We start from the raw sequence: 217,789 nt of genomic DNA, 5'->3' as shown, positions 1-217,789 counted from the left end.
TCTTCGCGCGTCTCGAAGGATGGAGTTTGTGCTATCCCCTCAAGGCCGCGTCAGCTTTTCGCGCAATGACGACAGCCGCGTGAGGTCCGCCGCGCGTTTTCCGGCCTTGTCCTTGAGCGACGCGTCCGCGCCGCGTGCCACCAGCACATTGGCGATGTCTTCGTGGCCGCCTTCGGCGGCAATCATCAGCGCGGTGCGGCCGCGGTCGTCCCGGTCGTCGATATGCGCGCCTGCGTCCAGAAGACATGAAATCACCTGGACCGCCTGCGCCTCCGGCACCTTGTCATCCGGTCCGGCCGCCCACATCAGCACCGTAAGATCGTTGGAATAGCGGGCGTTGACGTCGATATTTCGCGCCAGCAACCGCTTTACGACGTCGAGCCGCGCACCGGCCGCCGCGTAGATGATCGGCGGTTTGCCGGTCTCATCGGGCGTTCGCGCGTCGGCGCCATGGGCCAGCAGCGCTTCGACAATCACGTCATTGCCGGCATAGGCCGCCGCGGCCACCGGCGAGATTCCGCTGCGTCCCGTCAGGTTGACATCGGCGCCGCGTTCGATGAGCCGTTGCGCGATCGAGATATGGCTGCCTTCGGCGGCAAAATACAGCGCGGTGGCTCCGGCGAGATTACGTGCATCGATCGGAGCGCCGCGCGCCAGCAGCAGATCGACCATCTTCGGATGACCGGATTTCGCTGCATGGCTGAGCGGGCGGGCGCCAAGCCGGTCGCGCGCATCGACCGACGCGCCCTGGTCGAGCAGCTTCGACACCAACTCGCTGCAGTTGGCATCGACCGCCGCAAACAGCGTCAGTGACACCTCGATCGCGGTGATTTGTGGTCGGGCTATTTCGTACCGGCGCGTTAGCGCCTGACACCGCTCGGATTCTGCCGCGGACGCCGCCGATACCGCGCTCATGATGGCGACCACGATCGAACCCAGAAAAACAGCGCGGCAGTGCAAACGGTCTCTCCCTGGCAGTTGGATATTGCGATGACGAAGCTGCCATGGCGCCCGGTCCGTGCCAAGCTTGAGCTGCCTATCGGCACGCGTTGTTTTCTGCCCCCGAAATCACCACGAAAGTGATCGTGGCTGGCGCGAAGGTCACGGGCCCGGCTGGCGTCGGCGCGCCCGGGATGGACGGCAACGTATCATCTGCGCCCAGCGCGAGCGCAGTGCCGTTGACCCTGACATGCGTATCGAGGGCGTTTGCGGCGTCGAGCACATAGCGCATCGACGCCGTTGGCAGCACAAGCGCATGCGGCGCATCGCGATCGGTATTGATCACCAACAACGTCACGCCGCCCGGCGCCCCTCTTTGGCAGTGCGCATAGACATGAAGGCCCGCTTGCACCGGCAAACCCGCGTCCAGCACTGACGTCCCCATGGTTTGCCGCCACAGTAACGCGCCCCAGTAATTCGGCCGCGGCTCCAGCGTTCTCTCGTCCAGCAGACCGTAATCGCTCGCCGCCAGCGTGTTATGCATGACGACTTGAACGCCGCCCTTGGCCAGCCGCCCGAGTTGATCGAGATAGCGGAATGTATCCAGAAAACTCGGCGCCCAAGGATTGCCGCCACACGCGGTTTCGGCGGTCTCGGTGAGCCAGATCGGTTTGCCGGGTGTGAGCCGGTCCCGACGGTCGCGATAGAAGGCCAGCGCCCGATCGGTTCCTTCAAGCCAGTCTTCGGAGAGTGCGGTCTGTGGCGTGCGGTCGCCGCTGCAGCGCTGCGACAAGGCGCCGTAGTAATGATAGGAAACGGCAGCGATACCGGGCGCGACGGCCGTGAACAGATCCGAGGCGAGCGCGCTTTGACCGATCGTGCCGGGGCCGAGGATGATCGTTTCTGGACTCGTCCGCTTCAGGAACGCATCGAATAGTTTGAAGTCACGCCCATAGGCGGCCGCGTCGTAGCCCGCTGGTGCGCCGCCGATGTCGGCAAGGTCCGGCTCGTTCATGAATTCTGCGGCGGCGATCTTGCCCCCGATAGAGTTGGTAAAGCCAATGAACCGATCGGCCTGTTCCTGTTGCCAGCCGCCGGCGGCGTCGCGCGTGCCGGCGCTGATGCCAAATGACGTCACGATCCGCGCATCCACTGTTTGCGCGAAATCGATCACGCTGCGCCATCGCCGGCCGGTCAGGACGCCGTTGAAGCCTGCCGGAGGCGTCGACTGTTCATCGCCGGAATCCGAAAAATAAGTGCTGTTCGCCCAGGTGCCGCTGACGCGCAGATAGGCAGGCGCCAGCGCCGCGGCGAGCTTTCGCAATCGGGTGTTGTTGAGATCGATGGGCGAGCGAGTTTGAAATAGATTTGAATATTTTTCCCGCGATGCGTCCGCATCTGGCTGCGATCGATAGGGCCTCCAGAAGCGTCCGCCGGTAATCTCGACCGTTTCGATGTTGTAGGACTGGAAGCGCTCATCGACCGTGGCGATGCGCGGCAGGCTTGCAGGGATGACGGTCGGCGCGTCTGGAATGGAAGCGCCATGGGCCTCCTGCGCGACGAGCAGCGCAGAGATCAGGATGCCCCGTGCGCAAAGGCGGCCGGCCAGGGAACGTTCCGGCATGGCTCTCATTTAACTTGCCTTAGGCATAAGGACATCGATTATATCCTGGCCACGTTCGCGCACGCACACGTGGCGAAATCCCGTTCCACGGTGACGCCGATGGATCGCAAAAACAAGGTGATGGTTACGGGTTCACAGGGAGGCGCGGCGTGCTTCGTTCACGGCATATTTTTTGCGCTGCAACGGCCGCCATGGCCATGTGCTGGGCGCAGTCCGCCCTGGCGCTCGATCCGCGTTATCCGGACTGGCCATGCCAGCAATTGAAGGTCCCGGAGATTTCGATCGCGAGCGTCTGGCACGGTGCGCCGATCGATACCGTCGACACCAGCAAACCCGCCGATCCAAAACAGGCCGAACTGGTGGCGCATGTCGCAGCGCGCCGCACACCGATCGAGGACGCGCGGAAAATGATTGGGGATTATCTGGTCGGAACGGAAGATGAGAGGCAACAAAAGGCGATCAGGCTCTTTGCGGCATTGTATTCGACGCTCAACGCGCAGCGCGATCAGGTGATGAACGGGATCGAGCGTTTTTCACGCAAACAGAAGGGCGCCGCCGAGGAAATTCGCGCCATGGCCCAGAAGATGCGCGAAGCCCAGGACAAAGCAAATGGCGATCCGGCCCAGAGCGAGAATCTTGCTAGCCAGCTCGCGTGGCAAACGCGCATTTTCGAGGATCGTCGAAGGTCGACGGCCTACATATGCGATGTGCCTGTCCTGATCGAGAAGCGGCTGTTCGATCTGGGGCGCGCGATTCAGGACGATCTGCAAGGCGGTTTGAAAGCGCAGACGAAATAGAATCCGTGGATCGGTTCATTGATCGGGCCGCGACTCCGGCTCCGCCGGCTGCACTGGAAGGCCGGCGGCAAGCCAGCCGTCCGTCCCCTCGGGATACCAAACCACATTGGAATAGCCGAGCGAGCGTGCGCGCTTGGCCGCGTTCCACGACATCCAGCAATCCGCAAGGCAATACAGGACCAGAACTTTGGCGCGATCGCCGTTCGTCGCCTTGTCCAAACCTTTGGAGAAATAGTCGGCCATATTGGGCGCCAGTGCGCCATATCCGGTGTCGGGCAACCAGATGCTGCCGGGAATATTGCTCCGCGGCGTGTCACGCCAAAGCGTGCCTTCCGGCAGGTTCCGTGGCCGTGGCGGCCTTGGCAGCACATCGACAAAGGAAGCCGAATGACTGCGCCAGATTTTTTCCGCCTCAACCGTGCCAATGACCCTGACGCCTTGCAGCGTGGCTGGTGTCGGCGAGCGATAGTTTTCGAGGCGATAGCCATCCGGTTCCGGTACGCCGGCCACGGCCGATTTGCCGGCGGCAACGATCATCACGATGAGCGCGAAACCGACAACGGTCCTGTTCATGGCCGTTTGGCAAGCGTCTCGGATGTGATCGGCGTATTGGTGTCGTCCAGTATCGGGATGTTGTAGCTGATCAGGAGCTTGTTGATCTCGGTCTGGTTCTCCATGATCAGCCGGTTGAGCGTGCGCTTCCATTCCTGGTCCGCGACGCGAACCGCCATGCCGATGCGATAGGTCATTTGCGGACCCGTCGTTTCCTTGGTCAGCGGCACGACGGTCATCGGCGGGTTGGCCTGCCTGGCGTAATAGCCCGCCATCGGTCCCCACAAGATGCCGCAATCGATCTCGCCGTGGGCGAGGTCGTCCATCATGGCCTGCGCCGAAGAATCCGTCCGTGTATCGACGAAAAGCGGGTAGGACTTGGCGCGGCCCAAAAGGCCGTTTATCGCCATATTGGTGCTGGGCGGTGTCCTTGCCACGATGCCGATCCGCTTATCCTTGAGTCTGGGATCGCTGATGGCAGTGACGTCTTCAAGGCCGCTGCCGGGCTTGAAGACCAGCGCGTAGGTCGTCTTGTAATAGGGGACGGTCAACTGGGCCTGATCGTCGCCTTGCGGAAATCCCATGATGATATCGCAGCGATACGAGCCCAGCGTCATCCGGACGAATCCGGTGGCCTGCGGAAAATATGTGTAGCTGAGTTTTTTGCCGAGCTTGGCGGCGAACAGTTCGGCGAGCTTGTTCTCGAAGCCCTCGCCCTTGTCGTTGGAGAACGGCAGATTGCGCGGATCGCCGCAGGCGCGGAACACGTCGGGGTCGACAAGTTCGAGCGCACCCTTATCGGCGTCGCTGGTTTGGGCATGAGCTCCGGTTGGCCGCATCAAGAGCGCGAATCCGAACAGAAGCCCGGCCAGTATGACGGCCAACCCGGGAAAACGGCGTAAAGTTGGTGCCGGCATTTTGTCGCGTTCTGCTGTTATGGACGAAGACGCTCTGGCGCCATCCTATCTAGTCCGGGACTAAAAACTTGTCCGAGAGGGAAGCGCGCTTGCGCGGTAGCGAAGCGTAGCTCGATGTTCGCCTTTGAAACATCTTGCACTGCAGCGTGAACGGGAACCGTCACAATTCCTCCCGAATACAGGCCTCCCGCTTGTGATAGATGAACTCCTCGCGGTCTCGGAAAGAGTCTCGATGAACTCAGCGTTGATGATCAGGCGCGTCGAAGGCCGGAGGTACGTCGCGGCCGGGATCGGCATCGTCCTGGCGCTGATCGTTTTGGGCGGAGCGCCGCGCGAGAGTTTCGCGCGCGAGGAACCGCTAACGGTTTCTGCTGTGGCACCGGGTGTTTACGTCCATATCGGCCATATCGATCTGATGAACGAGGCAAATCAGGGGGACGCGTCCAACCTCGGTTTCATTGTCGGCGAAGATGCCGTCGCGGTGGTCGATTCCGGCGGAAGCGTTCGCGTCGGCGCGCGCCTGCTCGCCGCGATCCGTGCGGTGACGTCCAAGCCGGTTCGCTATGTCATCAACACGCACATTCACCCGGATCATATTTTTGGCAATGCGGCGTTCGTGCAGGACGGAACCACATTCGTGGGGCACAGGAACCTGCCGCGCGCGATGACGGCGCGGGGCGAGTTTTATCTGAAGGCGTTCCGGGATGTGCTCGGCGATGCGCTCATCAATGAAGTGAAAATTGTTCCGCCCACGCTATTGGTCGACGACGAAATGCAAATCGATCTCGGCGGCCGCAAGCTGACCCTCAGGGCGTGGCAGGCGGGGCACACCGACAGCGATTTGACGGTGTTCGATAGCGCAACGTCGACCCTGTTCGCCGGCGATCTGCTGTTCGTGGAGCACGTGCCGGTGCTGGACGGCAGTATTCGCGGCTTTCTTGCCGACTCCCGGGAACTGCTGAGCTTTGCCGCCGACCGTGTCATCCCCGGACATGGCCCTGTCGTCAGCGATTGGCGGGGTGCGGTGGAAGATGAACGCCGTTACTTCAATGGCCTGGTCGACGAATTGCGTCCGCTCATTGCCAGGGGAATGCCGCTCTCGCAGGCCGCCAAAGAAGCGGGGCGAAGCGAACGGTCCCGCTGGAAACTGTTCGACGAATACGGCTCACGCAACGTCATCGCGGCATTCAGCGAACTCGAATGGGAGTGAGGAATCGACGGGCGTGAAATCCGCCGGTTGCAGTGCAACTTGCTGCTGGCCGTTGATTCATATATTTTGTCGTGACGCTGTTTCATTGTGGAAGTGGAATTCGACCATGTCGACCTTCTCCAGAGTGATTGCTTCCGCGCTGATGGCTATGGTTCTTGTTGCGGCGCCGACGGCTCTGCGTGCGCAAGCAGTTGCCGGCCAGGACCAGCCCTCCGAAGACACCTGGAACAGCATCAAGGACGACATCTTCAAGGGACGGCCGATTCTCGATGGCGCCGGGCTCGTGGTTCTCGATGCACCGCGGCGCGCCGACGATGCGGCCGTGGTGCCGATCGGCATGCATGTCAATTTCACCGGCGACGACAAGCGCACGCTGCAATCGATGACGCTGGTCATTGACGAAAATCCCGCGCCGGTCGCGGGAACTTTCACGATCGGCCCACGCTCCGGCGTGACCTCGATTTCGACGCGCGTGCGCGTCAACACCTATTCCTATGTGCGGCTGGTCGCCGAACTCAGCGACGGCAAACTTTACGGCGTCAAGACCTTCGTGAAGGCGTCCGGTGGATGTTCCGCGCCGGCCTCATCGAACGCCGATGCCACCAAATCGATGCTCGGACAGATGAAGTTCCGCACCTTCCGGCCAGAGTCAGGAGGGTTGCCGGAAGCCCAGCTCATGATGCGTCATCCGCAGAATTCAGGCCTGCAGATGGACCAGTTGACGCGGCTCTACATCCCGCCGTTCTTTGTCGAGAATCTCAAGATATGGCAGGGCGACGCTTTGCTGGTTGAGATGGAAGGCGGCATCGCTATCTCAGAAGACCCGAACCTGCGGTTCAATTTCAAGCCGAACGGCATCGACAAGTTTCGCGTCGAGGCCACCGACACCAGCCGGAAAGTGTTCAGGGACGAATGGTCGCTGGAAAAGTCGGTATTGTAGCGCCGCTTGTCTGGAGCATGATGAGATTAGATTGATCTGTAACAGCAACGGAAGTGCGCTCCCTCTCCCGCTTGCGGGGGAGGGCCGGGGTGGGGGTTTCTCCGCAAAACGCGCGAGTTGAGGGGAGGATAGAATTCCCCCACCCGCCGCGCTCTTGCGAGCGCGTCGACCTCCCCCGCAAGCGGGAGAGGTAAGTGACCCACTGACAGACCGATCAACCTAATGCCATCACGCTTAAAAGCAGCGGACTTCCGCTTCGGCCTGGGCCCGGCGGAATTCCTGCAGGGCCAGCTTTGCGGGTTCGGTCGATCGAAACTCGGACCCGACCGGTCCGGTGACCTGAGACATCGACAGGATGGTTTCGGTCGTGACATAGCGGTCATAGGGAATCAGCGAGGCGATCACGTCGATCGAGCAGGAGCATTTCTGCAGAATTTCCTGGGTTTCGCCGTTGGCCTTCATGCAACCGAAGACATATTCTGCGCGCGCCGAGGTCGGATAATCGTTGAGATCCTCGGCGATGGCGCGGGGCGCCGTCGCGATGATCAGGGCGGTCAAAAGCGCGCTTGATCGAAGGAAAGTGCGCAAACCCGTCATCTCAACGCCTCCCACAGATGCCTTGCGCGACAGAAAGGATGTGGTCCGGCGCTGCAACGCAAACATGCGCGGTGGTGCATTCTGCCTTAAGTTCAAATTTGTCAGGATCGGCAATCCCGGTCAAGTTGGCGCGCGGGCGCTTGCTGCACGCAACGTGGTAGGCTAAATCGCTGTCATGAACCTGAATGTCTGCGCGTCCGCCTGCAGATGGAAACGATGTCTTCGGAAATGGGTGTGAAGTCATCCGAGTTCGCTCAGGTCCCGGCGCTCGATGTTGACCATGTCAGCCATCGCTACGGTGCGCGGGTCGCGTTGAATGATGTGAGCCTGACGGTGCGGCAGTCGTCCTTTACCGTATTGTTGGGATTGAACGGCGCCGGCAAGTCGACGCTGTTTTCGCTGATCACCCGTCTCTATGCGATCCGATCCGGAAAAATCCGCATCTTCGGGCATGATGTGGCAAGCGAACCCGGGGCGGCTTTGAGCAAACTCGGTGTCGTGTTCCAGTCCCGTGCGCTCGACATCGACATCTCGGTCCGGCAGAACCTGCTGTATCATGCTGCGCTGCACGGTATCGGCAGCCGGCGAGCCAATGAGTTGATTGCGCAAGTCCTCGATCGTGTGACGATGGCCGACCGCGCCGAGGATCGCGTTGGAAATCTCTCGATCGGCCAGATGCGCCGGATCGAGATCGCCCGCGCCTTGCTGCATCAGCCGCGTCTGCTTCTGCTCGACGAGCCGACGGTTGGCCTCGACATCAAGGCGCGCGCCGACATTCTCGATCACGTTCGCCGGCTCTCGACAGAGCAGGGCATCGGCGTGCTCTGGGCGACGCATCTGATCGATGAGGCCGGCGCGGGAGATGATGTTGTGGTGCTGCATAAGGGCAGCGTGCTTGCCGATGGCGCGATCTCTGATGTCGTCGGAAAGTCCGGCGGCGCCGATCTGCGCGATGCGTTCTATCGCTTGACCGGAAATGCCGATCAGGGCGCACTGGAATCCGCCGGATGACGATCGCTACTGAAGCCACTGACAGACATAGCTTCACGCTGGCGCAGTATATCATCTGCCTCAAGGGCATCGTCTGGCGCGAAGCGTTGCGCTTCATTCACCAGCGCGAGCGTTTCGTTTCGGCGCTGGTACGCCCGCTGGTATGGCTGTTTATTTTTGCCGCCGGGTTTCGCCAGGTGCTTGGCCTCTCGATCATTCCGCCCTACGAGACCTATGTGCTCTACGAGGTCTACATCGCGCCCGGACTGATCGCGATGATCCAGCTTTTCAACGGCATGCAATCGTCGCTGACGATGGTCTATGACCGCGAGACCGGCGGCATGCGCACGCTGCTCGTCAGTCCGTTCCCGCGCTGGTGGTTGCTGACATCGAAGCTGCTGGCGGGCACGCTGGTGTCTATTCTGCAGGCCTATGCTTTTCTGCTGATCGCCTGGTTCTGGGAGATCGAGGCGCCGCCGCTCGGCTATCTCTGCCTTTTGCCGGCGCTGTTGCTGAGCGGGTTCATGCTGGGCGCGCTGGGCATGCTGATTTCGTCGCTGATCAAGCAGCTCGAGAATTTTGCCGGCGTAATGAACTTTGTCATTTTTCCGATGTTCTTTGCCTCCTCCGCGCTCTACCCCTTGTGGCGCGTCAAGGAGTCGAGTCCGCTGCTGTTCTATATATGCGAGCTCAATCCGTTCACCCACGCGACGGAGCTGATTCGTTTCGCGCTCTATGAGCAGGTGGCGTGGGTTTCGCTGGGTGTCGTCGCCGGTTGCACAATGGTGTTTCTGTTCGGCGCGATCCTGGCTTACGATCCGGCACGCGGCTTCCTGGCGCGGCGTAATACCGCGGCAGGCTAGGGCGAGTTGGCATTAAATTGAAATCGGTCCACCGGTAGTTTACTTCACCTCTCCCCTTGTGGGAGAGGTCGGATCGCATCGTAGATGCGATCCGGGTGAGGGGGCACGGTCCATCGATAGACCTGAACCCCTTACCCCGACCCTCTCCCACAAGGGGAGAGGGGGCGCACCTTCGCTGCCGTTGCAGATCGATCTAATCCCAAGGAAGTTAGCCTGCCGCTTCAGAACGTCACCTTCATGCCGGTGTAGAAGGCCCGCGGCCGCGCCGGGCTGACCGAGCGCGGGTCGGTGAAGGGCGCGCCGCCATTACCGAAATTGGGAACATCGCCGGTATCGAAGAAGGTTCCGTAGGTCGAATACTGGTTGTTGAAGATATTGTCCGCGCGCGCATAGACCTGGATATTCCGGGTGATCTGATAGGACGAGTGCAGGTTGAACACCGAATAGCCTGATAGTTTCGGCGCCTGATTGGATTCGTCGCCGACGAAATACTGGCTGCTGTAGTAAAGCGCGTCGCCGCCGACCTTGAATTTGTCGGTGACGAAATAATCGAAGCCGGCCTTGACCCGGTTGCGCGGGATCGCCGGGATTTGATTGCCCGGCGTAATCTGCACATTGCCGTTGGCGTCGGCGAAGGGGCTGTTGGAGCCGACCTGCAACGCGTCGAGGAACCGCGCATCGACGAGCGTATAGCTGGCGTTGAGTTGCAGCCTGTCCGATTTGAGATTGACTTCCGCCTCGATGCCCTGGCGCCGGGTTGAGCCGACGTTCTGGAAATAGCCGAATCCCTGCAGGACCGGGCTGGGAATGGCCAGGATATCGTCGGTGTTATCCGCACGGTAGACCCCGAGCTTCCAGCCAAGCTTGCCGATATTGAGGTCATGCGTGCCGCGCAGTCCCGCTTCCACGGTGTGGGACACGACCTGTTTCAGCGGCGGATCGGAGACCAGAAACGCCGCGACGATGCAGGGATGCGCGGGATCGGCGCATCCGAGTTCCAGCGGGGTCGGCGCGCGATTGGCTTCGGAGTAGCCGGCATAGGCCGTCAGGGATGACGTGATCTTGTAGGTGCCGCCGATGATTGGATTGAATCGGGTGTAGGTGCTGTTGCCGTCAAGCGAAGTGCCGGGCGCGGGTGGAAGCTGGCTTTGCAAACCGATGTCGGCGACATTGAACCGTCCGCCCGCCGTGATCGTGAAGGCCTTGGTGACATCGAAGGCATCGAGTGCATAGAGCCCGGTATATTGATTGGTGGTGCGAAGCGAGACCGGACCGATCGAGACGGGATCGCCGGATTGGCCGAGAAATATTCCGCTGCCGCTGACGACGTAATTGGTGCCGATGGTGCCAAGCTCGGCGCTGGCCGTGAAGTTGGTCACGCTGGAGTCGAAGCTGGCGCCGACCACGAAATGGTTGTTGTGTCCGAACAGCTGATCGGTATTGGTGGCCTGTAGCGAGACGCCGGTCGTTGTCGTGTGCGTCGTGGTGCGGTCGTTTTCTCCCAGCGTCGCGCTCGGATCGAACGGATTGGCGAGCTGGGCTCCATTCAGACCGTTTGCCGGTGTGCTGCCGTCGCCAAAGCAAAGCGTTGTCGCATCGGCGTCGCAGGGCTGAGCACCGGTCGGATTGCCATCCTGGGTCTTCTGATCGAATACCCGCACATGCGCGACACCATCCAGCGACCATGTCGGCGTGACCTCGACCTTGCCGGTCAGATTGGCATAGGCGACGTTGTTGTTCGAGGTTTGCGGCGTGGTGTAGGTGGCGCCGTAATATTGCTGCAGCAATTCGACCGGGACGGTCGCGGACGCGCCGAAGTCATTTTTGGCTGCGCCGAGGTTGAGGTGGAATTCAGCCTGATCGTTCTTGGCGCCGATGTCGCCATAGAAGCGGCGAATGTTCGACGCGGAAAAATTGCGAAATCCGTCGTCGTGCACGCCTTCGAGGGCGACGTAGGTCGCAAAATTGTCGATCTGCTTGCCCCACTGCGCGGAGCTTTGCACCCGGCCGAACGATCCGCCCATCGTGTCGATTTCGGCGCCGTGGTAGTTGAAGCCGTCTTTCATCTCGACGACGACGGCGCCGCCCAGCGCATTCAGCCCGAATGCGGGATTGTTGGTCACGAGATTCACGGACTTGATGGCGGCGGTCGGAATCAGATCCCAGTTGACGGTGTCGCCGAACGCTTCGTTGATGCGTACACCGTTTTGATAGACCGCGAGCCCTTGCGGGGTGCCGGACACCGGAGATCCAACATAACCGCGAAATTCGACGTTCGGCGTAAATGGATTGCCGGCAACTTCATTGATGGAAACGCCCGGCACAAATCGTTGCAATGAATCGGTGATGTTCAGCGACCCGGTCTGCTTGATCTGATCGGCGTCGACGACGTTGACGCTCGACGGCACCTTGTCGGGATCGATGCCGGCACCGGCAAGCGGTGTTGTCGGATAAATCAGTACCGTGGGTATGGCGCGAACCCGGCGGGTTGCGCGCTGGTCGCTGCCGCGTTTGGTGCCTGACTTCGTTCCGGTGACCGTGACCGGAGGCAGGGTCTGGGTGGCGCCGGACGTCGTTTGGGCAAATGCCTGTTCGCTTGCGGAAAACAGGCATATCGACAGCGTTGCGGCCAATAGATACCGAGCACTCATCTGTTTCACTCCCAAACCCCCCGGCTGTTCTGTTTTCGCCGATTGGGTAAGCAACATTATCAATGTGCGGATCGGGGCCGACTAGCCGCAAAACGTCCGGCTGTTATGGCCGAGTTAATCCCGAAATTTTCGGGAATAATTCCCGATCCGCTCATTGATAACGACGGAGAGTGCCTATTCAGGCCACAAAGGTCCCGACCCCAGGCTATTTTAGAAGTCGCAACAGAGCGCGGCCGGGGCCGCTCTTCAGTTCTTTGGCATCCAATGTACCATCATGGTCCGGATCGGCAGCGCGAAAGCGCGCTTCGACGACCGCGAGATATTCTTCCTTTGTGAGCGTGCCGTCGTGGTCGGGATCGGCGGCCGCCAATTCCTTGGCCGACAGTCTTCGGGACAATTCACGTTTGTCCAGCGTGCCGTCCTTGTCACGCTCCAACCGGTCAAACATCGCCGAAGCCGCGGCCTTGGCTTCCCGGAGATCAACCGTGCCGTCATTGTCGGTGTCGAGCAGGCGGATCAGGCTGAGCCCGGATTTCGCCGAGACGGACAATCCGGTAGCCAGCAGTGTCCCCACCGCCAATGAAACAACGAACATACGTCGCGAGATCATGGTGTGACCTTTCCTGATTGCGGTTGGAAGACGAATTCCGCCGGTGACCGTGTGTTCCTCACCCGCCTTACAAAGGTAGTGACGCCCGATATCCCGGTCAATGTCGGGCAAGGCGCCTGCGAGTTCGGGGCGCTTAGACCTGTTCGGCGGCGTCGAGTTGCCGTATCCCGCAGGGAACCAGTGCTTCCACGGTGACGCCCTGATCGGTCGACGCCACCGTCATGGTGCCGCCCAGCGCCAGCACCCGCTCGCGCATCCCGATCATGCCGAGCCCTTGCTTGTGATCGATCGGAAGGCCGGCGCCGTTGTCGCGGACGCTGACCGCAATTGCGTTGGTGTCCACAGCGCCGCCTGCTGCCTGGCGCGCTGGCGCCGGCGTCACGGTGATCTCGACATGTGTCGCGCCGGCGTGGCGAAACACGTTGGTCAGGGCCTCCTGGATAACGCGATAGATCGTCAGTTGCGCCGTTTCGCCGGTCTCGCCGAGAGACTTCGAAATCGTGGTTTCGATCGCTACGCCCGGATGCGACTCGCCCCACAGGCGCAGAAGCGCGCCGATCGCCTCGCTCAGGCCAAGCTCCGCTAATCCTACCGGCCGCAGTCTTTCAAGGACCCGCCGATTGAACTGCTGCAGGGCGTTTATCTGTTCAAGGATGGCGTCGCCATGTCTGCGCAAGGCGTCTGTGTGCGGCTCAAGCAAATCCGCAGTTCGCATCAGCGAGCTCGCATGTGCCCGCAGCGCAAACAGATAGGGGCCGAATTCATCATGCAATTCCCTGGCGATTTCCTTGCGTTCGGCATCCTGCAGGGAAACCGCGGTTTCGGCCAACCGCCGCTTCTCCTCCATCGCGTCCCCCAGCGTTGCGGCAAGATGATTCAGTCGGGTGCAGATCGCCGCGAGTTCAGGTGAGCCTGCGGGTTCGACACGCGTGTCATAGGCGCCGGCCTCGATATGCGTCATCGCGTGCGACAACGACTGCAGCGGGGCCAGTGCGCGGTTGACCACCAGCATCGTCAGCAGGAACAGCGCGGCCGCAATCGCCGAGCCGACCTGGAGCTGGGTAACGATCCCGTCCCAAATCTCGTTCATCTCATCGTCCGGGTGCGACGTGATGACCAGCGATCCCGGTTTTCCGTGAATCGAGATCGGCACATTGACGGCGGTTTTTTCCGGATGAACCAGGGCGACGAACCACACGGGAACCGAAGACGGCTCGGGATCGTCATCCCGATCGGCGGTCGTCGCGGGCTTGACCTCAGGCGTGTCCTCCTGCCGCGTGATACTGACGTGCCGCAGCCGGTTGAGGTCCTGAATGATCTGGTTCAGCCGTGCATCGGGGTCCGCGGTTTCGTTCAGGCTGACGACCAATGTTTCGATGAATTCTCTGGCCAGTCGGATGACGCTTTGATCCTCAGCCTGCACCCGAGGTCCGGCCTCCAGCACGAGCCGTGTGATATTGATGGTCAGGCCGAGGATGAGAACGAGCGCGAGCAGCGTGATCAGGCGGGCGCGCAAAGATAATTTTTGCCACATGTATTCGTCCAGTATCTTCGTCCAAGGCCATGCCGCGCTGGTTACCCAAGAGGAGCGTTGACAGAGAAAAAGCGTGGTTATCTAATGGAACCGTACAGCAAGTCTGCCCGGGATGCACAACGCAGTCAGGTGGCAACGCCAGGGTGAATTTTCTTTCGCTCCGTCTGATGCAACGCAACATGAGTTGACACAGAATTTGGACCAGCGCCCATGCGTGTTCTAATCGTTGACGATCATCCTATCGTGGCTTCGGGTTGCCGGGCGTTGTTCGCGGGCAATGATGATATCGAGATATTGGAAGCCTGTGACGCCGAGAGCGGCGAGCGCTCGTTTGCCGCCGAAAGGCCCGATGTCTGCGTGGTCGATATCAATCTGCCGACCGTTTCGGGATTCGAACTGGCGCGACGCATTCTTGCGGACACGGCATCCGCACGCATCATCATGTTCAGCATGAATGACGATCCGGTATTCGCCGCGCGTGCGATCGAAATCGGCGCCAAGGGTTATGTCTCGAAATCGGGCGACCCCTGTGACCTCGTCGAGGCCATCAAGGAGGTCGGAAACGGCGGGGTTTATCTGCCCGCAGAGATCGCACGACGCATTGCGTTCGCTGGGCCCGCGGTGGCCCAGAGCCCGTTGTCGAAACTGACGCCGCGCGAGATCGAGATCTTGCGGCTCCTCAGCGTCGGCAAAAGTCTTTCGGAGATCGCCTGGCTGGTCCATGCGTCCTACAAGACGATTGCCAATACCTCATCCATCATTCGCCAGAAGCTTGGTCTGCGCTCGTCATCGGAGCTTGTGCGCTTCGCCATCGAGAGCCGGCTGGCTTGAGTTCGAGCATCAGCGTGGCCCGGCGCCGGTCACGGCCTGTGCCACCAGCGACCGCATTTCCTCACTGATCGACGCGATGTCCTCCTTGCTGCGCGTTCCCCGTGGCAGCGATAGCGCCTTCTCGAAAATCACATGTGTCGGCCGGTCGGACAGAAAAAACAGCCGATCGGCCAATTGGACGGCTTCTTCCAGATGATGGGTCACCAGCAGCGTCGTGACCTTGGTCCGGGTCGTCAGCGCCATCAGTTCGTCGCGCAGCCGCGCGGCAACCGCTTCATCGAGTGACACAAAGGGCTCATCCAGCAGCAGGAAGTCCGGCTGAATCGCAAATGCCCGGGCGATCGCCGCGCGGCGCGCAAGTCCCAGCGACAATTCGCCGGGGTATTGCGCCAGATGTGAACCAAGACCGAGCGTGTCGAAGAGATCGGCGAGATCAACCCCGCTCCGGTCGACCGGAAGCGCCAGGCGGACGTTGTCCTCGACCGTGCGCCAGGGCAGCAGACGAGGTTCCTGGAACACCATCCCGAGACGGCCGGCGCCGGGGGTGAGGATCTGGCCGCGGAAGTCGGCATCCAGGCCGGCCGCGATCCGAAGAATTGTCGTCTTGCCGCAGCCGGAAGGACCGATCAACGCGCCAAACGATCCGGCCTCGAGCCGGAGTTCGAGGCCCCGAACGACCTCGACCCGCTTGCCATCGGCCGACACGTAGCTCTTCGCATCGATGCGAAGCTCAAGCGGGGCGGCGTCTCCAGCGGTTCGCGCGTCTTTCAAGCGGCTGTACCAAAAGGCTTTCGATGACAAGCATAAGCACGATGAAGCAGATCGCATAGCTCAGTATGCTGGCCATGTCGAACAGCGAGAACGCCGAGCCCAGCACGAACCCTACGCCGTTTGGGCGTCCGATCAACTCGACCACAAGTACGATCTTCCAGACGATGGAGAGACCGGAACGCGAACTGGCGGCGAGATAGGGCGCGAGTTGCGGCATGACGATGTGACGAATCCTTTTGAACGCGGTAAATTGAAACACTTTCGCCATGTCGTCGATGTCAGGGTCGAGCGCGCGAGTGCCTTCGCGCATCACGACAATCACATTCGGCAGTTTGTTGACGGCGACGGCCAGAATCGCCGCGGTTTCGTTGAGGCCGATCCAGACATACGCGAAAATGATCGTCACCAGCGCGGGCATGTTGATCAGCACGATCAACCATGGATCGGCGTAGCGATCGGCGGTTTTCGAACGTCCCATCGCATAACCCGCGGCGATGCCAAGCAGCATCGCGATCGCAAACGAGCCAATCACACGTCCAAGTGTGCAGGCCATATGAAACGGCAACTCGCCGGAACGGATGTCGGCAATGATTGTCGTGCCGATGGTGAGCGGACCCGGCAGCAGGCGGGATTGAACCAGCGCCGCCGTAACCGCCCAGGCTACGATCAGGACGGCGAGCGAATAGACTTTCGTCACCGGTCGGCCTCCGGCGGCAGAGTTTGGTAGTAAAGGCCGGGATCGAGTTCTTGCAGCGGGCCCACAAGCTCGGAGCCGCCGATGCCGGCCAGCGTCTTGAAGAGCGCACGGGCGTCAGCCTGTTCCGCCGCAATCGTCCGTCGCGGCATGCCTTCCCGGGTCTGGTCGCGATAGGCCTCAAATGTCTGCTGATCTTCCGCATTCATCAGTGGCCGCAGCGCATCCCATTCCGCGTCGGATTGCCGCATGATGTCATCAGCCTTTTGCGCAATCGCGATGAAGCGGTCGATGACGCTCCGGTGGCTGGCCACAAAGTTTTCCGTAAAAGCATAACCGATCAACGCGACGGGTTCCTTGAGCCCGAGCGCAATTTCCGCATCGCGCACGTCGAACAGACGGCGATAGCCCTGGGCTTCCAGTCTGGCACAAAAATTCCAGTAATTGAGACCAGCCTCGGCTTCACCCTGCAGCAGTTTTTGAAACATCAATGGCGGGGCGCCGTACTGCAGGGTCGCGTCGCGCTTGAGATCAATTCCCTGGCGAATAGCGGCGGCCTGGACGATCAGCCAGTTCTTGTCGAGCGGACCGCCCGCAACGGCGAGAACCCGGCCTTTGAGGTCACCCATGCTCCGCAGCGGTGAATCGGCCTTCACCATGATGGCGCCCACCGCGCTGGAATAGGGATAGAACTGCACTCTGGCGCCAAGTGCCCGGCTACGGGCGACCCAAAGCCAATCAACCAGCGCGAGATCGACCGAGCCGCTGTTGAGCGCGAGTTTGCCGGCATCCGGTGAAGCGTATTCGGTGATCTTCAAATCGAGGCCCGCAGCCGAAGCAAGGTTATGACGGCGGATAACGTCCAGTTGCCAGGCGAATGTGCCGGTCTTTTGCAGGCCTATTCTCAAGGTCTCGCCGGCCTGCGTTGGAGTTGTCCAAGCGAGCAGACAAAGCGCCAGGAGAGTTCTGAGCATTCACATTGTTCCGGGCGATCGAGATCTGCTGCAAAGCACAATCGATCGCGGATTCGAGGACAGCCTCCAACCCGGTCATTCTTGCGTGAAATAATTTACGCGACAAGCGACGATTTGATGCCGTGTCGCAAAGCGCTACGAAAGTCGTCTGACCTGTGGCTAGATGCGGTCATGGCAGAGCATGATGTGTCCGGACGTTTGGTTGGTGCCTCGTGTCGCACTGCAAAACGACGCGTCACGGGATTTTGTCTGATGCTGGCGCTCGTGATCCCCCCAACCGGTGCTCGCACAGCACCAATCGATACCGAGCATCTATTCGGCTTCACGATCGGCAGCGACGTCGGCGAGGTCGGTGAAAGGGAGGTCGAGAGTTCCGCAACCGGCCGGTTTGGAAAACAAACCGGAACCTACAACGCAGCCTCCGGCACGCTGTCGGTGGAAACGGTGCCGATCGCCAATCTTCGTACCGAGATGTCAGGCGAAATTATCGGCTATGGCGTTACCGGCGTTGGCGGATTGGCCAATCAGCAATATGGCGCGTTTGGTGGTGTGTCCGCGGATATCCGCTACCGCTTTCTCGATCGCGCGACCGCGCCGTTCGGTTTTGCGGTGGGGGCCGAGCCCCGTTGGGGGCGGGCGGATGACGTAACCGGTCAACCTGGCAATCAATATGGCGTCGACTTTGTTGCTGCCTTCGACTGGGAGCCGATCCGCGACCGCGTCGTCGCGGCGGTCAATCTGCTGTACCAGCCCGAGGCCATGCGCTTGAAATCGACCGGCACCTGGTCGCAGCAAGCGACTGCAGGCGTGGCGTTCGGCGCGATGTTTGAGATCAGGCCGGGGTTCTTCGCCGGCGGCGAAGCGCGCTATCTGCGCGCCTATGACGGCATCGGTTTGGATACGTTTGTGGGGCAAGGCTTTTTCATCGGGCCGACGATCTATATGCGACTGCCCAAAAAAGCCTGGATTGCGCTCGCCTGGAGCGCGCAGGTTGCGGGGCAGGCGACAACGTCAGTTGGTTCGCTCGATCTGGTCAATTTCGAGCGAAGGCAGGCGCGCTTTCTGTTCGGCGTGAATTTTTGAACGCAAGCCGGTCACTCAAGCCGGTCACTCAAGCTCATCATTTGGCGCAATTCTTCAGGCTCTTTTCCTCGATCGAAAACACCGCGCCTTCCTTGACGTCGATATTCGGGACCACGCAGGTCCGTCCCGTCTTGTCGGAAAATTTGACGTCATAGAGGCCGGGGGGCGTGTTGGTGATCTTCAGGCGCTCATCATGATCGACAGTACCATCCTTGTCGTTGTCGGCCTGGTTCTTGCCCCATTCGTTCTTGCCTGCGGGCGAAAGTTGAACCGCCGTAATGGTGTTGGCGGTCAGGTTCCAGAACCTTGTGTCCTTGGCGGACGCGCTGATCGGAAACAATGCGGCGGTGAAGATTATCAGAGCCACGAACCTGGCCATGTTGTATTCCTCCGGGAACGTTAGGCGTCAGCCTTGTTTCTCGCGTTGCAACAAGCTTGGGCGAATTCCGGTGACGTCCTGATCTGTTTGTTACTAGCAATCCGCGGCGCTTGCCGCAAACTGCGTTTGGACGGGGAGGACGACGATGCGCTCTGGCACTCTCGCGCGAATCCTGACCGCTGCTTTTGTGACAACGGCTTGGGCGGGCACGGCCTGCGCCGCCCAATCTGCGGCGATCTTTCCGTTTGAAATCTTCGATACCAGCGGTGAGCCGCCGCAACCCGACCGCAACGAGCGGCTCGCGATGGCGACGCGGGTGTTGTCCGAGGCGCTCGCGAAAACCGGGCGTTATTCCGCCATCGATCTCGGGCCATTCAGCGCCGAGGTGGCGGCGACCGCGCCACGATACCAGTGCGGGGATTGCTTTTTGCCCGTGGCGCGCAAGGCCGGGGCAGCCGTGGCCGTCGCGTCGGTGGCCCACAAAGTGTCATCGCTGGTTACATCGATGGACATCTGGATCATCGATGCGTCCAGCGGCGCCAGTGTCGCGCATCTCGGGGGACAGATTCGCGGCGACACCGCGGAAGCCTACGAACATGGCGTGCGGTTTCTGGTCAGGAACCGGTTGCCCGATGAAGATGCGCCGGGCAACGGCGCTTCACCGAAATAGAAGAAATAGAAGGTGTCTCGGTCGCCGGTCATCCATTCAAACGCGCGGCGTGCCAGCGCAGATGATCTTCCATGAATGTCGATATGAAGTAGTAGCTGTGATCGTAGCCGGGCTGGCGGCGGAGGATGAGGGGAATGTCCGCCTTGGCACAGGCGCGCTCGAGTAATTCGGGACGCAATTGTTCGGCCAGGAATGGATCGGCGTCGCCGACATCGACCAGGAAATCGGAAAACCGCGCACCGTCCTCGATCAGTGCGACTGCATCATGCTTGCGCCATGTCTCGCGTGTCTCGCCGAGATATCCGCCCAACGCCTTGATTCCCCATGGCACCTGCGAGGGTGCTGCGATCGGCGCAAAGGCGCTGGCGGCGCGATAGCGGCCGGGATGGCGCAGCGCAATGGTCAGCGCGCCGTGTCCTCCCATCGAATGACCGAAAATCGATTGTCGTTTGGGATCGGCCGGAAAATGCCCGGTGACCAATTCGGGCAGTTCCTCCGTCACATAGCTCCACATGCGGTAATTGCGCGCGAATGGTGCTTGCGTCGCATCGACATAGAAGCCGGCGCCGAGCCCGAAATCATAGGCAGCGGCGGCATCGCCGGGCACGCCTTCGCCCCTCGGGCTGGTGTCGGGCGCGACAAGGATCAAGCCCAGCTCGGCGCAGGCTTTGCGGAACTCACCTTTTTCCGTGACATTGGCATGCGTACAGGTCAGGCCTGAAAGATACCAGACCACCGGCAGCTTCGCGCCGTCCTGATGCGGCGGGACATAGACCGAGAAGGTCATCGTTGTCTTTGTTTCGCGGCTGGCATGCTTGTAAACACCCTGCACGCCGCCGTGCGATCGATTCAAGGAAACGGTTTCGAGCGTCATGATTTCGGGCTCCGGCGTCGCAGCGACGCGAATATCTCAAACAGGTCAGTTCGTTGCGGCGGCCTTGTCAAGCGAGCGTTGCTGGAACCAGGCGTTGCTTTCGTTGCGACGCGGCAGAACGCTTGGCAAGACAGCTTGATAAACGAGGCAACTCAAGCGGCGCGGTTCTTGTCGAAATCTTGAAACGGCAGGATGAATTGGGCGTAATATTGTCCAGCCGCGATTTGAATCGAGGAGGGCGGATTGATTGAAATCATCCTGACTGTCTGTGCCATCGCCAATCCCAGCAATTGCGAGGAAAAGGATCTTCAATACGCCTGGGAAGGGTCGCTTCGACAGTGCATGATGGCGGCGCAGCCCTATATCGCGGAATGGGTTGGCCAGCATCCCGCATGGTTTGTCACGAAGTGGAGCTGCGATTATCCCGGCAGCAAAAAGCGCAAGATTTGAGTTGCGCGCGCCAATTCCGGATTTTAATTCGGACCGAAGGCGATCCCCCAGGGTAATTCCCCAACCTGAATCGATTTGACGACCCGCAAACGCGCCACGTCGATGACCGAAACGTCATTGGAAACCCCGTTGGCGACCAGCAGGTACTTTTCATCGGGCGTAAATGCGCCGTGCCAAACCCGTTGACCCACCAGCAGATATTTCAAGACGGCGTGGGTTGCGCCGTCGACCACAGCTACCCGGTTGGCTGGTCCGAGATTGATGAAGCCGAGCTTGCCGTCCCGGGTGATATTGATGCCGACAGGCTGGATCGCCTCGGATCGCAGGCCTGGAATTTCGAAGGTAACGGTTTGCTTGAGCTGGCGTGTCGAGGGATCGATGATCGCGAGGCCGCCGCCGATTTCGGAGGTTACCCATAATTCCGACCCGTCAGCCTTGTAGGCGGAAAAACGCGGACGCGATCCGACCAGCAGGTTACCCACGATCTGGCGGCTTGCGGTGTCGATGAAGTGGACCATGCTGGTTGTTTCGGACGTGCATATCAGCGTCTTGGAATCCGGGCTGACTGCCATGCCTTCGGGTTCGATGCCGACCGACACCTCGCCAACAGACGCGCGCTTCTCGATGTCGATGATCGTTACCATCGCGTCATTTTCGTTGGCGACGTAGAGCAGCTTGCCCGCCGGATCGATGGTGAATTGCTCGGGATCCGGACCTGAGGGCAATTCGCCGACCACGGTCAGGCTTTTGGTGTCGATGACCTGGATCAGATCGTCGTCGCCGACGGCGACATAGAGCAATTTGCCGTCGCGGGAGACTTCGATACCGCGCGGTCGCTGTCCTGTCTTGACGGTGGCGATCATTTCCATCTTGTCGGTGTCGATGACCGAGACGGTATTGCCTTTTTCGTTGGAGATGTAGGCAAGAAAGGCGAAAGCAGGATCGGCTGACAGAGAGACCACGGCCAGAGAAAAGATAGAGAAAAAGATAAAGGAAAAGGCCGAAGCCGCGATCCATCGCAAATCGAACATGTGGCATTCTCCGGACATCGAATACGGCAACCATAGAGAGACGATTGCATTTAGCATGTCGTTGCTCCCTGTCGCTATTGGAGTATCTTGACCCGGCGCGTGTCACGGAAAACAAAACGAAATTGCCGGTAACGCGGCATGAACGCGATGTTGCGGTGCATCGAGCCGTTGGTTGTCATGAGTTCTGTCTTGATTTCCGCCTGAAACGTCGCCTTGGAGGTACAATTTGTTCCGGATTTTCCTTGCTGTCTGCGTACTCATGGTTTCAGGCGGAGCAGGCCGGTCGGCCGACGAGCCCGTGGACATCAAGGTCGGCTATTTGCGTCAGCTCCCCTCGAAGCTCAGGCTATCGCTGATCGATGTGCCCTCCGCCAATGACGGTCTCGCCGGCGCCCAATTGGCCATCGACGACAACAATGCCACCGGACGCTTTCTCAATCAGCGTTATACCCTGGTCGAAAAAGTCCTCGGCGAGAGTGACGATCCCGTCGCGGCCATGAATGCGCTCGCGGATCAGGGCGTATCCTTTATCGTGACGAGTCTCGATGCGGATCGGCTGCTGAAGGTCGCGGACGCCGGTCAGGCGCGCGCCGAGGTGTTTATCAACGCCTCGGCGTTGGACGAGCGGCTGCGCGAACAGGATTGTCGCGCCAACGTCATCCATGTGGCGCCGACGCGCTCGATGCTCGCGGACGCGCTGGCGCAATATCTGGTCTGGAAGAAGTGGGACAAATGGGTGCTGTTCAAGGGCTCGCATGAAAAGGACGTTCTGTTCGCGGAGGCCTTGCGTCATGCCGCGACCCGGTTCGGCGCCAAGATCGTCGAGGAGCGCGAATTCAAGGATAGCGGCGGCGCCCGCCGCACCGATAGCGGTGTTGCCGAGATTCAGCGGCAGATGCCGGTAGTGACGCAGGGACTACCTCCGCATGACGTCCTGGTTACGGCGGATGAGAGCGAGGTGTTTGCCGGCTATCTGCCATTTCGGACCTGGGATGCGCGGCCGGTCGCGGGCTCGGCGGGACTGGTTCCCGGCACCTGGAATGCGGCGTTCGATCAATGGGGCGCCGTGCAATTGCAGAACCGTTTCACCCGGGCATTTCAACGCCTGATGACATCGCAGGACGTCCAGGCCTGGACCGCCGTTCGCATGATCGGCGAGGCGGGAGTCCGAACCGCGTCTGCCGATTCCGGCAAGATGCTCGCTTTTATCAAGGGTCCGGAATTCTCGGTCGCGGCCTTCAAGGGTCAAAAACTGACCCTGCGCGGCTGGAACCTGCAACTACGACAGCCCATCCTGCTGTTCGATGGCAGGAACACCGTATCGGTTTCTCCCCAGGAGGGTTTCCTCCATCAGGTATCGGCGCTTGATACGCTCGGGCTCGATCGCCCCGAAACCAAATGCAAGTTCAAGTGAGGTTTGGTCGACTGGAGCATTTTCGAGTGAAGTGGATACCGGTTCGCGTGAAGAAAACGCGTCAAACCAAAAGATTAGAGCCCGGTTCTGATTCAATCAGAACCGATACTCTAGTCGCGACCAGCCTGGCATGGAGCCGTTCGGTACTCCGCGACATAAAAGCCTGGGCGCGCATGCTCAAGCGCGAGATCCATGCGATCTATCTTGCCGCTCAGAGCCCGCACGTGCCCTGGTACACCAAGTATCTTGCGCTGGCTGTTGTCGGATATGCGCTGTCTCCGATCGATCTCATTCCGGATTTCATCCCTGTCCTCGGCTATCTGGATGATTTGATCATCGTGCCGCTGGGCATCTGGCTGGTGCTGTCGTTGATCCCGGAAGAGGTCATGACCGCGAGTCGTGCCCGTGTGGATGAGGCTGTCACGGGGTCGCATGGCAAGATCGCGGCAATCATTATCATCGCGATCTGGATTGTCAGCGGAGCCGTGTTGGGTTGGTGTGTGCTCGCCTATTGGCGCGGAACACGCTAGGGCAAGTCTTGTCAGGGCGAGTCTTGTCAGGGAAAGTCTTGTCAGGTTCGCCTTGTCCAAGAAAGAAATCGCTTTGTCCGGGAGAGAGATATCGGCTGGCAAGCCCGAGCTGCAGATGTTCGACGACAGTTGCTTGCGCACTTGCGCGATGTCGATCCCGGTCCTAGGTTCAAGCCCGGCGCGGCGTTCGCGCCAAACTTGGGAGAGTGAAATGGCCTGGAAAGCTCCAAAGATTGTCGAAGTGCCGGTGGGCATGGAAATCAACATGTACGCCTGCGCAGCGCGCAAATAGACCACATCGAAACGACCGGCCCGGCTCGACCGACAAGTCCTGCGTCGAGCCGTGGCAGGCGTCCTGCCAACAAAATTGGGCCGGCGCCACAATCGCCCGTAGGGCATCAAGCGAATCAAATCAAACTTGAGTTGGAGCGGGATCTCGGGCGCGACCTCTGGATTGCGCGTCGTCGCGTTGCGGCGAACGTTTTATTTCATTCGCAGGAAATGTCCGGAGAGAGGCCGCCGTGCTGCGCCTTGTGAATCGCGGATGGAACGATTCCGAAATGCTCCCGGAATACGCGGCTGAAGTGCGACGAACTCGAAAAGCCCCACGAAAATGCGACGTCCGTGACGGATTTTCCGACCTGGGTCTCCAGTTCCTGACGGCAATTCTGCAACCGGGCGTGCCGGATATAGTCGCTGATGGTGGTTCCGCGATCGCTGAACAGCATGTGCAGATAGCGTTTGGTGCAGCCCAAAGCCGCAGAGATCTGGTCGATCGAAAGATCGGGGTCGCGCAGATGTTCCCGGATGAAGAAGTGCGCCCGGACATACATCGCCTCGGGGCCGACCCGATCGAACATCGCGTCGGCGTCGCGAAGCGGCAACAGCAGGAGATCGATCAGCGAATCGGCAACCCCGATCGCGTTGTTCGGCGACAGCTTGGTCGCTTCGTCGAACGCGGCATGAACAAAGTTGTAGGCGATCCGGCCGGTGCCGGTGCGCGCCGAGAGTTTGCAGGCCGACATCTTTGCTGAGCGGAAGCCGCGTTCCTGCAGCAATTCCTTCGGCACAATGACGACCTCGTGCCGGGTCAGTGCGGGGCTGACGATGGTGTGCGGACAGGAGACGTCGTAGGCGAGACAGTCGCCGGGCGCCAACTCGATATGGCGGCCGCTCTGTTCGAAATGCGAAATTCCGTAAGTCTGGAACAGGATCTTGATGAACGGATGGCCGCCCAGTGCCGCGCTCGCGGCTGTGTGTGCCAGCCGGTGCTGGCTCGCCTCGATCTGGCATAGCTTTAGTTTCGAGACCGTCGTGTAATTTATCCTGCCCTCGAATGTGGAAGCTTCCAGCGGATCGATGTCAAAATGCCCGCAAAGATCGGTCAGTGTATCTGACCAAACCTGGATCTGCTTCTTCGGCGTAAATCCGGAGGTGTTAAGCGAGCGGACCGTGTCGGACATTATCCAGCCACCGATTCGAGATCAGAAGACGTAGTCGCTTGCCGCAAAAAGTATCGAGTCACACTAGAGCGGCTTTTACCTCAATTTAAGGCCGTCGTCGGGCTTTGAGCAGCACGCCTGCTGACATCCCTTTGATAATCCTCCGACTTAGTTTCAGCGCCGTCAAGAGAAACCTAAGTTGATGGTGCTGCGCAACATAGGTGCGGCGCCGTGAACGAAAATCATCGCGGCCCTTAAAAAGATCATCGCGCTTCGCTTTCGCGCAAAGGCGTTTCCCTCTTGGGCAAGTTTCCTGATTTGAAGCGGGTAAGATGGTTACGAACAAAACTGAAAAGTGATCCGTTTTTGCGGAAACACTTCGTTCACATTTGGGAGGATTCACGATGCGCAAGGTATTACTCGCGACCGGTGTCAGTCTGTTGGCGTTGTACGGCCCGGCGTTACGGGCCGACGAGGCGTTGGACAAGCTAGCCAAGGATCCCAAGCAGTGGGTCATGCAGCAGGGCGATGATGCCAACACGCGCTATTCCAAGCTGAACCAGATCAACGCCGCCAACGTCAAGAAGCTGCAGGTGGCCTGGACGTTCTCGACCGGCGTGCTGCGCGGTCATGAGGGCGGCCCGCTGGTGATCGGCGACGTGATGTATGTGCACACGCCGTTCCCGAACACGGTCTATGCGCTGGATCTGAACAACGAAGGCAAGATCATCTGGAAGTATGAGCCGCGGCAGGATCCCAATGTGATTCCGATCATGTGCTGCGACACGGTCAACCGCGGCGTCGCCTATGCCGATGGCAAGATCTTCCTGCATCAGGCCGACACTACGCTGGTCGCGCTCGACGCCAAGACCGGTGCGAAAGTCTGGTCGGTGATGGACGGCGAAGCCGGCAAGGGCCAGTCCGGCACCGATGCGCCGTTTGTCTACAAGGACAAGGTCCTGATCGGCGTCTCCGGCGGCGAGTTCGGTGTGCGCGGCTGGGTCAGCGCCTACAACATCAAGGACGGCAAGCTGGCCTGGCGCGGCTTCTCGGCAGGACCGGACGCCGACACGCTGATCGACCCGGTCAAGACCACTTCACTCGGCAAGCCGGTCGGGCCGGATTCCTCGACATCGACCTGGCAGGGCGATCAATGGAAGATCGGCGGCGGCGCGACCTGGGGCTGGTACTCCTACGATCCGGCGTTGAACCTGGTCTATTACGGTTCGGGTAACCCCTCGACCTGGAACCCGGTGCAGCGCCCCGGCGACAACAGGTGGTCGATGTCGATCTGGGCGCGCGATCTCGACACCGGTGCGGTCAAATGGATCTACCAGATGACGCCGCATGACGAGTGGGACTTTGACGGCGTCAACGAGATGATCCTGACCGACCAGTCCATCAATGGCCAGCCGCGGAAGCTGCTGACGCATTTCGACCGTAACGGCTTCGGCTACACGCTCGATCGCGCCACCGGCGAATTGCTGGTCGCCGAGAAGTTCGATCCGGTCGTGAACTGGGCGAGCAAGGTCGACATGGACAAGTCGTCCAAGACCTATGGCCGGCCGCTGGTGGTCGATGCCTATTCGACACAGCACCAGGGTGAAGACAGCAACTCAAAGGGCATCTGCCCGGCGGCGCTCGGCACCAAGGACGAGCAACCGGCGGCCTATAGCCCGGAGACGCAGTTGTTTTATGTGCCGACCAACCATGTCTGCATGGACTACGAGCCCTACAAGGTCGCCTATACGGCCGGCCAGGCTTACGTCGGCGCCGCGGTGGCGATGTATCCGCCCAAGGGCGATACCCATATGGGCAACTTCATTGCCTGGGACGGCAAGACCGGCAAGATCGTGTGGTCCAACAAAGAGCAGTTCTCGGCCTGGGGCGGCGCATTGGCCACCGCCGGCGGGGTCGTGTTCTACGGCACGCTCGAAGGCTACCTGAAGGCGGTCGATGCCAAGACGGGCAAGGAACTCTACAAGTTCAAGACCCCGTCGGGCATCATCGGCAACGTGATGACCTACGAGCACGGCGGCAAGCAATATGTGGCGGTGCTGTCCGGCGTCGGCGGCTGGGCCGGTATCGGTCTGGCGGCCGGTCTGCTGCAGCCCGAGAACGCTGCCGCGTGGCATGGTGCGGTCGATCAGGGCAAGTTGCCGACCAAGGAGAAGACCGTCGATACCGCGGGGCTTGGCGCGGTCGGCGGCTATGCGGGTCTGGCGTCCTACACCTCATTGGGCGGCACGTTGACGGTGTTCGCACTGCCCAGCGAATAGGCCGCGACGTCACGGAGAGATGATCCTGGATCGGCGCGCCGCTGCCCTGCTGCGCGCCGATTCTGTTCCGAACTGGCTGCGAAGTGAATGAGGACGTTACGTGAGCATCTGTAACTGGAAATTGCTGCTGATTATTCCTGGTGTGATTTCGGCAACCGCCGCCACCGTCCGCGCCGACGGATCGGGCGATCCCGCCATCGTCTCATCCGACGACGGCAAATACGCCGACAAGGGCGGCAACCCGACCTACAAGATGGGCGAGGACGGCACCGTCGACTGGTACACCTATTCGGGCTTTCGCCGCTATCATTCGGACTGCCATGTCTGTCACGGCCCGAACGGCGAGGGATCGAGCTATGCCCCCGCGCTCGCGGCTTCCTTGAAGACGATGAGCTATGTCGACTTCAACAATATCGTCACCAACGGCCGCAAGAATGTCGATGCCGCCAATGACAAGGTGATGCCGTCATTCGCGACAAATGCGAATGTGATGTGCTATCTCGACGACATCTACGTCTACCTGCGCGCCCGCGCCAACGATGCGATTCCAGGCGGCCGTCCGCCGAAACATGAAGACAAGACCGAGGCCATCAAACAGGCCGAGGCCAGTTGTACGGGGATCAAATGACGGCAAGACACAAAGAATTGGGAAAATCGGGAACGAGCGGCGCGGGTGACGACAGATTTTATCGTCAAGAGCCCAACAGGAGCATGAAATGAAAACACGCGCCGCAGTCGCGTTCGAAGCCAAAAAGCCGCTCGAAATCGTCGAGCTCGATCTGGAAGGTCCGAAAGCGGGCGAAGTGCTGGTCGAGATCAAGGCGACCGGAATCTGCCACACCGACGCCTACACGCTGGACGGTTTCGACAGCGAAGGAATCTTTCCGTCGATCCTCGGCCATGAGGGAGCGGGCATCGTTCGTGAGGTCGGCCCCGGTGTCACCTCGGTCAAGCCGGGCGACCATGTGATCCCACTTTACACGCCGGAATGCCGGCAGTGCAAAAGCTGCCTCAGCCAGAAGACCAATTTGTGCACCCAGATTCGCGCGACGCAGGGCAAGGGCGTGATGCCCGACGGCACCTCGCGCTTCAGCCACAAGGGCAAGCCGATCTTCCATTACATGGGCTGTTCGACGTTTTCGAATTTCACGGTGTTGCCGGAGATCGCGGTCGCCAAAATTCGCGAAGACGCGCCGTTCGACAAGAGCTGCTACATCGGCTGCGGCGTCACCACCGGCGTCGGCGCGGTGGTCAATACCGCCAAGGTGACGCCGGGCTCCAACGTGGTGGTGTTCGGTCTCGGCGGCATCGGCCTCAACGTGATCCAGGGCGCGCGGATGGTCGGCGCCGACAAGATCGTCGGCGTCGATATCAATGACTCCAAGGAAGAATGGGGCCGCCGCTTCGGCATGACGCACTTCGTCAATCCGAAGAAGGTCGAAGGCGATATCGTACAGCATCTGGTCGGACTGACCGATGGCGGCGCCGATTACACTTTTGATTGCACCGGCAACACCACTGTGATGCGGCAGGCGCTGGAAGCCTGCCATCGCGGCTGGGGTGTTTCGGTCGTGATCGGCGTCGCGGAAGCCGGCAAGGAAATCGCCACGCGGCCATTTCAACTGGTCACCGGCCGGGTCTGGAAGGGTTCGGCCTTCGGCGGCGCGCGCGGCCGCACGGATGTGCCGAAAATCGTCGATTGGTACATGAACGGAAAGATCGAGATCGACCCGATGATTACCCACGTCCTCAAGCTCGAGGAAATCAACAAGGGGTTCGATCTCATGCACGAAGGCAAGTCGATCCGTTCGGTTGTGGTGTTCTGAAGTCCAAACAAACGTCAAACACAAGGAGGATAGACCTATGACTGTTCACATCCATCCATCGGTTGACAACGGGGTCAAGAAGGGTTCCGGCCATTTTGCGGGCGGCACCCTGGTCTGCAAATGCAAGGACAAGCAGGTCAAGGTCGGCGTCAAGGGCGACGTTGCCCACAATCACGCCTGCGGTTGCAGCCAGTGCTGGAAACCGGAAGGCGCGGTCTTCTCGGTCATTGCGGTGGTTCCGCGCGAGAACGTCACTGTGCTGGAGAACGGCGACAAGCTTCACATCGTCGATCCCTCCAAGACCATCCAGCGGCACGCCTGCAAGGTGTGCGGCACCCACATGTACGGCCGCATCGAGAACAAGGCGCATCCGTTCTACGGTCTGGACTTCATCCATCCCGAACTCTTCACCGAAGGCGGCTCGGCGGCCCCGGGCTTTGCGGCGTTCGTATCCTCGGTGATCGAGACCGGGGTCAATCCGTCGGAGATGCCCGCGATCCGGGCGCGCCTCAAGGAGCTCGGGCTTGAGCCCTATGATTGCCTGTCGCCGGTGCTGATGGATGCGATCGCCGGTCATGTGGCGAAAGCCAAAGCGGCCTGACGACGACCGCACAGGTTACACCATCGCGGGCTTTCGATCCGCCGGGCTTTTGATTCGCGTGGTCCCGCTGCCGGCCATTCCGGCAGCGCAGGCCTTGCGGGTCGTGGCCATGCTATGATTGTGTGAGCAGCCGCTAACAGGCGCGTCAAAACAAGCCGGGAGGAAGCCAATGCACAGAATGCTGGTCACATACAACGAGCCGAAAGACCCGGCGCATTTCAAAAAGTACTATGTCGAGACCCACGTGCCGCTGGCGCACAAGCTTCCGGGCCTGAAATCAGCCACCTACGCGTTCGACGTCAAGCCGCTGGGGCCCGGCAAGGCGCCGTTCTGCGTGTTCGAGGCCGACTTCGAAAGCGAAGCGGCGTTGATGAGCGCGCTCGGATCGCCGGAAGGAAAGGCCGTTGCGGGCGATGTCCCCAACTACGCGTCCGGCGGCGTCTCCATGGTGCATTTCCCGGTCAAGTGATGAAGCGAATCCAACAGCGGAGAGCCGTTTCAATATTCAAACGGCTTGACGTTGTAACCTCGGTCGAATGTTCGTTCAAAGGCGGCCGCGGCGCGGATGACATCTTCTTCCCGGTGTGAGCGGCCGATGATCTGCAGTCCCACCGGCATGCCGTCAGAGGCCAGTCCGGCGCAAACCGAGGCTGCTGGATGGCCCGTCAGGTTGAACGGATAGGTATAGTAAACCCAGGAAACGAGATTCCGGTCGGTTAGCGCATCCGGAATATTCTTGCCGGCATCCAGCGACGTCACGGGGAGAGTAGGCGAAATCAGGATGTCATACTTTTCAAAAAAGCCGCGAACGTGGTCCCGCAAGGCGTAGCGGGCAAAAACCTTGGTGTAATAATCCCGCATCTCCTGATCGAGCGCCGGCGCAAGCACATCGGCGACAGCGGGATCCAGCAATTCCCGCTGATTTTCCATGAACGAGCGGAGGCGAATTCCGACGCCCGCGTAGAACTCGGCTGTCCACAGATCGGCAGGATCGGCTTCAAAGACGTTCTCGACCTGATCGACCTGGCATCCGAGCTCCTCGAATGTGCGGGCCGCACGATCGGTAAGTTTCAGGACTTCGGGATCGGGCCGCGCGTATCCCAGCGTGGCACTGTAAGCGACTTTCAATCCTGCGACGGAGGCGCGTGAAGCGCCGAGCACATCGGGTACCGGGCCTGCGACACCGGCTGGATCGCGGCGGTCGAAGCCCGCGATCACCGAGAACAACAACGCCGTATCCGTTACCGATCTGGCCAGCGGCCCGACATGCGCCAGCGTGGGTGTCGCTGAGGTCGGCCACACCGGGACCCGCCCGAATTGTCCCTTGAGGCCTGACAGGCCGGTGAACGAGGCGGGGATGCGAATGGATCCTCCGCCGTCCGTTCCCAACGCGAACGGCGTGATGCCGGCCGCCACGGAAGCCGCCGCTCCGGCGCTCGATCCGCCCGGCGTCTTCGCCAGATTCCAGGGATTGCGCGTGATACCGGTCAGCGGACTGTCGCCCACCGGCTTACAGCCGAACTCGCTCGTCGTGGTCTTGCCGATCAGGATGCCGCCGGCCGCCTTGGCGCGTTCGACCGAGGGTGCATCAACCGTGGCGACGTTGCCCGCCATGGTGCGCGAGCCCGAGGCGTAGCCAACGCCTTTGACGGCGATCAGATCCTTGGTCGAAAATGGGATGCCATGGATCGCCCCGAGAGGCGCCCCCTTCATGACGGCGTCTTCAGCGACTTTCGCCGCGGCGAGGGCCTGTTCCGGCATCAGAATATAAAATGCATTGAGCGTCGATTGGGTCGCTTCGGCTTTGGCCAGCGCCCGACGTGTGACATCGACCGGTGATATCTCCCTGGCGGCGATACGCCGGCGCATCTCCATCGCACTCATGGTGTCAAATTCGCTGGACATGTTTCTGGCCCCGGTTGAGGCCCGGAAGAACATATCTCCCGGACCTTCTCGTTATATGGCTTTACCTCGCCGTCGCGTTGGAGCGGGCGGTCAGTTCAGGACCGCAAAGGCGCGTACCGGTGAGCCGGAACCGCCCTTGAACTTCAACGGCACGCCGAAGAACTGGAATTCTCCCTTGCCGAGGAGCTCTTCAAGGTTGACCAGCCACTCCCAATGGCTGATGCCGAGATCGCGGCACAGCCGATGCTGCGCAAAGATGTTGTCGGTCGGCTTGTCGGTCGAAGGACCTTCGACGCCGTGCATCTTCGATTTGCGATCGTACAGCCATCGCGTCGCCTCAACCGTCAGCAACGGATTTTTCCAGACCGAATCCATCGACGGATAGTTGCGCTTGTGGAAGCCGGTGCAGAGCAACACGATGTGGCCATCCACCTTGACGCCGGCCTTCTTTTCCGCCGTTTCCATATCTGCAGCGGTGATATCCCCGAGATCCGGAATGTGCTGGAGATCGAAACAGACGGCTTTGCCCATGAACGTCTCCAGTGGCATCTCGTCGACCGGGGCGCCCTTCGGATTGACGTGACGATAGGCGTCGACATGCGTTCCCACGTGATCGAGCATGGCGATGAAATTGGTCTGGAACGTCATGGGATCGCCGGGTACGCCAAGGTTAGCAGCCTTGGTGCTTTCGTGGCTCATGTGCAGGGCAATGACCGGGCGCTGAAACAGCTTGTGCGCGGGCATGTTGTCTTCGATGGTGAGGCTGAGGTCGACGATACGTTGAGCCATGGTTACTCCTTGGGCTTCGTGGGGACAGGGGTAGATTTTTTCTTGCCGAGAAAGGCTTCGATCACGTCGGGGTTATGTGACAATGCGGTGCTGGAGCCTTCATGGGCGATGCGCCCATTGGCGACGACAAAGCCGTAATCGGCGATCGCCAGTGCATAGGATGCGAGTTGTTCCACCAGAAGGATCGTTAGTCCTTCCTGATTGAGCGCGGCCAGTACCTTCATCAGTTGATCGACGATCTTGGGAGCCAACCCGAGCGAGACCTCATCGATCACGAGCAGTTCAGGTTGACCCATCAAGCCGCGTGCAATCGCCAGCATCTGCTGTTCGCCGCCCGACAGGCTTCCAGCCTGCTGCTGCATGCGCTCGCGGAGGCGTGGAAATAGTTCAAGGACCCTGTCGAGCGTGGCGCGCGAGCCTTCGCTTTTCAGGCCGCCACGGAGATAGGCGCCAAGTATCAGATTGTCCTCGACGGTTTGATCGGGGAACAGCAGCCGGCCTTCCGGTACCATCACGAGGCCGCGCGCGGCCTTGCGGTCGGCGCGGAGTGTCGTGGTATCCTCGCCGCGAAAAAACACCTTGCCGCCGGAAGGCCGCACCAGCCCTGTGGCTCCGCGTACCATCGACGACTTGCCGGCGCCGTTGTTCCCTATGACGGCAACAAGCTGGCCGCGTTTCACCTTGAGCGAAATATCCCGCACCGCGACGGCCGCGCCATAGCGCAATTCGAGATTTTGAATCTCAAGCAGGATATCGCTCATGCGCCGGCCCCGACGGCAGCGGCGCGATCGAGCGGTGCACCGAAATAGGCCTCGATGACGCGCGGATCGTCCTGGATCGCTGTGGGATTATCGCTTGCGATGACCTGGCCGTAATCCAGCACGGTGACGTGATCGGCCAGCGCCATGATCAGATCGACATGATGCTCGATCAGCAATATTGACACGCCCAGCGCCGCGATACGGCGCACCATCGCCTCGAGGTCGTCGATCTCCTGGGTCGTCAGGCCGGCAGCGGGCTCGTCAAGCAACAGCAGCCGCGGCCTGCCGGCCAGCGCGCGGGCGATTTCGAGACGGCGTTGCAGGCCGAACGGCAGGAAGCGCGCTTCCTCGTTGGCGTATTGCGAGAGACCGACAAACGCGAGCAGGCCGATGGCGGTCTGGCGGCACTCACGCTCTTCGCGGCGCATTTTTGGCGTGCGGAGCAGCGCCTGCGTGAGCCCGTAGGTCAGGCGCTGGTCGTAACCCGCCATGACATTTTCCAGAACGCTCATTTCGCCGAACAATTCGGTGTTCTGGAATGTCCGGGCGAGACCAAGCCGCGCGATATCGAGCGATCGGCGGCCCGTCAGTTCGACACCATCGAGTTCGCAGCGGCCTTCGTCGGGCCGGTAAAATCCGGAGATGGTGTTGACGAACGTCGATTTCCCGGCGCCATTCGGGCCGATCAGCGCATGGATTTCCCCGCCCTTGACGCGCAGGGAAGCGTTCGAAAGTGCGCTCAGCCCACCAAAGCGAACCGTCAGGGCGGTTGCCACCAGTTCGGCGGCCAGCATCTTTTTCTCGTGGCGCAGCGTCGTCTCGACAGGCAGACCTTCCGTGGCAGCAAGTGCGGGGGCAGGCGGCCGCAGGCGATTGAATGCCCATTGCAAGGTGCCGACGATTCCGCGTGGCAGTGCGAACATCACAACCAGCAACAGCGCACCGTAAGCAAATTTCTGCCAGAGCTGAAACTGCTGCAGGTACTCGGGAAGGTAGGTCAGAAGATAAGCGCCGATCACCGGGCCAAAGGTCGAGCCGGCGCCGCCGAGGATGACCATCAGGAGAAAGCGGACGCTGTCGGAAAACGTGAAGATATCCGGCGAAATATACGAGTTGAGAAACGAATAGAATGTTCCGGCGATGCCGGCTGTCACCGCGGAGATCACGAATGCCAGCGTGCGCAGGCCCGTCGAGTTGATGCCGAGCGCGCGGGACGCCGTTTCGCTCTGTGCGACCGCCAGCATGGTCCGGCCGAAACGGGATATCTTCAGGTTATGGATCAGCAGCGTAAATACGAAAAGCGTTACGGCAAGCACGCCGTAGAACGCGAAGCCCGACAGCCTGATGCCGAGAATATTCGGCTTCGGAATCGAACTCAGTCCGGTTGTGCCGCCGGTCAGCGACTGCCACTCGATCGCAACGTTCTCGACGATGATACCGAAGGCGATCGTCACGACCGCGAGATAGACGCCGCGGACCCGCACCGTCGGATAGGCCAGCAATACGCCGAACAGACCGGAGATGATGGCGGCGCCGATGCAGGAGCCGACGATGTCAAAACCCAGTCGGGTGGAAAGGATAGCGCCCGAATAGGATCCCAATGCAAACAGCCCGGCCTGTCCCAGAGATACCAGCCCGGCCAAACCGACGAGGACGTTGAGACCTACCGCGATAATCCCGTAGATCAGGAAGAGCATGAACAAACGCAGCTCGTACTCATTGCCGGCCGTCAGCGGCACGGCGACGAGGATCGCCGCAAAAATAAAAAAACAAACGGGTGCGAGATATCTCATACCTTGAGAACCTCGCGCTTGCCGAAGAGTCCATGCGGAAAAGCCAGCAGCACCAGGATCATCACGCTGAATCCGATGATCTCGCGCGCCGCCGTCGAGATGTAGCCCTCGACGAATTTCTCCATGATGCCGAAGCACAATCCGCTGATGACGACGCCCGGGGCGCTGGTGATGCCGCCGATGATGGCGACCGCAAAACCTTTCAAGCCGAGCAGCGCGCCCATGCTCGCCGACACCTGGATCACGGGGGCGACCAGTACGCCGGCCGCGGCTCCCAGCAGCGAAGCGAGCGCGAATGAAAAGGCAACGATGCGATTGACGTTGATGCCCATCAGCGCGGCAGCGCGCTTGTCATGCGCCACCGCCTGCATCGCGCGGCCGACCAGCGTGTGGCGCTGCATGAGTTTTAATCCGAACATGACCAGCAGAGCGAAGACGGGGATGGCCAGTTCCTGCGGATAGACGCCGGCGCCCAGAATGTGGACCGCGCTCTTGACCCCCGGAGATGCGAGCGGCCGTGAAAAGCCGCCGAATTGCAGCGTTGCCAGGGATTCGATCATCACACCGACCGCGATGGTGGTGAGCATCCAGCCGATCGAATTGCTGGTCGCCGTGAACGGACGAATTGCGAAACGCTCCAGCAGCACACCGAAGACGGCGCCGGCGATGATGCCCAAAAGGCAAGCGATCGGCAGCGGGATTTCCGCATCCACGCCAACCACGGCGAGAACCGCGCCGAGCATCAACGTGTCGCCATGCGCGAAATTCACCGCCCGGGCGGCCGACCACATGATGTGAAAACCAAGCGCGACAAGCGCGTAGATGCCACCGATGGCCAGCCCCGACAGGATGTACTGAATCGTTGTTGTCAAAGTACCGTCAGTCGTTCGGTCGTGATTGGATCAGGAAAAGCCAGCCGCGGTCCCCCGCCCATGCTGTCAGGACGTACGGCAGCAAGCTGCAGCGGCAATCGCGTGACGAAAGTCCATTTTCCGGTTTCGACGAGCGCGCATTGATGCTCGTCGAATTTCAGCAGGTCCGATCGGGCGGGAAGCGCCGATCGCTTGAAGCGCCTAGTTGCTTTTGCCGTAGCTGGTTTGTTCGAGCGGAAGCAGCTTTCCGTCGGTCCAGACCGTCAGCTTGTAATATTTCGGCAAGATGGCGTCCTGACGCTCCGGATCCTTTGCGTCAAAGGCTGGCTCGTAACTGGCAACGAGGCCGTCGTAATTCACCGTGTACAAGGCTTCGCGAACTTTCGCCCAATCATACGAACCGGCTTTCTCGATCGCCTTGGCGATGATGTAGACGGCGTCGTAGGCATTGGCGACGCCCGATCCCATCTTGATCTCGGAAGGATCCTTGATGCCGTATTTCGCTTTCAGCTTGTCCCAGAAAGCCTGTTTCTTCGGATCCATGCTGCCCATGAAGGTGTAGGTCTGGATGACCTCAACGCCGTTGGCGAGCGGTCCGGCGAGTTCGCCGAGATTTCCCGCGATGCCCCATGCGCCGATGATGGGCGGCTTCCAGCCCACCTTGTCCATCGATCGCAGAATCTGGTTGCCCTCGCGGTCAAGCGCCCACAACAGAACGAGATCGGCGCCGGCGTCCCGTGCGCGAATGATCTGCGGCGTCATGTCCTGGTCGGCCCAGTTGAAGGTTTCCGCCGCGACCAGTTCCTTGCCGACCTTGGACATCGCATCCTTGACGTCAGGCAAGGCGCCGTTGCCCCAACCGGTGTTCTCGTACAGGAAGGCGATCTTGCCGGTCTTCGAGGACTTCAAGGCTTGCTCGACGAGAAAGCGCGCCACCCATTTATCCTTGGCGGACACGCGAAACATGAAGTTCGGCGTTTTTCCATTTTCGATCGCCTTGGTATTGGCAGCCAGCACGCCGACATAGGGAATGCCGATTTCATTGACCGGCTCGGCCTGCGCGACGGCGACAGTGGAATGATATCCGCCCAGAATCGCGACGCATTTGTCGGACAACGCCACACGGCGGGTGTTGTCGACACCACGCGGTGGCGCGCCCGCATCGTCGTATTGAACAAAACGCAGCGGCTTGCCGAGGACGCCGCCCTTGGCATTGATTTCATCAATCGCGATTTCAGCGCCCATCTTGATCGACTGTCCGCCGAAGGCCGCCGGACCGGTAGTGGCCGCCGAATTTCCGATGCACGGCTCCTGCTCCGCGTGAGCGGCGGTCGAGAAAAATCCCAGAACCGCAGCCACAGCGACGGAGCTGCGCACCATCGTTTGTAAAAACATGTCGGATCTCCCGCTTCGATGGCCGAAACAAGCTTCGGCCTCGCTCGGCGCGGAGCTAACGGCAAAGAAATCCATTGAACAAAGACCAATTTCCAATCAAAGATATAGGTAAATCCTATCGAGTTGATCCTGCTCGCGTTTGGTGCAGCAGAGTGCGAGGCAAATTGCTGTTTAAACTCTATTATTTCACGCAGTAGGCAATCGTTTTTACAAATGCATATTTTTACAGCAAATTGAGCGTGCTTCTCGAGAGGAAATAAGACTTCGGATGGATCTGCGGCAGCTCAAATACTTCGTGCAGATCGCCGAAACCGGAAATTTTTCGCGGGCGGCGGAAGTGCTGCGGATCGCGCAACCCTCCCTCAGCCAGCAGATCAAGAGCCTTGAAGAGGAGCTTGGCGTGCCGCTGTTCGTTCGTCATGCGCGAGGCGTGACGACAACCGAGCAGGGACAGCAACTCTACGAGCATGCGCGCCGCATCCTGCAGGAGATCGACAACGCAAAAGGCGTGCTGCGCTCGCAAACCTCGGACCCCACTGGCCGGGTTTCGGTTGGCCTTCCGACATCCGCCTGCCGCGGATTGTCGTTGCCCTTGTTTCGGGTCATGGCCGAACGCCTGCCCAACGTAACCCTGCATATCGTCGAGGCCATGACGGGCTATCTCGACGAATTTATCCAGGCGGGCCGCCTTGATGTCGCGCTGCTGTACGATCACAAGGCGTTCGAGCACGTCGCCTGGACGGAGATGATCACCGAAGATCTCATGCTGTTCGTGCCGGCGAAGAGTCCGATTGCAAAACGACGATCGGTTTCGTTCCGCAAAGCCTTTGAGTTTCCCGTGGTGTTGCCGGGCCGCCCGAACGTGCTGCGCACGGTGATCGAACAATTGGCCGCGCGTCATGAGATCACGATGAACGTGCGGGATTGCGACAGCCTGCCCGCGATCGCAAAACTGGTGTGCGACGGCCAGTTCATGGCGGTGATGCCGCATTTCGCTTTTGTCGATGAGATGGCGCGAGGCGAGATGGCGGCTATACCCATTGTCGATCCCGTTCCGTCATGGACGCTGTCGGTGGTTGTTTCACAGCGAACGATGCATTCCCGTGCCAGCGAAGCCGCAGCCCGCGTCATGGCGGATTTGATCGGCGATATGGTCAAACAAGGGACATGGCGGGCAAAACTGCGCGGCGCCAAAGCAGCTCACGATTAACTGTGCGCGCAGCAAACGGTATTTCGGATCGGGATTAACTGGCCGCAGCCCCAGCGATCAGTTCGAACGAACGCAGCCGGGTCGGGTGGTCGTAGATGTCGAAAACCACGATCAGTTCGTCCGCCCCGGTTTCCCTGACCAGCGCGTCGATCCCGGCGCGGACGGTCGCGCCCGATCCGATGATGGAATGGGCGAGCATGCGCTGGACCTGCGCCTTTTCCGGTGGCGACCAATAGGTTTCGATGTCGTCGATCGGCGGCTGGCTGAGGCCGCGCGTGCCCCGCACCATATTGGTGAACGACATCTGTTGTGTCGTCGCCAGGCGTCTGGCTTCGTCGTCGCTCCCGGCCGCGATGATGTTGACGCCGACCATCGCATAGGGGCGGTCCAGTTGCTCGGACGGCCTGAAGCGCTCGCGGTAGATCTGCAGCGCCTGTAGCAATTGCTCGGGCGCGAAATGCGAAGCGAACGCATAAGGCAATCCCAGTTCGGCGGCGACCATCGCGCCGAAATGGCTCGATCCGAGGATCCATAGCGGCACGTCGGTGCCCGCGGCCGGCACCGCCTGGATCCGCTGATCGGGACCGGCCGGCGCCAGAAACGCCTGCACTTCGAGGACGTCCTGCGGAAAATTATCCGCCGCCTCCGGCGTGCGGCGCAAGGCGCGCAGCGTCAACTGATCGGTGCCGGGCGCCCGCCCGAGGCCGAGATCGACGCGGCCCGGAAACAGCCGCGCCAGCGTCCCGAACTGTTCGGCGATCACATAGGGCGCGTGGTTGGGCAGCATGATGCCGCCGGCGCCGACGCGGATCGTTGTGGTGCCCTCGGCAATATGGGCGAGCACGATCGAGGTCGCCGCGCTGGCGATGCCCGCCATGTTGTGGTGCTCGGCCACCCAGATGCGCCGGTATCCCCAGCCCTCGGCATGCACCGCGAGATCGCGCGCATTGTTGAGCGCGCCACGCGCGTCGGTTTCCTGGGTGACACGGACGAGATCGAGGATAGAGAGGGGCGTCATGGGAGTCCAAAGGTGAGGCGGTGCGAGATACGCGCAGGTGTTCATGTTTGCGGGTTCGAAAACAAACCCGCGCGCTCCTGCCATATAGCGCTGAATTCATCGCGAACAATGCCATGGCGACACGCTGGTGGACGTGTTGCTGCCGCAGCCCCGTAGGATGGATGGAGCGCAACGATACCCATCACATCGGTGATTCGTAGCGAGACGATGGGTTTCGCGAGCGCTCAACCCATCCTACGGGCTACGCGCTGTCATCGTAACGCCTCAGATGTTCGTCTGGATGTCATGACTTGTAGCTGTCGTCGCTGCGATCCAGCTTGCGAAGCAGCGCATGCCAATCGCGATCGGCGACAAATGGATTGAAATTCTCGAACTGTTGCGCCGTGCGTTCCCGCACTTCTTCGGGCGGATAGATCAGCTCCGTTCCGCCGGCCAATGCATCGATCTGGATACGGCACGCTGTCTCAAGATAATACATCAGTTCGAACGCATCACGGACGCTCTTGCCGCAGGTCAGCAGGCCGTGGTTTGCGAGAATCAACGCGTTATGCGGTCCGAGACTGCGCGCGAGCCGCTCCTGCTCCGAATGGTTCAAGGCCAATCCATCGAACGCGTGGTATCCGACACGATTGTGAAAGCGCAATGCGTGCTGCGAAATCGGAAGCAGGCCGTGTTTCTGGCTGGATACGGCGGAGCCGGCCTTGGTGTGGGTGTGGAAGATACACGCGGCGTCGGGCCGCGCCCGGTGCAGCGCAGAGTGGATGACGAATCCCGTCGGATTGATGTCGAGCGGGTCTTCGTCAAGCGCATTGCCGTCCAGATCGATCTTCACAAGGTTCGAGGCGGTGACTTCCTCGTACAGGAAGCCAAAGGCGTTGATCAGAAATTGATTGTCCGTGCCCGGTATTCTCAACGAGATGTGGTTGTAGATCAGGTCGGTCATGCCATAGGGCACGCAAAGCCTGTAGCAGGCCGCGAGCGTGACGCGCGCCTGCCATTCCTCGCCGCTGACCCGCGATTGCAGCGTCGCGCGCCGGTTCAGGGATTGTCGTGTAGCTTCGCTCAGCATTCATATCGCTCCATTTTGAGCCGCCAGGCGCAGGTGATGACTCTCGGTTTCATGACCGGTACGGCTTCGCCCTGAACTGTGCGCCACGCCGAGGGCGCGAAGAAGGTCGGCCCGGATCGATGTGGACGCCGCCGCCAGGGATCCGTCGCGGCTGCGCTCGACCGTGAATTCCGCGTGGATGTGACCGTTATCCAGCACCAGAATACGATCGGCCAGCTTGATGGCTTCGTCGACGTCGTGCGTTACCATGAAGACGGCCGGACGGTGCCGCTCGAACAGTTCGAGCACGAGATCGTGCATTGCGATCCTGGTGAGGGCATCGAGGGCGCCGAAAGGCTCGTCAAGCAGCAGCAGGTCCGGCTCTCGAACCAGCGCCCGGGCCAGTGCCGCGCGCTGTGCTTCGCCGCCGCTCAGCGTCACCGGCCAGGCATCGATGCGATGCGACAGGCCGACTTCCGCGAGCGCGTTACGTACGCGCTCTTTTGCGTCCTGCTCAGTGAGGCCCATGGCGACGTTGCGCGCGACGTTTTCCCACGGCAGCAGCCGCGCATCCTGGAATACGATGGCGACATTCGCGCTGATGCTCGTTGTGCCGCCATCGGGTCGATCGAGCCCGGCCAAAATCCTGAGCAGCGTGCTTTTGCCCGAGCCCGACCGGCCCAACAAAGCGACGAACTCGCCGCGCGCGATCTTCAGGTCGATGTGCTTGAGAACTTCCGACCCGGAATACGAACGCTGGATGCCCTTGATATCGACCGGGTACATCCTCTTACTTGACCTTGGTGACGTCAAATACGTTGTTGGTGACGTCCACCAGATTTTCCTGGAAGCCATAGGCATATGTCTGCCGGGCGATCTGCTGAACGCGCGCCAGACCGGCATCGTCGATCGGAATGATGCGTGGCTTGAGCTTCCAGCCTGCGATGGTGTCGATGATCTTGGCCGGCGCGCCCTGCTTCTTGTAAGCGGCGGAATCGAGCGACGGATCGGCGTCGATCTTCGCCGCTTCGGCAACCAGACCGTCATACAGGGCTTTCAGGGCTTTCGGGTTTTTGGTGGCAAAGTCGCGGGTGACGAAATGAACCCAGCTATTGAGCGATTTGATCTGCTTGCCGTCCACCAGCAGTTTCGCGCCGGGAACATTGATGGCAGCCGCGAGATACTGGTCCCAGGTGGCGATCGCATCGACATTTCCACTCGCAAAGGCGGCGACGCCGTCTTCGGGATTGTTGATGTTGATGGTCGTGATGCCCTCGCGCGACAGGCCGTTCTCCTCGAGCGTACGCGCGACGATATAATCGCCGGTGCCGCCCTTGAAGTTGACGGCAATTTTCTTGCCCTGGAGATCCCTGACGGAATTGATCCCCGAATTGCCGCGCACGACGATGCCTTCGCCGAGATGATCGGCCTCGATGGCGAATAGCAGGATGTCGCTTTTGGCTTTCGCCTCGTTGATCAGGCTGGCGAAGCCGCTGGAAGTGATGTCGATCTTGCCGGCCTTGGCGGCCTCGGCGGCGGCCGGATAGCTCGCGAACGGGCCGGCCCAGACCGGCTTGGCGCCGGCTTTGGCCAGCACCTCGCGGAGCGGGCCGTCGCTGCCGTCGAGTCCTTGAATGGTCAGCGTATTGGCCGCGGGAAGCTGTCCGATCCGAACATCGGTGGCCGGTTTCGCGTCATCCGCCCATGTTGCAGACGGGAGCGTGGCCATCGACGAGGCAAGCGTCAATGCCGCTACAAGTCGTCGAAGCATTGCGGTGCGTGGGTGTGTTTGATCGGTCATCGTAGAATTCCCTCAGGTAAGAGATGTGTCAATCATTGCGCCACATAGGCGCTCCGCCATCGCAACAGGCGGAGTTCGAGCACGCGGACGAGCATGTCGGTCAACAGGCCGAGCAGCGCGTAGAGCGAGATGCACAGCAAAACCACGTCGGTCTGTGCATACTGGCGGGCCGAAGACAGCAGCGCGCCGATGCCGTTCTTCGCGTTGACGGATTCGGCGACGATGAGAACGGCAAGGCCGAGTCCCAGGGCGTAGCGCAGCCCTCCGAGAACCGACGGCAGCGCGCCATGCAACAGCACGCGCCAGGATATCTCGATCGACGACAGCTTGTAGACGCGCGCGACTTCGACGAGCCGGCGATCGACATTGCGGATACCGCTGAACGTACTGAGATAGAGCGGGACGAACACGGCCCAGGAGACCAGAAGAATCTTCGGCTCTTCACCGATCCCGAACCACAGGATGAAAAGCGGGACGAGCGCGGTGAACGGGATGGCGCGGGCCATCTGGATGGGCTTGTCGACAATGAACTCGCCGAGCCGTGAGAAGCCGCTGGCGACGCCGATCACGATTGCAAGGACGCCACCGGCCAGAGAGCCGACCAAGGCGCGCAGGACGCTGGCAACGACGGCGTCGGTGAGCGTGCCATCCTGGGCGGAAGTCCAGGCGGCGCGCAGAACGGCATCCGGACCGGGCAGGATCTGTTCCTGGAGCAGGCCCAGCGACGACGCGATCTGCCAGACGGCGATGACGGCAAACGTACTCAACCAGGGCAGCACCGGCGCGATCACAATCGATGGCAGGGGCTTTGCAACAGCGGCTTTCGACACAAGCGGATTCCAGCCAGCCGGCGCATGCCGACGAGACAAAGATATTCAGATATGGAGGGTCTCTTGCTGCAATGTTGCGCACAAGACATGCGCCGTTCCATCTCACTAGCGCACCATGGCGATGGGATGAGATCAAGGGACGCAGATTGCAAAATGCAGCCGGTTCGGCGAAGCGGCTTCTCTCGACGCGGTTCTCAGGAAACGAAAACGGTCGTAGCGCAATCACTGCGGGCGGCCGGTTCGAGCCGCACGCTGGTACGGCGTCGTCTGAATTTCAAGCGCCCCGGCGTCACGCGGTTTCTACGCTCGAAGCAACGTCGAGCGCGCCACGCCCGTCTATCGCTGCGGCGACGTGCGGCACGGTGATGGGTTTGGCAAGTGCTCAAACCATCCTGCGGTTCGAGTCACCCCTAACTCGCCTGCGCTGACGCTTCCATTCGGGCGTTTCGCCTGATCGTCTGCGGCGGCTGACCGAACACGCGCAAGAATGCCTGGCGCATGCGCCTGCGGTCCGCAAAGCCGGTTTCCTGGGCCACCTCGTCGATCGAATGGCGCGTCTGTTCCATCATCAGCCGCGCCGCCTCGAGGCGAAGATTTTCAACGGCCTTGGCGGGGGATTGTCCGGTCTCGGCCCGGAAGGCGCGGCTGAATTGTCTGGGGCTTAAATGCGCCGCGTCCGCCAATTGCTCCACGGACAGATCGGTGTGAAGATTTCGTTTGGCAAACGCCAGCGCGGTTTGAATGCGATCCGATTTGGGCTCAAGCTCAAGCAACGCCGAATGCTGGGACTGGCCGCCAGCGCGGCGATGATAGATCACAAGCTTTTGCGCGATCGAGCGGGTGACCTCGGCGCCGAGGTCCTTCTCGACCATGGCCAGCGCCAGGTCGATACCGGCGGTCATGCCCGCGGACGTCCACACATTCCCGTCGATGATAAAGATGCGATCTTCTTCCATTTTTACGTTTGGAAACCGCGTCTGAAGTTCGCGTGCATGCCACCAATGGGTGGTCGCGCGCTTGCCGTCGAGAATGCCTGCTTCCGCCAGAATGAAAGCGCCGGTGCAGATCGATGCGACCCGGCGCGAGCGCTTCAGCGCTTTGCGCATGAAGGCAAGCAACGCCGCCGGCGGATTTTCCAGAATCGACGTCCCGCCGCCAACGATTACGGTGTCGTAGGTGGCGTTGCCGAACGGCTTGGAGTCGACCACCATGCCCGTCGATGAGCGCACCAGCCCGCCTTTTTCCGAGAGGAAATGCATCTCGTAAAGCGGTTTCTCCTTCAGGAAATTGGCGTATTCGAACACCGAAAGCGCCGCAAAACTCATGGATTGAAAACCGTCAAAAACCACGAACCCGATGCGCTGCATGTTGCTTTCCTTTCGGATAAGGCGATGTCCTGAAAAAGTAATATATACGACATTTCGGCCATGCGCCACCCCGGCTACATTTCCAGCCATCAGCCGCGCCCAACGGCCCGGCACAACACAGTGGAAGGAAAGCAAATGGCTAACACGCAAAACAAGGGCACCGCCCTCATCACAGGTTCATCGTCGGGCATTGGCGCTGTCTATGCCGACAGGCTCGCCCGCCGCGGCTACGACCTCATCCTTGTGGCCCGCAATCAGGAACGCCTCAACGCGCTGGCCAAAAAACTGACGAGCGCGACCGGCCGCAGCATCGAGGTCGTTCCAGCCGATCTGAACGCGAGGGCCGACCTCGCCAGGGTCGAAAAAATCCTGCGCGAAGACGCCAGCATCACCATGCTCGTCAACAACGCCGGCATCGGCGCGATCAAGCCGTTGCTCGATACCGATGTGAACAAGATGGACGAGCTGATATCCGTCAATATCGCGGCGTTGACCCGCCTGACCTACGCGGCGGCGCCGGCTTTCGTGTCACGCGGCGCCGGGACGATCGTCAATATCTCCTCGGTCGTCGGCATCGCGCCTGAAATGCTGAACGGCGTCTATGGGGCCAGCAAGGCTTTCGTGACGGCGCTCAGCCAATCCCTGCAGCACGAACTGGCGCCGAAGGGCCTGCGCATCCAGGCCGTTCTCCCCGCGGCGACGGCGACGGAATTCTGGGCACTGTCAGGCAAGCCGGTCAGCGAGCTTCCGCAGCACATCGTCATGACTCCGGAAAATGTGGTCGATGCCGCATTGGCCGGTTTGGACCAGGGCGAACTGGTCACGATCCCCGTGCTGCAGGACGGCAAGGTCTGGGACGACTACGAAGCTGCGCGTCGCGCGATGTCGTCGCTACTAGGCGGCACGACGCCGTCGAAGCGTTACGGGCTCGCGCAAACCTCCGCGGCGTGATCTTCGGCTAGCCCGTAGGATGGAAGCTTGTAGGATGGGTGGAGCGCAGCGATACCCATCACATCGGTGCCGCACCGGGCGCTAAGGTGATGGGTTTCGCAAGGGCTCAACCCATCCTACGGCTCGTCCTCACACCCAGTCCCTCCCGCATCGTCTCAATCATTGGAGCTTCGCATGCCCTATCTTCAGCTCGATGTGAACGGGCACTATCCCGCCGCCGACAAGCAGCTTCTCGCCGCAAAAATGAGCGAAACCTATGCCAGGCTGATGTCCGTCGATATCCGGCGGATCAGCGTCGCGATCCGTGAACTGGGCGACGGCGGCGTGTGGCGGATCGCCGAGGCCGGCGCCGATCCAGTGCCGGTATCCGTCCTGATGCTGGATATCCGGCGCGGCAGATCCGCGGAGCTGCGCATGGAAGTCGCGAAAGCGCTCTGCGCCCACTGCATCGAGAGTCTCGGTCTGCGCGAAGACCGGCTCAACGTCGAGTTCACCCAGCACAGCGGCGACGAGATGTATCACCCGGCACTGGGCGGTTATAGCCCGGAGTGGGGGCCGGGGGAGGTGTAGGATCGGTCGTAGGATGGGTTGAGCGCAGCGATACCCATCACATCCTCGCGTCATTGCGCTACAAAGGATGGGTATCGCAAGTTGCTCAACCCATCCTACGGTCTTTCTGATTTGCCCGAGCAGACAAATCAGCCGCAGCGATTGCTATGCAAATGCCGCCCGCAGGCCTGAAATTCGATTTCACGCAAAACTTAATTTGCTCAGCGAATTCAACTTGATTTGGGTCGTCCAGTCCTCTTCGCAAAAATAATTCGTTTCTCACGCCGATCAAAACATTTGTAGAACCCGCGCCATCCCGCGCTCACAAGAGGGGCGCTTCGCGGTCGTCACGGACGTCGGGTGCGGGATGCGGTGGACGCGACGGTGTCGGTACACGAAAGTGTGCGGGCGAACGGTACTGAAGCGGACGGCGAAGTCGTGTGGTCCTGACACCCCGACGCTGGTGTCAAGTTCTTGAGAAGCAAGCTTCTCAGGGGCGACGGTGGCAAAAGAGCCCGGTCACCGGGGAGAGCACGAAATAAGCCGTTAAAACCATTGCGCGGGGAAAGCCGGATGTTGCCGGTGAACTCGTGGTGACTAACGCGCGTGCTACCTATACTACACGCGCGGCTGCGGGTGCATCGGACACCCGGCTTTCCCTGCGCCCTCTGTTTGGAGGAGCGAGAATTTTCAGCAGAACTTCGGGCGCATTGCGCCGCGAGAACGCGAGGGTGTGTCTCGATCTCTCACGTCATTGCGAGCGTAGCGAAGCAATCCACTCTTTCTTTGCGCGGCGAAATGGATTGCTTCGCTGAGCCTGTCATCGGGCGCGCATTCGCGCGACCCGTTGGCTCGCAATGACGGGGGGGGACTGGGTCAGGCCCTGCACCCCAGATACGCCGTTCCAGCACGGAACCCTTGCTGCACTGCGCCGTTCATCTCCCTGGAGTTCCATTTTCTGCTTTGTTGAATGAATTGCGAGGCTTTATGAGTTCCGCTGATGCCCGCGACATCCGTGCTGTCGATCCGCGTTCCGAGGGCGACAACCGGCGCCATCCCGAAGAGCCGCCGGTTCGCGACAGAATCGACGTCAGCGCAAAGGGCGAGCAGCGCGACACCGGCCGCAAAAATCCGGACGAAAATCCGGACAAGAATCCCAAACAGGCCGACTCAGAACCGAAAGAGCACGGGCCGAGCGGATTTTCCGGCGCGATTAAAAAGCATCCCATCGCGATGATCGTGTGCCTCGGCTTGATCGTTGCCGGCGTGGTCGCCGGCACGCTCTGGTATTTCCATGCGCGCCACTTTGAAAGCACCGACGATGCCTTCATCGATGGCCGCCCCGTGCTGATCAGCCCGCAGGTCACCGGCAACATCGTGCAAGTCAATGTCACCGACAACCAGCCCGTGAAATCGGGCGATCTCCTGGCGAAAATCGATCCGCGCGACTATCAAGCCTCGGTCGATCAGGCCGCCGCGCAGATCCGGCAGTCCGAAGCGACGATGAAAAATATTGACGCGCAGATCGCCGTGCAGCGGTCGCAGATCGAACAAGCCAACAAGCAGGAGGTTGAAGCCCAGGCCGCGCTCAATTTCTCGCAGGACGAAAACAAGCGCTATCAGGATCTCGTCAATACCGGCGCCGGCACCGTGCAGCGCGCGCAGCAGGCCTCATCGGACTTGCTCAGCAAGCAGGCGGGGCTCGCCGCGGCCTCCGCGGCCAAGATCGCGGCGGAACGGCAGATCGACGTGTTGGAGGCTCAAAAGGGAGTAGCGGCGGCGCAACTCGATCAGAGCAAGGCGCAAAAGGATCAGGCCGATGCCAATCTCGGACGCACGGAATTGCGCGCGACGGTGGACGGGCGCGTCGCCAAGCTGACCGCGGCGGTCGGCGCGCTGGCCGCGCCGGCGCAAGCCATCATGGTGGTGGTGCCGTTCGACGTCTGGGTGACTGCCAATTTCAAGGAATCCCAACTGGCCGACATGCGCGTCGGGCAACCGGTCACCATCAGCATCGACGCCTTCGGGCAGTCGTTTCCCGGGCATGTCGACGGCGTTCAGGCCGGCAGCGGGACCGCGTTCAGTCTGTTGCCGGCTGAAAATGCGACCGGAAATTATGTGAAGGTGGTGCAGCGCGTTCCGGTCAAGATCACGTTCGATGCGCGTCCCGAGATCGAACTCGGTCCCGGCATGTCCGTGGTGCCTTCCGTCACCGTGCGGCCGTGAGCGGAACGTTCGGATGTCAGATGCAGCCGCCGCCAACCAATCCGAATATGGCGACGCCAATCCGTGGTTGATCGCGATCCTGGTTTCGGTTGCGACCTTCATGGAGGTGCTCGACACCACGATTGCGAACGTCGCGCTGCGTTATATTTCCGGCGGCCTTGCGGTCTCTAGCGACGAGGCGTCCTGGGTCATCACCACCTATCTCGTCGCCAATTCGATCGTGCTGTGCGCCAGCGGCTGGATCGCAAAGATGTTCGGCCGCAAGAACTTCTTTCTTGTCTGTATCGCCTTGTTCACCGTCAGCTCGCTGCTGTGTGGTTTCGCCTGGAATCTGCAGGCGTTGCTGGTTTTTCGCATCATGCAGGGATTGGCCGGCGGCGGCATGACTCCGGTCGCGCAATCCATTCTGGCCGCCGCCTTTCCGCCGGCGAAACGCAACCAGGGCTTCGCGCTTTACGGGATCGCGGTGGTCGTGGCGCCCGTGGTTGGGCCGACGCTCGGCGGATGGTTGAGCGATAACGTCTCCTGGCACTGGTGTTTTCTGATCAACGTGCCGGTCGGCCTGATCTCGCTGGTCCTGATCTACTTCATCATTCCGACTTCCGCGCAGCAGCAAAAGGAACGCGCGAAGCTGTGGGCCAAGGGTCCGAATTTCGACATTGTGGGATTCGTCCTGGTGGCGATGTTCCTCGGCGCGCTGGAAGTCGTGCTCGATCGCGGCCAGATCGACGACTGGTTCTCCTCCAGTTTCATCCTCACCTTCGCCGCGATCTCGGCGACGGCGTTTCTTTTGTTTATCCCGTGGGAGCTTAATCGCGAACAGCCGCTGATCGATTTGCGGATGCTGGCGGGCCGCCAGTTCGGGACTTGTTTCGTCATCATGCTCGCGACCGGCGCGTTGCTGATCGCCACGACGCAAGCGCTGCCGCAATTGCTGCAGGATCAGTACAATTATACGGCCACGCTCGCGGGGCTGGCGATCTCACCGGGTGGTGCGGTGACGATGGTCATGATGGTTGTCGTGGGGCGGCTGGGCTTCGTGCAGCCGCGCTATCTGATCAGCGTCGGCGCCGCCATTGCGGCCTTCGCGATGGTCGATTTGTTCCGAATGACAGCGGACGCCGATTTCTGGTTCTTTGCGTGGTCGCGTATCTATCTTGGCATCGGACTTCCCTTGATCTTCATTCCGATCACCACGGCGTCCTATGACGGCATCCCGCCTGATAAGACCGATCAGGCGTCCGCGCTGATCAATCTGGCGCGGAATTTCGGCGGCTCGATGGGAGTGTCGCTGGCGCAGACCGTGCTCGCCCGGCGCGAACAATTTCACCAGAGCCGCCTGGTTGAGCACGTCGGCTCCTGGAATCCGTTTTATGCCGATACGCTCAATCACGTTCAGGCCTACTTCAAATCGCACATGTCGACCGGCAATGCTGGCGGCACCAGCATGGCCTTTATCGGCCAGCTGGTCCAAACCCAGGCGATGATCCTGGCTTATATCGATGTGTTCGTCGCGCTTGCGGTGGTCGCGGTCGTGATGGTGCCGCTGGCCCTGTCTTTGCGGTCGGTCAAGCGAAGCGGCAAGCCGGTGGCCGCTCATTAATATGTCAACTCACTCCTTCTTCTGCCCCGACAATTCCACGACCTTGCGCCAACGCTCGGTCTCGGTGTCGAGCATGGCGCCGAACTGGGCGGCATTGCCTTGAATAGGAATGGCGCCGAGTTCGCCGAGCCGCTGTTTGATCGTGGGATCGGCAAGGGCGTCATTGATTTCCAGATTCAGCAGATCGACGATTTCCCGCGGCGTGCCGTGCGGGGCGCCGACGCCGTAAAACGAAGTAGTTTCATATCCCGGCAGCGTGTCGGCGATAGGCGGCACCTGCGGCATCGTCTCCGAGCGTTCCTTTGTCGTGACGCCGAGCGCGCGCAGTTTTCCCGATCGCACCAGCTCGAACGAGGAGGTGACGTTGTCGAACATGCCCTGGATCTGGCCGGCCATTACATCGGACAAGCCCGGCGCCGACCCGCGATAGGGGATGTGAATGAATTGAATGCCGGCCATCGCCTTGAACAGCTCGCCGGAAAGATGCAACGAAGTTCCGATGCCGGAGGAGGCGATGCTCATTTTGCCCGGATTGGCTTTGGCGTGGGCGATAAAGTCCGCGACATTGCGGACCGGGAGATCATTATTGACCACCAGCACCAGCGGAATGCGCGCGACACCCGCGACCGGCGCAATCCCCGCCGCGAAATCATAGGGCAGCGAGGGATCGAACGACGCATTGATGGCGTTGGCGGTGCTGGTCAGCAGCAGAGTGTAGCCGTCCGGCGGCGAATTGATCACGGCCTGGGTGCCGATATTGCTGCCTGCGCCCGGTTTGTTCTCGACAAAGAAGGCCTGGCCGAGCCGCTCCGACAGGCGTTGGCAGATCAGCCGCGACAGCACATCGGTGGCGCCGCCCGCGGTGTAGGGCACCACCCATCGCACCGGGCGGGACGGGTATGATTCCGCGCGCGCCCGGGCCGTCCAGCCTGCGCCGAGCAGCGCAAGGGCTGCCGACCGAAGCAAGGCCCGTCTGCCGATCATTATCTTGTCCGGGAAACTACGGTCAGCAGTCATACGGTAATCCGGTAAAGCGGTGTGGCCTGCCATCATCGCGGGAAAATTCCCGCGCGTCCATAAGGGTTTATGGCCGCGTGAAGCGGCGCATGGCCGGGCCGGTGCACTGGCGCGAAAACAGGCGGCGAACGCAACGCCCCGCATGCTTAAGAACCGTTAACCAATTTGTGCGGATACTTGCGTCAACGATTCCAGAAGGAGTTCGCGATGTCCAAATTTGCGATTGGTGAGAAGGTCGACAAAGCGGCCGACGATCATGAAGCCGGCGTCGTCATCGCCGTGTTTCCGACCGCGGATGGCAATTTTCGCTACGCGGTCGACATGGAGGGCTATGGCGCGCTCCAGTTCTTTGCCGAGGAAAAGCTGGTCGTTCACAAGATCAATGCCGGCCAGTTTAATTAATCGTTCATTACGCTAATTCGCCGGATTTTAATTTCTTGGCGCCAAAATTTCCATGCGCACCCCGAAGGATCGGGCGGTTGGATTACCAGGAGGTACAGTGAAAAATATTCTTGCAAAGTTTTGGGCCGACGATTCAGCGGCTACCGCGATTGAGTACGGCTTGATCGCCGCTGGCATCAGCCTCGCGATCATCGCTGCGGTCAACGGCCTTGGCACCACCCTCAATGCCAAATTCTCGACCATCAATAGCTCGTTGAAATAAACCGCAGCTTTGGCTCGAGGTTACTTCATAGGCATTGGCGGTTGAACTATCCTTTCGTTTTCCGTTCTCAGCGGAAACGTCTTTCTATGAGCCCGTCCGCAAATTTGCGGGCGGGTTTTTAGCCGTTGGCGGCAAAACCGCGACATCGTCTTAACTCTGCCGATTAACACCTGGTCAGGCCAACACGGCTATATAAGGTCTTGAGCCAACAAGCGGCCTGGGCCAGCAAATATTCAGCGATGAACGCAAGCGCTATTGAGCAACCGACAGAGGGCCCGCGGCTGCGGGGCAAGCCGTCTGCGGCCAAGAGCTGGCTGAAGGCGATCGAGCTGACCTCCCGCATCGAGGCCAATCCCCAACGGCTGTTTGCCGATATCGTCGAGGAGTGGGCTGCACGACAACCGGATCGTCCCGGTCTGCTGTCGGACGCCGAGACCTTCAGCTACCGGACTCTGGCCGAGCGGGTAAACCGCTATGCGCGCTGGGCGTTGTCGGTGGGCATCAAGGCCGGCGATAAGGTTTGCCTGTTCATGCCGGGCCGGCCGGATTACATCGCGGCCTGGCTCGGCATCACCAAAATCGGCGGCGTCGCGGCGCTCATCAACACCAAACTGGTGGGAACGTCGCTGTCGCATTGCATCAACGTCGCGGCGGCGGAGCACGTTATTCTTGCGCAGGAACTCACCGCCGTGTTCGAGACAGCGGCGCCGCTTTTGACGCGCGCGCCTAAAATCTGGCTCCATGGCGGCAATGGCGATGCTGGAAACGATGTGGCGTTTATCGATGCGGCTTTGGACCGGCTCGAAGGCGGCCCGCTGACATCAGCCGAGCGCGGCGCGGTCACCATCAATGACCGGGCATTGTTGATCTATACGTCCGGGACTACCGGCCTGCCGAAGGCCGCCAGCATCAGCCACCGGCGCATCCTCAATTGGGGCGGCTGGTTTGCCGGATTGACCGGCGCCGCGCCGGAAGACCGGCTGTTCGACTGCCTGCCGCTGTTTCACAGCGTCGGCGGCATCGTCGCGCCGTGCAGCATGCTGAGCGCGGGCGCCTCGGTGGTGCTGTCGGAGAAATTCTCCGCCGGCAATTTCTGGCACGATATCGTGCGTTGGGATTGCACGCTGTTCCAGTATATCGGCGAACTCTGCCGCTATCTTCTGAAAGCGCCGCCTTCCGAATTCGAAAGCCGGCACCGGCTTCGGCTGGCTTGCGGCAATGGCTTGCGCGGCGATATCTGGGAAGCCTTTCAGGCGCGTTTTGCGATTCCGCAGATCCTGGAATTCTACGCGGCGACCGAAGGCAATTTCTCGCTCTACAATGTCGAGGGCAAGCCGGGCGCGATCGGCCGCATTCCGCCCTTGCTGGCGCATCGTTTCCCGGCGTCCATCGTTCGTGTCGATCCGGAACTGGGCGTGCCAGTTCGCAATCCGGACGGTCTTTGCATCCCCTGCGCCCGCGGCGAAGTCGGCGAAGCCATCGGCCGGATCGGAACCGCCGACGGCGGAGGTGGTCGCTTCGAGGGCTATACCAATGCCGCCGAGACCGAAAAGAAAATTCTGCGCGATGTGCTGGTCAAGGGCGATGCCTGGTTTCGTACCGGCGACCTGATGATGCTCGACGACGCCGGCTTCTTCCACTTTGTCGATCGGGTTGGAGACACTTTCCGCTGGAAGGGCGAGAATGTCGCGACGTCCGAGGTAAATGAAGCTGTGGTGGATTGCCCTGGGGTCATCGACGCAACCACCTACGGCGTGGAAGTTCGCGGTGCTGACGGCCGTGCAGGCATGGCTGCGATCGTTGTCGACGACCGGTTCGATCTGCAGGAATTCAGCGATCATATCGCGCGCCGGCTGCCGGCCTACGCCTGCCCGGTCTTCGTGCGCATCTGCAAGACGCTCGATAACACCGAAACCTTCAAGCAGAAGAAGCAGGGATTGATCGGCGAGGGCTTCGATCCACAGCGCGTCAAAGACCAGATCTTTTTCAAGGACCCGGCATCCGGCGCCTATCGCCCGATCGACGCGGGAAGTCATGCGCGGATCGTGGAAAGCTTGATCAGGTTCTAGACTTCAAGGCTCTGGACTTGCGGCGGCAATCATGGCGCGTTTCCTCACATGCCGAAGATCGCGAGTTCCGTGTCGGCGAGATCGCCCAACCGAGGCTCGTGCGGGCCTTTATAGTATTTGCGGCGGGACAAGTCGCAGTAGATGCCGGGCAGGCCCGCCAAGGGTCCGGTCGCGTCCACGACGACAACCGGTTTGCCTCGCCAGAGCAGATAGCGGCCGATCGCGCCGGCACAGTCGATGTAATCGGCGATGCTGCGGCAATAGCCGAGCTGCAGGGCGGGCAGCGGAATGATGCCTCGGCGTTTTCGCAATGGGAAGAATATGAAGGGCAGTGTGGCTTGCGCGGTGCGGCACACCAGCGCGAGGCAGCCATATTCGGCATGGCGCTTGAGCATTTCAAGATCCTCGTCCGGCAGGCCTTCGACCGAAGCTGTCGCTGCCGTAACGGCTTCAATCGTCATGCCGCGTCCGCCGCGCGCCAGGACCGGGAGTGAAAAATAGAAGCCGCGGCAATACGCCTTGAAGCCCTGCGCTTCCAGGATCGGCCATGTCGCGACTGCAGGCGTGACGTTGAGATAGGTAACGTCCTTGCGCTTCTGCGTCATCGAGGCAAACAACGCCGCATAATTGCGGAACTCGGGATCGACATACCAGCTTGAAACGTTGCAACAGGTCGCGGTTTCACCGTCGATCGTTTTGCTCGAATAGATCGTCAACAGGCAGCCGACCGGCGCGCCGTTGTTCTCGATCAGATAGCCGTAACGTGGTTCGCCCGGAGGCAGCGGTCGCGTGCCTTGACGGCGCAGGCCGCGCATCCAGTAATCGCGGCTGCGATACTGGAAGCCCCGCGTCAGCAGGTCGCCGATCGCATCGAGATCGCCGGCCTGGATCTCGCGAAAACGGGGTTTGGCGGCGGGCATCGTGTTTACCACTGGGCGTAAAAGATCGCGGGGTGACCGTATTGTTTCACATTTTCGCTCTATCATGCGCTCGCACAATTTAATGAGAAGGCGAGACAATCCATGTCGGTAAGGTTAAGGATTATTTCGGCGATCGAGCAGATTGCCGTCGAGCAGCAGGTCACCCTGCCGCCGCTTACGGACGATCTGTCGCTGCACGAAACCGGCTTCGATTCGCTGGCGTTCGCGATCCTGGTCGCTCGGCTTGAAGACGATCTCGGCATCGATCCGTTTACCATAGCGGAGGACGCGAGCTTCCCTCTCACGATAGGCGACTTCATCAGGGCCTATGAAAATGTCCCCGCGTGAAATCTTCGCGCTGCGTGATTACCTCGATCCCGATCTGAAGGGACGCACGCTTTCGGATGCAAGGCAGGTCGTATCGTTGACGGAGTTCGCCGGCGAGACCTGTCTCGACGGCCGGCTCGGCGAACTCTCGGGACGCTCCGTGCTGCTGGCGGTTGCGGATCAGCTAGTATCTGGACTGGCGATCATGGAACTCGACGGCGTTGCCCGGCGAATGCTGCTGTGTCCGCCGGATCTCGCTGCGGATCATCTTTCGAGCCTGATCGCGGATGCCGAGATCGATGCCGTTGTCACCGACGGCCCAACACAATGGGCGGCGTCCGGAATAAAATTGATCGTGACGGCCCAAACGCCGCTGCGCACGGCCGCGCGCCTGCAAACCGGACGGGCGACCGAATGGCTGATGCTGACTTCAGGCACCTCGGGCGTGCCGAAAATCGTCGGACACACACTGGAAGCCCTGACCGGCGCGATCGTCGCGGACGGTCCGGTGCGCGGCGCGTCCCCGGTATGGGCGACCTTCTATGACATCAGGCGCTACGGCGGTCTGCAGATATTCCTGCGCGCCATCATTGGCGGCGGCTCGATGGTGTTGTCGGAACCGGGGGAACCGGTTGCCGATTATGTGGCGCGGCTGCGCGGAAAAGCCGTCACGCATATTTCAGGCACGCCATCGCATTGGCGCAAGCTTTTGATGAGCGGAGCGGCGTCCGGATTCGCGCCGCGCTATGTCCGTCTGTCTGGCGAGATCGCGGACCAGGCCGTGCTGGATGGTTTGACCAGAGCTTTTCCGGCAGCTTCGGTCGGTCACGCCTATGCCTCGACCGAGGCCGGTGTCGGCTTTGCCGTGAACGATGGCCTAGAGGGCTTTCCCGCCGAAATGATCGGAACCAACCGCGACGGCGTCGAAATGAAGGTCGAAGATGGATCGCTGCGGATCCGCTCGACGCGGACGGCGCATGCCTATATCGGCCAGAAGGCGGCGGCGCTCACCGATGCGGACGGATTCGTCGATACCGGCGATATGGTCGAGCGGCGCGGCGACCGCTATCATTTCATAGGCCGGCGCGGCGGCATCATCAATATCGGCGGCCTCAAGGTTCATCCCGAGGAAATCGAGGCGGTCATCAACCGGCATCCGGATGTGCGCATGTCCCGCGCGAAATCGCGCCGCAGCCCGATCACCGGCGCCATCGTGGTTGCCGATGTCATCCTGGCCGACGGTGACAGTGCCGGCCGCAGCGACGAAATCCGCAAGGCCATTCTGGCGGATTGCAAGGCTTCGCTGGCATCCCACAAAGTGCCGGCCGTCATCAGGTTCGTTCCGTCACTTGATGTGACAGCGGCGGGAAAGCTGGCCCGAACCGATGCATAATGTTCTGGTGACCGGAGGCAGCCGCGGTATCGGCCTTTCCATTGCGCAACGGCTTGCCGGTGCGGGTTACAACGTGATCGCGGTAGCGCGGAGCGAGAGTGAGGCGTTACGAGAAGTGATTGACGCCGTCATCAAGCGAGGCCGCGGCGGTCTTCACTTCAGGGCGTTCGACCTCAGCGCTGTCGATGCGATTCCGGCTTTCGTGAAGGAGCTGCGCGACGAGTTTGGTGCGATTTACGGTCTCGTCAACAATGCCGGGATCGGTACCGAGGGCCTGCTGGCGACCATGCACAACAGCGAGATCGAAGCCTTGCTGCGCCTTAACGTGCTCTCGCCCGTGATCCTGACAAAATATGTCGTGCGGCACATGATGGCGGATGGCGCCGGCCGCATCATCAACATGTCCTCGATCATCGCCTCGACCGGATATAACGGCCTGTCGGTCTATGGTGCGACCAAGGCGGCGGCGACGGGCTTTACCCGCTCGCTCGCCCGCGAAGTCGGCAAGCTCGGGATCACCGTCAACGCGATTGCGCCCGGCTTTATCGATACCGAACTCACCGGCAATCTGGGCGACGATCAGCGCAAGCGCATCGCCGGCCGCAGCGCGCTGCGCCGGCTGCCGGAGACCGGCGATGTGGCCAGCATGGTCGAATATCTGCTGGGCGATGGTGGCCGCAACGTCACCGGCACGGTGTTGACCATCGACGCCGGTAACACGGCCTGAAGTGCCGGTTCGCGCGGTTGGTCTAGGTTGTCTGCGCATTCTGCCGCATCAACCGTGTGCTGTAACTGTAACGGTCTGCCGGATGCGTGCTGAGCGACACTTCAACCATGTCGCCGGGGCTGAGCGTGTATTGACGGCGGATCTCCAGAGCATGGGCGCCTGATTTCGCTTTCAGCGGTCCGGCCAGCCGATCCGATATCCCGACCGCCTTGATGTCCTGTCCGATCTCGCTGATCCTCCGGCCGGAGATTTCTTCCAGCAGCGTACCGAAGATGCCGTGATGCTGAGCCATTCTCAACCTGACCTCGCGCGCAAAGGCCTCGTCGACGTGGACGTCGGTCCAGCAGATCGGCGTTTTCGAAACATCGCCAGGCAACATGCGCAGGCTCGAAATACGCAACCAGCGCCGTCCCGGACGGCAACCCAGTACGCGCGCCAATTCGTCATCGGCGACAATGTCTGTAACTTCTTGAATATGGCGCTCAGTCTCGACGCCGAATTGCTGAACCGCCTCGATAGAGCCCAACGCCTGGGTGAAACCGCCGGCGCTGCGCGGCGGCGCCATGGCTTCTACCCGCGTTCCCGCACTTTTCTTGCGACTGACCAGACCTGAGGCCTGAAGTTCGCGCATCGCCGCCCTGACGGTGGATCGGCTGACGGCAAACTGCTCCGCCAGTTCGAACTCGTTCGGCAGGATCGAACCGACGGGGTGAAGCCCCCCAGCGATTGCCTCGGTCAGGGCGCGGGCGACATAGGCATATCGCGTTTCCACCAACCATTTCCTCCGCTTGCCATCACCGAAGCCCGCCCAACGGGAGATTCGCCGATAAAGCTTATTGACTCTTTCAATATGTTGCTACAATAAAATATGTACGAACATAATATTTAAAAAGGGAGATCCGGCCATGGCCAGCACCGTTTTCGACTCGGTCTTGTTCCGCGACATGTTCGGTACGGCCGAAATGCGCGCGGTGTTCGGAGACGAAGCCCTGGTTGGCCGCTATCTCGAGGCTGAAGTCGCGCTCGCCCGCGCCCAGTCCCGTTGTGGGGTTGTGCCGAAGGAGGCTGCGGAGACGATTGCTGCTGCGGCCGGCGCCATCACGATCGACTTCGACAAGCTGCGACACGAGACCGAGATCGTCGGCTACCCGATCCTGCCGCTGGTGCATCAACTCGCCGCGGCTGCTGGCGAAGCGGGACGCTATGTGCATTGGGGCGCCACCACCCAGGACATCATGGACACCGCCAACGTGCTGCAGATCCGCGCCGCGCTTGTTATCGTCGCGCGCGATCTGCGCGAGGTCCGCGGCATCCTGGCCGCGCAGGCGCGCAAATATCGCGATACGCCGATGGCCGGCCGCACTCATTTGCAACAGGCGCTGCCTGTGACCTTCGGTTACAAGCTCGCGGTCTGGCTGTCCTCGATCGATCGGCATATCGAACGTCTCGACCAGGCGTTGCCGCGGATACTGTTCGGCGAATTCTCCGGCGCCGCCGGCACGCTGGCCTCGATCGGCGATGGTGGCCTCGAGATGCAGAAGCTGTTCTGCGAGGAGCTCGGTCTGTATCAACCGCCCATCACCTGGCATGTGGCGCGCGACGGCATCGCCGAAGCGGTAACCCTGCTCGGCCTGATCACCGGTACCCTCGGCAAGATCGCAACCGATGTGATGATGATGTCGGCCACGGAATTCGGTGAGGTCTCCGAGCCGTTCGTGCCGGGCCGTGGCGCGTCGTCGACCATGCCGCAGAAGCGCAATCCGATCTCCAGCGAATTGATGCTGGCCGCCGCCAAAGCCGTGCGCCAGCATGTCGCGACCATGCTCGACGGCATGATCCACGATTTTGAGCGAGCCACAGGTCCATGGCATCTCGAATGGGTATCGCTGCCGGAAAGCTTTCTGTTGACGGCGTCCGCGCTGGCCAATGCCAAATTCATGCTCGCCGGCCTCGTGGTTCACGAGCAGCGCATGCGCGAAAACCTCGATCTGACGCACGGCCTGATCGTCGCGGAAGCGGTAATGATGGCGGCCGCGCCGAAGCTCGGCCGGCAGTACGCGCACGACGTGATCTATGATGCCTGTCGCAAGGCAATCGAAGGCGGCGGACAACTCGCCGACATTCTCGCGGAGGTGCCTGAGATCGTCGATGCGCTCGGCGGCGTGGCGGCGATCCGCAAGCATTGCGATCCCGCCAATTATCTCGGTCTCTGCGGTCCGATGGTCGATCGCGTCCTTGCAACCGGCGCGCCCTCGACGTGCGCATAACAATCGGATCTGCGCACCTTTGAAGGCGTCGAAGAACGTCATTTCGAAACATCGATCATCAGGCGGGAAGTAAAATGGCTATGGCAACGGCGACACAGAGTGACATCGCGGCTCACGCCGCCGTCAAAACAAAACCCCGGCTCTGGAGCAATTTGGGGTTTCAAGTCGCGCTCAGCATGGTGTTGGGAATCGGGGTCGGGCTGATCTGGCCGGACTTTGCGGCGTCGCTGAAAATCCTCGGCGATATATTCCTGCGCCTGATCAAGACCGCGGTCGCGCCGCTGGTGTTTCTGACCGTTGCGGCAGGTATTGCTGCAGCCGGCGACATCAAGCGGGTCGGCAAGGTCGGCCTGATCGCGATGATCTATTTCGAGATCGTCTCGACCATTGCGCTGACGCTCGGACTGGTCGCCGGCAATCTGATCGGTGTCGGCAAGAATCTCGGCCATATCACTGCGTCAGCCACGTCGATGAAGGGCGCGGAGGCTGCGGCAAAGGCCGCATCTTCGTCGCACACCACTTTCGACCAGTTCCTGCTCAATGTTTTTCCGGATAATTTCATCGGGGCCTTCGCCAGAGGTGAACTGCTGCAGGTACTCGTGATCGCGCTGATCTTCGGCTTTGGCCTGATGGCGCTTTCGCCGGAAAAACGCGCCCCGATCGAGAACGGCCTCAACGCCATTTCGACCGCGTTCTTCGAGTTCATCCATATCATCATGCGGCTGGCGCCGATCGGCACGTTCGGCGCGGTGGCCTATGCGGTCGGCGCCAATGGGACGGCGGTACTGATCTCGCTGGCCTATTTCGTTCTGTCATTTTACGCGGTGATCATTCTGTTCATCGTTGTGGTGTTCGGTGCTATTTGCGCGCTGTTTCGGATCAGCCTGTTCCATCTGCTGCGTTACATCCGTGACGAGATCATTATCATGCTCGGCACGGCCTCATCCGAAAGCGTGTTGCCGAGGCTGTTGGAAAAGCTGCCGGCCTACGGAGCCTCGAAACAAACCGTCGGCCTGGTACTGCCGACTGGCTACGCCTTCAATCTCGACGGCACGTCGCTATTCATGTCGATGGGCGTGATCTTTCTCGCAAACGCCTACGGCGTCTCGCTGAGCTGGGAGCAGGAGCTTGGGATTCTGGCGATCATGGTGCTGACTTCCAAGGGCGCCGCCACCGTGTCCGGCGGCTCATTCGTCGTGTTCGCCGCCACCGTGACGGCTTCCGGAATTTTGCCGATCGAAGGCCTGGCGCTGATCTTTGGCGTTTATCGCTTTCTCTCGATCGCGCTTTCCACCTGCAATGTCATCGGTAACACCGTGGCGACGATTGTCGTCGCCAAACTCGCCGGGGAGTTCGACGAGACCGCGAGAGACCGTCTTGATGCCGTCGTGAGCGGAGCCTGAGATATGTCCCCATCATTCCGCACGGAGCAAGACGCCTTCGGTCCGGTCGAAATTGCTGCCGACCGCTATTGGGGTGCGCAGACGCAGCGCGCCCTCGCGATATTCGATGTCGGCGAGGAGCGTTTTCCGGCCTGTCTCATTCACGCCTTCGGTTTGCAGAAGATCGCGGCGGCGCGCGCCAATCGTCGTCTCGGCGTATTGGACGCGCCGCGCGCCGACGCGATCGAGGCCGCGGCGGTCGAGGTGCACGAAGGCCGGTTCGACGATCACTTTCCATTGACGATCTGGCAAACCGGCTCCGGCACCCAGACCAACATGAATGCCAACGAAGTTATCGCCAACCGTGCCAATGAACGCCTCGGCCAACCCCTGGGCACCAAGGCGCCGGTGCATCCCAATGACCACGTCAACTGTTCGCAATCTTCCAACGACAGCTTCCCGACGGTGATGCACATCTGCGTCGCGCTGGAACTTCGGGATCGCCTGTTCCCGGCGCTGCGGTGTCTGCAGGGCGAACTCGCGGCGAAAGCCGACGCCTTTGCCGACATCATCAAGATCGGCCGCACCCATCTGATGGACGCGGTGCCGATGACGATGGGGCAGGCATTCGATGCGTTCTCCCGCCAGGTCGGCAATGGCATCGCACGCATTGAAGCCACGCTGCCGCGGCTGAACGTCCTGCCGCAAGGCGGCACGGCGATCGGCACCGGTCTGAATGCACCGGCGGGATTCGACGCAGCTTTTTGCGAGGAAGCCTCTGGCCTGAGCGGGATCGCCTTTGCTCCCAACCCCAGCAAATTCGAGGGTATGGCCGCGCATGACGCGTTGGTCGAGGTTTCCGGCGCCCTCAATACGATTGCGGTTTCGCTGCTCAAGATCGCCAACGATACCAGGCTATTGGGATCTGGCCCCCGCTGCGGCCTCGGCGAGTTGGTGATCCCGCATGACGGGCTCACCTCGTCAATCATGCCGGGCAAGCGCAATCCGACCATCGCCGAGGTGGTCGCGCAGGCGGCGTTTCAGGTGATCGGCAATCATGCGACGGTATCCGCGGCCGGCGCGTCCGGTAATTTTGAGCTCAACGTCGCCAAGCCGGTGCTGATCTATAACGTGTTGCAATCGATTCGCGTGATGGCCGACAGCGCGCGCATGTTCGCGATTCGCTTGATCCACGATCTGGCCGTCGACCGCGACCGGCTCGACGCCAATGTCGCCAATGCGCTGCTGCTGGCGACAGCGCTCAACCCCCTGCTAGGCTACGATAAGGTCGCGCAGATCACCGCCAAGGCGCTGGCTGATGGCATCACGCCCCGCGCTGCGGCCATCGCGCTGAGCTTTCTCAGCGGCGAAGATTACGACCGCAACGTCGATCCGCAACGGATGTTACGACCGGCCGGTCCTGCCTAGGGCCGCCGGACATCTGGCGGCTGAGTTCAGCGACCACGCCCCAAACCCCGGCGCACCGGCCGTGAAGAATGCGTGATGCAGGCGCTTGCCTCCTTCGATGACGTTGCTATATCGGACCTTTCCGAGGCCCTGGCTTTCCCCCAACCTTGCGCCCCTTGCGAAACGAGATCTCCCATGACCGCGAATACCGATACCGCAGCCGAAACCAAGCCATTCCAGGCCGAGGTCGCCGAACTGCTGCATTTGATGGTGCATTCGGTCTATTCGGAAACCGATATTTTCCTGCGCGAACTGATCTCGAACGCATCGGATGCCTGCGACAAGCTGCGCTATGAGGCGATCGCGGCGCCCGATCTGATTGGCGACGGCGAAGCCCCCCGGATCCGGATTGCACCGGACAAGAAAGCAAATACGCTCAGCGTTATCGACACCGGCATCGGGATGGACCGCCAGGAGTTGATCGACAATCTCGGCACCATCGCGCGTTCCGGCACCAAGTCCTTTCTGTCGCGGCTGACCGAGGCCAAGGAAGGCGCCGGCCTGATCGGCCAGTTCGGCGTCGGATTCTATGCGGCGTTCATGGTCGCCGACCGCATCGTCGTCACCAGCCGCCGCGCTGGTTCCGATGAGGTCTGGACCTGGTCGTCGTCGGGCGGCAGCGGATTCGAAATCGCGCCCGCGAACGAAGACGATGCCCGCCGCATCACGCGCGGCACCGAAATCGTCCTGCATCTCAAGCCGGACGCGGCAAAATATCTCGAGACTTACGAGATCGAGCGCATCGTCAGCGCCTATTCCGACAATATCCAGTTTCCGATCGAACTGAAGCCGGAAGAGGGCGAGCCGCGCCAGATCAATTCAGCGAGCGCGTTGTGGCAACGGTCGAAATCGGAACTGACGGCGGAAGATTATACCAAGGCCTACCGTGCAATCGCCAACGCCTTCGACGATCCGGCGATGACATTGCATTACCACGCCGAAGGGCGGCAATCCTATGCGGTGCTGCTGTTCGCGCCCTCGACCAAGCCGTTCGATCTGTTCGAGCCGTCGCGCAAGGGGCAGGTGAAGCTCTATGTCCGCCGCGTCTTCATCGCCGACGACGCCGATCTGTTGCCGGCCTATCTGCGTTTTGTTCGCGGCGTGATCGACAGCGAGGATCTCCCGCTCAATATTTCCAGGGAGATGCTGCAGAACAATCCGCAGCTCGCGCAAATCCGCAAGGCCGTCACCGGCCGCGTGATCGGCGAACTTGAAAACCTGGGCGAAAAGGAGCCTGAGAATTTCGCCAAGATCTGGGACGCCTTCGGTCCCGTGATCAAGGAGGGGATCTGGGAGGATTTCGAACGGCGCGAAAAATTGCTGGCGCTGTCGCGCTTCACCACGACCGCGGGCGAGAAACGTTCGCTCAAGCAATATGTCGAGGATATCAAGCCGAACCAGACCGAGATCTACTATCTCACCGGCGACAGCCTCGATCGGTTGAAGTCCAACCCCAAGCTGGAATCGGCCACCGCCCGTGGCATCGAGGTCCTGTTGCTGACCGATCCGGTCGACGCCTTCTGGACCGCAGCGCCGCTCGATTTCGGCGGAAAGCCGCTGAAATCACTGAGCCAGGGCGACATCGACTTCGGATTGATTCCGCTGCTCGACGACAAGGTTAAGGATGAACAGCCGTCCGGCCCAGATGAAGCGACCACCATCGCCGCGATCAAGGATGTGCTGGGCGATCGCGTCTCCGACGTGCGGGTATCGCAGCGGCTCACCACCAGCGCGTCCTGCCTGGTGGCGGGCGGCGCAGGCCGGGACCAGCAGCTTGAGCGCTTGCTGGCGCAGCAGAACAAGGGCGCCGGCGTGAAGCCGGTGCTCGAGATCAACATGCGCCATCCCCTCGTTACGGCCATCGCGGGCGCCGGAGACGCGGCGGCGGATATCTCGTGGCTGTTGCTCGAGCAGGCGCAAATCCTCGACGGCGAATTGCCGGAGGATACCGCGGCCTTTGCCACGCGGCTCAATCGGTTGGTGCTGCGCGGGTTGGTCTAGGCGATCGGTAGCGCGCTCAGGGTTCAGCCGCGACAATTCGGCGTGGACTCTGAGCCGAAGGCGCTTTGTTTCCAGGAGTTTTTTGTATTCAATGGGTCACGCGAACCCATCTTCAAATTCGGCCGTATCTGGCCACAGTTTCAACCCCGGATGACCTCGCGCCAATGACCACGCCAGTCGGAAGCGAAGCATTCTACGGCGGCATCCCGGTCTTTCGTGGCTTCGCCAGCCTGATGGACCCGGCGCTGTATTCGCCGCTGCCGGATGACTGGAGCATCGGCGTCGCCGATATCGTCGAGTCGACCAAGGCAATTGCGGAGGCGCGTTACAAGACCGTCAACATGGCCGGCGCCGCGGTGATCGCTTCGGTCACCAATGCGCTGGAGGGACGCGAGTTTCCGTTCGTGTTCGGCGGCGATGGTGCAAGCTTTGCGGTGTCGCCGGATGATCTTCCGCGCGCCCGCGAGGCGCTGGCGGCGACCGCGACCTGGGTCAAGGAAGATCTCGATCTGGTGATGCGGGTGGCGCTGGTGCCGGTTGCCGCGGTGCGCGCCCAAGGGCTCGATGTGCGCGTGGCCCGCTTCGGGCCGTCGGCCAATCTGTCCTATGCGATGTTTTCCGGCGGCGGGCTCGGCTGGGCCGAGGCCGCGATGAAGCGCGGCGAATTCGCGGTACCGGCCGCGCCATCGGGCACGCAGCCCGACCTCACTGGATTGTCCTGCCGGTTCGAGGAAATTCCTTCCACGCGCGGTCTCATTCTTTCAGTGCTGGTAGTGCCGGCGCGGGGCGCGGATGCGAACGACTTTCGCAAGCTGATCGAAGATATCATCGCGCTGGTCGAACGCAGTCCGGAATCCGGGCGGCCGGTGCCTTCAGACGGGCCGCCGTTGCACTGGCCGCCTCCCGGTGCCGAACTCGAGGCGCGTGCCAAGCGCGGCGGATCCTTGATGAAGCGGCGCATCGTCGTGCATGCGTTCACACTTTATACCTATCTGATATTTCGCTTCGGCATCAGCATCTTCGGCTTCGTGCCGAAAACCTATGTGCAGCAATTGGTAGAGAATTCCGACTTCCGCAAATATGACGACGGACTGCGAATGGTCCTCGATTGCACGCCGGAACTGGAGCGCACGTTGACCCAACGCCTTGCGACCGCAGCCTCAAGCGGGATCGCACGTTATGGCCTGCATCGGCAGGATGCGGCGATGATGACCTGCTTTACGCCGTCGGCGTTGCGCAGTGACCACGTGCATTTCATTGATGGCGCGCGGGGCGGCTATGCCTCGGCTGCGACGGCACTCAAGGCGACGCCGGCCTGATTCAGCGCGTGGTCCGGCTCCAGGTCTCGCCGCCGCACAATCCGCTGCCGACGCAGCCTTCGACCTTCAACTCATCCGGTCCGGCAACCGAGACATTGCTGGCGTAGCTCTTGCCGTCGTCGGCGTTGTAGATCTGGCCGGACCATTTGTTCGCCCCTGACGGCCGCATGCCGGCAAACAACGACAGCCCGATGATCGGCCGTCTGGCCAGCGCCGGATTGGGATTCTTGTCGTCGACCTGGGCCTTCCCGGTGGCGGGATCGATCGGGTCGCGCAGCCACACCACCACGCCGCAAATCCCGGCGCCGCATTTGCTGACGCGTACTTTTGCGTCACCCGCCTGCGTGAGCCAAATACCATCCGGCCCGGCCGCCCGTGCCTTTGCCGGCGCGGCGATCAGCGCCGCCGCAACCATCACAATCATAAAACCAAATCTGAACATCGTAAGCCGCCCCCGAATAACGAGAAATGCTTAGCAACAAATCGAATTTGTGCAATGCCAGATCAACGGGTTAGAGCGTTTTCGAGCGAAGTGGATACCGGTTCGCGTGAAGAAAACGCGTCAAAACAAAAGATTAGAGCCCGGTTCTGATTCAATCAGAACCGATAAGGCTCTGGGCGCATGGTCACCACGGCAGGCCGCATAGGTCGATGACGCCCTGCCGTGGCGCGCGGACGAAGTCGAATATGAAGGGCGCCATCGCCTCGAAGCGAACCTTGCCACCGGGCTGTTCGGCGTAGACTTCGCCGGTGAACGGATGCCAGCCGCGCTTTTCATAAAACGCAAAATTATGCGGCTCGCAAAACAGAAGCGCAAATCGAACGGCTTCCTGGTGCCGCAGGGTCTGGATTGCGGCGTTGAGCGCAACGCTGGCATAACCAAGACGCCGGCAGTCCGGGTGGGTCGCAACACCGCCGATGCCGCCGATGTTAACCTTGCGGTCGTTCCAGGTGATGGTCCGGAAATAGATGCCGGCATGACAGGCGATGCCGCCTGAAGCGTCCTCGATCAGCACGCGCAGATCGGCCTTGGCCCATTTGACATGGCCCCAGGGCAATTTCTCGACGGCATCGCGCGGCCAGACCGCATCGAACAGCGGTTTTACCGCCGGCCAGGATGCATCTCCGTTTAAAACGTCGACCTCGATGCTCATTTCAGCCATGCCTCTCGCGGGGAGGGTGTCTCATGCGTCCCGCGTTTTGCCAAATTGCGGTGTTTAAGACCGATGGAACCTTCTATAAGGGTTCCCGTTAGACCACGTCTCCCACCATTTTTGGACATCGCCCCATGACCTTCACGCTGCCCAATCTGCCTTACGCCCATGACGCCCTTGCGCCCCATATGTCCAAGGAAACGCTGGAATTCCATCACGACAAGCATCACCAAGCCTATGTGACCAACGGCAACAACGCGATCAAGGGGACGGAATTCGAGGGCAAGTCCCTCGAGGAAATCGTCAAGGGATCGTTCGGGAAGAACCCGGCCGTCTTCAACAATGCCGGCCAGCACTACAACCACCTGCATTTCTGGAACTGGATGAAGCCGAACGGCGGTGGCACCAAATTGCCCGGCCGTCTGGAAAAGAAGATCACCGAAGACCTCGGCGGGCTTGAGAAATTCAAGACCGATTTCGCCGCCGCCGGCGTCGGCCAGTTCGGCTCGGGCTGGGCCTGGTTGTCGGTGAAGAACGGCAAGCTCGAAATCTCCAAGACGCCCAACGGCGAAAGCCCGCTGGTGCACGGCGCCACGCCGATCCTCGGCGTCGACGTCTGGGAGCACTCCTATTACATCGATTATCGCAATCGCCGCCCCGACTATCTCAAGGCGTTTGTCGATCATCTCGTGAACTGGGAATATGTCGACGAGCTGTTCTCGAAGGCCTGATCTTCCCCGCTAGAATCCGAAAGGGCGGCAGCATCGCGTTGCCGCCCTTTCGCTTGCGGGGACTGCAGGCTTGCGGCAAAACCTGATGTGCCGGGGTCTGGGTCTGGGAAAGTGCGAAGATGAATTATCTTCTGGTCTTTATTGGCGGTGGCCTCGGGTCGACGCTGCGCTACCTCGTCAACGTGGTATGCCCGCGCTTCCTCGGAGCGGACTTTCCGTATCACACCTTCATTATCAACATCACCGGCTCGACCGTGATGGGCCTGATCGCGGGCTATTTCGCGTTCAAGGGCGACGCGTCCCAGTCCTGGCGGCTGTTCCTGATGACCGGCATTCTCGGCGGTTACACTACCTTTTCGGCGTTCTCGCTCGATTCGATGGTGCTGTATGAGCGGGGCGAGATCGGGCTCGCGCTGTTCTATGTGGTGGGATCGGTGGTGTTTTCGATTGCCGGCCTGTTCGCGGGCCTCACACTTGTCCGTCATCTGGCCTGAAACCTGACGCGAAACCTGACTTGGCGGCCGCGACAGGGACAGTGGCGTCGGTGGACAGGGGTTATGTTATAATATAACACTTATTCCATGGTGCACTCCCATACCCACACTCACGGCCATGACCATGGGCATACCCATGCCCACAGCCACGGCCCGGCTTCGCCGCACCCGGCGCAAGCGGCCCCTTGGTCGATCCTGCGCATGACCGTGATGTCCCGCGTCAGTGCGGCGCTCGCGGTCAGCGCCGGATTATGGGTCATCGTCTGGCTGGCGATGAGGTGAACATGGCCGCGTCCCTGCAATTTCGCGATGTCACGCTGGGCTATGACCGGCATCCGGCGGTGCATCACCTCAACGGCGACGTTACGCCCGGCGCGTTGCTGGCGATCGTCGGCCCGAACGGCGCTGGCAAGTCGACCTTGTTTCGCGGCATTGTCGGTATCCTCAAGCCGCTGGCAGGCAGCATTCTGACCGGCGATCTCGATGTCAGGGATATCGCCTATCTGCCGCAGACCGCGGACATCGACCGCAGCTTTCCGATCTCGGTGTTTGACTTTGTCGGCACGGGATTGTGGCGTTCGACCGGCTTTTTCGGCGGTATGGGCGATCGAAAATCACGCGACAGGATTGCGCAGGCGCTCGCTTCGGTTGGCCTCAGCGGCTTTGAGAACCGCGGCATCGGCACGCTGTCCGGCGGTCAGATGCAGCGCCTGCTGTTCGCGCGGGTGCTGTTGCAGGACGCGCGCCTGATCGTGCTGGACGAGCCTCTGAACGCAATCGACGCCAAGACCTCGGACGATCTGCTGGCGCTGGTGCGGCGCTGGCACACCGAAGGGCGCACGGTGCTGGCTGCGCTGCACGATATGGATCTGGTGCGCGCCAATTTCCCCGACACGCTGCTATTGGCACGCGGGCCGGTGGCCTGGGGCAAAACCGCCGATGTGCTGACCGCTGAAAATCTTCTCCAAGCGCGCCGGATGTGCGAGGCGTTCGACGAGGGTGCGGCCGCCTGCGCGGTCCACGATGCGCCCTCGCGGGCCGCCTGAGCGCATGGATCTGTCACGATGATCTATGATGCGCTGATCGCGCCTTTTACCGAATTCGAATTCATGCGCCGGGCGCTGGCCGCCGTGATCGCACTGGCGCTGGGCGGCGCCCCGATCGGTGTGTTCCTGATGCTGCGGCGGATGAGCCTGGTTGGCGATGCGATGGCGCATGCGATCCTGCCGGGGGCCGCGATCGGTTTCCTGCTGTCGGGCCTCAATCTGTTCGCGATGACGGCCGGCGGTTTGATCGCGGGCTTTACGGTCGCGATTCTCTCCGGCGTAGTCGCGCGTGCCACCGAACTCAAGGAAGATGCCTCGCTGGCGACATTCTATCTGGCGTCATTGGCGCTGGGCGTGACCATCGTCTCTATCAAAGGCACCAATATCGATCTACTGCATGTGCTGTTCGGAAACATCCTGGCGATGGATAACCCGACCCTGCTGATGATCGCGTGCAACGCCACCATCACACTGATCGTGCTGGCGGTAATCTATCGCCCGCTGGTGATCGAAAGCGTCGATCCGCTGTTCCTGCGCACCGTCAGCCGCGCCGGTGCGCCCGCGCATCTGGCGTTTCTGGCATTGGTGGTGGTCAATCTCGTCAACGGCTTCCAGGCGCTTGGCACCTTGCTGGCGGTGGGGCTGATGATCTTGCCGGCGGGCATCGCGCGGTTCTGGTCGCGCGATATCACCGGCATGATCTGCATCGCGGTCGTGAGCGCCATTGTGTCTGGCTATGCTGGTTTGGTGCTGTCGTTTCAGACCAAGGTGCCGTCGGGCCCCGCGATCATTCTGGTGGCGGCGCTTTTGTACATGGCCTCGGTATTGTTCGGCAGCGTCAGCGGCGTGATCCGGCAGATGTTCCCCGGCCGTCATCTCGAAGCATAGGGGCGAGTACATGCGGCGACCTAAGGCCTGGCTCATTCTTCTGGCGCTCGTGGTGTCGGCGACGCTATCGCCCGCGCGCGCGCAAGACCGCCTCAACGTCGTCACCAGCTTTTCGATCCTGGGTGATTTCGTCCGCAATGTCGGCGGTGAGCGCGTCAGCGTCACCTCTTTGGTGGGCCCCGATGGCGACGTCCACGTCTATACGCCGGCGCCGGCGGACGCCAAGACCATCGCGGATGCGAAGCTTCTGGTGATCAACGGTTTCGGTCTCGAAGGCTGGCTGCCGCGGCTGCTGCAGGCCTCCGGCAGCAAGGCCTCGATCGTCACGGCAACCCAGGGCATCGCGCCGCTCAAATTGGGCTCTGACGCCGATCCGCATGCCTGGCAATCCGTCGCCAATGCTAAAATCTACGTCGCCAATATCCGCGACGCGCTGATGGCTGCCGATCCGGCGGACGCCGGGGCCTTCAAGGCCAATGCGGAAAACTACCTGACAAAACTCGACGGGCTCGACCGCGAGGTGCGGCAAGCCATCGCGCAAATTCCGCCAGGCCGCCGCAAGGTGATATCCACCCATGACGCCTTCGGCTATTTCGCCGCCGGCTATGGCATCGAGTTTATCGCTCCGCTCGGGGTTTCCACCGAATCCGAGGTGAGCGCCCGGGACATTGCGAAGATCATTACCCAAGTCAAAAAATCGGGGATTCCGGCGGTTTTTCTCGAGAATATCAGCGATGACCGGCTGATGCGCCGGATCTCGGCCGAGACCGGCGCCAAGGTCGGCGGAACGCTCTATTCTGACGCCCTGACGGACGAAAAGGGCGTTGCCCCCACTTACATTGACATGGTCAGGCACAATATAAAGGCCCTGACGAGCGCGCTGGCGAACTAGGCAGGAGCCTTCTTTCCAGGGCAGGGGCCCTCCCTGCTGCCGGCGCCCGCGATACTGTTCCGGAGTAGATATGCCAGATCTGACGTCTTCAAAAATTCCCGTGACCGTGCTGACGGGCTATCTCGGCGCCGGCAAAACCACGCTTTTGAACCGCATCCTGTCGGAAAACCACGGCAAGAAATACGCAGTGATCGTCAATGAATTCGGCGAAATCGGCATCGACAATGACCTGATCATCGGCGCCGACGAAGAAGTCTTCGAGATGAACAATGGCTGCGTCTGCTGCACCGTGCGCGGCGACCTCGTGCGCATCCTCGACGGGCTGATGAAACGTAAAGGCAAATTCGACGCGATCATCGTCGAGACGACCGGGCTCGCCGATCCGGCGCCGGTGGCGCAGACCTTCTTTGTCGATGAGGACGTGCAGAAGAACGCGCGGCTCGATGCAGTCGTGACCGTGGCCGATGCGAAATGGCTGAGCGACCGGCTCAAGGACGCGCCGGAAGCCAAGAACCAGATCGCGTTTGCCGACGTCATTGTGCTCAACAAGACCGACCTCGTCTCGAAGGCCGAACTCGCCGAAGTCGAAGCGCGAATTCGCGGCATCAATCCCTATGCCAAGCTGCACCGGACCGAACGTTGTCAGGTTGCGTTGTCGGACGTGCTGGAGCGCGGCGCGTTCGATCTCGATCGCATTCTGGAGATCGAGCCGGAATTTCTCGAGGCCGGCGACGACCACGATCATCACGACCATGACCATCATCATGGCCACGATCACGGCCACAACCATGGTGGCCTGAAGCATTATCATGACGAGGACATGCAATCGCTGTCGCTGCGCACCGACAAGCTGCTCGATCCCTCCAAATTCATGCCCTGGCTGCAAAACCTCGTCGCCGTCGAGGGCCAGAAGATTTTGCGCTCGAAGGGTATTTTGGCTTTCACCGACGATGACGAGCGTTATGTTTTCCAGGGCGTTCATATGATGCTCGAGGGCGATCATCAGCGGGCCTGGAAAGACGGCGAGGCGCGCGAGAGCCGTCTGGTCTTCATCGGCCGTGAACTGCCGGAGCAGACCATCCGCGACGGGTTCGAAAGCTGTATCACCACGTGATGAAAGAGTTCGATCCGGGCGAGGCCGCCTCCATCATTTCCGTCACCGACAAGGTGGTTCCGGTCGCAATCGGAATGGCCGTCACTTCGGTGCACTTCCTTGGTGACACCGCGGCCTTTGTCGGCGCTGAGGAAAGCGTCGCGATGGTCAGCGGGCAGGGAGATATCTCCCGCGTGTCCGTCCACGGCGGCGGCATCCTGTGCGCAGCCGCCGACAGTGGGCGTATTGTCCTGGGCGGCGATGACGGAAAGCTGGTTTCGCTCAACGCCAAAGGCGAAGTTGTGCTGCTCGCGACCGACGCCAAGCGGCGCTGGATCGACAATGTCGCGTTGCATCCCGATGGCGTCGTGGCGTGGTCGGTGGGCAAGACCGCCTTTGTCCACACCGGCAAAGGCGAGGACAAATCTTTCGAGGTGCCCTCGACAGTCGGGGGCCTGGTGTTTGCACCCAAGGGGCTGCGGCTGGCTATCGCCCATTACAACGGCGTGACGCTGTGGTTTCCCAACATGGTCGGGTCGGCGGAAGTGCTGGAATGGGCGGGCTCGCATCTCGGTGTGGTGTTCAGCCCCGACAACAAGTTTCTGGTCACTGCGATGCACGAGCCAGCGCTGCATGGCTGGCGCCTCGCCGATAGCCGGCACATGCGCATGACCGGTTATCCCGGGCGCGTCCGGTCGATGTCGTGGAGCGCCGGCGGCAAAGCACTGGCCACCTCAGGGGCTGACAGCGTCATCCTGTGGCCGTTCGCCAGCAAGGACGGGCCGATGGGCAAGGAGCCCGCGATGCTGGCGCCGCTGCAGGCGCGCGCGTCCATGGTCGCCTGTCATCCGAAGCAGGATATTTTTGCGGCGGGCTACAGCGACGGCACCATCCTGATGGTGCGGCTGCAGGACGGTGCTGAAATTCTGGTGCGCAAAAACGGCACCGCGCCGGTATCGGCACTGGCCTGGAACGCTAAAGGCACGCTGCTGGCCTTCGCCGACGAAGAGGGCGACGCTGGGCTGCTGGCGCTGTAAAAATGGTGCGTCAGGACGGGAACATTTCCGCGCAGGACAACCGTGCCTGAATTTCCTCAGGGAACGATAAACCCCGGTGACAGTTGATATCGCGAACAACTTCGCGGTGAACAATATGCTCAGGGATAACGGGAAAAACGCCACCAGGGATTTCTGGCTCGCTGCGGTGATCATCGCGTCGGGGCTGGTCATCTCGGGTCTTTCGTTGACCCAGCTTTCGGCGCGCGGTTCTCAGATCGCCAATTCACAGGTCGCACAGGCCACGCAGCCGCTGCAGTCTTCGCCGGGTGCGGAAACCAGGCCGTCGGCGCCGGCCGATCCGGCCCCGACCGGCGCGCGGCCCACCGAGGTTTCACCCCAGCCCGCGCAACCCGGTGCAGCGGGACAGACTACCGGGACCGCGCCGTCATTGCCCCCGGCTCCGGCGGAAAAAATCGCGCCGCCGATCAAGGAAAAGTAGGGGTCGCGCTGGACATTCAGCCCTCATCCTGAGGAGCGGCTTTGCCGCGTCACGAAGGATGGCCGCGAGTCCGAATGTTGCCTCCATCCTTCGAGACGCGCGCAAGAGCGCGCTCCTCAGGATGAGGATCGCAGCTCTGCGCAACTTCCAACAATGATTTGATCCTACCTGCCGATTTTACGGCCTCGATTGTTCCCACCGGCTGTCGCATACTCTGCGCCATCGAGCGCGCGGTTGCGCGGATGAACAGATGAGGGCAGGTCAATGAAGATCGACGACGTCAGGCGCAACGCCTATTCGATGCCGCTTACCAACCCTTCGTTCCCGCCGGGACCCTATCGTTTTTATAATCGCGAATATTTCGTCATCACCTACCGCACCGATCCGGAAGCGCTCGCCGCCGTGGTGCCGGAGCCGCTCGAGATCACGGATTCCGTAGTGAAATATGAATTCATCCGGATGCCCGATTCCACCGGCTTCGGCGACTACACCGAAACCGGGCAGGTGATCCCGGTCCGCTTCAACGGTGAAGAGGGCGCCTATACCCACGCGATGTATCTCGACGACGATGCGCCGATCGCTGGTGGCCGCGAGCTCTGGGGATTTCCAAAAAAACGCGCGACTCCGAAGATCGAGGTCGAGAGCGACGTGCTGGTGGGCACGCTGCATTACGGCTCGGTGCTCTGCGCCTCCGCGACCATGGGCTACAAGCACCGCTATGTCGATCACGACACCGTGCTGAAAAGCATGAAGGCGCCGAACTTCATTCTGAAGATCATTCCACATGTCGACGGCAGCCCGCGGATCTGCGAATTGGTCCGCTTCAGCCTTGAGGACATCACCCTGAAAGAGGCGTGGACCGGTCCCGCCGCGCTTGGCCTGTTTCCGCATGCGCTGGCCGACGTCGCCCGGTTGCCGGTGCGCGAAGTGCTCTCGGCGCTGCATTTCAAGGCAGATTTGACCTTGGGCCTTGGGAGCGTCGCGTTCGATTATCTGGCGAAGTGACGATTGTTCTCAGACCGTCATCACCGGGCTTGACCCGGTGATCCATCTTTTTAGTGATGGATACGCGGGTCAAGCCCGCGTATGACAAAATGAGCTTTGCGCTGGGACTAGATCCCCCTCAATCGGTCGCGCGTGAGTGCGAATTCCTGATCCCCGATGGCGCATTAAAGAATCTCGCCTGGCGACGTTTGGCTAACCATCAGAATTGGACTTGCTTGACCGGCCAAGCGGGATTGTTCTTCTGCGGAACATGAACGAAGCCGAGACAGTTTACGCCAGCATCCCCGGTGGCTCTAATCTCATTGCGTGGTTCGGTCAGGTACCAGATTTTCATAATGCGGAAATCGTGAGTTTTGGCTTGCGCCGCCGAGCCCCGAGCATGCTGGTCATTCATGCCTGGAATATCACGAGCGAGATAGATGATCGCGGCCGCTTCGTCCTCGATAAGCATGCCGTCATTACCTTTGCCCTCGAAGATATCATCGACCTTCAACTGAGTGGCTTCAGCCATCAGAATGTTATCCTGGGCCTGCTACTTCGGCGCGCGCCGGAGCGCCCCGAACGGACTCCCTTTTATGGGCTCGACCCGTCAGCCAAAGATTACGAGTTTGAGCTGGAGCCCTGTTTCGGTCTGAACGGGCTCATCCGGTGTCGAAGGGTGCTGGTCGACTTTGTGGCGGGTAAGCCTGACGATACGCGCGGCTGGTTGATGGCTACGCGCAGAGTCGGGGAGTGATGCGGGAAGGGTACCGTCATTCCGGGGCGCGCGTGAGCGCGAACCCGGAATCTCGATATAAGGGAAAAGATCGCAAACGATCTCTAGATTCCGGGTTCGATGCTCCGCATCGCCCCGGAATGACGTGGCATGGTCCTCACCGCACCAGCACATTCCGAAATTGCCACGGATCCGACGTATCGATGTCTTCCGGGAACAATCCGGGCCGGTCGGAGAGCGGCGTCCAGTCGGTGTAATAGCCTTTGACCGGGCCGAGATACGGCGTCTGGATTTCGAGGCAGCGGCGGAAATCCAGCTCGTCGGCTTCGACGATTCCGGCGGTGGGATTTTCCAGCGCCCATACCATGCCGGCCAGCACTGCCGACGACACCTGCATGCCGGTGGCGTTCTGATAGGGCGCGATCTTGCGGGTTTCCTCGATCGAGAGCTGCGAGCCGTACCAATAGGCGTTCTTGCCGTGGCCATAGATCAAGACGCCGAGTTCGTCGATGCCGTCCTCGATCTCGTTTTCATCCAAAATGTGCCATTTCGGCTGCATCTTGCCGGTCGCGCCGAACATTTCGTGCAGCGACAGCACCGCGTCGTTGGCGGGGTGATAGGCATAGTGGCAGGTCGGGCGGTAGATCACCTTCTGGCCGTCGCGCACCGTGAAATAATCGGCGATCGAAATCGACTCATTGTGAGTGACCAGGAAACCGTATTGCGCACCCGGGGTCGGGCACCAGGAGCGCACGCGGGTGTTGGCGCCAGGTTGCAGCAGATAGATCGCAGCACCGCAGCCCTCGGTATGGGCGCGGCCGTTGTCCGGCATCCATGTTTCGTGGGTGCCCCAGCCCAGTTCGGCCGGCTGCATGCCCTCGGACACGAAGCCCTCGACCGACCAGGTGTTGACGAACACGTTCATCGGCTTCGGCTTCTTGGATCGCTGGGTGTCGCGCTCGGCGATATGGATGCCCTTGACGCCGAGCTTGTGGGCGAGCTGGCCCCAGCCTTCTCGGCTCTTCGGCTCGTTGTAGGGGGTGTTGGTGTCGCGCGCGATGTCGAGCAGCGCCTGCTTGACGAACCAGGACACCATGCCGGGATTGGCGCCGCAGGTAGAGACCGCGGTCGGACCGCCCGGGCTCCTGTGCTTGGCCGCCAAAAGCGTCTCGCGCAGCGCGTAGTTCGAGCGCTTTTCGGGACCGATGTTCTTATCAAAGTAGAAGCCGAGCCACGGCTCCACGACGGTGTCGATGTAAAGCGCGCCGATCTCGCGGCACATCGTCATGATGTCGACCGAGGAGGTGTCCACCGACAGGTTGACGCAAAAGCCCTGGCCGCCGCCGGCGGTCAACAGCGGCACCAGCACTTCGTGATAATTGTCCTTGGTGACGGCCTGCTTGATGAAGCGTACGCCGTGCTCTTTCGCGATCTCGCCGTCCTCGTGCGGATCGATGATGACGAAGCGCGATTTGTCGTATTCGAAATGCCGTTCGATCAAAGGCAGCGTGCCTTTGCCGATCGAGCCGAAGCCGATCATGACAATGGGGCCGGTAATCTTGGCGTGAACGGGATGATCGGACATGGATTAAGTCTCCGGAATTTAAGGATGCGCCGAGGGTGCGCAGGGATCAGGGTAAGGGGGATCAGGCGGAATTTCGTTTGGCGGTCACTTCGATCTCGATCTTCATCTCGGGCTTCAGGAGTGCCGCGACCACGAGAAGGGTTGCCGCCGGCCTGATATCGCCAAGCTTTTCACCGCAGACCGCAAATACCGCATCGGCATCCCCGGCCGACGTGACGTAATAGGTCGCGCGGACGATGTCCGCCATGGCAAAACCGCCATCTTTCAGCGTGGCTTCGATGGTCTTGAAGCAGTTTCGTGTCTGGCTCGTGACATCCGCCGGCAGCGTCATGGTGGCGTAATCATAGCCGGTGGTGCCGGCCACGAAGGCGAAATCGCCGTCGACGACGGCGCGGCTGTAGCCGGCGGTCTTCTCGAACGGCGATCCGGTGGAAATGAGACGGCGTGTCATCGGGGCCTCGATCTACAGCATGATCCGGAAAAGTGGGAACCGGTTTTCCGAAAAGATCATGCTCAAATAAGAATTTTCCGCGGTTCCGTGGGCCTTCTTAAAGGCCGGCGCGGGTTCTGGCTATCGCAGGACGAAGGAGCGTTTCAGGCGGCGCGCGGAACCAGCCGTGTCTTCTTCGCACGGGCGGTTCCGGTCTTTGGCAGCAAAGCCCCATCGGCAACGATCATGCCCGAGGCGCCGTCGAGCGCGCCATCGCGCAGTTCGAGGCCGAGCAGCCGCTCGCGCTCGAACGGGCCGGGCAGCGACAATTCGCCGGTCTTGCGGCTGGAGAAGCCGAAGCGGGCGTAATAAGGCGCGTCGCCGAGCAGGATCACGGCGCCATGGCCGAGCGCCTTGGCGGCGGCCAGCGCGTGATTCATCAAGGCCGCGCCGACGCCGAGCTGGCGGCATGACGAATCGACCGCCAGCGGGCCGAGCACCAGCGCCGGGACGCCCCCGGCGCTGACGTGCCACAACCGCACGGTTCCGACCAGGTTGCCTTTGCGCACGACCGAGAGGGCAAGGCCTTCGGCGGGCGCGCGTCCATCGCGCAGGCGCTGGCAGGTGCGCATATGGCGGTTTACGCCAAAGCAGGCATCCAGCAGCGCTTCACGCGCAACGACGTCCGAGGCACGTTCCGCACGGATCACGAACGGAGCGGCGACGGAGATAAGGGCAACGGGGGTCTTCCGCAAAGCAGTCATGGCACGTCAGTCCTCACTCCAACGGCAGTGAAGCCGCGGAGCGTTGTCAGCAAATATGCATATGAAGGAGATGGGAGCCGGCAAACCGGCTCCCGGTTATCAAAGCCTCAAGCGAGGTCTTTAGATGTGGTAGGTCCGCAGCGGCGGGAAGCCGTTGAATGCCACCGACGAGTAGGTCGACGTATACGCGCCGGTGCCTTCGATCAGCAGCTTGTCGCCGATCTCGAGCGTCACCGGGAGCGGGTACGGCATCTTCTCGTACATCACGTCGGCGGAATCGCAAGTCGGGCCTGCGAGCACGCACGGCGTCATGTCCGCACCGTCATGCGGAGTGCGGATGGCGTAGCGGATCGACTCGTCCATCGTCTCGGCGAGACCGCCGAACTTGCCGATGTCCAGGTACACCCAGCGCACCTCGTCCTCGTCGCTCTTCTTGGAGATCAGAACGACTTCGGTTTCGATGACGCCCGCATTGCCGACCATGCCGCGTCCCGGTTCGATGATGGTTTCCGGGATCTGGTTGCCGAAATGCTTGCGCAGCGCGCGGAAGATCGACCGGCCGTACTGCACGACCGGAGGAACGTCCTTGAGGTACTTGGTCGGGAATCCGCCGCCCATGTTGACCATGGACAGGTTGATGCCCCGCTCGGCACAGTCGCGAAACACCGTCGAAGCCATCGCCAGCGCGCGGTCCCACGCCTTCACCTTGCGCTGCTGAGAGCCGACATGGAACGAGATTCCATAGGGCTCCAAGCCAAGGCGCTTGGCGAGGTCGAGCACTTCGACCGCCATCTCCGGATCGCAGCCGAACTTGCGCGACAGCGGCCATTCGGCGCCAGCGCAATCATAGAGAATGCGGCAGAACACCTTGGCGCCGGGCGCGGCACGGGAGATCTTTTCGACTTCGGCGCTGCAATCGACCGAGAACAGGCGAATCCCGAGCTCGAAGGCGCGTGCGATATCGCGCTCCTTCTTGATCGTGTTGCCATAGGACACGCGATCGGGAGACGCACCGGCGGCCAGCGCCATCTGGATTTCGACGACTGACGCGCAATCGAAGCACGAGCCCATCGAGGCCAGCAGCGACAGCACTTCCGGCGCCGGGTTTGCCTTCACCGCATAGAACACGCGGCTGTCGGGCAAAGCCTTCGAGAAGGTCTGATAATTGTCGCGCACGACTTCGAGGTCGACGACGAGGCACGGCTCGACGTCCTGGCCTTCGTTGCGGCGGTTGCGCAGGAATTCCTGAATACGTTCAGTCATAGTAGCACCCTCCAAACGGTCCCAGCGACGGGGACACGTTCAAAAATGATCTCGGATCAGAGCGCTCCGGCCCGTGTGCGCGATGGAGGCGCAACGAGCCAAAAAACTCAGACCGAACTGTGCTGCCGTGGATTGGTTGGGAAGGATCCCGCCCGCACACCTGGCAATGAAGGACAAGCCTCTTCGGTATTCGCGCCGGCTGGTGGAAAGCCGGCAGAGACCAAAAAAGCCCGATCCGTCGTTGCTTTAAGTCGCGTCCCCCGTTGAGAACGAGGTGCGCCGGTTCGCCTCCGGCTGCCAGTCACGGTTGCAAGGAGCGAAGAGACCTTCAACGGCATCTCTTGAGAGAGATGCTGGACTCTCAAATCGAACGTGACTTGAGCGACCCTCGGTTCTTCATCCCCTTGGCGGCTGTCCGGCCTCTTGTCCGGATACCTACCGACTGACACACGACCACAGGCACGTGCGAAATTGGGCAAGAGTGCAAATAGGGGTTTTGACTCGGCTTCGCAACAATTTTTTTAGGTTACGGGCAAATTTCCCTAACACCACGTTTCAGCGTCGCGCACGGAGCCCGCCAACGACGTCGCGAGCGGTGTGAAAGTGAACAGACGTTAAGTTTGTTTAACGAGGTGTGAGCATCTAAGGCCTGCGGCGCAGGGCTTTGTCGCGCGCGTGGCTCAGGCGCGGCGCGTGAACGGCTCGACGCGTTGGGCCGCGCGGATGAACGCGATCATGATGAAGACGCCAAGCGCAAACAGGATGGCCTGCAGAACATGCGCGCCCGTGTCGTCGAGACCGAACAGGATCGCGAGCGCCCAGCCGCCGGCGAAGGCTGCGCCGAACACTTCGGCGCCGATCAGAATCGCCGCACTGAGCACGGTCACCACGCTCGGCCAGACGATCTGGCGGGCACCGGTCGGGGAGGGCTGCAAGCTCATGTTTTCTGTCCTGTTGACGGGGCGCAATCTCTCCGAAAAGCCCCCCGCTATCAAGCGCAAAAGGCCCAAAAAAGCCCGATCGCGTGATATAGCGTCGTTCCATCATCCAGCACGCCAACGGGAATTGCCATGTCAGAAACCTCGGAAACAGCGGCCGTTTCGCCATCCCAGCCCAACCCGCTGCTGAAGGCCTGGCAGACGCCGTTCGAGACGCCGCCTTTTGCGGAGATCGCGCCCGAACACTTCCTGCCGGCCTTCGAGCAGGCCTTTGCCGACCATTCGGCCGAGATCGCCGCGATCACCCATGACCCGGCGACGCCCGATTTCGCCAACACGATCACCGCGCTGGAGCGCTCGGGCAAGCTGCTCTCCAAGGTCTCGGCGGTGTTCTACGACCTGGTGTCGGCGAACTCGAATCCGGCGCTGCTGGAGATCGACAAGGAAGTGTCGCTGCGGATGGCGCGGCACTGGAACCCGATCATGATGAACGCCGTGCTGTTCGGCCGGATCGCGCTGTTGCACGACAACCGCGCCACGCTGAGCCTGACCTCCGAGCAAGCGCGGCTGCTGGACCGTACTTATACCCGCTTCCACCGCGCCGGCGCGGGGCTCGACGAAGCCGCAAAGACGCGGATGGCCGAGATCAACGAACGGCTCGCTCATCTCGGCACGGCGTTCAGCCATCATCTGCTCGGCGACGAGCAGGAATGGTTCCTGGAGCTCGGCGAGGCTGATCTCGACGGCCTCTCGGAAAGCTTCATCGCAGCCGCCAAGGCGGCGGCCGAGGAGCGGGGCATGCCCGGCAAGACCGTGATGACGCTGTCGCGGTCGTTTGTGGATCCGTTCCTGCGCACCGCCGGCCGCCGCGACCTGCGCGAGAAGGTCTTCAAGGCCTTCGTCGCCCGCGGCGACAATGGCAACGCCAACGACAACAACGAGATCATCGTCGAGATTTTGAGCCTGCGCGAGGAGAGCGCGAAGCTCCTGGGCTTCCCGACCTTCGCGGCCTACCGGCTTGAGGATTCCATGGCCAAGACGCCTGAGGCGGTACGCGGGCTCCTGGAGCGGGTCTGGAAGCCGGCGCGGGCCCGGGCGCTCGCCGATCGCGACGATTTGCAGGCGCTGGTGGCGGAAGAAGGCGGCAATTTCGCGCTGGCGCCGTGGGACTGGCGGTACTACGCCGAAAAACTGCGGCAGGTCCGGGCCAATTTCGACGACGCCGCGATCAAGCCCTATCTCTCGCTCGATCACATGATCGAGGCTGCGTTCGACTGCGCGACCCGCTTGTTCGGCGTTACGTTCAGCGAGCGCAAGGATATCCCGGTCTGGCATCCGGACGTCCGGGTCTGGGAAGTCAAGGACAGCGCGGGCAAGCACCAGGCGCTGTTCTATGGCGACTACTTCGCCCGTCCCTCGAAGCGCTCCGGCGCCTGGATGACCTCGCTGCGCGACCAGCAGAAGCTCGACGGTGATATCGCGCCGCTGGTCCTGAATATCTGCAATTTCACCAAGGGGGCGGACGGCCAGCCTTCATTGTTGTCGCCGGACGACGCCCGCACGCTCTTTCACGAATTCGGCCACGGCTTGCACGGGATGCTGTCCAACGTGACCTATCCCTCGCTGTCCGGCACCAGCGTGTTCACTGATTTCGTCGAACTGCCCTCGCAGTTGTACGAGCACTGGCAGGAGCAGCCGCAGGTGCTGCGGCAGTTCGCCCGGCATTATCAGACCGGTGAGCCGTTGCCGGACGATCTGCTGAAGCGTTTTCTCAACGCGCGCAAATTCAACCAGGGTTTTGCCACGGTTGAATTCGTTGCTTCCGGGCTGATCGATCTCGAATTCCATACTCAGCCGGCGGCCGCCAGCCGCGACGTGCGAGCGTTTGAGAAAGCCGAACTGGAAAAAATCGGAATGCCGGCGGAAATCTCGCTGCGGCACCGGCCGCAGCATTTCGGCCATATCTTCTCCGGCGATCATTATGCTTCGGGCTATTACAGCTACATGTGGTCCGAGGTGATGGACGCCGATGCGTTCGGCGCCTTTGAAGAGGCCGGCAACATCTTCGATCCGGCGGTCGCCAAGCGGCTGCATGACGACATCTATTCGTCGGGCGGCTCGCGCGATCCGGAAGATGCCTATGTCGCCTTCCGCGGCCGCGAGCCGGAGCCCGACGCGCTGCTGCGCCGCCGCGGCTTGCTCGAGACCCCGGAAGCGGCCTGAGATGGCTTTGGCGATGCGCCTGTTCTGGAGTTTGCTGCTGCTGGCCAGCGTGCTAGCAGGCACGAACGCAGCGCAGGCGCATCCGCATGTCTGGATCACCGCCAAGAGCGAACTGATCTACGCGCCCGATGGGTCGATCACCGGCGTACGGCACGCCTGGACTTTCGACGACATGTTCTCGACCTATGCGCTGCAGGGGCTCGATACCAAGGTGAAGGGCGTCTACAGCCACGAAGAACTGGCGCCGCTGGCGCAGACCAATGTCGAATCGCTGAAGGAATTCGGCTTCTTCAGTTTTGCCAAAGCGGACGGCAAGAAGGAAAAATTCGAGGAGCCGGTCGACTACTTCCTGGAATACAATGACAGCCTGCTGACGCTGCACTTCACGCTGCCGCTCAAGACGCCGGTGAAGGCCAAGGCGCTGACGCTGGACGTGTTCGATCCGGAATTCTTCATCGACTTCAAATTCGCCGACACCGATCCGGTCAGACTGGTCGGCGCCCCCGGCGCCTGCCAGATGAAATTCCAGCGGCCGAATGACGGCACGGCCAACGCCAAAACGCTCGGCGAACAGGGGTTCGCGGACGGCGGCAATGCGAATTACGGCGCGATGTTCGCCAACAAGATTTTGGTGGATTGCCCGTAGGGCTCGGGACGCGAGGCCACGCACGGCTGGGACAAGGCCGTGCGAGTTCCCGCATCTGGTCAGGCGTGGACGGCCTCGCGTTGCAGGCCATCTTTTCTCATGAATTTGCGTTCGCCCGGATCGTGCTTGATCGAAATCGAGACGTTGGTGGTGAGCTCGCCATATTGCGAAAGAGCCTTGATCACGCCCGAGTTCAGCCATGCCTGCAGCGCGTCGTTGCTCGGCCAATGTGTGATCAACAGATAGCGCGCCGGCGCTAGCGCCGGAAACTCCTGCAGCGGGCCCACAAATTGATAGGGCTGTTTTTCAAAAACGCCGGTCAGGGTCTCGAACGGGAGCACACCAAATTTCTGCACCGAGGGGCCGACGATCCCGTCCATGATCTTGTCGACTTCGCCGGCTTCGATCGGCGTTTGCCGCGTGATCGCGATCTCGCAAAACAGCGGCCCGGTCATTGGCTCGCCGGCCTCCGGCAGCCGCCATTTGCGGATATAGATCGACGAGAACCATCTGGCATGAGCCGCATCCTGCATTGGCCTGTGCTTTGAATCGGACTGCCATTGGTCCATTAAGCCAGGAGATTCCCACTTCCCGCAAAAATAAAGCCAATGGGACCGCTGTATAGGGCCCCCAATGACGGAAATGAATCCGGGCGCGGCGGCCGCGATCGGTCCCATCCGCTGCTGATGGCGCCAAAACTCTTCCTGAATTTCCTTGCCTTCGTGAAGGGTAAAGCAGGCCTCCATCGTGGTCAGGGTTTGAGGCAGGTGTTGTTGAGAAGACATCGTTGTCGTCCTTCCTGTTGGCGGCCTCCGCATGGAGGAATGGAAGGACGATAGGTTCAGCGAATAAGCGCGCTATCCGCTAACCGCCGGACTATCCACTTTTCGAACGATTAAAACCCGGCAGGTTTACGCAATCAGCCGCGGCTTGTTGTCTTGCTACGTCGCAGCGTGTGACTTGGAGCTTCGTTGAACATCGACTGATAATACTGGCTAAAGCGTGCCAGATGCAGGAAACCGAAGCTAACGGCCACCGAAGTGACCGTCGTGGTTTCCGTCGGGTCAAGCAGCGCCTGCCGCGCAGCCTCAAGGCGGAATTGGCGATGCACCTGCGTGGGCGTCATATTGCGAGCCTCGCGGAATCCAATCTCAAGACTTCTCAGGCTAACGCGAAGTTCGCTGGCGATTTCGCCGATCGAGATGTCCGGCCCCGCCGATTTCATCAAGCGCTCGGCTTCACGGACGACGCGCGGATCGGTCGACGCCGTTTCGTTCCTCAACAGCTCCGAATAATTGTGCGGATGAGATTCGAGGATCAAGGCGGCCATGAACTCCTCAAGCCGTCGCAGCGCCGTCGACGACGGAAACAACTCGGCCGACTGGACGAATTGCATGGTTTGAACCGCCTGCTGCCACGCCAGTTCGAGCGGCTGGCTAAAGGGCGTCAGCTCAAACCGGATCGGCTGATCGATCGGCCGGTTCAAGAGCCGGGAACAAAAGTCCTCGACAAAGGCCTTGTCGAGGCGGATCGAGTTCTGCCAGAAGCGCCGGTCGAACATCAACTGGCTTGGCAGGTTCGGTGACAGCGGGAGCGTTTTGCCTTTCTGCCAATGGACGGAATGCCTGCCTTGCGAGGCCTTCGCCGAACCGTCCACGCAGGTCATGAACAGCAGCAGGTTTTCGAACCGGCCGGCGTCGATTTTCACCGGCGCCGAATAGCGCAGGCTGACGATCTGCTGACGCGAACCGGGATGTGCTTCGAGTACCGCGTCAATTCCGCGGTTGCTTTCGAGCACCTTGACGTCGTGCGGACAGTATACGCCGCTGACCGCCGCAATCGCTTCCCGCAAATCCGAGGTGACCACGCGCATGCTGCTCTCGCCTGCAGACAATTCGCTTCGGGACCGAAATCGAGCCGCAATCTAGTACAATCAGCCCGGTTTAAGAAGCGCTAGTTAAGCACTGAACCGGCTGCGATAGTCTTGCGGCGTGGTCGCCAGCAGGCGCAGGAAGCTGCGGCGCATGGTTTCTTCCGAGCCGAAGCCGCAGCGCTGCGAGATGCGTTTCACCGGCAGTCGTGATTCCGACAACAGCCGCCGCGCGGCTTCGATGCGCAGCCGCTCTACCGCATGGACCGGGGTCAGCCCGGTGGCCTCGGCATAGCGGCGGCTGAAGCTTCGCTCGCTCATCCCGGCCTGGCGTGCCAGCGCAGGCAGCGAGATATCGTCGGCGAGATGTTTGGCGATCCAGTCATGCAGCGCGCCGAATTTATCCTCGGCCGCCTGCAGCGACAAAGCCGTGCTGAACTGCGCCTGCCCGCCGGGACGCTTGAGGAAGACCACCAGGTAGCGCGCGACGGCGAGCGCAATGGTGCGTCCCAGATCCTCTTCCACGAAGGCCAGTGCCAGATCGATACCTGCCGTCACGCCGGCCGAGGTCCAGACCGAACCATCGCGCACGAAAATCGGATCGGCCTCGACGCGCACTTTGGGGAATCGCCGGGCCAGTTCCGCGCAGCACGACCAATGGGTCGCCGCGCGCCGTCCGTCCAGTACGCCTGACGCCGCCAGCAGGAACGCGCCGGTGCAAACCGAGGCGACGCGCCTTGCTTTGCCGGCCCGCTCGCCGATCCATTTGACCAGTTCCGGGTCTGCCGCCGCCGCATCGACGCCGGGGCCGCCGGCGATCAACAGCGTGTCCAAGGCCGTACCGCGGCGTGGCAGGGGACCGGCGGTAATCCCAAGGCCGGCCGAGGCCGTGACGCTTTGCCCTCCTTTCGCGATCACCCGAAGCACGTAAGGTGGCATGCCTCCGGCCTGCGCAACGTGATCGTTGGCGGTGGCGAAGACCTGGAGCGGTCCGGTGACGTCGAGCAATTGCACGGCCGGATAGGCCAGCACCTCGATGACACGAATCTGGTTTGGCGGAGAACGAGGGGTCTTTGGCATTTCCGCCAGAGCATGCCCGGATAGGTTTTGTCTGTCCATCGCTTTTACTCACACCGGAGATCCCCATGGTCCCGCATGACACCCACCTGCAAATCGGCTCGCTGTTATTCGAGGGCATCGACCAGATCGACCTGACAGGACCATTTGAAGTTCTGTCGCGGATTCCCAACTCGACCTATCGCATCTATGGCAAGACCACCGAGCCTGTGCGCGATCTCAAGGGATTGCGGCTGACGCCGGATGCGGTGCTGGCCGATGCGCCGCCACTTGATGTTTTGCATGTACCTGGCGGTTTCGGCCAGGAAGCCTTGATGGAAGACGTCGAAGTCCTCGACTGGATTCGAAAGCAGGCCGGGGGCGCCCACAGCGTCTTCTCGGTATGCACCGGTGCGCTCCTGTTCGGCGCGGCGGGTCTGCTGCGGGGCAGGCGCGCGACAACGCATTGGGCGTCGTTTCACCTGCTGCCGTTCTTCGGCGCCATTCCCGTCAACGAACGGGTTGTGATCGACGGGGACTGGGTGTTCGCCGCCGGCGTCACCGCGGGAATCGACGGCGCCTTGCGCCTGGCGTCGATCCTGCGCGGCGACGAGGTGGCGCAGTCCATTCAGCTCTATATGGCCTATGCGCCGGAACCGCCCTTCAACAGCGGCACGCCGGAAACCGCGCCAGCCGCGGTGCTTGCGCAGACGCGGCAGTCGGCCGCCGCGATCACGGCGCGGCGGGAAGCGACCGCGCGGCGCGTCGCGGCCAAGCTCGGCATCGAAGTTCCCGCCGCCGGCTAAGGTTGGCGGGAAGCGAGGGCTCTTTGGCACTTCCGCCAAGATGCGCGCGCCTACATTGCTTCAGGGAAGCGCGGATGAGCCGAAAACAAGCCGGCCCCGCGGCCTGTGTCGCGTCGCGTATTCCCGCCGCCAGAGTGCACTGGCAGCAACAAATCTCAGGAGAACATCATGACGACGAGAACTTTCACCAAAATGGCGGCGCCGCAATGGTTGCTCGATATGTGGAAAGAGATCGACGAGAAGACCTTCGGCAAGGGCTTTGACTGCTTTGCCGAGAATGCGGTGTGCAACCTCGGCGTTGCCGACTGGCATGGCCGGGAGACGATCCGCAATAATCTGCGCGCCTTTATCGATACCGGATTCACTGCCTATCACGAGGTGGTCGAATTCTGGGATAGCCCGCAGCTCAAGATCTTCCACGGCAAGGTCGGTATGACATTCGATGATCCCGCCGTCACGCCCAAGAGGCCGTCGATGGTGCACTTCTTCTACATGGACGAAGCCGACCCATCCAGGGTCAGCCGCTGGGTCGGCGCGGTAGGGCCCGTCGGGTTTTAAGGGATGACGTCACACCTTCGATCCGTTTGCCTTCTCTCTCATGCGATAAAACTGAAGCGCGGTTTGTGCGGTCTTTGGTTGAAGCCGGGAGAAGCTGATGAAGCAGTGATCGAGTTGCTGCCGGGAGCTGCCGTTCGCGCCGGCATTTAACAGCAGGAGGGACTCGGTTGTCGCCCAGGAAATGTCGATCGCCCTTGCGAGGACGAGAATTTGTTCGGTCTGGTTCTGGACGAACGCGCGTTCCACCAGCCCGATCGGAAGGTCGCACATCAGGGATAGCGACGCGACCACTCTGTCGAAGCTCCCGTCACCGGTGAATGCGAGCAATTGTGCTTCGTCCAGTTTCCCGGCTTCGTGAAGGGCGCTCACATAAGAAAGGGCTCGCGCGAAATCGTGTGAGCCTGCGCGCGACTTGGCCTGTATCTCATCCGTGGCCCTGGCGACCATGGATTTGATCAGCTCGGCCTTTCGGGGATCCGCCTCCATCAGCTGGCTCTTTACGGCCTCCGATGCGTCCATGAACAATTTGAGCAGGTCCTGACGTGGAATGTCAGGGCGCGACCAGACGCACCGGGCAAGGTCTCCGTCGTCGCGCGCTTTCCTGACCAGGGTGGAGATGCCGAAATCCGAGAACCGCGCGCCGCTGTTCTTTGCGGTGCTGGAAACAACGAGTTCATTGCCTCGCTCCACCAAGACGTCCGTCACCGCTTCGACCAGCACCTTGCGGCCGGATATCGCCAGCAAATGACCCTGGCTTTGTGTTTTGGCATTCTCAACCAGCGCATCCTGGTCAAGCCGTTCACAGTGCCGGAGAATTGGTCCGGCAACCTCAACTGCTCTATCTGACGCGAGGACGCGAACGACGTTGCGTGGAGCGTCCAAAAGCCTGGCAATGCGGCTTCCGAACCGGGCGCGGGCGGCACGTTCAATGTTTTCGAGCAACTTGCCCATGACGTTGTCGAACAGCTCGACCTGATCTTCGGAAAAATTGCCTGATCCGAGCACGAACAGATCAGTCACCTTTCGCAGGATATCGGCGCGCCGCGACACGTCCTTGCTGGCCAACACGTCCTCGAGCTGGTCGATCAGATTGCTTTGCAAATTGGATTGCAGATTGATTTGCAGGTTCATTTTCAATACCCGAACAGCGGCGTTGTGGCGGCTATGCCACCATCTCATTGGGCAGGGTTGCAGGGTTCAGGTCGAGTTGAGAGAGCGGAACGGGCCGGCCGAACAGATAGCCTTGCGCAAGATCGACTCCGGCCTCGTGCATGTATTTCAATTGCTCGCCGGTCTCGATCCCCTCGACCGTCGTTATCATGCCGAGCCCGTGGGCAAGGGCGAGCACCGAGGACACCACCGCGGCGCAATCGCGGCGCGTGAGCGCGCCCTGGGTGAAGCTTTTGTCGATCTTGATCTTGTCGAACGGAAAACTGGTCAGGTAGGTCACAGAGGAATATCCGGTGCCGAAATCATCGAGCGCGATGGTTATTCCGAGATTCTTGAGCTGGCGAATGGTCGCCAGATGCGTTTCCTGGTTTTCAAGAAGCGAGGTTTCGGTGATTTCCAGCTCAAGCCGCTCCGGCGCAAGGCCGGTCTCGACCAGGGTGCACAAGATGACGTCGAAAAGATTTCCCCGCTTGAATTGAACTGCCGAGATATTGACGGCCAGCTTGATGTGCGCGGGCCACGGCGCCGCATCCGCGCAAGCCCGCTGCAGAACCCAGTCGCCGAGCGGCACGATCAGGCCGGTTGATTCCGCGAGCGGAATAAACTGGTCCGGCGCAATCAGGCCCTTGACCGGGTGACGCCACCGGACCAGCGCCTCAACGCCGCAGAGCCGTCGCGTTTTGACATCCACTACGGGCTGATAGTGCAGCTCGAATTCTTCCCGCGCGATGGCGTTTCGCAGTTCGCCTTCGGCCGACTGCTGCGTATGGGCCACCTCCAGCATGGTCGGGTGATAGAGGCGGAAATCATTTCTGCCATTGGCTTTGGCATCGTAGAGCGCAAGATCGGCGCTCTTCAGGAGTTCTTCGGGCTCAACGCCGTTTTCCGGCGCCAGCGCAATCCCGATGCTGGTGCCGATGCTGGCCTCATGGCCGTTCAGATCGAACGGCTGGGCGATGGCATTTATGATTCGCAGCGCGAGCGTGATCGCGCCTTCGTGCTGATCGGCGCTGCTCTCCTGGATGATGGCGAATTCGTCGCCGCCGAGGCGCGCCAGTACGTCGGTTTCCCGCACAGTGGACTGCAGGCGCCGCCCGACTTCGATCAACAGTCGATCGCCGGCTGGATGGCCGAGCGTATCGTTGACGGCCTTGAATTTATCGAGGTCAAGCATCATGACCGTGACGGTGCTGTCGTTCTGCTTCAGGCGCTTGCTCGCTTCCTCCAGCTTGGCGTTGAACTCGGCGCGATTGGCAAGTCCCGTCAGAACGTCGTGACGGGCGAGGTGAACGATCTCGGCCTCCGCGCGCCGCCGCTCGGTGATGTCCTCGAAAATGGCGAGCCAGCCGCCCCCTTCCATCGGCTGGCGCGTCAGGAGCACAAACCGTCCGTCGGCCAGTTCATCGATCCTGGTGCAATCGGATGAAAGCGCGGTCATCTCGGCAACTCTGGTCTTGACGGCGGATGCGCTGGTTTCACCCTTCAGCACGCCACGGGAGATGCGATCGATGATGATGTCTTCATAGGGCGTTCCGACTTTCAGCAAGTGCGGCGGTACCTGGTACAATTCCGCAAAACGATCGTTCCAGACGACAAGCTGCCTCTGACCGTCGAACATGCACAGCCCTTGCATCATATTGCTCAGGGCGGCGTTAAATCGCATGTTGGTCCGCGCCAGTTCGGCGGCTTGCTGAAACATCGCTTCCTCGTGCTGGACGCGGCCGGTGATGTCTTCATGCATCGCCACCCATCCGCCGCCCGTTATCGCGGTGCTCGTCAGGGAGACGGTTTTCCCGTTGTTGAGCCGGGATGTAGACATACTCCTGCCGGTATCCTTCAGCGTCTGCTCAAGTTCACCGACATAAGTCTCGACGTCGAGATCGAGTTGGCCGGCCTGACGGCGATGTTCGACGATCGATCGGACGCTGGCGCCCGACCTGACAACATCAGGCGACAGGCCGTAAAGCTCGAGGTATTTTTCATTCCAGACCATCAGTCTGCTGTCGGCATCGAACATGGTGAGGCCGTTCGACATGTTGGTCACTGCGGCGTCGAAGCGGGCGTTTGTCTCACTCAGCTTGAGCGAATTCGCAGCGAGAGTTCGCGTTGCGCGCCAGACGAATCCTCCCATCAGCATGATGAAAATGGCGATCGCGATCGCTTGTGTCATTTGCCGTATGGCGCTTTGCCGCCAGGGCGCCATCAGCTCTTCCACATCCTGGGCGACGGTCACGACAATGGGATACACATGCCCCTGTTCGTAACTGTTGAGGCGCCGGATGCCGTCGATCGATGCCGTGATCTCGGCGCTTCCAACGGACGCTTTTTTCAATTGCGCAAACAAGCCGCTGTGCGTCATGTCGCGGCCGATATTCGCCTCGACAAACGGCCGCCGTACCAGCAGAGTCTTGTTCATCGATGATGCGAGCAGAACCGCGCCGTTTTTCCCGAGTTCAAGCCGGTCGTAGAAATCCTGAAAATATTTCGGATTGATTGCGGCAACGGCGACGCCGCCAAAGCTGCCGTCGGCGCGATTGACGCGCCGCGTCGCCGGAATGATCCAGCCCTCGGTGCGACGGCCCCGAAAGGGGGTTCCGATGTGAAGTTCACGGTCGTCATGGGTACGGTGATAGATGAAAAATTCACGGTCGGAGAATTGGCCGGGATCGGTCTCGCCGTGAGCATTGACGGTCATGGCGCCTTCGGCGTCGATGATCGCAAAACTGATAAACTGGGACGAGTGCTGGATTTCCTGTGTGAACCAGGCCCTCAGCCGCTCGCGCGCCACGGAATCGAGAGGCTCATGCTCGAGCCTTTCCACGACACCGATCAAAACGGCATCGGCGGTTCGAAAGGTAAGCTCGGCATGCTGGATCAGCGAGCTGGTAAGATTGGCCGTGTCCTTGCGGCTGTCAGCCAGGATATCCGAACGCTGGCTGATGATGTGAGAAGCCGCCAATCCGATCAGCACCGCGCAGGCAATGGCGATGAATCCCGCGATTCCCCATGTCGCGAGGATGCGGGTTGAGCCGTGTTCGACCCGTTCGTTTTTCACCGGTATGTCCGGACTGACCATGATCGCGGAGGTCCTGCGAGTGGGGCTCATTGCCGCTCTCAGGCTAGTTTTCAAGCGTTAAAGAATTAGGCGCGCGCTTTCAGGGCGCGAGTTCCACGAAGCGCGTTTCGCTGGTTGTTCCGTAGAATTACGGGAACGGTTGCGCGTTGTGCGCGAGCATTGGCCAAAAATACACCCAATTTAAGTTGCGCGTGCTTTTCAGGGCGAAGTCATGGTTAGGAAGGGATGAGCGTAATGTTTAGAGATGTTCAATTCACTGCGCTGGAGTCGCGGGAATCCTAGGGTGGGCAAAGCCACCGGGTCGCGCGAATGCGCGCCCGATGACAGGCTCCGCGTGCCCACCATTTCGGGAGCGACCATTTGAGAATGGTGGGCACGGTGCGCCGCGCCTTTGCCCACTACTATGATGCGACTTCGATCACGCTCTATCCCGGCCAAAACTGCCGAAGCATCGGTAGAAAGAAGATCGCGATGTTGATCGCGAAGCCGATGTTCCACAGGATCGATCGCAGCCGGGGGCGATCGCCGAGATAGGTGAAGACATAGGCGATCCGCACGATCAGAAACAGCACGGAGAGTTCATTGATCAGGTTCTGCGGCGCCGCCCGGAATTCCGCCAGCAGCACCGCGACGGCGAAGAATGGAAAGGCCTCGATGCCGTTCTGATGCGCGCCCAGTGCGCGGGCGCGTAGCGGATCGTCATAAAATGCGGGATCGCGCGGTCTTGAATTATCGTAGCGGCGGAATCCGATCCATTTGATCGGGACGATGGTCAGCAAATAAAGCACCAGTGTTCCGAAAACGCAGTATTCGGCGACGGTCATGGTTTCCCTCGACGCGCGGTCTTATTGTTGGGGCGTGACCTCAATGTCCCGCCCGGATGGGTGACAGTAGCGAAACACCCATTATCTTGACAAGGTTGGTCCAACGCGCGAAGCCAAAGCCATCATGACAAATGTCGTTTCCATCGAAAACGCAAGGGTCGCCGCCGAGGCGAAACCGGAGCGAGTCGGCGTCCTCCTGGTCAATCTCGGCACCCCCGATACCGCCGATACCAGGGGGGTTCGGGTTTACCTGAAGGAGTTCCTGTCCGATCCCCGGGTGATCGAAAATCAGGGGCTGTTGTGGAAGTTGGCGCTCAACGGCGTCATCCTGAACACCCGTCCCCGCCGCAAGGCGCGCGACTACCTGAAAATCTGGAATACTGAGAAGAACGAATCCCCGCTCAAGACCATCACGCGCGCGCAGTCCGAAAAGCTGGCCGTCTCCATCTCGGATCATGACCACGTCGTGGTCGATTGGGCGATGCGCTACGGCAATCCGTCGATCCGCTCACGGATCGATGCCCTGATGGCGCAGGGCTGCGACCGTCTGCTGGTGGTGCCGCTCTACCCGCAATATTCGGCTGCGACCTCCGCGACCGTGTGTGACGAGGTGTTTCGCGTACTCAGTGAAAAGCGCGCGCAGCCGACGCTGCGGGTGACGCCGCCTTATTACGAGGACCCCAGCTATATCGAGGCGCTGGCGGTCTCGATCGACGCGCATATCAAAAGCCTGCCGTTTGTGCCGGAACTGATCGTGGCTTCGTTCCACGGCATGCCGCAGAAATATATCGACCAGGGCGATCCCTATCAGGCGCAATGTGTCGCGACCACGGACGCATTACGCAAGCAGATGGGTCTCGACGCCGCAAAGCTGATACTGACCTTTCAGTCGCGCTTCGGCTTCGACGAATGGCTGCAGCCCTACACCGACAAGACCATCGCTCAACTGGCGAAAGATGGCGTGCGGCGTATCGCTGTCGTCACGCCGGGCTTCTCCGCCGATTGCCTGGAAACGCTGGAAGAGATCGCGCAGGAAAATGCCGAGATCTTCACGCATAATGGCGGCGAGCAATTCGCCGCGATCCCCTGTCTGAACGACAGCGACCCCGGCATGGATGTGATCCGCCAATTGGTTCTGCGCGAGCTTCAGGGCTGGATATGACCGCGGCGCCGCTGAAATCGGGATCGGTCCTGCGGCGGCGTGAGTTTTTCGGCCTTACGGTTGGGGCCACCTTGAGCGCGACCTTGCCGGTTGGATCGCGGGCGCAGCAGCAGCCGCGCGCGGGCGTGCGGCGGCTCGGTACGCTGACCGTCACCGCGCCCCATGATCCCGTCTCGACGGGACGAGCCGCGGTCCTGAAGCAAAGCCTGGCGGCGCTCGACTGGCAGGAAGGCGCCAATCTGCGCATCGACTGGCGCGACGGCAATGGCGACATTGCGCTGATCGAACGCTCCGCAGACGAACTCATCGCGTCCGCGCCGGACGTTCTGTTGGCGGTAGGCACACCATGCGTCGCGGCCTTGCGGCGGCGAACCAATACCATCCCGATCGTGTTTGCAGTCGTTACCGATCCGATCGACCAGGGTCTTATCTCAGGTCTCGCGCACCCCGGCGGCAATGTCACGGGGTTTACCGATTATGACGGCCCGATGGCCGGCAAGTGGCTCGAGATGCTGACGCAGATCACGCCATCGGCCGCGCATGTCGCCGTGCTCTACAATCCCTCGACCGCGCCGTTCGCCGAGATCATGATGCGCACCCTGCACGCAGCGGCTCCGACGCTGGCCGTGAACATTCGGGCGGTCCCGTTGCGTGACGCCGCCGGGATTGCGCCAACGGTCGCAGCGCTATCGGCGGAAAAGAACACGGCGCTTTTGGTTTTGTCCGACTTCTTCACGATGACCAACCGTGCGTCGATCCTGGCCTCCGCGGCACAAGCGGGTCTGCCGGCGATCTACTGGAATCGCGCCTTCGTCGCCGATGGCGGGCTGATGTCCTACGGCACCGACAACAGCGATATCATCCGCCGTGCGGCAGGTTACATCGATCGTATTCTAAAGGGTGAAAAGCCGGGCGATCTTCCCGTGCAGAACCCGACCAAATTCGAACTCGCGATCAATCTCAAAACCGCCAGGACACTCGGTGTGACGTTCTCGCCGGCACTGCTGGCGACCGCCGACGAGGTCATCGAATAATATTCATCCAAGTGCGTAGGGAGCGTTTTCCTCAGGCCGGCGAGCCACTTGCAGTGTTGGTTCAAGAGCCGTCTGGCGGCCGTAAAACCAGTACATAGCTAGTGATAACAAGAAACGGCCGGCTGAACCGGCGCTACGGCTCCGCCGACAAATAAGGTGCCCGTAGCTTCTGATCGGGAATTGGTGCGAGGCGCTGTTCGTCTCGCCTTGGAGGATTTATGACCGGCTTTGATATTTTCGCAATTGCACTGGTTCTGCTGATTATTTTCACGCTGTTTGCCGGCATCAAGACGGTACCGCAGGGCTTTGCCTGGACCGTCGAGCGGTTCGGCAAATTCACCCGCACGCTGGCGCCGGGGCTGAACATCATCATCCCCTATTTCGATCGCATCGGCCGCAAGATGAACATGATGGAGCAGGTGATCAGCATTCCCGAACAGGAAGTGATTACCAAGGATAACGCCACCGTGACGGCGGACGGCGTCGCGTTCTTTCAGGTGTTCGATGCCGCCAAGGCGAGCTACGAGGTTTCCAATCTCGAACAGGCGATCATCGTGCTGACGATGACCAATATCCGCTCGGTGATGGGCGCGATGGATCTCGATCAGGTGCTGTCGCATCGCGACGAGATCAATGAGCGATTGCTGCGCGTGGTCGATGCCGCTGTCTCGCCATGGGGCCTCAAGGTCAACCGCATCGAGATCAAGGACATCGTGCCGCCCGCCGATCTGGTGGAGGCGATGGGACGCCAGATGAAGGCCGAGCGCGTCAAACGCGCCGACATTCTGCAGGCCGAAGGCCAGCGCCAATCGGAAATTCTGCGTGCGGAAGGCGCCAAGCAAGGCCAGATCCTGCAGGCTGAGGGCCGCCGCGAAGCCGCGTTCCGCGACGCCGAAGCGCGCGAGCGTTCCGCTGAAGCCGAGGCCAAGGCGACGCAGATGGTTTCCGAAGCGATCGCCAAGGGTGACGTCGCGGCGCTGAATTATTTTATCGCCGACAAATACATCAAGGCGTTCGGGCAACTGGCGGATTCGCCGAACCAGAAGATCATCATGCTGCCGATCGAAGCGGTGAGCATTCTGGGATCGCTGGCCGGTATCGGCGAGATCGCGAAAGCCACCTTTGGCGAGAGCGCCGCCTCCGCCCAGGCCGCCGCCCGCCGCGCGCCGGTGCCGCCCGCCCGGCCGACTGGACCCGTTCCGCCCGTGCCGCCGCCGGCGCAAGGGTGATCCGGGAATAGGGGACACTTATGAGCGAGATGTTTTCGACATTAGGCACCTGGAACTGGCTGATCTTCGGCGTCGTTCTGATGGCGCTGGAACTGCTGGCGCCAGGGATTTTCCTGTTCTGGTTCGGGCTTGCGGCGCTGCTGGTCGGGCTGGTGTCGTTCGCGTTCGATCCGTCCTGGCAATCGCAGATCCTGATGTTCGCGGTTTTCGCGGCGGCGGCCGTGCCGCTTTGGCGTCGCGTCGCGCGCCACAACAACGCCGTCAGCAAAAGCAATCCGTTTCTCAACAAACGCGCCGATGCGCTGATCGGCCGGGTGTTCACGCTGGAGAAGCCGATCATCGACGGTTCCGGCACGGTGCGGATCGACGATACGATCTGGCGCGTCGCCGGTCCTGATGCGCCGGCCGGCAGCCGGGTCAAGATCGTGCAGGCCGATGGCGCGAGCCTGACGGTGGCCGCGGCTTAACGTTGGAGTTTGAAGAACGCGGCGAAATTTGAAACCTGGTCGTCATTCCGGGATGGTCCGAAGGACCAGACCCGGAATCTCGAGATTCCGGGCTCGATGCTTCGCATCGCCCCGGAATGACAGCGAGTAAATCCACGCTCTAAACCACGCCCGCGCGCAGGATGTCGTGCAGATGGACGATGCCGACCGGCTTGCCGGCGTCGGTTACGATCAAAGCGGTGATCTTCGACGAATTGAGAATTTCCAGCGCTTCGCTGGCGAGCAGGTCGCGGCTGATCGTCTTCGGATTCTTGGTCATGACGTCGTCGACGAAGGCCGTCATCAGGTCCGGCCGCATGTGACGGCGCAAATCGCCATCGGTAACGATGCCCACGATCTTTCCGCTGATATCGACGATGCCGACGCAGCCAAAACCTTTCGAGGACATCTCGACCAGCGCATCGGACATCCTTGTGCCCTGCGGCTTCAGCGGCACCGTGTCGCCGCTATGCATGAGGTCGCGGGTATATTTCAGCATCGCGCCGAGCTTGCCGCCCGGATGCAGCACGCTGAAATCGACCGAGGTAAAGCCGCGGCTCTCCAACAGCGCGATCGCCAGCGCATCGCCCAGCGCCAGCAGCATTAGCGAGGAGGTGGTGGGCGCGAGGTTATGCGGACAGGCCTCGCGCGCCTTCGGCAGCGTCAGCGCGACATCCGCCGCCTGGCTCAGCGTGGACTCGCCATCGGCGGTCATCGCGATCAGCGGGATACGAAAGCGCTTGGCATAGGTGATGAGCGTCTTCATCTCCGGCTGCTCTCCCGACCAGGACAGCGCCATGATGACGTCATCGGCGGTGATCATGCCGAGATCGCCATGCCCGGCTTCGGCGGCATGCACGAAAAACGCCGGCGTCCCAGTAGAGGCGAAGGTGGCGGCGACCTTGCGGCCGATATGGCCGGATTTGCCCAGGCCCGTCACGATCAGCCGCCCCTTGGCATTGCGAATGAGATCGACCGCGGCGGCGAACGAAGTGCCGAGATCGGATTTGAGCGCGGCCGAGATCGCGGCCACGCCGCCGCTCTCGGCATCGAGCGTGCGCAGGGCCGACTGGACGGCTTCGTTCGCGTGATCGGTCACGGATGATTTTGCCATCAGCGGTTTCGATTTGGCCATGTCTGCTTCCAGGGAGGGGGCGTCGTTTCTTGCCCGGGGCTCTCCTTAGCATGGCCAAACCGGCGAGGCGACGAGGGGTCCGGTTCTCAACGGCTCATTAACCATAATTGTTTTAACTCCGTTAACGACGTTTTCCACGGGGCTCGTTCGCCGCGCTGGAACCCGACGTACAAGTATATGAATTCGTTGGAGTATTTAAATCGTGATGTCGGGTCCAGCAACGGGCCGCCGTAAGCGCGCAGTGACGTTCCGCGCGCTATTGGCATGCCTTGCGCTGATAGGTCTGGATAACTTTCCGGCCGCGGCCCAAACGATGACTTCCGACCTGTTCCGGCCCGCCCCCGACGGCTTCATGAGCCCGCAGGATTCGCCGCTGCGCAAGGTCGGTGCCAATACCGACAAAACGGGGGATGCCGCCGACGATGCGCGGCTCCGCGACAAGGACCTGCCCGCACCGTCGCGGATCGGCAATATTCCGACCTACGGCCTGCCCGCCGCCAGCGGCGCATCGGACTCTGGTTTCGATTCGCTCAACCGCACCCGCAAAAAGCCGAAGTTTTATCCCGGCCAGGCCAAGCCGAAGCCGCCGGCGGGGCCCGGCAGTCCGGCGCCGCTGACGGTCGCGCCGGCGCTTAACGGCCGGGTGCGGCTGTCGATCCCGCCATCGGAGTCCGCCAACAAGACGCCATTGCCGCCCGCGATGGCCGGCACGGTCACAGGTCAGCCGCCTCGCAAGCGCCTCAAGATCGACGACGATCCGTTCGGCCCGGTCGGCGATTACGTCGGCAGTTTCCTGGTCAAGTCGGCGCTCGAACTTCGCGGCGGCTATGAGACCAATCCCGGCCGTCTCCCTCATGAGATCGGTGCGCCGTTCTGGGTGGTCGCGCCGGAGTTTCTCGCGGTGTCCGACTGGGAGCGCCACGCGCTGGTCGCCGACCTCCGGGGATCGTTCACCGGTTACAGCAACAGCATGCCGGCGATCGTCGATGGCGCGGTCTCGCCGTCGCCGACCAATGTCAACCGGCCGGATTTCACCGGCCATATTGACGGCCGTATCGACGTCACCCAAGACACCCACATCACCTCGGAAGTGCGCTTGCGGGTTGCGACCGACAATCCCGGCAGCCCGAACATCCAGACCGGCCTTGCCTCTTATCCGGTCTACACGACGCTCGGTGGCACCTTCGGCATCGACCAGAACTTCAACCGCCTGCAGGTTTCGGCCGGCGGCACCGTCGACCGCACCGTCTATCAGTACTCGACGCTCACTGACGGCACCACCTCGAGCAATGACGACCGCAACTTCAACCAGTATGGCGGCGTCGGCCGCATCAGCTACGAGTTGACGCCGGGGGTGAAGCCGTTCGCCGAAATCGAGGGCGATACCCGGGTGCATGATCTGGCGATCGATCGCAATGGCTTTGCGCGCGATTCCAATGGCGGTTACGCCAGAGCGGGTACCTCGTTTGAATTCTCGCGGCTGTTGACCGGCGAAATCTCGGTCGGCTTCGCCGAGCGCAATTATGTCGATCCGCGCCTCGACCGGCTGCAGGGCCTCTTGACCGCGTCGTCATTGACCTGGACCGCGACGCCGCTGACCACGGCGAAATTCTATTCCACCACCTCGATCGACGAGACCGTGGTGGCTGGCGTCTCCGGCGTGCTGACGCACACTTATACGTTCGAAGTCGATCATGATTTCCGCCGCTGGCTCACCGCGATCGGCAAATTCACCTACGGCACGCTCGACTATCAGGGCGACGGCCGCAACGACAAAACCTATTCGTACGAGGCCGACCTGATCTACAAGCTGACCCGCAGTCTCTGGATCAAGGGCACCCTGCGCCGCGACATTCTTGATTCCAATATCGCCGGCGCTAGTTCGGCTTCGACGGTGGTGATGCTTGGGGTAAGGCTGCAGAATTAGGTGGGCGCTGCCCGCCCAACGCGTCGTCATGGCCGGACTTGATCCGGCCATCCATCACCTTCGAAAAATGTTCTTGGGAAGATTGATGGATATGCGGGTATAGGTGAGCGGAAGCGACGCCGTCCTTTGGACGGCTATGCCCGCGTATAACACTGAAGGTTGTTCTGCGCGCGATGCCTGCCGAGAGGAAAACCTACCTCGGCAGATTCGTCGTCCCCATCAAAAACTGATCGATCGCGCGGGCGCACAGCCGGCCCTCGCGGATCGCCCACACCACCAGCGACTGACCGCGGCGCATGTCGCCGGCGGAGAACACGTTGGGGCGCGAGGTCTGATAGTCCGCGGTGCTGGCGCGCACATTGCCGCGCGGGTCGAGATCGACGCCGAGGGTTTTGAGCAGACCCTCGTGCACCGGATGCACGAAGCCCATCGCCAGCAGCACCAGTTCCGCATCGAGGTCGAATTCGGTCCCGGCGATCGGCTTGAACTTGTCGTCGACCTGCACGCAATGCAGCTTCTTCACCTTGCCATCGGTGCCCGAGAATTTCTGCGTCAGCACCGCGAACTCACGGCGTGCGCCTTCGGCCTGGCTGGAGGAGGTGCGCATCTTCAGCGGCCAGTTCGGCCAGGTCAGTCCCTTGTTCTCATGCTCGGGCGGTGCGGGCATGATTTCGAGCTGCGTCACCGACAACGCGCCTTGACGGAACGAAGTCCCGATGCAGTCCGAACCGGTATCGCCGCCGCCGATCACGACGACATGCTTGCCGCCGGCCAGGATATCTTTCACGCCGCCGAGCGGCTCGCTGGAGACGCGGCGGTTCTGCTGCGGCAGGAAATCCATCGCGAAGTGAATGCCGGCGAGATCGCGGCCGGGGATCAGGAGATCGCGCGCGGCTTCCGCGCCGCCGGTCAGCGCCAGCGCGTCATATTCGCCAAGCATCTTGCGCGGATCGACCGCATTGGGCGACGTGCCGCCGACCGGCGCGCCATAGTGGAACGTCACGCCTTCGGCTTCCATCTGCGCCACACGGCGGTCGATGACGTGCTTCTCCATCTTGAAATCGGGAATGCCGTAGCGCAGCAGGCCGCCGGCCTTGGCGTATTTCTCGAACAGATGCACCTCGTGGCCGGCGCGCGCGAGCTGCTGCGCGCAGGCCATGCCGGCCGGGCCGGAGCCGACAACCGCGACCTTCTTGCCGGTCTTGGTCGCCGCGATCTCCGGCTTGAGCCAGCCATTGTCCCAGGCGCGATCGACGATCGCGCATTCGATGGTCTTGATGGTGACCGGGTTGTCGTCGATGTTGAGCGTGCACGAGGCTTCGCACGGTGCCGGGCAGATGCGGCCGGTGAATTCCGGGAAATTGTTGGTCGAGTGCAGGTTGCGCGAGGCTTCTTCCCAATTGCCGCCATAGACCAGATCGTTGAAATCGGGAATCTGGTTGTTGACCGGGCAGCCCGGCGTGCCCGGCGCGACCGCGCCTGTACCGTGGCAATAGGGAATGCCGCAATTCATGCAGCGCGCGGCCTGGTCGCGGGTTTCTTTCTCGCTCAGCGGAATGACAAACTCGCGATAATCCTTCACACGCTCCGTCACCGGCGCGTACTTCCGGTCGTGGCGGTCGATTTCCAGAAAACCTGTTACCTTGCCCATTAAAGCCAGTGCCCCTGAACCCTGTCCCGGTAGCCGGGATATATCTTCTTCACGACCTCATCCTGAGGAGCGGCTTTGCCGCGCCTCGAAGGATGAAGCCCATTGTGCATTCATGGTTCGAGACGGCGCAAGCGCCTCCTCACCATGAAGACCTAAATCAAGCTCCGATCGCGATCTTCGGTTCAGCGTCGGCATTCGCCTTCATTTCCTTCAGCGCGCGGCGATACTCTACCGGCATCACCTTGCGGAATTTCGGCAAATAAGTCTTCCAGTTCGCCAGAATGTCAGCGGCGCGCTTGGAGCCCGCCAGCTTGGCATGGCGCGTGATCAGGATGTGCAGCCGCTCGACATCGGAATCAAGCAGGTTTTCGAACACATCGACCCGGCCATGGGCTTCGAGATCACCGGTGTGATGGTAGGTGTTCTCGTTGATCATCTCTTCCGACAACACCGGTTCGAGATCGACCATCGCCATGTTGCAGAGCTTGGCGAAGTCGCCGGCCTCGTCCAGCACATAGGCAATGCCGCCGGACATGCCGGCCGCGAAGTTGCGCCCGGTCTTGCCGAGCACCACGACGATGCCGCCGGTCATGTATTCGCAGCAATGATCGCCGGCGCCTTCGACCACGGCGACCGCGCCGGAGTTACGCACTGCAAAGCGCTCGCCGGCAATGCCGCGGAAATAGCATTCGCCCTCGATCGCGCCGTACATCACGGTGTTGCCGACGATGATGGATTCCTCCGGCACGATGCCGGAATTGTGCGGCGGCTTGACGATGATGCGGCCGCCGGACAGGCCCTTGCCGACATAGTCGTTGCCTTCGCCCTCGAGTTCGAAGGTGATGCCGCGCGTCAGCCAGGCGCCGAAGGCCTGGCCGGCGGTGCCCTTGAAGCCGACCTGGATGGTGTCGTGCGGCAAACCCGCATGGCCGTAGATCTTCGCGATCGCGCCGCCCAGCATCGCGCCGGCACTGCGGTCGGTGTTGTTGATTTCCATCTCGAACTTGACCGGTGCGCCGCGGTCGATCGCGGCCTGTGACTTTTCGATCAGCCGGCGGTCGAGCACGGCTTCCAGATGATGGTCCTGGTTCTGGGCGTGATAGATCTTCTGGCCGGGCAGTTCCTTCTGGCGCACGAACAGTTTCGAGAAGTCGAGCCCCTTGGCCTTCCAATGCGCCACCAGCGTCGACTGGTCGAGCATCTGGGTCTGGCCCACCATCTCGTTGAAGCTGCGATAGCCGAGCGCGGCCATGATCTCGCGGACTTCCTCGGCGACGAAGAAGAAATAGTTGATGACGTGTTCGGGCTGGCCGGTGAAGCGCTTGCGCAACACGGGATCCTGGGTTGCGACGCCGACCGGGCAGGTGTTGAGATGGCACTTGCGCATCATGATGCAGCCGGCCGCGATCAGGGGCGCGGTGGCGAAGCCGAATTCGTCGGCCCCCAAAAGCGCGCCGATCACAACGTCGCGTCCGGTGCGGAAGCCGCCATCGACCTGCACCACGATGCGGCTGCGCAGCCGCTCGCGCACCAGCGTCTGGTGGGTCTCGGCAAGGCCGATCTCCCAGGGGCTGCCGGCATGCTTGATCGAGGTCAGCGGCGATGCGCCGGTGCCGCCTTCGAAGCCGGCGATGGTGACATGGTCGGCGCGCGCCTTGGCGACGCCGGCCGCAACCGTGCCGACGCCGATTTCGGAGACCAGCTTGACCGACACCAGACCGTCCGGATTGACGTTCTTGAGGTCGTAAATCAGCTGCGCCAGATCCTCGATCGAATAGATGTCGTGATGCGGCGGCGGCGAGATCAGGCCGACGCCCGGCGTCGAATGCCGCACGCGCGCGATCACCGCGTCGACCTTGTGGCCGGGCAATTGGCCGCCTTCGCCGGGCTTGGCGCCCTGCGCCATCTTGATCTGCATCATGTCGGAGTTGACGAGATACTCTGTGGTGACGCCGAAGCGTCCGGACGCGACCTGCTTGATCGCCGAGCGCATCGAATCGCCGTTCGGCATCGGCTTGAAGCGGTCGGATTCCTCGCCGCCTTCGCCGGTGTTGGATTTGCCGCCGATCCGGTTCATCGCGATCGCCAGCGTGGTGTGGGCCTCGCGCGAGATCGAGCCGAACGACATCGCACCGGTGGCAAAGCGCTTGACGATGTCCTTGGCCGGCTCGACCTGGTCGAGCGGCACGGGCTTGCGCTTCTCGTCCTCGGCGGTCTTGATCCGGAACAGGCCGCGCAGGGTCAACAGCCGCTCGGACTGTTCGTTGAGAATCTTCGCGAACGCCTTGTAGCGATCCAGTGAATTGCCGCGCACCGCGTGCTGCAGCGTCGCGACGGATTCGGCGGTCCAGGCGTGATCCTCGCCGCGGGTGCGGAAGGCATATTCGCCGCCGACATCGAGCGCGGACTTGTAGACCGGGGAATCGCCGAATGCGTCGGCGTGACGGCGCACGGTTTCCTCGGCAATCTCGGCAAGCCCGACACCTTCGATGCGGGTGTGGGTGCCGACGAAATATTTCGAGACGAAATCGACCTTGAGGCCAACGGCGTCGAAAATCTGCGCGCCGCAATAGGACTGGTAGGTCGAGATGCCCATCTTCGACATCACCTTCAACAGGCCCTTGCCGATCGACTTGATGTAGCGCTTGACGATTTCATAGTCTTCGAGCGAGGCCGGCAGCCGGTCCTTCATCGCGATGATGGTCTCGAACGCGAGATACGGATTGATCGCCTCTGCGCCGTAGCCGGCGAGGCAGGCAAAATGATGGACCTCGCGCGGCTCGCCGGATTCGACGACCAGCCCGACCGACGTGCGCAATCCCGTGCGGATCAGATGATGATGCACGGCGGCGCAGGCGAGCAGCGAGGGAATCGGAATCCGGTCCGAGCCCGCCATGCGGTCGGACAGGATCACGATGTTGATGCCTTCGCGCACCGCGGCTTCCGCGCGCGCGCACAATTCGTCTAGCACCTGCTCAAGTCCTGCCGGTCCGAGGCCGGCATGGAAGGTGGTGTCGAGCGTGCGTGACTTGAAATGGGTATCGGCGATCTCCGAGATCGAGCGGATCTTTTCCAGGTCCGCATCGGTCAGGATTGGCTGGCGCACTTCGAGGCGCTTGGTGCCGGCGACGCCCTCCAGATCGAACAGGTTCGGCCGCGGCCCGATGATCGAGACGAGGCTCATCACCAGCTCTTCGCGGATCGGATCGATCGGCGGGTTGGTGACCTGCGCGAAGTTCTGCTTGAAGTAGGTGAACAGCGGCTTCGGCTTGTCCGACAGCGCCGAGATTGGCGTGTCATTGCCCATCGAGCCGTGGGCTTCCTCGCCGGTCGACGCCATCGGCGTCATCAGGATGTTGATGTCTTCCTGGCTGTAGCCGAAGGTCTGCTGCCGCTCGAGCAGCGGCAGGTTCGAGCGCATGCCCTTGGTCGGCGCGTCCGGCAGTTCTTCCAGCACGATCTGGGTGCGGTGCAGCCACTCGCGATACGGATGCATGCGCGCCAGCGACGCCTTGATCTCGTCGTCGGGAATGAGACGGCCCTGTTCGAGGTCGACCAGCAGCATCTTGCCGGGCTGCAGCCGCCACTTGGTGACGATCTCGTTTTCGGGAATCTTCAGCACGCCCATTTCGGAGGCCATGACGATGCGGTCGTCCGACGTCACGAGATAGCGCGCCGGCCGCAAGCCGTTGCGGTCGAGCGTGGCGCCGATCTGGCGTCCGTCGGTGAAGGCGATCGCGGCGGGGCCGTCCCATGGCTCCATGATCGCGGCGTGATATTCATAGAAGGCGCGGCGCTGCTCATCCATCAGGGGATTGCCGGCCCAGGCTTCCGGAATCATCATCATCACGGCGTGCGCCAGCGAGTAGCCGCCCTGCACCAGGAATTCGAGGCCGTTGTCGAAACAAGCGGTGTCGGACTGGCCCTCATAGGAGATTGGCCACAGCCGGCTGATGTCCTTGCCGTACAGTTCGGAATGCACCGAAGCCTGCCGCGCCGCCATCCAGTTGACGTTGCCGCGCAGCGTGTTGATCTCGCCGTTATGCGCCACCATGCGATAGGGGTGCGCCAGCGACCAGGCCGGGAAGGTGTTGGTCGAGAAGCGCTGATGCACCAGCGCCAGCGCGCTCTCAAAATCGGGCTCGTGAAGGTCAGGATAGTAGCTGCCGAGCTGGTCGGCCAGGAACATGCCCTTGTAGACGATGGTGCGGCACGACAGCGACGCCGGGTAATAGCCGGCGAGACCGCGGTCGCGGCGCTGGTAGATCGCCTGCGAGATCGACTTGCGCAGGATGTAGAGCCGGCGCTCGAAGTCCTCGTCGTTCTTGATATGCGCGCCGCGGCCGATGAACACCTGCATGTTGGCGGGTTCGGTCGGCTTGACGGTTTCACCGAGCGAGGAATTGTCGACCGGCACATCGCGCCAGCCCAGCAGCGTCAGTTGCTCGGCCTTGATCTGGTCGGTGATGATGCTCTGGATGACTTTGCGCCACGCCTTTTCCTTCGGCATGAACAGCGCGCCGACGGCATATTCGCCGGGCTGCGGCAGCGTGAAGCCGAGCTCCTTGGTCTTGCGCGCAAAGAAGGCGTGCGGAATCTGCACCAGGATGCCGGCGCCGTCGCCGGCGCGCGGATCGGCGCCGACCGCGCCGCGATGCTCAAGGTTGCACAGAATGCTGATCGCGTCGGACACGATCTGATGCGACTTCTTGCCTTTGATGTTGGCGATGAAGCCGACGCCGCAGGAATCTTTTTCGAGGCTGGGATCGTAGAGACCTTCAGCGGGCGGGCGCCAAGTATGCTCGCGAGTGTGCTCGTGCATGGGCGCGATGTCCGCCGGTTTGGAGGCCGGGGCCACCGACAGCGCATTTGCCACGATGTTGTCGCGCTCGAACTCCGACCCGCTCATCTCAGTCCTCTCAATAAGGCAAAGGGCCTCACCGTCATTGGCGCACCTTGGGCGTTTGCGGCACCCACCGGGCCACCGCTCGTCCTCCGCGAGCCGCAAATTTCCTAAATTCAGGCCCGGGCGTTCAGTGTCCCCCGAACGGCCGTGCCCTTAATCTTTTGGCGTCTGGACGCCAACTTTGCGTTGCAATCCCTGTGCCGGGTTTGCTGCCGCAATTGGGACAGTTCTACTGTCCTAACTACGACCATGCCAAATTTTTTTCTAGCACACAAGCGCGTGAAAGTCGCCGGTGGCCCTGCGTCAGGCGCCGATCTCCTCGCCCCGGATTTGAAGCAAACGCGCCGCGATCCGGCCCAAGGACCGCCGGATTTCGCAATGAAATTCCGGCCGGGACAAAAGGGCGAAAACGCTCTGGGCAGTGGGGCATGACAGGAGCGATGACGTGATGAAGCTGTTCACAGGATGGGTCGTGTCGGCCGGGTTGGTTTTCACGGCCGCAATCGCGCATGCGCAGGGGGCCGCGCCCCAGGGAACCGACGGCTCGCCTTATGTGGCGGTCACCGACGTAGGCGGGCCCTATGCGGCGATGCCGCCGGAAGCACCCGCGCCGGGCTATGGATATGGCAACGGCCCGACATTGCTGCCGCCGCAGGAGGTCTACACGGTGGTCCGCGAGAACGGCTTTTCGCCGCTCGGCGTGCCGCGCCAGCGCGGCCTGTTCTACGTGATTTCAGTGGTCGACCGCGGCGGCGATGACGGCCGGCTGGTGATCGATGCCCGCAACGGGCGGATAGTCCGCTTCATGCCGGCGTACCGGACGGGCTACAATTCCAACCAAGAAGTGCCTGTGATCTACGGATCGAGCAGCGCATTGTCGCCGATGGGCAACGCCAGAGGCGTGCCGCGGCCGCCGGCCTTAGTGCCGCAAGTGGCGAGCCGCACGACGTCAGTGCCGCTGCCGAAAGCGTCGCCGCTGGACGTGAAGCCGCTGGCGCCGAAGCTTTTCACCGACAAGCCCGCGACAGACAAACCGGCTCCGGCGCAGCAATCGGCCGCGGTGCAGGCGAAGCCGGCGGATACGGCGCCGGCACCTCAAGCCGCTGCCCCCGCAGCCGTCGAGGCAAAGCCCGCGCCGCAGATATTGCCGACGCAGGAAATGCCGAAGGCGCAGGGGTTGGAGTAAGGCGCAACATCTTCGATGTCGTCCCTGCGTTTAAAGGAACGACGATCATCCTAATCGCGACAAAAAACGCCCCGGTTTCCCGGGGCGTTTGCGTCAGCAAATATCTGCTGAAACCGAACCGTGTTTAAGCGGCGGCTTTCTCGGCCGAGCCGTCGACTACCTGCGGATGCGGAGCCGGTGTGGTCGAGGAAATCGGAATGCTGCGGGGTTTCTTGGCCTCGGGAATCTCGCGTACGAGATCGACGTGGAGCAGACCGTGCTCAAGCGAGGCGTTTTTCACCACCACGAAATCGGCAAGCTGGAAAGCTCGCTCGAAGGCGCGCGCCGCGATGCCGCGATAGAGCACCTCGGATTTGTCCTTGCCGTTCTCATTGGCGGATTTCTCGCCCTTGATCGTCAGGGTGTTTTCCTTGGAGACGATCGAAAGCTCGCCCTGAGAGAAACCGGAGACCGCGACGCTGATGCGGTAATCGTTCTCGCCGGTGCGCTCGATATTATAGGGGGGATAGCCGGGGCTGCCGTCCGCGGTGGCCTGGTCGAGCAGCGAAAAGAACCGGTCGAAGCCGACGGTGGAACGGTAAAACGGGGTGAGGTCGTAAGTACGCATAGGATAGTCCTCCATTGAGCGACTGGTTTAAGTGAACCCGCCCGCCATCGGGCCGGGCTTTCGTCTGTGTGCAGCCTTGAGTGCTCCGGTTTCCCGAAACGCTGGTAGCGGCCTGCACGAAGATGATATGGGAGGGGTCAAAGCGCGTTCAAGAGAGGGGAAGGCCGCCCTTTTTTGACGCCGTTACCCTTTGTCTCCCCTTGATTTTCAGCACCTTTCACCTATCCGGTTCCGCTCATGACGCTTGTGTCGATTCCCGCCAATCCAGTTCCGGAAAACGTCGTTTCCGGCATGATCAAAACGCCTGATGGCGCGGAATTGCGGTTTGCGCGCTGGGCGCCGCCGACCGGTCGCAAGGGCACGGTCTGCGTGTTCACCGGCCGTAGCGAACAGATCGAAAAATATTTCGAGACGGTGCGCGATTTGCGCGATCGCGGTTTCGCGGTGGCGATGATCGACTGGCGCGGGCAGGGCCATTCGTCGCGGCGTCTGCGCGATCCGCGCAAGGGCTATGTGCGCGATTTCTCCGATTTCGAAATCGATGTCGAAACCTTCGTGCAGCAGGTGGTGCTGCCGGATTGTCCGCCGCCCTATTTCGCGCTGGCGCATTCGATGGGCGGCTCGGTGATGTTGCGGGTCGCACATGCCGGCAAGCGCTGGTTCGACCGCATGGTGCTGTCGGCGCCGATGATCGATCTGCCCGGGCGCGCCACCTCTTTCCCGGTGCGTACGCTGCTGCGCGTGCTGCGGCTGGCCGGGCAGGGCGGCCGCTATGTGCCCGGCGGCAGCGACGTGCTGACCGGCGCGGGTTCCTTCATCAACAATCCCCTGACCAGCGATCCCGTGCGCTATGCCCGCAACGCCGCGATCATCGAGGAAGACCCGACGCTCGGCCTGGCGTCGCCGACGATCGCCTGGGCCGATACGGCGTTCAGCGCGATGCATGGTTTTCGTGCCGTGAATTACCCCCTGGAAATTCGCCAGCCGATCCTGATGCTGGCCGCCAGCAACGACGCCGTCGTCTCGACCGCGGCGATCGAGGAGTTCGCCTATCACCTGCGTGCCGGAGCGCATCTGGTGATTGCAGGCTCGAAGCATGAAATCTTGCAGGAGCAGGACCGCTACCGCGCGCAATTCTGGGCTGCTTTCGACGCCTTCGTGCCGGGTACGCCGCTGTTCAAGTAAAGGGCTACGACCCGGCTTTCGCTTGCGCGGCAAACTCTTGCATGTGCCGCGGCAACACGGGAGCGGTCTTTGCCATGCCGTTCATGGTTTCCAGTGCCAGCCTGATGGCGACAGCGTTGTCGATCGCGGAGCGCGTAACGGTCAACGCCTTGATCAGGGTTATCGACGAAGCGGCAAATAAAGCGTCCGTCGGTATCGGCTGCTTACCGGTGATTCCGAGTGCAACCTGCCGAAGTTCAAACGCCGAGCGCAACGGCGGCACCTGCGGCAGATGAGCCGGTGAAAGTGATAGAGGAACGTATCCCCATTGTGCCGGCGACGCGCCGTGACCGAGACCCTTGGCGAAATTCTCATAGATCTGCGCGATGCCGGGAAACGTTCCGGGGGGCCAAGCGATTTCCCGTGAACGTGTCAGCAGATTATATAAGGTGCCAAATGCGCTCGTTACCGGAACATCCTTCCACTCGGTAACATTGCCGGATAAGACGGCATTGATTTTTTGGGAGAAGACTCTCTTTCCCGGCGTGAACGTGCTGTTGTCGAAATCAAAATCGGCCGCCTTGCGCATGCAAATTTCGCCGGCGAAAGCCGCGGCTGCGGAGATAAAGTCCTCGCAGCGAGTGCCTTTCGGACTGCGTGCCATTTCTCCGGCCATCTTAAACAGAGCGTTAGTGAGGTCTGTGATCAGTTCCGGCATGGGTGTCATCCGTTGTTTTCAGCAGAACAACAGCATCGAAGGATTAAAAAAGCCTTGGTCCGGAATTCGACAAAAAACACCTAACAAGAATGAAACAATTTCGATCAACGCCGGTCTGATTCAGCCGCGTTCGATATTGTAGATCGCGCTGCCGACCAGGTAGATCCCGAGAAAAATCATCGCGATCAGGAACCAGCGGCGGAACGTGTCCGGCTCCATCCGGGTGCGGACCGCCTGCCCGATAAACATGCCGGCAAAGGAGGTGGTCAGCGCGATCACACCCGGCATCGCGGTCGCGGCGCTGAGCAGGCCCGCTGTGGTGAGGTTGAACGCCAGCGCCAGCGTCGCGACGGTGAAATACACGCCCAGCGCCTGCACCAGTTCGTCTTTCTCCATCCCGATCGACTGCATGAACGGCATCGATGGCACGACCTGAACGCCGGTCGCGGCGGAAATCACACCGGTGATCACGCCCACGATCCCGCCGATCCACTTTTCATTCGATGGGGCGACACTGAAGGTGAATTTGCGAAGGCTGATCGTGGCATAGATCGCCAGCAAAATGCCGAGAATGATGGTGCCGTAACGCGCATAGGGGCCGGTCAGCATGTCGCCATTGAGCCAGATGCCAAAGGCCGTGCCGAGCATCAGAGGCCACAGCCGGATGATGATGTTGCGCAAATAAGGGCCGACGAAAGTCTGCCAGATATTGGTCACGATCGCGGGCACGATGACGATCGCGAGCGCCTGCGACGGCGGCATCGTGACCGCGAGCAGGCCCATCGACACCGTGGGCAGGCCGAGCCCGATCACGCCCTTGATGAAACCCGCCAGCAGGAACGCCGCGGCAATGAAGATCAAAAGAGATTCGGCCATAAAGTCACATTGACCGATCCGCATGATCGGCACAATCTGGAGGTTACAGACCCAGCCTTCGGCCATAACGAAGGCAGACGGTACGAGAACCGCCATGCGTTTCGATCTGGTTGACCTTGGGCTGTTTATCGCGGTGGCGGATAGCGGCAGCATCACGCAGGGGGCGCTACGCGCCAATCTCGCGCTGGCGTCCGCGAGCGCCCGGATCAAGGGCCTGGAAGATGCGATCGGCATTCCGCTGCTCAAGCGCCGCCGTCGCGGCGTTGAACTGACCGCGGCGGGCGAAAGCCTGCTCGGTCACGCCCGGATCATCCTCCACAATATCGATGAGATGCGCGGTGATCTCGCAGCTTACGCCAGCGGTGCCAGGGCTAGTGTGCACCTGCTCGCCAACACGTCGGGTCTATCGGAATATTTGCCGAAAGCGCTTGCGGCATTCCTGCGCGAACATCCCGACATCAATATCGATGTCGAGGAGCGCGAGAGTGTCGATATCGCTGCGGCGATTGCTAGCGGTGCGGCCGATCTCGGCTTTGCCGCCGAGCATGCGCTGCCCGATCATTTCGAGCGGTTTTCGTTCGGCGAAGATCGCCTGGTGCTGGTGGTGCCGCGGCGCGGGAATTTTGCCGGCCGCCGCCAGATCGATTTTACCGACGTAACGGATCGTGACTTCGTTGGATTGACCACCTCGACCGCGCTTCAGGGCCATATCGCCAAACATGCCGCGCGGCTCGGCGTGCGCTTGCGCGTCCGGGCGCGGCTGCGGGATTTCGATGCGATCTGCCAGATGGTGGCATCGAGCGTCGGCATTGCGGTGGTGCCGGAAGCCGCCGCGAAACGGTGCGCGCAATCGATGCCGATCTCGATCATTCGAATCCGGGACAGTTGGGCCAACCGGAAACTCGTGATCTGCGCCCGCAGCTTCAAGACGTTACCGCGACCGGCGAAGCTATTGGTGGAGCATCTGCGCAAGGCGGCGCAGTAGCGCGGCTCTCACTTCTCCGTCGCGAGCCCGGCGTCCTTGATCACCTTTGCCCATTTTGCGGTTTCGGTGCCGATGAAATCGTGAAAATGCTCAGGGCTGTCGCCGATCAGCGTGGCGCCCTGGCTGGCGAGTTTTTCCTTCACCTGGGGATCGCGCATCGCCTCGGTCGCGGCCTTGTTCAGGATGGCGACGATGGCCGCAGGCGTGCCCGCGGGCGCCACCAAGCCGTACCAGTTCTCGATCTTGAGATCGGGCATGCCGGCTTCGGCGGTGGTCGGCACGTCCTTGGCGGTTGGCGAGCGCTCCGGCGAGCCGATTGCGATCGGCTTCAGCTTGCCGGATTCGACCTGCGGCAGGATGATCGGCAGGTCGAGAAACACCATCTGCACCTGACCGCCCAACATATCATTCACGGCTGGCGCGGCCCCTCGATAGGGCACATGCACGATGTCGATCTTGGCGGTCAGCTTCAGCAATTCGCCGGCCAGATGCGGCAGGCTGCCAGGGCCGGAGGAGGCAAAATTGAGTTTCCCGGGCTGCGCCTTGGCCAGCGCGACCAGCTCGCTCATATTTTTGGCCGGAACATTCTCGGCGACAACAAGCATTTCCGGAACCGTTGCGACCAGCGTAATGGCCTGCAAATCCTTCATCGAATCGTAGGCGACTTTTTCCATGCTCGGGCTGATCGCGAGCGCGCCCGCGCTGGAAAGCGCGATGCTGTAGCCGTCAGGTTTGGACTTTGCCAAAACATCGGTCCCGAGCACGCCGCCCTGTCCACCGCGATTGTCGATGGTGATGGGCTGCTTGAGCAGTTCCGCCATGCGCTGGGCGACCACGCGCGAGATAATGTCGCTGGGGCCGCCGGCCGGAAACGGCACGATCAACCGGATCGGGTGGTCGGGAAAATTCTGGGCGACGGCCGCCGCCGGCAACAGCAGCAGCGATAATCCCGTTGCCAGTGCGCTCAGAATTCTCATGCGAGGCTTGCCTCTAGCTGTTGAGCAGCTTGATCGCTGCTTCGTGTACCCGCGGATCGCCCGCCGCAACGATGCGGCCGCCGCTTTGGGCGGGCTTGCCGTCCCAGGTGCTGACGACGCCGCCGGCGCCGGTGATGATCGGAATCAGCGCCGCGATGTCGTAGGGTTTCAGTTCGGTCTCGATGACCAGATCGAGATGGCCGGCTGCGAGCATGCAGTAAGAGTAGCAATCGCCGCCGTAGCGCGTCAGCCGCACCGCCTGCTCGACCCGGCCGAAGGCAGCGCGGTCGTCATTGTTCATCAGCAGCGGGCTGGTCGTGAACATCGTCGCATCCTGCAGCGAGGCGCAGCGCCGTACCGCCAGTTTTCGTTCCCCGGTCGATCCCGAATAATGCGCCGAGCCGTTGTCGCCGGAAAAGCGTTCGCCGATAAAGGGCTGGTGCATCATGCCGAACACCGGCGTGCCCTTGTGCAGCAACGCGATCAGCGTGCCCCAGATCGGAAAGCCCGAGATAAAGGATTTGGTTCCGTCGATCGGGTCCAGCACCCAGACATATTCGGCGTCTTCGCGCTCGCTGCCGAATTCTTCGCCGACGATGCCGTGCTGGGGGAAATTGGCCTTGATCAGCCGCCGCATCACCGCTTCCGCGGCACGGTCGGCTTCCGTCACCGGATCGAAATCATGGGCCGTGCTCTTGTTGTCGATGCTCAGCGACGTTCGGAAGAATGGCAGGATGGTTTCCCCCGACGAGGTCGCGAGGCGGCCGATGAAGGCTGTAAAATCAATGACCGTCACGGCGATTCCTTGCAGTGGAGCGAGGCGGAGAATGGCGAATGATGTGGCTCCTGCGTAGCGCAATCCCGTTAACTGCGCACGTCAACGCGTGGCGTTACCCATCTTTATTCGACTTTCGAATCCCTCGCGCAGGGATGAATTTTCCGATGAAACCGTCGATCACGAATTCGAGAGTATACTGTTAATGGCTCTGACGTGAAGGTGTATGCAGCAAAACTGTATGTTTAACCGTCTGAAATCATAAGATAAATTTTAATAAGTCATTTTTCGGACCGACGACCGGAGCCTGTGAATTATGCAGCGGAAAGAGTCAAAAACCCTTGCACTTTGTGCAGCGCGGTCGCATATTGTTGCGGTGCGGTAGCGCTCTGCGCTATCGCTGCCCTCCTTGGGCGTTTCCTCCCTAGACTTGGGCCGCTTGCCAACGCAAGCGGCCCTTTTTTCTTGGTGGGTCTGCTGGCGCTGTTATTGGCGCGTGCATTTTCTTGGAAATGTCATGCCGCGTTTTGCGCAGTTCTGCGCATTTGAGATGGCTGACTACTCTGCCGCCGCCTGAAACGGTCCGAGATCGTCGAGCGGGACGGCGGCCAAGGCTTCGGCCAGCACCGCAAAATCGGTCGCGACCTGCGCAAAACGCGCGCTACGTTCGCGCCGCCGCTCGTCCATGTAGATCGCCCGGTTGAGTTCGAGCTGGATCGTATGCAGCCCAGAGGCCGGGTTGCCGTAATGCTCGGTGATGAAACCGCCGGCATAGGGCTTGTTGCGTCCGACCGAGTAGCCGAGCCGGCTCATGGTCTCCTCGACCATGTCGGGCAGCAAAGCTGCGCAACTGGTGCCATAGCGGTCGCCGATCACCACGTCCGGCCGCCGCGGCTCGTCCCGCGACACCCCGATCGAGGGCATCGAGTGGCAATCCACCAGCACCACCGTGCCAAACGCCTGATGCGCCTTGTTGATCAGCCGCCGCAGCGCGCGGTGATAGGGCTTGTACAGCGCCTCGATCCGCGCCAGCGCGTCATCGACCGAAAGCCGCTCGCGGTAGATCTCCTGGCCGTCGCCGACCACGCGCGGGATGGTGCCGAGGCCGCCAGCCACTCGCATCGAGCGCGTATTGGCAAAGCTCGGCAATCGCCCTGAGAACATCCGCGGGTCGAGTTCGTAGGGCTCGCGGTTCACATCGACATAGGAGCGCGGGAAATTGACCCGGACCACCGGAAAACCGCGCTCGCTGAGGCCCGCGATCAATTCGTCCATGAACGAATCCTCGGAGCGGCGCAGCGCGCCGAGATCGATCCGCGAGGCGTCGAGGAATTCGTCCGGATAGATCGAGCCGGAATGCGGTGAGTTGAAGATGATCGGTGCCCGCCACGCGGCCGGCTCTACGATCTCGAACGGGGGCGACAGTTCGCCATCAAACTGGGTCATCGTCGGGCGCCGTCCCTGGAATCCGCCATCCTGAACACGTCATCCCTGCCAGAAAAGCGGAATTTTTATGCCCGGGCATTGTCGGTAATCGCAACCCTCCTGCCAAGCGAAAAAAACAGCAATTAGTCTGGAACGTCTCTTGCGGGCGAAAAAAGCCTGCCTTCATTGATTCGGAGTGCGTTCCGGTCCACAAATAGCCCCGCGAAATGCCGGCTGCGCTGCGACGCTTTCACCCGAAATTTACCCTCTGTCGGGCTTAGTGAGCAGATTGATCCTCCAATCAGGATTCGACGACCAACCGCCATGCATAAAATCCTCCTCGCCGAAGACGACAACGACATGCGCCGCTTCCTGGTCAAGGCGCTGGAAAACGCCGGTTTTCAGGTTTCCCCCCATGATAACGGCATGTCGGCCTATCAAAGGCTGCGTGAGGAGCCGTTTGAGATGCTGCTCACCGATATCGTGATGCCCGAGATGGACGGTATCGAGCTCGCGCGTCGCGCCTCGGAGCTCGATCCCGACATCAAGATCATGTTCATCACCGGCTTTGCCGCGGTCGCCCTCAATTCCGATTCCGAGGCGCCGAAGAACGCCAAGGTGCTGTCCAAGCCGGTTCATCTTCGCGAATTGGTGACCGAAGTGAACAAGATGCTGGCGGCCTGACCGTCTTTCCGGCCGGCTCAAGCCGGCTGGGCCGTTACTCGCCGTTTTGATACGTTTTCTGGCCCCAAATCCCGGTCTGTTTTGCCTGAAAACGCCGTTCGGCATCCTTGCCTGTCCGCTGGGGAGCCGATATAGGGACCCCACCCGTAAGTTCAGGTTTCAGGGCGCGTAGCTCAGCGGGAGAGCACCTCGTTGACATCGAGGGGGTCACAGGTTCGATCCCTGTCGCGCCCACCATCCGGTTTCCCAGTCATAATAGGCAGAGCCACAGGGATAGCGCCGCTATCTGTCAGGCCGATCTGCGCAGTGGCCTCTTCTTCTCGGCCCGCAATTTGTTTTCCTGATGCCGCAGCAGGAATTGCCGTAACTGCACCGCGGTCTCGAGCGCGTGATGCTCGACCAGCGCCGCAAGCGACGCGGCGTTTCGAACCCGCGCGCTGGCCAGGATGGCGCGATGCTCGCGTTGCGCTTGCAGCCGATAATCCGACTGGCTGACCAACAGGCGGATATAGCGTTCGACGTTGGCGTTCAGGCTCGCGATCAGATTGAGGAGCCGCGGTCGCGCACAGGCCTGGTACAGCCTTTCGTGGAAATGGCGATTGATGTCGCTCCAGCGGTCGATCGATTGGCAGGCTTCGGCTTCAGAGAGCAGCGTTTCGAGTTCGTCGAGCATCGCGTCGGTCCAGTGCGGCATCGCCAGCGAGACCGCCTTGATTTCCAGTGTGAGACGAATTTCCAAAATCTCTTCCGCCTCGTCCGGCCGCAACGGCGCGACGGTGGCACCGCGCTTGCTGTGCAATTGAACGAGGCCTTCGGCGGTCAACTGCCGCAGCGATTCCCGGACCGGGATGTGGCTGACGCCGAACCATTTGGCGATGGTGTCCTGCCGCAACGGTTCACCGTCATCGATATGTCCGCGCAGGATCAGCGTTCGGATCACGTCGGCGATCACCTCCGGTGTCGAGGCTCGGGTGCCGCGCAGTGCGCTGGCAATAGCAGCAAGGCTCATCCTACGATCATATATGATATCGGCCGAAATGTCGCAGGTTCTGTTGGTCTAGCATAGTCTTCCAAATCGGCTCGTAATTTCAATCAAGACCTTCTCTTGGCGATTATGCCCTGTTTGCCTAATGTTTTTGCGTCGCCGGACCAATCCTGCAGCGAGAATCGCAGAATGGACGGACGTTCGCACGGAATACACATCATATATGATTTGGCACAGCGCTTGCCTTTCAGAGACGGCAACCGGTCAAATCGAACAGGAGCGCGTCATGAATCTTGGTAATGTGCGTCGCGGTGTTTTGGCTGCGTTGATGGCATCTGCGGTCGTCGCCGGCGCATCCGCCGCCGAGCTTCCGATCCGGATCGGGGCGCCGTTGCCGTTGACCGGCGCGCTGTCGCCGGAAGGCGTGAAGTTGCAGCAGGGTTATGAATTGTGGAAGGACACTGTCAACGCCGCCGGCGGCATCGCGGTCGGCTCGGTCAAGCGCCTGGTTGAAATCGTCTATTACGACTATCAGTCGATGACGCCGAAGGCGGTACAACTCGCCGAGAAGCTCGCGACCGACGACAAGGTCGACTTCATGTTCGGGCCGTTCGGTTCGGGCGCCTCCAAGGCCGCCAGCACGGTGGCCGAGCGCTACGCAATCCCCATGCTGGCGCCGACCGCGTCATCGGTCGAAGTCTACGATCAGGGTTACAAGAACCTGTTCGGCACCTTCACCGCTAACGATACGCTGAGCGAGCCGATGGCGGATATCATCAAGGCGAAAGCGCCCAACGTGAAGCGGGTCGCGATCCTGGCGCGCAACGATCTTTATCCGCTGGCGCTGGGGCAGGAGTTTGAAAAGTCGTCGAAGAAGCGCGGCCTTGAAGTGGTGTATTTTGAAAAATACGCCATCAACACGCTGGACCATGCGTCAGCCCTGACGGAGATCAAGGCCGCGAAACCGGACTGGATCATCGCGACCGGCTATATCAACGACCTGATCCTGATCCGCAAGCAGATGGCCGATCTCGGTATCAAGGCGCAGGCCGTGACCATGATCAATGCGCCGGCCTATCAGGAATTCATCGATGCCACCGGCACGCTTGCGGAAAACGTCACCACGGCAACGTGGTGGCATCCGGCCGTCCGCTATGAGAGCAAGGACGTGTTCGGCAGTTCGGTGAAATACAGCGAGATGTTCCAGAAGAAGTTCAACGCGCTACCGGATTTTACCAATGCGACCGGAAGCTCGGTCGGCGTGGTGCTGCAAATGGCGATCGAACGCGCCGGTTCCGTGGACCGCGACAAGGTTCGCGAAACGCTGGTCAAGGGTGGTTTCGACACCTTCTTCGGGCCGCTGACGTTCAATGGGGTGGGGCAGGCGATTTCCTACGTACCGCCGGTGATCCAGATCCAGGGCGGCAAAACAGTCGTGATATATCCTGAAGTCATCAAGGGCGGCGATCTGCAACTCGGCGTTCGCTGAAGACGGGAGCGGAAACGGCCAGGTGCTGTACGTCCAGATCCTCATCAACGGCATCCTGCTCGGCGGGCTTTACGCCTGCATCGCTGTCGGATTTTCGCTGGTGTGGGGCGTGCTCAACGTCATCAATATCCTGCACGGATCTTTTATCGTGCTCGGCGCCTATCTCGCCTTCTTTGCATACACTGGGCTTGGCATCCATCCCTATCTGTTCGCGCCTTTCGCAGCCCTTGTTCTGTTTATGCTGGGCTATGCGGTGCAACTGACGGTGATCAACCGCGTGATCGAAGCGCCGGTGCTGGTTACACTGACCACCACGTTCGGTCTGGCGCTGTTGCTCGATAATCTGATGCTGGTGGTGTTTGCCGCGAATTTCCGCAAGGTCAGCCTGAAGCCGCCGCTCGGCGTGATCGATCTATCGGATACATTTCCATCGATCGACCTGATCGTGCCGGTCGATCGCCTGGCCAGCATGCTGTTCGCGTTGGTGTTCGTTGCGCTGCTTTATTGGCTGCTGCGGCACACGGTGGTGGGCCGTGCCATTGTCGCCGTCAGGATGGACCGATACGCCGCGACCTTGATGGGCGTGGACACCACAAAAGTGTTCGCGGTGACATTCGCGCTGGGTGCGGCGCTCGCGGGCGCCGCTGGTGCGCTGCTCAGTCCGATCTTTCCGATTTCGCCGCTGGCCGGCACCACCTATCTCGGCAAGGCCTTTGTGATCTGCGTTCTCGGCGGTCTCGGCAGCGTGTCCGGCGCCCTGGTCGGAGGCCTCGTGCTCGGGGTGCTGGAAAGTTTCGGGGCGCTGTTCTTCGGCCCTGAACATTCGCTCACGCTCTCGTTCACGGTATTGATCCTGCTGCTGATCTTTCGGCCCAACGGCATCATGGGCAAGCGGGGGTTCGTATGAAACGATCTCCCATCGCGATCGTCGGCCTCGGCGTGCTCGTGCTTGTCGTGATTATCCTGCCGTTCACCGCGACCAACTATCTGCTGCGCCTGACGACGATTGCTTTCATGTACATCGCGTTGGCATCGTCCTGGAACATCGTCGGCGGCTTCATCGGCTATCCGTCCTTTGCCACCGCGGCCTTCTTCGGAATAGGCGCCTACGCGTCCGGCATCCTGCGCGGCGCGAGTTCGCTGCCGTTGCCGGCCACCTGGCTGTTCGGCGCGGCGGCCGCAACGTTGTTCTCGCTGCTCGTCGGTCCGGCGATCCTGCGGCTACGCGGCCATTATTTCGCGGTCGCAAGTCTGGTGCTGGCGGCGGTGCTGCGTGAGATCACCAATGCGGCCACGACACTGACCGGAGGCGGCATGGGACTCAATTTGCCGGCGGTTGGCGCCATCAATGTCGACGTCCAGACCCGCCTCTATTACGTCAGCATGCTGGTCGCGGCGGCGCTGACGATCGGCCTTGCAACGCTGATCTGGCGCAGCCGTCTCGGTTGGGCAATGCGCTGCATCGAGCAGAACGAGGATGCCGCCATCGTGCTTGGCGTCAACACGCTCGCGACCAAGATCCTCGGCTTTGCAGCCTCCGCCGCCACAGCCGGTCTGGTCGGCGCGATCTACGCCACCTGGATCGGATACATCGATCCCACCGACGCGTTCGACGATCTCCTGTCGGTCAAGCCGATCATCATGGCCTTTATCGGTGGCGTCGGCACCATCTTCGGACCGGTTGCCGGCGCAATCATCTTCCTCGTGCTGGAAGAATTCGTGTGGCGCAACGTGCTGAATTTCCATGCCGGCATTCTCGGCATCATCATCGTGGCGTTGCTGGTATTCATGCCGGGAGGCATCGGCAGCATCGGGCGCGGGATCGAGAAGCTGCGCGCGTATGGGCGCGCCGGGCGAACCTCCGATATCAGCGGCGCGGCGCCGCCGGTGGTGCCGTCATGAACTCGTTGGCGCAGCAAGCAACCGCACCAACGCCACTGATGCAGATCGCCGGTGTGACCAAACGCTACGGCGGCCTCGTCGCGCTCAACAACGTTTCGCTTGAACTGACCCAAGGCGAGATCATCGGGCTGATCGGTCCCAACGGCGCCGGCAAGACGACGCTGGTCAATGTCATCACCGGCGTGCAGCAACCGGACGAGGGTGAAATCCTGTTCGAGGGCAAGCGCATCGATCGCGCGCCCGCCTATCAGATCGCGCGGCGTGGCATCGGACGCACGTTCCAGATCGTGCAGCCGTTTCCGCGCATGACCGTGCTCGAAAATGTCGCCGCGGGGGCGATGTTTGCCGGCAAGGCACACAGCGTCGCCGAGGCGATGGACCGTGCCTCGGCGTGTCTTGCTTTCGTCGGCCTAACGGCCATGACCTCGATGCCGGCGTCGCAGCTTACGCTGCCGGGACGCAAGCGGCTCGAACTGGCCAAGGGCCTCGCGACCAATCCGCGGCTGTTATTGCTCGATGAAGTCAATGCCGGGCTGAACGCGACCGAGATCGAGGGCGCGCTCGACCTGATCAAGGCGATTGCCGCGCGGGGCATCACCATTGTCCTGATCGAGCATTTGATGAAGGTGGTAATGCGGGCGTCCTCGCGCATCGTCGTGCTGCATCAGGGGGTTTTGATTGCGGACGGGCAGCCGGCCAATGTCATTCGTGACCCCCAGGTGGTCGAGGCCTATCTGGGCGCCGACTATCGTCATGCGGAGGCAACCGGCTGATGGTCGATTTGCTGAAAGCGTCCGGGCTCTGCGGCGGTTATGGCGACGTCCAAGTCTTGCACGATGTTGCGCTGACCGTAAAAGCCGGCGAGATCGTCTGCCTGATCGGATCAAACGGCGCCGGCAAGACCACGCTGCTTCGTGTTTTATCGGGCATGGCCAAGTCGACGGCGGGAAGCATTCTGTTCGCGGACCAGGATCTGCGGGGTCTGCCGGCGCAGGAGATCGTGCGCCGCGGTATCGCGCATGTGCCGGAGGGCAGGCGGCTGTTTGCCGGCATGACGGTGCGTGAAAATCTGCTGATGGGAAGCTATTTGCGCGGTGACGGACGCGCCGTGATCAACAAGGATCTTGATTTCGTGCTGGCGACCTTCCCAAAACTGGCCGAGAGGTTGCATCAGGACGCTTCAACCCTGTCGGGAGGCGAGCAGCAGATGTGCGCGATCGGTCGCGGCCTGATGGCCAATCCGACCCTGTTGATGATTGACGAATTGTCGCTCGGACTGTCGCCGAAGCTGGTCGGGGAGTTGAGCAAGGCGTTGACTGAGATCAACCGTGCCGGCCAGTCCATCCTTCTGGTCGAGCAGGATGTCGCGACCGCGCTGCGGCTTGCCAGCACCGGCTTCGTGCTCGATACCGGCCGCATCGTCCTGTCGGGACCGTCCAATGAACTCGTCGCCAACCCGAGTGTGCGCGAAGCCTATCTCGGCATGACTGCCGCTTGATTTCAACCAGAGAAAAAAGGGAAAACGCCCATGATAACAGCCATTGTTCTCTACGACCTGCCGAAATCGATCGGCCTCGAGGAGTGCCGCGAGCACTTCACCAAGATCGCGCCCGATTTCCTGAAAGCGCCAGGCTTCGTCCGCAAGCAGTTCATCTGCCGCAAGGAAGGCGACATCGCCGGCGGCGTCTACATGTGGGAAAGTCAGGCCGCAGCCGAGGCGTTTTATACCGGTCCCTGGCGCGACGGCATCCGCGCCCGCTACGGCAACGATCCCCGCATTCAGTATTTTGAGACGGTCGCGCTCACCGACAAGGCGAGCGGCAAGGCCGGGGCGATTTAGCTCACGGCGTCACATCCGCGCGCCGCACCGCTTGTGGTGCGGTGGCCTGCTTCCAGGTGGAATTGGCGACATGGACCGGCGAGAAAGCCGGCCGCTCGACATACTGGCCGTCGCCTTTTTCGGCGCGCAGGTCGCCCTTGGCGTAGGCGATCCTGCCGCGCGACAGTGTGACCGCGGGCGCGCCGGTGCAGGCAAAACCTTCGAACACATTGTAGTCGATCCGGCTCAATTGCTTCTTCATCGAGATGGTTTTGGCGGCTGCGGGATCCCACACCACGATATCGGCGTCCGAGCCGGCGGCGATCCGTCCTTTTTTCGGATAGATATTGAGGATGCGGGCGATATTGGCCGAGGTCACCGCGACGAATTCCTCCTTGGTCAGGCGGCCGGTGTTGACGCCCGCGGTCCACAGCACCGGCAGGCGGTCTTCGAGACCGCCGGTGCCATTGGGAATTTTGCGGAAATCCTCAAAACCAAGACGCTTTTGTTCGGTCGTGAACGCGCAGTGGTCGGTCGCGACCACCTGTAGCGAACCGGATTGAAGCCCGGCCCACAGGCTGGCCTGATGCGCCTTGTCGCGGAATGGCGGCGACATCACGCGCTGGGCGGAATGGTTCCAGCTCTTGTTGGCATATTCGCCCTCGTCGAGCAGCAGATGCTGGATCAGCGGCTCGCCATAGACGCGCTTGCCGCTGGCGCGGGCGCGGGCGATCGCCTCGTGGGCCTCGCGGCAACTGGTGTGCACAATATAGATCGGAACGCCGGTCATGTCGGCGATCATGATGGCGCGGTTGGTCGCCTCGCCCTCGACTTCGGGCGGACGAGAATAAGCGTGGCCCTCAGGGCCGGTGACGCCGCGCGCCAGCAACGCTTCCTGCATCAGGGCGACGACGTCGCCATTTTCGGCGTGCACCAGCGGCATCGCGCCGAGATGGGCACAACGCGCGAACGAGTTGTAGAGCTCGTCGTCATTCACCATCAACGCGCCTTTGTAGGCCATGAAATGCTTGAAAGTGTTGATCCCGTAGGTTTTGACGACGATCTCCATTTCGTCGAACACCTGCTTCGACCAGGACGTCACGGCCATGTGGAAGCCGTAGTCGCTGGCGGCCTTCTCGGATTTGCGCCGCCAGTCCTGATACGCCGCGAGCATCGATTGCCCGGGGTCGGGAACGCAGAAATCGACCACCATCGTGGTGCCGCCGGTCAGCGCCGCCTTGGTGCCCCATTCGAAATCATCGGCGGATACGCTGCCCATGAAGCTGAATTCGAGATGGGTATGCGGATCGATGCCGCCCGGCATCACATAGCAGCCGCCGGCATCGACGATGTCAGCGCCGATGGGAACCTCGAGGGAGGAGCCGACTGCCACAATCGTATCGCCATCGATCAGGACATCGGCGCGCCGCGCATGATCGTGATTGACGACGGTTCCACCGCGAACGACAAGGGTCATGACATCTCCGAACTGGTAATTTTCAAAACGTAGCAGGTCTGCGCCGCAAGCTTTTGCGAGACAGCCTAGCTTGCAATTCCCGCGGCCGCAGCGGAAAAAATCCGCAATCCATGGCCGAATTGGAGGCAATCTTTAAATGCCGGCCGTCGAACTTTTCGTGAAGGTAGCGTGATCTGAAACTAATCGGCTCATTTTGGCGTATACTCGCCCGACAAGGAAGGCTAATGGCTATGCCTGACTTCGACGCCCCGGATGGCTTCTTCCTATGCATGATGTTTCGATTCCCGCGGCGCTGATCGCCGGCATCGTCAGTTTTCTGTCGCCCTGCGTGCTGCCTCTGGTGCCGCCCTATCTGATCTACCTAACCGGCGCGACCATCGATCACGTTAACAATGACGAGACGGTATCGTCCTCGCAGCGTGCGGTGATGATTTCGGCCGTGATGTTCGTGCTCGGCTTTTCCACCGTGTTCGTGGCACTCGGCGCCAGCGCGTCCTTTGTCGGAAGCCTGATCCGCGCCTGGTCGGCCGAACTGTCGATCGTCGCAGGCATCGTCATCATCATCATGGGTCTGCATTTCCTCGGGCTGACCCGCATCGGCTTGTTGATGCGCGAGGGCCGGCTGACGGCGCCGAAGCCGGTCGGGCTGTGGGGCGCTTACGTCATGGGTCTCGCCTTTGCATTCGGCTGGACACCCTGCATCGGGCCGATTCTCGCTGCGATCCTGTCGGTGGCGGCGGCCGAGGCGACCGTGGCCAAGGGCGCCGGCCTGCTTGCGGTCTATTCGGCCGGGCTCGGGATTCCCTTCCTGATCGCGGCCTTGATGGTCGAACAATTCTCTTCGTTGTTTGCCCGGATGAAGCGCCACCTCGCCACCGTTGAGCGGGCGATGGGTGTGTTCATGGTGCTCACCGGCATCGCTTTTCTCACCGGCAGCGTCTCCGCTGTCAGCATCTGGCTGCTGGAAACGTTCCCAAGCCTGCAGAATTTCGGTTAAGCGCGGGCGGTGCACGCGTACCGAAAACAGAAATAGCGCTTCCGCGCCGGCTTGCTTCAGGCCCTTCCGGACTGCCATTTACCCACCTTCTGCCAGTCGATTCTGCAGGATCTGTCCCCAAGCTTGCCCTTGCGCTCGCGACCGGTCGGCGGCACATTTGACGGGCGGCGAACACAAGCCGCCAAAAAGATGTGCAGGGAACGCTCCGGGGAAACGCTTAATGGCCGCCACGCGGATTGATTGCGATATCCATCCCGCCGTGGGGGGAACGCGCACTACGCTGTTGCCCTATCTCGACGATCACTGGAAAGAGCAGGTCGTAAGCCGTGCGATCGACGGTCTCGATCTCACAAGCTATCCGCCCAACATGCCGCTGTCCGGCCGTGCCGACTGGCGGCCCAATAAAGGCAAGCCCGGCAGCGATCTGGCGATGCTTCAGCGCGGCGCGTTCGACGAGCTAGGCGCCAGCCACGCGATCTGCAATGTGCTCTATGGCGCACAGGCGGTGTACGATCCCTATATGGCCGCCGCGTTCTGCAAGGCGATCAACGACTGGATCGCGGCCGAGTGGCTGGCGAACGACAAGCGGTTGCGCGCCTCGATCATGGTGCCGATGCAGGCGCCAGATCTCGCCATCGAAGAGATCGAACGCCGCGCCGGCGATAACAGGTTCGTCTCGGTATTGGTGCTGGCGCAGGGCGAGACTTTGTTGGGGCGGCGGCATTTCTGGCCGGTCTATCAGGCCGCCGAGCGTCACAAACTGCCGATCGCAATCCATGCCGGCAGCCAATATCGCCAGGCGCCAAGTTCGGTCGGCTGGCCGTCCTATCGCTACGAATATTATCTCGCCGAGGCGCAGGCGTTTCAGGCCCAGGTGCTCAGCCTGATCTACGAAGGCGTTTTCGGCAAGTTCCCCGGCCTCAAGGTGGTGCTGATGGAATCCGGTGTGAGCTGGCTTCCGGCGTTCATGTGGCGCGCCAACAAGACCTGGCGCGGCGTGCGCGTCGAGGTGCCCTGGGTCGAGCGCGAACCGGCCGCGATCATGCGCGACCACATCCGTTTCACCACGCAACCCTTCGACAGTCCGCCCGATGCCGCCGGCGTCGCCGATATCGTCGACATGATCGGCTCGGACAGGATGTTCCTGTTCTCGTCAGACTATCCGCATTGGCAATTCGACGGCGACGACGCGATACCGCCGCATCTGCCCGCGAGTCTTGTCTCGCGAATGTGTGCCGACAATCCGCTTGAGACTTTCCCGCGGCTGAATCTCGCCGCTTAAATTCCGGAGGATCGCATGAGCGATGTCATCGACCGCCCTCTGTCCGAACAGGAAGCGCCCGCCAAGAGCCGGCTGCGGATCATCGATTGCGATATCCATCCGAGCCTGCATGCGCGCTCCGATCTCAATCCGTTTCTCAGCAAACGCTGGCAGGAACATCTTGCGACCTACGGCGATCATCTGAGGACGCCCTATATCGGCACCACGCCCTATCCGCGATCTTCGCCGCTGATCGCGCGCCGCGATGCGTGGCCGCCGACCGGTGGCCCGCCCGGATCCGACCTCGCCTTCATGCGCCAGCAGCACCTCGATCCCTTCGATGTCGAGTTCGGCATCCTGCAGGTGCTGGATATGTTCATCTTCTCGCAGCAAAACCTCGAATTCGGCGCCGCGATCCAGCGCGCTATCAACGAGTGGCAGTTGGCGCAGTGGAGCGATCGTGATCCGCGGCTGAAGGCTTCGATTCTGGTCGGACAGGACGACACCCAGGCCGCGCTCACCGAGATCAATCGCTGCGCCAAGCTGGGCCGATATATTCAGATCAACGTGTCGCCGCGCGCCAATGAGCCGCTTGGCCGCCGCCGCTACTGGCCGATTTATGCGCTGGCCGAGGAACTGGACCTGCCGCTCGGCATTCATGTCGGCGGCTATGGTGGCCACGCGCCGGCCGGTGGCGGCTGGCCGTCTTATTATGCCGAGGAGCATCAGTCGAACGCGCATTCGATGGCGGCGACGCTGACAAGCCTGGTGATCGAAGGCGTATGCGAGCGTTTCCCGCGCCTCAAGATCGTGTTCATCGAAGGCGGCTTCGGCTGGATCGCCCCCACGATGTGGCGAATGGATCAGCATTTCGAGCGGTTTCGCTCCGAGGTTCCGCATCTCAAGCGGCGTCCGTCCGAATATGTGCGGGAGCATTTCTGGTTCACCACGCAGCCGATCGACGAGCCCGACGAGGCCCGGCATCTGCGATCCCTGATCGAATGGGTTGGCCTCGATCGCCTGCTGTTCTCGTCGGATTATCCGCATTGGGATTTCGACGATCCGCGCTTTGCCTTCAAGACGCCGCTGACCGAGACTGAGCGGGCGAAGATCTTCAACGCCAACGCCCGCGCCGTGTACAAGTTTTGACGTCATGACCCGGCATATTGTCGCCCGTACCTCAGACATTCCGCCCGGCGGCAACAAGGTGGTCAGCGTGGAAGGCCGAGATATCGTCGTGTTCCACGCCAATGGCGAGTTCTTTGCGCTGCTCAATCGCTGCCCGCATGCCGGCGCGCCGCTCGACAAGGCGGCCTGTGTCGCGCGGCTGACGTCGCCCGAGCCCGGCGTCTATCAGCGCTCGCGGGTCGGCGAACTGCTCCGGTGCGCCTGGCACGGCTGGGAGTTCGACATGCGCAACGGGCAATCCTGGTTCGACCCCAAACGCGTCAAGGTGCGGACTTATCCTGTTGTCATTGAAGATGGCGAGACACTGGCCAAGGGCCCCTATGTGGCCGAGACCTTTCCGGTGCATGTCGAGGACAGCTACGTCATTATCGAGACGTAATTATACCGTTGGCTGACCGAACCCAAATCCATTCAAGGCAAAGCGTTTTCGAGCGAAGTGGATGCCGGTTCGCGTAAAGAAAACGCGTCAAAATGAGGTGAGAGCCGCGGTTCCGGTGCAATCAGAACCGATCAGGCTCACAAAAATTGACATCGGCCTTGTTCGCAAGGCGCGATGCCATGGTATAAGGCCGCCTCATTGACGTGTTTGAGGGCAGGGTTGAGCGGATGTCGAAGCAGGAAATGCGGGAAGAGGCCGAGCGGTTGATCCGCGAAACCATGGAACGCAAAAACCTTGTCGTGAAGCAGGGCAATACCCGCATCGAGGCGGTATGCGGCAAATGCGGCGCGCCGAACCGGGTTTCGGCCGAAAAAGGCGCAACGCGGGTGAAATTCGCCTGCAAGCAATGCGGACACAAGCAGGAGACGCTTTAGTCCATCATGCTCAAGCTGATCAGCGCGACGCCCAGTCCCTATGCGCGGAAGGTGCGGATCGCCCTGGCCGAAAAGGGCCTGCCGTTCGAACTGATGACGGAAGTACCTTGGGACCGCACTACCTCGACTCCGAAATATAATCCGCTGGAAAAGCTTCCGGTCCTGATCCTCGAAGACGGCTCCAGCGTCTACGAATCCAGTTTCATCCTGCAATACCTCGAACTGAAATATCCGCATCCGCCGCTATTGCCTGGAGATATCGACGGTACGATCGCGGCGCGGCGGCTTGAGGTTTTGTGCGACGGGATCTGCGACGCGGTGGTGCTGTCGTTCTTCGAACAGATGCGCTCTGCAGAAGGCAGAAGCCAGCATTGGATGGACCGCCAGCGCCGAAAGATCGAAGGCGGTGTGCGCGAAATGGCGCGCCTGGTCGGCGACCGCGCCTTTGCAGTCGGCGACGCGTTCGGCCTCGGCGATATCGCGGTGGGAACCGCGCTCGGTTACCTGCTGGTGCGGTTTTCTGAATTCGACTGGCGAAGCCTGTACCCTGACCTGGCCGCCTTCAGCGCGCGCATCGAGGCGCGCCCGTCTTTTGCCAACACCGTGCCGGTTCGGCAGGTGATTTCGGATAAGGTCGTTTAGAATTTTGCTGCAGTAGCCCGGATGAGCGTAGCGACATCCGGGGCCGGTCTCGCGGCCATTCCCGGATATAGCTGCGCTCATCCGGGCTACAGCCTGAGATCTCAGATTCCCTCAGGCCTCATCCTGAGGAGCCCGCCAAAGGCGGGCGTCTCGAAGGATGCCGCAGCCGCTAAAGCGCTTTACTTCACCGCGCCTGCCCTACCGTCACGAAATCCGGGAATTTGAGTTTCCCCTCCGCGACCGCCTTGGGCCAGACCGCGATCTGCTTGCCGTTCTGCCACTGGAATACGAGGCCGGTCACGGCGCCGGGGCCGGACTTGATCCCGTGCGTGAATTCGTCGTCCTTGCCGTAGAACTGAATGCGCCCGATGGTGCCTTCGTAATTGGTCTTTTCGAGTTCAGCGACCATCTTGTCGGGATCGGTTGAGCCGGCGCGCTGGATCGCTTCCGCGATGATATAGACCTCGTCATAAGCGGTATAACCGGTATAGGCCGGAGCTGTACCGAACTTCGCCTTGAACGCCTGCGCGAACGGTTTTGTCTTCGAGGTGACCGCGACGTCGGGTGTCGCGACCGCGAGCGACGGCACGCCGTCGGCGGCGCCATTGGTGTCGTTCCAGAAGGTCGGGCTCAGCGCCTGCGCGCTGATGCCGAACATCGGGATCGGGACCTGCTGGTTCTTCCATTGCACGGTCGGCTGCACGCCGACATGCGAGATACCAGTAACGATCACGTCCGGCTTCTTGCTCTCGATATTGTTGAAGATCGGCGTGAAGTCGGTGGTGTCGGGCGAGAAGCGGACATGCTCGACCACTTTCAGTCCGGCCTTCGGCAGGCACGCCTCGTAGCCGATATCGAGCGGCTTGGTCCAGGCGGCGTCCTCGCTCATGATCGCGACCGTCTTGAATTTGAGCTGGTCGACCAGCAGCTCCTTGGCCGCGCCGCAGACGAGTTCGGCCTGAGCCGCCGACGTCAGGTAACCGTGGAAAGTGTACTTGTTCTTGTCGTAGTCATTATGAATTGCCTTGGTGATCTCGTTGGATGCCGCACCCGGCGTGATCAGCGGTATTTTCAACCGTGCAGCCCAGGGCTCGAGCGCCAGCACCACTTCGCTGATATAGCTCGCGATCACGGCCGAAACCTTGTCCTCGCTGACCGCGCGCTGGAACGCACGCACCGAATCCGCCGACGAGCTCTTGTTGTCGTAGGTCACGATCTCGATCTGGCGGCCGAGGATGCCGCCCTTGGCGTTGATCTCGCTGGCGGCGATCTGAGCGCCGCCCGGCGTCGCGGCGCCGGCGATCGACTGCACTTCGGCGATCACGCCGATCTTGATGGGATCGCTGGATTGGGCTTGGGCCGGTCCAGCCAAACTGAGGGCCAATACGGCCGCGAGCGGGACGAGATTGATCTGGCTTTGAATTTTGCTTGGGACAAGAAATGGGCCTGGTCGCTGCACGATTTTCTCCCCTGATGTTGTTTGTTTTTATGGCTCTCGGCGAGCGAGGCCTGCCGAAGTCTATGCCTGCCCTTTGCCGGTTGGGAAGGCATTTCCGCACGACGGCAGCGCGTTGCCGCATAAAAAAATGCGCGGAACCGCGCATTTTTTGCAAGCAGCCGATTTGCAATTTTCTTATTTGAAAGCTTCGCAGACGGTCGGATGCTCGAGCCTGATCGTCCCGGCGTTGCGCGCCGAGACTGCGTCCCACCATGCGTCCAGCGCTTGCCGGTTGCAGCGCAACTTCACGCTCATGCCGTCGGCGAACCTGATCCAGTCTGCAAAGCGATGGCTGGGCACCGCGATCACGACCGGAATGTCGGCGCTCAAGGCGCGCTCGACCAGATAGGACAGGCCTTTGCCTTCGCGTTCCTGCCGACCGAACCGGTTCACGATCACGAGGTCGGCGCCCTGATCGATCGCGCAGGCGACTTGCGCCCCGGCATCGAGCAACTGCCCGACATCCAGCCGGCAGCCGGTGGAACAGGTGCCGAGATTTTGAAACAGCTGCAATTCCTCGCCGGAATGAACCAGCATCGCGGAAAGTTGCGGTGTGTCGGTGCAGTGATAGCCGAGTTGAACGAGGCCCACCGCACGGTAGCCACGGGCTTTCAGGTCAGTCGCGAAGTCGCACAACACCTGGTCGGGGTCTTGATCCCTATCATAGACCAGCGCCGCGAGGTCGCATTGGGAGTCGAACATAACGACCTTCCGTTTCTTATGATGCCGACCGGCGGCTTTGCCGGCCGGCATTTGATGGATGATCGCGGCGGGAGTGCCGCCGCGATCGATTGATCTGCCGATCAGGCACGAGCTTCGTTGATGATCTGCAGTTGGGTGAATTCGGCCAATCCTTCTTCGGCGAATTCAGTGCCGATGCCGGACTGCTTGGCGCCGCCGAACGGAATGTGTGGCGCCATGTCGAGGTGCTTGTTGATCCAGACCGTGCCGGCCTCGATCTGGCTCGCGACCTTATGGGCGCGGGCCGTATCCGACGACCAGACCGATGCACCGAGACCGTAGGTGGTGGCATTGGCGCGGCGGATCACGTCATCATTGTCGGAATATTTGATCACCGGCAGCACCGGCCCGAACTGCTCTTCGTCGACCAGCCTGGAGCCTTCCTTGATATCGCGCACGATGGTTGGCTCAATGAAATAGCCCGGCCGATCCATCGCCGAACCGCCGGCAATGACGTTGCCGTTCTTGCGGGCGTCGTCGAGGAAGCCCTTGACCTTTTCGTACTGCATCTTGTTCTGCAGCGGCCCAAGCTTGGTGCCCTGCTTCGATCCGTCGTCCACCACGGTGCTCTTGGCGATCGCCACGAGCTCGTTGCAGATTTCGTCATAAACCGATTCATGCACATAGAGCCGTTTGATCGCGAGGCAGACCTGTCCCGAATTCTGGAACGCGCCCTCGAAGATGCCCGGAGCGACCTTCTTCGGATCGACGTCGTCGAGCACGATGCTGGCGTCATTGCCGCCGAGTTCGAGCGTGATCCGCTTCAGGGTCGCAGCCGCGCTCGCCATCACCTTCTGGCCGGTCGCGGTCGAACCGGTGAACGAGATCTTGCGGATGTCCGGATGCTTGGTCATCGCGTCGCCGAGATCGTTGGCGTCGGTGATGACGTTGAGCACGCCCTTGGGCAGGATATCCTTGATCAGCTCGGCGAATTTCAGCGTCGACAAGGGTGTGGTCGGCGCCGGCTTCACGATCACGGTATTGCCGGCCAACAGCGCCGACGGCAGTTTGAAGCTGAGGATCAGCAGCGGATAGTTCCACGGGATGATGGCGCCGATCACGCCGAGCGGACGGCGATGGGCCTCGACACGGCGGTCGCCGGAATCCTCGATCACCCGCATCGGCAGGTCGAGCGAGCTCAGGTAACGGAAGAAGCCGGCCATGCCCATGACTTCGCCGGTCGCGTCGGCCAGCGGCTTGCCTTGTTCTGAAGTCAGGAGGCGCGCCAGTTCATTGGTGTTGGCTTCGATCGCCTCAGCCATCCTGGTGACAAGCTTGCGGCGCTCGGTAATCGGGGTTGCGGCCCATGCCGGAAAAGCAGCCTTGGCGGCCGCGACAGCTTCGTCGAGCTGATTTTTGGAAGCGCGCGGGCACTGGGCCAGCACTTCTTCGGTGGCGGGATTGAGGACAGGCATCGTGAGATCGCCGGGAACCATCTTACCGTTGATGAGAAGATTGAAGTCACTCATTGGCTTTGCTCTCCCTGTGGAACGGACCTCTTGTGAGGTCTCGTTGTATCCCAAGGTATATCACGGGTCTGGCCGGGCGGCCACAGCGGCTATGTGCCGGTCCGGCCAAAACCGCTGCCGGACACCCCAGGCGCGGCCAAAGTGTGGCATGCAATATACGCCCGGCGCGCGTGGAGGGCCGGTGGCAATCATGCTCGGGCTATCAGCGCCGTCCGCATCGGTCGCGGACATCGGGTGATGGGTGGCGAAGTAGAGTGTGGCGACATCAGGCAAGCCCGATGAACCGCATGCGGTGCGATCCACTTGCCGACAAAGCCATTCAACAGCCGTCGTGCTGATCAGTCCAGCCGAAGAAACAGCGACGCACCGGCCACTCATACGTTGGTATGACCAGCCTATTCCAAAGGCTGAATAGTAATGCGTGCAAGGCCCGGTCAGATCAACCAAGTGAACGTCAGATAGCGCCGTCGAACTCGCCCGGTAGGAAAATGAGCCTCTCCACGTCCTATGCGGTTAGCGACGACCACGGTGCCTTCCTGTCGAGAGCTGCGGTGGGACCGCGCGAGTTGCGTCTTTGCCTTGCGCCGGCCGTGATTTCGGCTGTCGTCTTTGTGGCCTGCGTCCCTTATGTGCGCGTGCCGCTGCCGGCTTCGCCTGCCTTTGTCGCCGTATACAATGCCGTATCGATACTCAATGACTTGACGACCGCCGTCATTCTCTTCGGCCAGTTCAACATCCTGCGCTCACGCGCGTTGCTGCTGTTGGCAAGCGGATATCTGTTTGCCTCGCTGATCAGCGTGGTTCAGTTATTGACGTTTCCCGGCATGTTCTCGGCTACCGGCTTGCTCGGGGCGGGATCGCAAACGGCGTTGTGGCTCTGTGTGCTCTGGCACGGGGGCTTTCCGCTCGTCGTGATTTTTTATGCGCTGTTTCATGACAGCGGCCGCGAGGTTGCAACGACGCCGCGTCTCGCGATTGCGTCGGCAGTGATTGCAGTCATTGGCGCTGTCTTCCTATGCTGGTTCGCCGCGACGTGGGGCACCGAGAATGGGCGGATGCTGCCACCGATGCTGGATGCAAACGGTTTCACGCCCTGGCAAAGGGTCGTCAATCTGGCTGACGTCATCCTGGTTGTGGGGGCGTTCGTCCTGCTGTCGGCGCGCCGCCGGCACAGCCTGCTCAATCTGTGGCTCATGGTCGTCATGGGCTACTGGTTTTGCGATATCACGCTGAGTTCGTACCTGAACGGCGGTCGCTACGATCTGGGCTTTTACGCGGGACGAATTTACGGCGCCTTGGCGGCGAGTTTCGTGCTCGCGGTGCTGGTACTGGAAAATTCGCGCCTGTATCGCCGTCTCGCCATCGCTGCAAGCCGGTTGAAGGAACGCGCCACCGAGCTATTGCGGGCAAACGAAGCGCTGCAGAGCGAAATCGTCAGCCGAAAGCGGGCCGAAGAAGGGTTGCGCCAGGCGCAAGCGGAACTGGCACGGGTCGGCCGGATAAATGCGATGGGAGAGTTGACTTCTTCTCTGGCCAATGAGGTCAATCATCCAATCGGCGCCATCATGATGAATGCCGAGACCTGCTTGCGCTGGCTGTCCCATGAGGTCCCGAATGTCGAGGAGGCGCGCACGACCGCAAGCATGATTGTAAAGGACGGAAGGCGTGCTGCAGGGACTGTTACCCGAATGCAGCAGCTCTTCGACAAGGGGGCTCCGCTGCGCGAGGCAGTCGACGTCAACGATGTTATTCGGGAGATGATCGTTCTCTTGCGCGGCGAGGCGGCGCGATATGCCGTGTCGATCCGCGCCGAATTGATGGAGGGCCCTGCTGCGATTGCGGGCGATCGCGTGCAATTGCAGCAGGTTCTGATGAACCTCATGATTAATGGCATCGAGGCCATGAACGATGCGGACGGGACGCGGGAGCTCACCATCAAGTCCCAGCGAGCGGAAAATGGACAGGTCACGGTGTCCGTCAGCGATACCGGCGTCGGACTGCCGCCGCTGCCGGTGAATCAGATTTTCAATGCGTTCTTCACGACGAAACCCCACAGTGTCGGGATCGGTCTGTCGATAAGCCGCTCCATCGTTGAGGGGCATGGCGGCCATCTATGGGCGACCAATAATTCGTCACGTGGCGCAGATTTTCACCTCTCGCTCCCGATCGAAGGTCCGCCGCCTGCACATCATGGGCTGTGACGATAGATGGTGGAAATCCTCAAAGATAATGCGCGGCCGGAAGCCGGTGCGGTTTACGCCGCGCTCGGCATGCCCTGGACCAAGCTCGTGGGACAGATCGCGCAGGCGCATGGTAAGTAAGGGCGCCAGATAGCCCGCACGAGCCGGCCGGTTGATGCGGGCAATCTGCTACCCGGAAAAGGAAGAGAAAAAATGAACGCCAAAACAACCTCACTGACTTTTATCGGCGCCGTCCTGATGACGCTGCTCGGCTGGTCTGCCGCGGCGGACTCGAAGGAGTATCTTAAAGGCGACCAACCGCAACGGCGCGGCTATTCGGAGGCTGTGATCACCGAAGGCGGCAAAATAGTTTGGCTGGCAGGGCAGATCGCGATGGTAGACGACAACGGCAAATCGCTGGCGGGCGACTTTGAAGGTCAGGCGAGGCAGCTTTTTAAGAACCTCGATCGCACGATGCAGAAGGCCGGCGGCAAGCTTGGCGACATCGTTCAGATGACGGTCTTCATCACGGATGTGCGTAACGGCGATCGTTTCACACAAATCCGCCGCGAAGTGTTCGGCGATAATTTCCCGGGCAGTGCGCTCATCACCATTACGGCGCTGGCGGCTCCTGAAGGCAAGATTGAAATCCAGGGATATGCGGTGATTGGCGGCAAGTGAGCTTTTCCGAAGGGGGTTCGGAGTGCGCCGAATACCCCCTTCGGTCGGACCAGACCCGATGGGTACGCGATCCCGCCAATGCCTGTGTTTGGCGGAATCCAACTGGACCTGGTGATTAACCTCAAGACAGCCAACCAGCTCGGTCTCACCGTGCCAGCGTCGCTGCTTGCGACTGCGGATGAGGTGATCGAATAACAACAAGGCGGGGGCGCCTTCAGCCTGCGCAATGCGGTACCAAGTCCCGGATAGTCACACCTGCCTCCGGCCGTTGCCCGGCCAAGCCGCCATTGCCGCCGCCGCCACGCCTCGTAATTCGGCTGCGGTTGCGCCGTCGCGCGCCTGGACCGCCATCCCCTGAAATACGCCGAGATAGAACCGGCTCAGGCCATCAATATCGGTGGAGGGCGGCAACTCGCCTTCGCGCATGCCGGTTTCCAGTCGCGCACGCAACTGTCTGAGTACTTCAAGCCGGATATTTTTAGCGACATCGATGATCGCTTCCGGCCATTCGTCGCCGACCGCCGCCAGCATCGCCATGCATCCCGCCGGCGTCACCCCGGATTCCGGCAGCGTCTCCATCCCTGCCAGCAGAACGTTTTCGAAAGCCGCGCGCGCTGACGTCGCGGCCAGAAGATTGCCCCAGACCGGAGGGCCGATGGTCTGGACGTAATGCTCCATCGCTTCGAGGTAGAGCGCCTCCTTGCTGCCGAAGGCCGCGTAAAGGCTCGGCGAGCGAATGCCCATGGCGTCGCACAGCTCGTTCATCGAGGCGGTCGCGAAACCCTTGCGCCAGAACACGCGCATCGCGGCTTCCAGCGCCGCGTCGCGATCGAATTCCCGGGGACGTCCGATAGTTGCCATCACAGACCTTTTATAATGATCAACACATAATTCGCTTGATCCCGCCAATCAATAGCCTATGTATTTCTGTGTCGATCAACACAAAAATGGAGTAGGGATATGATTTTAAAAGGAAAAAAGGCGCTGGTAACGGGCGCGAGCCGCGGCATTGGCGCCGCGATCGCCAAGGGACTGGCGGCCGAAGGCGCTGACGTCGCGATAACGTATGAAAAGTCTGCGGATCGTGCCGCGGAGGTGGTCCGCGAGATCGAAGCGTTGGGGCGCCGGGCGGTGGCGATCAAGGCCGACAGCGCGGACGCCGCCGCGGTTCAGGCTTCGGTCGACAAGGCTGCGGCCGAACTCGGCGGGCTCGATATCCTGGTCAACAATGCCGGCATTCTGCGGGTCGGCGATTTGAAGGATCTCTCGCTCGCGGACATCGATGCGATCCTCGATGTCAACGTACGCTCGCCGATCGTCGCCAGCAAGGCCGCGCTCGCCCACCTCGGTAAAGGCGGCCGCATCATCCACATCGGAAGTCTGTTCGCCGAGCGCGTGCCGGCCTCCGTTGTCGGCGTGTATGCAGGATCGAAGTCGGCACTGGTCGCGTTCACCAAGGGTCTCGCGCGCGAACTCGGCCCGAAGGGGATCACGGTCAATCTGTTGCAGCCGGGCTCCATCGACACCGACATGAACCCGGCCCACGGTCCGTTCGGGGGCGTGCTCAAGGAGATCACGGCTGTGGGCAGCTACGGCAAGGTGGACGACATCGCCAACGGTGTTGTGTTCCTGGCGGGCGACAAGGCGCAGTACATCACCGGCTCGACCTTGACCATCGACGGTGGCGCGATCGCCTAGCTGGCTTTCAGATTTTATGTCGCAACCCAAGGGAGATCGATATGTCGATCCGTAGCGTGTTTGTTGCCGCAGCTTTCGCCTTGGCCTCTCTGCAGGCCGTCCACGCCGACGGCCTGCGTCCGATCGATGCCAAAAGCATCGACCTCGGCGAGGTCTCGGGTGTCGCCTACTACACCGTCGAGCGCGATGGCTTCCATGTCGTCACGACCCTCGCGCAGGGTGCGGCGGGAATGCCGATCCGTGTCGTGTCGGTTCTTGCACCGGGGCAGAGTGTGGCCTTCTCGACATCGCACGAGGGAAGTGCGATCGAAATCAGCCGGAACGGCGACAGCGTGTTCGTTCGTAATGCGAAGGCGGCCTTGAACTGAATTCTCACCGGGCGAGATGGATCGGCAATCCGGATGCGATCTGAACCTCGCCATCACGGTCAATTTCGCTGGTCAGCGTTGAGCGCGATGGCGCCAGGTGCTTTCACGTTTCGGTTTCACACTTCCAGCCATTCCTTGCGGACGGCGGCGTTTTCCCGCAGTTGCGCGGGCGTGCCCTCGAACACGATGCGGCCGTGGCCCATCACGTAGACGCGGTGCGAGATTCGCATCGCGATCGAGAGCTTCTGTTCGACCAGCAGGATCGCGACGCCGCGCCGGGCGATTTCGGCGATCAGGTCGCCGACCTGCTGCACGATCAAAGGCGCCAGCCCCTCGGTGGGCTCGTCGATCATGATCAGTTCGGGATCGCCCATTAACGTGCGGCAGATCGTCAGCATCTGCTTCTCGCCGCCCGACAGCACGCCGGCCGCCGTGTCGGCGCGCGCGGCGAGGTTGGGAAACATCGTGAGCATGTCCTCAAGCTGCCACTGGCCGGTTCGCCTGGTGTCCTTGATGCCGAGCATCAGGTTTTGCCGCACCGTCAGGCTGGGAAAGATATCGCGATGCTCCGGCACATAGCCGAGGCCCAGACGCGCGATCCGGTAGCTCGGCAGTCCCGCAATGTCGCTGCCCTTGAACTTGATCGAGCCTTGAGGGGGCACCTCGCCCATGATCGCTTTCACTGCGGTGGAGCGTCCGACGCCGTTGCGGCCGAGCAGGCTGACGACCTCGCCCTTGTCGATATGCATATCGACGCCCTGCAGGATATGGCTCTTGCCGTAATAGGCGTGCAGGTCGGCGACTTCCAGCATCACGCCGCCTCCTCGCCGAGATAAGCCTCGCGCACTTTCGGATTGCCGCGAATTTCCTCCGGCGTTCCCGAGGCGATGATCTGGCCGTAGACCAGGACGGAAATCCGGTCGGCGAGGCCGAACACCACGCTCATGTCGTGTTCGACGATCAACAGTGTGCGGCCCTCGGTCAGGCGGCGGATCAGCGCGACCGCGCGCTCGGTTTCGGCATGGCTCATGCCGGCGGTCGGCTCATCCAGCAGGATGACATCGGCGCCGCCGGCGACCGTGATGCCGATTTCCAGCGCGCGCTGTTCGGCATAGGTCAGAAGGCCCGCGGGGACGTCGCGCCGCGCCGTCAGGTTGATGTCCTCGAGTATTTGCGCGGTGCGCTCGCGCACCTCAGGCAGTCTGTCGATATTCTTCCAGAACGCGTAGCGCTGGCCGCTCGACCACAGCACCGCACAGCGCAGGTTTTCCCACACGCTCATATTGGCGAATACGTTGGTAACCTGAAAGCTGCGCGACAGGCCGCGGCGGTTGATCTGGTAGGGCGGCAGGCCGGAAATTTTCTCGCCGCGCATCAACACGCTGCCCGAAGACGGCGCCATGTAGCCGCTGATCAGGTTGAAAGTGGTCGATTTGCCGGCGCCGTTCGGGCCGATCAGCGCGTGACGCTCGCCCTGGGCGACGCTCAGATTGATGTTGCGGATAATGGCGATCTCGCCAAATCTTTTCTCGACCCCGCAGAGTTCGATGGCGGCGCTCATGCGGCAATTCCTTTTTCGCGCGCCACGCTGGTGGCGCCGTCCCAGGCATGGCCGACCCAGGTCCAGGTCTTACGCGCCACCCCAAATCCGCCGATCAGCAAAATGGCCGCCATCGCCCAGATCGTCGGGCTGGCCGCATCGAAGCTGACGCCGAATGCCTTGATGTGGGAATCGTCGCCGGGGTTGACGGTGTAATGCACGATGGTTTCGATCGACAGGATCAGGCCAACGATCATCGCCAGCGTCGGCACCAGCGCCATCAGATAGCTCGGCAGCATTTGCGTCAGCGTGCCGGCCTTGAGGAGCGGGCGATGCATCATCAGAAGGCCGGTGATGCCGCCCGGTGCGAACACCACCACGGCGATGAAGATCAGCCCGAAATAGAGCTGCCACACCGGCGTCAGGTCGCTGAGGCCGAGCGAAAGGAATGTCACGAAGATCGCGCCAACGATCGGGCCGATGAAAAATCCGACGCCGCCGATATAGGTCGCGAACAATACGGTTCCTGATTGCACCGCGCCGAGATAGGCCGAGTTGGCGATTTCGAAATTGATCGCCGCGAGCGCGCCCGCGATTCCGGCAAAGAATCCGGAAAAACAAAACGCCAGATAACGGACGGTGTGGGGATTGTAGCCGACGAACTGCACCCGCTCGGGATTGTCGCGAACTGCGTTGCACATCCGCCCGAGCGGCGTGCGGGTCAGCGCATACATCGCGATCACTGCGATCAGCGTCCATGCCGCGACCAGATAATAGATCTGGATTTGCGGCCCGAAACTCCAGCCGAACAACCGCAGCAATTTGGTGCGATTGGCGGAGATGCCAGCTTCGCCGCCGAAAAAAGTCCGCAGGATCAGCGCGGACGAAGCGATCAACTCGGCCACCCCCAGCGAAATCATCGCGAACGCGGTGCCCGAACGCTTGGTCGAGACCCAGCCGAGCAGGGCGGCGAAGAAAAGCCCGGTCAACCCGCCGATCAATGGAACGAGTGGCAGTGGAATCGGCAGTTTATTGGCGGTGATGATGTTGATAGCGTGGATCGCGAGGAAGCCGCCGAGCCCGTAATATACTGCATGGCCGAACGACAGCATGCCCGTCTGCCCGAGCAGGATATTGTAGGACAGCGAGAAGATGATGGAGATGCCGATCAGGCTGAAGGTGGTCAGCGAACCGCCCGAGGTGAAGATCTGCGGCAGCAGCAGAAGCGCTGCCGCGGCCCCCGCCCACAGGCCATAGAATTTGAACTTGTCGGCTGCGGCCGGCAGCGGAGGCGCCACGTGTGAAGCGATCTCGCTCATGTATCGCGGGTCCCGAGCAGGCCCATCGGGCGGAAGATCAGGATCAGCACCAGCAGCAGATAGGGCATGATCGGCGCGATCTGCGCGATGGTGACACCCCAGATATCGGAGAGCCAGGTCGAGGCGTAGTCGGGGCTAAGCGGACCGAACGCACCGGCCAGCGAGCCGTTCATCGAAACCGCAAAGGTCTGAACCAGCCCGATCAACAACGAGGCGACGAAGGCGCCCGGCAGCGAGCCCAGTCCGCCGACCACGACGACCACGAACAGGATCGGGCCGAGCAATCCGGCCATGTTCGATTGCGTCACCAGTGCCGGTCCGGCGATCACGCCGGCGACTGCCGCCAACGCAGTGCCGACGCCGAACACCAGCATGAAGATGCGTCCCACATTATGACCGAGATGGCCGACCATGTGCGGATGGGTCAGTGCGGCCTGCACGATCAGGCCGATGCGCGTCTTCTTCAATACGATCAGGAGGCCTGCGAAGATCACGATCGACACCAGCAGCATGAACATCTTGTAGGCGGGATAGTTGGTGGAGAAGATCGTGAACGCCGGAAAATCCAGCAGCGGCGGCACGCGGAAATCGACCGGGCTCTTGCCCCAGATGATCTGGACGACTTCTTCGATCACGAAAGCCAGGCCAAATGTGAACAGCAATTCCGCGACATGGCCGTTCTTGTGCACGCGGCGCAGGCCGAAGCGCTCGACGCCGGCGCCGATCGCGCCGGCCAGCAAGGGCGCAATCACCAGCGCGGGCCAGAAGCCGAGCCAGCGGCTGATCTGGAATCCAAAGAACGCGCCGAGCATGTAAAAGCTCGCATGGGCGAAGTTGAGCACGCCCAGCATGCTGAAGATCACGGTGAGGCCGCTCGCCATCAGGAACAGCAGCATCCCGAACAGGATGCCGTTGAGCGTGGATATGACGATCAGTTCAAGCACGAGGCACCGCCTGGGACACCGGGATGCATCCGTCCCGATGATGGTTCGGGACGGATGTTTTACGCGCGCGAACGGTCAGTTCGGCCGTTCCATCTTGCAGGTGGTCGGAAGCATAGTCGCTGGTGTGTCGATCCTCGCCACCAGCTTCCAGCCCCAGCCGGTCTTTTCCTCGTCGAATGGCTCCTTTTCGGTGCGCTCGCCGAACGAGGCGATATAAATCGGCTGGAAGAACTGGTGATCGTCCTTGCGCATGACGCCCTTGCCGCCGTGCAACACATCGAACTCCATGCCTTCGAGCGCGAATGCGACCTTGACCGGGTCGATCGACTTGGCCTTGTCGGCCGCGGCGGCCAGCATGCGCATTTCGTTGACGGCGCGCGGGTAGAACAGGCTGAAGTCGTATTTGGCGCGGAGCGCCTTTTCAACTGCTTGCGCTCCGGGAACATCGACGTTCGGGATGCCTTCGCCGACAGCGAACACCTGGTGATTGAGGTTGGCCTGCTTGACCGCGGTCGGCCCGCCGGTGCCGCCGGCGTAATACGTGTACCAGCCCACCTTCAGGCCAGCGTCCGCCGCCGCCTTCAACAGCAGCGCAAAGTCCTGGCCCCAGTTTCCGGTCACGACGGTATCGGCGCCCGATGCCTTGATCTTGGCGACATACGGCGCAAAGTCTGTGATCTTGAGCAGCGGATGCAGCTCGTCGCCGACAATCTTGATGTCCGGCCGTTTGGCCGCCAGCATGGCCCGCGCGGTGGTTCGGACCGATTGGCCGAACGAATAATCCTGATTGATCAGATAGACGTTTTTGATCGCCGGCGCGGTCTTCATGTAGTTGGTGAGTGCTTCCATCTTGATGTCGGAATTGGCATCCCAGCGGAAATGCCAGAAGCTGCATTTGTCGTTGGTCAGAACCGGGTCGACCGCGGCGTAATTGAAGAACAGCACTTCCTTGCCGGGGTTGCGTTCGTTGTATTTGGTGACGAAGTCGGACAATGCGCCGGCGACCGCCGAGCCGTTGCCCTGGGTGATGTAGCGAACACCGGCGTCGATGGCTTTTTGTGCCTGGATCAGGCTTTCCTGCGGATTGGTCTTGTTATCGAGCGGAACGATCTCGACTTTCTTGCCCTGAATGCCGCCCTTGGCGTTCAGCTCGTCGGCAAGAAACTGGAAGGTCTTGAGGCCGACTTCGCCGACGCTGGCGCCGCCGCCCGACAACGGGTCGATGTAGCCGATCTTGAGCGTTTCCTGCGCCGTCGCCGCGCCGCCGGACATCGCCAGCGCGCCGAATATCGGCAACGCAAAGGCCGCCGCCGTCATGAGTTTGCGCATGTCATTTCTCCCTGGATTTTTGCGTTTTTTAGCGTTTTCGGAGGCGGGCGGACGCTGGAATGGCTGGATTTCAGCGCCCCGTGGCCCCTTGTTGGATGTGATTGTGGGCCAAGGTTCCGAAACCCGCAAGTCCGCCGGTATCTGACTAAAGACGAACTTTCCGCCGTGCGGATTGAGGAGGGCTGTCATCGGCGGAGCGACACGTCATGGAGCGGCCGTGCGCGTGGTCGATAGGTTGGCCCCAATGTTGCTTGGCCTCGGGAAGCTACCTCGCCGAAAATAACAGGGTGGAGAAAACCGTTATGAATGTTCGTCCGACATTTCAAATCCCGATTCAGCGGCTGGAAACGGCGGCTTTTGCGCCATTCGGGGAAATCATCAGGGGCCGCCGGTCCGCCGGGCAGTTTTCGAATAATCCTTACGATCCGGAGACGAGCCCGGAAGAACCCAAGCTGGTGCTTACCAACGGCACTCCCAGATTGTGGATCATGCATCTCGAGAAACGCGGGGTCGTATTCAAGAGCATGGCCCGGCACCGCCGCACCAGCCAGTGCCTTGGCTCACTGCAGGGAAAAGAGTGGCTGGTCGGTGTTGCGCCGCCAAACGACTTTGCCGATGGCGTGAAGCCCGAGTTTGATCGCATTGCCGCCTTTCTTATTCCCGGAGACTGCGTGATCAAACTTCATGTCGGCACCTGGCACGCCGGTCCGCACTTTACGCACGACGAGTGCCTGTTCTTCAATCTGGAAAATCTGGACACGAATAAAAAGGACTTTGACACCGCCGACCTGCCGACGGAAATCGAGATGGCTTCCTGACGGCCGGTCGGTCTATTTGCCACCCCAGTGCACGAACTTCCGCTCGACCGAGAGAAACATCCAGTTCAAGGTATAACCGAGCGCGCCCGCGACGAAGATCGTCGCGTACATCGTGGGCATATCGAAACTCATTTGCGAATCGATCAGGCTCCGGCCGAGACCATCGCTTGAGCCGATAAACATCTCCGCGACGATGACAATAACAAGAGAAACTGACACACCATTGCGCATTCCGACGAAGATCTGCGGAAGCGCTTCCCACAAATATACGTCGAACAGCACCCGCGTCTTCGACGCACCCATCACCCGCGCGGCAAGTACGCGCGTTTTTCGCGAATTGATGACGCCATAGGCGACATTGAAAAGTATGACGAGACTTGCACCAAATGCAGCTATCGCGATCTTGGTTTTGTCGCCTACCCCGAAAAGCACCAGAAACAGCGGGAACATCGCCGAAGTAGGCGTCGATCGGAAAAAGTCGATCACGAATTCCAGCGAACGATAGATATCCTCGCTCGAACCCAGGATAATGCCGAGCGGAATGGCGATCAGGCACCCGATCGCGAGTGCCACCGTCGTACGCCAGATCGTTATTTCGAAGTCGTAGAGCAGGGTGTGGTTGGCAAAGGCGTCGAGCAGGGCAAAAAACGCCTTTGCCGGCGTGGGTAGCAGAACCGGGTCGAATAGCTGCGCGGCGGCCAATCCCCACCAGGCGCCGATCAGGGCAATCACGCCGAGCAATGGACGCACGGCGCGCAAAAAACGCTTTGGGTTCATGTTGTGAGAATGCCTATTTGTCGAGCGTCACCAGATATTGCGTGACGTCGATTTGCCCTTTGACGACACCCTGTGCTGTCGCGAAGTCCATGTACTTCTGGAAGTCAGCCTTGTTCTGTGCGGTGGCCTGATCGACCATCACGAACTTTGGCACCCCGACCTGCATGACCAATTCCGGCGGCACCGACGTATTGACCTTGAGGGACTCGCGAGCGCTTGGATCTTTGTTGATCGTCTCGATCGCCTTGCGCATCGCAATGGCGTAGCGGCGTGCAACGTCCGGCCTCTCTTTGACGAATTTGGTCGTGACCGCTGAGCCCGCCGCAAACGCCAGCGCGTCCTTGCGGCCCAGGATGTAGGTGGCGACGACGCCACCTTCCAGTTCGGTGGCCCCGCCGTTCGCCTTTAGCATGGTGCCCGCCGGTTCGAGCGTATAGCCGGCATCGAACGTGCCTGCCGTCATCGCGCTGACGTGTAGGTTCACGGGCAGGTCGGTCATGGAGTAATCCTTGCCTTCCTCCATGCCGTTCGCTTTCAGCACCGCTTTCGCAAAGGCCACATTCGCAGGGCCGGATGCGGACATGATTTTCGCGGCTTTGCCCTTCAGATCCTTGATTGAACTGGCGTCGATTCCTTTGCGAATGACGAAGGTCTCCTGGCGGTTCTCTTCGTTCTGGCCATTGATCGAGAGATAAAGAATGGTATTTTTCGTGACGAGGTTGACGTTGAAGGCTTCGGTGGTGACGAGCGCGGCGGCAGTTTCGAGATCGCCCGAGAGAAAGCTCTGAATGATCAGGGTGCCCGAAGCCATGCGCGTCGCGACAGGCTCGATGCCTTGTTCCGCAAAATATCCGCGTTCAACCGCGACAAAAAACGGCAGCGCTGAAGAGACCGGAAAAACGCCGACCTTTACTTGATCGGCGGCCTTCGCTTGTGTCGCCGCCAGCAGGGCAACGAGCGCGCCAGCCAGCGTAAGTTTGTGCGCAGAACGGTAAGACATGGATTTCCCTTATGGCTGTCTGTCTAAGCTTGGTTGAGGAATTCAAGAACGACGCGATTGTGCTCTTCGAAATTCTCGAATTGCGCCCAGTGCCCTGTGTTCGCGGCGCAATGGAATTGCGCGGAGGGGATACGCGACGCCAGCCGGCGCCCGAGCGCGGGAGGCGTAAGATTGTGCTCGCCCCAATAGACCAGACATGGCACGTCGATAGTCTGCAAATTGTCGTCGGTCAGGGCATGCCGTTGCGGTGCGGAGCCGCCAAGGTAATTCGTGATGACCATTTGTTGCGCGCGGTTGAGCGCCGGGTCGTTATAGAAGCTGTGACGAACCGCGACGGCTTCATCGGTGAGTACTGCGGGATCGTGAACGATGCGCGCAATGCGTGCCCGCACGCTCTCAAACGTCGGATTTCTCAAGCAATCGAGTGAACTCTCGCGCAGTCTGTCAAAGTCAGGCGGAGTCCATTCCGGCAGGGTGCCGGCATCCGGCGTGTATCCCATGGCGGTCGTGAGGATCAGTTTTTCCACGCGATCGCGATGACGCATCGCCAGAAGAGCTGCTACCCATCCTCCGAGCGACTGCCCTTCGACGTGTGTCCGGTCGATCGAGAGAGAATCCAGCACGTCCTGAATTTGATCGAGCAGGGGCGGCATTAATTCGGGATCGAAATGTCCGGTGTCGGAGGCGCCGTGCCAAAGGAAATCCATGGCGATGGTGCGAAAATGCCGTGCGAACGGCATGATATTGCGGATGTAGTTTTCCGCGTGTCCACCGGTGCCGTGCAGCAGCAACAGCGGTGGGCCGCTTCCGGCTTCGATGATCCGTGTGCGGTAACGCGACCCGACGAATTTAACCTGCGCGCCAAGCAGATCGACCCAGTAACTGGAAGACGGCACCTGAAAGTCCCTGTTTTGCCCTGTAAGCCGTCAGCTCACGCGGCCGTTATCTTGCGGGGCTTACCTGCATGCATATTCCAAGCCAGAACGGGACGACTGGGAGCCGTCGTATCAACAGGTGCGGATTTGCGTTTCCCGCCGCGCCACTCGCTGCCCGGCGATCCAAAGGTTGCGCCAAATCTACGGTTTTTTAAGCCTTTGGAGAGATCATGAAGGCTCCCAAAGCAAATGGATCGCGTTCCAATGATGAAAGTGGAACAGGTTTCGATCGGCCGTCGCCTGATCATGCCGCTGGCGGCTATTCTCCTGACTATTCAGTGCGGCGCCGTGAACGCGCAAGGTGCATTTCCGGCGCCGTTGCCCGGCCGTACCACGCTCGCGGCCAACGATCCCTTTCCGCCGGTCAATGGTGCGGCCCCGGTCGCTTCCCTAGGTGCCCCGTCGGCATCATTTCCCGTCAGCGGAACGGCGCCCGTTAGTTCCGCGTTTTCCCCGGCTCAGCCACAGGCAAGCGCCCCGGACGAATGCATGCAAGGATTCTTGCCGCTGCGGCAGGAAGCCGAGAAGCGCGGCAAGCTGATCAAGGCTGCCAGCGATCGGCACGCCCCGGCCGAGGAAGCTTGCAAGCTGATCGGGAATTTCGCCCAGTCCGAAACCAAGATGCTGAGATATGTCGAGACCCACGCGGCCAAATGCGGGATCCCGCCGCAGATATCCGATCAGCTAAGAAACGGTCACAAGAACACCGAGGCGATGCAGCAAAAAATCTGCGCGGTGGCTCAGCAGCAGCAACAGCAACAAAAAGGCCCGGCCGGGCCGACCTTGAGTGAAGTGCTGGGTTCCGCAACATCGCTTCCGACGTCTACCCCTGTCAAGCATGCCAGCGGCAGCGTGTTCGACACGCTGCAGGGCAATGTGCTCGAACGGTGATCCCAGGCGGTTCGCGATAAGAGTGGACTACGACTTCTTCACAAAGGCTGCAAAGGCTTCGGCGTAGTCGGGATGCCAGCGCGATAGCGGCGCACGATTTTCGACGATATCGCCGGCCGCCCAGAGAATTCGCCGCTCGTCGAGGCGACGCGGCACGTCATTGTCGGGACACAGGATATAGAAATCGCCGGCGTCGAGCCGCTCGATCATGAAGTCGATGGTCTGCTCCGGCGTCCAGGCCGCCGCCGGCTTTTCGGTGCGGCCCTTGGCGGTAAGGCCCGTGAAGACGAAGCCGGGGATCAGAAGATGCGCGCTGATGTGGCCGCCGGCAGTGTTGCGCAATTCGTGCTGCAGCGCTTCGGTAAAAGCCTTCACACCGGCCTTTGAGACATTATAGGCGGGATCGCCGGGTGGCGTGGTGATGCCCTGCTTGGAGCCGGTGTTGATGATCAGGCCGGGCCGGGCGCGTTCGATCATGCGCGGCGCGAAGATCTGCGAGCCATGGATGACACCCCAGAGATTGACGCCGAGAATCCGCTGCCAGTTGTCACCCGGCCCGAACATCGTGCTGCCTGGCTGAATGCCGGCGTTGTTCATCAGGAGATCCGTGCCGCCGAACCGCTCGTGTACCGCGATTTCAAACTTCGACACCGCATCGGCCTGGCTGACGTCAACGCTCGTCGCCATGATATCGGCGCTGCCGCCAGGCGCGGCCGCCGACAATTTCGCCGCCGCGTCCGCGATACGGTCAGCGCCGAGATCGGCGATGCACACTTTCATGCCGAGGCGAGCGAACCGCATCGCGGCCGCGAGGCCCAATCCGGACGCGCCTCCGGTGACGACGGCGACATTGCTGGCTGACATGGCTGGATGGGACATGAGGTCTCCTGATCAATAAAGCTGTCTAGCGCGCCGGTTTGCGCGAGGCGGGTCCGGAGGTACGCTGCTTGCGCAATGTGTCGGCTGAAAGACAGATCACTTCGGAAATCTGCAGCAGTTGCCGGGCCAGCGGACTGGTTTTGCGCCAGACCATCCCGATGGTGCGCGACGGCTGCGGGTTCTTGAATCGCGTGACCGACACCGGCGCCGAGCGTGTCTCTACCGCGACCGCCATTTCCGGGATCAGCGTGACGCCGATCCCGGCGCTGACCATTTGAACCAGCGTGGACAGCGAGCTTGCGTCCAGCACCTCGCGCGGCGGCGACGCATGCATATTGCAGAACGACAGCGCCTGATCGCGGAAGCAATGCCCCTCTTCGAGTAGCAGCAGCCGCATTTCACGCAGCGCCTTGACGGTGGGCACCGGCGTTCCCTCCGCTTCGCCCGGCCGCACCAGCAGGAAATTTTCCGCAAACAGGGCGACCTCGGTCAGCGAAGGCTCGGATACCGGCAGCGCGACGATCGCGGTATCGAGCCGGCCTTCCCTGAGCTCCTGAATCAGTTTTGGGGTCAGCGTCTCGCGAACGTGGATGTCCAGTTCCGGATGCAGCCGGGTCAGGTTGCCTATCACGGTTGGCAGCAGATAGGGCGCGATGGTCGGGATCATGCCGACGCGCAGCCGGCCCGCCAGTTGGTGGTGCGACGCGCGGGCGAAATCGCCGAGTTCATCGACCGAGCGCAGGATGTCGCGAACGCGCTGCGCGACCTCTTCGCCGAATTTCGTCAGCCTGATCTGCCGGGCGCCGCGCTCGAGCAACACGCCGCCCAGAAATTGCTCCAGTTCCTTGATCTGCATCGACAGCGCCGGCTGCGAGATTGCGCAGGCCTCCGCCGCGCGCCCGAAGTGACAATGACGTGACAGCGCATCGAAATAACGGAGCTGCTTTAGCGTGGCATGGATCATCAGATTATCTTATTGTAGCGATCAATAGAGTCAATTTCACCTGATGGCTTGCGTTGCGTAAAAACACGGCTCAGGGTGGAACCAACACCACAGGAGGCTCACTATGGACGATAAAACCAAATGCCCGTTTTCAGGCGGCAAACCCGCACCCGCCAACCGTGACTGGTGGCCACAGCAACTGGATCTGACGATCCTCCACCAGCAGTCGAACCTGTCCGATCCGATGGGCGAGGACTTCGACTATGCCAAGGAATTCAAGACCCTCGATCTCAATGCGGTGATCAAGGACCTGACCGCTTTGATGACGGACTCGCAGGATTGGTGGCCGGCCGATTTCGGTCACTATGGGCCGCTGTTCATCCGCATGGCGTGGCACAGCGCGGGCACCTATCGCATCGGCGATGGTCGCGGCGGCGCCGGAGCCGGTCAGCAGCGCTTCGCGCCGCTCAACAGTTGGCCTGACAACGCCAACCTCGACAAGGCGCGCCGGCTGCTGTGGCCGATCAAGCAGAAATATGGCCGCAAGCTCTCCTGGGCGGACCTGATGATTCTCACCGGCAACGTCGCGCTGGAATCGATGGGCTTCAAGACCTTCGGTTTTGCGGGTGGCCGCGCCGACGTCTGGGAGCCCGAGCAGGATGTTAATTGGGGTCCGGAAGCCAAGTGGCTGGACGACCAGCGCTATTCCGGCGACCGCGAACTGCACGGCCATCTCGGTGCGGTGCAGATGGGCCTGATCTACGTCAATCCGGAAGGGCCGAACGGCAAGCCAGATCCGCTCGCATCGGCCCGCGACATTCGCGAGACCTTTGCGCGCATGGCGATGAATGACGAGGAAACCGTTGCGCTGATCGCCGGCGGTCATACCTTCGGCAAAACCCACGGCGCCGGCGATGCGAGCCTCGTCGGTCCGGAGCCGGAAGGCGGCGAGATCGAGCAGCAAGGTCTCGGCTGGTCGAGCAAGTACGCCACTGGCATTGCCGGTGACGCGATCACCAGCGGTCTCGAAGTGATCTGGACCACGACACCAACCAAGTGGAGCAACGGTTTCTTCGACAATTTGTTCAACTACGAATGGGAACTGACCAAGAGCCCGGCCGGCGCCCATCAATGGACCCCGAAGAATGGCGGCGGCGCCGGGACCGTGCCGGATGCGCACGACAAGTCGAAGCATCATGCGCCGTCAATGCTGACCACCGACCTCGCTTTGCGGATCGACCCTGCCTACGAAAAGATCTCGCGGCGCTTCCATCAGCATCCGGATCAGTTCGCCGACGCGTTTGCGCGCGCCTGGTACAAGCTGACCCACCGCGATATGGGACCGATCGTGCGCTATCTCGGCCCGCTGGTGCCAAAGGAAGAACTGCTCTGGCAGGATCCGATTCCGGCGGTCAAGCATGAGCTGGTCAGCGAGGCTGACATCACGGCGCTAAAGGCAAAAATCCTGGCGTCCGGCCTGTCGGTTTCCGAACTGGTCTCGACCGCCTGGGCGTCGGCGTCGACGTTCCGCGGCTCCGACAAGCGCGGTGGCGCGAACGGTGCGCGCATTCGTCTGGCGCCGCAAAAGGACTGGGACGTCAACCAGCCGGCTGAATTGGCCAAGGTGCTCGCAAAGCTCGAAGGTATCCAGAAGGAGTTCAACGGCGCGCAGAAGGGCGACAAGAAAATCTCGCTCGCCGACCTGATCGTTCTCGGCGGCAGTGCGGCGGTCGAAAAGGCCGCCAAGGATGCTGGCCAGGACGTGAAGGTGCCCTTTACGCCGGGCCGCACCGATGCTTCGCAGGAGCAGACTGACGTTCATTCGTTTGCTCCGCTCGAGCCGACCGTCGATGGCTTCCGCAACTATGTTCGCGGCAAGCAGTTGATGTCGGTCGAGGAGCTCTTGGTGGACCGCGCGCAATTGCTGACGCTGACCGCGCCGGAAATGACGGTTCTGGTTGGCGGCCTGCGTGTGCTCGGCGCCAATGCCGGCAAGGACAAGCACGGCGTCTTCACCGACAAGCCGGGCACGCTGACCAACGACTTCTTTGCCAACCTGCTCGACATGCGTACGCAGTGGCATCCGACGAGCTCCGACAGCGTCTACGAAGCGCGCGACCGCAAGACCAACGCGGTCAAGTGGACCGGCACCCGCGTCGACCTGATCTTCGGTTCGCACTCGCAGTTGCGGGCGCTGGCGGAAGTCTATGCGTCGTCGGACTCGAAGGCGAAGTTTGTGAAGGATTTCGTCGCAGCCTGGACCAAGGTCATGAACGCCGATCGCTTCGATCTCGCCTGATTGAAAGACCGGTAGAAAGAGCGGCGCTTCAAGGTAACTTGAGGCGCCGCTTTTTATTTAAGCCTGCGATTATTTTTTGGCATTGACGTCCGGCTCGACCATCTGCTGATCGACGACACTCAGCCGCCCGGGCAGCGTTCCCGAGCGCAACAGCATAGCGACCCTGTTGGCTTCTTCGAGCGTGAAATTGCCCGCTATCTGTCCCGTGCCGCCCCGGATCGGCTCGCGGATGACGGGCACCGAGAGCACCTTGTCGTCGGCGACAACAGCGAATGGCTTGCCGATATTTTCCTCGGTGATGTGGGCGAAGCGCTTTGTGCCACGTCCGTTGAACCGGAACGTCGCGATCGGCTGGTCGGAGCGCTGGTCGAACCCCGGCGAGACGTCGATGATATCGTCACCCCCCATCGCGATTTCCTTCAGGACCAAATAAGGCTCGTTGCTCTTGAAGTGGTAGAGGATTTCGGATGCCGGGGGCGGGGCGCCTTTCAGGGCCTCGGCTGATGTCATCGACTCATCGACCAGGCGGAATGCGACGTGCGCTCGCTTGCTGAATATCGCGGTCACACGTTCGGGATCCCTGATACCCGGCAGCAGGACACGAATGCGGTCGGCTCCATCGGGCTGCGCGTCGGCCAGCTTGATACCGCTGTCGCGCAGGCGTTGTGCGATCATCTCGATCGACTGCTGGAGCAGTTCGTTCAGGCGTCCATTGAATCGGGAATCCGTCGGCATAAACCGCATCAGGCCGTCACCGCTATCGGCAACGGTGACAGTTGGCGTGGCTTGCGTTGATGGCGGAGCCTGCGTTGCCGGAACGAGCTTGCTCGCGACCTTTTGCCGGTCGTTGGCATTGGCGATCCGGACTTCGACGCCACCGTCGCGCAGCGCCAGCCCGGCAAAGGGGATGCGGCCGTCATGCACTATTTGAAATACTTCATCGCGCAGATCCATCACGATCGCTTCACGCAAGGCATCGGAATCGACCTTGAACACAATGCGGGATCCGCCTTGCGTCGCGAGGGCGTTCTCGACATAGGCCGAAATCTTCGCGCGCATCTGTGCGGCGTCAGGCGCCGGCGCGGCTGCCACCGGGAAAGCGAAAGCGAGGATGAAAGCGACGGTCAGCCCGGTCGTCCTGGCCCGCTGGTTCATGGTCGTGGCGTCCTTTGAAGCATGATCCGGAAAAGTGGAAACCGGTTTTCCGAAAGATCATGCTTAAACAGAGATTGGCGCGGTCGATCGCAGTTCGCGTGGTGATGGAGAATACCTACCAGACTTGGTCCCGCAATCACGCGCCGAGGTTCAATCACCGCGTTTATAAGAGCCTGGCCGCCCGGCCGATGGTCCGGAGCGGACGCCCGTTGCCTCGCGCGCCGGTGGCTTTTAGAGTGCCGAAAACGGGGCCCGGAATGCGACGGAGCGATCCAATGACGTCACCCAATCTCCATGACCACGTCGCGCTTGTGACCGGCGGATCACGCGGTATCGGGGCTGCGGTCGTTCGCGCGCTCGCGGCGGCGGGAGCCGCGGTCGTGATCAATTACCGGGAGCGAGCCGATGCCGCGCAGTCGCTGGTGGCAGCCATCGAGAAAGAAGGCGGCCGGGCGATCGCGATCGGCGCCGACGTTGCGCAGAGCGATGCCGTCGCGGGTCTGTTTAGCCGGGCGGCGCAGGCGTTCGGGCCGGTCGATATTCTCGTCAACAATGCCGGCATCGCGATCACGCGAAATATCGATGACCTCACCGAGGCTGATTTCGACCGGACCATCGAGGTCAACCTCAAGTCGGTTTTTCTATGCACGCAGGCGGCGTTGCCGTCTATGCGGCGCAAACATTGGGGACGTATCGTCAATATTTCGTCAGGCGCGGCGCGTGGTGCGGGCTCGATTGGCCCGCACTATAACGCCTCCAAAGCCGGTATCGAAGGGCTGACGCGCGGATATGCCGCCCGCCTCGTCAAGGAAAGCATTACGGTCAACGCCGTAGCCCCCTCGCTCATCGAGACCGACATGATGAAAGACCAGCAGGCGCTCGTCGCCCGGATACCGCTCGGCCGCTTCGGAACATCCGACGAAGTGGCGCAGGCGGTCATGTTGCTGATCGGCAATGCCTATATGACTGGTCAGACGATCGCTTTGAGCGGCGGAATGGCGTTCAATTGAGGCCTTCCGCCGATCATGCGCCGATATACACGGCGTCCTTTAAACAGCGTACCCTAAACTGCGTCCTTGGCCACCTTCAACGGCGATGCCTTGACGGATTTGCTGGCCGGCTTGGCTGCAAATTCCATCGGCTCCTTGGTGAAAGGATTGATGCCGCTGCGGGCTTCGGTCGCGGGCTTGTTCACCACCGACATTTTCGCGAAACCGGGAATAACGAATTCGCCGGACTCGTTCAGTTCTTTGTAACCCACCGTCGCCATGTGCTCGATGACGGCCTTGACGTCATTTTTGGAAATTTGCGTACCCTCTGCAATCGCATCAATCAATTGGGTCTTGGTCATTTTAGCCATTATAGCAGCCTATGTGTGAGTTGGAGATAAGGTGGCTTAGAACGCATCGAGGGCCAAAACACAAGTTGCATTTCTCGATGTTTCGAGGCCAGGTTCCCTCTGATTTTGATGCAGGCATCCTCCCAATACGGCCCCGGCCATGCATGCGTGCCGGGTAATTCGGTCAACTTTGACGAAATCGCAACGGGGCTGACAATCGATCCCGCCGACGCTGCGCGCGCGAGGTGATCGATTAACAGCCATTATCGCGGCGTCGGGAATATCGTTGCGGCGGGAAGTCGGCGCGTGTGCCTTGCATCCGCAAAAGCCGGGATCAGCCTTACTGCGGCCTTTCGAATGAGATCGTAGCTTCGCACTTTTTTACTTCAATATGTTTCCGTGATTTCGACGGTATGGCGCTCAAGCCGTGCGCAAGCGTTATCTGATTTCGTCAAAGCCTTGCGCCATCGCGTGTTCTTCGCTGCGAACGGGAAATTAATTCCGCTCGGCTTGTGCGTCCATTTGTTTCTGCGTCGCGATGCGCGAGCCGCGTCTAACCATAATTTAACTCGTCACCCGATGGAGCGTCCTTACGCTCATGTTCGTGTTGGCGTGATTCGTGAAAACGCAACTTTCCATTCCATTCAGCGCTCTGACGTCACGATGTGACCGCATGGCGTCCGATCATCGCGCGGCCGATATCATCATGCGAAAACGAATAGTCTATCGATCGGTAAGCGGTACGCCGGCTCTGAAAGGCGATCTGGTCGAATTGAATTTCATTACGGATCCTGCCTTCAGTGCCGATGATGTCACGGTGGAGATGAGCAGATCCGAATTCGATCGATTGCTTCGCAGAATTTCCGATCGGTTGTCCCACGCGCCATCTTGCGATTGAGCCGTCGATGCGGCCGAACCGTCATCAGCGCCGCGCCAACGCCAGGACGGCTAAGCCGTCGCACGATCCCGCTGAAGTCCTTAACAACCGCGGCATGATGCTGACGAGTATGAATCGGCCTGAAGAGGCGCTTGCGAATTTTGATGCGGCCCTTTCGCTGAATCCGGATTTTGTCGAGGCGCACAATAATCGCGCGGTCGTATTGGCGGCCATCAAGCGGCCGGAAGCGGCGCTTTTGAGCTACGACCGGGCGCTGGTCTTAAGTCCCCGCTTGACCACAGTGCTCAACAATCGCGGCAATCTGCTGCAGGAGCTCGGCCGAATTGACGAAGCGTTGGTGGATTACGACAAGGCCCTGGCCCTGGACTCCAGCTTTGTTGCCGCCATCAATGGCCGGGGCAGCGCTCTTCAAAAACTTGGGCATACAGGCGAAGCGGAGCGGGAGCTGCGGCGCGCCATCGCGCTCAAGCCGGATTATGTCGAAGCCTATTGCAATCTCGGAATCGTGTTCACTGACTACGGCCGTCTGCAGGAAGCCGAGGCCGTGATCCGGCACGCTATCGAACTCAAGCCGGATCATATCGTATCCCTGTGCAATCTCGGGAAAGTGCTTGTCGATCTCGGTAAACATGATGAAGCCGAGGATGTGATGCGGCGGGCTGTCGCGCGCGATCCGGATTGCGCCGAGGCCCATTTCAATCTCGGAAACGCTCTCATCGCGCTGAACAGGCATCATGAGGCGGAGGTGGCCACGCGGCGTGCGATCGCGCTGAAACCCGCTCTGGCCGGGCCACATCACAATCTCAGCGTCGCCTTGATGGATCTTGGCCGGTTGACCGAAGCCCGCGAAGCGTCTGAACGGGCCATCGCGCTGGCGCCGCGAGAGCCCGCCTACTTTCGTCAACTGGGCGAACTCATCAAATACACGAATGGCGATCGCTTCCTGACGGCGCTGGAAGCGTTGTCGGAGGATGAAGCGTCCCTGCCGATCGCCAAGCAGATCGATCTGCATTTTGCCTTGGCCAAGGCTTATGCGGACATCGGCCGGCCGGAAGACGAGTTCGGGCGGCTGTTGGCAGGCAACAAGCTCAAGCGCGGCCGCATCGAATATGAAGATGCCGCGGTGTTGGGGCTTATCGACCGTGTGCAGCAGGTGTTTACACCGGCATTCATGGGTGCCGCGAAAAGCGCCGGCGAGCCCTCGGCCAAGCCGATCTTCATTGTGGGAATGCCGCGGTCGGGAACGACCCTTATCGAGCAGATCCTGGCGAGCCACCCTCAGATTTACGGCGCCGGAGAATTAAAGCTGCTGGATCGGGCGGTGTTCGATATCCAGGCTTCGATCGGGGAGACACCGGCCTATCCGGAGATCGCCTTGCATATGTCGGACGAACATTTTCGCGAACTCGGCCGGCATTATCTGGCCGGAGTCCAGCAGTTGGCCCCGGCGGCGTCTCATGTCACGGATAAAATGCCTGCCAATTTTGCATTTGCCGGACTGATTCATCTCGCATTGCCCAATGCGACCATCATTCATGCCGTCCGGGATCCCGTAGATACCTGCATCTCCTGTTTCTCCAAGCTGTTCACGGAAGGCAATTTCCAGACCTATGATCTCGCTGAACTTGGGCGCTACTACCGGCATTATGAAGCCCTGATGCGGCATTGGCACCGGGTGCTGCCGCCCCAACGTATCCTCGATGTCCATTACGAGGACACGGTTGCCGACGTCGAGGGCGTGGCGCGCCGCATCGTCGCCCATTGCGGCCTGCCCTGGGATCCGCAATGTCTTGAATTCTATTTGACGACGAGAATTGTCCGCACCTCGAGTGCGGCTCAGGTCAGAAGGCCGATCTACACGAGTTCGATCGGACGGCGCCACAGCTATGGCGCCTTGCTGGAGCCGCTTCTCGCCGAACTCCAGCCGATGATATGAACGCATCGTCGTCCCGGCCTTGAGCCGGGACCCATAGCCACGGGGCGTTGTGTTGCGCGAAGTCGTCGAACAGCATCTTTGAACGATAGGCCGCGGCGTATGGGTCCCGGCGTTCGCCGGGACGACGTTGAGAGATCACGAAACGGCATAGGAGACCCTCGGTCGCACCTCCCGCTCTTTTGCGAACCGCATGAACCGGCTACATATCGGGACCAACACAAAATCCCGGGGCAGAAATGAATTATCCCAAGTTGTTTTCGCCACTTCAGGTCGGTCCCTACACGCTTGCGCACCGCGTCGTGATGGCGCCGTTGACACGGATGCGGTCCGAGAAATCGAGCTTCGCGCCGCGGCCGCTGAACGTGGAATATTACCGGCAGCGCGCCACGCCGGGCGGATTGATCATCGCCGAGGCCACGCCCGTGATGGCCGCGGGGCGCGGCAATCCCGCCGTGCCGGGTATCTATACCGAGCAGCAAATCGCGGGATGGCGCGCGGTCGTCGACGCGGTTCACGCCAAGGGCGGGGTGATCTTTCTCCAGCTCTGGCATGTCGGGCGGGTCTCGCATTCCTCGCACCAGCCGGGCGGCGGGCCGCCGGTCGCGCCGTCGGCCGTTCCGATCAGTGTCGAGGGCATGATGGCGATGACGGCCGACGGCAAGATGGCGCCGTATGAGACGCCGCGCGCGCTTGAAACCGCCGAAGTTGCCGCGGTGGTCGAGGCGTTCCGGCAGGGCGCAACAAATGCACTGAAGGCCGGCTTTGACGGCGTCGAGATCCACGGCGCCAACGGCTATCTGATCGAGCAATTCCTGCAATCGAAAACCAATCTGCGCACCGATCAATATGGCGGCTCGATCGCCAACCGCACGCGATTCCTGCTGGAGGTCACGCAGGCCGCGATCGATGTCTGGGGCGCCAATCGCGTCGGCGTTCGATTGACGCCCTATGGCATTGCCAATGGCAGCGGCGAGGCCGATCCGATGCCGCTCTACAGCCATGTCGTCAAGGCGCTCGATCCGCTTGGTTTGGCCTATCTGCATTTCATCGAGCCACGCTCGAGCGGCGCCGGCCGTGCCGAGGTCAATCATCAGAACGTGCCGTCAGCGATGGAGCTGTTTCGCCCGATGTGGCGTGGCGTGCTGATCACGGCCGGCGGCTTTACAGGCGAGACCGCTGAAGCCGCGATTGCAGCCGGCCATGCCGACGCAATTGCGTTCGGCCGTATCTTCATCTCCAACCCGGATCTGCCACGGCGCTTGCAACACGGATATCCGTTGACGCCGTACAACAGGGCGACCTTCTACGGCGGCGAGGAGGCGGGCTATACCGATTATCCCGTTCATGACGCGTTGGAGAAAGCGTGAATCACACGCCGTCATTCCGGGGCGATGCGTAGCATCGATCCCGGAATCTCGAGATTCCGGGTCTGGTGCTAACGCACCATCCCGGAATGACGAAGAGTGATGAGGGAAAGAAAACATGGTGAAGCCCCGGATGTCGCTTCGCTCATCCGGGCTACGGGTTTGCTGGTTTCCTTGATCTTATCGGCTGACATCAGCCATGATGCGCGAATCACGGCGTGACGACCGCGGGAAGGGGAGATTTTGATGAATCGCATTACCGGGCGCTCGGCCTTTCTCGCATTGCTGAAGGATGAGGGCATCACGCATCTGTTCGGCAATCCCGGCACCACCGAATTGCCGATCATGCATGCGCTGAAGGATCATCCTGACCTCACCTATGTGATGGCGATGCAGGAAAGCCTGGTGGTTGCGATCGCCGACGGCTACAGCCGGGCGTCGGGCCGTCTCGTCGCCTGCAACGTCCATGTCGCGCCCGGGCTCGGCAACGCGATGGGCTCGCTTTACAACGCGCAATTCACGGGAACGCCGATGATCCTGACCGCCGGCCAGCAGGAGCAGGGCCACGGGTTGATGGAGCCGCTGCTGTTCGGACCGCTGGTCCGCATGGCCGAACCGCTGGTGAAATGGGCCGTCGAGGTGACGCGGCTTGAGGACCTGCCGCGCATCGTGCGCCGCGCCGCCAAGATCGCGACCACGCCGCCGACCGGGCCGGTATTCATCTCGCTGCCGGGAGACATCCTCAATGCCGAAGCCGGCATAGACCTCGGTCGTTCGACGCGGATCGATACGCGGGTGAAACCTTCCGACGAAGCGTTGCAGGCGCTGGCGCAACGCATCCTCAAAGCGGAACGGCCGGTCATCATTGCCGGCGATGAAATCGTCAAGAGCGACGCGCTGAAGGAGGCCGCCGCACTGGCGGAAGTGCTGGGTTGTCCGGCGTATCAGCAGTCCGCGCCCTACGGTTCGCATTTTCTCTCGGAGAGCCCCTGCTTCATGGGCGCGCTGACGCGCTCGCAGACGCAGGTGCGTGAGACGTTAGCACCTTACGATCTGATGATCGCGCTCGGCGCGGATCCGCTGCGGATGTCGGTGCATAGTGAAACCGATCCGCTGCCGGAAGGCATGCCAGTGGTGCAGATCGGTCTCGTCGATTGGGACATCGCCAAGAATTTCGGCGCCGAGATCGCGCTCAAGGCCGATGTGCGGGAAACCCTGCGTGCGCTGATCCCGGTGCTCAAATCCGCCGGTGGCGCTGCACTTGAGGCGCTTGCCAAACAAGGCATGGCCGCGCTCGCTGCCAACAATTGGACTGCCAATCGCGCTAAGGCGGTCGAGAAAATTCTAAAGGCAAGCCATCGTTCGCCGATCGATCCGGAATGGCTGACACTGCAATTGATCGAGGCGATGCCCGGCAATGCCATTCTTGTCGATGAAGCCCTGACCTCTTCGCGGCAGGTATTGGCGCTGCGGCCCTATCGCGATCGCTACGATTTTCATGCACTGGCTTCGGGCGGCATCGGCTGGGGATTGCCGGCTTCGGTCGGCGTCAGCCTCGCCAATCCGGACCGGCCGGTGGTGTGTTTTTCGGGTGATGGCAGCGCGATGTATTCGATCCAGGCGCTGTGGACCGCTGCGCATCACAAGCTGCCGTTGACGGTCGTGATCGCCAACAATGGCGGCTATCGCATCATCAAGCAGCGGCTGCTCGCGTTTCACGGCGACGATCATTATGTCGGCATGGATTTTGTCGATCCCCCGGTGGATTTTGTCGGGATGGCGAAATCGCTCGGGCTCGAGGCAACGCGTGTCACCGACCCCGGGAATGTCGGGCCGACGCTCAAGTCGGCGTTCAGCCGGCCCGGCGCGAAATTGATCGAGGTGGTGGTCGACGGGACGGTGTGAGCCGTCTCGAATCGAATTTCGTAGGGTGAGCAAAGCGCAGCGTGCCCACCAGCGATAAAAGAGGTGGGCACGGCGCAAGGGCGCCTTTGCCCACCCTACAAGAGCTATACTGGCCGATACTGCACCGCCGGATGCGGCGCGGTGAGGCGCGCGCGGCCCTGGCCGAACAGCTTTTCACGCAGCGTTCCCTTGGCGTAGGCGTCCTTGTAACGCCCGCGCCGAACCAGTTCCGGCACCAGCATCTCGACGATGTCCTCGAAATCGCCAGGCGAAATCGCGAATGCGACATTCAGGCCATCGACATCGGTTTGATCGACCCATGCTTCAATAGCATCGGCAACGGTTTCCGGCGTACCGACCACGACAGGGCCGATGCCGCCGATGCCGACATGCTGTGCGACTTGGCGCACGGTCCAGACCCGGTCGGGATCGGCGCGGGTGATGTTGTCCATCGCGGTGCGGCCGGCGTCGTTCTGGACGTGGCGCACTTCCTGATCGAGATCGTAGGTGGAGAAATCGACACCGGTCCAGCCGGACATCAGCGCGAGCGCACCTTCGGCGCTGACGTGACTGACATAGTCGTCGTATTTGGCTTTGGCTTCAGCCTCCGTTCGCCCCAGAATAATGGTGAACATGCTGAACATCAGGATTTCAGCCGGGTTGCGTCCGGCTTTCGCGGCGAGTTCGCGAATGCCGGCGACGCGCGGCGCGATGATCTTAGCCGAGGGACCCGACATGAAGACGCATTCGGCATGCTCGGCGGCGAATTGCCGTCCGCGCGGCGAGGTGCCGGCTTGGTACAGCACGGGCGTTCGTTGCGGCGACGGTTCGCTGAGGTGAATGGCATCGAGCCGGTAATTATTTCCCTCATGCCGGACGCGATGAACTTTTGCGGGATCGGTGAAAATGCCGCTAGCGCGGTCGCGCAACACCGCGTCGTCCTCCCAGCTTCCTTCCCAGAGCTTGTAGACCACTTCCATATACTCATCGGCGACATCGTAGCGGTCGTCATGCCCGGTCTGCTTGTCCTTGCCGGCGCCGCGCGCCGCGCTGTCGAGGTAACCCGTGACGACATTCCAGCCAACCCGCCCCTCGGTGAGATGGTCGAGCGTCGACATTCGCCGGGCGAACGAATAGGGCGGCTCATAGGACAGGTTTGAAGTCACGCCGAAGCCGAGATGTTCGGTGACGGCGGCCATCGCCGGGATCAGCATCAGCGGTTCGTTCGCCGGCGTCTGCGTCGCGTTGCGCAGCGCCGCATCCGGACTGCCGCCGAACACGTCATAGACCCCGAGCACATCGGCGAGAAACAGGCCGTCGAACCGCCCGCGCTCCAGTATTTTGGCGAGATCGATCCAGTATGGCAGCCGGTTATAATCATTGGTGCGGTCGCGCGGATGGGTCCACAGCCCCGGCGATTGATGCGCGACACAATTCATCGCGAAGGCGTTGAGCCGGATTTGCTTCTTCATGATCTCGCACTTCTCACAGCGCCGCCGCCCGGCAGGGTGCCGCGCGCCGACGCTCAGACGGATAGACTATTTTCCCGCCTGCTTGAACGGCAATTCCTCGCCGGCGGGCGCCGGGACGCGCGCGACGTTGAGCGTCATCGAGACCACTTCGTAATAGCCGTTGACCGCGACCAGATCCATGATGCCGGCTTCGCCAAATTTTTCCAGCGCCCTGGCGTAGATCGCGTCATCGACGCCGTGGTCACGCCGCAACTGAGTAGAAAATTCCCACACGATCGCCTCGTCGTCTTTCATATTGTCGGGCTTTCGTCCGGCGCCGATTGCGGCGACGATGGCGGGATCGAGGCCGGCCTTGAGCGCCAGCGGCGCATGGGCGTGCCACTCATATTGCGAGCCCCAGGCCTGCGCGGTCATGATGATCGCCATCTCGTTGACGCGCTTGTCGAGCGAGGTGTTGAACCGGATATATTCGCCGACCTTCTGCAGCCGGTCCGCAAGCTCAGGGCTGCGCAGCCACGCATTGAATGGGCCGCCGATCGATTTCCGGGGCCCGGACATGATCGCATCAGCCACGCTGCGCTGGGCTGTTGTCATTTTGTCGAGCGGAATCGTGGCGAAGCGCTCGCCGGTCAGCGCGACAGCGGAACCCGCAAACAACATACAGACGATGGAAGCGCGCAGGATCGTTTTCATGGAATTCTCCCAGGAGTTCGCCCGATCGAGCGCCGGGCTGTGGCCGAAATTGTTGCATTCCGGCGCAGTTTGGCAAGGCCCATTCATGGCGTTGTGGCCACTTTCGGCATGCGCCGTATCCCGATACGCTGATTGAAATCCAGGCAACGCGACCGGGATACCAGGACAGCAAGAAATGACCAGAGCCGACGCCATCGCCCGGGCCCATCACGAGCTTCATTCCGGCGCGTTTCTCGCCGAACTCGATCGACGCGTGGCGTTTCAAACCGAAAGCCAGAACCCCGAACGGGGCGATGTGTTGCGCGCCTATCTCGAACAGGACCTGCAGCCGGCTTTTTCAAAGCTGGATTTCACGACCCGGCTGATCGAATCGCCCGGTGGCAAGGGGCCTTATCTTCTGGCCGAGTATAAGGAGAGCTCATCGGCGCCGACGGTCCTCATGTATGGGCACGGCGATGTTGTCGATGGCATGGTTGGAGAATGGCGGGACAACCTCGATCCCTGGCGGACCACGACGGTGGGCAACAGGGTTTACGGCCGAGGCACCGCTGACAATAAAGGTCAGCACAGCATCAACCTGTCAGCCCTTCGCGCGGTGCGGGAGGCGCGTGGCGGCCGGCTGGGCTTCAACGCCAAATTCATCGTCGAGACCGGGGAAGAGATCGGCTCGCCGGATCTGCGCCAGGTGTGCGAATCCCTGCGCGATGAGCTTTCCGCCGATCTGTTTCTGGCATCGGATGGACCGCGGCTATCTGCGGAACGTCCGACCTTGTTTCTCGGCTGCCGCGGCGGCATCCGGATTCATCTGGATGTGAATCTGCGCGAGGGCTCGCATCATTCCGGCAATTGGGGCGGTGTGCTTGCCAATCCCGCGACCATTCTGGCCAGCGCGATCGCGACGCTGGTCGATGGCAACGGACGCCTGCTGGTCGAGCAATTGAAGCCACCACGGCTGTCCAACCAGATCCGCGCGGCGCTGGCTGACGTCAAGATCGAGCCGATGCCGGATGAACCGGCTCTCTCGGACAATTGGGGTGAGGAAGGTCTGTCGGCGGCCGAGCGGCTTTATGCCTGGAATACGCTGGAAGTGCTGGCGATGTCCGCCGGCAATATCGACAAAACGGCCAATGCGATTCCGGGGCGCGCGCAAGCCGTGCTGCAGCTTCGCTTCGTGGTCGGCACCAAGGTCGACAACATCGCCGATGTGATCCGGGCTCATCTGCACGGCAAAGGTTTTCCGATGATCGAGGTGCAGGCGACGCAACGGTTTGCGGCGTCGCGAACCGATCTCGAAAGCCCCTGGGTCAACTGGACCGCGGAATCAATTAGAAAAACCACGGGAAAGGCGCCGGCGGTGCTGCCGAATTTCGGCGGCTCGCTGCCCAATGACGTGTTTTCCGATGCACTGGGCTTGCCGACGATGTGGGTGCCGCACTCCTATCCCGGCTGCTCCCAGCACGCGCCCGACGAGCACATTCTATTGTCGGTCACCGAGGAGGCGCTGGGCATCATGGCCGGCCTGTTCTGGGATTTGGGCGAGATGCCGCGCGCGTTGTCGTCCGCGGCCTCGCATGGGGCGTGACCGAGTGGCGCAGCCGGCTTGTCTGCATCCAAAGGCGTCTTGCGACATCCCGACGTTCGGACCATACATGAACAGTTTTTCCGTTATCCTAGACCCGTTACTTCACGCTCGTCCCAAGGCAATTTCTCAAGCAATCCATACCCGACAAGCAGGAGAACACGTATGAACCGCATGCATATGTTTGGCTATGCGCTCGCCATTGCGTTCTGTGGGACACAGGCCGGCGCCCAGGAGCTCACCGGGACGCTGAAGAACATCAAGGAGACCGGCGCGATCACGCTCGGTTTTCGTGACTCCTCAATTCCGTTTTCCTATCTGGATGACAACCAGAAGCCGGTCGGCTTTGCGATGGACATTTGTTACAAGATTGTCGACGCCGTGAAGAAAGAACTCAAGCTCGACAAGCTCGAGGTCAAGCTCAATCCGGTGACCTCCTCGACCCGCATTCCCCTGCTGGCCAACGGCACCATCGATCTCGAATGCGGCTCGACCACCAACAACGCCGACCGCCAGAAGCAGATCGCCTTCACCAACACGCATTTTCTGACCGCGAGCCGCTTCGTCTCGAAGAAGGCCAGCAAGATCGGCTCGATTGACGACCTCAAAGGCAAGTCGGTGGTCTCGACCTCCGGCACCACCAACATCAAGCAGCTCAATGAAGCCAATGCGGCGCGCAACCTCGGCATCAACATCATCCCGGCCAAGGATCATGCCGAAGCCTTCCTGATGGTCGAGACCGATCGTGCGGTGGCCTTTGTGATGGACGACATCCTGCTCGCCAGCCTGGTCGCCGGGTCGAAAGAGCCTGCGGCCTATATCATTTCCACCGACGCGTTCTCGAAGCCGGAGCCCTATGGGATCATGCTGCGCAAGGACGATCCAGCCTTCAAGAAGGTGGTCGATGGCGCCACCGCGGCGCTCTACCAGAGCACTGAGGGTCCCAAGCTGTATGAGAAGTGGTTCCAGCAGAAGATTCCGCCCCGGGGTCTCAATCTGAATGTGCCGCTTGGCCCCGAATTGAAGAACGAATTCGCCAAGCCGTCGGATTCGCCCGATCCCGATTCCTACAAGGCGATGTGAGCTGATCGGCTTTTCCGGCCCGAATTGTGCATGGTTTGCCGCAGTCATCGAAGTTGAGGAGAGAGTACGAATGAAACGGCTGCACGTGATGGGCCTGGTGCTTGCTGCGGCTTTTTGTGCCGCGCAAGCCGGTGCCGAGGAACTCACCGGGACGCTCAAGAAGATCAATGAAACCGGCACGATCACGATCGGCTATCGCGACTCCTCGATTCCATTTTCCTATCTGGATGACAATCAGAAGCCGGTCGGTCTCGCGATCGATATCTGTTACAAGATCGTCGAGGCCGTGAAGAAGGAGCTCAAGCTCGACAAGCTCGAAGTCGAACTCAATCCGGTGACGTCGTCGACCCGCATTCCGCTGTTGGCCAACGGGACCATCGACCTCGAATGCGGATCGACCACCAACAACCCCGATCGTTCGAAACAGGTCTCCTTCACCAATACGCATTTCCTGACGGCAACCCGCTTCGTCTCGAAGAAGGCCAGCAAGCTCAATTCGATCGAAGACCTCAAGGGCAAGACGGTGGCCTCGACCTCGGGCACCAACAACATCAAGCAACTCACGGAAGTGAATGCCGCCCGCAACCTCGGCATCAATATCGTCCCGGCCAAGGAACATGCCGAATCGTTCCTGCTGATCGAGACCGATCGAGCGGTGGCGGCGGTCATGGACGATATTCTGCTTGCCAGTTTCGTCGCTGGATCGAAAAATCCGGATGCCTATGTCATTTCCACCGAGGCATTTTACAAGCCGGAGCCTTACGGCATCATGCTGCGCAAGGACGACCCGGCCTTCAAGAAGGTGGCCGACGAGGCCACCGCCGCGCTGTACCAGAGCCCGGAAGGCCAGAAGCTGTACGACAAATGGCTGATGCAGAAGATCCCGCCCAAGGGCTTGAATCTCAATGTCCCGATTGGCGCCGAGCTGAAAAAAGCATTCGCCAAACCCACAGACTCGGCCGATCCTGATTCCTACAAGGCGATGTAGGAATTCCCGGTGCGTACGATGGCCCGGTCGTTGCATATTCTTGATAGAATAAGCTTGCTAGCATGGCCTTGATGGCTTGGTCTTGGCCAATCGCGGCGCGGCTGTAAGGGGCGGGAGCCGGTGTGAACTATCATTGGAACTGGCGCATCTTCTGGGAGCCGGCCCCTAACGGGACCGGCACCTATCTCGATATGCTGCTGTCTGGACTGCTGCTGACGATCGAGACCGCGATCTGTGCCTGGATCATTGCCCTGATCTGCGGATCGATTGTCGGCGTATTACGGACGCTGCCGTCGAAGACCGCGTCGCGGATCGGCTTCCTCTACGTGGAATTCTTCCGCAACATGCCGCTCTTGGTGCAGTTGTTTCTCTGGTTCTTCGTTCTGCCGGAAGTCCTGCCGAACGCGTGGGGCTTGTGGCTGAAGCAAATGCCCAACGCGCCTTTCTTTACAGCGACGATCGGGCTCGGATTGTTCATGTCGGCGCGGGTCGCCGAGCAACTGAGGTCCGGTATCGGATCGCTGCCGCGCGGCCAGAAGTTGGCCGCGACCGCGCTCGGGCTGACCACGGCGCAAACCTATCGCTATGTGCTGTTGCCGATGGCGTTTCGCATCGTGCTGCCGCCGCTGACTTCGGAATTCCTCTCGACCGTCAAAAATACCTCGGTGGCGATTACGATTGGCCTGATCGAACTGACCGCACAGGCGCGCGCGATGCAGGAATTTTCCTTTCAGGTGTTCGAGGCCTTCACCGCCGCGACGGTGCTTTATCTCTTGGTCAATATCGTCGTTGCCGTCGCCATGCGCTTTGTCGAGCGCGGCGTGGCGATCCCCGGCTACATCACGGGGAAATAGCCAGCCATGTTCGCCAATTTCGACTTTGACGTCATCCGCCGCTCCCTAAGCTATCTGTTTCTCGATGGCATGACGTTTACGCTGACACTGACCGGTCTCGCCACCGTCGGCGCGCTGGTGTTCGGAACGCTGCTGGCGCTGATGCGGCTGTCGGGCTCAAAGCCGCTGGTCTGGTTCGCGGGCATCTATGTCGATTTGATGCGGTCGTTGCCGCTGGTGCTGGTGATCTTCTGGTTCTACTTTCTCGTACCTTACATCGGACAATGGTTGACCGGATCGTCGCGGCCGATGCGCGTCGGGGCGTTCACGTCCTCGCTCGTCACCTTCATTATTTTCGAGGCGGCTTATTTCTCCGAGATCATGCGCGCCGGCATCCAGTCAATTTCGAAAGGCCAGCCCGCCGCGGCGCAGGCGCTCGGTCTCACCTACAGCCAGACCATGCGCTACGTCGTGCTGCCGCAGGCGTTTCGCAACATGCTTCCGGTACTGCTGACCCAAACCATCGTGCTGTTCCAGGATACTTCGCTGGTCTATGTGCTGTCGATACCCGATTTCCTGGGAGCAGCCAGCAAGGTCGCGCAGCGCGACGGGCGGCTGGTCGAAATGTATCTGTTCGCTGCCGTGGTCTATTTCGCCATTTCCTGTATCGCGTCGTTTGGCGTGCGGCGCCTTCAGGCGCGCATCGCCTTTGTCCATTAGCGAGGCTCCATGATCGAGATCAGCCATGTCGACAAATGGTACGGAACCGGCTTTCAGGCGCTGAAGGACTGCACTACCAGTGTCGCCAAGGGCGAGGTGGTGGTGGTGTGCGGTCCCTCGGGCTCCGGAAAATCGACGCTGATCAAATGCGTCAATGCGTTGGAGCCGTTCCAGAGCGGCGAAATCGTCCTCGACGGCATCAAGGTCAATGATCCCAAGACCGACCTGCCGAAGTTGCGCGCCCGCGTCGGCATGGTGTTCCAGCATTTTGAATTGTTCCCGCATCTGAAGATCATCGAGAATCTGTGTCTCGCGCAGGAAAAGGTGCTGGGCCGGTCGCATGAGGACGCGATGGCCAAGGGGGCCAAGCTCTTGGATCGGGTTGGCCTCAAGGATCATGCGCGGAAATTTCCCGCCGAACTGTCCGGCGGCCAGCAACAACGCGTCGCGATCGCCCGGGCGCTGGCGATGGATCCGATCGCGATGCTGTTCGACGAGCCGACCTCGGCGCTCGACCCTGAAATGATCAGCGAGGTGCTCGACGTGATGGTCGATCTCGCGCGCGAGGGCATGACCATGATGGTCGTCACCCACGAGATGGGTTTTGCCAGCAAGGTCGCCAATCGCGTCATCTTCATGGACCAGGGCGAGATCGTCGAGGACGCACCCAAGACCGATTTTTTCGGCAGCCCGCGCAGCGACCGGGCGCAGAAATTTCTGTCGAAGATCTTGTCGCATTGACGGACCTTCCGTCATTCCGGGATGGTCCGAAGGACCAGACCCGGAATCTCGAGATTCCGGGTTCGATGCTGCGCATCGCCCCGGAATGACGGGGAGATGAGTTTCTTGCATGACGCGCATATGCTATGCGGGCACATCACTTCGCTACCCCCGGGAGACTTCGCTTGGACCAAATCGCTTACGTCAACGGCTCGTTCGTGCCACTCGCCGACGCCAAGGTTTCCGTGCTCGACCGCGGCTTTCTGTTCGCCGACGGTATCTATGAAGTCTCGGCGGTGCTGGAGGGCAAACTGGTCGATAACGCCTCGCATCTGGCGCGGCTGGAGCGTTCGGTCGGCGAGATCGCGCTGGCTTTGCCGGAATCTCTCGATCGTATCAGGGAAATCCAGAAGGAGCTGATCGCACGCAACCGGGTCGAGAACGGTCTGGTCTATCTGCAGGTGACGCGCGGTGCCGCCGCCGGGCGGGACTTTGCATTCCCGAAAGACGTCAAGCCGACACTGATTTTGTTCACGTCGATAAAGGACATCGTCAACGCGCCCACAGCCAAATCAGGCATCGCCGTGATCACGGTGCCGGATATCCGGTGGGCGCGGCGCGACATCAAGAGCGTGGCGTTGCTGGCGCAGGTGTTGGCCAAGCAGGCCGCGGCGGAAGCCGGCGCCGGCGAAGCCTGGATGATCGAGGATGGCAAGGTGACCGAGGGTGGATCGTCGTCGGCCTTCATCCTGACCAAAGACGATGTGCTGGTGACGCGGCAGAATTCGAGTGCGATTCTGCCGGGCTGTACCCGCAAGGCGGTGGTCGCGCTTGCTGAAGAGCGTCAGCTCCGGGTCGAGGAGCGGGCCTTTTCGGTGGAGGAGGCGCTGGCGGCAAAGGAAGCCTTCATCACCAGCGCGAGCTCGTTCGTGCAGGCGGTGGTCACCATCGACGGCAAGACCGTCGCCGACGGCAGACCCGGCCCGATGGCCAATCGCCTGCGTGAGATCTACATCGACTTCGCCCGCAAGACTTCCGAGTAGACATCTCGAAATAGATATCCGGCCGCCACGCTTGGATCAGGCGGCAGCTTTGGCCTGCACTGGCGGATTCATGCGGAAGCTGATCGCTATCCGGTTCCAGGCATTGATGGTGGCCACCAGCATGGTCAGATTGACCGTCTCGGCTTCAGAGAACTGGGCGCGGACGTCCTCGTAGACATCATCGGGAACATGGGTTTCCGAAACCAGCGTCACCGCCTCGGTCCATGCCAGGCTGCGCGTTCGCGATCGGTATAGACGGGCGCTTCACGCCACGCGTTCAGCAGATACAGCCGCTGTTCGGTCTCACCCTGCTTGCGCGCATCCTGGGTGTGCATGTTGATGCAGAACGCGCAACCATTGATCTGCGACGCGCGCGTCTTGACCAGTTCGATCAGGGATTTTTCTAGGCCGCTGCCCTGAACTGCGGTCTCCAGAGTCATCAGCGCCTTGATGGTATCCGGCGCGACTTGATAGGCGTTCAATCGAGGCTTCATGGTCGTTCTCCTTTGAGGTCTAGTTGGCTGGATATTTCAGGGGCGCCGCGTGCTTCAAGATGATAAGCCGCATTAAGAGAAAAAGCCCCGGACCCGCCGGGGCTCTTTTCGACATGCGGCAAATCAACGGCCGGCGGGCGCCGACATTCCGGCGTTATAGTTGTGATAGTCAGACTGCACCGCAATATAGGCGGGCGCCGCATTGGCATTGGTCTGCCGGAATTGTTCGGCGGCCACGCGGTCCGTCATTCGTACGTGGTGACGGTCCGAAGCCACGGCCGCTTGCGCGGTTGCTGCAGAAAATACCGAAGCGCCGAGCATGCTGAGAATGGTCTTACGCATTGTCATCTCCCATCGCGCATTTGTGTGAAAGCTTGCGGAATGCGCTTCCGCTGCCTTTTACGTAGCAATGGAGCGGCGCCCCGATAATCCGCTGAGTATGGAATGGACCGTCCACTGAAACTGGATAATGCCGGCAACCGATCACGGCGCGGTGAATGGCTTCTGCCGGATCAGTGCGCGCCGCCGCCGGGAGCTATGTGGCCAAGCTTCTTAAGCAGCAGGGTTGCCACAAGCGCGATGATCAGCGCGACGCCGAGCACAAAGAACGTATCGCTGAAGGCCAGGATATAGGCCTGCTTTTGCACGATCTGGCCGATCGCGACGACGGCCCGGTGCGATGCGTCGGCGGGGTCGATAATGCCGTGATTGATGAAGTAGTTCGTCAGTTGCTCGATCCGGGTGCGCGTCGCCTGCTCGAAAAGCGAGACTGACTGCGTCAACACATTGGAGTGATACTGTTCGCGCTTGGTCAGGAATGTCTGCAATCCGGCGATGCCGATGGCGCCGCCGAGGTTGCGCATCATGTTGAACAATCCCGATGCCGAGCCGGCATTCTCCGGCTCGATGCCGGCGGTCGCGATGGCCGAGAGCGGCGCGAACGCCAGCGCCTGCCCGATTGCGCGAACCACGTTGGGCCAGAACAACTGGTCCGAGCCGTAATCCCTGGTCATATAGATATTCATGAAATTCGAGGCGGCGAACAGTGCGAAGCCGATCGCAATGATCAGCCGCGCATCGAAGCGCTTCATCAGCCGCGGCACCAGCGGGATCAGGACAAGCTGCGGCAGGCCAGTCCAGGCCAGCACCATGCCGATCTGCTCGGAATTGTAACCCTGAATGCGCGCCAGATATTGCGGCAGGATGAACACCGAGCCGTAAAGGGCCGTGCCCATCAGGAAATTCGCCAGCACGCCGAAACCGAAATTGCGGCGGACGAGCAGCCGCAGATTCAACAGCGGCTTCTTGCTGGTCAGCTCTATCCAGAAGAACAGCGTCAAGGCAATGGCTGCGATGATCGACAGGCGGACGATGAAATCAGATCCGAACCAGTCGTCCTTGTTGCCTTCCTCGAGCACGGTCTGCAGCGCGCCGAGGCCGACCGCCATGGTGACGATGCCGGGCCAGTCGCCCTCGCGCAGCAGCGAGAGCTTCATCGGTTTCGAATCCAGCGAGAACCAGAGCATGCCGAGCATCAGGGCGCCCGGCGCCAGATTGACGTAGAAAATCCACTGCCAGCCCCAATTCTCCGTCAGATAGCCGCCGATGGTCGGGCCGATGGCGGGTGCAAAGGTCGCGGACACCGCGAACATCGCCAGCCCAATGGATTGCTTGGCTTTCGGCAGCAGCGTGATGATGAGCGTAAAAGCCATCGGGATCAGCACGCCGCCGGTAAATCCCTGGATCGCGCGCAGCACGATCATCTGCGGCAGATCCTGCGCCAGCGCGCAGGCTGCGGAAAATGCCAGAAACAACACCGCGTTGGTCAGGAGATAGATTCTGACCGAGAACACCTGCGCCAGCCAGCCGCTCAGCGGAATCACGACGATCTCCGCGATCAGGTACGAGGTCGAAATCCAGCCGCCATCATCGATGCCGGCGCCGATCGCGCCCTGAATGTCCGCCAGTGACGCATTGACGATCTGGATGTTGAGCACCGCCATGAAGGCGCCGAGCGTCGCGCCGAACACCGCCAACCAGGTTTTGGTCGTGACGACGGGCGCGGCCTTGTCCGGTGCGCCGGCTGGTTTGGGACGATCGGCGTTGAGGCTGGCGGATGTGGCATTGATGGTGGGCTGGAGCGCGGTCATGTCGGTCTCCTTGCCAAGGCCGGTATGCGTTAGGTGAAGAAATTCATCGTCGGGGAAATAATCCGGCGGCTTTCAGGGCCGCCGGAAAACGGATTCGGCTCAGCCGCCGTTCGGCCGCGCCACGGCCGAGGCCAGCCGGTTTTTGGTTTCGCGCTCCGCAAGCACGGTAGCCTTGGTGTCGATGGTCGGCTCTGCCGACATGCCCGGTCGTAACAGACCGGTCAGCCTGCGATCGTCGAGCACGATCTTCACCGGTACGCGCTGCACGATCTTGGTGAAATTGCCGGTCGCGTTGTCAGGCGGCAGCAATGCGAATTCGAGACCGCTCGCCGGCGACAGGCTATCGACATGGCCGCGCAGCCGGGTGCCGTGGAAACTATCGATGGTAAGTTCGACCGGCTGGCCGTTACGCACATGGGTGAGCTGGGTTTCCTTGAAATTCGCGATCACATAGACCGCATCGAGCGGAACCACCGCCATCAATTGCGTTCCGGCCTGCACGAATTGGCCAACCCGGAGCGAACGCGCGCCCACGGTGCCATCTACCGGCGCAATGATGCGGGTGTAGGACAGATTGAGCGCCATCTGCTGATCGACGGCGCGGGCGTGATCGAGTTGCGCAACCGCCTTGGCGCGATCCGTTGTGAGAACGTCGACCCTCTTTTGCGCCGCGAGCAGTCCGGACTTGCCGTGTTGCAATTGCGCGACCTTCTCGCGCATCGCGGCGTCGGTCTGCTGGGCACGCTGGACCGTGCCGGAGCCGGACTTCATCAGCCCGTCATAACGGGATTGTTCTTCTCGCGCGAATTGCAGATTGGCTTCGGCCGCGGCGATCCCGGCGGTTTCCTGTTCGATGACGGGGTGCTGCAGGGCGATCTGGGCATCGAGATTACGCACCGTGGCTTCCGCCGCCGCGACATCCGCATGGGCCTGGTCGAGCGCGATCCTGAAATCGCGATCGTCGATCCGGGCCAGCAATTGTCCCGCCGTGACCGGCTGGTTGTCGCCGACCAGAACTTCGGCGAGATAGCCGGACACGCGCGGCGAGACGATCGTGGAATCGGCTTTGACATAGGCGTCATCGGTCGATTCCAGATACCGCCCGGTCGTCAGGTAGCCGTAACCAAAGTCCGCCGCGGCGGCGACCCCAAGGGTCAGCGCCAGCGCGAGAGCAGCTCGCTTGATCGCCTGCCGTGACGGGCGGAGTCGGTTTTTCGTATTTGAATCAGCTACATAAGATGAGGTCATGGCATTAATTCCCCAGAATTGAGCGCTCCCCAAAAGGAGAGCGCCTGCATTTGAGGCCTTAGATGCAATGCCCGGCGCGATATGATAATGCGCAAAGAAATGGAAGGATTATCCAGTGTTAGAGGATAATCGGAGACACCGATGGATAGGCTGACCAGCCTGACGACATTCGTCCGGGTCGTTGATAGTGGCGGTTTCTCAGCGGCCGGGCGCCGGCTGAACATGTCGACCACCATGGTCAGTAACCACGTCCACGCGCTCGAAGAACGGCTCGGCGCGCGGCTGCTTCATCGCACCACGCGCAAGGTGAGCCTGACGGAGGTCGGCAAGGCCTATTACGATCGCTGCACGCAGATATTGGCCGACCTCGAACAGGCCGACGACATTGCCGGCGCGTTGCAATCGACGCCGCGCGGCACGCTGCGCATCTACACCGCGACACATATGGTCCCGTTCGTTGCGCCGACGGTAGCCGAATTTCTTGCGTCCTATCCCGAAGTCAAGATCGACCTGACCATGGGTGAACGCGAGGTCGACATGATCGACGAAGGTTTCGATCTGGCGATCCGCCTGACGCCACAGGCGGATTCCAGCCTGATCATCCGCAGTCTCGCGACCTGGCGGCATGTGTTGTGTTGCTCGCCGGCCTATCTCGAAAAGCACGGAGCGCCGCAGCAATTATCCGAACTCTCGAACCATAATTGCATGCGCCATGTTCTTTATCCATTTGGCGATGACTGGCATTTCGACGATCCCAAGGGAGCGCCGGCGTCCGTCCGAATCTCCGGCAATCTATTCACCAATAGCGGCGAGACCCTGCGGCTGGCCGCTGTGCAGGGAAACGGCATTGCGCTGATTGCGGGATTTTTGATCGGCGACGATCTCCAAACCGGCCGTCTGGTTCGTCTGCTGCCGGAATATCGGCCGGCCGAGAATACGGTGAACGCGGTTTATCCGCACCGTCACCATCTCTCGGCCAAGGTTCGCAGCTTCATCGATCTGCTCGTGCGCCACAGCGCCGAGCAGCAAAAGCGGATCGATCCCTATTATGCCTGATGGCGACGGTGCGGCATCACCTCTCAGGGCTTGAGGATCAGCTTCTGGATCCGCCAGTTCAGCAATTCCGCCACATAGAGCACGTTTTCCGAAGGACACGCCATCGCGTGAATCCAGCCGAACTGCTTCAATTGCTTGCCGGATTGCCCGAGCATGCCGAGCACCTTGCCGTCGAGGCTGAGCTTGTAGATGCGGCCCGGCCATGAATCCGAGCTGTAGAGCACCTGATGCGGCGGCGGCGTGATGCAGATCGACCATGGCGATCCCGGCACGAAAGTGCCGCTTGCCATCGCTGCCTCGTCGGGAATCTTGCCGATCGCGGGCTTGGCGCCCGGCGGCACCGGCACGTCGATGACGAACTGGCGCAGGAATTTTCCGTCACGGTCGAACACCTGGATCCGGTGGTTGCCGCGATCGGCGACGTAGACATTATCGTCGGCGTCGGTTGCGATCGAATGCGGGGTGTTGAACTGGCCGGGCTCCTTGCCGCGGTCACCCCATGACATCAGCCAATTGCCGTCCTTGTCCACCTTGGCGACGCGCGAATTGATGTAACCATCGCTGATGAAAGTGTCGCCGGCCTTGTCCCACGCCACGTCAGTGACCTGGCGAAACCGGCCGTCCTCGGCGGGCAGCGGCGGCTTGGGATGTTTCAATGGTGCGGTATCTTCGTCGGAGGCTTCCTGCTTGCGGCCGAACACCATCAGCACATGGCCATTGGGATCGAACTTGATCACCATGTCGGAACCCTTGTCGGTCACCCAGATGTTGTCCTGGGGATCGACCTTGACGGTATGACCGAACGACCACGCATAGAGGTTCTTGCCGATTTCACGGATGAATTGGCCCTTGGCATCGAATTCCAGCAATTGCGTCGCCGCCGCCGCATAGGCCGGCCCGCTGGTGTTGCCGCGCGACATCACGAAGATATGGCTCTTCGAATTAAGCGCGACGCCCGAGACTTCGCCGAGATACATGTTATTCGGCAGCCGCAGCGGATTGGGTACCGAGTCAAAGGCGATGGTGGGGACGGCCTGTTGTTGCGCCAGTGCCGGTGATCCCGTCAACAACATGAGTCCGATCAGCCAATGCCGCATGGTATCCTCCCCGAAAGCGTTCGTTGTATTGAAGTGTTTCGTGCGGATGCTAGTCTACCCCACGTCCCGGCGTCCAGTTTCGTAGCTGCATTCCAGATCCCTCCTGCAATCGCCCAGCGCATAACACTGCGCGGGGGAATGTAAGCGGAGAACGTAGATTGGCTGCTGCATTCTCATAAACTCCGGTCGCAGGCGGGTGCGCATGCCATTCAAGGTCAACAAGAGAAGGCGGCTTCTGCTGCTGGCATTTGTGGGTGCATGGCCGCTCGCGGTGCTGTCGACCGGCGATGCCATGGCCCTGTATCCGGAACGGATCATCCGGCTCATCGTCCCCTTTGCGCCGGGCGGCGGGACCGACGTGGTGGCGCGCACGCTCGCGCAAGACATGGGTAAAGATCTGGGCGTCACGATCCTGATCGAAAACAAGCCGGGGGCAGGCACCATCATTGGCACCCAGGCGGTCGCAACCAGCAGGCCGGATGGCTATACGCTGCTGATGGGAACGTTCTCGCATGCGGTCAATCCCAGCCTCAACACGAAGCTGCCATATGATCCGCACCGGGATTTTGCCGCCATTGCCCTGGTCGCACGTTCCTTCAACGTCGTCGTGGTCAATCCGAAATCGCCGATCAAGTCGATCGCGGACCTGATCGCAGCGGCGAAAGCCTCTCCCGGCAAATTGTCCTATGGAACGTTCGGCACCGGCACTTCGGCGGATCTCGCCGGCGAACTGTTCAAGGATATGGCCAAGGTCGATCTGACGACGGTGCCCTACAAGGGGGCCGCGCCCGCGATCACCGACCTGATCGGCGGCCAGATCGACGTGATGTTTACGACGGTGGCGAGCGCCGCCTCGCTGGTCGAGAACGGGCAGTTGCGGGCGATTGCGGTGACATCGGCGGAACGCTCGCCCGCGTTTCCGCAATTGCCGACGGTCAATGAAGCCGGCGTGCCCGGCTATACCGCGGAGAGCTGGTACGGCCTGTTTGCGCCGGCCGGGACGCCCTCAGATTTGATCGCCCGCCTCAACAAGGCGGCGGCATCGGCGGTTCAATCCGACGCTTTCAAAAAACTGGGCGTGAACGAGGGGCTTGTCGTGATCGCGCGTCCCCCGGAAGAACTCGATCGCTATATCCGTGGCGAGGAGGAGCGCTGGCGCCGGGTGATCCAGGACGCTGGGATCAAGGTCGAATAATAGCTTGCTGCAGTGCGGCAACGCCAACGGCTGTCATCTCAGTGAGGAATATTCGCGGCCTCGGGGTTTTGTTGGGGTTCCCTTGGGGTTGCGGAGGAAGCGTCTTTGACGGCACTTGTCTCACGCCTCTTGGCGGGGCGGCCTTCGTCCCGGTAGTAATCATTTCAGTCGGCAATCCGAACCCCTTCTCAGACCCTTGGAGAATGACATGTCCAGTACACTCCAGCGCATGCTCGCTGCCGCCAGCTTCGCCTTGATCTGCACTGTCTTGCCGGCATCGGCTCAGGAAACCGTCCGCATTCGCGGCACCATCGAAAGCGTCGATGGCGACGTTTACGTGGTCAAGAATCGCGACGGCGCGGAAATGAAGGTCGCGATGACCGGCGACAAGCCGCTTTTTGTGGCCATCGTGAAGTCGACAATGGCCGACATCAAGCCGGGCATGTTCGTCGGCTCGACCGGCATGACGCAGCCCGACGGCAGCCAGAAGGCCATCGAAGTCCACATCTTCCCGGAATCGATGCGCGGCACCGGCGAAGGTCACTACGACTGGGATCTCAAGCCGAACACCAAGATGACCAACGCCAATGTCGAGCAGACCGTTAATGGCGTCGAGGGACCGACGCTGACGGTCAAATACAAGGATGGCGAGAAGAAGCTGCAGGTAACCCCCGAGACCGCGGTCGTGACCTATGTCGTCGGCGACAAGAGCGATCTCAAGCCGGGCACCAAGGTTTTCGTCGGCGCCGGCAAGAAGACTGCTAACGGCACGGTGGAGACCCCGCGCATCACCTACGGCAAGGACGGATTGACGCCGCCGATGTGACGCGGCATCGATCGCGGATAGAAAAACGAAAATTTCAACCGGGAGGATAGTTATGCGTTCGATCGTTTCGATGATACTGGCGGCTTTTGCCGTCGCGGCGCTGGATTCGTCGGCGCTTGCACAAACACCGGCGCCGGCGACCCCGCCCGCGCCGCCCTCGGCGGGCGGAACGCCCGATGCGATGCCGTTCGACATTCCCTATGGCACGTCGATCGGGGCCGATCGCGCCAAGCAGCTGATGGCGGCGGCCGAGGCTGAAGCCAAGCGGCGAAACTGGAAAATGAATATCGCGGTGGTTGATACCAACGGCGAACTCGTCCTGTTCGTGCGTATGGAGGGTGCGCAAATCGCGTCGGGTCCGATTTCGATCGGCAAGGCCCGCACCTCGGCGCGCTTCCGGCGTGAATCCCGCGCGTTCTACAATGTCTACGAGACCGGACATTCCTATCCCGGCACGCTCGATCCGACTTTAGTCGCAAGCCCCGGCGGATTTCCGCTTGTCGAGAACGGCAAGCTGATCGGCGCGATCGGCTGCAGCGGCGGCACCGGCGATCAGGACGCCGCCACCTGCAAGGCCGGCGCTGATCTTATGAAATAGTACCTGTAAAAGCACACCTGGATGTGCGCCGGCGCCTTCTGGCGCCAGTCTTTCCGGCGCTGCAGCGGGCAACCGTCTGCGGCGCTGGCGCGAATGCGAATGCCTGCCAATCAGTGCAGTGCAACAGCGCAAATTCGCTGGACGACACCCCGATCCAATCGTAGATCGTCCCTAACGTAACATATCGGTCATGGATGTTGGCCTGTGGAGTTTGCCCATGTGGGTTTTGTTGTTGTTGCCTTTTGCCGGCCTGTTGTGGGTGCCGTTCTATAATTTCCAGGATCCGGGCTTTCTCGGGTTTCCGTTCTTCTACTGGTATCAGCTGGCATGGGTGCCGCTTTGTTCGCTGCTGATCTGGGTGGTTTACCGAAGCCGCACGCCTGACGACGAAACCCCGTAGGCCCGCAAGATCTGCAAGAAGATCTACGCAAGCCATTCTGCAAGACAATTCCTGCAAGACAATTCCTGGAAAGCATCATCACCATGTCCGATCAGATCGACTGGACCGCCCTTTCTGTTTTTATCTTCTTCTTCCTCCTCGTCACCGTGATGGGATTCTTCGCCGCACGCTGGAAGTCCGGCCCGGTTAGCGAACATCTCGACGAATGGGGCCTCGGCGGACGGCAATTCGGTACCTGGATCACCTGGTTTCTGGTCGGCGGTGATTTCTATACCGCCTATACCGTGATCGCGGTGCCGGCTCTGGTCTATGCGGTCGGCGCCTACGGCTTCTTCGCGCTGCCCTACACGATCCTGGTTTATCCCTTTGTGTTCGCGGTGATGCCGCTGCTCTGGAAAGTCGCGCACGCCAAGGGCCACGTGACCGCGGCCGATGTGGTCATGGGCACTTACAGTTCACGCGCCCTCGAGCTTGTGGTCGCGCTCACCGGCATCGTCGCGACCATGCCCTATATTGCCCTGCAACTGATCGGGATGGGCGTGGTGATCAAGGCGATCGGCCTCGACGGTGAATTGCCGATCGTCGCGGCTTTCATCGTGCTGGCGTTGTACACCTATAGCTCCGGCCTGCGCGCGCCGGCTTTGATCGCCTTCGTCAAGGACATCATGATCTACATCGTGGTGCTGGTGGCGGTGGTGGTGGTGCCGGCCAAGCTCGGCGGCTATGCCGCGGTGTTCTCTGCGGCCAACGATGCGTTTACCGCCAAGGGCGGCGCGACCGGACTGATATTGAAGCCCGCGCAGTTCCTGCCATATGCGACGCTGGCGTTCGGCTCGGCGCTCGCCGCCTTCATGTATCCGCACACCCTGACCGGTATCTTTGCTTCGAAGTCGGCCGATACCATTCGCAAGAATGCGATCCTGCTGCCGGCCTATACGCTGTTGCTCGGCTTGATCGCGCTGCTCGGCTACATGGCCTATGCCGCGCACATCAAGGTGACGTCGAATAACGACGTGGTCCCGATGCTGTTCAAGGTGCTGTTCCCGTCCTGGTTCGCCGGCTTTGCGTTCTCGGCGATCGCGATCGGCGCGTTGGTGCCGGCCGCGGTGATGAGCATCGGTGCGGCCAACCTGTTCACCCGCAACATCTGGAAGTCCTACGTCAATCCGGACATCAGCCACGCCGGCGAGGCGTCGGTGGCCAAGATCGCCTCACTGGTCGTCAAGGTCGGCGCGCTGGCGTTCACGATCTTCCTGCCCACGCAATATGCGCTCGACCTGCAATTGCTTGGCGGCCTGTGGATCCTGCAGACCTTCCCGTCGCTGGTGTTCGGCTTGTTCACCCGTTGGTTCCGCGCCGAAGGTCTTCTGCTCGGTTGGGCCGCGGGTATCGCATGGGGGTCGTGGACGGCGTGGAGCAACGGGTTGAAGCCGCTCGCGACCATCAATCTCGGCGGGGTCAGCTACGTGTTCTATGTCGGACTAGGTGCGCTGATCCTCAACGTCGTCGTCGCGGTCATCGCGACGGCTTTGGTTGGGATGCTGTCCCCGCGCCGTGCGGTTGCGCCGTCCTGATCTCGCCTGTCAGGCGTGGCCCGGGAAACCGCCGGGCCACGGCAGCGATGTCTGGCCCGCGAGGGATTTCAGAAAAACCGCGGCGCCGTCGGCATAGGTCGCGCGATCGGGCAGTTCCAGACTGGCGCACCAGTCGTTCGGCATCGGCTGCCTGACACCGCGCAGTTCAAACGCCGTCCCCCACCACCATGCGGGGGCCGGCGATCGTGCTTCTTCGGGGACCGCACGCCAGCGCACGAATTCGTGCACCGCGCGTTCGAATTGCACGTTTGCAGCCTGATGCATGACATTCTCCAAACGGCGGACGATTGGTCTTCCGGCCATCAGTCAGCCGGTATCATTTCTCTTCCGCCCCGGTCGAGGTCGCCGGACCTTCGCCCAAGATCACCAGAACAGCATCCTCGTCCTTGGCGCCATCCCAATGGATTTGTTTGCCGAAATGGGTGATGAAACTTCCGGCAGGCATCGGTGTCGTGTTGTTGATATCGAATTTCGGTCCGGTGCCTACCCACCAGGTGCCTTGCAGCACGACGATGTAACGGTCGTTCGGATGGAAGTGCGGCCGGCTGAAATGATTGCCCTTGGTCCATTTGTTGTAGACCATATAGAAGCCGGGCTTGCTGGGATCGCCGACCACGACGGCGGTCTGCGCGCCGGCTGCGTTGACCGGGCCCCATGGAATCTGATCCGGCGATTTGAAAACCAGCGCCGCGGGATTGATTTCGGCCGCGGAGCTCATGCTCAGCATGCCCGCCAGCGCGATCGGCGCCAAAAGATATCGCCAGAACCGGTGCGTGATTTTCATGGTTTCTTCCTCCAATGCCGCGAGCCGACGTGCGGCTGCGATCTCTTTTGCTTATTGGCCGCATGCTAGCCGGTCTCGCGCCCGCGGTGCAAGCGGCGCCCGCGCATGCGTGTACGGCGCGGCTGCAAGCCACGCATCCCAGCATCAAGAGGGGGAGTTTAGGCGGGGGAGCTAGCCCCGCGGCAGCTGATCGCCCGGCGAATTCTTGTTGAACAGCAGGTAGAGCGCGCGGGGATTGGTGGTCAGATAACGCCAGAACAGCCGGCGCGGCTCGAGCCAGATTCGCCAGGCCCATTCGAGGCCCATATTCTGCATCCATCCCGGCGCGCGGGCCCGGCTGCCGGACAGGAAGTTGAACAACCCGCCGGAGGTCTTGATGACGCCGACATTCGACAGATGCGGTGTGAAATCCTCGACAAAGGCCTGCTCATAGGGAACGCCAAGCGCGACCCAGAGATAATCCGGCGCCAGCCTGTTGATCTCGTCGACCTTGGCGCGCAGCGCATCGCCCCTCAGATAGCCGTGGGAATGTCCGACAATCTTCAAATCCGGATACATTTTCTGGACGTTGGCGACGGCAGCGGCATTTTCGGTTTCGTCGGCGCCGAACATATAGAACGTCAACCCTGCCACCTCTGCCTTGCGGGCGACGACGTGAAACAGATCGGTGGTCGCGACGCGTTCCGGCAGCGGCATCGACGAGTTCAGCCGCGATACCGTGACCAGCGGCTGTCCGTCGGCATTGATGAGATCGGCAGCGCGGAACAGCCGGCCGGTCATCGGCTCGGTCGCGCAACGTGCCAGCACTTCGCCATTGGCGGATGTCAAATACAGCGGACGATCGGCCCGGCGCTGCGGGAATACCATGTCGACCATGAAATTCGCGGTCTGCTCGATATCGAGCACGGCCAGCCGAAGCCCGCCCAGCGAGATTCTGGGGACGCTGGCTGTTGCAGCCCGTCCGATCGGATTTGCGCGGCGTTCAAGCATATTCTTTGTTCCGCTGACGAATGTGGGTGGTCGGGTGAAGTTCATTGATGATAACGCCGATCAGCTTGCGCTCGGTGTCGCCGAGTGCGGCAATGATGCTGTGCATGCAGTCGTTGATGTCGAGATTGGCGGGCAGGATCGCAGCCAGGCCATCCGCCGCATCGAGCAATTCGCGGTCGGCGGCGCTGCAAGGCAATGCCGGGCCATCGAGGATCACAAAATCGTAGTCGCCGGAGGAGCGCGCCTGCGCGACCGCTTCGCGGATCGCATGGCTGGTCCCGGCTGACGGGATCGCCGGCAGGATCGTGATCCCGTTGGCGGTCTGGATCGCGTTGATGGCGGGGCGAGTCTTGGCGCCGATGCTGAGCCAGTTGGTGCGGCCCGCTGCCGGCTTGGTTGGGCTGCTCACCTTGTCTGAAAGTGCGTGCGTTGCATGATCGGCATCGATCATCAGCACTCTGGCGCCATCACGGGCTGCCGCCAGCGCGACATTCAGTGCTGCGATGGTGCGTTCCTCGCTGGCGCCGGCGCCGATCACGGCGAGTACCGGCGTGATGTTTTCGACCGATGACCCTGATAGCCTCGTGCGCATCTCGCGCATCGCGTTGAGGAAGGCCGTCAACGGATAGCTCGCCCGCAGCGTCGGCCAGCCGATCTGCGTCACATCGGGAACGCTGCCTTTGACCATGATTCCGCTCAGCGTCCGCATCACGTCGGATTCCTGCAGCCGGGCGACCTGTGGCTTCTCGATCGATGCACCGGCCGCAAGCCGCGGGGGCTGATTTCCCGACGGCGGTCGCGATGATGGGGCTGACGTCAGGACCTCAGGCGATGCCGGCGTCCTGTCGCGGGGAGTGGCGGGATCGGGAAGCATCTGGTTGGCCGCGATGATCCACGCCGCGGCCCCGAGCGAGCCAAGCACGAGACCGATCATTCCGAGCAGGCTCGCGGCCGGCGGGAAGGCACGCCGCGTCGGCACCGTGGCTTCGCCGATGATGCGGGCATTCGACGTGTTGAGGCTCTCTTGTTCCTGGGTTTCGCGCGAGCGCTTGAGGAACGACTGATAGACGTCACGGCTGGCCTCGACGTCGCGCTCGAGCTCGCGAAGCCGCACCGACGCCTGGCTGAGCTGGACGCTCTGGCGCTTTTGCGCTTCGAGCGATTTGTTGAGCGCGGCCTCGAAATCGCGGGCGCGGGTCAGATCGTTTTTCGCCGACTGTGCGAAGCGTTCGACCTCTTCGTTGATGGTGCGGCGCAGGTCTTCGACCTGCTTTTCGATCTGGCGCAATGAGGGATGCAGCGGTCCCAACTCACCGGCCAGCTCGGCATAGCGCTTGCGCGCTTCGGCGTATTGCGAGCGCAGATTGGCGATGGTCGGGGACTGCAGCGCTTCGGGAATGGCGCCCGGATCGGTCGAGGCGCGGCGGCTGGCTTCGATCTGGTCGTATTTCGCCTGCGCGTCGAGCGTCAGGGCGCGCGCCGCGGCCAGCCGCTGGTTGCTGGCTGAAAGCTGCTGATCGCTGATCAACGTATCCTGGGTGCCGACGAAATTATTCTGCGCCTTGTAGACGGCAAGGGTGTTCTCGGCGGTACGCAGCCGTTCCTGCAATTCCTTGAGCCGGCCCGACAGATCGGTGGTTGCGCGCCGTGCGGCGGTGGATTGCGAATTCTTGGATTCCTCCAGATAGGCGGCCGAGATCGCGTTGGCGAGCATCGCCGCCTTCGCCGGGGCGTTCGACCAGACATCGATATCGACGATGAAGGTGCGGTCGGTCTTCTTCACGCTGATGTGGCGGTTCAACGTTTCCAGCGCCGCCATCTGGCCGAGTTTGACCTCGCCGGGGGAATGGATGTTGATGCCGAACAGGCCGAGCAACGTCGCCATCAGGCTCTTGGCGTCACCGCCGCCGAATTCCGGATCGCGTTCGAGATGGTTGTCCTGAATGACCTGCAGCAGCACGTTGTTCGAAGTGATCACGCGCGCCTGGCTTTCCACCACCATCGCCAGGCCGGAGATGTCCTGGGAGCGCGGCGTCAGTTCGCGATCGACCAGCTGCAATTCGCGGGGATCGATATAGAGTTGAGCGGTCGCGGTATATTTCGGCGCGAGACTCTTGCCGATCACGATGGCGAGGCAGGCACAGATCAGGCCGGTGGCCGCAATCGCGATCTTTCGCCGCCACAGCAATTGCGCCAGCTGCAGCACGCTGAATCCGGCGGGAGTTCGCGAGGGCTCGTACCGCGCGTCCGGCCGGGAAGGATTGATCGGTTGATCATACGCAAACATGGGCCTCAGCTTCCATTCGAAGTGCCGCACGTGTCGGCTGAGGGGTTGCTCTTCGGGTCACGCCACACGCGCAGGACTTTTGCGCGGAACTTACGCAACAGGAAAAATTAACCATACTCATTGAGGGACTATTCACGGAAATGGCAAAAAAAGCGTTTAAATGCCCGGGCATCGCGACGCGTCCAGCGACTTCGCGTTCTGCAAAACTTAACCTTTCATTAGCGATCTGAACTGCTGCCATCTGCCTATCCCGGACCGATGCTTGCGAGTTTGGTTCGGAACAGCGCCAGGCCGACTTTCAGGCGCCGGCGCGCATGAGAGATGTCGAGTACCCAGCACATCGCGAGATAGCTGACCGCACCTGCGCCCACCAGAATGAGACATGCGACCATGTCCGAAACGTGCAGGCTTCGGTCGATCGTAGCGACGACCAGCGCCATGATCAGCCCGGCAATCGTCGTGAGCGCCAGCCGGCCCAGCGGCAGCGGAATGGGAAAGGCCCGGCGAGTGAGAATCAACGCACCGGCGAATCCAAAAATGTCGGCGCCGAGCCGCGCCCACGCGGCGCCGATGGTGCCGTAGTCGCTGACGAGCACATAGGACAGGATCACATTGGCGGCGATGATCGAGGCCGTATTGATCAGATAGAAGGAATTGCGCCCCGAGAGCAGGAAGCTCGCATGCAGATATTGCTGATTCAGAATCTGGAAGATCACGGCGATGGCCACGATGGGCATCGTCTGCCCGGCCATCTGGCGAAAATCGACGCCCAGAATAACATTGGCGACATGGGGCGAGACCACGGCAAATCCCAAACAGGCTGGCAGTGTGATGCTGAGCAATAGTTCCACGCACTCGCCAAGGTGCGATCGCACGGCCTTGCGGCCCTGATTGGCGTATATCTGGACGGCGAGCGGAAAGAACACCGCCGCCGCACTCATCGCCGGCATCATCAGGGTTTGCCGGACCAGATCGAGCGACGCGATATATTTACCGGCTTCGGCGGAGCCAACGAGGTTGGCGATCATGAAGCGGTCGGTCACGCTGGAGATCGCCAGCAAGGTGAGGGACAAGGTCAGCGGCAGGCCCTGCTTTGCTGCCGCCAGCAGAGCGGACCTGTCGAATTTGACGACGGTTCCACGCCAGGACGTGCGGACCTGAACCAGGATTGCAAGCAGGCAGGCCACGGCTGACGAAATCAGCAGAAGAAATCCGGTCGGATCGAAGACCGCAACGGCGACGCCGAGGCAAAGGGCTGACGCCGCACGAACCAGCGTGGCCTTCATGAGCATCATGGACCGAAGCCGTGCGCGACCGAGATCCTGCGTCAATTCAAACAAGCCGACTGCGACCGCCAGCACGACAGCCGCGGCCGCAGCAATCGCATCCAGTCCAACCAGGCGGCCCAAACCATACGCGGCAGGCGCCACCAGACAGCAAATGAGATATCCCGAAATCACCAGGCCGCGAACGTCAGTGCCGTCGTTGCGGGCGTGCTTGCTCAGGATCAGATTGCGAAACCAGCCCGCCAGAAAGGTGCTGACCACGGATGCAAATCCAACGCCGAGCAGGTAGATGCCGTAATCATGCGGCGAAAACAGCCGCGTGAAAATGAAGACGCTGAGTAGCCCCAGCAATGCAGACAGGATATTTGCGGACAGATTGATGCCGGCTTGACTGATCAGCATAGCGCGGCCCGTTCTCTCGCCGTGGCTCGAGGCGCGAGCAGAGTCCGCCTTTCCTCGATGGCTGCGCGGATGATCGGCACGGGCGTTCCCGAAAAGGATGTCGCCGAGAAAGCGAAGTCATGCTGATCGGCGCTGCCCAGCAGGCGGTTCAACTCGGTCTCGTCGAGCCTTGGGGAATCCCAGTAGCTGACACAGCCGGTGCGCGACGTGGGTGTGTGTCTGGCGGCAAATTCGGCGTCGTTCTGCGCGAAATAGCCGTACAGCATGTATTCCGAAAATTCGCGGACCCGGCACAGGGCTTCGATCCAGTCGAGGCCGGTGACGGCTTCGATCTTGGAAGCCATCGCGCGGGTGGTTTCCTGATCCCAGAAGATGATGTGGCCGATGAAATCGGAGGCCGGAAGCGGCGGCGTCGGCAACCCAAGAAGCTCGTGGCTGGTTTCAACCCAGCGCGCGTGGCGGACCTGAGTTGACGTGACCGCGTTGGGCACGGTCAGTAGCGGAATCCTGCCGGGATATTCGAAGCGCGACAGGTCGAAATCCCGGAAGAACACCACGTCGGAATCGAGCACACAAAATCGCTGATGAGGCAGTGTAATGGTCGCGGCGATCTTGAGGATCTGTTGCACATGCCAGCCGCTCGCCGGCTTTGCGCGAAACGACCACCAGAACTGGCGTCGCTTGCGCTGAAAGATGGAAGGCAGCGGCCGCAACCATGTGGGCAGGAATTGCGATGCCGGAAGCACGATCCTGCGTTCGCTTTCGAAGCGGGAAAACAGTGGAACGTCCTGATCGGGAACCAGCAAATAATGTTTCGAAAACGAACTGACGTGGCGGTCGACACTCTCGCAGAGCAGGGTGCACAGCTCCAGGTCGCGCCCGTAGGTCGGCGTTAACAACGCAACCTCGTTCGTCTCGCGGTTCTCTCTGGCGTGGTTTGGAATCATCGCAGAATCATTGGTTCCGATGGGGCCGGCTTCTTCATTCGTCGAATGAGCAAGATCGGTGCCGATCGGCGCCAAAACCCCTGCAAGTCTCGGCGGTTGGTTAATTTACGCGCGTGCTAACCATGTCACGCGCATTCGTCGCGACGGCACGACACTGGACCGGATATTGCACAAACGCAGGCGCAACGAATTCACCACGAATTCTTGCGCAGCGAATTTCCGATGCAAGCCTTTGAAAATCGTGTGGACGCATGACGATGACGACGCATTCCCGGCGTGATTTTCTCGTTCAAGCCGCCCATGTCGCAGCGCTTGGTACGGCCGGGCTGTCCGGAGTGTCCGCTTTTGCGACACCGCGGCCGCAGATCTTTGCCGCTGGAGCAGCCGGAAAGCCTATTCCGTACGGCGCCGCGGTGCGCGCCGACGCGCTGACATCGGATATGTCCTATCGCGAGGCAGTTGTCGCGAATTGCCAGATTATCGTTCCGGAAGGTGAGATGAAGTGGCCGGACATACATCCGGCGCGGGGCGAATATCGGTTCGAAAAAGCCGATGCGCTGATGGATTTTGCGAGGCAGAACCAGATCGAGGTCCGCGGCCATACGCTGGCCTGGTATGGCGGTATGCCGGCCTGGACCGCAACCATCGACAGTCCCGCGGAGGCGGAGCGGGAACTGGTCGATCATATTGAAACGGTTGTGTCCCGATATCGCGGCACCATCCCTTCCTGGGACGTGGTAAACGAGCCGCTGGTGGACTGGCCGGACGGGCCGGCATCGCTGCGTCCGTCGATCTGGACCAGGCAGTTGGGACCGAATTACCTGCCGATCGCGTTGCGCGCGACAGCGGCGGTGGATCCCGATGCACAACTGGTGCTTAACGAATACGACATCGAGTACAGGGGGCCGCGCTTCGCCGCTCGCCGCAAGGCGTTGCTTCAATTGTTGCGCTCGCTGCGCGATCGGGATGTGCCGCTGCATGCTGTCGGCCTGCAGGCGCATTTGTTCGCCAGTCGCGCTATCGATCGCGATGCATTACAGGACTTTCTCAGGGAGGTTACGGCACTCAAGCTCGACGTGCTGATCACGGAGCTGGATGTGATCGATTACGAGTTCCCCGGCAAGATCAGCGAGCGTGACGCAATGGTCGCGGGGCTCGCGGGACAGTTTCTCGAAGCGGTTTGTGACGTCGTGCGTCCAAAGGCAATCCTGACCTGGGGTTTGAGCGATCGATATACCTGGGTGCCAACCTATTTTAAACGCCCGGATGGTAAGCCCAATCGGCCGCTGCCGCTGGACGCCGATCTCAAGCGCAAGCCGCTGTTCGATGTCATCGAGGAATACCGACGCAAGGTCGTCTAGAGCAAGGTCATCCAGAGCAGATCTGCCCAGAACAAGTCCGGAAGATTTCAACGCCATGCCAAATGCCGCCCGCGCCATCGCAGCTACGTCGAATTCGCTCGATCCCTCGATCAGGATCGTGGTCTGCATTCCGTCGTTCCGCCGTCCGCAACATCTGCGGCGTACGCTGCAATCGCTGGTCGATCAGCGTACCGATCGCCGCTTTGCCGTCGTCATCGCCGAAAACGACGCGTCTGCGTGTGCCAGCGTGCCCGTCGCCGCCGAATTCTTTCGTGCCGGCAAGTTTTCCGGGCTTTGCGTGATCGAGCCGCAGCAGGGCAATTGCCACGCCATCAATGCGGTGTTCGAGACCGCGTTGGCGACGTTTCCCGCGGCCACGCATTTCCTGATGATCGATGATGACGAGATTGCCTCGGCTGACTGGCTTGAGCGGATGGTGCGCACCGCGGAGATCACCGGAGCGGATGTGGTCGGTGGACCGGTGTTTCCGAATTTCGATGATGATGCAGAGCGCGGGCTTGGCCGTCATCCGGCATTCTGGCCGGCCTACGATATCAGTGGCCCGGTTCCCGTCATTTATGGGTGCGGCAATTGCCTGATCATTCGGTCGGTGTTTGCAAGGCTGGCCGATCCCACATTCGACCTCCGCTTTAATTTTCTGGGCGGCGGCGACTTTGATTTCTTTGCCAGGTGCCGGCAGGCCGGAATGAAATTCCATTGGGTCGCTGACGCCGTCATCACCGAAACGGTGCCGAAAAATCGAACCCATCCGGCATGGCTCGCGCTGCGCGGCCTTCGGATCGGCGCCATCAATTATCACGTCGAACTCAAGGCGGCGCGGACCGCGCAGTTGCGCCTCAGGCTGCTGGCAAGGATGTTCGGACGGCTACCTTTGTCGATGGTTCGTGCTATCAGGCTGGTCGTCACCGAACCGCGGGCTATCACCGCGCTGCATCCCATGGCGGTGGCTGTCGGTAGCGCATTGGCGGCGGTCGGAATCGAACCGCAGCCCTATAAAGCCTCGAAGATCGTATCTTAAAGTTGTTGGCGGATCGCCTGCGCGACATCCAGCCACCAGCCATCGAAATCGAAGGGCTGTTGGACCGGTGACGATTTAAGCGCCGACACGATCCGATCGGCGTAAGCGTCGTCACCCGATCCTCGCTCGACCAGCACGATGGCGCCGCGATCGATCAATTCCCTGAAGCGTGGATGGTGATCGAATTCGTCCGCCTCGGCCGGCCCCGTAACGATCACGGGACGGCCGGACTGCACACAGGTGAGAACGCTGGAGCGCCGCGCCGTAAGCCCCTCTTCGAGCGGATAACAAAATGCGCCGATCTCGCCGAACAGACCAAACACCTCGTGATTGGTCGCGACATAGCCGCTGACGACGACATTATCGACGAGGTCGAGTTCCCTGACATGGGCGTAAAACTCCTCCTCGACCTTATCGACGCCCCGGATGAACGATCCGATATAGACCGTCAGCGGGTTTAGTCCGCGCTGCTTGAGAATGGCGCAGATGTCGAGCAGCGCATTGGGCTGCTTGCCCGGATAGATCGATCCGAAATGACCTATCACCAGCCGTCCGTCCCTTCGCGCGGTGGCGATCCGCTGGCGCAGTTTGGAATCGGCAATTCCCGCCGGCGCCGCGATGTTCGGCGGTAGCGGTGCGAGCACGCACTTTTTGGCGGTCCAGCCGATCATGCGATCCTCGGCGAGTTCGCGCCGTACCAATGGCGAGAACATGACGATCGTATCGGCCAGCAGCAGCGCCGGCAGATAGGTCATACGCCGCAACCAGTGCAGGCTGGCCCATTCATGCTGGATCAAAACGACACGCCGCCGGCGCAGCCGGGCGATCGCCAGCGCCAGCAGGGGACGAAATATGACGCGCTTCCAGGCTACGATCGGGAAATTGCAAACCACGCTGCGCGCGGATTCGATCGCGCCGCGGATATCGGCGACGGAACCCTCCGACCGCGTCAAGGTTAACGTCGTGCAACTGCCCGGGGCGAGCTTTTCGATCGTCTCGTATAAAAGCCGGGTGAATTGTCCGACGCCGCATTGCATCTGCGGGCCCGCCCCGAGAAACAGCGCCTGATATTGAATTTCCGAAGTCATCGTGCGGTCGCCGGCGCTTTCTCAAATGCGTTCATGTGCGAAGTTTATATCGGTTCCCGTCAGGAAAACGCGTCAAACCAATACCGATAGCTTATTCAATTTTGATTCAATCAAAATGAAATAGACGCCGAACATACGAGCGTTAGCCATACATTGTAGACGTTATCTTAACGCAAGCGACTGCGATTGCCTTGGGCCCCCTTCTTGCGAGATAACACGCGGGAATCAGGCGGCCGTCTCATATGGAGACAGCATTGATGGCTGCCGGAACGGTGAAATAACGAATAGCAGGAACTTGCGACGAGCGAAGAGCAAGACCTTGAAATCGGAAACGATGCGATCGTCCGGTTTGAGAAAAGTGCTCGGCGCAAGCTGATGGAAGTTGACGACCATGGCGATTTTGGAAGTCGGACGGCTGGGAGGGCGTGCATTATCGCGTGTGCTCAGCTTCCGAATCGAATTCGTGCGCGACTGGAAGCTGGCCGAGCAATGTTGGGCCGGCGGAGGCCACCGGACGGCCTTTCAACATCGCCATTGGCTCGAGGCCTGGTATGACGCTTTCGCCGATTCCTCTCCGCTGATTGTCATCATTACCGATAACGCGACCGACCAGCAGGTCGCCCTGTTGCCGCTGATACGCCGCGTCAACAACGGCGTCCGTATCGTTGAATTCGCCGACCTCGGGGTTACCGATTACAATGCTCCCGTGCTGGGCTTTGTGGCCCCGCACGATCGCATCGAAGCCCGCGCACTGTGTCAGGCATTGCTGGCCGGACTGCGCAATTTGCCCGACGGTGTCGATCTGCTTCGTCTGCGGAAGATGCCGGCTAATGTCGGCGGCATGCCAAATCCCCTGGCATCCCTGGGCCGCATGGGGTCCTGCTCGTTGAACGGCAATCTTGTCGTGGTCGGCGACGACTTCGAAGCCTATCGCGCCTCGCTCAAGCGAATGGAGCTGCCGCGAAGCTGGCGCGTCTTCAATCGTTATCCGGGCGCCAAATTTCAAATCGTTACCGATGTGGACGAGGCGTTGGCGCTGCTCGACACCATGGACGCGCAGCAGCACGACCGCATGAAGCAACTGGGATTGAAGTTTGTCCTGGACGACGATTCCCATGCGCGGTTTTACCGCGACATTGTCCGCAGAGGCGTCGGCGAGGGATACGCGATCGTATCGGCGCTGACATGCGACGATGAGGTCGTCGCCACAACGCTCGGCATTAAAAAAGGATCCGACTACACGCTCCTGCGCATCAGTAATGCAGGAAAGCGATGGTCGCATTGCTCCCCGGGGTTGCTCGTCGTTGAGCGGACAATGGACGCCTTGCACAAGGACGGTGTCCGGCAGTTCGACCTCAGTATCGGAAACTATGCCTATAAGCGCCGGTTCGGCGCGACACAGCTTCCACTGGCGGATGTGAGTATTGCGCTCGGCTGGCGGGGAATTCCTTATTTGCTGCGCGATTACGCCGCGCAGCGGTTGCGGCGGTATCCCCGGCTGCATGACTGGATCCTTCGCACGCTCGGCAGGCCGCAGACAGCGGAAGAAAAATGACCGCTGCCGGATTCCTGGCAATGCCCATTGGTTGCGGCCAATGACCGGAGGGCGCAGCGGAGTTAATAGTTAGAAAAGTATTAACTTGGAAACGGTTACAAGGCTGGATGACGGCGATCCGGGCCGATCGGCCTTGAAAGGCCAATGTGAACAGGCAACTCTCGCTTCCGCAATTTCCAGCCATCGCCAGGACCGTCGGGCGTACCGATGTGCTGCATGTGGCGCGGTGCGTGGGTTTTGTCGCCACCGTCCTGTTTATCTGGGTTACGCTTCAGCCGTTCCCCGATCTCGGCGCCTCGGATGTCGGCGATCTTGATAAAGGCAAGCTGGCTTCGACCTACATTACCCTCGGATTGTTTTCCGTGGCGGCGCTTGCGCTCACCGTGTTCCGGCACGCGAAAGCCCTGCGCAGCCTGTTGACGCCGACGTTCATGATCCTGTGTTGCTGGGTTTGCATCAACACCGTTTTTTCCCACGACTTCGGGCTATCGCTGCAGCGCGTCATCTTGACCGGCAGCGTGCTGGCCATGGCCGCGTGCCTGCTCCTGCTGCCTGATACGCAGGAAGAGCTGGATCTCTGGCTGGGCGGCTCGGTGTTGTTTTTCCTGGTCGTGTGTTATCTCGGCGTGCTGCTGGCGCCCGCGCTGTCGATCCACATGCCGCGCGATTTGATCGAACCCCAACTCGCTGGCGATTGGCGCGGACCTTTCGGGCACAAGAATATCGCCGCTCCGATCATGGCCATGCTGGTCTTCGTCGGCATATATCTTGTGGCGAGGCGAGCCTTTATTCTTGGGGGCGCGATCTCGCTCATGGCCGGATTTTTCGTGATGATGGCCGGCGGAAAGAGCGCCGCGGCGCTTTGCGTTCTGGCTCTGGTGATGAGCTTTCTCGTCGTTGCGATAAAAGGCACTGTATTTCGTGTGTGTCTGATCTTTCTGCCGCTGATCGCTCTGAATCTGGCGACCGTTGGCTCGGTGTTTGACGAGCGCGTGGCGGCCATCGTCAAGCTGTTGCCGCTGGATACGACTTTTACCGGCCGCACCGACATCTGGGAGTTTGCGCTGACGTCGCTGGCCCTGCATCCCTGGCTTGGCTACGGCTTCGCGGCATTTTGGGGCAACGACGCGATCCAGAATCTGGTTCAGGACAATCTGATCGGCTGGACCGCCACTGCCGCCCACAGTCACAACGGCTACCTCGACAATGCCCTGACGCTGGGTATTCCCGGTCTGGCTTTGATCATTATGATTTTCATTGTTGCGCCGCTGCGGAATTTCTCGATCGCAACGAAATCCGGCAACAACGACCCGCTGGCTAATCTGTTTCTGCGGATCTGGATATTCGGAATCTATCTGTCGTCGCTGGAGAGCTTTCTGCTCGATCGTGCCGATCCGATCTGGTTCACGTTCCTGATCAGCGTGGTGGGTCTGCATTACCTCGCGCGCTTCCGGTTGACGTCGGAGCTGCCAAGCGTCGCCGGTCACGGACAGCCGTCCTAGCGTTCTCCGGTCACGCCGATACCTGCGAGGCCGAGCAGGCGAACCGGTCCCGTCGCGCTTACTGCCGCGTCACTATCAGCAAATCTGAGCTCGACGGTATGGCGCGCCGGCGCGAGATTTTGTGCCAGCACGAAGAGCTGGCGTTTGGGCTGCTCCAGGGCTGCGAGCGTCTGAAAGGCCGCCCCGTCGATGCAGAACTGAATACGGCGAAGATCGTCCGGAGGCGCCGTGAAAACCGCGACAACGCCGGAGCCGTACCAATCGAAGGCGATGCGGCCCGCGGTTCCGGCGCCGCCCCAGGCTGGAATATTTTTTTCGTCGAATACCCGGCGCCAGCCTTCGTTTTCAATTGGATCGAAGGCTGCCGCATCTCGCCAGACGATGTGTTGAAAGGCAGCCGAATGTAACGGAGATGGTAAAGCGCTTAATGAGCCGGGCTTGCCGGCGGAAACGGAATTCAGCGCGGTGTCGCACATGGTCGTCACGAAGCGCCCGGCCGCGGCATGGCCGGCGTCTGTCGGATGCACATTGTCGACGATGTAATCGGACCATTTCAGGTGCCCGGCGGCTATTTCCGGCCAGAGCGCGTCACGAAAGCTGACCATCGGCAGGCGATAATGCGCGCCGATTTTTGCCTGCATCTCCTGGTCATTGCCTCCCTTCTCCCACATCATGAACAGCAACAGAACGGCGGGAAAATTCGGCTGGGCGAGGATCTGGCGTATCAGCCCCTCGAAGGCTTCGCCGTCGGTCCAATTGTCATTCACGGCAAATTCGACCACGACGAAGTCGGGTATGCTTGAAAGCAGATCGTTTTGCGCGCGTAACGCGCCGTACATCGAGCCGGTGCCGCCGAGGCCGGCGTTGATCAGACGGATATCGCAGCGGGGAAAGTGTTCGCGCCACCAGGCGAGCAGACGGCCGGAATAGCTGTTTTGCGGGGTGGTGGCGAAAGCCCCAACCGTGATTGATCCGCCGATAACCCCGATCGTGATCGGCTCGCCCCGGCGCGCTTTGGCAAAGACATTCGAAAAGCGCGCCAGATCGCCAGTCGAGAGTTGCGATCGGGCAATGATCTCAGGGCTCAGCGGATTGGTTGAAGCGAACAGTTTTGGAGTGCCAACCAGACAAGACCCGAGCACCAACGCCGCAGTGCGGCGGGATATCGAAGTGCTTTGACTGATTGCGGACACCACTGCGCTCAAGTCGCCGGCAGCGCGCGGCTTCGCATCGGACTGCCGTTCAGGAACGGCTTTTCAATGAAGTAATAGCAGACCATGCCGGTCGCGAGGCCGGCCAGGATCGCAAGTCCGGCGCAGCTCAGATAGATCAGCGGCTGATGGACATCGAACAGCCGCTTCGACACGGCCCAGATCGCGCCCACTGAAAACAGGTGGAACAGATAAACCGAGTAGGAGATGTCGCCGATATATTTCAGCGGTCTGATGTGGGTCACTTCGCCGGCAGCTTCGTGATTGAGCCCGAACAGGACAATGCTCAGTGCGGTCGATGACATCAGGACATGTTTCCACAGCGCGATCTCCTCGCCGCCGCCCCAGTCGATCACGTAAAATGCAACCAGGAGAACGCAGGGTGCGACGATCGTCGCCCATCGCAATTGGGCATGAAAGCGCGTGAACAGACCGTGCCGATAGGCTTGCGCCAGCACAGTTCCGAGGCTGAATCCGATCAGGCTCGGGCTGGTGTAAACAGCCTCGACATGGCTGAGCCCGTTGGCATACTGACCAATTCCGATCAGCAAAGTGAAAATGGCGAGCAGGACCAGCGTCCGCGCTTCCGATCGCAGGAAGAACAGGCTGGCAAACAGCAGATAGAAGAACACTTCAAAATTCAGGCTCCAACCCAGCAGCAGCAGCGGAGCCTTTGGTTCAAGGGAAGGGATGAACAGCAACGATTTGATCAGGCCCTCGATGGTAGGAATGGTGGTCCTGAACTGCGAGGGGATGGCAATGGCGAGAATGGTGATCAAAAGGGTCGCGGTCCAATAGGCCGGCAAGATCCGGAACCCACGCCGGACAAGAAATTGCTTCGGATCGATCCGGCCATCACCGGCGATGGTGGTAATGATAAAACCGCTGATGACAAAGAACACATCGACGCCCAGCCTGCCGGTTTTCAGCAGAGCAATGTTGATTTCGGCAAGGGGCCATTGCAGCGCGTGCGTGACCAGAACGCTCAGCGCGGCCAGGCCGCGCAAATACTGAATGGAAAGAAGCTGCGTCCGTGGAGTCCCGGAGTGAGCTGGCGATCGCGCGATCTGCGCCATAATGAAACACCCTGTGTCGTGAAGTTCGGCCCACACAGGATTTAGCAAGAGCTGCGCCAGCTTGATCTGACAGCACCGAGCGCGCAGCAACTGGCGTTAATGATGAACGCGCCAGTAGCTAGACCACACGCACGATGCCGGGCTGACCCGGCGAACATTCCAGCGCGTCGCGATCCCACTTCGCGTTGTCGGCTGCGGCCTCATAGGTGCTCTGCAGGAATTCGAGCAGCGCCTGGTCCGGTTCGGCCGCGGTGCGGACCGCGTCATAGGGCAGGATGAATTCGCCCAAGGCTTCGCTGAAGAAGGCTGCGCCGGGGCTCACCGGCGTGGCGCGGAAGCCGGCCGGTTCGGGATAGGCATAGGAATAGAACGCGGGATAATCGATCGCGCCGCCGCCGGGCCAGAAACCGGCGCTGCTTTCCTCGTGGGAATAGGCCTCGCATGCCACGGCGTCGGACAGATGCGGCACGCCGCCGGGATGGCGCGGCGCACGCCGGCCCGAGAAACGCGTCACCGCGAGATCGAAACTGCCCCAGAAGAAATGCACCGGGCTGGCCTTGCCGAGAAAACCCGTGCGGAATTGCTTGAACACGCGGTCGGCATTGACCAGAATTTGGTGAAAGCGTTGCACGGCGTCCGGATCGTAGGATGCGTGCCGGGTATCTTCCGAAAACCGGATCGGATCGGGCAACTCATTCGGCAGGTCGTCGATCGCGAGGTCAATGCCGAGTTCCGCGAGCGCGGCCATCACGGCCGTGTAGAAACTCGCAACCGATTGTCCGGGTAGCGCCAACTGTCGTGAAGTGCCGTCGCTGGCTGAAATCTGTAAGCTGTGATCGATGAAGTCGAAGTCGATCTGAAATGTCCTGACGCCGTCGGGGATCGGCGAGGTCGTGAGGCCGCGCGCGGTGACATACAGCGTCACATGCCAGGAATGATTGAGCCAGGGTGAGCGCGCCAGACGAATCTTGCCGACAATCTGCGTCCACAGATGCAACGTCGCATAGGTGTCGCGCCACGCGGCGGTCGGCAGTTCCGGCCAGGGGGCAGGCGAAGGGGCGGTCGGGGCTTTGCTCATGCGTCACCGTTACAGGCTGTCATCGGCATCCCCAGGCGCGGGCAGCCCCAAACGCGTGAGAGCCGGGCGCCATCGCGCCCAGCTCTCTCATTGTATTCGAACTTGCAGCGGTTGCGAGCGCTTGCGCTAATTTTTCTTCAGCTAGTTTTTCTTGGCGCCTTTGGCGAAGGCGGCGTCCACTTCATCTTTCTTGATACGGGCCTTGGGATCGCCGTGCTGATCGAGATTTTGTTCTTCGGTGCCGTCCCCCATCATACCGGGATGCGACGCGGCGGGTTTCTTGCTGTCTTTGGGATCGGGCTTGCTGGTCATGTCGAAGTCTCCAGGCGCGGATGCGCGGAAGCCAACTTCATACATGCCTGCTGGTTCCATCGCCCGGTATCACGGCCGGCAATATCGGCAAGATCAAGCAAATCTTAGCAACCGGGCGTCAGTAACAAAGCGTCAGAGCGTCAGGACTTCGTGCATTCCGGGCAACGGCGGCGTCCCCGCGACGCGCGGAACAGGCTGCGGCACCACCAGCGGCGTGCCAACGCCTGCAGCGGATTGCTCGCGAGTTGATAAATAAAAAGCATTTCAAGCATGGCGAAGCCCGTCGTCCCCAACGGACAAATAAGGCGGCATTCTCCGAAGAGAATGCCGCCGAAGTGGCATCAGCCATGCAGTTTTTTGGCGGTTTCCGCGATCACGCGTCCCTGGTAACGCGCGCCCTCGAGCTCGTTGGCGCTGGGCTGGCGGCTGCCGTCGCCGCCGGTGATCGTGGTCGAGCCGTAGGGCGATCCGCCGGTGACTTCGTCGAGCTTCATCTGGCCCGCGAAACCATAATTCAGGCCGACGATGGTCATGCCGAAATGCAACAGGTTGGTGACGATGGAAAACAGCGTGGTTTCCTGGCCGCCATGCTGGGTCGCGGTCGAGGTGAAGGCGCCGCCGACCTTGCCGTGCAGCGCGCCCTTGGCCCAGAGGCCGCCCGCCTGATCGAGGAAGTTCCCCATCTGCGACGCCATGCGGCCGAAGCGGGTGCCGGTGCCGACAATGATCGCATCGTAATTGGCGAGATCGTTGATCTCTGCGATCGGCGCAGCCTGATCGACCTTGTAATACGACGCCTTTGCGACATCGGGCGGCACCAGTTCGGGCACGCGCTTGATATCGACGGTCGCACCGGCGGAGCGGGCGCCTTCCGCGACGGCGTTCGCCATCGTCTCGATGTGGCCATAGGCGGAATAATACAGAACGAGAACTTTGGTCATGGTCAGTCTCCGTGAGGTGATGTGTGGTTTGATTATTGAGGGGGAGGGGGTTGTCATTGCCGGGCTTGACCCGGCAATCCATCATTCTTCGAATGACTTTTGCGAAGTGGGATGGATGCCCGGGTCAAGCCCGGGCATGACGATTGTTATGTGACACGCAGGCGATTACGCCGCGTCGACCAGCACCAGTTCGGCATCCTCCAGCGCCGTGATCTTCAATTGCGCTTCGTCGCGGATCGCGACACCGTCGCGGGCGTTGACGCGCACACCGTTGATCTCGACGCTGCCGGCCGCCGGCACCAGATAGAGGTTGCGGGTCTTGCCCGGTGCATATTGCGCGCTCTCGCCGGCCTTTAGCGTGGTGGCGAGCACCCGCGCGTCGGCACGGATCGGCAGCGCATCCTTGTCATCGGCAAATCCGCTGGCGATGGTGACGAAATTGCCCGAGCGATCCGATTTCGGAAACGGCTTCGCGCCCCAGGTCGGCTGGCCGCCCTGCGCCACCGGCTCGATCCAGATCTGGAAGATCTTGGTCTTGGTCGGCTCGAGATTGTATTCGGAGTGCCGCACGCCGGAGCCGGCGCTCATCACCTGAACGTCGCCCGCTTCAGTACGGCCCTTGTTGCCGAGACTGTCCTGATGGGTGATCGCACCTTCGCGGACATAGGTGATGATTTCCATATTGGCGTGGGGATGGGCGGGAAAGCCGGTATTGGGGGCGATCTCGTCGTCGTTCCACACCCGCAGCGAGCCGTGGCCCATATTGCCGGGATCGTAGTGACTGCCGAACGAGAAATGATGCTTGGCTTTGAGCCAGCCGTGGTCGGCGGCGCCGAGTTTGTTGAAAGGTCTGAGTTCGATCATGGGATATTCCCTTCGTTCTGATGGGCTCTGGATATGCCTTTCCTGATGGTGCATAAATAGAAACAGTAGAAACACATTGTTTCCTATTTTGATCTAATGGAGCGGTCGCGATGGCCAAGCTGCCCGATTTCGAGGGACTGGCAATTTTCGCAAAAGTTGTGGAATTGCAGTCCTTTGCAGCCGCCGCGACTGAGCTGGCGCTGTCCAAGGCGACAGTCTCCAAGGCCGTCACCCGGCTGGAGCAGCGGCTCGGCGCGCGGCTGTTCAATCGCACCTCCCGGCGGCTGGCGCTGACCGATACTGGGCAGAAATTGTCCGCGCAGGCCGCGCGCCTGCTGGCCGATGGCGAGGCCGTGGAGAACGAGGCGCTGGCGCAATCGGTTTCGCCGCGCGGGCTGGTTCGTCTTGCGGTGCCGATGACATTCGGGGTCAAGGAAGTCGCGCCGATCCTGCCGGAATTCTTAAGCAAATATCCCGACGTCACGATCGATCTTCACTTGAGCGATGCGAAGGTGGATCTGGTCGGCGACGGCTTCGATGCGGCGTTGCGAATCGCAAGCCTGCCGGATTCATCGCTGATCGCGCGGCGGCTGTGCGGCATGTCGCGCTTTACGGTGGCGTCACCGGCCTACCTCAAGCGCCACGGCCGGCCGACGCATCCGATGCACCTCGCCGAGCACAAATGTTTTGGCTACGCGTATCTTTCGACGCCCGATGTCTGGCATTACGCCAACGCGAAAGGCGAGCAGGCCAGCGTGCGGCCGGGCGGCCCGTTGCGCGCCAACAACGGCGAGGCCGTGATGCCGGCCTTGCTCGCGGGGCTTGGTATCGCCGATCTGCCGGACTTCATCGTCGGCGATGCCATTGCGTCGGGTGAGGTCGAGGTGATCCTGGAGGGATGGAAGCAGGCCGAGAGTGCGGTACATCTGGTGATGCCGTCCGGCCGGCCGCGCCCCGCGCGGGTCGAAGTGCTGGCGGATTTTCTGACGCGCCATTTTACCAGACCAAACCGGGCGCGGCGCTGAAGACAGATGCGACGGCGCTCTTGCCCATCCTGCGGTTCACGCTAGGTTGCGGCTCAATCAGACCAAGAAACGCAAGGGAAAAACTACCGATGAATCGACGTGAAATTCTTAAAGTCGCTGCCGGGCTGCCGCTGCTGCAAGCCGTGCGCCCCAATCCGGCATCCGCGCAAGCCGCGTGGCCGGCACATACCATCAGCATGATTGTGCCGTTCCCGGCCGGCGGCCAGGCCGATCTCGCGGCCCGTCCAGTGGCGCAGGCGCTGGAGCGGGTTCTCGGCAAGTCCGTGATCGTCGACAACCGCGCCGGCGGCGCTGGCGGCTCGATCGGCAATGCGGTGGCGGCGCGTGCGGATGCGGACGGCTATACCTTGCTGATGACGCTGTCGTCGCTGGCGGTGCTGCCGGAAGCCGATCGTCTGTTCGACCGTCCTCCCGTGTACGAAGTCTCGCAGCTCGCGCCGGTGGCGCGCGTGCTCGCCGATCCCACGCTGCTCGCCGTGCCGGCATCGGCGCCCTGGAAGACGCTGCAGGATTTCGTCGATGACGCCAAAAAGCGCCCCGGCCAGATTCCCTACGGCTCGTCGGGTCCCTATGGCACGCTGCATGTGGCGATGGAAATGTTCGCGGCCTCGGCCGGCATCAAATTGCTGCACATTCCGTTTCGCGGCGCCGGCCCCGCGCTCAACGCGATCCTGACCGGAACGGTGCAGGCGCTGGCCTCGGCACCGGGCACGCTGAAGCAGCAGGTCGATGACGGCAAGATGCGCGTGTTGGCCAATTGGGGTGCGGAGCGGATCGCGAGCTTTCCCGATCTGCCGACTTTCAAGGAGCTCGGCTATAAGGATGTCGAGTTCTACATCTGGGCTGGACTGTTCGCGCAAGCGGCGTTGCCGGCGCCGATCATGACGCGGCTGCGCGAGGCGATGGCGCAGGCCGTGGTCAGCCCGGAAGTGATCAAGACGTTCGAGACCGCGGGCAGTCCGGTGGCCTATCTGGACGCGCCGGAATTCGCGAAATTCTTCGAGGCCGACAGCGCGCGGCTGGTCGCCGCGGTGAAGAAGATCGGCAAGGTGGAGTAGGGCCGCGCGCGAGCACTGCTCATAGAGAATGCCGGAAGGTCGCGTTATGCCGACGCGGTCTCCCGTTCCCTGGGTTGGCCGGGCGTGACACAGGCCGCGTAAGCGGCGTCGATGATCGCAAGCTTCACCGCCTGCGCAGCATGATATTCGCGCCGAAAATCGGCCGACACCCATAGCGGAGATTTTCCCCGCTGCCCGGACCAGCCGAGGCTTCCCATCGCCTCGGCCTCGCTAAATTTGCGGCCGAGTTGGGTTCGCGACAGGCTGAGGCGTTGCGCCAGTCCGGAAATCGACATGACGTCAGTCGGAATCCGCAGGAGTCCATCAGTGCATTGCTGGCAACCGGCGATCAGGCGATCCATCACCAGGCCGCCTTCGTTGATCCAGGTGAACAGCGAGAACGTCTTTTCAGGTTCGCGCACCTCGCCCGAGCCGATCAGGGCATCGGCGATCAAGGGCTGGATCGCGCCGAGCAACGCTGGCTTGGCGCGGAAGCTCGCTGCCCTGTTGCTGCCGTCCAGTCCGTCGAGGGTTGTCAGGTGCAGCGTGTGCCAGTGGAACAGCGCCATCAGCACTGTCGGCGCCGGCATCAGCGGGCGTTGGCGCTTGCTCTCGCTGTTCTCGACGTATCGGACGATATCGTATTTCAACATCTCCTTGAGAAAGGCCGCCGCGGTGTTGCGGCTCGCAAGGGTGTGGCGCTCGACCGACTCCAGGAAGCGCTCGGCCAGCAGCCCGGCGCCGGATTCCCTGGCTTCGCTGCGAAAATATTGCGCCAGCGCCGCATGCGCCATCAACCAGCGTTGCTGGGTTGCAAACAGCGATGCGATCCGCGGGCTCGCTTCCTGGATCATCAGCAGCGATTGCGCCTGTGCCCGAACGCATTGTTCAAGCGCTGGATGAACCAGGATGTCGTCCACCGTCATCGGCATAATTTTGCGAGCTTCATCGCCTTCGCCAACCAGAGGCAATTCAATGGTTGCTTCGCGAGTCATCGCAAATTGACAAACCGGAGTCACCTTGCATGTGCTGTGATTTTTTGGGCCAGCCGTCCCAAACGAGTGTTTTGGCTGGATTTTCCGCACGGTGTGGCGGAAGGGCTACGTTACGGCAAGACGCACTTCGCAGACATCGACCCATTCGGCGCCGACCAGTTCAGCCATCCGCGATGGCGTGATACGCACCGCGCTGTGGATCGAGCCCGCGGCTGGCACAACTTCGTCGAACGCTTTCAAGGAAACATCACAGTAAACCGGTAGCGGCGTTTTCAGTCCGAACGGGCAGACGCCGCCGACCTCATGGCCGGTGATGTCGGCGACTTCGTCGACGCCAAGCATCTTTGGCTTGCCGCCGAACAGCGTCTTTACTTTCTTGTTGTCCATCCGTGAGGTGCCGCTGGTGACGATCAGCACCACGCGCTCGCCGATCCGCAAGCTCAGTGTCTTGGCAATCCGTGCCGGCTCGACGCCAAAAGCCTCGGCGGCCAGCGCGACCGTCGCCGAACTCATCGGGGTTTCGATCACGGTGAGGTCGGGTGCCTTTTCGGCGAAAAACGCGCGGACGGATTCAAGGCTCACGAGGCAGCCACCAGACCGGGCAGTTCCGACAGCGCATGAATGCGATGATCGGGAGTGACGCCTAACTCGTCCACCTGGGTGCGCAGCGCTTTGAACATGGTGAGCGGCGTTACGAGATCGCTTTTGACGCAGGCCAGCGCCATCGCTTCGGGCGTCACCCGCTCGATCCAGGCGACGTTGAGGCCAAAGGATTTTGCGCCGCAGGCGTCCCACGGATTCGACGACACGAACAGCACTTCGGCGGATGCGACGCCAAGGCGCTCCTCGATCAGGGTGTAGGCGTCAGGCGCGGGCTTGAAGATCTTTTTGGAGTCGATGCTGATGGTGGCATCGAGCACGCGATCCAGCCCGCTATTGTGCACCAGCGCGTTGAGCATGGCAGTAGAGCCGTTGGACAGGATCGCCAACTCGCGGTCCTTCATCGCGGTGAGCGTGGCCATCGCATCCGGATAGAGATCGAGATGCAGATATTTGTCCATGATGCGCTCGAAGGCGGCGCTGTCATGTTTCAGGCCGAGCGCGTTGAGGGTGTAGACCAGCGAATCCCGCGTGATGACGGAAAAATCCTCGTAGCGGCGCATCAGCGAACGCAGCCAGGAATATTCAAGCTGCTTGATGCGCCAGATCTGGGTAATGAGTTCGCCGTAGCCTGGAAACGTTTCTTCGGTCACGGTCGCGACCGACTGAACGTCGTAAAGCGTGCCGTAGGCATCGAATACAACGGCTTTGATGGTCATGGGGTACCGATCTTGTTGAGTCAGTCCTGCGCGAGCGTCGCGCGACGAACATTCGAATGTTCGACGAACGGCCGGCGTGAAGCAAGTGTGTCTTGTACCGGCAGCCGTCGACGCAGTGGTTCAAATTAGCGTCAGATGCGCAGGATTGACGTCAGATGTTCAGGATTTTGCGCGCGTTGGCCTTCAGCACTTTCGGCCGGATCTCGTCGCGAATGTCGAGCTTGGCGAAATCCGCCAGCCAGCGGTCCGGCGTGATGACAGGCCAGTCCGAGCCGAACAGCATCTTGTCCTGCAGGATCGAGTTGATGTAGCGCACCAGGATCGGCGGAAAATATTTCGGCGACCAGCCGGAGAGGTCGATATAGACATTCGGCTTGTGGGTCGCGACCGACAGCGCCTCTTCCTGCCAGGGGAAGGAGGGATGCGCCAGGATGATCTTCAGGTCGGGGAAGTCCGCCGCCACATCGTCCATATACATCGGGTTGGAATATTTCAGCCGCATCCCCATGCCGCCGGGCATGCCGGAACCGACGCCGGTCTGCCCGGTGTGAAACAGCGCGATGGCGCCGCCGTCATTGATCGCTTCGTAGAGTGGATAGGCCATGCGGTCGTTCGGATAGAAGCCCTGCATGGTCGGATGGAATTTGAAGCCCCGCACACCGTATTCCTCGATGAGCTTGCGCGCCTCGCGCACGCCGAGCTTGCCCTTGTGGGGATCGATGCTGGCGAACGGGATCAGCACATCGGTATTGTCGGCGGCGACTTCCAGCATTTCGTAATTGTTGTAGCGGCGAAATCCGGTCTCGCGCTCGGCATCGACCGGGAAGATCACCGCCGCGATTTTCTTGGCGCGATAATAGGCCGCGGTTTCCGGTACCGTCGGCGGATGCTTGTTCGGCGATTTGAAATAGTCGGCCATCTGGGCCTGGAAGTCGTCATAGCCGTCATCACCGTGCATGCCGCAGGGCTCCTCGGCATGGGTGTGGATGTCGATCGCCACGACGTCTTCGATGTCAGGCAGTTTCAGTTTGGGCATCGTGGTTTCCCCGGCCGCGTGTCTTGTTGATCGCCAAATTGGTTATACCCTATAACAAATTTGGCAAGACGATGAACCGCCGTGGCGCCGACGCGGTCCGGGCCTTGATGGAGGTTCCTCCAAGGCGATTTACGAGCGATTTCAATCGGAATAGGCCCGTACACGGATTAATCTTCGAAAGCCGGGTTCCGGCAGCGAAAAGGGCCTGAAACCGCCTGTCTGGATTGACATTCGACCGTGTGATGGCTTAGAAACCGCGCGTCCTGGGCGGCAAAGCCGCCGGCGGGATAAATCAGATTTTGCCACTTTCGGCCTGTCCCACGGCCTTTCAACGCATCAGGATACTACCATGAAGGTCCGTAACTCGCTGAAATCGTTGCGTGGTCGCCACCGCAACAATCGTCTGGTCCGCCGCAAGGGCCGGGTTTACGTGATCAACAAGGTTCAGCGCCGTTTCAAGGCGCGCCAAGGTTAATCACGAAGCTTGATCTTGGCCTGTTCCGGCCTTCCCGGCCGGCACGCAATCCACACATCACAGCTCTTTGACAGTTTTGTTGCTTTGCAGCGCGATTTTCCGCGTCTAGACTTTGTCTATGGCCCTGAGATTCCCTGCCGCGCGAATCTGCCGGATAGCGATCTTGCTCACCGCGATCACCGCCGTGATGCCATTTTCGGTTTTGGCCCAAGCTGCTCCACCGTCAAAACAGCAGAAGAAGCTGCCGGAAGCGCCGGGTAAGCTGCCGAAGGTCGGTCCCGATCGCGCCAAAGGTCTGGATTTTCTGTTCGGGGCGCTGAAGGTCGCCCCCGATGAAGCCAGCGCCAAGCATGTCGAGGCCCGGATCTGGGCGCTGTGGATGCAGACCCCGAGCGACACCACCGCACTTCTGATGATGCGCGCCAAGGCCGCGATGGACGCCCAGCAGATGGACGTCGCGCTCAAGCTGCTCGATGCCGTGGTCAAGCTGCGTCCCGACTATGTCGAGGGTTGGAACAGGCGCGCGACGCTGTATTATCTGCAGAACGACTACAACCATTCCCTGCAGGATATCGAGCAGGTGCTGGTCCGCGAACCGCGCCATTTCGGCGCGCTGGCGGGGCTCGGCATGATCATGCAGGATCTCGGCGACGAGAAACGCGCGCTAGACGCCTTCCGCAAGGCGCTCGCGGTCAATCCGCATCTCGACAAGGTGCCGGAGCTGGTCAAGACCCTGACCGAGAAGGTCGAAGGCCGCGATATCTGATCGTCCGCCGACCGGCCGATGTACCGGATTTAATGCAGAACGTTGCTGCCGGATCCCGCCAGGCCGCCATAGGCGACCACCGCGTGGAGCTGTTGAAGTTCGGCTTCAAGCTGCTCGTTGACCAGCAACAATGCCCTCAGTGCGCCGCGGATGTCGCCATCGCAGCTGGCGACGATTTCGTCGATGGCGGCTTCATTTGGTCTGGAAGTCATCGAAAACCCTCCAATTTTGCCGTTATAATGTTTTGGTATCCCGCGCGTTGCTGTGGATTGCGTGGAAAAGCCAGACTGCGAAAATTTTGACGGGCGCGTTGATCGGATCGCAAAGGTGCTGCTGAGGGTTATAGAAAGCTGCCAGTGACGGTTGTATGAAGATTGCTGCCGCGCCAGCGCTGCGCGGTGGAAAACCCGCATGGGGCGGCCCGCAATCAGGACGCAACAGGCTTTTGCCGGCGAAACCGGAGCGTGCTCGAACCGTAGCTGATTGGTGCGCAATATCAGGACCCTCGTAATGATACCGCTCGTTTTCGTGGCCGCGCTGGTGCTGCTGGCGCTGATCACGCAGGCCGGTATCCTTGTGCTGCAACACCGCTATCCCCAACAGGGAAAAAGTGTCGAGGTGACGGGCGCGACGCTCAACGTCGTCGACCTCGGCCCGCGCGACGCTCCCGGTCCGCCTGTTGTGCTGATCCATGGCGCCAGCTCGAATCTGAAGGCGATGCAACTGCCGCTCGGCGAGATGCTCGCCGGCAAGCACCGCGTCATTCTGATCGACCGTCCCGGCCATGGCTGGAGCACGCGTGCGCGCGAGGCGGATTCAACCCCGGCGATCCAAAGCAAAATGATCGATGAGGCGCTGGAAAAACTCGGCGTCGGCCCGGCGATCTTCGTGGTGCATTCCTGGGCCGGTGCGCTGGGCGCACGCATGGCGCTCGATTATCCCGCGCGCGTCGCGGGTCTGGTGATGCTGGCGCCGGTGCTCTATCCGTGGACCGGTGGCGTCGGATGGTACAATGACGTCATAACCACTCCCGTGATTGGTCCACTGCTCGCCTACACGATCACGCTGCCGCTTGGCACCTTCCTGACCGGGCCCGGCGCCCGCGCGGTATTCCTGCCGCAGATCATGCCCGAGCATTTCGTCAGCGACACCGCGACGCCCTTGTTGCTGCGCCCGCGCGAATTCGTCGCCAATGCCCGCGATCTCGTAACGCTGAAGGCGGCGGTGGCCGAGCAGGCGCCGCGCTACGGCACTATCAAGATGCCGGTGGTGGTGATCGCGGGCGATGCCGACAAGACGGTCTCTGCGGCCATTCATTCCCGGCCATTCGCCGCGGCGGTGCCGCACACAAAGCTGATCATCTTGCCGGGTGTCGGCCACATCGTGCAAAACGCGGCGCCCGAACTCGTGATCTCCGAGATCGACGCCATGATCAGCGCAATGGTGCACGACACCGCGGCTGTCGCCAATTAAAGCGTTTTCGAGCGATCGCGTGGAAAACACGTCAAACAAAAGAAGTGAAGCCCGGCTCTGACCAAATCAGAACCGGGCTCCAGCCTTTTGCAGAGAACTGCGGAAGGAAAGTCGCAGCCTTACTTGGCTTTGATTTTGCCGTCCTTGTCGTATTGCGAAACGAAGGCCCAGAGGTCGTTGACTTCCTGTTCCTTCTTGATGCCGGCGAAGGCCATCTTGGTGCCGGGCACTTTCGCCCGGGGGTCCTTGATGTATTCCTTGAACGCGGCCTCGTTCCAGGTGATGCCGGAATTCTTGTTGGCGTCCGAGTAATTATAATCCGGCACCGTGCCGGATTTGCGGCCGTCGAGGCCGTTGAGCTCCGGGCCGACCTTGTTCTTGGCGTCTTCGCCGATCGCGTGACAGGCCAGGCACTTGTTGAACGACGCCTTGCCGGCCTCGGCGTCCTGCGCCAGTGCCGCGGATGCGGCGGCCGACGATGCGAAGATGACCAGCGCGCTGACTAACAATTTTTTCATTATCTGCTCTTTGTTGCTTCGGGTGCTTCGGGGGTCTCGACGACCGTTTGTGGCATAGCGCGCTTGCGATGGACAAGCCACGAAATGCGTTCCGGGTTTCATCCATTTCGTCTGCGCCGTTCGGGTAGCTGATATTCACGGCCCGCCTAGCCACTGCGGACTACCTAAGCGTCTACCCAAAACAGTCCAGACGTGCTTGATTTGTCGCGACAAATCAAGCTAGTCGCGAACTGCTTGCATCAAGAGCCGCGAGAGAGATCGATATGACCATCATGATGCCCGCGCCGGATCAGGCGGTCCTGGCCCGGCGTGACGCCATCGTTGCTGCGTTGCGTGCGATCGTGCCGGGCGAGGGCGTGATCGACAGCGCGGCCGAAATGCTGCCCTACGAGTCCGATGGCCTGATGGCGTATCGCCAGCCGCCTATGGTTGTGGTGTTGCCGGAGACCACCGAACAGGTGTCGCGGGTGCTGAAATACTGCTTCGAGCAGGGCATCAAGGTGGTGCCGCGCGGTTCCGGCACCTCGCTGTCCGGCGGGGCGCTACCGCTGGCCGATGGCGTGCTGCTGGGCCTCGGCAAGTTCAAGCGCATCCGCGAGATTGATTTCGACAACCGTGTCGTCGTCACCGAACCCGGCGTGACCAATCTCGCCATCAGCCAGGCCGTGGCCCATGCCGGCTTCTATTATGCGCCCGACCCGTCGTCGCAGATCGCCTGTTCGATTGGCGGCAACATCGCGGAGAATTCCGGCGGCGTGCATTGCCTGAAATACGGCATGACCACCAACAACGTGCTGGGCTGCGAAATCGTCCTGATATCGGGCGAAATCATCCGGATCGGCGGTAAATCCCCCGAGACCAGCGGCTATGACCTGATGGGCATCATCACCGGTTCCGAGGGCCTGCTCGGCGTGGTGACCGAGGTCACGGTGCGAATTCTGCAGAAGCCGGAAACCGCCCGCGCGCTGATGGTCGGCTTTGCGCAGGTCGAGGCCGCCGGCGAATGCGTGGCGCGGATCATCGGCGCCGGGATCATTCCGGGCGGTATGGAAATGATGGACAGACCGGCGATTCACGCCGCCGAGGCCTTTGTTCATGCCGGCTATCCGCTCGACGTCGATGCGCTTTTGATCATCGAACTCGATGGTCCCGGCATTGAGGTCGATGAACTGATCAAGCGGGTCGAGGCGATCGCGCAGGGCTGCGGCTCGACCACCTGCCAGATTTCGACGTCGGAAATGGAACGCAATCTGTTCTGGGCCGGCCGCAAGGCGGCGTTCCCGGCGGTCGGGCGGATCTCGCCGGATTATCTCTGCATGGACGGCACCATTCCGCGCGCCGCGCTGCCGCAGGCTCTGGCGCGCATCCGCGACCTCTCGGAAAAATACGGTCTTGGCGTCGCCAATGTGTTTCATGCCGGCGACGGCAATCTGCATCCGCTGATCCTGTACGATGCCAACAAGCCCGGCGAAATGGACAAGGCCGAAGCCTTTGGCGCCGATATCCTTCGCTGCTGTGTCGAACTCGGCGGCGTGCTGACCGGTGAGCATGGCGTCGGCATCGAGAAGCGCGATCTGATGCCGGAGATGTTCAGCGACATCGATCTCAACCAGCAGCAGCGGCTGAAATGCGCGTTCGATGCACAGGGTCTGCTCAATCCCGGCAAGGTCTTTCCGACCCTGCATCGCTGCGCCGAGCTTGGCCGCGTGCATGTGCACGGCGGCAAGCTGGCTTTCCCTGAACTCCCACGGTTTTGAGCGGTCGCGTGGATACCCTGAGAGTACGTGACGCCAAGGACGTCGAGCAGGCGGTGCGCGCGGCGATCGCCAGTGAGCAGCCGCTGGAAATCATCGGCCATGGCAGCAAGCGGCTGATCGGCCAGCCGATGGCGACCAATGCGCTGCTCGATCTGTCGGCGCTCAATGCCGTGACCTCCTATGAGCCAAATGAACTGATCATCACGGTCGAGGCCGGCGCGCCGCTCGCCGACGTATTGTCGCTGATCGATTCCAAAAATCAGCAATTTGCCTTCGAGCCGATCAACACTTCGGTGTTGCTGGGTACGCCGAACATCGGAACCGTCGCCGGTATGATAAGCGCCGGTCTCGCCGGTCCGCGCCGCATCAAGGCCGGCGGCGCCCGCGATCATCTGTTGGGGGCGCATGCGGTGTCCGGTTTCGGCGACAGTTTCAAGGCCGGTGGCCGGGTGGTGAAAAACGTCACCGGCTATGATCTGTGCAAGCTGCTGGCGGGGTCGTGGGGCACGCTCGCGGTGATGACGGAAGTGACGTTGAAGGTGATGCCGAGGCCCGAGAGCGAGCGCACGCTGGTGCTGCGCGGCCTTGATGACGTCACCGCCAACAAGGCGATGACGGTAGCTCTGGGCTCGCCGTTCGATGTCTCCGGCGCGGCGCATGTGCCGGGTTCGGCGCTGCGGGGATCGGCGAGCGGGCTTGTTGGTCAATTGGGCGATCTCGCATCCGAAGGGAAAGCCATCACGTTGGTGCGGCTGGAGGGCATTACCGCGTCGGTCGTCCATCGCGCCGCGTCCCTCGGCCAGGCCCTGGCGCCGTTCGGGCGCGCGGAGATTGTCGAAGATGCGGCCTCGGCGACGATCTGGAGTTCTGTTCGTGACGTGCAACCCTTTGCGGCCAACGGCGCGCTCGGTGCGTGGCCGGTGTGGCGGATTGTCTGCCCGCCAGCCTCCGGCGGCGCGCTGGGGCAGGCGCTGGCGCGCGAGACCGGCGGCGACGTGATCTACGACTGGGGCGGCGGCCTGATCTGGGCGGCGCTGCCTCCGAAGCCGGATGCGCAGGCCGGGCTGGTGCGGGCGCGCGTCGATGCCGCCGGTGGCCACGCCATGCTGCTGCGCGGCTCCGACGAGATACGGCGCGCGATCGACGTGTTCCACCCCCAGAAGGACGGCCTCGCCGCGCTTGGCGAACGCGTCCGCCACAGCTTCGATCCGAAAAACATCCTCAATCGCGGCCGGATGAGACGGGAAACCGCGACATGAAAACCGAATTCAGCCTCACCCAACTGGCCGATCCCGATATCGCGGAGGCCGACAAGATTCTGCGCGCCTGCGTGCATTGCGGATTTTGCACAGCGACCTGTCCGACCTATGTGCTGCTCGGCGACGAACTCGATAGCCCGCGCGGCCGCATCTATCTCATCAAGGAGATGCTGGAAAAGGACAAACCGCCGACGCAGGAAGTGGTCAAGCATATCGACCGCTGCCTTTCCTGCCTCGCCTGCATGACCACCTGTCCGTCCGGCGTCAATTACATGCATCTGGTCGATCAGGCGCGGGTCAAGATCGAACGGGACTATACGCGGCCGTTGCCCGAGCGGCTGTTGCGGGCGGTGCTCGCCTGGGTGCTGCCGCGGCCGGAATGGTTCCGCGCCGGCATGATCCTGGCGCGATTGGGCCGGCCGCTGACCGCGCTATTGCCGACACCCAGCGTGGCCCCGGCCACACCGACGTTGTTTCGGCGCCTCAAGGCGATGCTGGCGCTGGCACCGGCCGGCCTGCCGCCGCGCGGGGCGCCCGGAGGAAGCGTGTTTCCGGCGCAGGGCACCAAGCGGGGGCGTGTCGCTTTGCTGCAAGGCTGCGCCCAGCAGGTACTGGCGCCGCGCATCAACCAGGCCGCCATCAATCTCCTGACGCGCCACGGCGTCGAGGTGGTGCTGGTCAAGGACGAGCAATGTTGCGGTGCGTTGACGCATCATCTCGGCCGCGACGGCGATGCGCTGGCGCGGGCGCGCGCCAATATCACCGTCTGGAGTGCGGAGGCCGAGCGGAGCGGCCTCGACGCCATCCTGATGACGACGTCGGGCTGCGGCACCGTGATCAAGGACTATGGGTTCATGCTGCGCGAGGATCGCGATTTTGCTGCCGCGGCGGCCAAGGTTTCTGCGCTGGCAAAGGATATCACCGAGTATCTCGGCGGCATCGATCTGCAGCCGCGCCAGCAACACAGCGACATTGTCGTCGCCTATCACTCGGCTTGTTCGCTGCAGCACGGGCAGAAAATCACGCAAGCTCCGAAAGAATTGCTTTCCAAGAACGGATTCGTGGTGAAAGATGTGCCCGAGAGCCATTTGTGTTGCGGTTCGGCGGGTACGTACAACATCCTCCAGCCTGACATTGCGAACAAATTGCGCGATCGAAAGGTCGCCAATATTGCGATGGTCAAGCCGGACATGATTGCTGCGGGCAATATTGGATGCATGGTGCAGATTGCCAGTGGTACGTCGGTTCCCGTGGTTCACACAGTTGAGCTTCTCGATTGGGCGACGGGCGGTCCCCGGCCAGGATTGAACTGATCGATTGGCCCCGTCTTCGAGGCAATGACTTTGAGTAAGCGGCCTGGAAGCGGATAATTTTAAAGGCCCGATAGACATTGATCGGCGGCAACAGGAGGATCACGATGGCTAAAGGCAAAAAGAAAAAAGGCAAGAAAGCTAAGAAGAGCAAAAAGGTCGTAACGGCGAAGAAAAAATCCGCCAAAAAATCTTCGAAGAAGTCGGCCAAGAAATCGGCGAAGAAAGCCAAGAAGTCTGCCAAGAAAACTGCAAAGAAGGCGGCCGCGTCGAAGAAATCCGCCAAGAAGGCTAGCGCCAAGAAGGCCCCTGCGAAGAAGGCTGCCCCCAAACCTGCGGCAGCACCTAAAGCCGTAGCTGCGCCAAAGCCCGCGCCTGCGCCGACACCGGCTCCCGAGCCGGAGCATAGTTGGGCTACGCCTTCACCGACCCACACACCCGAGCATTTGGGCAGTCCGACGTCGTTCGGTGGCGAGGAGAGCAATAGCTAATCTCCGGATTAATCCGGTTACACCAGAGGCCGCAGCGCTCGTCGCTGCGGCCTTTTGGTTTTGGGAACCTCGCGGTGCCATCCCCGGGGGGAACCCAAGGCTATCGCATATGACTTTCCGCCGCGGCAATCGCCTGGGGCCTCATGGTTCGAGACGCCTCGAAGACGAGGCTCCTCACCATGAGGGTTTGAGATTTAGCCGCACAGAAAGTCCTCATCCTGAGGGGACGCTGGAGGCGGCCGTCTCGAAGGATGGCCGCACAAAGACTGCAGGCCCAATCTCTTTCTTCATATGCGATAGCCCCACGTGGGAAACCGAAGGGGTTCAAGCGTTACTCACGAGGGTCGCTGATTCGCGGCGGCTTCCCGCGGACCGGGCGATCGGCCCGATACATGACGAAAAGTTGTCCTGACGGCGCCGAGTTCCCTAAAAGTTGTTGTCGCAATGACACACTCGCCAACAACATTTGGCGTAACGCCTATAAAGACTAAAAAGTCAGCAGATGATTATTTTTTTTGCTTCCAGCCATGGCCCAGCCAGACCAAATTAGCCGCAGGCTTACAGGAAGCTTACAGCAGGCTTACGGCCTTCGTTGTCGGCTTTCTCGCTGCCCTAGAGGCGCGAACTGATCTGGCAAAGTAGTGGGGACTTCATGAAAAAAATCGTTTTGGTAGCTGCGTTACTCGCAATGACGGGATCGGCTTTTGCGGCGGATATGCCCCTGAAGGCCGTCAAGGCTCCGGCTCCAGCACCATTCGATCCCTGGGATATCGCCTTCGGCGGCGCTGTCATGAGCGACTACATTTTCCGCGGTGTCACCCAGTCCAATCACAACCCTTCGGTCGCCGCCTATTTTGAGCCGCGCTACAATGTGAACAAGGACTTGCAGCTCTATATCGGTACCTCCGGCGAGAGCATCTCCTTTGCCAACCGTGCGGCTGCCGAAATTGACGTTTACGGCGGTATTCGTCCGACCTTCGGGGCTTTCGCTCTCGATATCGGTGTCTGGGGCTACCTCTATCCGGGCGGAAGCTGCGCCGACAACGTTCTTACCGGCGGCGTCCCCGGCGGCGGCGTTTGCGCGGTCTCCACCAGCACGATCTTCCTTGCGAACGGCAACGTGATGAAGAAGGACGTCAGCTTCTTCGAAGTCTACGGCAAGGGTAACTACACCATCAACGACAACTGGCAGTTTGGCGTCACCGAATACTACTCGCCGAACTTCCTGAACTCCGGCGCCTGGGGCGACTATGCCTCGGTCACCGGCAAGTACACCGCGCCCAGCTCCGCCTTTGGCACCAGCGGCGTCGGCATGTATGTGTCCGGCGAATTCGGCCGGCAGTGGCTCGGGACTTCCAGCGCGTTTTATGGCGTCAACAGCGTGCTGGGTAATTTTTCCGCCGGCATTCCCTATGCCAGCTATGATACCTGGAACATCGGCATCGGCTTCACCTACAAGGTGTTCACGCTCGATCTTCGCTACTCCGACACCGACCTGTCGAAGGGTAATTGCAGCGCCTTTACCAGTGCCTTCAATGCTTCCGGAAACACCAGCGTGACGCCGATCAATCCCGGCGGCACGGGTTCGAACTGGTGCGGCGCGGCCGGTATCGCCAAGCTCTCGGCCGACCTGACCGCGATGACCAATCTGAAGTAACTATTCTCACCTGACGGCAGAAAGAGCGGCAGCGCGATCTGCCGCTCTTTTTGTTTTTCGGGGAACCAAATGTCTGACTGGCGCGGGACGGCGAACACAGCATTCCGCCGCATCGGCCCACGCGGCCTCGTCGAGGGGGCTCTCGCGGGCCTTGGCGCGGCGCTGGCGATCGGCGGCATGGAATGGTTCTCGTGGGTTGCCCACTATCCGCTGGTCTTCATCCCGTTCGCGACGTCGATCGTGCTGGTGATCGGATCGCCGGACGCCGAACCGGCGCAGCCACGCGCGCTGATCGGCGGACATCTGGTGGCGACGCTGGTCGGGTTCGTCGTGCTTCGCCTGGCCGGCCCTCATGGCTGGGCCGCCGCGGCCGCGGTCGGATTGGCAGTCGTTGCGATGGTCGCCACCGGCACGTTCCACCCGCCGGCGGGGATCAATCCGCTGCTGGTGGTCTCCAACAATCTGCCCTGGTCATTTCTGTTTGCACCGGTGCTGGCCGGCGCGGTGCTGCTGGCGGCGTTTGCCTATGTCTGGCGGCGCTGGCTCCACCGCCGGCCGTGGCCACAGCGCTGGTTATAGAGAGCGTTTTCAAGCTAACGGGTCGCGCAAACGCGCGCCCGATGACAGGCTCCGTGGATATCGGTTCGCGGGAAGAAACACGTCAAAACAAAAGATTCTCGAAGCACTCAGGGCTATGACGGCTTGCTGTCCTCGGGGCGGTCCTGAAGCGTGAATCGATCGCCGTTGGGGGTCAGCACGACATTGCGCTGATGGAAGGCCTCCAGCGTGCTGCGATGGCCGATCGAGACCACCGTAGTGCCCGGCAGCTTCTCTTCGATCAGGCGATAGAGCCTGGCCTCGGAGGCCTCGTCGAGCGATGCCGTCGCTTCGTCCAGGAACAGATATTGCGGCGCATGCAGCAGCGCCCGGGCGAGCCCCAGGCGTTGCTGCTCGCCCAGCGAGAGCATCCGGTTCCAGTGCGCCTCTTCCTCCAGCCGCGAGGCAAGCTGGGGCAGACCGACCGAGGTCAGCACATCTGCGACAAGGGCCGAATTGTAGGCGCCGGCTTCCGATGGATAGACGATCGCCGCCTTCAGCGAGCCGACCGGAAAATACGGCCGCTGCGGCAGCATCATCAGCGAGGCGTTCGCGGGGATCGTAATCGAACCCGACCCGAACGGCCAAACCCCGGCGATGGCGCGGAACAAGGTCGATTTGCCGCCGCCCGACGGGCCGGTAACCAGGGTTCGCTCATCGCCGCGAAGGCTGAAACCGTCGGCCGAGATCAGCGGCTTTCCGTTCGGCAGGCTGACGAGCAACTGCTGCAGATCGATTTCACGGCCGCCGGACGACGCGACGACACCGATCGAGGACGGGGCTGTCTTCAGCGCGGCGGCGCCGGCGATCGCGGCCTCGAACCCCTCAAGACGGGCGACCACGGCGCGCCATTCCGCGAGCGTGCGGTAGGCCGACACAAAAAACGACAGCGCGCCCTGCACGCTGGAGAAGGCGGATGCGGTCTGCATCATGCCGCCGAGCTGGATCTTGTCGGCAAAATAGGCCGGCGCCACCAGAACGTAGGGGAAGACCACCGCGGCTTGCGAGTAGCTCGCGGTAAATGCGGTTACCCGCTTGGTCCGCCGCATGATGGCGTACCAGTTCTCGATGACACGGCCGAAGCGCTCCAGAAGCCGGCCCTGTTCGGCGTTCTCGCCCCGCAGCAGCGCGATCTGTTCGGAGTTTTCGCGCACCCGCACCAGGTTGAAGCGGAAATCGGCCTCGTAGCGCTGCTGCTGGAAATCAAGATTGACCAGCGGCGAACCGATCCACTGCGTCAGTGCGGTGCCGAAGATCGCGTAGATCAGCGCGCCCCACACCAGATAGCCCGGGATCATGAACTCGTGGCCGAAAATGTGCAGCGGAGAATCCGCCGACAGGCCCCACAGGATCACGACAAAGGACCCCAGCGATACGATCGCGCTCAGCAGGCCGACACCGATGCTCAGCGTCTGGTCGACGAACGACTTGACGTCCTCGGCGATGCGCTGGTCCGGATTGTCGGCGGCATCCCCCTTGAGCTGCATGCGATAGTGGTTGGCGCCGCGCAGCCAATCGCCGAGATAAAAGCCGGTCATCCAGCTCCGCCAGCGAATCTGCAGCCATTGATTGAGGTAAAGTTGATAAACCGAAAGCGCGATATAGAACGTCGCCAAAACGCAAAAGAAGCCGATTTCGCTGACGAAGCCGTCCCAGTTCTTTTCTTGCAGTGCATTATAGAAGCGGTTGTTCCACTGGTTCAGCAACACGTCGATCAAGACCAGGGAAAGCTGGATGGCGATCACCGCCGCGAGCAGCAGGCGGCCGGCTACCTTGTCTTCGGAACGGAAATAGGGGACAGCAATCCGCCATACGGTTGCGAGCGTCGCGCGGATGTTGTTCACAGATCGATATCTCCGGGAAGACGGCCACCAGGCCTGAAAAAACGGGAGAGAAGACGGAAGAATTGGGCCTTCCGGGTGTTTCTAGACTAAAGTTCTAACTGCCATGGTCTGCGTTGGCTTGTCCAAGCCTCCGAGTCAATCCTAGCATGGTAACAATGGCGAGGGGCGGGGGCCTTCAAAGCTTCGCGAGTTAGTGAGCTAATTTGGTGGGACCAAGTTCGCGTCGATTTCACGCTTTGCTCAAGACCCTCGTAATCGTGCCAGCGCACCTGACTGACCGTCCATGCGGGTCGGGGCGCCGAAAAAACGCGTGGGGGGAGAATTATAATGTGGAATCAGGTCTATAATCCTTTTGGCAATGCGGCGCTGTCGACCATCGCCGCGGCGATACCCGTCGTCACGTTGCTGGTCTTGATCGCGAGCGGCAAGGTCAAGGCGCACATCGCGGCCATCATCGCCCTCATCGTCGCCAACCTCATTGCGATTTTCGTGTTCACGATGCCGGCGGGCATGTCGATTCGCGCATCGTTGCTCGGCGTCGTGTCCGGCTTCTTCCCGATCGGCTGGATCGTGTTGAACGTCATCTTTCTCTACCAGATCACGGTGGCGACCGGAAAATTCGAGCTTCTGAAACGCGCCGTTGGCGGTGTGACCGAAGATCGCCGGCTGCAATTGCTGCTGATCGCATTTTCATTCGGGGCGTTCTTTGAAGGAGCTTCCGGTTTTGGTACGCCGGTGGCCGTCACCGGCGCGGTTCTGATCGGTCTCGGCTTCTCGCCGCTTGCTGCATCCGGCTTGTCGCTGATCGCCAACACGGCACCCGTCGCCTTTGGTGCGCTGGGTACGCCTATCCAGGGACTTGCCAGCGTGATGGCAAGTTCACCCGACCAGGTCGGGCCGCTGGCTTACCAGCTCGGCGCGATGGTGGGGCGCCAGTTGCCGATCTTCTCGTTGATGGTGCCGTTCTGGGTGGTGTGGGCATTCGCCGGCTGGAAAGGCATGAAGGAAGTCTGGCCGGCGATCCTCGTCACCGGCGTCACCTTCGCCGTGCCGCAGTTCGTGATCTCCAACTACATCAATCCCTGGATCGTCGATATCGGCGCGTCGCTGATTTCGATGGGCGGCCTGATCCTGTTCCTGAAAGTATGGCAACCGAAAAAGCTTTGGCTGTCGCCGGTGCTGCGCGGCAACGACGAGTCGGTTGCGACGATGGCGCCGGTGAAGCCACTGGACAAGACGCCGCTGACGCAGGCGGAGCTATGGAGCGCGCTGCTGCCGTGGATCATCGTCTGTATCGTGATGCTGATCTGGGGCAACAACGCGTTCAAACTCTGGGCGAACTCGATCTTCACCTGGAACTATCCGATCCCCGAACTGCACAACATGATCAACTCGGTGGCGCCGGTGGCGGCGAAGCCGACGCCGCAAGGCGCGGTGTTCGGGTTCACCTATTTGTCGTTCACCGGCACGGGCATGCTGATCGCGGCCATCATCTCCGGCTTCCTGATGGGCTTCTCGCCGGCAAGGTTGATTGTGGAGTATGGCCGCACCATCAAGCTGTGCGCGATTTCGCTGATCACGATCTCGGCGATGCTGGCGATCGGCACACTGACGCGCCTCTCGGGCGTTGATGCGACGCTCGGTCTGGCTTTCGCCGCGACCGGCATCCTCTATCCCTTCTTCGGCACACTGCTCGGTTGGCTGGGTGTCGCGCTGACGGGATCGGATACCGCTTCGAACATTCTGTTCGGCAATCTGCAGCGGATTACCTCCGAGCAGCTCGGCCTCTCGCCGATCCTGATGGGTGCCGCGAACTCCTCGGGCGGCGTCATGGGCAAGATGATCGACGCGCAATCGATCGTCGTCGCCTCCACCGCCACCAACTGGTACGGACATGAGGGCACCATTCTGCGGTTCGTGTTCAAGCACTCGATCGCGCTGGCCTGTCTGGTTGGCCTGTTCGTGATGCTGCAGGCCTATGTCTATCCGTTCACGTTGATGGTCCTGAAGTAAATCGCCGGTTCCGGCTCTAACGATAGAAATCCCCGCGGGCGTCAGTTCGCGGGGATTTGCTTTCCGGCCGCCATTTTTGATGCGGTCGATCTGGTCAATGTCACGCTTGCCGATTAAACAGCGCGGGCTGTGAAGGTTCGGATATTACGAGGAATTGTATGCATTCGGTGACACGATTTTTGAGGCAGGCCGCTGCTGCGGTGGCGGTGCTGGCGGTGATTTTGCCGGCGATCCCGGCTGCTGCCCAGGAAGAATTCCCGTTCGGCTTCGAGATGAGATTGGAGACCGCTCCGCAGCCGGGATCGAAGCGGATTCCGACGCTGGAAATCGGCGACAATGGCGAGGCCACGCTCGATCTGTGGTGCAAGTCCGGCAAGGGCCAGTTTTCGGTCGCGGGCAACACCGTGATCTTCGTGCCCGGGCCGATGCAGGATCGTTCCTGTCCCCCGGCGAAAGCGCAGGCGGACGATGACCTGGTCGCAGCGCTGGGCGAGGCCGCGACCTGGAAGCGGCAGGGCGATCTGGTTTCGTTCATCGGAACCCGGCCGCTGCGATTCCGGATCAATACCAATTGAAATCGCGATAGCCGTGCTTTGGCGCGCTTAAAGCGTTTTTGCCCTCGCGGAAATCATCGCATCCAGTTCACTCCGCACCCGAGCAACGACACGGCCGTAATCGCGTGTCGCGTCCTGCCTGAACAGGCGGACGGTCGGATACCACGGGCTGTCATCGCGACCCAGCAGCCAGCGCCAATCGGGCAGATAGGGCAGCAGGATCCAGGTCGGCCGT

207 protein-coding genes, 1 tRNA gene and 1 pseudogene are annotated in these 217,789 nt (G+C 61.2%); 110 read left to right on the top strand and 99 right to left on the bottom strand.

Annotated elements, in window-relative coordinates; genetic code table 11:
• Positions 1-39: 39 nt before the first annotated feature.
• A complete protein-coding gene (locus tag HB676_RS23755; protein ID WP_213740880.1) occupies positions 40-960 on the bottom strand; it encodes an ankyrin repeat domain-containing protein in 921 nt (306 codons plus the stop codon).
• Positions 961-1,036: 76 nt separating this feature from the next.
• Positions 1,037-2,563, bottom strand: a complete 1,527-nt coding sequence (locus tag HB676_RS23750) for a hypothetical protein (protein ID WP_213740879.1) — start codon at positions 2,561-2,563, stop codon at positions 1,037-1,039.
• A 191-nt stretch (positions 2,564-2,754) separates the two neighbouring features.
• Here HB676_RS23750 and HB676_RS23745 point away from each other — a divergent pair, with 191 nt between their 5' ends.
• On the top strand, positions 2,755-3,360 hold the full coding sequence (locus HB676_RS23745) for a hypothetical protein (protein WP_213740878.1): 606 nt from the start codon (positions 2,755-2,757) through the stop codon (positions 3,358-3,360).
• Positions 3,361-3,375: 15 nt separating this feature from the next.
• On the opposite strand, the gene HB676_RS23740 is transcribed toward HB676_RS23745, so the two are convergent.
• Entirely contained in the window at positions 3,376-3,897 is a 522-nt protein-coding gene (locus HB676_RS23740) for a PQQ-dependent catabolism-associated CXXCW motif protein (protein WP_249780439.1), read from the bottom strand.
• Between the two features lie 32 nt (positions 3,898-3,929).
• Positions 3,930-4,751 carry a substrate-binding domain-containing protein gene (locus HB676_RS23735; RefSeq protein ID WP_249780438.1) on the bottom strand — a complete coding sequence of 274 codons (822 nt, stop codon included), beginning with the start codon at positions 4,749-4,751 and terminating at the stop codon, positions 3,930-3,932.
• A 310-nt stretch (positions 4,752-5,061) separates the two neighbouring features.
• On the opposite strand from HB676_RS23735, the gene HB676_RS23730 reads away from it, so the two are divergent.
• Both HB676_RS23730 and HB676_RS23725 read left to right on the top strand, forming a co-directional pair.
• The gene (locus HB676_RS23730; protein WP_249780423.1) at positions 5,062-6,039 is read left to right on the top strand and encodes a quinoprotein relay system zinc metallohydrolase 2; all 978 of its coding nucleotides are present in this window, start codon (positions 5,062-5,064) and stop codon (positions 6,037-6,039) included.
• A gap of 106 nt (positions 6,040-6,145) precedes the next feature.
• Complete coding sequence (locus HB676_RS23725; RefSeq protein WP_213740875.1) at positions 6,146-6,979, top strand: quinoprotein dehydrogenase-associated SoxYZ-like carrier; 834 nt, start codon at positions 6,146-6,148, stop codon at positions 6,977-6,979.
• Between the two features lie 234 nt (positions 6,980-7,213).
• Here HB676_RS23725 and HB676_RS23720 read toward each other — a convergent pair whose 3' ends face one another.
• Complete coding sequence (locus HB676_RS23720) at positions 7,214-7,576, bottom strand: hypothetical protein (RefSeq protein WP_213740874.1); 363 nt, start codon at positions 7,574-7,576, stop codon at positions 7,214-7,216.
• 234 nt (positions 7,577-7,810) lie between these two features.
• On the opposite strand from HB676_RS23720, the gene HB676_RS23715 reads away from it, so the two are divergent.
• The gene (locus tag HB676_RS23715) at positions 7,811-8,587 is read left to right on the top strand and encodes an ABC transporter ATP-binding protein (protein WP_346347412.1); all 777 of its coding nucleotides are present in this window, start codon (positions 7,811-7,813) and stop codon (positions 8,585-8,587) included.
• Positions 8,584-9,429, top strand: coding sequence for an ABC transporter permease (locus tag HB676_RS23710; RefSeq protein ID WP_213740872.1), 846 nt, complete (start codon positions 8,584-8,586; stop codon positions 9,427-9,429). The genes HB676_RS23715 and HB676_RS23710 overlap by 4 nt, the downstream gene beginning before the upstream one ends.
• 221 nt (positions 9,430-9,650) lie before the next feature.
• Here HB676_RS23710 and HB676_RS23705 read toward each other — a convergent pair whose 3' ends face one another.
• From HB676_RS23705 to HB676_RS23695, 3 genes are all read right to left on the bottom strand, one after another.
• Entirely contained in the window at positions 9,651-12,080 is a 2,430-nt protein-coding gene (locus HB676_RS23705; protein ID WP_213740871.1) for a TonB-dependent receptor, read from the bottom strand.
• A gap of 205 nt (positions 12,081-12,285) precedes the next feature.
• On the bottom strand, positions 12,286-12,690 hold the full coding sequence (locus tag HB676_RS23700; RefSeq protein ID WP_213740870.1) for an EF-hand domain-containing protein: 405 nt from the start codon (positions 12,688-12,690) through the stop codon (positions 12,286-12,288).
• A gap of 133 nt (positions 12,691-12,823) precedes the next feature.
• Entirely contained in the window at positions 12,824-14,224 is a 1,401-nt protein-coding gene (locus HB676_RS23695; protein WP_213740869.1) for a histidine kinase, read from the bottom strand.
• Between the two features lie 210 nt (positions 14,225-14,434).
• Here HB676_RS23695 and HB676_RS23690 point away from each other — a divergent pair, with 210 nt between their 5' ends.
• Positions 14,435-15,055, top strand: a complete 621-nt coding sequence (locus HB676_RS23690) for a response regulator transcription factor (protein ID WP_213740867.1) — start codon at positions 14,435-14,437, stop codon at positions 15,053-15,055.
• 9 nt (positions 15,056-15,064) lie between these two features.
• Here the strand turns inward: HB676_RS23690 and HB676_RS23685 are convergent, their stop codons facing one another.
• From HB676_RS23685 to HB676_RS23675, 3 genes are read right to left on the bottom strand one after another with little or no spacing between them, the layout of a single operon-like run.
• A complete protein-coding gene (locus tag HB676_RS23685; protein ID WP_249780422.1) occupies positions 15,065-15,826 on the bottom strand; it encodes an ATP-binding cassette domain-containing protein in 762 nt (253 codons plus the stop codon).
• Positions 15,786-16,523 (bottom strand): ABC transporter permease subunit, encoded by a 738-nt coding sequence (locus HB676_RS23680; RefSeq protein WP_213740863.1) that lies wholly within the window; start codon positions 16,521-16,523, stop codon positions 15,786-15,788. The genes HB676_RS23685 and HB676_RS23680 overlap by 41 nt, the downstream gene beginning before the upstream one ends.
• Positions 16,520-17,494, bottom strand: coding sequence for an ABC transporter substrate-binding protein (locus HB676_RS23675; RefSeq protein ID WP_213740862.1), 975 nt, complete (start codon positions 17,492-17,494; stop codon positions 16,520-16,522). The genes HB676_RS23680 and HB676_RS23675 overlap by 4 nt, the downstream gene beginning before the upstream one ends.
• A gap of 252 nt (positions 17,495-17,746) precedes the next feature.
• Between HB676_RS23675 and HB676_RS23670 the strand changes: the two genes are divergently transcribed.
• On the top strand, positions 17,747-18,577 hold the full coding sequence (locus tag HB676_RS23670; protein WP_213740860.1) for a hypothetical protein: 831 nt from the start codon (positions 17,747-17,749) through the stop codon (positions 18,575-18,577).
• A gap of 37 nt (positions 18,578-18,614) precedes the next feature.
• Here the strand turns inward: HB676_RS23670 and HB676_RS23665 are convergent, their stop codons facing one another.
• Positions 18,615-18,956 (bottom strand): hypothetical protein, encoded by a 342-nt coding sequence (locus HB676_RS23665; RefSeq protein WP_213740858.1) that lies wholly within the window; start codon positions 18,954-18,956, stop codon positions 18,615-18,617.
• Positions 18,957-19,101: 145 nt separating this feature from the next.
• Here HB676_RS23665 and HB676_RS23660 point away from each other — a divergent pair, with 145 nt between their 5' ends.
• Positions 19,102-19,626 carry a DUF2380 domain-containing protein gene (locus tag HB676_RS23660; protein WP_213740856.1) on the top strand — a complete coding sequence of 175 codons (525 nt, stop codon included), beginning with the start codon at positions 19,102-19,104 and terminating at the stop codon, positions 19,624-19,626.
• Positions 19,627-19,654: 28 nt separating this feature from the next.
• On the opposite strand, the gene fghA is transcribed toward HB676_RS23660, so the two are convergent.
• Positions 19,655-20,500 carry an S-formylglutathione hydrolase gene (gene fghA, locus HB676_RS23655; protein ID WP_213740851.1) on the bottom strand — a complete coding sequence of 282 codons (846 nt, stop codon included), beginning with the start codon at positions 20,498-20,500 and terminating at the stop codon, positions 19,655-19,657.
• A gap of 243 nt (positions 20,501-20,743) precedes the next feature.
• On the opposite strand from fghA, the gene HB676_RS23650 reads away from it, so the two are divergent.
• The gene (locus tag HB676_RS23650; RefSeq protein ID WP_213740850.1) at positions 20,744-20,950 is read left to right on the top strand and encodes a hypothetical protein; all 207 of its coding nucleotides are present in this window, start codon (positions 20,744-20,746) and stop codon (positions 20,948-20,950) included.
• Between the two features lie 23 nt (positions 20,951-20,973).
• Here the strand turns inward: HB676_RS23650 and HB676_RS23645 are convergent, their stop codons facing one another.
• Positions 20,974-21,981, bottom strand: a complete 1,008-nt coding sequence (locus tag HB676_RS23645) for a PQQ-dependent catabolism-associated beta-propeller protein (protein WP_213740849.1) — start codon at positions 21,979-21,981, stop codon at positions 20,974-20,976.
• A gap of 259 nt (positions 21,982-22,240) precedes the next feature.
• Here HB676_RS23645 and HB676_RS23640 point away from each other — a divergent pair, with 259 nt between their 5' ends.
• From HB676_RS23640 to pqqA, 3 genes are all read left to right on the top strand, one after another.
• Positions 22,241-23,395: an ABC transporter substrate-binding protein gene (locus tag HB676_RS23640; protein ID WP_213740892.1), complete on the top strand. Its 1,155-nt coding sequence runs from the start codon at positions 22,241-22,243 to the stop codon at positions 23,393-23,395.
• A 26-nt stretch (positions 23,396-23,421) separates the two neighbouring features.
• Positions 23,422-23,925, top strand: a complete 504-nt coding sequence (locus tag HB676_RS23635; RefSeq protein ID WP_346347409.1) for a YkvA family protein — start codon at positions 23,422-23,424, stop codon at positions 23,923-23,925.
• 211 nt (positions 23,926-24,136) lie between these two features.
• On the top strand, positions 24,137-24,217 hold the full coding sequence (gene pqqA / locus HB676_RS23630) for a pyrroloquinoline quinone precursor peptide PqqA (protein ID WP_012029362.1): 81 nt from the start codon (positions 24,137-24,139) through the stop codon (positions 24,215-24,217).
• 196 nt (positions 24,218-24,413) lie between these two features.
• On the opposite strand, the gene HB676_RS23625 is transcribed toward pqqA, so the two are convergent.
• The gene (locus HB676_RS23625; RefSeq protein WP_213740846.1) at positions 24,414-25,388 is read right to left on the bottom strand and encodes a helix-turn-helix domain-containing protein; all 975 of its coding nucleotides are present in this window, start codon (positions 25,386-25,388) and stop codon (positions 24,414-24,416) included.
• Positions 25,389-25,771: 383 nt separating this feature from the next.
• Here HB676_RS23625 and xoxF5 point away from each other — a divergent pair, with 383 nt between their 5' ends.
• From xoxF5 to HB676_RS23600, 5 genes are all read left to right on the top strand, one after another.
• On the top strand, positions 25,772-27,646 hold the full coding sequence (xoxF5, locus tag HB676_RS23620) for a lanthanide-dependent methanol dehydrogenase XoxF5 (RefSeq protein ID WP_213740844.1): 1,875 nt from the start codon (positions 25,772-25,774) through the stop codon (positions 27,644-27,646).
• Between the two features lie 142 nt (positions 27,647-27,788).
• Positions 27,789-28,274, top strand: a complete 486-nt coding sequence (locus HB676_RS23615; RefSeq protein ID WP_213740891.1) for a c-type cytochrome, methanol metabolism-related — start codon at positions 27,789-27,791, stop codon at positions 28,272-28,274.
• 88 nt (positions 28,275-28,362) lie between these two features.
• Positions 28,363-29,472: an S-(hydroxymethyl)glutathione dehydrogenase/class III alcohol dehydrogenase gene (locus HB676_RS23610; protein ID WP_213740835.1), complete on the top strand. Its 1,110-nt coding sequence runs from the start codon at positions 28,363-28,365 to the stop codon at positions 29,470-29,472.
• Between the two features lie 37 nt (positions 29,473-29,509).
• On the top strand, positions 29,510-30,073 hold the full coding sequence (gene gfa, locus HB676_RS23605) for an S-(hydroxymethyl)glutathione synthase (protein WP_213740834.1): 564 nt from the start codon (positions 29,510-29,512) through the stop codon (positions 30,071-30,073).
• A 169-nt stretch (positions 30,074-30,242) separates the two neighbouring features.
• Positions 30,243-30,542: an EthD family reductase gene (locus HB676_RS23600; protein WP_213740833.1), complete on the top strand. Its 300-nt coding sequence runs from the start codon at positions 30,243-30,245 to the stop codon at positions 30,540-30,542.
• A gap of 29 nt (positions 30,543-30,571) precedes the next feature.
• Here the strand turns inward: HB676_RS23600 and HB676_RS23595 are convergent, their stop codons facing one another.
• The 6 genes from HB676_RS23595 to HB676_RS23570 all read right to left on the bottom strand — a co-directional run bounded on the left by HB676_RS23595 (position 30,572) and on the right by HB676_RS23570 (position 37,573).
• Complete coding sequence (locus tag HB676_RS23595) at positions 30,572-31,978, bottom strand: amidase family protein (RefSeq protein ID WP_213740832.1); 1,407 nt, start codon at positions 31,976-31,978, stop codon at positions 30,572-30,574.
• Between the two features lie 90 nt (positions 31,979-32,068).
• Positions 32,069-32,767 (bottom strand): cyclase family protein, encoded by a 699-nt coding sequence (locus HB676_RS23590; protein ID WP_213740831.1) that lies wholly within the window; start codon positions 32,765-32,767, stop codon positions 32,069-32,071.
• Between the two features lie 2 nt (positions 32,768-32,769).
• A complete protein-coding gene (locus HB676_RS23585) occupies positions 32,770-33,528 on the bottom strand; it encodes an ABC transporter ATP-binding protein (protein WP_213740830.1) in 759 nt (252 codons plus the stop codon).
• Complete coding sequence (locus HB676_RS23580; protein ID WP_213740829.1) at positions 33,525-35,321, bottom strand: branched-chain amino acid ABC transporter ATP-binding protein/permease; 1,797 nt, start codon at positions 35,319-35,321, stop codon at positions 33,525-33,527. Before HB676_RS23580 ends, HB676_RS23585 begins: the two co-directional genes overlap by 4 nt.
• A complete protein-coding gene (locus tag HB676_RS23575) occupies positions 35,318-36,193 on the bottom strand; it encodes a branched-chain amino acid ABC transporter permease (RefSeq protein ID WP_213740828.1) in 876 nt (291 codons plus the stop codon). Before HB676_RS23575 ends, HB676_RS23580 begins: the two co-directional genes overlap by 4 nt.
• A gap of 201 nt (positions 36,194-36,394) precedes the next feature.
• Positions 36,395-37,573, bottom strand: coding sequence for an ABC transporter substrate-binding protein (locus HB676_RS23570; protein WP_249780434.1), 1,179 nt, complete (start codon positions 37,571-37,573; stop codon positions 36,395-36,397).
• Positions 37,574-37,856: 283 nt separating this feature from the next.
• Between HB676_RS23570 and HB676_RS23565 the strand changes: the two genes are divergently transcribed.
• On the top strand, positions 37,857-38,798 hold the full coding sequence (locus HB676_RS23565) for a LysR family transcriptional regulator (RefSeq protein ID WP_213740825.1): 942 nt from the start codon (positions 37,857-37,859) through the stop codon (positions 38,796-38,798).
• 34 nt (positions 38,799-38,832) lie between these two features.
• On the opposite strand, the gene HB676_RS23560 is transcribed toward HB676_RS23565, so the two are convergent.
• The 6 genes from HB676_RS23560 to HB676_RS23535 form a co-directional block, all read right to left on the bottom strand.
• Positions 38,833-39,816 (bottom strand): LLM class flavin-dependent oxidoreductase, encoded by a 984-nt coding sequence (locus HB676_RS23560; protein ID WP_213740823.1) that lies wholly within the window; start codon positions 39,814-39,816, stop codon positions 38,833-38,835.
• Between the two features lie 283 nt (positions 39,817-40,099).
• Positions 40,100-40,885 (bottom strand): class II aldolase/adducin family protein, encoded by a 786-nt coding sequence (locus tag HB676_RS23555; protein ID WP_213740821.1) that lies wholly within the window; start codon positions 40,883-40,885, stop codon positions 40,100-40,102.
• A complete protein-coding gene (locus HB676_RS23550) occupies positions 40,886-41,650 on the bottom strand; it encodes an ABC transporter ATP-binding protein (RefSeq protein WP_213740820.1) in 765 nt (254 codons plus the stop codon). It abuts the gene before it with no gap.
• A 4-nt stretch (positions 41,651-41,654) separates the two neighbouring features.
• On the bottom strand, positions 41,655-42,665 hold the full coding sequence (locus tag HB676_RS23545) for an NrtA/SsuA/CpmA family ABC transporter substrate-binding protein (RefSeq protein ID WP_213740819.1): 1,011 nt from the start codon (positions 42,663-42,665) through the stop codon (positions 41,655-41,657).
• Between the two features lie 32 nt (positions 42,666-42,697).
• Complete coding sequence (locus HB676_RS23540) at positions 42,698-43,495, bottom strand: ABC transporter permease subunit (RefSeq protein WP_213740818.1); 798 nt, start codon at positions 43,493-43,495, stop codon at positions 42,698-42,700.
• A gap of 410 nt (positions 43,496-43,905) precedes the next feature.
• On the bottom strand, positions 43,906-44,862 hold the full coding sequence (locus HB676_RS23535) for a GlxA family transcriptional regulator (RefSeq protein ID WP_213740817.1): 957 nt from the start codon (positions 44,860-44,862) through the stop codon (positions 43,906-43,908).
• Between the two features lie 135 nt (positions 44,863-44,997).
• On the opposite strand from HB676_RS23535, the gene HB676_RS23530 reads away from it, so the two are divergent.
• The 4 genes from HB676_RS23530 to HB676_RS23515 all read left to right on the top strand — a co-directional run bounded on the left by HB676_RS23530 (position 44,998) and on the right by HB676_RS23515 (position 50,191).
• Positions 44,998-45,813 carry an SDR family oxidoreductase gene (locus tag HB676_RS23530; protein WP_213740816.1) on the top strand — a complete coding sequence of 272 codons (816 nt, stop codon included), beginning with the start codon at positions 44,998-45,000 and terminating at the stop codon, positions 45,811-45,813.
• 174 nt (positions 45,814-45,987) lie between these two features.
• Entirely contained in the window at positions 45,988-46,383 is a 396-nt protein-coding gene (locus HB676_RS23525) for a tautomerase (protein WP_213740815.1), read from the top strand.
• A gap of 966 nt (positions 46,384-47,349) precedes the next feature.
• Entirely contained in the window at positions 47,350-48,588 is a 1,239-nt protein-coding gene (locus tag HB676_RS23520; RefSeq protein ID WP_213740814.1) for an HlyD family secretion protein, read from the top strand.
• A 13-nt stretch (positions 48,589-48,601) separates the two neighbouring features.
• On the top strand, positions 48,602-50,191 hold the full coding sequence (locus HB676_RS23515) for a DHA2 family efflux MFS transporter permease subunit (protein WP_213740813.1): 1,590 nt from the start codon (positions 48,602-48,604) through the stop codon (positions 50,189-50,191).
• 9 nt (positions 50,192-50,200) lie between these two features.
• Here the strand turns inward: HB676_RS23515 and HB676_RS23510 are convergent, their stop codons facing one another.
• Complete coding sequence (locus tag HB676_RS23510; RefSeq protein ID WP_213740810.1) at positions 50,201-51,175, bottom strand: tripartite tricarboxylate transporter substrate binding protein; 975 nt, start codon at positions 51,173-51,175, stop codon at positions 50,201-50,203.
• Positions 51,176-51,415: 240 nt separating this feature from the next.
• Here HB676_RS23510 and HB676_RS23505 point away from each other — a divergent pair, with 240 nt between their 5' ends.
• The 3 genes from HB676_RS23505 (at position 51,416) to HB676_RS23495 (ending at position 53,941) form a co-directional block, all read left to right on the top strand.
• On the top strand, positions 51,416-51,610 hold the full coding sequence (locus HB676_RS23505) for a hypothetical protein (protein ID WP_213740808.1): 195 nt from the start codon (positions 51,416-51,418) through the stop codon (positions 51,608-51,610).
• Positions 51,611-51,707: 97 nt separating this feature from the next.
• A complete protein-coding gene (locus tag HB676_RS23500) occupies positions 51,708-51,872 on the top strand; it encodes a Flp family type IVb pilin (RefSeq protein WP_213740890.1) in 165 nt (54 codons plus the stop codon).
• A 239-nt stretch (positions 51,873-52,111) separates the two neighbouring features.
• The gene (locus HB676_RS23495) at positions 52,112-53,941 is read left to right on the top strand and encodes a long-chain-acyl-CoA synthetase (RefSeq protein ID WP_213740806.1); all 1,830 of its coding nucleotides are present in this window, start codon (positions 52,112-52,114) and stop codon (positions 53,939-53,941) included.
• Between the two features lie 44 nt (positions 53,942-53,985).
• Here HB676_RS23495 and HB676_RS23490 read toward each other — a convergent pair whose 3' ends face one another.
• Positions 53,986-54,861 carry an acyl-CoA acyltransferase gene (locus tag HB676_RS23490; RefSeq protein WP_213740797.1) on the bottom strand — a complete coding sequence of 292 codons (876 nt, stop codon included), beginning with the start codon at positions 54,859-54,861 and terminating at the stop codon, positions 53,986-53,988.
• 102 nt (positions 54,862-54,963) lie between these two features.
• On the opposite strand from HB676_RS23490, the gene HB676_RS23485 reads away from it, so the two are divergent.
• The 3 genes from HB676_RS23485 to HB676_RS23475 are packed head-to-tail and all read left to right on the top strand — an operon-like array spanning position 54,964 to position 57,308.
• Positions 54,964-55,209: a phosphopantetheine-binding protein gene (locus HB676_RS23485; protein ID WP_213740796.1), complete on the top strand. Its 246-nt coding sequence runs from the start codon at positions 54,964-54,966 to the stop codon at positions 55,207-55,209.
• On the top strand, positions 55,196-56,581 hold the full coding sequence (locus tag HB676_RS23480; RefSeq protein ID WP_213740795.1) for a fatty acid--CoA ligase family protein: 1,386 nt from the start codon (positions 55,196-55,198) through the stop codon (positions 56,579-56,581). Before HB676_RS23485 ends, HB676_RS23480 begins: the two co-directional genes overlap by 14 nt.
• Positions 56,574-57,308 carry an SDR family NAD(P)-dependent oxidoreductase gene (locus HB676_RS23475; protein WP_213740794.1) on the top strand — a complete coding sequence of 245 codons (735 nt, stop codon included), beginning with the start codon at positions 56,574-56,576 and terminating at the stop codon, positions 57,306-57,308. Before HB676_RS23480 ends, HB676_RS23475 begins: the two co-directional genes overlap by 8 nt.
• Before the next feature lie 22 nt (positions 57,309-57,330).
• On the opposite strand, the gene HB676_RS23470 is transcribed toward HB676_RS23475, so the two are convergent.
• Positions 57,331-58,080: a GntR family transcriptional regulator gene (locus tag HB676_RS23470; protein ID WP_213740793.1), complete on the bottom strand. Its 750-nt coding sequence runs from the start codon at positions 58,078-58,080 to the stop codon at positions 57,331-57,333.
• A gap of 133 nt (positions 58,081-58,213) precedes the next feature.
• Here HB676_RS23470 and HB676_RS23465 point away from each other — a divergent pair, with 133 nt between their 5' ends.
• The 5 genes from HB676_RS23465 to HB676_RS23445 all read left to right on the top strand — a co-directional run bounded on the left by HB676_RS23465 (position 58,214) and on the right by HB676_RS23445 (position 65,744).
• Positions 58,214-59,575 carry an adenylosuccinate lyase family protein gene (locus tag HB676_RS23465; RefSeq protein ID WP_213740792.1) on the top strand — a complete coding sequence of 454 codons (1,362 nt, stop codon included), beginning with the start codon at positions 58,214-58,216 and terminating at the stop codon, positions 59,573-59,575.
• A gap of 74 nt (positions 59,576-59,649) precedes the next feature.
• Positions 59,650-60,978, top strand: a complete 1,329-nt coding sequence (locus HB676_RS23460; RefSeq protein WP_213740791.1) for a cation:dicarboxylase symporter family transporter — start codon at positions 59,650-59,652, stop codon at positions 60,976-60,978.
• Positions 60,979-60,981: 3 nt separating this feature from the next.
• The gene (locus HB676_RS23455; RefSeq protein ID WP_213740790.1) at positions 60,982-62,385 is read left to right on the top strand and encodes a class II fumarate hydratase; all 1,404 of its coding nucleotides are present in this window, start codon (positions 60,982-60,984) and stop codon (positions 62,383-62,385) included.
• Positions 62,386-62,559: 174 nt separating this feature from the next.
• Positions 62,560-64,425: a molecular chaperone HtpG gene (gene htpG / locus HB676_RS23450; RefSeq protein ID WP_213740788.1), complete on the top strand. Its 1,866-nt coding sequence runs from the start codon at positions 62,560-62,562 to the stop codon at positions 64,423-64,425.
• Positions 64,426-64,589: 164 nt separating this feature from the next.
• Entirely contained in the window at positions 64,590-65,744 is a 1,155-nt protein-coding gene (locus tag HB676_RS23445; protein ID WP_213740786.1) for a DUF3095 domain-containing protein, read from the top strand.
• Position 65,745: 1 nt separating this feature from the next.
• On the opposite strand, the gene HB676_RS23440 is transcribed toward HB676_RS23445, so the two are convergent.
• A complete protein-coding gene (locus HB676_RS23440; RefSeq protein WP_213740784.1) occupies positions 65,746-66,186 on the bottom strand; it encodes a DUF2147 domain-containing protein in 441 nt (146 codons plus the stop codon).
• Positions 66,187-66,370: 184 nt separating this feature from the next.
• Positions 66,371-66,898 carry a GNAT family N-acetyltransferase gene (locus HB676_RS23435; protein ID WP_213740889.1) on the bottom strand — a complete coding sequence of 176 codons (528 nt, stop codon included), beginning with the start codon at positions 66,896-66,898 and terminating at the stop codon, positions 66,371-66,373.
• 134 nt (positions 66,899-67,032) lie between these two features.
• On the opposite strand from HB676_RS23435, the gene HB676_RS23430 reads away from it, so the two are divergent.
• The 10 genes from HB676_RS23430 to HB676_RS23385 all read left to right on the top strand — a co-directional run bounded on the left by HB676_RS23430 (position 67,033) and on the right by HB676_RS23385 (position 74,544).
• Positions 67,033-67,629, top strand: a complete 597-nt coding sequence (locus HB676_RS23430; RefSeq protein ID WP_213740782.1) for a superoxide dismutase — start codon at positions 67,033-67,035, stop codon at positions 67,627-67,629.
• A gap of 119 nt (positions 67,630-67,748) precedes the next feature.
• On the top strand, positions 67,749-68,123 hold the full coding sequence (crcB, locus tag HB676_RS23425; protein WP_213740780.1) for a fluoride efflux transporter CrcB: 375 nt from the start codon (positions 67,749-67,751) through the stop codon (positions 68,121-68,123).
• Positions 68,124-68,210: 87 nt separating this feature from the next.
• Positions 68,211-68,405 carry a hypothetical protein gene (locus HB676_RS23420; protein ID WP_213740778.1) on the top strand — a complete coding sequence of 65 codons (195 nt, stop codon included), beginning with the start codon at positions 68,211-68,213 and terminating at the stop codon, positions 68,403-68,405.
• A 2-nt stretch (positions 68,406-68,407) separates the two neighbouring features.
• Complete coding sequence (locus tag HB676_RS23415; RefSeq protein ID WP_213740777.1) at positions 68,408-69,169, top strand: ABC transporter ATP-binding protein; 762 nt, start codon at positions 68,408-68,410, stop codon at positions 69,167-69,169.
• Positions 69,170-69,187: 18 nt separating this feature from the next.
• Positions 69,188-70,057, top strand: coding sequence for a metal ABC transporter permease (locus tag HB676_RS23410; protein WP_213740776.1), 870 nt, complete (start codon positions 69,188-69,190; stop codon positions 70,055-70,057).
• Between the two features lie 10 nt (positions 70,058-70,067).
• The gene (locus HB676_RS23405; RefSeq protein ID WP_213740775.1) at positions 70,068-70,949 is read left to right on the top strand and encodes a metal ABC transporter substrate-binding protein; all 882 of its coding nucleotides are present in this window, start codon (positions 70,068-70,070) and stop codon (positions 70,947-70,949) included.
• A 70-nt stretch (positions 70,950-71,019) separates the two neighbouring features.
• A complete protein-coding gene (locus HB676_RS23400; RefSeq protein WP_213740774.1) occupies positions 71,020-72,063 on the top strand; it encodes a GTP-binding protein in 1,044 nt (347 codons plus the stop codon).
• On the top strand, positions 72,063-73,079 hold the full coding sequence (locus HB676_RS23395; protein ID WP_213740773.1) for a WD40 repeat domain-containing protein: 1,017 nt from the start codon (positions 72,063-72,065) through the stop codon (positions 73,077-73,079). Before HB676_RS23400 ends, HB676_RS23395 begins: the two co-directional genes overlap by 1 nt.
• A gap of 76 nt (positions 73,080-73,155) precedes the next feature.
• Positions 73,156-73,539 carry a hypothetical protein gene (locus tag HB676_RS23390; RefSeq protein ID WP_346347408.1) on the top strand — a complete coding sequence of 128 codons (384 nt, stop codon included), beginning with the start codon at positions 73,156-73,158 and terminating at the stop codon, positions 73,537-73,539.
• 264 nt (positions 73,540-73,803) lie between these two features.
• Positions 73,804-74,544 (top strand): acetoacetate decarboxylase, encoded by a 741-nt coding sequence (locus HB676_RS23385; RefSeq protein ID WP_213740772.1) that lies wholly within the window; start codon positions 73,804-73,806, stop codon positions 74,542-74,544.
• A 199-nt stretch (positions 74,545-74,743) separates the two neighbouring features.
• On the opposite strand, the gene HB676_RS23380 is transcribed toward HB676_RS23385, so the two are convergent.
• From HB676_RS23380 to HB676_RS23355, 6 genes are all read right to left on the bottom strand, one after another.
• Positions 74,744-75,055 (bottom strand): hypothetical protein, encoded by a 312-nt coding sequence (locus tag HB676_RS23380; RefSeq protein ID WP_213740770.1) that lies wholly within the window; start codon positions 75,053-75,055, stop codon positions 74,744-74,746.
• Positions 75,056-75,416: 361 nt separating this feature from the next.
• Positions 75,417-76,844, bottom strand: a complete 1,428-nt coding sequence (locus tag HB676_RS23375) for a homospermidine synthase (protein ID WP_213740768.1) — start codon at positions 76,842-76,844, stop codon at positions 75,417-75,419.
• Positions 76,845-76,905: 61 nt separating this feature from the next.
• On the bottom strand, positions 76,906-77,295 hold the full coding sequence (locus HB676_RS23370; protein ID WP_213740766.1) for a RidA family protein: 390 nt from the start codon (positions 77,293-77,295) through the stop codon (positions 76,906-76,908).
• A 143-nt stretch (positions 77,296-77,438) separates the two neighbouring features.
• The gene (locus HB676_RS23365) at positions 77,439-78,038 is read right to left on the bottom strand and encodes an N-acetyltransferase (protein ID WP_213740764.1); all 600 of its coding nucleotides are present in this window, start codon (positions 78,036-78,038) and stop codon (positions 77,439-77,441) included.
• 120 nt (positions 78,039-78,158) lie between these two features.
• A complete protein-coding gene (locus HB676_RS23360) occupies positions 78,159-79,301 on the bottom strand; it encodes a type III PLP-dependent enzyme (protein ID WP_213740762.1) in 1,143 nt (380 codons plus the stop codon).
• A gap of 680 nt (positions 79,302-79,981) precedes the next feature.
• Entirely contained in the window at positions 79,982-80,242 is a 261-nt protein-coding gene (locus tag HB676_RS23355; RefSeq protein WP_213740760.1) for a hypothetical protein, read from the bottom strand.
• Positions 80,243-80,371: 129 nt separating this feature from the next.
• Between HB676_RS23355 and HB676_RS23350 the strand changes: the two genes are divergently transcribed.
• On the top strand, positions 80,372-82,462 hold the full coding sequence (locus HB676_RS23350; protein ID WP_213740758.1) for a M3 family metallopeptidase: 2,091 nt from the start codon (positions 80,372-80,374) through the stop codon (positions 82,460-82,462).
• Positions 82,463-82,475: 13 nt separating this feature from the next.
• Positions 82,476-83,108 (top strand): DUF1007 family protein, encoded by a 633-nt coding sequence (locus tag HB676_RS23345; protein WP_249780431.1) that lies wholly within the window; start codon positions 82,476-82,478, stop codon positions 83,106-83,108.
• A 59-nt stretch (positions 83,109-83,167) separates the two neighbouring features.
• On the opposite strand, the gene HB676_RS23340 is transcribed toward HB676_RS23345, so the two are convergent.
• The 3 genes from HB676_RS23340 to HB676_RS23330 all read right to left on the bottom strand — a co-directional run bounded on the left by HB676_RS23340 (position 83,168) and on the right by HB676_RS23330 (position 86,058).
• The gene (locus tag HB676_RS23340) at positions 83,168-83,641 is read right to left on the bottom strand and encodes a hypothetical protein (protein WP_213740754.1); all 474 of its coding nucleotides are present in this window, start codon (positions 83,639-83,641) and stop codon (positions 83,168-83,170) included.
• Between the two features lie 386 nt (positions 83,642-84,027).
• Positions 84,028-84,981 carry an AraC family transcriptional regulator gene (locus HB676_RS23335; RefSeq protein WP_213740752.1) on the bottom strand — a complete coding sequence of 318 codons (954 nt, stop codon included), beginning with the start codon at positions 84,979-84,981 and terminating at the stop codon, positions 84,028-84,030.
• An 84-nt stretch (positions 84,982-85,065) separates the two neighbouring features.
• A complete protein-coding gene (locus HB676_RS23330; protein ID WP_213740887.1) occupies positions 85,066-86,058 on the bottom strand; it encodes a GlxA family transcriptional regulator in 993 nt (330 codons plus the stop codon).
• A 65-nt stretch (positions 86,059-86,123) separates the two neighbouring features.
• On the opposite strand from HB676_RS23330, the gene HB676_RS23325 reads away from it, so the two are divergent.
• Both HB676_RS23325 and HB676_RS23320 read left to right on the top strand, forming a co-directional pair.
• Positions 86,124-86,840 (top strand): DJ-1/PfpI family protein, encoded by a 717-nt coding sequence (locus HB676_RS23325; protein ID WP_213740743.1) that lies wholly within the window; start codon positions 86,124-86,126, stop codon positions 86,838-86,840.
• 168 nt (positions 86,841-87,008) lie between these two features.
• Positions 87,009-87,398, top strand: a complete 390-nt coding sequence (locus tag HB676_RS23320; RefSeq protein WP_213740741.1) for a nuclear transport factor 2 family protein — start codon at positions 87,009-87,011, stop codon at positions 87,396-87,398.
• A 9-nt stretch (positions 87,399-87,407) separates the two neighbouring features.
• On the opposite strand, the gene HB676_RS23315 is transcribed toward HB676_RS23320, so the two are convergent.
• The 3 genes from HB676_RS23315 to HB676_RS23305 all read right to left on the bottom strand — a co-directional run bounded on the left by HB676_RS23315 (position 87,408) and on the right by HB676_RS23305 (position 92,468).
• Positions 87,408-88,529: a DUF2336 domain-containing protein gene (locus HB676_RS23315; protein ID WP_249780421.1), complete on the bottom strand. Its 1,122-nt coding sequence runs from the start codon at positions 88,527-88,529 to the stop codon at positions 87,408-87,410.
• A 31-nt stretch (positions 88,530-88,560) separates the two neighbouring features.
• A complete protein-coding gene (locus HB676_RS23310) occupies positions 88,561-91,674 on the bottom strand; it encodes an EAL domain-containing protein (RefSeq protein ID WP_213740739.1) in 3,114 nt (1,037 codons plus the stop codon).
• A 395-nt stretch (positions 91,675-92,069) separates the two neighbouring features.
• The gene (locus HB676_RS23305) at positions 92,070-92,468 is read right to left on the bottom strand and encodes an MAPEG family protein (RefSeq protein ID WP_213740737.1); all 399 of its coding nucleotides are present in this window, start codon (positions 92,466-92,468) and stop codon (positions 92,070-92,072) included.
• A gap of 124 nt (positions 92,469-92,592) precedes the next feature.
• Between HB676_RS23305 and hemH the strand changes: the two genes are divergently transcribed.
• The 4 genes from hemH (at position 92,593) to HB676_RS23285 (ending at position 96,360) form a co-directional block, all read left to right on the top strand.
• On the top strand, positions 92,593-93,630 hold the full coding sequence (gene hemH, locus HB676_RS23300) for a ferrochelatase (RefSeq protein WP_213740735.1): 1,038 nt from the start codon (positions 92,593-92,595) through the stop codon (positions 93,628-93,630).
• Entirely contained in the window at positions 93,627-94,664 is a 1,038-nt protein-coding gene (locus HB676_RS23295) for an ABC transporter substrate-binding protein (RefSeq protein ID WP_213740733.1), read from the top strand. Before hemH ends, HB676_RS23295 begins: the two co-directional genes overlap by 4 nt.
• Positions 94,665-94,882: 218 nt before the next feature.
• Positions 94,883-95,893 (top strand): SPFH domain-containing protein, encoded by a 1,011-nt coding sequence (locus HB676_RS23290; RefSeq protein ID WP_213740731.1) that lies wholly within the window; start codon positions 94,883-94,885, stop codon positions 95,891-95,893.
• 20 nt (positions 95,894-95,913) lie between these two features.
• A complete protein-coding gene (locus tag HB676_RS23285) occupies positions 95,914-96,360 on the top strand; it encodes an NfeD family protein (RefSeq protein WP_213740729.1) in 447 nt (148 codons plus the stop codon).
• Positions 96,361-96,499: 139 nt separating this feature from the next.
• On the opposite strand, the gene HB676_RS23280 is transcribed toward HB676_RS23285, so the two are convergent.
• Entirely contained in the window at positions 96,500-97,513 is a 1,014-nt protein-coding gene (locus tag HB676_RS23280) for a KpsF/GutQ family sugar-phosphate isomerase (protein ID WP_213740727.1), read from the bottom strand.
• Positions 97,514-97,718: 205 nt separating this feature from the next.
• Here HB676_RS23280 and HB676_RS23275 point away from each other — a divergent pair, with 205 nt between their 5' ends.
• A complete protein-coding gene (locus HB676_RS23275; protein WP_218625826.1) occupies positions 97,719-99,440 on the top strand; it encodes an outer membrane beta-barrel protein in 1,722 nt (573 codons plus the stop codon).
• A 193-nt stretch (positions 99,441-99,633) separates the two neighbouring features.
• On the opposite strand, the gene HB676_RS23270 is transcribed toward HB676_RS23275, so the two are convergent.
• Both HB676_RS23270 and gltB read right to left on the bottom strand, forming a co-directional pair.
• Positions 99,634-101,091, bottom strand: a complete 1,458-nt coding sequence (locus HB676_RS23270; protein ID WP_213740723.1) for a glutamate synthase subunit beta — start codon at positions 101,089-101,091, stop codon at positions 99,634-99,636.
• Positions 101,092-101,248: 157 nt separating this feature from the next.
• Positions 101,249-106,000: a glutamate synthase large subunit gene (gene gltB / locus HB676_RS23265; protein WP_213740721.1), complete on the bottom strand. Its 4,752-nt coding sequence runs from the start codon at positions 105,998-106,000 to the stop codon at positions 101,249-101,251.
• 445 nt (positions 106,001-106,445) lie between these two features.
• On the opposite strand from gltB, the gene HB676_RS23260 reads away from it, so the two are divergent.
• The gene (locus HB676_RS23260) at positions 106,446-107,183 is read left to right on the top strand and encodes a hypothetical protein (protein WP_213740719.1); all 738 of its coding nucleotides are present in this window, start codon (positions 106,446-106,448) and stop codon (positions 107,181-107,183) included.
• Positions 107,184-107,307: 124 nt separating this feature from the next.
• Here HB676_RS23260 and HB676_RS23255 read toward each other — a convergent pair whose 3' ends face one another.
• Positions 107,308-107,790, bottom strand: a complete 483-nt coding sequence (locus HB676_RS23255) for an Hsp20 family protein (RefSeq protein WP_213740717.1) — start codon at positions 107,788-107,790, stop codon at positions 107,308-107,310.
• Between the two features lie 237 nt (positions 107,791-108,027).
• Between HB676_RS23255 and HB676_RS23250 the strand changes: the two genes are divergently transcribed.
• Entirely contained in the window at positions 108,028-108,975 is a 948-nt protein-coding gene (locus HB676_RS23250; protein ID WP_213740715.1) for an alpha/beta hydrolase, read from the top strand.
• A 4-nt stretch (positions 108,976-108,979) separates the two neighbouring features.
• Here HB676_RS23250 and HB676_RS23245 read toward each other — a convergent pair whose 3' ends face one another.
• Together HB676_RS23245 and HB676_RS23240 are read right to left on the bottom strand one after the other, a co-directional pair.
• A complete protein-coding gene (locus tag HB676_RS23245) occupies positions 108,980-109,672 on the bottom strand; it encodes a hypothetical protein (protein ID WP_213740713.1) in 693 nt (230 codons plus the stop codon).
• Between the two features lie 120 nt (positions 109,673-109,792).
• Entirely contained in the window at positions 109,793-110,548 is a 756-nt protein-coding gene (locus HB676_RS23240; protein WP_213740711.1) for a sulfite exporter TauE/SafE family protein, read from the bottom strand.
• A 94-nt stretch (positions 110,549-110,642) separates the two neighbouring features.
• On the opposite strand from HB676_RS23240, the gene HB676_RS23235 reads away from it, so the two are divergent.
• Positions 110,643-111,533, top strand: coding sequence for a LysR substrate-binding domain-containing protein (locus HB676_RS23235; protein WP_213740709.1), 891 nt, complete (start codon positions 110,643-110,645; stop codon positions 111,531-111,533).
• Positions 111,534-111,541: 8 nt separating this feature from the next.
• On the opposite strand, the gene HB676_RS23230 is transcribed toward HB676_RS23235, so the two are convergent.
• The 3 genes from HB676_RS23230 to HB676_RS23220 all read right to left on the bottom strand — a co-directional run bounded on the left by HB676_RS23230 (position 111,542) and on the right by HB676_RS23220 (position 114,731).
• Positions 111,542-112,510, bottom strand: coding sequence for a tripartite tricarboxylate transporter substrate binding protein (locus HB676_RS23230; protein WP_213740707.1), 969 nt, complete (start codon positions 112,508-112,510; stop codon positions 111,542-111,544).
• Positions 112,511-112,523: 13 nt separating this feature from the next.
• Positions 112,524-113,306: a histidinol-phosphatase gene (gene hisN, locus HB676_RS23225; protein ID WP_213740705.1), complete on the bottom strand. Its 783-nt coding sequence runs from the start codon at positions 113,304-113,306 to the stop codon at positions 112,524-112,526.
• Between the two features lie 537 nt (positions 113,307-113,843).
• Positions 113,844-114,731, bottom strand: a complete 888-nt coding sequence (locus tag HB676_RS23220) for an N-formylglutamate amidohydrolase (protein WP_213740702.1) — start codon at positions 114,729-114,731, stop codon at positions 113,844-113,846.
• A gap of 303 nt (positions 114,732-115,034) precedes the next feature.
• Here HB676_RS23220 and HB676_RS23215 point away from each other — a divergent pair, with 303 nt between their 5' ends.
• Both HB676_RS23215 and HB676_RS23210 read left to right on the top strand, forming a co-directional pair.
• Positions 115,035-115,394 (top strand): response regulator, encoded by a 360-nt coding sequence (locus HB676_RS23215; RefSeq protein WP_213740701.1) that lies wholly within the window; start codon positions 115,035-115,037, stop codon positions 115,392-115,394.
• A 162-nt stretch (positions 115,395-115,556) separates the two neighbouring features.
• Positions 115,557-115,631: transfer RNA gene (locus HB676_RS23210), tRNA-Val, on the top strand.
• Between the two features lie 52 nt (positions 115,632-115,683).
• On the opposite strand, the gene HB676_RS23205 is transcribed toward HB676_RS23210, so the two are convergent.
• Complete coding sequence (locus tag HB676_RS23205; RefSeq protein WP_213740700.1) at positions 115,684-116,403, bottom strand: GntR family transcriptional regulator; 720 nt, start codon at positions 116,401-116,403, stop codon at positions 115,684-115,686.
• A gap of 262 nt (positions 116,404-116,665) precedes the next feature.
• Between HB676_RS23205 and HB676_RS23200 the strand changes: the two genes are divergently transcribed.
• The 6 genes from HB676_RS23200 to HB676_RS23175 are packed head-to-tail and all read left to right on the top strand — an operon-like array spanning position 116,666 to position 121,610.
• On the top strand, positions 116,666-117,868 hold the full coding sequence (locus HB676_RS23200) for an amino acid ABC transporter substrate-binding protein (protein WP_213740699.1): 1,203 nt from the start codon (positions 116,666-116,668) through the stop codon (positions 117,866-117,868).
• A gap of 22 nt (positions 117,869-117,890) precedes the next feature.
• Positions 117,891-118,775, top strand: coding sequence for a branched-chain amino acid ABC transporter permease (locus tag HB676_RS23195; protein WP_213740698.1), 885 nt, complete (start codon positions 117,891-117,893; stop codon positions 118,773-118,775).
• Entirely contained in the window at positions 118,772-119,770 is a 999-nt protein-coding gene (locus HB676_RS23190; protein WP_213740697.1) for a branched-chain amino acid ABC transporter permease, read from the top strand. Before HB676_RS23195 ends, HB676_RS23190 begins: the two co-directional genes overlap by 4 nt.
• The gene (locus HB676_RS23185) at positions 119,767-120,543 is read left to right on the top strand and encodes an ABC transporter ATP-binding protein (protein WP_213740696.1); all 777 of its coding nucleotides are present in this window, start codon (positions 119,767-119,769) and stop codon (positions 120,541-120,543) included. The genes HB676_RS23190 and HB676_RS23185 overlap by 4 nt, the downstream gene beginning before the upstream one ends.
• A complete protein-coding gene (locus tag HB676_RS23180) occupies positions 120,543-121,268 on the top strand; it encodes an ABC transporter ATP-binding protein (RefSeq protein WP_213740694.1) in 726 nt (241 codons plus the stop codon). Before HB676_RS23185 ends, HB676_RS23180 begins: the two co-directional genes overlap by 1 nt.
• A gap of 30 nt (positions 121,269-121,298) precedes the next feature.
• Positions 121,299-121,610 carry a YdhR family protein gene (locus tag HB676_RS23175; protein WP_213740689.1) on the top strand — a complete coding sequence of 104 codons (312 nt, stop codon included), beginning with the start codon at positions 121,299-121,301 and terminating at the stop codon, positions 121,608-121,610.
• 1 nt (position 121,611) lies between these two features.
• Here the strand turns inward: HB676_RS23175 and hydA are convergent, their stop codons facing one another.
• Entirely contained in the window at positions 121,612-123,066 is a 1,455-nt protein-coding gene (gene hydA / locus HB676_RS23170) for a dihydropyrimidinase (RefSeq protein ID WP_213740688.1), read from the bottom strand.
• 265 nt (positions 123,067-123,331) lie between these two features.
• On the opposite strand from hydA, the gene HB676_RS23165 reads away from it, so the two are divergent.
• From HB676_RS23165 to HB676_RS23140, 6 genes are all read left to right on the top strand, one after another.
• The gene (locus HB676_RS23165; RefSeq protein ID WP_213740687.1) at positions 123,332-124,063 is read left to right on the top strand and encodes a cytochrome c biogenesis protein CcdA; all 732 of its coding nucleotides are present in this window, start codon (positions 123,332-123,334) and stop codon (positions 124,061-124,063) included.
• Between the two features lie 220 nt (positions 124,064-124,283).
• A complete protein-coding gene (locus HB676_RS23160) occupies positions 124,284-125,345 on the top strand; it encodes an amidohydrolase family protein (RefSeq protein ID WP_213740686.1) in 1,062 nt (353 codons plus the stop codon).
• Between the two features lie 15 nt (positions 125,346-125,360).
• The gene (locus tag HB676_RS23155) at positions 125,361-126,473 is read left to right on the top strand and encodes an amidohydrolase family protein (protein WP_213740685.1); all 1,113 of its coding nucleotides are present in this window, start codon (positions 125,361-125,363) and stop codon (positions 126,471-126,473) included.
• Positions 126,474-126,477: 4 nt separating this feature from the next.
• A complete protein-coding gene (locus HB676_RS23150; RefSeq protein ID WP_213740684.1) occupies positions 126,478-126,891 on the top strand; it encodes a Rieske (2Fe-2S) protein in 414 nt (137 codons plus the stop codon).
• Between the two features lie 227 nt (positions 126,892-127,118).
• A complete protein-coding gene (locus tag HB676_RS23145) occupies positions 127,119-127,325 on the top strand; it encodes a hypothetical protein (protein WP_213740683.1) in 207 nt (68 codons plus the stop codon).
• 6 nt (positions 127,326-127,331) lie between these two features.
• Complete coding sequence (locus HB676_RS23140; protein WP_213740682.1) at positions 127,332-127,967, top strand: glutathione S-transferase N-terminal domain-containing protein; 636 nt, start codon at positions 127,332-127,334, stop codon at positions 127,965-127,967.
• 184 nt (positions 127,968-128,151) lie between these two features.
• Here the strand turns inward: HB676_RS23140 and HB676_RS23135 are convergent, their stop codons facing one another.
• The 3 genes from HB676_RS23135 to HB676_RS23125 all read right to left on the bottom strand — a co-directional run bounded on the left by HB676_RS23135 (position 128,152) and on the right by HB676_RS23125 (position 131,675).
• Complete coding sequence (locus HB676_RS23135) at positions 128,152-129,378, bottom strand: ABC transporter substrate-binding protein (protein ID WP_346347413.1); 1,227 nt, start codon at positions 129,376-129,378, stop codon at positions 128,152-128,154.
• A gap of 222 nt (positions 129,379-129,600) precedes the next feature.
• Positions 129,601-130,167: a DUF2478 domain-containing protein gene (locus HB676_RS23130; RefSeq protein ID WP_213740680.1), complete on the bottom strand. Its 567-nt coding sequence runs from the start codon at positions 130,165-130,167 to the stop codon at positions 129,601-129,603.
• 101 nt (positions 130,168-130,268) lie between these two features.
• The gene (locus tag HB676_RS23125; RefSeq protein ID WP_213740678.1) at positions 130,269-131,675 is read right to left on the bottom strand and encodes an aldehyde dehydrogenase family protein; all 1,407 of its coding nucleotides are present in this window, start codon (positions 131,673-131,675) and stop codon (positions 130,269-130,271) included.
• Between the two features lie 488 nt (positions 131,676-132,163).
• Between HB676_RS23125 and HB676_RS23120 the strand changes: the two genes are divergently transcribed.
• Together HB676_RS23120 and HB676_RS23115 are read left to right on the top strand one after the other, a co-directional pair.
• Positions 132,164-133,876 (top strand): MASE4 domain-containing protein, encoded by a 1,713-nt coding sequence (locus tag HB676_RS23120; RefSeq protein WP_213740677.1) that lies wholly within the window; start codon positions 132,164-132,166, stop codon positions 133,874-133,876.
• Positions 133,877-134,113: 237 nt separating this feature from the next.
• A complete protein-coding gene (locus tag HB676_RS23115; protein ID WP_213740676.1) occupies positions 134,114-134,536 on the top strand; it encodes a RidA family protein in 423 nt (140 codons plus the stop codon).
• Between the two features lie 249 nt (positions 134,537-134,785).
• On the opposite strand, the gene HB676_RS23110 is transcribed toward HB676_RS23115, so the two are convergent.
• Positions 134,786-135,397, bottom strand: a complete 612-nt coding sequence (locus HB676_RS23110; protein ID WP_213740675.1) for a TetR/AcrR family transcriptional regulator — start codon at positions 135,395-135,397, stop codon at positions 134,786-134,788.
• A gap of 99 nt (positions 135,398-135,496) precedes the next feature.
• Between HB676_RS23110 and HB676_RS23105 the strand changes: the two genes are divergently transcribed.
• Positions 135,497-136,234, top strand: coding sequence for a 3-oxoacyl-ACP reductase family protein (locus HB676_RS23105; RefSeq protein WP_213740674.1), 738 nt, complete (start codon positions 135,497-135,499; stop codon positions 136,232-136,234).
• Positions 136,235-136,275: 41 nt separating this feature from the next.
• Complete coding sequence (locus tag HB676_RS23100) at positions 136,276-136,602, top strand: hypothetical protein (RefSeq protein ID WP_213740673.1); 327 nt, start codon at positions 136,276-136,278, stop codon at positions 136,600-136,602.
• 116 nt (positions 136,603-136,718) lie between these two features.
• Here HB676_RS23100 and HB676_RS23095 read toward each other — a convergent pair whose 3' ends face one another.
• The 5 genes from HB676_RS23095 to HB676_RS23075 all read right to left on the bottom strand — a co-directional run bounded on the left by HB676_RS23095 (position 136,719) and on the right by HB676_RS23075 (position 141,734).
• The gene (locus HB676_RS23095; protein ID WP_213740672.1) at positions 136,719-137,414 is read right to left on the bottom strand and encodes an ABC transporter ATP-binding protein; all 696 of its coding nucleotides are present in this window, start codon (positions 137,412-137,414) and stop codon (positions 136,719-136,721) included.
• Positions 137,414-138,163, bottom strand: coding sequence for an ABC transporter ATP-binding protein (locus HB676_RS23090; RefSeq protein WP_213740671.1), 750 nt, complete (start codon positions 138,161-138,163; stop codon positions 137,414-137,416). Before HB676_RS23090 ends, HB676_RS23095 begins: the two co-directional genes overlap by 1 nt.
• Positions 138,160-139,461, bottom strand: a complete 1,302-nt coding sequence (locus tag HB676_RS23085; protein ID WP_213740670.1) for a branched-chain amino acid ABC transporter permease — start codon at positions 139,459-139,461, stop codon at positions 138,160-138,162. Before HB676_RS23085 ends, HB676_RS23090 begins: the two co-directional genes overlap by 4 nt.
• Positions 139,458-140,405, bottom strand: coding sequence for a branched-chain amino acid ABC transporter permease (locus tag HB676_RS23080; RefSeq protein ID WP_213740669.1), 948 nt, complete (start codon positions 140,403-140,405; stop codon positions 139,458-139,460). Before HB676_RS23080 ends, HB676_RS23085 begins: the two co-directional genes overlap by 4 nt.
• Before the next feature lie 75 nt (positions 140,406-140,480).
• Positions 140,481-141,734: a branched-chain amino acid ABC transporter substrate-binding protein gene (locus HB676_RS23075; protein WP_213740668.1), complete on the bottom strand. Its 1,254-nt coding sequence runs from the start codon at positions 141,732-141,734 to the stop codon at positions 140,481-140,483.
• A 302-nt stretch (positions 141,735-142,036) separates the two neighbouring features.
• On the opposite strand from HB676_RS23075, the gene HB676_RS23070 reads away from it, so the two are divergent.
• Positions 142,037-142,552, top strand: a complete 516-nt coding sequence (locus HB676_RS23070; protein ID WP_213740667.1) for an ureidoglycolate lyase — start codon at positions 142,037-142,039, stop codon at positions 142,550-142,552.
• Positions 142,553-142,564: 12 nt separating this feature from the next.
• Here HB676_RS23070 and HB676_RS23065 read toward each other — a convergent pair whose 3' ends face one another.
• Genes HB676_RS23065 through HB676_RS23055 form a run of 3 tightly spaced genes read right to left on the bottom strand, consistent with a single transcriptional unit; the run spans position 142,565 to position 145,225 of the window.
• Complete coding sequence (locus HB676_RS23065) at positions 142,565-143,329, bottom strand: ABC transporter permease (RefSeq protein WP_213740666.1); 765 nt, start codon at positions 143,327-143,329, stop codon at positions 142,565-142,567.
• A 13-nt stretch (positions 143,330-143,342) separates the two neighbouring features.
• A complete protein-coding gene (locus HB676_RS23060; protein WP_213740664.1) occupies positions 143,343-144,329 on the bottom strand; it encodes an ABC transporter substrate-binding protein in 987 nt (328 codons plus the stop codon).
• A gap of 23 nt (positions 144,330-144,352) precedes the next feature.
• On the bottom strand, positions 144,353-145,225 hold the full coding sequence (locus tag HB676_RS23055; RefSeq protein ID WP_213740662.1) for an alpha/beta hydrolase: 873 nt from the start codon (positions 145,223-145,225) through the stop codon (positions 144,353-144,355).
• A 267-nt stretch (positions 145,226-145,492) separates the two neighbouring features.
• Between HB676_RS23055 and HB676_RS23050 the strand changes: the two genes are divergently transcribed.
• Entirely contained in the window at positions 145,493-146,155 is a 663-nt protein-coding gene (locus HB676_RS23050; protein ID WP_213740884.1) for a hypothetical protein, read from the top strand.
• Positions 146,156-146,182: 27 nt separating this feature from the next.
• On the opposite strand, the gene HB676_RS23045 is transcribed toward HB676_RS23050, so the two are convergent.
• Together HB676_RS23045 and HB676_RS23040 are read right to left on the bottom strand one after the other, a co-directional pair.
• Complete coding sequence (locus HB676_RS23045) at positions 146,183-147,034, bottom strand: SDR family NAD(P)-dependent oxidoreductase (RefSeq protein WP_213740661.1); 852 nt, start codon at positions 147,032-147,034, stop codon at positions 146,183-146,185.
• A gap of 25 nt (positions 147,035-147,059) precedes the next feature.
• A complete protein-coding gene (locus HB676_RS23040) occupies positions 147,060-147,998 on the bottom strand; it encodes a hydrogen peroxide-inducible genes activator (protein ID WP_213740660.1) in 939 nt (312 codons plus the stop codon).
• A gap of 103 nt (positions 147,999-148,101) precedes the next feature.
• Here HB676_RS23040 and katG point away from each other — a divergent pair, with 103 nt between their 5' ends.
• Positions 148,102-150,276 (top strand): catalase/peroxidase HPI, encoded by a 2,175-nt coding sequence (katG, locus tag HB676_RS23035; RefSeq protein WP_213740659.1) that lies wholly within the window; start codon positions 148,102-148,104, stop codon positions 150,274-150,276.
• Positions 150,277-150,345: 69 nt separating this feature from the next.
• On the opposite strand, the gene HB676_RS23030 is transcribed toward katG, so the two are convergent.
• Complete coding sequence (locus HB676_RS23030) at positions 150,346-151,431, bottom strand: preprotein translocase subunit SecD (protein ID WP_213740658.1); 1,086 nt, start codon at positions 151,429-151,431, stop codon at positions 150,346-150,348.
• Between the two features lie 275 nt (positions 151,432-151,706).
• Here HB676_RS23030 and HB676_RS23025 point away from each other — a divergent pair, with 275 nt between their 5' ends.
• Positions 151,707-152,441, top strand: coding sequence for an SDR family NAD(P)-dependent oxidoreductase (locus HB676_RS23025; protein WP_213740657.1), 735 nt, complete (start codon positions 151,707-151,709; stop codon positions 152,439-152,441).
• A 53-nt stretch (positions 152,442-152,494) separates the two neighbouring features.
• Here the strand turns inward: HB676_RS23025 and HB676_RS23020 are convergent, their stop codons facing one another.
• On the bottom strand, positions 152,495-152,791 hold the full coding sequence (locus HB676_RS23020) for an HU family DNA-binding protein (protein WP_213740656.1): 297 nt from the start codon (positions 152,789-152,791) through the stop codon (positions 152,495-152,497).
• An 884-nt stretch (positions 152,792-153,675) separates the two neighbouring features.
• Here HB676_RS23020 and HB676_RS23015 point away from each other — a divergent pair.
• From HB676_RS23015 to HB676_RS23005, 3 genes are all read left to right on the top strand, one after another.
• The gene (locus tag HB676_RS23015; protein WP_213740655.1) at positions 153,676-155,604 is read left to right on the top strand and encodes a tetratricopeptide repeat-containing sulfotransferase family protein; all 1,929 of its coding nucleotides are present in this window, start codon (positions 153,676-153,678) and stop codon (positions 155,602-155,604) included.
• 236 nt (positions 155,605-155,840) lie between these two features.
• A complete protein-coding gene (locus HB676_RS23010) occupies positions 155,841-156,971 on the top strand; it encodes an alkene reductase (protein WP_213740654.1) in 1,131 nt (376 codons plus the stop codon).
• Between the two features lie 240 nt (positions 156,972-157,211).
• Positions 157,212-158,873 (top strand): thiamine pyrophosphate-binding protein, encoded by a 1,662-nt coding sequence (locus tag HB676_RS23005; RefSeq protein WP_213740652.1) that lies wholly within the window; start codon positions 157,212-157,214, stop codon positions 158,871-158,873.
• Between the two features lie 104 nt (positions 158,874-158,977).
• Here the strand turns inward: HB676_RS23005 and HB676_RS23000 are convergent, their stop codons facing one another.
• Entirely contained in the window at positions 158,978-160,345 is a 1,368-nt protein-coding gene (locus HB676_RS23000; RefSeq protein ID WP_213740651.1) for an LLM class flavin-dependent oxidoreductase, read from the bottom strand.
• Positions 160,346-160,411: 66 nt separating this feature from the next.
• The gene (locus HB676_RS22995) at positions 160,412-161,038 is read right to left on the bottom strand and encodes a carboxymuconolactone decarboxylase family protein (RefSeq protein WP_213740650.1); all 627 of its coding nucleotides are present in this window, start codon (positions 161,036-161,038) and stop codon (positions 160,412-160,414) included.
• A gap of 175 nt (positions 161,039-161,213) precedes the next feature.
• Here HB676_RS22995 and HB676_RS22990 point away from each other — a divergent pair, with 175 nt between their 5' ends.
• The 7 genes from HB676_RS22990 to HB676_RS22960 all read left to right on the top strand — a co-directional run bounded on the left by HB676_RS22990 (position 161,214) and on the right by HB676_RS22960 (position 168,004).
• The gene (locus HB676_RS22990; RefSeq protein WP_213740649.1) at positions 161,214-162,620 is read left to right on the top strand and encodes a M20 family metallopeptidase; all 1,407 of its coding nucleotides are present in this window, start codon (positions 161,214-161,216) and stop codon (positions 162,618-162,620) included.
• Positions 162,621-162,782: 162 nt separating this feature from the next.
• Complete coding sequence (locus HB676_RS22985; RefSeq protein WP_213740648.1) at positions 162,783-163,700, top strand: amino acid ABC transporter substrate-binding protein; 918 nt, start codon at positions 162,783-162,785, stop codon at positions 163,698-163,700.
• Between the two features lie 70 nt (positions 163,701-163,770).
• Positions 163,771-164,688, top strand: coding sequence for an amino acid ABC transporter substrate-binding protein (locus tag HB676_RS22980; RefSeq protein ID WP_213740647.1), 918 nt, complete (start codon positions 163,771-163,773; stop codon positions 164,686-164,688).
• Positions 164,689-164,810: 122 nt separating this feature from the next.
• The gene (locus HB676_RS22975; RefSeq protein WP_213740646.1) at positions 164,811-165,542 is read left to right on the top strand and encodes an ABC transporter permease subunit; all 732 of its coding nucleotides are present in this window, start codon (positions 164,811-164,813) and stop codon (positions 165,540-165,542) included.
• Positions 165,543-165,548: 6 nt separating this feature from the next.
• The gene (locus tag HB676_RS22970) at positions 165,549-166,241 is read left to right on the top strand and encodes an ABC transporter permease subunit (RefSeq protein ID WP_213740645.1); all 693 of its coding nucleotides are present in this window, start codon (positions 165,549-165,551) and stop codon (positions 166,239-166,241) included.
• 9 nt (positions 166,242-166,250) lie between these two features.
• Entirely contained in the window at positions 166,251-166,982 is a 732-nt protein-coding gene (locus tag HB676_RS22965) for an amino acid ABC transporter ATP-binding protein (protein WP_213740643.1), read from the top strand.
• Between the two features lie 164 nt (positions 166,983-167,146).
• A complete protein-coding gene (locus tag HB676_RS22960; RefSeq protein WP_213740640.1) occupies positions 167,147-168,004 on the top strand; it encodes a D-amino-acid transaminase in 858 nt (285 codons plus the stop codon).
• A 36-nt stretch (positions 168,005-168,040) separates the two neighbouring features.
• On the opposite strand, the pseudogene HB676_RS22955 reads toward HB676_RS22960, so the two are convergent.
• The 4 genes and pseudogenes from HB676_RS22955 to HB676_RS22940 form a co-directional block, all read right to left on the bottom strand.
• Positions 168,041-168,498: pseudogene (locus HB676_RS22955) on the bottom strand (carboxymuconolactone decarboxylase family protein).
• Between the two features lie 123 nt (positions 168,499-168,621).
• Entirely contained in the window at positions 168,622-168,840 is a 219-nt protein-coding gene (locus HB676_RS22950; RefSeq protein ID WP_213740639.1) for a hypothetical protein, read from the bottom strand.
• A 170-nt stretch (positions 168,841-169,010) separates the two neighbouring features.
• Entirely contained in the window at positions 169,011-170,648 is a 1,638-nt protein-coding gene (locus HB676_RS22945; protein WP_213740637.1) for an MDR family MFS transporter, read from the bottom strand.
• Between the two features lie 99 nt (positions 170,649-170,747).
• Positions 170,748-171,896: an HlyD family secretion protein gene (locus tag HB676_RS22940; RefSeq protein ID WP_213740636.1), complete on the bottom strand. Its 1,149-nt coding sequence runs from the start codon at positions 171,894-171,896 to the stop codon at positions 170,748-170,750.
• Between the two features lie 141 nt (positions 171,897-172,037).
• Between HB676_RS22940 and HB676_RS22935 the strand changes: the two genes are divergently transcribed.
• Positions 172,038-172,952 carry a LysR family transcriptional regulator gene (locus HB676_RS22935; protein WP_213740635.1) on the top strand — a complete coding sequence of 305 codons (915 nt, stop codon included), beginning with the start codon at positions 172,038-172,040 and terminating at the stop codon, positions 172,950-172,952.
• A 23-nt stretch (positions 172,953-172,975) separates the two neighbouring features.
• Here the strand turns inward: HB676_RS22935 and HB676_RS22930 are convergent, their stop codons facing one another.
• On the bottom strand, positions 172,976-174,049 hold the full coding sequence (locus HB676_RS22930) for a peptidyl-alpha-hydroxyglycine alpha-amidating lyase family protein (RefSeq protein ID WP_213740634.1): 1,074 nt from the start codon (positions 174,047-174,049) through the stop codon (positions 172,976-172,978).
• A gap of 202 nt (positions 174,050-174,251) precedes the next feature.
• Here HB676_RS22930 and HB676_RS22925 point away from each other — a divergent pair, with 202 nt between their 5' ends.
• The 5 genes from HB676_RS22925 to HB676_RS22905 all read left to right on the top strand — a co-directional run bounded on the left by HB676_RS22925 (position 174,252) and on the right by HB676_RS22905 (position 178,642).
• Positions 174,252-175,244 (top strand): tripartite tricarboxylate transporter substrate binding protein, encoded by a 993-nt coding sequence (locus HB676_RS22925; protein ID WP_213740633.1) that lies wholly within the window; start codon positions 174,252-174,254, stop codon positions 175,242-175,244.
• Positions 175,245-175,452: 208 nt separating this feature from the next.
• The gene (locus tag HB676_RS22920) at positions 175,453-176,070 is read left to right on the top strand and encodes a hypothetical protein (RefSeq protein ID WP_249780418.1); all 618 of its coding nucleotides are present in this window, start codon (positions 175,453-175,455) and stop codon (positions 176,068-176,070) included.
• A 52-nt stretch (positions 176,071-176,122) separates the two neighbouring features.
• Entirely contained in the window at positions 176,123-176,668 is a 546-nt protein-coding gene (locus HB676_RS22915) for a heme-binding protein (RefSeq protein WP_213740632.1), read from the top strand.
• Positions 176,669-176,885: 217 nt separating this feature from the next.
• Entirely contained in the window at positions 176,886-177,068 is a 183-nt protein-coding gene (locus HB676_RS22910) for a DUF3311 domain-containing protein (protein WP_213740631.1), read from the top strand.
• An 83-nt stretch (positions 177,069-177,151) separates the two neighbouring features.
• Positions 177,152-178,642, top strand: coding sequence for a sodium:solute symporter family protein (locus HB676_RS22905; protein WP_213740630.1), 1,491 nt, complete (start codon positions 177,152-177,154; stop codon positions 178,640-178,642).
• Between the two features lie 9 nt (positions 178,643-178,651).
• Here HB676_RS22905 and HB676_RS22900 read toward each other — a convergent pair whose 3' ends face one another.
• The 6 genes from HB676_RS22900 to HB676_RS22875 all read right to left on the bottom strand — a co-directional run bounded on the left by HB676_RS22900 (position 178,652) and on the right by HB676_RS22875 (position 185,311).
• Positions 178,652-178,927 carry a hypothetical protein gene (locus HB676_RS22900; RefSeq protein WP_213740629.1) on the bottom strand — a complete coding sequence of 92 codons (276 nt, stop codon included), beginning with the start codon at positions 178,925-178,927 and terminating at the stop codon, positions 178,652-178,654.
• Positions 178,928-178,979: 52 nt separating this feature from the next.
• Positions 178,980-179,447: a cupin domain-containing protein gene (locus tag HB676_RS22895; RefSeq protein WP_249780417.1), complete on the bottom strand. Its 468-nt coding sequence runs from the start codon at positions 179,445-179,447 to the stop codon at positions 178,980-178,982.
• 171 nt (positions 179,448-179,618) lie between these two features.
• The gene (locus HB676_RS22890) at positions 179,619-180,437 is read right to left on the bottom strand and encodes a WecB/TagA/CpsF family glycosyltransferase (RefSeq protein WP_213740627.1); all 819 of its coding nucleotides are present in this window, start codon (positions 180,435-180,437) and stop codon (positions 179,619-179,621) included.
• Positions 180,430-182,724 (bottom strand): exopolysaccharide transport family protein, encoded by a 2,295-nt coding sequence (locus HB676_RS22885; protein WP_213740625.1) that lies wholly within the window; start codon positions 182,722-182,724, stop codon positions 180,430-180,432. Before HB676_RS22885 ends, HB676_RS22890 begins: the two co-directional genes overlap by 8 nt.
• A gap of 245 nt (positions 182,725-182,969) precedes the next feature.
• On the bottom strand, positions 182,970-184,412 hold the full coding sequence (locus HB676_RS22880; RefSeq protein ID WP_213740622.1) for a polysaccharide biosynthesis C-terminal domain-containing protein: 1,443 nt from the start codon (positions 184,410-184,412) through the stop codon (positions 182,970-182,972).
• Complete coding sequence (locus tag HB676_RS22875; protein ID WP_213740620.1) at positions 184,406-185,311, bottom strand: DUF6492 family protein; 906 nt, start codon at positions 185,309-185,311, stop codon at positions 184,406-184,408. The genes HB676_RS22880 and HB676_RS22875 overlap by 7 nt, the downstream gene beginning before the upstream one ends.
• A gap of 305 nt (positions 185,312-185,616) precedes the next feature.
• Here HB676_RS22875 and HB676_RS22870 point away from each other — a divergent pair, with 305 nt between their 5' ends.
• Together HB676_RS22870 and HB676_RS22865 are read left to right on the top strand one after the other, a co-directional pair.
• Positions 185,617-186,720 (top strand): endo-1,4-beta-xylanase, encoded by a 1,104-nt coding sequence (locus HB676_RS22870; RefSeq protein ID WP_213740618.1) that lies wholly within the window; start codon positions 185,617-185,619, stop codon positions 186,718-186,720.
• A complete protein-coding gene (locus HB676_RS22865) occupies positions 186,686-187,759 on the top strand; it encodes a glycosyltransferase (RefSeq protein ID WP_213740616.1) in 1,074 nt (357 codons plus the stop codon). The genes HB676_RS22870 and HB676_RS22865 overlap by 35 nt, the downstream gene beginning before the upstream one ends.
• On the opposite strand, the gene HB676_RS22860 is transcribed toward HB676_RS22865, so the two are convergent.
• Positions 187,756-188,847 carry a hypothetical protein gene (locus tag HB676_RS22860; protein WP_213740615.1) on the bottom strand — a complete coding sequence of 364 codons (1,092 nt, stop codon included), beginning with the start codon at positions 188,845-188,847 and terminating at the stop codon, positions 187,756-187,758. The genes HB676_RS22865 and HB676_RS22860 overlap by 4 nt on opposite strands.
• Before the next feature lie 391 nt (positions 188,848-189,238).
• On the opposite strand from HB676_RS22860, the gene HB676_RS22855 reads away from it, so the two are divergent.
• Both HB676_RS22855 and HB676_RS34275 read left to right on the top strand, forming a co-directional pair.
• Complete coding sequence (locus HB676_RS22855; RefSeq protein WP_213740613.1) at positions 189,239-190,402, top strand: GNAT family N-acetyltransferase; 1,164 nt, start codon at positions 189,239-189,241, stop codon at positions 190,400-190,402.
• Positions 190,403-190,548: 146 nt separating this feature from the next.
• Positions 190,549-191,904, top strand: a complete 1,356-nt coding sequence (locus tag HB676_RS34275) for an O-antigen ligase (protein ID WP_213740612.1) — start codon at positions 190,549-190,551, stop codon at positions 191,902-191,904.
• Here the strand turns inward: HB676_RS34275 and HB676_RS22845 are convergent.
• The 6 genes from HB676_RS22845 to HB676_RS22820 all read right to left on the bottom strand — a co-directional run bounded on the left by HB676_RS22845 (position 191,901) and on the right by HB676_RS22820 (position 197,386).
• Positions 191,901-193,097, bottom strand: coding sequence for an SGNH/GDSL hydrolase family protein (locus tag HB676_RS22845; protein ID WP_213740611.1), 1,197 nt, complete (start codon positions 193,095-193,097; stop codon positions 191,901-191,903). The genes HB676_RS34275 and HB676_RS22845 overlap by 4 nt on opposite strands.
• A gap of 8 nt (positions 193,098-193,105) precedes the next feature.
• Positions 193,106-194,191 carry an acyltransferase gene (locus HB676_RS22840; RefSeq protein ID WP_213740610.1) on the bottom strand — a complete coding sequence of 362 codons (1,086 nt, stop codon included), beginning with the start codon at positions 194,189-194,191 and terminating at the stop codon, positions 193,106-193,108.
• A 118-nt stretch (positions 194,192-194,309) separates the two neighbouring features.
• On the bottom strand, positions 194,310-195,269 hold the full coding sequence (locus HB676_RS22835) for a DUF5996 family protein (protein ID WP_213740609.1): 960 nt from the start codon (positions 195,267-195,269) through the stop codon (positions 194,310-194,312).
• A 141-nt stretch (positions 195,270-195,410) separates the two neighbouring features.
• Positions 195,411-195,581: a hypothetical protein gene (locus HB676_RS22830; protein ID WP_213740608.1), complete on the bottom strand. Its 171-nt coding sequence runs from the start codon at positions 195,579-195,581 to the stop codon at positions 195,411-195,413.
• A 341-nt stretch (positions 195,582-195,922) separates the two neighbouring features.
• On the bottom strand, positions 195,923-196,522 hold the full coding sequence (gene wrbA, locus HB676_RS22825) for an NAD(P)H:quinone oxidoreductase (RefSeq protein ID WP_213740607.1): 600 nt from the start codon (positions 196,520-196,522) through the stop codon (positions 195,923-195,925).
• Positions 196,523-196,687: 165 nt separating this feature from the next.
• A complete protein-coding gene (locus HB676_RS22820; protein WP_213740605.1) occupies positions 196,688-197,386 on the bottom strand; it encodes a pirin family protein in 699 nt (232 codons plus the stop codon).
• A gap of 110 nt (positions 197,387-197,496) precedes the next feature.
• Here HB676_RS22820 and HB676_RS22815 point away from each other — a divergent pair, with 110 nt between their 5' ends.
• Complete coding sequence (locus HB676_RS22815) at positions 197,497-198,411, top strand: LysR family transcriptional regulator (RefSeq protein WP_213740603.1); 915 nt, start codon at positions 197,497-197,499, stop codon at positions 198,409-198,411.
• Between the two features lie 89 nt (positions 198,412-198,500).
• Complete coding sequence (locus tag HB676_RS22810; RefSeq protein ID WP_213740601.1) at positions 198,501-199,490, top strand: tripartite tricarboxylate transporter substrate binding protein; 990 nt, start codon at positions 198,501-198,503, stop codon at positions 199,488-199,490.
• 44 nt (positions 199,491-199,534) lie between these two features.
• On the opposite strand, the gene HB676_RS22805 is transcribed toward HB676_RS22810, so the two are convergent.
• The 4 genes from HB676_RS22805 to HB676_RS22790 all read right to left on the bottom strand — a co-directional run bounded on the left by HB676_RS22805 (position 199,535) and on the right by HB676_RS22790 (position 202,840).
• Positions 199,535-200,485 (bottom strand): hypothetical protein, encoded by a 951-nt coding sequence (locus HB676_RS22805; protein ID WP_249780416.1) that lies wholly within the window; start codon positions 200,483-200,485, stop codon positions 199,535-199,537.
• Positions 200,486-200,590: 105 nt separating this feature from the next.
• Positions 200,591-201,067 (bottom strand): YbaK/EbsC family protein, encoded by a 477-nt coding sequence (locus tag HB676_RS22800; RefSeq protein WP_213740599.1) that lies wholly within the window; start codon positions 201,065-201,067, stop codon positions 200,591-200,593.
• Complete coding sequence (locus HB676_RS22795) at positions 201,064-201,804, bottom strand: haloacid dehalogenase type II (protein WP_213740597.1); 741 nt, start codon at positions 201,802-201,804, stop codon at positions 201,064-201,066. Before HB676_RS22795 ends, HB676_RS22800 begins: the two co-directional genes overlap by 4 nt.
• A gap of 151 nt (positions 201,805-201,955) precedes the next feature.
• Positions 201,956-202,840: an amidohydrolase family protein gene (locus HB676_RS22790; RefSeq protein ID WP_213740595.1), complete on the bottom strand. Its 885-nt coding sequence runs from the start codon at positions 202,838-202,840 to the stop codon at positions 201,956-201,958.
• 349 nt (positions 202,841-203,189) lie between these two features.
• On the opposite strand from HB676_RS22790, the gene ykgO reads away from it, so the two are divergent.
• Both ykgO and HB676_RS22780 read left to right on the top strand, forming a co-directional pair.
• Entirely contained in the window at positions 203,190-203,315 is a 126-nt protein-coding gene (ykgO, locus tag HB676_RS22785; protein ID WP_002718645.1) for a type B 50S ribosomal protein L36, read from the top strand.
• Positions 203,316-203,502: 187 nt separating this feature from the next.
• On the top strand, positions 203,503-204,081 hold the full coding sequence (locus HB676_RS22780) for a tetratricopeptide repeat protein (RefSeq protein WP_249780425.1): 579 nt from the start codon (positions 203,503-203,505) through the stop codon (positions 204,079-204,081).
• A 29-nt stretch (positions 204,082-204,110) separates the two neighbouring features.
• On the opposite strand, the gene HB676_RS22775 is transcribed toward HB676_RS22780, so the two are convergent.
• On the bottom strand, positions 204,111-204,293 hold the full coding sequence (locus HB676_RS22775; RefSeq protein ID WP_213740591.1) for a hypothetical protein: 183 nt from the start codon (positions 204,291-204,293) through the stop codon (positions 204,111-204,113).
• Positions 204,294-204,591: 298 nt separating this feature from the next.
• Between HB676_RS22775 and HB676_RS22770 the strand changes: the two genes are divergently transcribed.
• Positions 204,592-205,554, top strand: coding sequence for an alpha/beta hydrolase (locus HB676_RS22770; protein ID WP_213740589.1), 963 nt, complete (start codon positions 204,592-204,594; stop codon positions 205,552-205,554).
• Between the two features lie 119 nt (positions 205,555-205,673).
• On the opposite strand, the gene cycA is transcribed toward HB676_RS22770, so the two are convergent.
• Positions 205,674-206,072 (bottom strand): cytochrome c-550 CycA, encoded by a 399-nt coding sequence (cycA, locus tag HB676_RS22765; RefSeq protein ID WP_213740587.1) that lies wholly within the window; start codon positions 206,070-206,072, stop codon positions 205,674-205,676.
• A 263-nt stretch (positions 206,073-206,335) separates the two neighbouring features.
• On the opposite strand from cycA, the gene HB676_RS22760 reads away from it, so the two are divergent.
• From HB676_RS22760 to HB676_RS22735, 6 genes are all read left to right on the top strand, one after another.
• Positions 206,336-207,829 carry an FAD-linked oxidase C-terminal domain-containing protein gene (locus HB676_RS22760; RefSeq protein ID WP_213740586.1) on the top strand — a complete coding sequence of 498 codons (1,494 nt, stop codon included), beginning with the start codon at positions 206,336-206,338 and terminating at the stop codon, positions 207,827-207,829.
• 8 nt (positions 207,830-207,837) lie between these two features.
• Positions 207,838-209,088, top strand: coding sequence for an FAD-binding protein (locus tag HB676_RS22755; protein ID WP_213740585.1), 1,251 nt, complete (start codon positions 207,838-207,840; stop codon positions 209,086-209,088).
• On the top strand, positions 209,085-210,401 hold the full coding sequence (gene glcF, locus HB676_RS22750) for a glycolate oxidase subunit GlcF (RefSeq protein ID WP_213740584.1): 1,317 nt from the start codon (positions 209,085-209,087) through the stop codon (positions 210,399-210,401). Before HB676_RS22755 ends, glcF begins: the two co-directional genes overlap by 4 nt.
• Positions 210,402-210,505: 104 nt before the next feature.
• Positions 210,506-210,889 (top strand): hypothetical protein, encoded by a 384-nt coding sequence (locus HB676_RS22745; RefSeq protein WP_213740583.1) that lies wholly within the window; start codon positions 210,506-210,508, stop codon positions 210,887-210,889.
• A gap of 652 nt (positions 210,890-211,541) precedes the next feature.
• On the top strand, positions 211,542-212,546 hold the full coding sequence (locus tag HB676_RS22740) for a TorF family putative porin (RefSeq protein ID WP_213740582.1): 1,005 nt from the start codon (positions 211,542-211,544) through the stop codon (positions 212,544-212,546).
• 69 nt (positions 212,547-212,615) lie between these two features.
• Positions 212,616-213,125 (top strand): HPP family protein, encoded by a 510-nt coding sequence (locus HB676_RS22735; protein ID WP_213740581.1) that lies wholly within the window; start codon positions 212,616-212,618, stop codon positions 213,123-213,125.
• Between the two features lie 113 nt (positions 213,126-213,238).
• Here HB676_RS22735 and HB676_RS22730 read toward each other — a convergent pair whose 3' ends face one another.
• Positions 213,239-214,987 (bottom strand): SbmA/BacA-like family transporter, encoded by a 1,749-nt coding sequence (locus HB676_RS22730; RefSeq protein ID WP_213740579.1) that lies wholly within the window; start codon positions 214,985-214,987, stop codon positions 213,239-213,241.
• Positions 214,988-215,314: 327 nt separating this feature from the next.
• On the opposite strand from HB676_RS22730, the gene HB676_RS22725 reads away from it, so the two are divergent.
• Positions 215,315-217,000, top strand: a complete 1,686-nt coding sequence (locus HB676_RS22725; protein ID WP_213740577.1) for an L-lactate permease — start codon at positions 215,315-215,317, stop codon at positions 216,998-217,000.
• Between the two features lie 158 nt (positions 217,001-217,158).
• Entirely contained in the window at positions 217,159-217,575 is a 417-nt protein-coding gene (locus tag HB676_RS22720) for an META domain-containing protein (protein ID WP_213740575.1), read from the top strand.
• A 27-nt stretch (positions 217,576-217,602) separates the two neighbouring features.
• Here the strand turns inward: HB676_RS22720 and HB676_RS22715 are convergent.
• On the bottom strand, positions 217,603-217,789 hold a 187-nt coding region (locus HB676_RS22715; protein ID WP_213740573.1), incomplete at its 5' end, for a hypothetical protein.

It is taken from the genome of Bradyrhizobium sp. dw_411 (assembly GCF_018449695.1).
Taxonomy (GTDB): Bacteria; Pseudomonadota; Alphaproteobacteria; order Rhizobiales; family Xanthobacteraceae; genus Bradyrhizobium.
Note: the sequence above shows the minus strand (reverse complement) of the source record. Positions and strands in the feature narration are given on the sequence as shown.

Coding starts and splice junctions, on each gene's coding strand:
- HB676_RS23750 (WP_213740879.1), bottom strand. CDS start 2,563: ATGCCGGAACGTTCCCTGGCCGGCCGCCTTTGCGCACGGGGCATCCTG.
- HB676_RS23745 (WP_213740878.1), top strand. CDS start 2,755: ATGGCCATGTGCTGGGCGCAGTCCGCCCTGGCGCTCGATCCGCGTTAT.
- HB676_RS23740 (WP_249780439.1), bottom strand. CDS start 3,897: ATGATCGTTGCCGCCGGCAAATCGGCCGTGGCCGGCGTACCGGAACCG.
- HB676_RS23735 (WP_249780438.1), bottom strand. CDS start 4,751: ATGCGGCCAACCGGAGCTCATGCCCAAACCAGCGACGCCGATAAGGGT.
- HB676_RS23730 (WP_249780423.1), top strand. CDS start 5,062: ATGAACTCAGCGTTGATGATCAGGCGCGTCGAAGGCCGGAGGTACGTC.
- HB676_RS23725 (WP_213740875.1), top strand. CDS start 6,146: ATGTCGACCTTCTCCAGAGTGATTGCTTCCGCGCTGATGGCTATGGTT.
- HB676_RS23720 (WP_213740874.1), bottom strand. CDS start 7,576: ATGACGGGTTTGCGCACTTTCCTTCGATCAAGCGCGCTTTTGACCGCC.
- HB676_RS23710 (WP_213740872.1), top strand. CDS start 8,584: ATGACGATCGCTACTGAAGCCACTGACAGACATAGCTTCACGCTGGCG.
- HB676_RS23705 (WP_213740871.1), bottom strand. CDS start 12,080: ATGAGTGCTCGGTATCTATTGGCCGCAACGCTGTCGATATGCCTGTTT.
- HB676_RS23700 (WP_213740870.1), bottom strand. CDS start 12,690: ATGATCTCGCGACGTATGTTCGTTGTTTCATTGGCGGTGGGGACACTG.
- HB676_RS23695 (WP_213740869.1), bottom strand. CDS start 14,224: ATGTGGCAAAAATTATCTTTGCGCGCCCGCCTGATCACGCTGCTCGCG.
- HB676_RS23690 (WP_213740867.1), top strand. CDS start 14,435: ATGCGTGTTCTAATCGTTGACGATCATCCTATCGTGGCTTCGGGTTGC.
- HB676_RS23675 (WP_213740862.1), bottom strand. CDS start 17,494: ATGCTCAGAACTCTCCTGGCGCTTTGTCTGCTCGCTTGGACAACTCCA.
- HB676_RS23670 (WP_213740860.1), top strand. CDS start 17,747: ATGCTGGCGCTCGTGATCCCCCCAACCGGTGCTCGCACAGCACCAATC.
- HB676_RS23665 (WP_213740858.1), bottom strand. CDS start 18,956: ATGGCCAGGTTCGTGGCTCTGATAATCTTCACCGCCGCATTGTTTCCG.
- HB676_RS23660 (WP_213740856.1), top strand. CDS start 19,102: ATGCGCTCTGGCACTCTCGCGCGAATCCTGACCGCTGCTTTTGTGACA.
- fghA (WP_213740851.1), bottom strand. CDS start 20,500: ATGACGCTCGAAACCGTTTCCTTGAATCGATCGCACGGCGGCGTGCAG.
- HB676_RS23645 (WP_213740849.1), bottom strand. CDS start 21,981: ATGTTCGATTTGCGATGGATCGCGGCTTCGGCCTTTTCCTTTATCTTT.
- HB676_RS23640 (WP_213740892.1), top strand. CDS start 22,241: ATGGTTTCAGGCGGAGCAGGCCGGTCGGCCGACGAGCCCGTGGACATC.
- pqqA (WP_012029362.1), top strand. CDS start 24,137: ATGGCCTGGAAAGCTCCAAAGATTGTCGAAGTGCCGGTGGGCATGGAA.
- HB676_RS23625 (WP_213740846.1), bottom strand. CDS start 25,388: ATGTCCGACACGGTCCGCTCGCTTAACACCTCCGGATTTACGCCGAAG.
- xoxF5 (WP_213740844.1), top strand. CDS start 25,772: ATGCGCAAGGTATTACTCGCGACCGGTGTCAGTCTGTTGGCGTTGTAC.
- HB676_RS23610 (WP_213740835.1), top strand. CDS start 28,363: ATGAAAACACGCGCCGCAGTCGCGTTCGAAGCCAAAAAGCCGCTCGAA.
- gfa (WP_213740834.1), top strand. CDS start 29,510: ATGACTGTTCACATCCATCCATCGGTTGACAACGGGGTCAAGAAGGGT.
- HB676_RS23600 (WP_213740833.1), top strand. CDS start 30,243: ATGCACAGAATGCTGGTCACATACAACGAGCCGAAAGACCCGGCGCAT.
- HB676_RS23595 (WP_213740832.1), bottom strand. CDS start 31,978: ATGTCCAGCGAATTTGACACCATGAGTGCGATGGAGATGCGCCGGCGT.
- HB676_RS23590 (WP_213740831.1), bottom strand. CDS start 32,767: ATGGCTCAACGTATCGTCGACCTCAGCCTCACCATCGAAGACAACATG.
- HB676_RS23585 (WP_213740830.1), bottom strand. CDS start 33,528: ATGAGCGATATCCTGCTTGAGATTCAAAATCTCGAATTGCGCTATGGC.
- HB676_RS23580 (WP_213740829.1), bottom strand. CDS start 35,321: ATGAGATATCTCGCACCCGTTTGTTTTTTTATTTTTGCGGCGATCCTC.
- HB676_RS23570 (WP_249780434.1), bottom strand. CDS start 37,573: ATGGTGCGCAGCTCCGTCGCTGTGGCTGCGGTTCTGGGATTTTTCTCG.
- HB676_RS23565 (WP_213740825.1), top strand. CDS start 37,857: ATGGATCTGCGGCAGCTCAAATACTTCGTGCAGATCGCCGAAACCGGA.
- HB676_RS23560 (WP_213740823.1), bottom strand. CDS start 39,816: ATGACGCCCCTCTCTATCCTCGATCTCGTCCGTGTCACCCAGGAAACC.
- HB676_RS23555 (WP_213740821.1), bottom strand. CDS start 40,885: ATGCTGAGCGAAGCTACACGACAATCCCTGAACCGGCGCGCGACGCTG.
- HB676_RS23550 (WP_213740820.1), bottom strand. CDS start 41,650: ATGTACCCGGTCGATATCAAGGGCATCCAGCGTTCGTATTCCGGGTCG.
- HB676_RS23545 (WP_213740819.1), bottom strand. CDS start 42,665: ATGACCGATCAAACACACCCACGCACCGCAATGCTTCGACGACTTGTA.
- HB676_RS23535 (WP_213740817.1), bottom strand. CDS start 44,862: ATGCAGCGCATCGGGTTCGTGGTTTTTGACGGTTTTCAATCCATGAGT.
- HB676_RS23530 (WP_213740816.1), top strand. CDS start 44,998: ATGGCTAACACGCAAAACAAGGGCACCGCCCTCATCACAGGTTCATCG.
- HB676_RS23525 (WP_213740815.1), top strand. CDS start 45,988: ATGCCCTATCTTCAGCTCGATGTGAACGGGCACTATCCCGCCGCCGAC.
- HB676_RS23520 (WP_213740814.1), top strand. CDS start 47,350: ATGAGTTCCGCTGATGCCCGCGACATCCGTGCTGTCGATCCGCGTTCC.
- HB676_RS23515 (WP_213740813.1), top strand. CDS start 48,602: ATGTCAGATGCAGCCGCCGCCAACCAATCCGAATATGGCGACGCCAAT.
- HB676_RS23510 (WP_213740810.1), bottom strand. CDS start 51,175: ATGATCGGCAGACGGGCCTTGCTTCGGTCGGCAGCCCTTGCGCTGCTC.
- HB676_RS23505 (WP_213740808.1), top strand. CDS start 51,416: ATGTCCAAATTTGCGATTGGTGAGAAGGTCGACAAAGCGGCCGACGAT.
- HB676_RS23495 (WP_213740806.1), top strand. CDS start 52,112: ATGAACGCAAGCGCTATTGAGCAACCGACAGAGGGCCCGCGGCTGCGG.
- HB676_RS23490 (WP_213740797.1), bottom strand. CDS start 54,861: ATGCCCGCCGCCAAACCCCGTTTTCGCGAGATCCAGGCCGGCGATCTC.
- HB676_RS23485 (WP_213740796.1), top strand. CDS start 54,964: ATGTCGGTAAGGTTAAGGATTATTTCGGCGATCGAGCAGATTGCCGTC.
- HB676_RS23480 (WP_213740795.1), top strand. CDS start 55,196: ATGTCCCCGCGTGAAATCTTCGCGCTGCGTGATTACCTCGATCCCGAT.
- HB676_RS23475 (WP_213740794.1), top strand. CDS start 56,574: ATGCATAATGTTCTGGTGACCGGAGGCAGCCGCGGTATCGGCCTTTCC.
- HB676_RS23465 (WP_213740792.1), top strand. CDS start 58,214: ATGGCCAGCACCGTTTTCGACTCGGTCTTGTTCCGCGACATGTTCGGT.
- HB676_RS23460 (WP_213740791.1), top strand. CDS start 59,650: ATGGCTATGGCAACGGCGACACAGAGTGACATCGCGGCTCACGCCGCC.
- HB676_RS23455 (WP_213740790.1), top strand. CDS start 60,982: ATGTCCCCATCATTCCGCACGGAGCAAGACGCCTTCGGTCCGGTCGAA.
- htpG (WP_213740788.1), top strand. CDS start 62,560: ATGACCGCGAATACCGATACCGCAGCCGAAACCAAGCCATTCCAGGCC.
- HB676_RS23445 (WP_213740786.1), top strand. CDS start 64,590: ATGACCACGCCAGTCGGAAGCGAAGCATTCTACGGCGGCATCCCGGTC.
- HB676_RS23440 (WP_213740784.1), bottom strand. CDS start 66,186: ATGTTCAGATTTGGTTTTATGATTGTGATGGTTGCGGCGGCGCTGATC.
- HB676_RS23435 (WP_213740889.1), bottom strand. CDS start 66,898: ATGAGCATCGAGGTCGACGTTTTAAACGGAGATGCATCCTGGCCGGCG.
- HB676_RS23430 (WP_213740782.1), top strand. CDS start 67,033: ATGACCTTCACGCTGCCCAATCTGCCTTACGCCCATGACGCCCTTGCG.
- crcB (WP_213740780.1), top strand. CDS start 67,749: ATGAATTATCTTCTGGTCTTTATTGGCGGTGGCCTCGGGTCGACGCTG.
- HB676_RS23420 (WP_213740778.1), top strand. CDS start 68,211: ATGGTGCACTCCCATACCCACACTCACGGCCATGACCATGGGCATACC.
- HB676_RS23415 (WP_213740777.1), top strand. CDS start 68,408: ATGGCCGCGTCCCTGCAATTTCGCGATGTCACGCTGGGCTATGACCGG.
- HB676_RS23410 (WP_213740776.1), top strand. CDS start 69,188: ATGATCTATGATGCGCTGATCGCGCCTTTTACCGAATTCGAATTCATG.
- HB676_RS23405 (WP_213740775.1), top strand. CDS start 70,068: ATGCGGCGACCTAAGGCCTGGCTCATTCTTCTGGCGCTCGTGGTGTCG.
- HB676_RS23400 (WP_213740774.1), top strand. CDS start 71,020: ATGCCAGATCTGACGTCTTCAAAAATTCCCGTGACCGTGCTGACGGGC.
- HB676_RS23395 (WP_213740773.1), top strand. CDS start 72,063: ATGAAAGAGTTCGATCCGGGCGAGGCCGCCTCCATCATTTCCGTCACC.
- HB676_RS23385 (WP_213740772.1), top strand. CDS start 73,804: ATGAAGATCGACGACGTCAGGCGCAACGCCTATTCGATGCCGCTTACC.
- HB676_RS23380 (WP_213740770.1), bottom strand. CDS start 75,055: ATGGCTGAAGCCACTCAGTTGAAGGTCGATGATATCTTCGAGGGCAAA.
- HB676_RS23375 (WP_213740768.1), bottom strand. CDS start 76,844: ATGTCCGATCATCCCGTTCACGCCAAGATTACCGGCCCCATTGTCATG.
- HB676_RS23370 (WP_213740766.1), bottom strand. CDS start 77,295: ATGACACGCCGTCTCATTTCCACCGGATCGCCGTTCGAGAAGACCGCC.
- HB676_RS23365 (WP_213740764.1), bottom strand. CDS start 78,038: ATGACTGCTTTGCGGAAGACCCCCGTTGCCCTTATCTCCGTCGCCGCT.
- HB676_RS23360 (WP_213740762.1), bottom strand. CDS start 79,301: ATGACTGAACGTATTCAGGAATTCCTGCGCAACCGCCGCAACGAAGGC.
- HB676_RS23355 (WP_213740760.1), bottom strand. CDS start 80,242: ATGAGCTTGCAGCCCTCCCCGACCGGTGCCCGCCAGATCGTCTGGCCG.
- HB676_RS23350 (WP_213740758.1), top strand. CDS start 80,372: ATGTCAGAAACCTCGGAAACAGCGGCCGTTTCGCCATCCCAGCCCAAC.
- HB676_RS23345 (WP_249780431.1), top strand. CDS start 82,476: ATGCGCCTGTTCTGGAGTTTGCTGCTGCTGGCCAGCGTGCTAGCAGGC.
- HB676_RS23340 (WP_213740754.1), bottom strand. CDS start 83,641: ATGCAGGATGCGGCTCATGCCAGATGGTTCTCGTCGATCTATATCCGC.
- HB676_RS23335 (WP_213740752.1), bottom strand. CDS start 84,981: ATGCGCGTGGTCACCTCGGATTTGCGGGAAGCGATTGCGGCGGTCAGC.
- HB676_RS23330 (WP_213740887.1), bottom strand. CDS start 86,058: ATGCCAAAGACCCCTCGTTCTCCGCCAAACCAGATTCGTGTCATCGAG.
- HB676_RS23325 (WP_213740743.1), top strand. CDS start 86,124: ATGGTCCCGCATGACACCCACCTGCAAATCGGCTCGCTGTTATTCGAG.
- HB676_RS23320 (WP_213740741.1), top strand. CDS start 87,009: ATGACGACGAGAACTTTCACCAAAATGGCGGCGCCGCAATGGTTGCTC.
- HB676_RS23315 (WP_249780421.1), bottom strand. CDS start 88,529: ATGAACCTGCAAATCAATCTGCAATCCAATTTGCAAAGCAATCTGATC.
- HB676_RS23310 (WP_213740739.1), bottom strand. CDS start 91,674: ATGAGCCCCACTCGCAGGACCTCCGCGATCATGGTCAGTCCGGACATA.
- HB676_RS23305 (WP_213740737.1), bottom strand. CDS start 92,468: ATGACCGTCGCCGAATACTGCGTTTTCGGAACACTGGTGCTTTATTTG.
- hemH (WP_213740735.1), top strand. CDS start 92,593: ATGACAAATGTCGTTTCCATCGAAAACGCAAGGGTCGCCGCCGAGGCG.
- HB676_RS23295 (WP_213740733.1), top strand. CDS start 93,627: ATGACCGCGGCGCCGCTGAAATCGGGATCGGTCCTGCGGCGGCGTGAG.
- HB676_RS23290 (WP_213740731.1), top strand. CDS start 94,883: ATGACCGGCTTTGATATTTTCGCAATTGCACTGGTTCTGCTGATTATT.
- HB676_RS23285 (WP_213740729.1), top strand. CDS start 95,914: ATGAGCGAGATGTTTTCGACATTAGGCACCTGGAACTGGCTGATCTTC.
- HB676_RS23280 (WP_213740727.1), bottom strand. CDS start 97,513: ATGGCCAAATCGAAACCGCTGATGGCAAAATCATCCGTGACCGATCAC.
- HB676_RS23275 (WP_218625826.1), top strand. CDS start 97,719: ATGTCGGGTCCAGCAACGGGCCGCCGTAAGCGCGCAGTGACGTTCCGC.
- HB676_RS23270 (WP_213740723.1), bottom strand. CDS start 101,091: ATGGGCAAGGTAACAGGTTTTCTGGAAATCGACCGCCACGACCGGAAG.
- gltB (WP_213740721.1), bottom strand. CDS start 106,000: ATGAGCGGGTCGGAGTTCGAGCGCGACAACATCGTGGCAAATGCGCTG.
- HB676_RS23260 (WP_213740719.1), top strand. CDS start 106,446: ATGAAGCTGTTCACAGGATGGGTCGTGTCGGCCGGGTTGGTTTTCACG.
- HB676_RS23255 (WP_213740717.1), bottom strand. CDS start 107,790: ATGCGTACTTACGACCTCACCCCGTTTTACCGTTCCACCGTCGGCTTC.
- HB676_RS23250 (WP_213740715.1), top strand. CDS start 108,028: ATGACGCTTGTGTCGATTCCCGCCAATCCAGTTCCGGAAAACGTCGTT.
- HB676_RS23245 (WP_213740713.1), bottom strand. CDS start 109,672: ATGCCGGAACTGATCACAGACCTCACTAACGCTCTGTTTAAGATGGCC.
- HB676_RS23240 (WP_213740711.1), bottom strand. CDS start 110,548: ATGGCCGAATCTCTTTTGATCTTCATTGCCGCGGCGTTCCTGCTGGCG.
- HB676_RS23235 (WP_213740709.1), top strand. CDS start 110,643: ATGCGTTTCGATCTGGTTGACCTTGGGCTGTTTATCGCGGTGGCGGAT.
- HB676_RS23230 (WP_213740707.1), bottom strand. CDS start 112,510: ATGAGAATTCTGAGCGCACTGGCAACGGGATTATCGCTGCTGCTGTTG.
- HB676_RS23220 (WP_213740702.1), bottom strand. CDS start 114,731: ATGACCCAGTTTGATGGCGAACTGTCGCCCCCGTTCGAGATCGTAGAG.
- HB676_RS23215 (WP_213740701.1), top strand. CDS start 115,035: ATGCATAAAATCCTCCTCGCCGAAGACGACAACGACATGCGCCGCTTC.
- HB676_RS23205 (WP_213740700.1), bottom strand. CDS start 116,403: ATGAGCCTTGCTGCTATTGCCAGCGCACTGCGCGGCACCCGAGCCTCG.
- HB676_RS23200 (WP_213740699.1), top strand. CDS start 116,666: ATGAATCTTGGTAATGTGCGTCGCGGTGTTTTGGCTGCGTTGATGGCA.
- HB676_RS23190 (WP_213740697.1), top strand. CDS start 118,772: ATGAAACGATCTCCCATCGCGATCGTCGGCCTCGGCGTGCTCGTGCTT.
- HB676_RS23185 (WP_213740696.1), top strand. CDS start 119,767: ATGAACTCGTTGGCGCAGCAAGCAACCGCACCAACGCCACTGATGCAG.
- HB676_RS23180 (WP_213740694.1), top strand. CDS start 120,543: ATGGTCGATTTGCTGAAAGCGTCCGGGCTCTGCGGCGGTTATGGCGAC.
- HB676_RS23175 (WP_213740689.1), top strand. CDS start 121,299: ATGATAACAGCCATTGTTCTCTACGACCTGCCGAAATCGATCGGCCTC.
- hydA (WP_213740688.1), bottom strand. CDS start 123,066: ATGACCCTTGTCGTTCGCGGTGGAACCGTCGTCAATCACGATCATGCG.
- HB676_RS23165 (WP_213740687.1), top strand. CDS start 123,332: ATGCATGATGTTTCGATTCCCGCGGCGCTGATCGCCGGCATCGTCAGT.
- HB676_RS23160 (WP_213740686.1), top strand. CDS start 124,284: ATGGCCGCCACGCGGATTGATTGCGATATCCATCCCGCCGTGGGGGGA.
- HB676_RS23155 (WP_213740685.1), top strand. CDS start 125,361: ATGAGCGATGTCATCGACCGCCCTCTGTCCGAACAGGAAGCGCCCGCC.
- HB676_RS23150 (WP_213740684.1), top strand. CDS start 126,478: ATGACCCGGCATATTGTCGCCCGTACCTCAGACATTCCGCCCGGCGGC.
- HB676_RS23145 (WP_213740683.1), top strand. CDS start 127,119: ATGTCGAAGCAGGAAATGCGGGAAGAGGCCGAGCGGTTGATCCGCGAA.
- HB676_RS23140 (WP_213740682.1), top strand. CDS start 127,332: ATGCTCAAGCTGATCAGCGCGACGCCCAGTCCCTATGCGCGGAAGGTG.
- HB676_RS23130 (WP_213740680.1), bottom strand. CDS start 130,167: ATGTTCGACTCCCAATGCGACCTCGCGGCGCTGGTCTATGATAGGGAT.
- HB676_RS23125 (WP_213740678.1), bottom strand. CDS start 131,675: ATGAGTGACTTCAATCTTCTCATCAACGGTAAGATGGTTCCCGGCGAT.
- HB676_RS23120 (WP_213740677.1), top strand. CDS start 132,164: ATGAGCCTCTCCACGTCCTATGCGGTTAGCGACGACCACGGTGCCTTC.
- HB676_RS23115 (WP_213740676.1), top strand. CDS start 134,114: ATGACGCTGCTCGGCTGGTCTGCCGCGGCGGACTCGAAGGAGTATCTT.
- HB676_RS23110 (WP_213740675.1), bottom strand. CDS start 135,397: ATGGCAACTATCGGACGTCCCCGGGAATTCGATCGCGACGCGGCGCTG.
- HB676_RS23105 (WP_213740674.1), top strand. CDS start 135,497: ATGATTTTAAAAGGAAAAAAGGCGCTGGTAACGGGCGCGAGCCGCGGC.
- HB676_RS23100 (WP_213740673.1), top strand. CDS start 136,276: ATGTCGATCCGTAGCGTGTTTGTTGCCGCAGCTTTCGCCTTGGCCTCT.
- HB676_RS23095 (WP_213740672.1), bottom strand. CDS start 137,414: ATGCTGGAAGTCGCCGACCTGCACGCCTATTACGGCAAGAGCCATATC.
- HB676_RS23090 (WP_213740671.1), bottom strand. CDS start 138,163: ATGAGCGCCGCCATCGAACTCTGCGGGGTCGAGAAAAGATTTGGCGAG.
- HB676_RS23085 (WP_213740670.1), bottom strand. CDS start 139,461: ATGAGCGAGATCGCTTCACACGTGGCGCCTCCGCTGCCGGCCGCAGCC.
- HB676_RS23075 (WP_213740668.1), bottom strand. CDS start 141,734: ATGCGCAAACTCATGACGGCGGCGGCCTTTGCGTTGCCGATATTCGGC.
- HB676_RS23070 (WP_213740667.1), top strand. CDS start 142,037: ATGAATGTTCGTCCGACATTTCAAATCCCGATTCAGCGGCTGGAAACG.
- HB676_RS23065 (WP_213740666.1), bottom strand. CDS start 143,329: ATGAACCCAAAGCGTTTTTTGCGCGCCGTGCGTCCATTGCTCGGCGTG.
- HB676_RS23060 (WP_213740664.1), bottom strand. CDS start 144,329: ATGTCTTACCGTTCTGCGCACAAACTTACGCTGGCTGGCGCGCTCGTT.
- HB676_RS23045 (WP_213740661.1), bottom strand. CDS start 147,034: ATGTCCCATCCAGCCATGTCAGCCAGCAATGTCGCCGTCGTCACCGGA.
- HB676_RS23040 (WP_213740660.1), bottom strand. CDS start 147,998: ATGATCCATGCCACGCTAAAGCAGCTCCGTTATTTCGATGCGCTGTCA.
- katG (WP_213740659.1), top strand. CDS start 148,102: ATGGACGATAAAACCAAATGCCCGTTTTCAGGCGGCAAACCCGCACCC.
- HB676_RS23030 (WP_213740658.1), bottom strand. CDS start 151,431: ATGAACCAGCGGGCCAGGACGACCGGGCTGACCGTCGCTTTCATCCTC.
- HB676_RS23025 (WP_213740657.1), top strand. CDS start 151,707: ATGACGTCACCCAATCTCCATGACCACGTCGCGCTTGTGACCGGCGGA.
- HB676_RS23020 (WP_213740656.1), bottom strand. CDS start 152,791: ATGGCTAAAATGACCAAGACCCAATTGATTGATGCGATTGCAGAGGGT.
- HB676_RS23015 (WP_213740655.1), top strand. CDS start 153,676: ATGCGGCCGAACCGTCATCAGCGCCGCGCCAACGCCAGGACGGCTAAG.
- HB676_RS23010 (WP_213740654.1), top strand. CDS start 155,841: ATGAATTATCCCAAGTTGTTTTCGCCACTTCAGGTCGGTCCCTACACG.
- HB676_RS23000 (WP_213740651.1), bottom strand. CDS start 160,345: ATGAAGAAGCAAATCCGGCTCAACGCCTTCGCGATGAATTGTGTCGCG.
- HB676_RS22995 (WP_213740650.1), bottom strand. CDS start 161,038: ATGAAAACGATCCTGCGCGCTTCCATCGTCTGTATGTTGTTTGCGGGT.
- HB676_RS22990 (WP_213740649.1), top strand. CDS start 161,214: ATGACCAGAGCCGACGCCATCGCCCGGGCCCATCACGAGCTTCATTCC.
- HB676_RS22985 (WP_213740648.1), top strand. CDS start 162,783: ATGAACCGCATGCATATGTTTGGCTATGCGCTCGCCATTGCGTTCTGT.
- HB676_RS22980 (WP_213740647.1), top strand. CDS start 163,771: ATGAAACGGCTGCACGTGATGGGCCTGGTGCTTGCTGCGGCTTTTTGT.
- HB676_RS22970 (WP_213740645.1), top strand. CDS start 165,549: ATGTTCGCCAATTTCGACTTTGACGTCATCCGCCGCTCCCTAAGCTAT.
- HB676_RS22965 (WP_213740643.1), top strand. CDS start 166,251: ATGATCGAGATCAGCCATGTCGACAAATGGTACGGAACCGGCTTTCAG.
- HB676_RS22950 (WP_213740639.1), bottom strand. CDS start 168,840: ATGCGTAAGACCATTCTCAGCATGCTCGGCGCTTCGGTATTTTCTGCA.
- HB676_RS22945 (WP_213740637.1), bottom strand. CDS start 170,648: ATGACCGCGCTCCAGCCCACCATCAATGCCACATCCGCCAGCCTCAAC.
- HB676_RS22940 (WP_213740636.1), bottom strand. CDS start 171,896: ATGACCTCATCTTATGTAGCTGATTCAAATACGAAAAACCGACTCCGC.
- HB676_RS22935 (WP_213740635.1), top strand. CDS start 172,038: ATGGATAGGCTGACCAGCCTGACGACATTCGTCCGGGTCGTTGATAGT.
- HB676_RS22930 (WP_213740634.1), bottom strand. CDS start 174,049: ATGCGGCATTGGCTGATCGGACTCATGTTGTTGACGGGATCACCGGCA.
- HB676_RS22925 (WP_213740633.1), top strand. CDS start 174,252: ATGCCATTCAAGGTCAACAAGAGAAGGCGGCTTCTGCTGCTGGCATTT.
- HB676_RS22920 (WP_249780418.1), top strand. CDS start 175,453: ATGTCCAGTACACTCCAGCGCATGCTCGCTGCCGCCAGCTTCGCCTTG.
- HB676_RS22915 (WP_213740632.1), top strand. CDS start 176,123: ATGCGTTCGATCGTTTCGATGATACTGGCGGCTTTTGCCGTCGCGGCG.
- HB676_RS22910 (WP_213740631.1), top strand. CDS start 176,886: ATGTGGGTTTTGTTGTTGTTGCCTTTTGCCGGCCTGTTGTGGGTGCCG.
- HB676_RS22905 (WP_213740630.1), top strand. CDS start 177,152: ATGTCCGATCAGATCGACTGGACCGCCCTTTCTGTTTTTATCTTCTTC.
- HB676_RS22900 (WP_213740629.1), bottom strand. CDS start 178,927: ATGCATCAGGCTGCAAACGTGCAATTCGAACGCGCGGTGCACGAATTC.
- HB676_RS22895 (WP_249780417.1), bottom strand. CDS start 179,447: ATGAAAATCACGCACCGGTTCTGGCGATATCTTTTGGCGCCGATCGCG.
- HB676_RS22890 (WP_213740627.1), bottom strand. CDS start 180,437: ATGCTTGAACGCCGCGCAAATCCGATCGGACGGGCTGCAACAGCCAGC.
- HB676_RS22885 (WP_213740625.1), bottom strand. CDS start 182,724: ATGTTTGCGTATGATCAACCGATCAATCCTTCCCGGCCGGACGCGCGG.
- HB676_RS22880 (WP_213740622.1), bottom strand. CDS start 184,412: ATGCTGATCAGTCAAGCCGGCATCAATCTGTCCGCAAATATCCTGTCT.
- HB676_RS22870 (WP_213740618.1), top strand. CDS start 185,617: ATGACGACGCATTCCCGGCGTGATTTTCTCGTTCAAGCCGCCCATGTC.
- HB676_RS22865 (WP_213740616.1), top strand. CDS start 186,686: ATGTCATCGAGGAATACCGACGCAAGGTCGTCTAGAGCAAGGTCATCC.
- HB676_RS22860 (WP_213740615.1), bottom strand. CDS start 188,847: ATGACTTCGGAAATTCAATATCAGGCGCTGTTTCTCGGGGCGGGCCCG.
- HB676_RS22855 (WP_213740613.1), top strand. CDS start 189,239: ATGGCGATTTTGGAAGTCGGACGGCTGGGAGGGCGTGCATTATCGCGT.
- HB676_RS22840 (WP_213740610.1), bottom strand. CDS start 194,191: ATGGCGCAGATCGCGCGATCGCCAGCTCACTCCGGGACTCCACGGACG.
- HB676_RS22835 (WP_213740609.1), bottom strand. CDS start 195,269: ATGAGCAAAGCCCCGACCGCCCCTTCGCCTGCCCCCTGGCCGGAACTG.
- HB676_RS22830 (WP_213740608.1), bottom strand. CDS start 195,581: ATGACCAGCAAGCCCGATCCCAAAGACAGCAAGAAACCCGCCGCGTCG.
- wrbA (WP_213740607.1), bottom strand. CDS start 196,522: ATGACCAAAGTTCTCGTTCTGTATTATTCCGCCTATGGCCACATCGAG.
- HB676_RS22820 (WP_213740605.1), bottom strand. CDS start 197,386: ATGATCGAACTCAGACCTTTCAACAAACTCGGCGCCGCCGACCACGGC.
- HB676_RS22815 (WP_213740603.1), top strand. CDS start 197,497: ATGGCCAAGCTGCCCGATTTCGAGGGACTGGCAATTTTCGCAAAAGTT.
- HB676_RS22810 (WP_213740601.1), top strand. CDS start 198,501: ATGAATCGACGTGAAATTCTTAAAGTCGCTGCCGGGCTGCCGCTGCTG.
- HB676_RS22805 (WP_249780416.1), bottom strand. CDS start 200,485: ATGACTCGCGAAGCAACCATTGAATTGCCTCTGGTTGGCGAAGGCGAT.
- HB676_RS22795 (WP_213740597.1), bottom strand. CDS start 201,804: ATGACCATCAAAGCCGTTGTATTCGATGCCTACGGCACGCTTTACGAC.
- HB676_RS22790 (WP_213740595.1), bottom strand. CDS start 202,840: ATGCCCAAACTGAAACTGCCTGACATCGAAGACGTCGTGGCGATCGAC.
- ykgO (WP_002718645.1), top strand. CDS start 203,190: ATGAAGGTCCGTAACTCGCTGAAATCGTTGCGTGGTCGCCACCGCAAC.
- HB676_RS22780 (WP_249780425.1), top strand. CDS start 203,503: ATGCCATTTTCGGTTTTGGCCCAAGCTGCTCCACCGTCAAAACAGCAG.
- HB676_RS22775 (WP_213740591.1), bottom strand. CDS start 204,293: ATGACTTCCAGACCAAATGAAGCCGCCATCGACGAAATCGTCGCCAGC.
- HB676_RS22770 (WP_213740589.1), top strand. CDS start 204,592: ATGATACCGCTCGTTTTCGTGGCCGCGCTGGTGCTGCTGGCGCTGATC.
- cycA (WP_213740587.1), bottom strand. CDS start 206,072: ATGAAAAAATTGTTAGTCAGCGCGCTGGTCATCTTCGCATCGTCGGCC.
- HB676_RS22760 (WP_213740586.1), top strand. CDS start 206,336: ATGACCATCATGATGCCCGCGCCGGATCAGGCGGTCCTGGCCCGGCGT.
- glcF (WP_213740584.1), top strand. CDS start 209,085: ATGAAAACCGAATTCAGCCTCACCCAACTGGCCGATCCCGATATCGCG.
- HB676_RS22745 (WP_213740583.1), top strand. CDS start 210,506: ATGGCTAAAGGCAAAAAGAAAAAAGGCAAGAAAGCTAAGAAGAGCAAA.
- HB676_RS22740 (WP_213740582.1), top strand. CDS start 211,542: ATGAAAAAAATCGTTTTGGTAGCTGCGTTACTCGCAATGACGGGATCG.
- HB676_RS22735 (WP_213740581.1), top strand. CDS start 212,616: ATGTCTGACTGGCGCGGGACGGCGAACACAGCATTCCGCCGCATCGGC.
- HB676_RS22725 (WP_213740577.1), top strand. CDS start 215,315: ATGTGGAATCAGGTCTATAATCCTTTTGGCAATGCGGCGCTGTCGACC.
- HB676_RS22720 (WP_213740575.1), top strand. CDS start 217,159: ATGCATTCGGTGACACGATTTTTGAGGCAGGCCGCTGCTGCGGTGGCG.